Source organism: Pseudomyxococcus flavus (assembly GCF_050038885.1).
Taxonomy (GTDB): Bacteria; Myxococcota; Myxococcia; order Myxococcales; family Myxococcaceae; genus Myxococcus; species Myxococcus flavus.
Window position 1 is genome coordinate 6,325,770 of the sequence record NZ_CP143624.1, and the last position, 228,670, is coordinate 6,554,439.

General features: G+C 70.0%; 190 protein-coding genes and 5 pseudogenes (2 of these 195 only partly in view). 85 read left to right on the forward strand and 110 right to left on the reverse strand.

What is annotated here, in order from left to right:
• From VZL07_RS26630 to VZL07_RS26640, 3 genes are all read right to left on the reverse strand, one after another.
• Positions 1–1,009 carry the 5' portion of a pyridoxal-dependent decarboxylase gene (locus tag VZL07_RS26630; protein WP_426750554.1) on the reverse strand. Its footprint begins 434 nt before the window's first position, so 1,009 of the gene's 1,443 nt are visible here — the first part of the coding sequence; its start codon is at positions 1,007–1,009; its stop codon lies off the left edge, out of view.
• Positions 1,006–1,857, reverse strand: coding sequence for a glycosyltransferase family 2 protein (locus VZL07_RS26635; protein ID WP_426750555.1), 852 nt, complete (start codon positions 1,855–1,857; stop codon positions 1,006–1,008). Before VZL07_RS26635 ends, VZL07_RS26630 begins: the two co-directional genes overlap by 4 nt.
• A 63-nt stretch (positions 1,858–1,920) precedes the next feature.
• Positions 1,921–2,175 carry a hypothetical protein gene (locus VZL07_RS26640; protein WP_426750556.1) on the reverse strand — a complete coding sequence of 85 codons (255 nt, stop codon included), beginning with the start codon at positions 2,173–2,175 and terminating at the stop codon, positions 1,921–1,923.
• 200 nt (positions 2,176–2,375) lie between these two features.
• Here VZL07_RS26640 and VZL07_RS26645 point away from each other — a divergent pair, with 200 nt between their 5' ends.
• Positions 2,376–3,125, forward strand: a complete 750-nt coding sequence (locus VZL07_RS26645; RefSeq protein WP_426750557.1) for an arginyltransferase — start codon at positions 2,376–2,378, stop codon at positions 3,123–3,125.
• Here the strand turns inward: VZL07_RS26645 and VZL07_RS26650 are convergent.
• Complete coding sequence (locus VZL07_RS26650) at positions 3,095–4,021, reverse strand: alpha/beta hydrolase (protein ID WP_426750558.1); 927 nt, start codon at positions 4,019–4,021, stop codon at positions 3,095–3,097. The genes VZL07_RS26645 and VZL07_RS26650 overlap by 31 nt on opposite strands.
• A gap of 168 nt (positions 4,022–4,189) precedes the next feature.
• Between VZL07_RS26650 and VZL07_RS26655 the strand changes: the two genes are divergently transcribed.
• Together VZL07_RS26655 and VZL07_RS26660 are read left to right on the forward strand one after the other, a co-directional pair.
• Positions 4,190–5,350 (forward strand): glycosyltransferase, encoded by a 1,161-nt coding sequence (locus VZL07_RS26655; RefSeq protein WP_426750559.1) that lies wholly within the window; start codon positions 4,190–4,192, stop codon positions 5,348–5,350.
• A gap of 170 nt (positions 5,351–5,520) precedes the next feature.
• Entirely contained in the window at positions 5,521–7,209 is a 1,689-nt protein-coding gene (locus VZL07_RS26660; protein ID WP_426750560.1) for a glutamine--tRNA ligase/YqeY domain fusion protein, read from the forward strand.
• A 60-nt stretch (positions 7,210–7,269) separates the two neighbouring features.
• Here the strand turns inward: VZL07_RS26660 and VZL07_RS26665 are convergent, their stop codons facing one another.
• On the reverse strand, positions 7,270–8,730 hold the full coding sequence (locus tag VZL07_RS26665) for a serine hydrolase (protein WP_426750561.1): 1,461 nt from the start codon (positions 8,728–8,730) through the stop codon (positions 7,270–7,272).
• 66 nt (positions 8,731–8,796) lie between these two features.
• The gene (locus tag VZL07_RS26670) at positions 8,797–9,291 is read right to left on the reverse strand and encodes an N-acetyltransferase family protein (protein WP_426750562.1); all 495 of its coding nucleotides are present in this window, start codon (positions 9,289–9,291) and stop codon (positions 8,797–8,799) included.
• A gap of 144 nt (positions 9,292–9,435) precedes the next feature.
• Between VZL07_RS26670 and VZL07_RS26675 the strand changes: the two are divergent.
• Both VZL07_RS26675 and VZL07_RS26680 read left to right on the forward strand, forming a co-directional pair.
• A pseudogene (locus VZL07_RS26675) lies at positions 9,436–11,955 on the forward strand (PAS domain S-box protein); the annotation flags it as partial.
• Between the two features lie 39 nt (positions 11,956–11,994).
• The gene (locus VZL07_RS26680) at positions 11,995–12,828 is read left to right on the forward strand and encodes a 3'(2'),5'-bisphosphate nucleotidase CysQ family protein (protein ID WP_426750564.1); all 834 of its coding nucleotides are present in this window, start codon (positions 11,995–11,997) and stop codon (positions 12,826–12,828) included.
• Positions 12,829–12,849: 21 nt separating this feature from the next.
• On the opposite strand, the gene VZL07_RS26685 is transcribed toward VZL07_RS26680, so the two are convergent.
• A complete protein-coding gene (locus VZL07_RS26685) occupies positions 12,850–13,437 on the reverse strand; it encodes a GAF domain-containing protein (RefSeq protein ID WP_426750565.1) in 588 nt (195 codons plus the stop codon).
• A 131-nt stretch (positions 13,438–13,568) separates the two neighbouring features.
• Positions 13,569–14,126 (reverse strand): G/U mismatch-specific DNA glycosylase, encoded by a 558-nt coding sequence (gene mug, locus VZL07_RS26690; RefSeq protein WP_426750567.1) that lies wholly within the window; start codon positions 14,124–14,126, stop codon positions 13,569–13,571.
• Positions 14,127–14,300: 174 nt separating this feature from the next.
• Between mug and VZL07_RS26695 the strand changes: the two genes are divergently transcribed.
• The 3 genes from VZL07_RS26695 (at position 14,301) to VZL07_RS26705 (ending at position 17,439) form a co-directional block, all read left to right on the forward strand.
• Positions 14,301–15,248, forward strand: coding sequence for a 1-phosphofructokinase family hexose kinase (locus VZL07_RS26695; protein ID WP_426750568.1), 948 nt, complete (start codon positions 14,301–14,303; stop codon positions 15,246–15,248).
• A gap of 163 nt (positions 15,249–15,411) precedes the next feature.
• On the forward strand, positions 15,412–16,818 hold the full coding sequence (locus VZL07_RS26700; RefSeq protein WP_426750569.1) for an amidohydrolase family protein: 1,407 nt from the start codon (positions 15,412–15,414) through the stop codon (positions 16,816–16,818).
• Between the two features lie 6 nt (positions 16,819–16,824).
• Positions 16,825–17,439 (forward strand): cupin domain-containing protein, encoded by a 615-nt coding sequence (locus VZL07_RS26705; RefSeq protein ID WP_426750570.1) that lies wholly within the window; start codon positions 16,825–16,827, stop codon positions 17,437–17,439.
• A gap of 239 nt (positions 17,440–17,678) precedes the next feature.
• Here VZL07_RS26705 and VZL07_RS26710 read toward each other — a convergent pair whose 3' ends face one another.
• The gene (locus VZL07_RS26710; protein WP_426750571.1) at positions 17,679–18,968 is read right to left on the reverse strand and encodes an amidohydrolase family protein; all 1,290 of its coding nucleotides are present in this window, start codon (positions 18,966–18,968) and stop codon (positions 17,679–17,681) included.
• Between the two features lie 57 nt (positions 18,969–19,025).
• Between VZL07_RS26710 and VZL07_RS26715 the strand changes: the two genes are divergently transcribed.
• Positions 19,026–19,334 carry a hypothetical protein gene (locus tag VZL07_RS26715; RefSeq protein ID WP_426750572.1) on the forward strand — a complete coding sequence of 103 codons (309 nt, stop codon included), beginning with the start codon at positions 19,026–19,028 and terminating at the stop codon, positions 19,332–19,334.
• 8 nt (positions 19,335–19,342) lie between these two features.
• Here the strand turns inward: VZL07_RS26715 and VZL07_RS26720 are convergent, their stop codons facing one another.
• On the reverse strand, positions 19,343–19,717 hold the full coding sequence (locus VZL07_RS26720) for a DUF423 domain-containing protein (RefSeq protein WP_426750573.1): 375 nt from the start codon (positions 19,715–19,717) through the stop codon (positions 19,343–19,345).
• A 95-nt stretch (positions 19,718–19,812) separates the two neighbouring features.
• On the opposite strand from VZL07_RS26720, the gene VZL07_RS26725 reads away from it, so the two are divergent.
• Positions 19,813–20,463 (forward strand): SET domain-containing protein, encoded by a 651-nt coding sequence (locus tag VZL07_RS26725; RefSeq protein ID WP_426750574.1) that lies wholly within the window; start codon positions 19,813–19,815, stop codon positions 20,461–20,463.
• A gap of 656 nt (positions 20,464–21,119) precedes the next feature.
• Positions 21,120–22,061: an acyl-CoA dehydrogenase family protein gene (locus VZL07_RS26730; protein WP_426750575.1), complete on the forward strand. Its 942-nt coding sequence runs from the start codon at positions 21,120–21,122 to the stop codon at positions 22,059–22,061.
• Between the two features lie 126 nt (positions 22,062–22,187).
• Here VZL07_RS26730 and VZL07_RS26735 read toward each other — a convergent pair whose 3' ends face one another.
• Positions 22,188–22,919 (reverse strand): hypothetical protein, encoded by a 732-nt coding sequence (locus VZL07_RS26735; RefSeq protein ID WP_426750576.1) that lies wholly within the window; start codon positions 22,917–22,919, stop codon positions 22,188–22,190.
• Positions 22,920–23,006: 87 nt separating this feature from the next.
• Here VZL07_RS26735 and VZL07_RS26740 point away from each other — a divergent pair, with 87 nt between their 5' ends.
• Together VZL07_RS26740 and VZL07_RS26745 are read left to right on the forward strand one after the other, a co-directional pair.
• Positions 23,007–23,807 carry a hypothetical protein gene (locus VZL07_RS26740; RefSeq protein ID WP_426750577.1) on the forward strand — a complete coding sequence of 267 codons (801 nt, stop codon included), beginning with the start codon at positions 23,007–23,009 and terminating at the stop codon, positions 23,805–23,807.
• A 56-nt stretch (positions 23,808–23,863) separates the two neighbouring features.
• Positions 23,864–25,174 (forward strand): M18 family aminopeptidase, encoded by a 1,311-nt coding sequence (locus VZL07_RS26745; protein ID WP_426750578.1) that lies wholly within the window; start codon positions 23,864–23,866, stop codon positions 25,172–25,174.
• Positions 25,175–25,238: 64 nt separating this feature from the next.
• Here the strand turns inward: VZL07_RS26745 and VZL07_RS26750 are convergent, their stop codons facing one another.
• From VZL07_RS26750 to VZL07_RS26770, 5 genes are all read right to left on the reverse strand, one after another.
• A complete protein-coding gene (locus VZL07_RS26750; protein ID WP_426750579.1) occupies positions 25,239–26,735 on the reverse strand; it encodes a SulP family inorganic anion transporter in 1,497 nt (498 codons plus the stop codon).
• A 598-nt stretch (positions 26,736–27,333) separates the two neighbouring features.
• The gene (mdoH, locus tag VZL07_RS26755) at positions 27,334–29,367 is read right to left on the reverse strand and encodes a glucans biosynthesis glucosyltransferase MdoH (RefSeq protein ID WP_426750581.1); all 2,034 of its coding nucleotides are present in this window, start codon (positions 29,365–29,367) and stop codon (positions 27,334–27,336) included.
• A gap of 42 nt (positions 29,368–29,409) precedes the next feature.
• Positions 29,410–29,913, reverse strand: coding sequence for a hypothetical protein (locus VZL07_RS26760; RefSeq protein WP_426750583.1), 504 nt, complete (start codon positions 29,911–29,913; stop codon positions 29,410–29,412).
• Entirely contained in the window at positions 29,901–31,493 is a 1,593-nt protein-coding gene (locus VZL07_RS26765) for a glucan biosynthesis protein (RefSeq protein ID WP_426750584.1), read from the reverse strand. The genes VZL07_RS26760 and VZL07_RS26765 overlap by 13 nt, the downstream gene beginning before the upstream one ends.
• 299 nt (positions 31,494–31,792) lie before the next feature.
• Positions 31,793–34,084 (reverse strand): PAS domain S-box protein, encoded by a 2,292-nt coding sequence (locus VZL07_RS26770; RefSeq protein WP_426750585.1) that lies wholly within the window; start codon positions 34,082–34,084, stop codon positions 31,793–31,795.
• Between the two features lie 152 nt (positions 34,085–34,236).
• On the opposite strand from VZL07_RS26770, the gene VZL07_RS26775 reads away from it, so the two are divergent.
• The 4 genes from VZL07_RS26775 to VZL07_RS26790 all read left to right on the forward strand — a co-directional run bounded on the left by VZL07_RS26775 (position 34,237) and on the right by VZL07_RS26790 (position 41,952).
• Complete coding sequence (locus VZL07_RS26775; RefSeq protein ID WP_426750586.1) at positions 34,237–34,854, forward strand: DUF2378 family protein; 618 nt, start codon at positions 34,237–34,239, stop codon at positions 34,852–34,854.
• Between the two features lie 56 nt (positions 34,855–34,910).
• Complete coding sequence (gene uvrA, locus VZL07_RS26780) at positions 34,911–40,214, forward strand: excinuclease ABC subunit UvrA (RefSeq protein WP_426750587.1); 5,304 nt, start codon at positions 34,911–34,913, stop codon at positions 40,212–40,214.
• A gap of 35 nt (positions 40,215–40,249) precedes the next feature.
• Positions 40,250–40,846 carry a glutathione peroxidase gene (locus VZL07_RS26785; RefSeq protein ID WP_426750588.1) on the forward strand — a complete coding sequence of 199 codons (597 nt, stop codon included), beginning with the start codon at positions 40,250–40,252 and terminating at the stop codon, positions 40,844–40,846.
• 131 nt (positions 40,847–40,977) lie between these two features.
• Positions 40,978–41,952, forward strand: a complete 975-nt coding sequence (locus VZL07_RS26790; protein WP_426750589.1) for a DUF5996 family protein — start codon at positions 40,978–40,980, stop codon at positions 41,950–41,952.
• A 19-nt stretch (positions 41,953–41,971) separates the two neighbouring features.
• On the opposite strand, the gene VZL07_RS26795 is transcribed toward VZL07_RS26790, so the two are convergent.
• The 4 genes from VZL07_RS26795 to VZL07_RS26810 all read right to left on the reverse strand — a co-directional run bounded on the left by VZL07_RS26795 (position 41,972) and on the right by VZL07_RS26810 (position 44,302).
• A complete protein-coding gene (locus tag VZL07_RS26795; protein WP_426750590.1) occupies positions 41,972–42,553 on the reverse strand; it encodes a DUF4136 domain-containing protein in 582 nt (193 codons plus the stop codon).
• A gap of 107 nt (positions 42,554–42,660) precedes the next feature.
• Positions 42,661–43,137 (reverse strand): hypothetical protein, encoded by a 477-nt coding sequence (locus VZL07_RS26800; protein ID WP_426757380.1) that lies wholly within the window; start codon positions 43,135–43,137, stop codon positions 42,661–42,663.
• A gap of 5 nt (positions 43,138–43,142) precedes the next feature.
• Positions 43,143–43,661, reverse strand: coding sequence for a zf-HC2 domain-containing protein (locus VZL07_RS26805; RefSeq protein WP_426750591.1), 519 nt, complete (start codon positions 43,659–43,661; stop codon positions 43,143–43,145).
• Positions 43,661–44,302, reverse strand: a complete 642-nt coding sequence (locus tag VZL07_RS26810; protein ID WP_426750592.1) for an RNA polymerase sigma factor — start codon at positions 44,300–44,302, stop codon at positions 43,661–43,663. Before VZL07_RS26810 ends, VZL07_RS26805 begins: the two co-directional genes overlap by 1 nt.
• 172 nt (positions 44,303–44,474) lie before the next feature.
• On the opposite strand from VZL07_RS26810, the gene VZL07_RS26815 reads away from it, so the two are divergent.
• Positions 44,475–45,053, forward strand: a complete 579-nt coding sequence (locus VZL07_RS26815; RefSeq protein WP_426750594.1) for a TIGR02265 family protein — start codon at positions 44,475–44,477, stop codon at positions 45,051–45,053.
• A gap of 7 nt (positions 45,054–45,060) precedes the next feature.
• On the opposite strand, the gene VZL07_RS26820 is transcribed toward VZL07_RS26815, so the two are convergent.
• A complete protein-coding gene (locus VZL07_RS26820) occupies positions 45,061–45,531 on the reverse strand; it encodes a peroxiredoxin (protein ID WP_426750595.1) in 471 nt (156 codons plus the stop codon).
• Between the two features lie 67 nt (positions 45,532–45,598).
• Between VZL07_RS26820 and VZL07_RS26825 the strand changes: the two genes are divergently transcribed.
• The 5 genes from VZL07_RS26825 to VZL07_RS26845 all read left to right on the forward strand — a co-directional run bounded on the left by VZL07_RS26825 (position 45,599) and on the right by VZL07_RS26845 (position 52,023).
• Positions 45,599–46,768, forward strand: a complete 1,170-nt coding sequence (locus VZL07_RS26825) for a YcaO-like family protein (protein WP_426750596.1) — start codon at positions 45,599–45,601, stop codon at positions 46,766–46,768.
• Positions 46,765–47,946, forward strand: a complete 1,182-nt coding sequence (locus tag VZL07_RS26830) for a TfuA-like protein (protein ID WP_426750597.1) — start codon at positions 46,765–46,767, stop codon at positions 47,944–47,946. The genes VZL07_RS26825 and VZL07_RS26830 overlap by 4 nt, the downstream gene beginning before the upstream one ends.
• Before the next feature lie 206 nt (positions 47,947–48,152).
• The gene (locus VZL07_RS26835; RefSeq protein WP_426750599.1) at positions 48,153–50,228 is read left to right on the forward strand and encodes a serine/threonine protein kinase; all 2,076 of its coding nucleotides are present in this window, start codon (positions 48,153–48,155) and stop codon (positions 50,226–50,228) included.
• A gap of 51 nt (positions 50,229–50,279) precedes the next feature.
• Positions 50,280–51,191, forward strand: a complete 912-nt coding sequence (locus VZL07_RS26840) for a DUF2381 family protein (protein WP_426750600.1) — start codon at positions 50,280–50,282, stop codon at positions 51,189–51,191.
• Positions 51,192–51,240: 49 nt separating this feature from the next.
• Positions 51,241–52,023, forward strand: coding sequence for a DNA-methyltransferase (locus VZL07_RS26845; RefSeq protein ID WP_426750601.1), 783 nt, complete (start codon positions 51,241–51,243; stop codon positions 52,021–52,023).
• Here VZL07_RS26845 and VZL07_RS26850 read toward each other — a convergent pair.
• On the reverse strand, positions 52,002–52,640 hold the full coding sequence (locus VZL07_RS26850) for a hypothetical protein (protein WP_426750602.1): 639 nt from the start codon (positions 52,638–52,640) through the stop codon (positions 52,002–52,004). The two genes, VZL07_RS26845 and VZL07_RS26850, sit on opposite strands and share 22 nt — an antisense overlap.
• An 80-nt stretch (positions 52,641–52,720) precedes the next feature.
• Between VZL07_RS26850 and VZL07_RS26855 the strand changes: the two genes are divergently transcribed.
• The 3 genes from VZL07_RS26855 (at position 52,721) to VZL07_RS26865 (ending at position 56,549) form a co-directional block, all read left to right on the forward strand.
• The gene (locus VZL07_RS26855; protein WP_426750604.1) at positions 52,721–54,001 is read left to right on the forward strand and encodes a dicarboxylate/amino acid:cation symporter; all 1,281 of its coding nucleotides are present in this window, start codon (positions 52,721–52,723) and stop codon (positions 53,999–54,001) included.
• A gap of 70 nt (positions 54,002–54,071) precedes the next feature.
• Complete coding sequence (locus VZL07_RS26860) at positions 54,072–54,557, forward strand: FKBP-type peptidyl-prolyl cis-trans isomerase (RefSeq protein WP_426750606.1); 486 nt, start codon at positions 54,072–54,074, stop codon at positions 54,555–54,557.
• 96 nt (positions 54,558–54,653) lie between these two features.
• Positions 54,654–56,549: an OPT family oligopeptide transporter gene (locus VZL07_RS26865; RefSeq protein ID WP_426750607.1), complete on the forward strand. Its 1,896-nt coding sequence runs from the start codon at positions 54,654–54,656 to the stop codon at positions 56,547–56,549.
• Between the two features lie 24 nt (positions 56,550–56,573).
• On the opposite strand, the gene VZL07_RS26870 is transcribed toward VZL07_RS26865, so the two are convergent.
• The 3 genes from VZL07_RS26870 to fusA form a co-directional block, all read right to left on the reverse strand.
• Positions 56,574–57,452: a flagellar motor protein MotB gene (locus VZL07_RS26870; protein WP_426750608.1), complete on the reverse strand. Its 879-nt coding sequence runs from the start codon at positions 57,450–57,452 to the stop codon at positions 56,574–56,576.
• A 275-nt stretch (positions 57,453–57,727) separates the two neighbouring features.
• A complete protein-coding gene (locus VZL07_RS26875) occupies positions 57,728–59,656 on the reverse strand; it encodes an ABC-F family ATP-binding cassette domain-containing protein (protein WP_426750610.1) in 1,929 nt (642 codons plus the stop codon).
• 85 nt (positions 59,657–59,741) lie between these two features.
• Positions 59,742–61,856 (reverse strand): elongation factor G, encoded by a 2,115-nt coding sequence (gene fusA, locus VZL07_RS26880; RefSeq protein ID WP_426750611.1) that lies wholly within the window; start codon positions 61,854–61,856, stop codon positions 59,742–59,744.
• Positions 61,857–62,013: 157 nt separating this feature from the next.
• Between fusA and VZL07_RS26885 the strand changes: the two genes are divergently transcribed.
• Together VZL07_RS26885 and VZL07_RS26890 are read left to right on the forward strand one after the other, a co-directional pair.
• A complete protein-coding gene (locus VZL07_RS26885) occupies positions 62,014–62,376 on the forward strand; it encodes a nuclear transport factor 2 family protein (protein ID WP_426750612.1) in 363 nt (120 codons plus the stop codon).
• A gap of 64 nt (positions 62,377–62,440) precedes the next feature.
• On the forward strand, positions 62,441–62,758 hold the full coding sequence (locus VZL07_RS26890) for a hypothetical protein (RefSeq protein ID WP_426750613.1): 318 nt from the start codon (positions 62,441–62,443) through the stop codon (positions 62,756–62,758).
• Here the strand turns inward: VZL07_RS26890 and sthA are convergent.
• Together sthA and VZL07_RS26900 are read right to left on the reverse strand one after the other, a co-directional pair.
• Positions 62,742–64,145: a Si-specific NAD(P)(+) transhydrogenase gene (gene sthA, locus VZL07_RS26895; RefSeq protein ID WP_426750614.1), complete on the reverse strand. Its 1,404-nt coding sequence runs from the start codon at positions 64,143–64,145 to the stop codon at positions 62,742–62,744. The two genes, VZL07_RS26890 and sthA, sit on opposite strands and share 17 nt — an antisense overlap.
• A gap of 50 nt (positions 64,146–64,195) precedes the next feature.
• On the reverse strand, positions 64,196–64,999 hold the full coding sequence (locus VZL07_RS26900; protein WP_426750615.1) for a pseudouridine synthase: 804 nt from the start codon (positions 64,997–64,999) through the stop codon (positions 64,196–64,198).
• A gap of 190 nt (positions 65,000–65,189) precedes the next feature.
• On the opposite strand from VZL07_RS26900, the gene VZL07_RS26905 reads away from it, so the two are divergent.
• A complete protein-coding gene (locus tag VZL07_RS26905; RefSeq protein WP_426750616.1) occupies positions 65,190–65,465 on the forward strand; it encodes a hypothetical protein in 276 nt (91 codons plus the stop codon).
• Here the strand turns inward: VZL07_RS26905 and VZL07_RS26910 are convergent.
• Entirely contained in the window at positions 65,462–66,184 is a 723-nt protein-coding gene (locus tag VZL07_RS26910; protein ID WP_426750618.1) for an RNA methyltransferase, read from the reverse strand. The two genes, VZL07_RS26905 and VZL07_RS26910, sit on opposite strands and share 4 nt — an antisense overlap.
• Positions 66,185–66,426: 242 nt before the next feature.
• On the opposite strand from VZL07_RS26910, the gene VZL07_RS26915 reads away from it, so the two are divergent.
• A complete protein-coding gene (locus tag VZL07_RS26915) occupies positions 66,427–72,177 on the forward strand; it encodes an MG2 domain-containing protein (protein ID WP_426750619.1) in 5,751 nt (1,916 codons plus the stop codon).
• Between the two features lie 22 nt (positions 72,178–72,199).
• Here VZL07_RS26915 and VZL07_RS26920 read toward each other — a convergent pair whose 3' ends face one another.
• Positions 72,200–72,883 carry a phospholipase D-like domain-containing protein gene (locus tag VZL07_RS26920; protein ID WP_426750620.1) on the reverse strand — a complete coding sequence of 228 codons (684 nt, stop codon included), beginning with the start codon at positions 72,881–72,883 and terminating at the stop codon, positions 72,200–72,202.
• Positions 72,884–72,916: 33 nt separating this feature from the next.
• Here VZL07_RS26920 and pbpC point away from each other — a divergent pair, with 33 nt between their 5' ends.
• Complete coding sequence (gene pbpC / locus VZL07_RS26925) at positions 72,917–75,289, forward strand: penicillin-binding protein 1C (protein ID WP_426750621.1); 2,373 nt, start codon at positions 72,917–72,919, stop codon at positions 75,287–75,289.
• A 77-nt stretch (positions 75,290–75,366) separates the two neighbouring features.
• Here the strand turns inward: pbpC and VZL07_RS26930 are convergent, their stop codons facing one another.
• Entirely contained in the window at positions 75,367–77,157 is a 1,791-nt protein-coding gene (locus tag VZL07_RS26930) for a CotH kinase family protein (protein WP_426750622.1), read from the reverse strand.
• 290 nt (positions 77,158–77,447) lie between these two features.
• Between VZL07_RS26930 and VZL07_RS26935 the strand changes: the two genes are divergently transcribed.
• Positions 77,448–77,918: a hypothetical protein gene (locus VZL07_RS26935; protein WP_426750623.1), complete on the forward strand. Its 471-nt coding sequence runs from the start codon at positions 77,448–77,450 to the stop codon at positions 77,916–77,918.
• Positions 77,919–77,928: 10 nt separating this feature from the next.
• Here the strand turns inward: VZL07_RS26935 and VZL07_RS26940 are convergent, their stop codons facing one another.
• Positions 77,929–81,669 carry a tolB protein precursor protein gene (locus tag VZL07_RS26940; protein WP_426750625.1) on the reverse strand — a complete coding sequence of 1,247 codons (3,741 nt, stop codon included), beginning with the start codon at positions 81,667–81,669 and terminating at the stop codon, positions 77,929–77,931.
• 184 nt (positions 81,670–81,853) lie between these two features.
• Here VZL07_RS26940 and VZL07_RS26945 point away from each other — a divergent pair, with 184 nt between their 5' ends.
• Positions 81,854–83,305, forward strand: a complete 1,452-nt coding sequence (locus VZL07_RS26945) for an LVIVD repeat-containing protein (protein ID WP_426750626.1) — start codon at positions 81,854–81,856, stop codon at positions 83,303–83,305.
• 8 nt (positions 83,306–83,313) lie between these two features.
• A complete protein-coding gene (locus VZL07_RS26950; RefSeq protein WP_426750628.1) occupies positions 83,314–84,408 on the forward strand; it encodes an EAL domain-containing protein in 1,095 nt (364 codons plus the stop codon).
• On the opposite strand, the gene VZL07_RS26955 is transcribed toward VZL07_RS26950, so the two are convergent.
• The 8 genes from VZL07_RS26955 to VZL07_RS26990 form a co-directional block, all read right to left on the reverse strand.
• A complete protein-coding gene (locus VZL07_RS26955) occupies positions 84,398–85,891 on the reverse strand; it encodes a hypothetical protein (RefSeq protein ID WP_426750630.1) in 1,494 nt (497 codons plus the stop codon). The genes VZL07_RS26950 and VZL07_RS26955 overlap by 11 nt on opposite strands.
• 203 nt (positions 85,892–86,094) lie before the next feature.
• Positions 86,095–87,801: a hypothetical protein gene (locus VZL07_RS26960; protein WP_426750632.1), complete on the reverse strand. Its 1,707-nt coding sequence runs from the start codon at positions 87,799–87,801 to the stop codon at positions 86,095–86,097.
• On the reverse strand, positions 87,798–88,580 hold the full coding sequence (locus tag VZL07_RS26965; RefSeq protein ID WP_426750634.1) for an outer membrane lipoprotein-sorting protein: 783 nt from the start codon (positions 88,578–88,580) through the stop codon (positions 87,798–87,800). Before VZL07_RS26965 ends, VZL07_RS26960 begins: the two co-directional genes overlap by 4 nt.
• Before the next feature lie 4 nt (positions 88,581–88,584).
• Positions 88,585–89,886 carry an ABC transporter permease gene (locus VZL07_RS26970; RefSeq protein ID WP_426750635.1) on the reverse strand — a complete coding sequence of 434 codons (1,302 nt, stop codon included), beginning with the start codon at positions 89,884–89,886 and terminating at the stop codon, positions 88,585–88,587.
• A 4-nt stretch (positions 89,887–89,890) separates the two neighbouring features.
• Entirely contained in the window at positions 89,891–91,999 is a 2,109-nt protein-coding gene (locus VZL07_RS26975) for an ABC transporter permease (protein ID WP_426750636.1), read from the reverse strand.
• Between the two features lies 1 nt (position 92,000).
• Positions 92,001–92,744, reverse strand: a complete 744-nt coding sequence (locus VZL07_RS26980; protein ID WP_426750637.1) for an ABC transporter ATP-binding protein — start codon at positions 92,742–92,744, stop codon at positions 92,001–92,003.
• Complete coding sequence (locus tag VZL07_RS26985) at positions 92,741–93,238, reverse strand: GbsR/MarR family transcriptional regulator (protein WP_426750638.1); 498 nt, start codon at positions 93,236–93,238, stop codon at positions 92,741–92,743. Before VZL07_RS26985 ends, VZL07_RS26980 begins: the two co-directional genes overlap by 4 nt.
• Positions 93,239–93,484: 246 nt before the next feature.
• The gene (locus VZL07_RS26990) at positions 93,485–94,102 is read right to left on the reverse strand and encodes an RNA-binding protein (protein ID WP_426750639.1); all 618 of its coding nucleotides are present in this window, start codon (positions 94,100–94,102) and stop codon (positions 93,485–93,487) included.
• Positions 94,103–94,369: 267 nt separating this feature from the next.
• On the opposite strand from VZL07_RS26990, the gene VZL07_RS26995 reads away from it, so the two are divergent.
• From VZL07_RS26995 to VZL07_RS27085, 19 genes are all read left to right on the forward strand, one after another.
• Positions 94,370–94,645, forward strand: a complete 276-nt coding sequence (locus tag VZL07_RS26995) for a hypothetical protein (RefSeq protein ID WP_426750640.1) — start codon at positions 94,370–94,372, stop codon at positions 94,643–94,645.
• Positions 94,646–94,784: 139 nt separating this feature from the next.
• A complete protein-coding gene (locus VZL07_RS27000) occupies positions 94,785–95,351 on the forward strand; it encodes a hypothetical protein (protein WP_426750641.1) in 567 nt (188 codons plus the stop codon).
• Between the two features lie 27 nt (positions 95,352–95,378).
• Entirely contained in the window at positions 95,379–95,810 is a 432-nt protein-coding gene (locus VZL07_RS27005) for a tetratricopeptide repeat protein (protein ID WP_426750642.1), read from the forward strand.
• Positions 95,811–95,826: 16 nt separating this feature from the next.
• The gene (locus VZL07_RS27010; RefSeq protein ID WP_426750643.1) at positions 95,827–96,222 is read left to right on the forward strand and encodes a hypothetical protein; all 396 of its coding nucleotides are present in this window, start codon (positions 95,827–95,829) and stop codon (positions 96,220–96,222) included.
• A gap of 7 nt (positions 96,223–96,229) precedes the next feature.
• Positions 96,230–97,066: a sigma-70 family RNA polymerase sigma factor gene (locus VZL07_RS27015; RefSeq protein ID WP_426750645.1), complete on the forward strand. Its 837-nt coding sequence runs from the start codon at positions 96,230–96,232 to the stop codon at positions 97,064–97,066.
• Positions 96,984–97,505 carry an ATP-dependent helicase HrpB gene (locus VZL07_RS27020; protein ID WP_426750646.1) on the forward strand — a complete coding sequence of 174 codons (522 nt, stop codon included), beginning with the start codon at positions 96,984–96,986 and terminating at the stop codon, positions 97,503–97,505. The genes VZL07_RS27015 and VZL07_RS27020 overlap by 83 nt, the downstream gene beginning before the upstream one ends.
• Before the next feature lie 116 nt (positions 97,506–97,621).
• The gene (locus VZL07_RS27025; RefSeq protein ID WP_426750647.1) at positions 97,622–98,437 is read left to right on the forward strand and encodes a type III secretion protein; all 816 of its coding nucleotides are present in this window, start codon (positions 97,622–97,624) and stop codon (positions 98,435–98,437) included.
• A 71-nt stretch (positions 98,438–98,508) separates the two neighbouring features.
• Entirely contained in the window at positions 98,509–100,731 is a 2,223-nt protein-coding gene (locus VZL07_RS27030) for a hypothetical protein (RefSeq protein WP_426750648.1), read from the forward strand.
• A 24-nt stretch (positions 100,732–100,755) separates the two neighbouring features.
• The gene (locus VZL07_RS27035; protein WP_426750649.1) at positions 100,756–101,427 is read left to right on the forward strand and encodes a FliH/SctL family protein; all 672 of its coding nucleotides are present in this window, start codon (positions 100,756–100,758) and stop codon (positions 101,425–101,427) included.
• Between the two features lie 24 nt (positions 101,428–101,451).
• Positions 101,452–102,765, forward strand: coding sequence for a type III secretion system ATPase SctN (sctN, locus tag VZL07_RS27040; protein WP_426750651.1), 1,314 nt, complete (start codon positions 101,452–101,454; stop codon positions 102,763–102,765).
• A 51-nt stretch (positions 102,766–102,816) separates the two neighbouring features.
• Positions 102,817–103,305, forward strand: coding sequence for a flagellar assembly protein FliH (locus VZL07_RS27045; RefSeq protein WP_426750653.1), 489 nt, complete (start codon positions 102,817–102,819; stop codon positions 103,303–103,305).
• A gap of 33 nt (positions 103,306–103,338) precedes the next feature.
• Positions 103,339–104,250 carry a flagellar hook-length control protein FliK gene (locus VZL07_RS27050; RefSeq protein ID WP_426750654.1) on the forward strand — a complete coding sequence of 304 codons (912 nt, stop codon included), beginning with the start codon at positions 103,339–103,341 and terminating at the stop codon, positions 104,248–104,250.
• The gene (gene sctQ, locus VZL07_RS27055) at positions 104,247–105,647 is read left to right on the forward strand and encodes a type III secretion system cytoplasmic ring protein SctQ (RefSeq protein WP_426750656.1); all 1,401 of its coding nucleotides are present in this window, start codon (positions 104,247–104,249) and stop codon (positions 105,645–105,647) included. Before VZL07_RS27050 ends, sctQ begins: the two co-directional genes overlap by 4 nt.
• Positions 105,648–105,740: 93 nt before the next feature.
• Positions 105,741–106,448, forward strand: a complete 708-nt coding sequence (locus VZL07_RS27060) for a flagellar biosynthetic protein FliO (protein WP_426750658.1) — start codon at positions 105,741–105,743, stop codon at positions 106,446–106,448.
• Positions 106,449–106,453: 5 nt separating this feature from the next.
• Positions 106,454–107,284 (forward strand): type III secretion system export apparatus subunit SctR, encoded by an 831-nt coding sequence (gene sctR / locus VZL07_RS27065; protein ID WP_426750659.1) that lies wholly within the window; start codon positions 106,454–106,456, stop codon positions 107,282–107,284.
• Positions 107,285–107,296: 12 nt separating this feature from the next.
• Positions 107,297–107,560: a flagellar biosynthesis protein FliQ gene (gene fliQ, locus VZL07_RS27070; protein ID WP_090489471.1), complete on the forward strand. Its 264-nt coding sequence runs from the start codon at positions 107,297–107,299 to the stop codon at positions 107,558–107,560.
• Complete coding sequence (locus VZL07_RS27075; protein WP_426750660.1) at positions 107,557–108,375, forward strand: flagellar biosynthetic protein FliR; 819 nt, start codon at positions 107,557–107,559, stop codon at positions 108,373–108,375. Before fliQ ends, VZL07_RS27075 begins: the two co-directional genes overlap by 4 nt.
• Before the next feature lie 21 nt (positions 108,376–108,396).
• Positions 108,397–109,476, forward strand: coding sequence for a type III secretion system export apparatus subunit SctU (gene sctU, locus VZL07_RS27080; protein ID WP_426750661.1), 1,080 nt, complete (start codon positions 108,397–108,399; stop codon positions 109,474–109,476).
• A gap of 43 nt (positions 109,477–109,519) precedes the next feature.
• A complete protein-coding gene (locus VZL07_RS27085) occupies positions 109,520–109,804 on the forward strand; it encodes an EscU/YscU/HrcU family type III secretion system export apparatus switch protein (RefSeq protein WP_426750662.1) in 285 nt (94 codons plus the stop codon).
• Here the strand turns inward: VZL07_RS27085 and VZL07_RS27090 are convergent.
• Together VZL07_RS27090 and VZL07_RS27095 are read right to left on the reverse strand one after the other, a co-directional pair.
• Positions 109,801–110,337 (reverse strand): transposase, encoded by a 537-nt coding sequence (locus VZL07_RS27090; RefSeq protein ID WP_426750664.1) that lies wholly within the window; start codon positions 110,335–110,337, stop codon positions 109,801–109,803. The two genes, VZL07_RS27085 and VZL07_RS27090, sit on opposite strands and share 4 nt — an antisense overlap.
• Before the next feature lie 41 nt (positions 110,338–110,378).
• The gene (locus VZL07_RS27095; RefSeq protein WP_426750665.1) at positions 110,379–110,897 is read right to left on the reverse strand and encodes a helix-turn-helix domain-containing protein; all 519 of its coding nucleotides are present in this window, start codon (positions 110,895–110,897) and stop codon (positions 110,379–110,381) included.
• A 106-nt stretch (positions 110,898–111,003) separates the two neighbouring features.
• Between VZL07_RS27095 and VZL07_RS27100 the strand changes: the two genes are divergently transcribed.
• From VZL07_RS27100 to VZL07_RS27115, 4 genes are all read left to right on the forward strand, one after another.
• A complete protein-coding gene (locus VZL07_RS27100) occupies positions 111,004–111,483 on the forward strand; it encodes a hypothetical protein (RefSeq protein ID WP_426750667.1) in 480 nt (159 codons plus the stop codon).
• 4 nt (positions 111,484–111,487) lie between these two features.
• The gene (locus VZL07_RS27105; protein WP_426750668.1) at positions 111,488–111,964 is read left to right on the forward strand and encodes a SycD/LcrH family type III secretion system chaperone; all 477 of its coding nucleotides are present in this window, start codon (positions 111,488–111,490) and stop codon (positions 111,962–111,964) included.
• Positions 111,965–112,057: 93 nt separating this feature from the next.
• Positions 112,058–112,633 (forward strand): hypothetical protein, encoded by a 576-nt coding sequence (locus tag VZL07_RS27110; RefSeq protein ID WP_426750670.1) that lies wholly within the window; start codon positions 112,058–112,060, stop codon positions 112,631–112,633.
• Between the two features lie 97 nt (positions 112,634–112,730).
• Positions 112,731–113,099 (forward strand): hypothetical protein, encoded by a 369-nt coding sequence (locus VZL07_RS27115; RefSeq protein WP_426750671.1) that lies wholly within the window; start codon positions 112,731–112,733, stop codon positions 113,097–113,099.
• A 205-nt stretch (positions 113,100–113,304) separates the two neighbouring features.
• Here the strand turns inward: VZL07_RS27115 and VZL07_RS27120 are convergent, their stop codons facing one another.
• Positions 113,305–113,532 (reverse strand): hypothetical protein, encoded by a 228-nt coding sequence (locus tag VZL07_RS27120; RefSeq protein ID WP_426750672.1) that lies wholly within the window; start codon positions 113,530–113,532, stop codon positions 113,305–113,307.
• Between the two features lie 257 nt (positions 113,533–113,789).
• Between VZL07_RS27120 and VZL07_RS27125 the strand changes: the two genes are divergently transcribed.
• Together VZL07_RS27125 and VZL07_RS27130 are read left to right on the forward strand one after the other, a co-directional pair.
• On the forward strand, positions 113,790–114,935 hold the full coding sequence (locus tag VZL07_RS27125; RefSeq protein ID WP_426750674.1) for a DUF1521 domain-containing protein: 1,146 nt from the start codon (positions 113,790–113,792) through the stop codon (positions 114,933–114,935).
• A 56-nt stretch (positions 114,936–114,991) separates the two neighbouring features.
• Positions 114,992–115,504 (forward strand): tetratricopeptide repeat protein, encoded by a 513-nt coding sequence (locus VZL07_RS27130; protein WP_426750675.1) that lies wholly within the window; start codon positions 114,992–114,994, stop codon positions 115,502–115,504.
• Between the two features lie 148 nt (positions 115,505–115,652).
• On the opposite strand, the gene VZL07_RS27135 is transcribed toward VZL07_RS27130, so the two are convergent.
• Positions 115,653–115,880, reverse strand: a complete 228-nt coding sequence (locus VZL07_RS27135; protein ID WP_426750672.1) for a hypothetical protein — start codon at positions 115,878–115,880, stop codon at positions 115,653–115,655.
• Between the two features lie 255 nt (positions 115,881–116,135).
• Here VZL07_RS27135 and VZL07_RS27140 point away from each other — a divergent pair, with 255 nt between their 5' ends.
• Positions 116,136–116,606, forward strand: a complete 471-nt coding sequence (locus tag VZL07_RS27140) for a tetratricopeptide repeat protein (RefSeq protein WP_426750676.1) — start codon at positions 116,136–116,138, stop codon at positions 116,604–116,606.
• 40 nt (positions 116,607–116,646) lie between these two features.
• Here VZL07_RS27140 and VZL07_RS27145 read toward each other — a convergent pair whose 3' ends face one another.
• Complete coding sequence (locus VZL07_RS27145) at positions 116,647–117,444, reverse strand: carboxypeptidase-like regulatory domain-containing protein (RefSeq protein WP_426750678.1); 798 nt, start codon at positions 117,442–117,444, stop codon at positions 116,647–116,649.
• A gap of 217 nt (positions 117,445–117,661) precedes the next feature.
• Here VZL07_RS27145 and sctV point away from each other — a divergent pair, with 217 nt between their 5' ends.
• Positions 117,662–119,785, forward strand: coding sequence for a type III secretion system export apparatus subunit SctV (gene sctV, locus VZL07_RS27150; protein ID WP_426750679.1), 2,124 nt, complete (start codon positions 117,662–117,664; stop codon positions 119,783–119,785).
• A 223-nt stretch (positions 119,786–120,008) separates the two neighbouring features.
• On the opposite strand, the gene VZL07_RS27155 is transcribed toward sctV, so the two are convergent.
• Both VZL07_RS27155 and VZL07_RS27160 read right to left on the reverse strand, forming a co-directional pair.
• Positions 120,009–121,073: an FHA domain-containing protein gene (locus VZL07_RS27155; protein ID WP_426750681.1), complete on the reverse strand. Its 1,065-nt coding sequence runs from the start codon at positions 121,071–121,073 to the stop codon at positions 120,009–120,011.
• A gap of 31 nt (positions 121,074–121,104) precedes the next feature.
• A complete protein-coding gene (locus VZL07_RS27160; RefSeq protein ID WP_426750682.1) occupies positions 121,105–122,166 on the reverse strand; it encodes a tetratricopeptide repeat protein in 1,062 nt (353 codons plus the stop codon).
• A gap of 99 nt (positions 122,167–122,265) precedes the next feature.
• Here VZL07_RS27160 and VZL07_RS27165 point away from each other — a divergent pair, with 99 nt between their 5' ends.
• The gene (locus VZL07_RS27165) at positions 122,266–122,784 is read left to right on the forward strand and encodes an outer membrane beta-barrel protein (protein WP_426750683.1); all 519 of its coding nucleotides are present in this window, start codon (positions 122,266–122,268) and stop codon (positions 122,782–122,784) included.
• Here the strand turns inward: VZL07_RS27165 and VZL07_RS27170 are convergent.
• Complete coding sequence (locus VZL07_RS27170) at positions 122,750–123,556, reverse strand: RDD family protein (RefSeq protein WP_426757381.1); 807 nt, start codon at positions 123,554–123,556, stop codon at positions 122,750–122,752. The two genes, VZL07_RS27165 and VZL07_RS27170, sit on opposite strands and share 35 nt — an antisense overlap.
• A 202-nt stretch (positions 123,557–123,758) precedes the next feature.
• Here VZL07_RS27170 and VZL07_RS27175 point away from each other — a divergent pair, with 202 nt between their 5' ends.
• Positions 123,759–126,863: a cyclic nucleotide-binding domain-containing protein gene (locus tag VZL07_RS27175; protein ID WP_426750684.1), complete on the forward strand. Its 3,105-nt coding sequence runs from the start codon at positions 123,759–123,761 to the stop codon at positions 126,861–126,863.
• Positions 126,864–126,885: 22 nt separating this feature from the next.
• Here VZL07_RS27175 and VZL07_RS27180 read toward each other — a convergent pair whose 3' ends face one another.
• Entirely contained in the window at positions 126,886–128,373 is a 1,488-nt protein-coding gene (locus VZL07_RS27180) for a hypothetical protein (RefSeq protein WP_426750686.1), read from the reverse strand.
• Positions 128,374–128,729: 356 nt separating this feature from the next.
• On the opposite strand from VZL07_RS27180, the gene VZL07_RS27185 reads away from it, so the two are divergent.
• On the forward strand, positions 128,730–130,271 hold the full coding sequence (locus tag VZL07_RS27185; protein ID WP_426750688.1) for a bifunctional metallophosphatase/5'-nucleotidase: 1,542 nt from the start codon (positions 128,730–128,732) through the stop codon (positions 130,269–130,271).
• 88 nt (positions 130,272–130,359) lie between these two features.
• Here VZL07_RS27185 and VZL07_RS27190 read toward each other — a convergent pair whose 3' ends face one another.
• Positions 130,360–131,895, reverse strand: a complete 1,536-nt coding sequence (locus VZL07_RS27190) for a hypothetical protein (RefSeq protein ID WP_426750689.1) — start codon at positions 131,893–131,895, stop codon at positions 130,360–130,362.
• A gap of 75 nt (positions 131,896–131,970) precedes the next feature.
• Here VZL07_RS27190 and VZL07_RS27195 point away from each other — a divergent pair, with 75 nt between their 5' ends.
• Both VZL07_RS27195 and VZL07_RS27200 read left to right on the forward strand, forming a co-directional pair.
• Positions 131,971–132,987: a stage II sporulation protein M gene (locus tag VZL07_RS27195; protein ID WP_426750690.1), complete on the forward strand. Its 1,017-nt coding sequence runs from the start codon at positions 131,971–131,973 to the stop codon at positions 132,985–132,987.
• Positions 132,980–133,444 carry an inorganic diphosphatase gene (locus VZL07_RS27200; RefSeq protein WP_426750691.1) on the forward strand — a complete coding sequence of 155 codons (465 nt, stop codon included), beginning with the start codon at positions 132,980–132,982 and terminating at the stop codon, positions 133,442–133,444. Before VZL07_RS27195 ends, VZL07_RS27200 begins: the two co-directional genes overlap by 8 nt.
• On the opposite strand, the gene VZL07_RS27205 is transcribed toward VZL07_RS27200, so the two are convergent.
• The 13 genes from VZL07_RS27205 to VZL07_RS27265 form a co-directional block, all read right to left on the reverse strand.
• Positions 133,386–133,925, reverse strand: a complete 540-nt coding sequence (locus VZL07_RS27205) for a GNAT family N-acetyltransferase (protein ID WP_426750692.1) — start codon at positions 133,923–133,925, stop codon at positions 133,386–133,388. The two genes, VZL07_RS27200 and VZL07_RS27205, sit on opposite strands and share 59 nt — an antisense overlap.
• A gap of 9 nt (positions 133,926–133,934) precedes the next feature.
• Positions 133,935–135,242 (reverse strand): DUF58 domain-containing protein, encoded by a 1,308-nt coding sequence (locus tag VZL07_RS27210; RefSeq protein ID WP_426750693.1) that lies wholly within the window; start codon positions 135,240–135,242, stop codon positions 133,935–133,937.
• Entirely contained in the window at positions 135,239–136,231 is a 993-nt protein-coding gene (locus VZL07_RS27215) for an AAA family ATPase (RefSeq protein WP_426750694.1), read from the reverse strand. Before VZL07_RS27215 ends, VZL07_RS27210 begins: the two co-directional genes overlap by 4 nt.
• A complete protein-coding gene (locus VZL07_RS27220) occupies positions 136,228–137,508 on the reverse strand; it encodes a DUF4350 domain-containing protein (protein ID WP_426750695.1) in 1,281 nt (426 codons plus the stop codon). The genes VZL07_RS27215 and VZL07_RS27220 overlap by 4 nt, the downstream gene beginning before the upstream one ends.
• On the reverse strand, positions 137,501–139,519 hold the full coding sequence (locus VZL07_RS27225; protein WP_426750696.1) for a DUF4129 domain-containing protein: 2,019 nt from the start codon (positions 139,517–139,519) through the stop codon (positions 137,501–137,503). Before VZL07_RS27225 ends, VZL07_RS27220 begins: the two co-directional genes overlap by 8 nt.
• A gap of 3 nt (positions 139,520–139,522) precedes the next feature.
• Entirely contained in the window at positions 139,523–139,792 is a 270-nt protein-coding gene (locus VZL07_RS27230) for a hypothetical protein (protein ID WP_426750697.1), read from the reverse strand.
• Between the two features lie 54 nt (positions 139,793–139,846).
• A complete protein-coding gene (gene rho, locus VZL07_RS27235) occupies positions 139,847–141,394 on the reverse strand; it encodes a transcription termination factor Rho (RefSeq protein WP_426750698.1) in 1,548 nt (515 codons plus the stop codon).
• A 256-nt stretch (positions 141,395–141,650) separates the two neighbouring features.
• Positions 141,651–144,128, reverse strand: a complete 2,478-nt coding sequence (sppA, locus tag VZL07_RS27240) for a signal peptide peptidase SppA (protein ID WP_426750699.1) — start codon at positions 144,126–144,128, stop codon at positions 141,651–141,653.
• Positions 144,129–144,176: 48 nt separating this feature from the next.
• Positions 144,177–145,376: a PEGA domain-containing protein gene (locus tag VZL07_RS27245; RefSeq protein WP_426750700.1), complete on the reverse strand. Its 1,200-nt coding sequence runs from the start codon at positions 145,374–145,376 to the stop codon at positions 144,177–144,179.
• A 36-nt stretch (positions 145,377–145,412) separates the two neighbouring features.
• The gene (locus tag VZL07_RS27250) at positions 145,413–146,867 is read right to left on the reverse strand and encodes a PEGA domain-containing protein (protein WP_426750701.1); all 1,455 of its coding nucleotides are present in this window, start codon (positions 146,865–146,867) and stop codon (positions 145,413–145,415) included.
• Positions 146,868–146,972: 105 nt separating this feature from the next.
• Positions 146,973–148,904 (reverse strand): DNA gyrase/topoisomerase IV subunit B, encoded by a 1,932-nt coding sequence (locus VZL07_RS27255; protein WP_426750702.1) that lies wholly within the window; start codon positions 148,902–148,904, stop codon positions 146,973–146,975.
• A 12-nt stretch (positions 148,905–148,916) separates the two neighbouring features.
• Positions 148,917–151,292 (reverse strand): DNA gyrase/topoisomerase IV subunit A, encoded by a 2,376-nt coding sequence (locus tag VZL07_RS27260; RefSeq protein WP_426750703.1) that lies wholly within the window; start codon positions 151,290–151,292, stop codon positions 148,917–148,919.
• A gap of 306 nt (positions 151,293–151,598) precedes the next feature.
• The gene (locus VZL07_RS27265) at positions 151,599–152,264 is read right to left on the reverse strand and encodes a hypothetical protein (RefSeq protein ID WP_426750704.1); all 666 of its coding nucleotides are present in this window, start codon (positions 152,262–152,264) and stop codon (positions 151,599–151,601) included.
• A 104-nt stretch (positions 152,265–152,368) separates the two neighbouring features.
• Between VZL07_RS27265 and VZL07_RS27270 the strand changes: the two genes are divergently transcribed.
• Positions 152,369–153,025, forward strand: a complete 657-nt coding sequence (locus VZL07_RS27270; protein ID WP_426750705.1) for an MBL fold metallo-hydrolase — start codon at positions 152,369–152,371, stop codon at positions 153,023–153,025.
• A 177-nt stretch (positions 153,026–153,202) separates the two neighbouring features.
• On the forward strand, positions 153,203–154,489 hold the full coding sequence (locus VZL07_RS27275; protein WP_426750706.1) for a hypothetical protein: 1,287 nt from the start codon (positions 153,203–153,205) through the stop codon (positions 154,487–154,489).
• Between the two features lie 381 nt (positions 154,490–154,870).
• Here VZL07_RS27275 and VZL07_RS27280 read toward each other — a convergent pair whose 3' ends face one another.
• The 8 genes from VZL07_RS27280 to VZL07_RS27315 all read right to left on the reverse strand — a co-directional run bounded on the left by VZL07_RS27280 (position 154,871) and on the right by VZL07_RS27315 (position 160,382).
• A complete protein-coding gene (locus tag VZL07_RS27280; protein ID WP_426750708.1) occupies positions 154,871–155,176 on the reverse strand; it encodes a hypothetical protein in 306 nt (101 codons plus the stop codon).
• 89 nt (positions 155,177–155,265) lie between these two features.
• Positions 155,266–155,457: a hypothetical protein gene (locus tag VZL07_RS27285; protein WP_426750709.1), complete on the reverse strand. Its 192-nt coding sequence runs from the start codon at positions 155,455–155,457 to the stop codon at positions 155,266–155,268.
• 23 nt (positions 155,458–155,480) lie between these two features.
• Positions 155,481–156,416 (reverse strand): VOC family protein, encoded by a 936-nt coding sequence (locus VZL07_RS27290; RefSeq protein WP_426750711.1) that lies wholly within the window; start codon positions 156,414–156,416, stop codon positions 155,481–155,483.
• 315 nt (positions 156,417–156,731) lie between these two features.
• Positions 156,732–156,962, reverse strand: a complete 231-nt coding sequence (locus VZL07_RS27295) for a hypothetical protein (RefSeq protein WP_426750712.1) — start codon at positions 156,960–156,962, stop codon at positions 156,732–156,734.
• 22 nt (positions 156,963–156,984) lie between these two features.
• Positions 156,985–158,067, reverse strand: a complete 1,083-nt coding sequence (locus VZL07_RS27300; protein ID WP_426750713.1) for a hypothetical protein — start codon at positions 158,065–158,067, stop codon at positions 156,985–156,987.
• Positions 158,068–158,195: 128 nt separating this feature from the next.
• The gene (locus VZL07_RS27305; protein ID WP_426757382.1) at positions 158,196–158,912 is read right to left on the reverse strand and encodes a double-CXXCG motif protein; all 717 of its coding nucleotides are present in this window, start codon (positions 158,910–158,912) and stop codon (positions 158,196–158,198) included.
• A 12-nt stretch (positions 158,913–158,924) separates the two neighbouring features.
• A complete protein-coding gene (locus tag VZL07_RS27310; RefSeq protein ID WP_426750714.1) occupies positions 158,925–159,599 on the reverse strand; it encodes a TIGR02269 family lipoprotein in 675 nt (224 codons plus the stop codon).
• 45 nt (positions 159,600–159,644) lie between these two features.
• Positions 159,645–160,382: a M50 family metallopeptidase gene (locus VZL07_RS27315; protein ID WP_426750715.1), complete on the reverse strand. Its 738-nt coding sequence runs from the start codon at positions 160,380–160,382 to the stop codon at positions 159,645–159,647.
• A 136-nt stretch (positions 160,383–160,518) separates the two neighbouring features.
• Here VZL07_RS27315 and VZL07_RS27320 point away from each other — a divergent pair, with 136 nt between their 5' ends.
• Both VZL07_RS27320 and VZL07_RS27325 read left to right on the forward strand, forming a co-directional pair.
• Positions 160,519–162,696: a S46 family peptidase gene (locus VZL07_RS27320; protein ID WP_426750716.1), complete on the forward strand. Its 2,178-nt coding sequence runs from the start codon at positions 160,519–160,521 to the stop codon at positions 162,694–162,696.
• Positions 162,696–163,352 (forward strand): hypothetical protein, encoded by a 657-nt coding sequence (locus tag VZL07_RS27325; protein ID WP_426750717.1) that lies wholly within the window; start codon positions 162,696–162,698, stop codon positions 163,350–163,352. Before VZL07_RS27320 ends, VZL07_RS27325 begins: the two co-directional genes overlap by 1 nt.
• Positions 163,353–163,364: 12 nt before the next feature.
• Here VZL07_RS27325 and VZL07_RS27330 read toward each other — a convergent pair whose 3' ends face one another.
• The 20 genes from VZL07_RS27330 to VZL07_RS27425 form a co-directional block, all read right to left on the reverse strand.
• Positions 163,365–163,868: an RNA polymerase sigma factor gene (locus VZL07_RS27330; RefSeq protein ID WP_426750718.1), complete on the reverse strand. Its 504-nt coding sequence runs from the start codon at positions 163,866–163,868 to the stop codon at positions 163,365–163,367.
• A gap of 162 nt (positions 163,869–164,030) precedes the next feature.
• Positions 164,031–165,671 carry a sigma 54-interacting transcriptional regulator gene (locus tag VZL07_RS27335; RefSeq protein ID WP_426750719.1) on the reverse strand — a complete coding sequence of 547 codons (1,641 nt, stop codon included), beginning with the start codon at positions 165,669–165,671 and terminating at the stop codon, positions 164,031–164,033.
• A gap of 94 nt (positions 165,672–165,765) precedes the next feature.
• Positions 165,766–166,737 carry a type II secretion system protein GspN gene (gene gspN, locus VZL07_RS27340; RefSeq protein ID WP_426750720.1) on the reverse strand — a complete coding sequence of 324 codons (972 nt, stop codon included), beginning with the start codon at positions 166,735–166,737 and terminating at the stop codon, positions 165,766–165,768.
• A 3-nt stretch (positions 166,738–166,740) separates the two neighbouring features.
• Positions 166,741–167,298 carry a type II secretion system protein GspM gene (gene gspM / locus VZL07_RS27345; RefSeq protein ID WP_426750721.1) on the reverse strand — a complete coding sequence of 186 codons (558 nt, stop codon included), beginning with the start codon at positions 167,296–167,298 and terminating at the stop codon, positions 166,741–166,743.
• Positions 167,299–167,300: 2 nt separating this feature from the next.
• Entirely contained in the window at positions 167,301–168,908 is a 1,608-nt protein-coding gene (gene pilM / locus VZL07_RS27350) for a pilus assembly protein PilM (protein WP_426750722.1), read from the reverse strand.
• A gap of 1 nt (position 168,909) precedes the next feature.
• On the reverse strand, positions 168,910–170,280 hold the full coding sequence (locus tag VZL07_RS27355; protein WP_426750724.1) for a general secretion pathway protein GspK: 1,371 nt from the start codon (positions 170,278–170,280) through the stop codon (positions 168,910–168,912).
• 3 nt (positions 170,281–170,283) lie between these two features.
• Positions 170,284–170,955 carry a type II secretion system protein GspJ gene (locus VZL07_RS27360; protein WP_426750726.1) on the reverse strand — a complete coding sequence of 224 codons (672 nt, stop codon included), beginning with the start codon at positions 170,953–170,955 and terminating at the stop codon, positions 170,284–170,286.
• Positions 170,952–171,806, reverse strand: coding sequence for a type IV pilus modification PilV family protein (locus VZL07_RS27365; protein WP_426750728.1), 855 nt, complete (start codon positions 171,804–171,806; stop codon positions 170,952–170,954). The genes VZL07_RS27360 and VZL07_RS27365 overlap by 4 nt, the downstream gene beginning before the upstream one ends.
• Positions 171,803–172,540: a prepilin-type N-terminal cleavage/methylation domain-containing protein gene (locus VZL07_RS27370; protein ID WP_426750730.1), complete on the reverse strand. Its 738-nt coding sequence runs from the start codon at positions 172,538–172,540 to the stop codon at positions 171,803–171,805. Before VZL07_RS27370 ends, VZL07_RS27365 begins: the two co-directional genes overlap by 4 nt.
• A complete protein-coding gene (locus VZL07_RS27375) occupies positions 172,537–172,986 on the reverse strand; it encodes a type II secretion system protein GspG (RefSeq protein WP_426750731.1) in 450 nt (149 codons plus the stop codon). The genes VZL07_RS27370 and VZL07_RS27375 overlap by 4 nt, the downstream gene beginning before the upstream one ends.
• A gap of 40 nt (positions 172,987–173,026) precedes the next feature.
• Entirely contained in the window at positions 173,027–173,452 is a 426-nt protein-coding gene (gene gspG, locus VZL07_RS27380; protein ID WP_426750732.1) for a type II secretion system major pseudopilin GspG, read from the reverse strand.
• Positions 173,453–173,513: 61 nt separating this feature from the next.
• Positions 173,514–173,669, reverse strand: a complete 156-nt coding sequence (locus VZL07_RS27385; protein WP_426750733.1) for a hypothetical protein — start codon at positions 173,667–173,669, stop codon at positions 173,514–173,516.
• A gap of 11 nt (positions 173,670–173,680) precedes the next feature.
• Complete coding sequence (gene gspF / locus VZL07_RS27390; RefSeq protein WP_426750735.1) at positions 173,681–174,937, reverse strand: type II secretion system inner membrane protein GspF; 1,257 nt, start codon at positions 174,935–174,937, stop codon at positions 173,681–173,683.
• A 41-nt stretch (positions 174,938–174,978) separates the two neighbouring features.
• Positions 174,979–176,793 (reverse strand): type II secretion system ATPase GspE, encoded by a 1,815-nt coding sequence (gene gspE, locus VZL07_RS27395; RefSeq protein WP_426750736.1) that lies wholly within the window; start codon positions 176,791–176,793, stop codon positions 174,979–174,981.
• Positions 176,790–179,396 (reverse strand): type II secretion system secretin GspD, encoded by a 2,607-nt coding sequence (gene gspD / locus VZL07_RS27400; RefSeq protein ID WP_426750738.1) that lies wholly within the window; start codon positions 179,394–179,396, stop codon positions 176,790–176,792. The genes gspE and gspD overlap by 4 nt, the downstream gene beginning before the upstream one ends.
• Before the next feature lie 25 nt (positions 179,397–179,421).
• Positions 179,422–180,339: a type II secretion system protein GspC gene (gene gspC, locus VZL07_RS27405; protein WP_426750739.1), complete on the reverse strand. Its 918-nt coding sequence runs from the start codon at positions 180,337–180,339 to the stop codon at positions 179,422–179,424.
• 193 nt (positions 180,340–180,532) lie between these two features.
• The gene (locus VZL07_RS27410) at positions 180,533–181,936 is read right to left on the reverse strand and encodes a sigma-54-dependent transcriptional regulator (RefSeq protein WP_426750741.1); all 1,404 of its coding nucleotides are present in this window, start codon (positions 181,934–181,936) and stop codon (positions 180,533–180,535) included.
• Positions 181,937–181,968: 32 nt separating this feature from the next.
• Positions 181,969–182,976, reverse strand: coding sequence for a ParB/RepB/Spo0J family partition protein (locus VZL07_RS27415; RefSeq protein ID WP_426750742.1), 1,008 nt, complete (start codon positions 182,974–182,976; stop codon positions 181,969–181,971).
• A gap of 93 nt (positions 182,977–183,069) precedes the next feature.
• On the reverse strand, positions 183,070–184,416 hold the full coding sequence (locus VZL07_RS27420; RefSeq protein WP_426750743.1) for a TldD/PmbA family protein: 1,347 nt from the start codon (positions 184,414–184,416) through the stop codon (positions 183,070–183,072).
• A 15-nt stretch (positions 184,417–184,431) separates the two neighbouring features.
• Positions 184,432–185,913 (reverse strand): TldD/PmbA family protein, encoded by a 1,482-nt coding sequence (locus tag VZL07_RS27425; RefSeq protein WP_426750744.1) that lies wholly within the window; start codon positions 185,911–185,913, stop codon positions 184,432–184,434.
• 177 nt (positions 185,914–186,090) lie between these two features.
• Here VZL07_RS27425 and VZL07_RS27430 point away from each other — a divergent pair, with 177 nt between their 5' ends.
• The 3 genes from VZL07_RS27430 to VZL07_RS27440 are packed head-to-tail and all read left to right on the forward strand — an operon-like array spanning position 186,091 to position 190,079.
• A complete protein-coding gene (locus VZL07_RS27430; RefSeq protein ID WP_426750745.1) occupies positions 186,091–188,199 on the forward strand; it encodes an FHA domain-containing protein in 2,109 nt (702 codons plus the stop codon).
• 40 nt (positions 188,200–188,239) lie between these two features.
• Positions 188,240–189,571 (forward strand): cyclic nucleotide-binding domain-containing protein, encoded by a 1,332-nt coding sequence (locus tag VZL07_RS27435; RefSeq protein ID WP_426750746.1) that lies wholly within the window; start codon positions 188,240–188,242, stop codon positions 189,569–189,571.
• 7 nt (positions 189,572–189,578) lie between these two features.
• The gene (locus tag VZL07_RS27440; protein WP_426750747.1) at positions 189,579–190,079 is read left to right on the forward strand and encodes a hypothetical protein; all 501 of its coding nucleotides are present in this window, start codon (positions 189,579–189,581) and stop codon (positions 190,077–190,079) included.
• Here the strand turns inward: VZL07_RS27440 and VZL07_RS27445 are convergent.
• Complete coding sequence (locus tag VZL07_RS27445) at positions 190,071–191,651, reverse strand: tetratricopeptide repeat protein (protein ID WP_426750748.1); 1,581 nt, start codon at positions 191,649–191,651, stop codon at positions 190,071–190,073. The genes VZL07_RS27440 and VZL07_RS27445 overlap by 9 nt on opposite strands.
• 136 nt (positions 191,652–191,787) lie before the next feature.
• On the opposite strand from VZL07_RS27445, the gene VZL07_RS27450 reads away from it, so the two are divergent.
• On the forward strand, positions 191,788–192,759 hold the full coding sequence (locus VZL07_RS27450; RefSeq protein ID WP_426750749.1) for a homoserine kinase: 972 nt from the start codon (positions 191,788–191,790) through the stop codon (positions 192,757–192,759).
• Between the two features lie 9 nt (positions 192,760–192,768).
• On the opposite strand, the gene VZL07_RS27455 is transcribed toward VZL07_RS27450, so the two are convergent.
• The 3 genes from VZL07_RS27455 to VZL07_RS27465 all read right to left on the reverse strand — a co-directional run bounded on the left by VZL07_RS27455 (position 192,769) and on the right by VZL07_RS27465 (position 196,261).
• Complete coding sequence (locus tag VZL07_RS27455) at positions 192,769–193,236, reverse strand: nuclear transport factor 2 family protein (protein WP_426750750.1); 468 nt, start codon at positions 193,234–193,236, stop codon at positions 192,769–192,771.
• A gap of 71 nt (positions 193,237–193,307) precedes the next feature.
• The gene (locus tag VZL07_RS27460; RefSeq protein ID WP_426750751.1) at positions 193,308–193,835 is read right to left on the reverse strand and encodes a hypothetical protein; all 528 of its coding nucleotides are present in this window, start codon (positions 193,833–193,835) and stop codon (positions 193,308–193,310) included.
• A 65-nt stretch (positions 193,836–193,900) separates the two neighbouring features.
• A complete protein-coding gene (locus VZL07_RS27465) occupies positions 193,901–196,261 on the reverse strand; it encodes a hypothetical protein (protein WP_426750752.1) in 2,361 nt (786 codons plus the stop codon).
• Positions 196,262–196,286: 25 nt separating this feature from the next.
• Here VZL07_RS27465 and plpQ point away from each other — a divergent pair, with 25 nt between their 5' ends.
• Entirely contained in the window at positions 196,287–196,685 is a 399-nt protein-coding gene (plpQ, locus tag VZL07_RS27470) for a motility regulator PlpA (RefSeq protein ID WP_095958252.1), read from the forward strand.
• A complete protein-coding gene (locus VZL07_RS27475; protein WP_426750753.1) occupies positions 196,682–197,239 on the forward strand; it encodes a DUF192 domain-containing protein in 558 nt (185 codons plus the stop codon). Before plpQ ends, VZL07_RS27475 begins: the two co-directional genes overlap by 4 nt.
• Before the next feature lie 343 nt (positions 197,240–197,582).
• Here VZL07_RS27475 and VZL07_RS27480 read toward each other — a convergent pair whose 3' ends face one another.
• Entirely contained in the window at positions 197,583–197,900 is a 318-nt protein-coding gene (locus VZL07_RS27480) for a hypothetical protein (protein ID WP_426757466.1), read from the reverse strand.
• Here VZL07_RS27480 and VZL07_RS27485 point away from each other — a divergent pair.
• From VZL07_RS27485 to VZL07_RS27500, 4 genes are all read left to right on the forward strand, one after another.
• On the forward strand, positions 197,850–199,748 hold the full coding sequence (locus tag VZL07_RS27485; RefSeq protein ID WP_426750755.1) for a PhoX family protein: 1,899 nt from the start codon (positions 197,850–197,852) through the stop codon (positions 199,746–199,748). The genes VZL07_RS27480 and VZL07_RS27485 overlap by 51 nt on opposite strands.
• Before the next feature lie 26 nt (positions 199,749–199,774).
• Positions 199,775–201,442, forward strand: a complete 1,668-nt coding sequence (locus VZL07_RS27490; protein WP_426750756.1) for a hypothetical protein — start codon at positions 199,775–199,777, stop codon at positions 201,440–201,442.
• A 1,899-nt stretch (positions 201,443–203,341) separates the two neighbouring features.
• Positions 203,342–209,752: an FG-GAP-like repeat-containing protein gene (locus VZL07_RS27495; protein ID WP_426750757.1), complete on the forward strand. Its 6,411-nt coding sequence runs from the start codon at positions 203,342–203,344 to the stop codon at positions 209,750–209,752.
• A 2-nt stretch (positions 209,753–209,754) separates the two neighbouring features.
• Complete coding sequence (locus VZL07_RS27500; RefSeq protein ID WP_426750759.1) at positions 209,755–210,129, forward strand: hypothetical protein; 375 nt, start codon at positions 209,755–209,757, stop codon at positions 210,127–210,129.
• 154 nt (positions 210,130–210,283) lie between these two features.
• Here VZL07_RS27500 and VZL07_RS27505 read toward each other — a convergent pair.
• Positions 210,284–210,532, reverse strand: a pseudogene (locus VZL07_RS27505) (transposase); the annotation flags it as partial.
• A 71-nt stretch (positions 210,533–210,603) separates the two neighbouring features.
• Between VZL07_RS27505 and tnpA (VZL07_RS27510) the strand changes: the two are divergent.
• Positions 210,604–210,918 carry an IS66 family insertion sequence element accessory protein TnpA gene (gene tnpA, locus VZL07_RS27510; protein ID WP_426750760.1) on the forward strand — a complete coding sequence of 105 codons (315 nt, stop codon included), beginning with the start codon at positions 210,604–210,606 and terminating at the stop codon, positions 210,916–210,918.
• A 106-nt stretch (positions 210,919–211,024) separates the two neighbouring features.
• On the opposite strand, the pseudogene tnpC (VZL07_RS27515) reads toward tnpA (VZL07_RS27510), so the two are convergent.
• The 6 genes and pseudogenes from tnpC (VZL07_RS27515) to tnpA (VZL07_RS27540) all read right to left on the reverse strand — a co-directional run.
• A pseudogene (gene tnpC, locus VZL07_RS27515) lies at positions 211,025–212,338 on the reverse strand (IS66 family transposase); the annotation flags it as partial.
• 170 nt (positions 212,339–212,508) lie between these two features.
• Positions 212,509–213,270 carry an IS21-like element helper ATPase IstB gene (istB, locus tag VZL07_RS27520; RefSeq protein ID WP_426750761.1) on the reverse strand — a complete coding sequence of 254 codons (762 nt, stop codon included), beginning with the start codon at positions 213,268–213,270 and terminating at the stop codon, positions 212,509–212,511.
• Positions 213,267–214,772 (reverse strand): IS21 family transposase, encoded by a 1,506-nt coding sequence (gene istA, locus VZL07_RS27525; RefSeq protein WP_426750762.1) that lies wholly within the window; start codon positions 214,770–214,772, stop codon positions 213,267–213,269. The genes istB and istA overlap by 4 nt, the downstream gene beginning before the upstream one ends.
• A 603-nt stretch (positions 214,773–215,375) precedes the next feature.
• Positions 215,376–215,687: a hypothetical protein gene (locus VZL07_RS27530; protein WP_426750763.1), complete on the reverse strand. Its 312-nt coding sequence runs from the start codon at positions 215,685–215,687 to the stop codon at positions 215,376–215,378.
• A 46-nt stretch (positions 215,688–215,733) separates the two neighbouring features.
• The gene (gene tnpB, locus VZL07_RS27535) at positions 215,734–216,099 is read right to left on the reverse strand and encodes an IS66 family insertion sequence element accessory protein TnpB (protein ID WP_176416745.1); all 366 of its coding nucleotides are present in this window, start codon (positions 216,097–216,099) and stop codon (positions 215,734–215,736) included.
• A gap of 3 nt (positions 216,100–216,102) precedes the next feature.
• Complete coding sequence (gene tnpA, locus VZL07_RS27540) at positions 216,103–216,453, reverse strand: IS66 family insertion sequence element accessory protein TnpA (protein WP_426749855.1); 351 nt, start codon at positions 216,451–216,453, stop codon at positions 216,103–216,105.
• A gap of 51 nt (positions 216,454–216,504) precedes the next feature.
• Here tnpA (VZL07_RS27540) and tnpB (VZL07_RS27545) point away from each other — a divergent pair, with 51 nt between their 5' ends.
• Positions 216,505–216,840 (forward strand): IS66 family insertion sequence element accessory protein TnpB, encoded by a 336-nt coding sequence (gene tnpB / locus VZL07_RS27545; RefSeq protein ID WP_426757383.1) that lies wholly within the window; start codon positions 216,505–216,507, stop codon positions 216,838–216,840.
• A gap of 58 nt (positions 216,841–216,898) precedes the next feature.
• Positions 216,899–218,414, forward strand: a pseudogene (gene tnpC / locus VZL07_RS27550) (IS66 family transposase).
• Between the two features lie 86 nt (positions 218,415–218,500).
• On the opposite strand, the pseudogene VZL07_RS27555 reads toward tnpC (VZL07_RS27550), so the two are convergent.
• Positions 218,501–219,433 (reverse strand): annotated as a pseudogene (locus VZL07_RS27555) (IS256 family transposase); the annotation flags it as partial.
• 305 nt (positions 219,434–219,738) lie between these two features.
• Between VZL07_RS27555 and VZL07_RS27560 the strand changes: the two are divergent.
• The gene (locus VZL07_RS27560) at positions 219,739–220,014 is read left to right on the forward strand and encodes a hypothetical protein (protein WP_426750764.1); all 276 of its coding nucleotides are present in this window, start codon (positions 219,739–219,741) and stop codon (positions 220,012–220,014) included.
• Here VZL07_RS27560 and VZL07_RS27565 read toward each other — a convergent pair whose 3' ends face one another.
• Together VZL07_RS27565 and VZL07_RS27570 are read right to left on the reverse strand one after the other, a co-directional pair.
• Positions 220,015–221,202: an EAL domain-containing protein gene (locus VZL07_RS27565; RefSeq protein WP_426750766.1), complete on the reverse strand. Its 1,188-nt coding sequence runs from the start codon at positions 221,200–221,202 to the stop codon at positions 220,015–220,017. It lies immediately after the preceding gene.
• A 108-nt stretch (positions 221,203–221,310) separates the two neighbouring features.
• Entirely contained in the window at positions 221,311–222,561 is a 1,251-nt protein-coding gene (locus tag VZL07_RS27570) for a hypothetical protein (protein WP_426750767.1), read from the reverse strand.
• 70 nt (positions 222,562–222,631) lie between these two features.
• On the opposite strand from VZL07_RS27570, the gene VZL07_RS27575 reads away from it, so the two are divergent.
• Positions 222,632–223,672 (forward strand): zinc-binding dehydrogenase, encoded by a 1,041-nt coding sequence (locus VZL07_RS27575; protein ID WP_426750768.1) that lies wholly within the window; start codon positions 222,632–222,634, stop codon positions 223,670–223,672.
• A 7-nt stretch (positions 223,673–223,679) separates the two neighbouring features.
• Here the strand turns inward: VZL07_RS27575 and ybaK are convergent, their stop codons facing one another.
• From ybaK to VZL07_RS27600, 5 genes are all read right to left on the reverse strand, one after another.
• Entirely contained in the window at positions 223,680–224,156 is a 477-nt protein-coding gene (gene ybaK, locus VZL07_RS27580; RefSeq protein WP_426750769.1) for a Cys-tRNA(Pro) deacylase, read from the reverse strand.
• Between the two features lie 4 nt (positions 224,157–224,160).
• The gene (purK, locus tag VZL07_RS27585; RefSeq protein WP_426750770.1) at positions 224,161–225,303 is read right to left on the reverse strand and encodes a 5-(carboxyamino)imidazole ribonucleotide synthase; all 1,143 of its coding nucleotides are present in this window, start codon (positions 225,301–225,303) and stop codon (positions 224,161–224,163) included.
• Complete coding sequence (purE, locus tag VZL07_RS27590) at positions 225,300–225,797, reverse strand: 5-(carboxyamino)imidazole ribonucleotide mutase (RefSeq protein ID WP_140853892.1); 498 nt, start codon at positions 225,795–225,797, stop codon at positions 225,300–225,302. Before purE ends, purK begins: the two co-directional genes overlap by 4 nt.
• 188 nt (positions 225,798–225,985) lie before the next feature.
• Positions 225,986–227,800: an AMP-dependent synthetase/ligase gene (locus tag VZL07_RS27595; RefSeq protein WP_426750771.1), complete on the reverse strand. Its 1,815-nt coding sequence runs from the start codon at positions 227,798–227,800 to the stop codon at positions 225,986–225,988.
• A 166-nt stretch (positions 227,801–227,966) separates the two neighbouring features.
• Positions 227,967–228,670: the 3' portion of a vWA domain-containing protein gene (locus tag VZL07_RS27600; RefSeq protein WP_426750772.1), read on the reverse strand. 727 nt of this gene lie beyond the right edge of the window; 704 of the gene's 1,431 nt are visible here — the last part of the coding sequence; its start codon lies off the right edge, out of view; the stop codon is at positions 227,967–227,969.

The following is a 228,670-nucleotide window of genomic DNA, read 5'->3' on the forward strand; positions in this document are numbered from 1 at the left end:
GGCCCGGCTCCAGGAAGATGCGGGGGCGCTGGCGGCCGCGGCGCGCGTAGTGCGACTCCACCATCTCCACCGCCAGCGCCACGTAGCGCTCGATGGACAGCGACGCCGCCGGGTCGGGCGCGGGCACGTCGCGAAAGAAGGTGAGGTTGAGGCGCCAGTCGCGCTCGGCGATGTGTTCGACGGTGGGCGTGTTGAGGCTGCCGCCCAGGTCGAGCACCTCCAGGTCCAGGCCCAGCTCCTGGTGCAGCGTGTCCGTGAAGTCGAGCACCGCCTCCACGAAGGACGTGAGGTCGCCTTCGGTGCGGATGGTCTCCCCTCGGTGCGCGTGCAGGCCCACCACGTCCAGGTGCCGCGAGGCGCGCGCCTGCTGGTACGCCCGCAGCGCGGCGCCACCGGTGATGGGCGTGCCGAACTGCGCGGACCAGCCGCTGTTCGTGCTCACCCGCACCGCGACGCGCGGGCGGCGGTCCAGCTCCGCGGCGAGCCGGGCGAAGACGGCAATCTCCTCCGCGTGGTTGGCGGCGAGCAGCTGGATGCCCCGGGAGATGGCCTCGCGAACCGAGGCCTCGGACTTCACCGGGCCGTTGTAGACGATGCGCTCGGGCGGCACGCCCAGCTTCAGTGCCAGCCACAGCTCGTAGGCGGAGATGACCTCCGCGCCCACGCCCAGGCCGTGCAGGAAGGACAGCACCCCCGGCACCGGGTTCGTCTTGTACGAGTAATAGACTTCACAGCCGCCGGTGCGCCCCGGCGGCACCGCGAGGAAGCGCTCCGCGTTTCGGCGCAGCGCCGCCAGGTGCACCACGTGCAGCGGCGAGCCCCAGCGCTCCACGAGCCCCGCCAGCGGCACGCCTTCCAGGCTCAGGCCCTGGCCGGGCAGCTCCTGGAGGCCCCAGTGGGAGGCGGGAATGGCGGTGCGCGCGGGCGTCATCGCCCGCTGGAGCACCGGGCGCAGCGTCTGCTTCACCTGACGCTTGGCCGTCCCCAGCAGCCGGCTCTTGAGGCTCATGACACGCGGCCCTGGTTCGGCAGGCGCAGCGGCAGACGGCGGGCGAGCTCGAAGGGCAGCACCCGCATGGCGGCCTGCATGATGCGGTACTCCAGCATGCCGTTCGCCTTGCGGTACTTGCCGTGAATCATCTCGTTGGATTGCACCACCAGCGTGCCGTCCTTGCCTAGGTTGTGCATCAGCGACGGGCGGCCGGTGCGGTAGTGGAGGATGGGGCGGTTGACGTAGACGTGGCCGTAGGCGCGGATGCCGCGCAGGTAGAAGTCCACGTCCTCGTAGACGGGGATGCTGGCGTCGAAGCCGCCCAGCGGCGCGAAGTGCTCGCGGCGCACCATGCACGCGGAGTTCACATACAGCGTGCCGCGGAAGAGGATGTGGGCCACCGTCCACGCGCTGCTGGGCGTGCTGGCGCCCACCCGGGCCGCCCACTCGAAGTACTCGCTTTTGTCCTTGAGCCAGTCCGCGTCGTCGCCGAAGGGCACCACCCAGCCCACCGCCACGCCCGCGTCCGGCCGGGCGTCCAGCGCGCTCACCATGGCGTGCAGCGCGCCCTCGGCGAGCATGTCGTCGTCATCCAGGAAGTGCAGGTAGCGGCCTCGGGCCAGCGTGGCGCCGTGGTTGCGCACCACGGCCGGGCGGCCCTTCGAGGGCGGGTCGTTCACCAGGTAGCGAACGCGCTCGTCCTTCAGTCCTTCGACGGCTTCGCGTGCGGTGCCCTCGGGGGTGTCGTCCAGCACCAGGACCTCGACACTCACCCCTTCCTGGCGGAGCACCGAGCGGATGGCCTCCACCACTTCCTTCTCCCGCTTGTGGGTGGGCATCACCACCGAAACGTCAATAACGGACATGGCGGACTTATACGTGTTGACGGCCACGGCTGAGAAGCGCCGGGCCGGCGCCACCCCGTCACATCAGTAGCTGGCGAAGTGGAGGTCGAAATCACCTCCAAAGAGGTCCTCCGGGTCGGTTTCGACCTGCGCAGCCGCTGCCGCAAGCAGGACAGGGATGTCCTGATTTTGCCGATTCACCGTGACGCGAGTGCCCGACGTCACGCTACCGCCCACCCAGTCCAGGCTGCCCGTCGCCGCCCGAATCCGACGGTCCGCCCGACCGAAATCCCAGTGGGCGAGGCGGTTCAGTGAGGGCTGCGTGCTGTGGCGGGCCATGTTCATCCTCCTGCCTCGCGCCGGCGAAGCTGGCCCTTGGTTTTGCAGACGTCATGCCAGCCTGTCGGACGGGCAGGCCCCCATCGGAAAAACGACGCGTGTCACTCGGGCGTGACGTGTGGCTGCCCGGAGGAGGGGGCCTCGGGCCCATGGGTCAGGCTTGACGCCGGGCGGCGCTCGCGACAGGAAATGGTCCATCCATGGCGTTCCTCCTGGCCCACGAAGTCGAGCCGCCTCGTCCCTGCAGCTACCTTCCGGAGCGGCAGGCGTCGCTCGAGAACCTCGTGCTGGAGGACGTCACCCCGGAGGAATACGAGCACCTGCTGGTCCGGGGCTGGCGCCGCTTCGGGCTGGTGTACTTCCGGCCGGCCTGCGTCGGGTGCAATGCCTGTGTGTCGCTGCGCATCCCCGTGGAGGACTTCCGCCCCAATCGCAGCCAGCGGCGTGCGCGTGCGGCGTGCGCGCATCTGCGCGTGGAGGTGGGGACGCCCCGGGTGGACGACGCGCGGCTCGCCCTGTATCGCCAGTGGCATGCGGAGCGCGAGGCGTCCCGGGAGTGGGCGCCGTCTCCCATCACCGAGCGCGAGTACTCGCTCCAGTTCTCCTATCCGCACCCCTCCGCGCGCGAGGTGGCCTGGTACGACGACGGCGCGGAGGGCGGCCCCCGCCTGGTGGGCGTGGGCATCAGCGACGAGACGCCGCGCGCGTGGAGCGCGGTGTACTTCTTCTACGACCCCGCCTACGCGCACCTGTCACTGGGCACCGCCAACGTGGTGCGCCAGGTGGAGCTGGCGAAGGCGCGCGGCATCCCGCACGTCTACCTGGGCTATCGCGTCCAGGCCTGCGCGTCGCTGCGCTACAAGGGCGCCTTCCGGCCGCACGAGCTGCTGGAGGGGCGGCCCGCGCTGGATGCGGCGCCTCACTGGGCCGCCGCCTCGGACGACACCTGAGGCAGCACGCCGAGCGCCGTCCCGAAGTGATGGAGCAGCCGGCGCGCGTACTCCTCGGGCGCCACGCGCGCGTACTGGCCATGCCCCGCGCCGTGGACCACCCAGAGCGACTTGGGCTCGCAGGCGGCCTGGAAGAGGCTGGCCTGGAGCTTCGCGGGCGCGTCCGGGTCCACGTCTCCGTTGACGAGCAGCAGCGGCCGGCCGCGCAGCCGGCACATCCCGTCAATGGGGCGCACCGCGTCCACCGCCACGCCCGCCCGCCGCAGCGTCCACAGCACGGGCTCCGCGCTCAGCGCGCCCCAGCGGCCATAGCCCGAATAGATGTCCGCCTCGAGCGCGGGGTAGGCCCCCGCCGCGGCCACCGCCTTCACGCGCGCATCCTCGCTGGCCACCAGCAGCGACGTGGTGCCGCCCATGGAGAAGCCGAACAGCCCCAGCCGCCGCGGGTCCACGTCCGGACGGCGCGAGACGAAGTCCAGCGCCGCCGTCACGTCGTGTCGCTCCAGGTCACCCCACGTCACGGTGCTCCCACCGCTCTCGCCATGCGCGCGCAGGTCGAACAGCAGCACGCCATAGCCCGCCGCCGCGAGCGTGCGTGCCTCGAACAAGAGCTGCGCGCGGTTGTCCGCGAAGCCGTGCACCAGCACCACCGCGGCCCGGTTGCGCGAAGGCAGGTACCAGCCCCGCAACGCCACGCCGTCCGCGCTGGTGAAGGACACGTCCTCCAGCCCCGCGAGCAGCGGCTCCGCCACCGGGCGCTGCACCGGAATCGGGCGCGGATGCAGCAGGCCCTGGCCGATGCGGTAACCGTTCACCACGGGATATCCCGCCGCCGCCAGCAGCACACCCAGGGGGACCAGCACCGCGAGACGATGGAAATGAGTGCGTGTTTTCACGGATATCTCAGGATGGCAGGGATTAAAGCGGAGCCCGGCCGAGCCTGGGAGTGGCGGAGTGCGTGCAAGTTGATTAGACGGCGGGTGGGTCAGCCTGGAGCCGGGGGGAGTCCTGGCACTCCAGCCGCCCCGAACCACGGTGCTTCAAGGCACTTGAGAGAGCGGGAGATGCTCGTAACGACACAGGGGGAGTCGCCGGCTCCAGCACCCGCCAGGAAGCGTGTGTTGTTCACGCTGGTGTTCCTGGGCTCGGGCGGTATCGAACGGTCGGTGTGCAACGTGCTGGCGGGGTTGGACCCTGGCCGGTTCGACACGAAGATGTTCTTCCACCACCGTCCCCACCCGAAGAGCCAGAGCGACCGGATTCCGCAGCGCACCAAGGTCGTGTGGGGCACCGACGTCTTCGAGTACCGGCGTGACATGCTGCCGCGCTTCTTGTGGCGGCTGGTGCGCGAGGCGCGCGACGTGGACGTCATCGTCGCAGGCCAGGAGGGCCGGGCGGCGCTGCTCGCGTGTCTGGCGGGGCGGCTGCTCGGCAAGCCGGTGGTGGGGATGATCCACTTCGACTGGGGCGCCTTCCGACGGGAGCAGCCCCGGCGGCAGCTGTGGGGGCTGCGCTGGCTCTACCCGCGGATGAGCCGCATCATCGCCTGCGGCCACGACTCGGCGAAGGCCTTCCGGGACCTGGTGCCCGTGCGGCCGGAGCAGCTCCACGTCATCCCCAACTTCGTGGACGGCGACAAGGTGCGCGCCGCCGGTGAGCAGCCGCTGCCGGAGTGGGCGGAGCCCATCTTCCGCAAGCCCGTGGTCATCGCCGTGGGCCGGCTGGAGCACCAGAAGGCCTTCGACGTGCTGATCCGCAGCCATGCCCTGATGCGGCAGGCCGGGGTGGACCACCACCTGCTCATCCTGGGCGAGGGCTCGCTGGAGGGCGAGCTGAAGGCGCTGGTGGCCTCCCTGGGCGTGGAGGACTCCGTCTTCCTGCCGGGCTTCGCGCCCAACCCGCACGCGTTGATGCGGCGGGCGGCCGCCTTCGCCATGTCCTCGCGCTTCGAGGGCCTGCCCATGGTGCTGCTGGAGGCGCTCGCCCTGGGCTGCCCCGTCGTCAGCACCGACTGCCCCTCCGGCCCCGCCGAGGTGCTGGAGCACGGTCAGCACGGCGTCCTGGTGCCCATGGAGCAGCCCCAGGCGCTGGCGGATGCCCTGGGGCGCGTGGTCCAGGACGACATGCACCGCAAGGACCTGTCCCTCCGGGCGCGGCGCCGCGCCGAGGAGCTGTCCGCGGAGCGGGCCCTGAAGGCCTGGGAGTCCCTGCTCTCGTCACTCTGACGGCGGGCGAGGGGCCCGGCTCCTCGCCTTCTGGCCGGGGGAATGAAGTGGGCCCCCTTCCGGGGTTCTTCTCCAAGGCCTCCGGCGAGGCGGCTGTGCCCCACGGGGCGGCACCTGAGGTAGGAATTCCTTGCCGGCCCCCGGCTGCTTCACGAGGATTCGCCCCCATCATGACGACGACGAACGAGACGCAGGGCCTGAACTTCCTCCAGGAAATCATCGAGGAAGACCGGCGGACGGGAAAGCACGCGGGCCGCGTGCACACCCGCTTCCCGCCCGAGCCCAACGGCTACCTCCACATCGGCCACGCCAAGTCCATCTGCCTGAACTTCGGGCTGGCGCAGCAGTACGGGGGGAAGTGCAACCTGCGCTTCGACGACACCAACCCCGTCACCGAGGACACCGACTACGTCGAGTCCATCCAGCGTGACGTGAAGTGGCTGGGCTTCGAATGGGAGGACCGGAAGTTCTTCGCGTCCGACTACTTCCCCAAGCTCTACGACTTCGCCGTGCAGCTCATCAAGCAGGGCAAGGCGTACGTGTGCAGCCTGTCCCCGGAAGAGATTCGCGAGTACCGCGGCGACTTCACCACGCCGGGGCGCAACAGCCCGTACCGCGACCGCTCCGTGGAGGAGAACCTGGACCTCTTCCACCGCATGCGCGCGGGCGAGTTCTCCGACGGCCAGCACACCCTGCGGGCGAAAATCGACATGGCGTCGCCCAACCCGGTGCTGCGCGACCCGCCCATCTACCGCATCCGCCACGCCCACCACCACCGCACGGGGGATGCGTGGCCCATCTACCCGCTCTACGACTTCGCGCACTGCCTGTCGGACGCGATTGAGGGCATCACCCACTCCATCTGCACGCTGGAGTTCGAGAACCGGCGTGTGCTCTACGACTGGATTGTCGACAGCCTCATCAGCGGCGACCGGCCCTACCAGTACGAGTTCAACCGGCTGAACCTCAACTACACGGTGATGAGCAAGCGCAAGCTGCTCAAGCTGGTGAACGAGGGCTTCGTGTCGGGCTGGGACGACCCGCGGATGATGACGATTTCCGGCCTGCGCCGGCGCGGCTTCACCCCGGCGTCCATCCGCGACTTCGCCACGCGCGTGGGCGTGGGCAAGGCGCAGCAGCTCATCGACATGAGCCTCCTGGAGCTGTGCATCCGCGAGGACCTCAACGAGACGGCCCCTCGCGCCATGGCGGTGATGCGCCCGCTCAAGGTCGTGCTGGAGAACTACCCGGAAGGGCAGACGGAGACACTGGAGGTGCAGAACCATCCGCAGAAGCCGGAGATGGGGACGCGCCAGGTGCCCTTCATGCGCGAGCTGTACATCGAGGCGGACGACTTCATGGAGGAGCCGCCCAAGGGCTTCTTCCGGCTGTCGCCCGGCAAGGAGGTGCGGCTGCGCTCGGCGTACTTCATCAAGTGCGAGCGGGTCATCAAGGACGAGGCCGGCAACGTGGTGGAGCTGCGCTGCTCGTATGACCCCGCCACGCGAGGTGGCAACGCGCCGGACGGCCGCAAGGTGAAGGGCACGCTGCACTGGGTGCCGGGCAACGCGCCCGTCGCGGAGGTGCGCCTCTATGACCGGCTCTTCTCCGTGGAGGCGCCGGACGCCGACGAGGCGCAGGACTTCACCACCTTCCTCAACCCGCACAGCCTCCAGACGCTGCGCGACGCCCGCGTCGAGCCGATGCTGGCGGACGCCGCCGTCGAGTCGCGCTTCCAGTTCGAGCGCACGGGGTACTTCTACGTGGACCCGAAGGACTCGAAGCCGGGCAAGCCCGTCTTCAACCGCACGGTGACGCTGAAGGACTCGTGGACGAAGGAGCAGGCGAAGGGGAAGTAGCCCCCGCCCGAGGGACGTGCCGGGTGCCGCCAGCCCCAAGGCGGCACCCGGGGCCCGGGCTCACCGCGACGCTTCGGGCTGCTCGAGCTGTTTGAGCTGCTTGACGGCGTTCTCGTTCTTGGGGTCCAGCTCCAGCGACTTGCGGTAGTTCTCGATGGCCCGCGCCTTGTCGCCGCTGGCCGCATAGGCCTCACCGAGGCTGTCGTAGCAGTTGGCGCCGGTGGGGAACATCTCCACGTTGAGCTTGAACACCTCGATGGCGTCCGCCACGCGTCCGACCCTCAGGAGCTGATAGCCCACGGTGTTCAGCTGGGACTCGGAGAAGTCGTACTCGGACGCCTTCGTCTTCTTCAGCGTGCGGTACGTGGCGATGGCCTTGGCGCTGGAGCCCTTGTCGAGCGCCTCCAGCATGACGGTGCCGATGGGCCTGCGGGCGGGCCGCGGTGGGATGCCGTGCAGGATGCTCAGCACGCCGCCCGCGATTTCCTGGAGGCTGCCCCGGCTCGTGTTGTCGAGGAGGATGACGACCTCCTTCCGCTCGGGCGCGCGCACCAATATCGAGGCAAAGCCGTTGATGCCGCCGCTGTGGAGGATGCCCTGGATGGACGTCTTGTCGTCGTGCAGCTTCAGCGGGGCAATGGCCCAGCCGAAGCCGTAGTGCTGCAGGCCCGGGGTGAGCATCTTCTGCTTGAGCGCCGCGGGCATCAGCGTGTCGCCGTAGAAGGCCCGGTCCCAGCGGTAGAGGTCCTCCACCGTCGAGTACAGCGAACCGGCGGCATAGGGCTGGCCCATGTCGATGTAGTCCGCGTTGACGAGCCCGCCCGGCGCGGGCTCATACCCGCTGGCGCGCTTGGGCAGCACCGTGGCGGTGACGTCGTAGCCGGAGTCCTTCATCCCCAGCGGGCCGAGGATGCGCGCCTGCACGGCCTCCGCGTACGTCTGGCCCGTGAGCTTCTCGATGATGGCGCCCAGCAGGTAGTAGCCGGAGTTGTTGTATGCGAACTTCGTGCCGGGCTCGAACTCCAGGTCGCCGCTGCAGGACTTCTTCACGAACTCCGCGACGCTGTACGGGGTGCGGTGGTTATCCCTGTACTCGGGGGCCGACGTGAAGCTGGGGATGCCGGAGGTGTGGTTGAGCAGGTGGGTGATGGTGACGCGGTCGCCGGTGTCCTTGCGGTAGTCGGGCAGGTGCTGGGTGATGGGGTCATCCAGCTGGAGCTTCCCCTCGGCCACGAGCTGGAGGATGACCGTGGCGGTGAAGGACTTGGTGATGGAGCCGATGCGGAACTTCGTGTCGGGCGTGTTGGGCACCTTCCACTCGAAGTTCGCGGAGCCGTAGCCCTTCTTGAGGAGGATGCCGCTCTCGTTGGCCACGAGCACGGTGCCGTTGAACATGCCCTGCTCGTGGAACCGGCGGATGTAGCGCTCCAGCTCCTGCTTCTTGGACGCGGCCTCCGCGAGGGGGGCCACCAGGAACAGCGCCACGAAGGCGCTCACGACACCTGCTCTGAGCCAGTGCATTCGACGTCTCCCTGTCCGTGCGGGCCTGTACGACGGGAGGGAGGAACGATTGCACTTCTCGTGAAGTCACTCCAGGTCGTCGCGAGGCGGGGCCTCGCGCGTCATCTCCACCATGGTGGGGCGCCAGCCCAGCTTCGTGAACAGGCGCTGGGCGTTGGCGTTCCGGGCCGCGGTGTGCAGCACCACGCGCGGCACCCCCAGGGCCGTCAGGCGCCGCATCATCTCCTCCGCGAGCAGCGCGCCCACGCCCGCGCCTCGGGCCTTCTCCTCCACCCAGAGGTCGTGGAGGGCGCCGCTGCGGTCCAGCAGGGCGTTCCAGTCCACGCCCTCGACGCGGCCGTAGGCGTAGCCCACCACCTCGCCATCCAGCTCCGCCACCAGGACGACCGCGTCCGCCTTCTTCGCCTCGCGCCCCAGCCACCAGCGGTAGCCTGACTCCACGTCCTCCGGGAGCATGAAGCGCGCGTTGTCGAACGCATGGTGCTGCCGGGCGAGCGCCGCGCCCATGCGCCCCAGGGCGGGCTCATCCGAGGGCTTGGCGGGACGCAGGGTGACGGGCATGGAGGCTCCTCCGAGACGAGAGGCGGACAGGGCCCCTCCCTATATCTGGCTTCTTCGCCAGGCGATGGGCCCGTTGGAATGGGCGGCTTGGCGGCATGGCCACGAGACAACAATGTTGACGGGTAGGGCGTCCAGGAGTCGTTGGTGGATGGCTGCCTCCTTGCGCTCGACGCGAGCCTCGCGATGGACCACCTGGAAGACAGCGCCTGGATGTCAGCCCCGCTTGCCCGGGATGACACCTCCCGACCGGCCGTTCCCATGGCGCGGGACGAGGAGGGCGGTGGTTCGCTCGGCATCCTGGAGGCCGTCTTCCTCAACATGGGCGATGGCGTATCGGTGGTGGACCGTCACGGCCGGTTCGTCCTGCTCAACCCGATGGCCCAGGAGATTTTCGGCGCCCTGCCGCCGCCGGACGTGCCCGTGTCCCAGTGGTCCGAATATTTCGGGGTCTACCTTCCCGATACCGTGACGCCGTATCCCGCCGAGCAACTGCCGCTCAGCCGGGCCCTCTTCCGAGGAGAGGCGGTGGACCAGGCGGAGGTCTACGTGCGCAACAAGCGCCACCCCCACGGGCTCTGGTTGCTGATCAGCGCCCGCCGGCTCACGACGGACTCGGGGGAGCCCTATGGCGCGGTCTCCGTCTTCCGGGACATCACCGCCCTCAAACAGACGGAGGCGGCGCTCCGCGAGGAGGAGGAGAAGTTCCGGAGCCTCTACAAGAACACGCCCGCGATGATGCACTCCATCGACAGCGAAGGGCGGCTGGTCAGCGTCAGCGAGTTCTGGTTGAGCACCCTGGGCTACACGCGCGAGGAGGTCCTCGGCCGCCGCTCGGTGGACTTCTTCACGCCGGAGTCCCGCCGGTACGCGTGCGAGCACGTCCTGCCCGAGTTCTACAAGACGGGCGTCTGCAAGGACGTGCCGTATCAGGTCGTGAAGAAGAATGGCGAGGTGCTCGACGTGCTCCTCTCCGCCATCTCGGAGCGGGATGCCTCGGGACGCATCGTCCGCTCGCTGGCGGTGCTGACCGATGTGACGGAGCGCAAGCGGGCGGAGGACGCGCTCGTCGAGAGCGAGAAGCGGCTGCGCGCCATCCTCGACAACGCCAACGCCGTCTTCTTCATCCTCGACCGGCAGGAGCGCTACGTCTTCGTGAACCGCGAGTGGGAGCGGCTCTTCCACCACACGCTGGAGGAGGTCGCGGGGAAGTCGGCCGCAGATGTCTTCCCTCCGGAGCTGGCCCAGCGCTTCCGCCAGACGAGCCTGGCCGTCTTCGCCACCGGGGAGCTCGTCCAGAGGGAGGAGCGCATCCCCCTGGACGATGGCGTCCATACGCACCTCACCCAGAAGTTCCCGCTCATCGACTCGTCGGGGGCGCTGTACGCGCTGTGCGGCATCTCCACGGACGTGACGGAGCTCAAGCAGATGGAGCAGGGGCAGCGCTTCCTGGCCGAGGCCAGCCAGGCGCTGGTGACGTCGCTGGACACGGAGACCACCTTGCGGCGCGTCGCGGAGATGTCCGTGCCCACCCTGGGCGAGCTGTGCATCATCTCCGTGCTCGACGCGGAGTCAGTGCTGCGTCCCGTCGCCATCGCCGCGTGCGCGCCGGACGAGGGGCGGGCGGTGCGCGAGCTCCTGGTGGCGCACCCGCCGTCGCCGGGCGCGCGCGACGGGCCCTATGCGGCGCTGGCGTCGGGGCGCTCGGAGGCGTCCCGGGGCACAGCGGGACTGCTGGACCCGGAGGGGCTGAAGGACGAGCGGTGGCGCACGGTCCGCGCGCTGGGGGCGCGGGCCTCGTTGAACGTCCCCCTGCGGGCGCGTGGTCCCGTCCTGGGCGTGCTGACCCTCGTCTCCTCGCAGCCGGGGCGCCCCATTGGCCCGCGCGAGCGCACCCTGGCGGAGGAGCTGGGACATCGCGTGGCCTTCACCATCGAGAACGCGCAGCTCTATCGGAAGGCGCAGGAGTCCATCCGCGCGCGCGACGAGTTCCTGTCGATTGCCTCGCACGAGCTGAAGACGCCCGTCACCTCCATGAAGCTGCGCGTGCAGCAGCTGGCGCGCACCGCGGCCCGGCAGGCATCCGGCGAGATGCCCGTGGAGAAGGTGACCGCCATGCTGGACGTCTTCGGCGACCAGCTGCGGCGCCTGTCCCACCTGGTGGACCACCTGCTGGACGTGTCACGCGTCAACGAGCCCCAGGTGGAGCTGCGGCGCGAGGCGATGGACCTGGCGGCGGTGGCGCGCGACGTGACGGACCATCTGCGGGGACAGATGCGCCGGGCCGGCAGTGCGTTCGAGCTGGTGGCGCCCGAGCCCGTCATGGGACGCTGGGACCGGCTCCGCATGGAGCAGGTGATGATCAACCTGCTGACGAATGCGATGAAATACGGCGCTGGCGCGCCCATCCGCATGGAGGTGACCCGCGTTGGCGCCGGCGCTCGCATCCGCGTCCGGGACTCCGGCGTGGGCATTCCCCTGGCGTCCCAGGCCCGCATCTTCGAGCGCTTCGAGCGCGCGGCGTCCCGCAACTACGGAGGGCTGGGGCTGGGGCTCTTCATCACCCGGCGGCTCGTGGAGGCGCATGGCGGGACGATTCGTGTGGAGAGCCGGCCCGGTGAGGGCGCCACGTTCACCATCGACCTGCCGTCCGAGCCCACTCGCCCGTGACTGGCGCGGAGCGGAGGGGCAGACTGCCAACTCCTCATGCACTCGCTCGACACCGAACTCGATACCGCTCGCCGCATCGCCCGCCAGGCGGGTGCCATCCTCATGGAGGTCTACGCCACGCCCTTCGCCGTCCATGACAAACCCGGCGGCATGGGGCCCGTCACCGAGGCCGACGAGCGCGCCAACGCCTTCATCGTGGACGCGCTGCGCGCCGCCTTCCCGTCCGACGGCGTGGTGGCCGAGGAGTCGGACAACAGCGCCGGCGCGAACCGCTTCGAGCGCTGCTGGTTCGTGGACCCCATGGATGGCACCCAGGAGTTCGTCAACCGCAACGGCGAGTTCGCCATCCACGTGGGGCTCGCCGTCGAGGGCAGGCCCGCGCTGGGCGTCGTCTACCGCCCGGTGGGTGACCGGTTGTACTGGGGCGTGGTGGGGCAGGGCGGCTTCGTGGAGGACGCGTCGGGGCGCCGCGCCCTGCGGGTGTCGGACACGGCCGAGCCGTCCGCGCTGCGGCTGGTGGTGTCCCGCTCGCACCGCTCCCGCCTGACGGCCGCGGTGGCGCGGCGGCTGGGCATCACCCGGGAGCAGGAGTGCGGCTCGGTGGGGCTCAAGTGCGGCCTGCTGGCCGAGGCCGCCAGCGACCTCTACCTGCACGTCAGCGACAAGAGCTACCGCTGGGACAACTGCGCGCCGGAGGCGGTGCTGCGCGCGGCGGGCGGCATCCTGACGGACCTGGGCGGCACGCCGTATTCCTACGACGGCACCGAGCTGCAGAACCGCCGCGGCCTGCTGGCGTGCAACGCCGCGGCGTTCGAGCGCGTGGCGCCCGTGGTGGCTGCGTTTGCCCGCGAGGCCGGCATCGTCGGCTGAGCCCCGCGGACGCCGCGCGCGTCAGGACGCCGTGGTCGCGCAGCGCTGGATGATGGTGCGCAGCTGCGTCTGGACGCCGGAGAGCATGTTGCGCAGCTTCGCGTGGCGCAGCGAGCCGGCGAGCGCGTTGGACAGCGCCTGGAGCACGGAGACCTCCATCGGCGGCCACTGGCGCTCGGTCCTGCAGTCGTCGAAGCCCACGAAGCCCCACCACTCGCCGCCCACGGTGATGGGGCAGACCAGCAGCGAGCGGATGTCCTGGCTCTCCAGCAGCTCCCGGGCGGGCGACGGGAAGTCCCGGGGAGGGCCCTGGACGGCCTTGCCCGAGGACAGGGGCGGCACCCACGCGGGGAGGACCTCCGCGTAGGAGACGTTCTGGAGCTCGGGGTTGTCGAGCTGCGCGGAGGCCGCGGCCGCGGTCCACTCGTAGCGCTGGCTGCACAGCAGCTCGCCCGTGGGGCTGGTGGCGTTCTCGAAGATGTAGACGCGGTCGACGTCGAGCGCGACGCCCACCTTGCCCAGTGCCTCCGCGACCGTCTTGGGCTCGAAGCCGTTCTCCAGGAGCAGCTGCGAGACGTTCATGATTGCGGCGAATGGGGACGAGGCCATGGTGTGTGCTCCAGGTGGGGGCGCCTGTTGCGGGCAGGTCGGGGGGGAACCTGGACGGGAGCGTTGCATGTGGACGCACCCATGGGTCAAGTCGCGGTGTGCAAAGCGACCCGCACTCGTACCGGGAGTCGTCAGCCCTGCTCCACGGCGCGTCTCAGCTCGGAGAAGAGCTGGCCCAGCGCGCCGAGTTGATAGTGGGCGTTGAGCCCGCTGGGATTGGGCAGCACCCACAGGCGCGTATCGCCCAGGCGCTCCGGCTGCGGACCCAGTGAGGCCTTGGGGCGGTTGAAGGCCGTACGGTAGGCGCTCACGCCCAGCACCGCGAGGAAGCGCGGCTGGAAGCGCGCCACCTTCGCCTCCAGGGCCTTGGCGCCCTCGGCCAGTTCGCCGGGGGCCAGCAGGTCCGCGGTGGCGGTGGCGCGGTCCACCACGTTGGTGATGCCGTAGCCCAGCGCCAGGAGCGCTTCCTGCTCGGTGGGCTGGAAGAGATGGGGGGTGATGCCCGCGGCATGCAGCGTGGGCCAGAAGCGGTTGCCGGGCCTGGCGAAGTGGTAGCCCACGACCGCCGAGTAGAGGCTGGGGTTGATGCCGCAGAAGAGCACGCGCAGCCGGGGCGCGATGACATCGGGCACCGTGCGGCCGGTGGCTGCTTCCAGCTCATCTCGTGAGGGGCGGCGGAGCTGTGTCATGGGGGCGCATCTTCGCGAGCCTACCTGGGAAGGCAACCCCCAACGCCCCCATGCGGCGGGTGGGGTGTTGCCCGTGGGACGGAGCCGCCCGGCGGGTTCGGGTGGCTGGCATCGCCCTGCTGGCTGGGGCAGGCTCGGCCCCTCCGATTCCGTGTTCCCAGGAGGCCTTCCGAGATGCCGCACATCGTCACGCTGACGCTCAACCCGACCATCGACGTGGCCACGTCGGTGCCGGAAGTCACCCCGGAGCACAAGCTGCGCTGTGGTCCCGTGCGCAGGGACCCGGGTGGGGGCGGCATCAACGTGGCGCGCGTGGTGCGCGAGCTGGGGGGCGAGTCCATCGCCGTCTACACGCGGGGCGGGGCCACCGGGAGCCTCCTGGAGGAACTGCTGGAGGAGAAGGGCCTCCTGCGGCGCTCCGTGCCGTTGCAGGACTCCACCCGGGAGAGCTTCACCGTGGCGGAGGGCACGGGCGCGCGGGAGTACCGCTTCATCCTCCCGGGGCCCACGCTGTCCGAGCGCGAGTGGCAGCGCTGCCTCGACGCGCTGGAGGACGTGGCCCCGGGCGCGGCGTTCATCGTCGCCAGCGGCAGCCTGGCGCCGGGCGTGCCGGAGGACTTCTATGCCCGCGTGGCCCGGCTGGGGAAGCGCCGGGGCGTGCGCGTGGTGGTGGACACCAGCGGGCCGCCCCTGCGCGCCGCGCTGGAAGAGGGCGTGTACATGGCCAAGCCCAACCGCCGCGAGCTGCGGGACCTCAGTGGCGCGGGCACGGAGGACTTCGCCACGCAGGCCGCGGCGGCGCGTGAGCTGGTGGCCCGGGGACGCGCCGAGCTGCTGGCGGTGTCCATGGGCGCGGAGGGCGCGCTGGTGACGTTGCCCGACGCCCAGTTCCGCGCGGCGCCACCACCGGTGCAGACGCACAGCTCGGTGGGCGCCGGGGACAGCTTCGTCGCGGGGATGACGTTCGCGCTCGCGCGAGGCAAGTCCGCGGAGGAGGGGCTGCGCTGGGGCATCGCCTGTGGCACGGCCGCGCTGCTGACCCAGGGCACCGACCTGTGCCACCGGGAGGATGTGGAGCGCCTCTTCTCCCAGGTGACGGTGACGCCGGTGCCGCGGACGTAATCCCGGCTCCTCCCGCCCGGGGAAGGAGCGCTTGTCCGTCCTATTTCCTGAAGTGCGCGCCCCGGGCGGATTCGGGGTGCGTGGAGGTTCCGGCGCGGACATGTTGCCCATGGGCGGGCGCTCGGGGCGAGTGCTCGCGTTCCCTGCTTTCGAGGTGACTGGAATGAAGCAGCCACTCCGCCGTACCTGGGTTCCGTTCGTGCTGGGAGGGGTCCTGACGGGCCTGCTGGCCTGTCAGGGGCAGGGCCGCCAGGGGCTGCGCACGGCGGACTCCCAGGCGGTGACCGTGCTTCGGGGCGTGCGGGTCCTCGACGGGCGCGGCGGTCCACCGCTGGAGAACGCCGCGGTCGTCATTCAGGGCGAGACGCTCCTGAGCGTGGGGCCCGTGGACCAGGTGGACGTCCCCGCGTCGGCCACGGTCCTCGAGTTGCCGGGGCGGACCGTGGTCCCCGGCCTCATCTCCAATCACTCCCACCTGGGGATGACGCAGGGCACGGACTCCGGCGGGCAGAACTACCAGCGGGACAACATCGCGCGGCAGCTCTTGCAGTTCGAGGCCTACGGCGTGACGACGGTGACGTCGCTCGGCCTCAACACGCCGCTCGTCTACGCGCTCCAGAAGGAGGTGGAGGCCGGGACGCTGCCGGGGGCCTCCATCTTCAGCGCGGACCGGGGCATCGGCGTGCCCGAGGGCGCCCCGCCGATGAAGGTGGTGGAGGAGCAGCTCTACCGGCCCGCGACGCCCGAGGAGGCGCGCGAGGACGTGCGCGAGACGGCGACCCGGCATCCGGAGTTCGTGAAGGTCTGGGTGGATGACTTCGGCGGCACGGTGAAGAACAAGATGACACCGGAGGTCTACACCGCGGTGGTGGACGAGGCGCACCGGCAGGGCCTGCGGGTCGCGGCGCACATCCACGACCTGGAGGACGCCAAGCGGCTGGTCGCGGCGGGCGCGGACGTGCTGGCCCACGGGGTCCGGGACCAGGAGGTCGACGCGGAGCTCGTGGACGCGATGAAGGCGCGCGGGACCTGGTACATCCCGACGCTGGGCCTCAACGAGTCCTTCTACATCTACGCGGAGGGGCCGGAGTGGATGGCGGATCCGTTCTTCCGCAAGGCGCTGTCGCCCGACCTGGCCCGGCAGCTGGATGACCCGGCGTGGCGCGCCAGCGTGATCGAGGATGGGAAGACGGTTCCGGTCAACAAGCGGGCACTGGCCGTCAACCTGAAGAACGTGAAGACGCTCCACGACGCGGGCGTCCGGATTGGCTTCGGGACGGACTCGGGCGCGACGCCCGTGCGCATCCCGGGCTTCGCCGAGCACCGCGAGCTGAAGCTGCTCACCGAGGCGGGACTGACGCCGCTGGAGGCCCTCCGGCTGGCCACGGCGAACGCGGCGGAGCTGCTCGGGCTCCAGGACCGGGGCGTCATCGAGCCCGGCCGCCGTGCGGACCTGGTGGTCGTCCAGGGAGACCCCTCGAAGAACATCGACGACCTCTCACGCATCGAGGCGGTGTGGCACCGGGGACGGCGGGTCGCGGGGCCTGTCCCCGTCACCCCGCAGGAGTGATTTGCGATGACGCGTCGACGGTCCAGGTTGCTTCGCGGGGCCCTGGGGGCCACCTTCCTGTTGGGGGCCATGGCCATGACACTGACACTCCAGCCACCCGTGGCGCAGGCGCAGCAGGTGGCTGCGCCCGAGCGGTTGTTGTTCAAGGATGACGGGATGACGCCGAACAGCCGCTTCCCCACGCTCGTCTATCGCGGCGTGAAGCTGGCTGGCGACAGGGCGAGCGCGCTGGAGAAGCTGTTCGCCGCGAATGGCTGGCCGTCACGGTGGCGGTACACCGTGTACGACTTCCATCACTATCACTCAAACGCGCACGAGGTCCTCGGCGTCGCCTCGGGCACCGCGCGGCTGAAGCTGGGCGGCGAGTCCGGTCAGGAAGTCACGGTGAGTGCCGGCGACGTGCTGGTCCTTCCCGCGGGCACGGGGCACCGCCGGCTGGAGGCCAGCGGGGACTTCCTCGTGGTGGGCGGCTATCCGGCGGGGACCGGGGACTATGACTTGCAGCGCCCGGACAAGGCGACGCATGCCGCCTCCGTCCGGCGGATTGCCCAGGTGCCGCTGCCCGAGGCGGACCCGGTGACGGGCAAGCAGGGCGTGTTGCCCATGGCCTGGAAGCCGTAGCGCCACGCGCCTCATCGCCGGTTCACGGTCCTGCGCCCGAGACGGACACGCAGGGCGTGCTGCCCACGGCTTGGAGCCTCGGCGCCGCACCATGGCCCTGCGCCTGGGTTGGCCTCGGTGACTGGAGCGCAGGTGCGCTGCCCTCGGTCTGGATGCCGTGGCGTGGTTTCTCCGCAGCGTTCAGAGGCCCTGTGCCTGGGGCCCGTGGCGTTATGGCCTGGGCGCCGTAACGGCGTTCGTCAGCGCCGCTCCACGGTGACGGTGCCGCCCTTCATCACCCAGCGCACCTTGCGCAGCGCCGTGATGTCCTTCGTCGGGTCTCCTTCCACCGCCACGAGGTCCGCGAGCAGCCCGGCCTTCACCTGGCCGATGCGGTCCTCACGGTGGAGCATGGCGGCGTTGCCGGAGGTGGCGGCTCGGAGCACCTGCGCGGGTGTCATCCCGTAGGCCACCATCAGCTCCAGCTCGCGCGCGTTCTCTCCGTGCGGGAAGACGCCGGAGTCACCGCCCGCGCACATGGGGACGCCCGCGCTCAGCGCCGCGCGGAAGCTGGCGCGCTTCTGCTGGATGAGGGCCGGCTCTGGATCCACGCCTCGCTTGTAGCCGCGCTGTTCGAACATCGCGTCGGTGGCCGCCAGGGTCGGGCAGAGATAGACGCCACGCTGGGCCATGAGCCGGAACACCTCGGGCGTGCCTTCGTCCCCGTGCTCGATGCTCTCCGCACCCGCCAGCACCGCGCGGCGGATGCCTTCCGGGGTGCTCGCATGGACGGACACGGGGCGCCCGCCGCTGCGCGCGACGTCGACGATGCGCTTCATCTCCTCCAACGTGAAGGTGGGGCGGGCCTCGTGGTTGGGGCCCCACCGGTAGTCGCCGTACACCTTCACCCAGTCCGCGCCCCGGCCCATCTGCGCGCGCACCACCCGCGTCAGCGCGTCCACACCGTCCGCCTCTTCGGCGCCCTGGGGCACCGTCCACTCCGAGGCGAAGCCCTTGGGGCCGTAGCTTCCCGTGGCGACGATGGCGCGGTTGGCCACCAGCAGGCGCGGGCCGGGGATGATGCCCTGGTCGATGGCCTGCTTGAGGCCCACGTCCGCGTCGGCCGCGCCCTCGGTGCCCAGGTCCCTCGCGGTGGTGAAGCCCGCCATCAGGGTGGCCCGGGCATGGTTCGTGGCGCGCGCGACCCGCAGGGCCAGCGACTCCTTGAGCACCTGGTCGTTCCAGGACGCTTCGTTGTACGGGTGGAGCAGCAGGTGCGAGTGGCCCTCGATGAGCCCGGGCAGCAGCGTGGTGCCACGCAGGTCGACCGTCGTGATGCCCTCGGGGACCTTGACCGTGGCCTCGGGGCCGGCGGCGGCGATGCGGTCACCCGTCACCAGGACGACCCAGCCGGTGTGCGGCTTGGGCGTGACGCCGTCGAAGACGCGGTCGGGGCGCAGCAGGTAGGACGCCGGTGGGGCGGTGTGCGTCGGTTCGGCAGCGGTCGCCACGGCGGTGGCGAGCAGTGAGGCGAAGAGGAGAGCGCGCATGGGCAGGGGGCAGGCAGGCTCGGGCGGCGAGAAGGCGTCGGTGTTAGATCGACGCTCATGGCATTCCAAGACCGCTCGAATGCACTTCAGGCGCTAGAAGTCGAGTTCCAGAAGGAGCGGGCCTCCGCGTTGCGGAAGTCGGCAGAGAAGCTGGAGGCCCTGCTGGGAGAACTGGCGGAGGTGGAGCGCCACCTCCGGTCCCACCGGGGGCCGGACCGGGGCGCGCAGCTCTCGCGACACCAGGCCCTGCGCAAGGAGGCCGAGCACCAGCGCTGGTGCTTCATGGTGCAGCGGGAGGCGTGTGGCTTCTTCAACCACGACGACCTCGACCGGTACTTCCCACTTCCCCCGTCCTGGAGGGAGTGAGCACGGGCTCAGCTCGTGGCGCGCCAGGCGGCCACCGCCAGCAGGAGCCAGCCGGCGAGGAACCCCAGGCCGCCCAGCGGGGTGATGGCGCCCAGCACGCGGACGCCGGACAGGGCGAGCGCGTAGAGGCTGCCCGAGAACAGGACGATGCCCACCAGCATCGCCCAGCCCGCGCCATTGAGGAGGGGGGAAGGGCGGAAGTGCCCCAGCAGGCCCACGGCCACGAGCCCGAGCGCGTGGTACATGTGGTATCGCGCGCCGGTCTCGAAGATGACCTGAAGGTCCTGGGGCAGCCGGCTCCGCAGCGCGTGCGCGCCGAAGGCCCCCGCGGAGACGGAGAGGAAAGCGTTCACAGCACCCAGGACGATCCACCACCGCATCATCGTGCGCCTTTCATCGGAAGTCGGACTGGTGCACGCTACACCGCCGCAAACAGAGCGTCCTGGCCGACATCAACTCCTGGGGCACTCACAACAGAATGACCTCACCCAACTTCATTCCTTCCACGAAGCCGCTCCCCTTCGAGCTGCGCCCGTCGTCCATCCAGGGCACGGGGGCGTTCGCCACCCGCCGAATCCGCAAGGGCACCCGCATCATCGAGTACCTCGGTGAGCGCATCACCCAGGCGGAGGCGGACGTCCGCTACGACGACGAGGCGATGGAGCGGCACCACACGTTCCTGTTCAACCTCGACAGCAAGACGGTGCTGGACGCGGGGACGCTCCACAACGAGGCGCGGTACATCAATCACTCGTGCGCGCCCAACTGCGAGGCCCTCATCGACAAGGGCCACATCTACATCTACGCGCTCCGCACCATCGAGCCGGGTGAAGAGTTGGTCTACGACTACGCCTACGAGCGCACCGAGGACATGGGCCCGGACGCCGAGGCGCTCTACATGTGTCGCTGTGGCGCGCCCGAGTGCCGGGGCACCATCCTCGCGCCGCCCAAGAAGGCGCCCGCACGGAAGAAGCCCGCCGCGAAGAAGTCGAAGGCCGCGTCGAAGTCGAAGTCGCGGAGCAAGCTGTACGCGGGGGGCAAGAAGGCGGCGGGGAAGAAGAAGTCCGCGTCCGGTGCCAGCAAGGCGCCGAAGCGGGCAAAGTCGCCGGGTCGCAAGCGCGCGAGCTGATTCGTTCGAGGTAGGGCGGCGTCCTCTTCAAGAGGGCGCCGCTGTGCCGGCCGTGCGTGCTGTGATGGTGTTGAGCACGGTCGTTGAGGGAACTCCGCCGGTGCTCGATGTGAGGCGCTCGGTCGTTGGCAGTTGCTCGAGACGAGCCGCGAGCGCTCGCCCACCCCCTGTGAGGGGCTACTCCCGCCTACAGCCACTGCCGGAGCCCGCTGCGGGCATGTGGCAGGTGGTTGCCGTAACGGCAGACACGGGGTTCAGGGCAATCCTGATTGCCGAGCTGGAGTCGACACGGGATTTCACAGGTCTCTTCCACGGTGGCGAATGACGACCATTCCATGCAGCGCTGGCCAGTTCCACGGTCATCGTCGCTGCGCAGGCCTTGCCACGCCCCTACAGGCTCACCGGTGGTAGCTCGGTCCCATTCGAGTAATGAACATCGCGCCCCCCATCTAGTTGGCGCATATCAGGAACAGACCGAAGGCGAGCCGCCCGGTCAGGCACTGCTGTGGAGATGTACCGCCTTCTCGAGACTCAAAAGAAGACACATGACGTTGGCATGGTTCGTTGCGAGCCATTGTATTGAATGGAGTGGAAGGCCGACCTTTCATCCGAGAATCCGTGGACGAATCGGCGAGGTCTGCAAATAGACTCGTCCCGTGAACGACGTCCTCCACTTCCTGCTCACCGCGCCCGCCGAGCCCCAGGTCCTCGACTCCGTCGACACCTGGTGGCGGCGGCACCTGGAGCTGTCCTCCCGCTTCACCGCGCCCTCGGACCTGGCGCTGGCGGGTGGCTTCCTCGCCGACCGGTTGGGATTCGCCTTCGCTTCGGGCTACCACGCCGCGCTCCGCCGCCTGTTCCCGGAGCTTCCGGCGGACCAGCCCATCGCACTCTGTGCCACCGAGCCGGCCGGAGCGCATCCCAACGTCATCGAGACGCGGCTGGCCGACACCAGCGCGGGCCTGAGGCTCTCGGGCAACAAGACGTTCGTCACGCTGGGGACCCGCGCGGAGCTGCTGCTGGTGGTTGCCTCGGAAGGGCAGGACGCCCAGGGTCGCAACCGCCTGCGCATGGTGGCCGTGGACGCGAAGCGGCCCGGTGTCCGGCTGAGCGCGCTCCCGGAGCTGTCCTTCGTCCCCGAAGTGCCTCACGCGGAGCTCATCCTTGAGGACGTGGCGGTGGCTCCGGAGGATGTTCTGCCTGGAGATGGCTACGCGCGCTACCTCAAGCCCTTCCGCACCGTGGAGGACTGTCACGTCCAGCTCGCGATGCTGGGATGGTTGCTCCAGGTGGGGCGCCGCAGTGGCTGGCCGGACGACGTGCGCGAGGAGCTGCTCGCCCTGGCGGTGATGATGCGCGGCCTCTCCCAGGCGGAGCCGTCCGAGGCCGCCACGCACGTGGCGCTGGGCGGTGGGCTCGCGCTGACGAAGCGCGCGGTGCTGGAGCGGTGCGAGCCCCTCTGGGCGTCCACGGACGCCACCACGCGCGAGCGCTGGGCCCGGGACCGGGTGCTGCTGGGCGTCGCCGGGAAGGTCCGGGCGAAGCGCCTGGAGGCGGCTAGGCAGCGCATCCAGGATGCATCAGAGCAGGGGGGCTGACCCGGCGGAGCACCGCAGGCGGGCCGGCCGCGCAATCCGGACTGTGGATGAGAGAGACAAACGAAGGGCCGGGACTCCACGAGGGAGTACCCGGCCCCGGTGCTCACCGCGACGCGGTGGCGGCGCTCAGTAGCGGCCGCCGCCCACGGCGGAGACGATGGCGGAGAGGATGCGGTTCTCCACGCCCCACACGGCCTTGTTCAGGCCCTTGATGCCCGCGCCGCGCAGGTAGTCGGTGAAGTCGTGCAGGGCGGTGGAGCGCTGCATGCCCTCGCCCTTGGCCGCGTAGAGCAGCGGCGTGTTGGGAGCGCCCGTCAGGCCCAGGTCCGGCACGGCCTGGGACAGCGTCTGCGGGTCGATGCCCGTCGCGGCGGACATCATCGCGACGGTGAACTTGTGCACCGGCAGGTCGCGCACCTCGGGGACCTTCTTGAGGACCTTCGCCTTGGTCTTCTCGTCGGTGGCGAGCTGGTCCACCGTGACCTTCGACATGGCGATGATCTGCTCGTTCGTCACGTGCTTGCTGTCGAGGATGGCGCGGCTGAACAGGCTGGCCGCGGTGTCACCCTTGATGGTGATGTTGTTCGCGTCCGGGTTCGACTGGAGCCGCGACACGATGGACTGCACCGCGCGGCCCACCTCCGTGTCCGGGCCACCCCGCCAGGCGCCGGGAATCGGCTGGGCCGCCACGGCCGGACGGGCCCGAGCGGCGCCCTCGAAGGAGTTCACCTGCGTGTGACCGACGGCGGCGGCACGGGCCACGTTGGCCGGCTGCTGGGCCGGGGCCTCGGGCTGGGCCCGCGAGGGCGCGGCGGAAGGATTCGAGATGACGCGGGGGCGGCTGTCGATGCGGGACATGGCCAGGGCTCTCCGGGGAAAATCAGCTTGTCGGTGATTATCGCAAGTCGGCTGTAAAGGTTGCGTGGGGCGCTATGTTCCACGTCGATGAAGGCCTTCCCCAAAGAGTTCGCTGACTGGTTGACCCCCCGAGGCCGCCGCATCCTCGATGGCAAGGAGCGCGACGTGGTGGGCGCCCTGCTGGACCCGGCGCGTCCCTTCGTTTCGCTGCAGGGTGTCATCGACCCCCGCCGGGCCGCCGCCTGCCGCGACGCATTGGACGCCGCCATGCGCGACACGATGGTGCCCATGGAGGACCCGATTCCGGCGGACTCCATCTCCGGGCAGACGATGAACTACATGGAGCTGCTGCCCAAGACGGTGCGCGTGCGCACCGCGCTGCTGGAGAGCCGGCGCTCCCGCTCGTGGCGCGCGGCCGAGTCCGTGGGGCTCACGGACATGCTGCGCTCGGACACCTTCGCCGGGTTCGCCGCGGCCGTGACGGGCCGGGCGCTGCGGCGCAAGTGGGGCATCCAGGCGCTGTGCTACGGCCCCGGCGACTACTCCGGCCCCCACAACGACCACCATCCGGAGGAGCCCGAGGCCCGCGACGGCTACGTGGACATGCACGTCAGCCTCACGCTGCCCGGGGTGGACCATCAGTACCTCGTCTATGCCCGGGACGGGCACTTCACGGAGATGACCCGCGTCAGCACCGTGGGCGGCATCACCGTGTACCGGCTGCCCTTCTGGCACTTCACGACTCCGCTGCTGGCCCGGAGGGGCAGGGAGGCGGCGTCCCGGCGGTGGGTCCTGTTGGGCACCTTCCTGGACGCGGCCCCGGGGGCCCGACCCGCGACGACCGTCCTCCCCGCACAGGCTCCGGCGAAACGCCTGCCCGCCCGCTAGGCCGCTGACTTTCGGGAGTGGCGGCGGGGCCAGACGGCGTTAGCTTGGGGCGCCCTATGAGCCCCACCGACACCGATGCCCTGGCTGGAGACCTCCTCGAGTACATCGACGCCTCGCCCACGCCGTACCACGCGGTGCGCGAGTCGGCCCGCCGTCTGACGCAGGCCGGCTACCGCCAGTTGGATGAGCGCGAGCCCTGGACGCTGGAGCCCGGCGCGCGCGTCTTCATCACCCGCGGGGATACGAGCATCGCGGCCTTCCACCTGGGCACCCAGCCCGTGGACCGGGCCGGCTTCCGGCTGGTCGGCTCGCACACGGACTCGCCGAACCTGCGCGTGAAGCCGAACGCGGCCGTGACGAAGAACGGCTACCAGCAGCTTGGCGTGGAAATCTACGGCGGGGTGCTGCTGCACACCTGGACGGACCGCGACCTGTCGCTCGCTGGCCGCGTCATGGTGATGGTGGAGGGCCGTCCCCAGCGGCACCTGGTGGACTTCCGAAGGCCGCTGCTGCGCGTGCCCAACCTGGCCATCCACCTCAACCGCGGGGTGAACTCGGAAGGGCTCAAGCTGAACCCTCAGGAGCACATGGTCCCGGTGCTGGGCCTGGAGCGCGCCGGCGCCGCGGAGCTGCACGGGCTGCTGCTGGAGGAGCTGGCCAAGGGAGGCGTGAAGGCGCAGGCGGGGGACATCCTCGGCTACGACCTGTGCCTCTATGACTTGCAGCCGTCCACGCGCTCGGGCGCGCACGGCGAGTTCCTCCACGCGCCGCGCCTGGACAACCTGGCGAGCTGCCACGCGAGCCTGTCCGCGCTGCTCTCCAGCAACGCGCCGCGCGAGGCGACCAGCGGCGTCATCCTGTTCGACCACGAGGAGGTGGGCAGCCGCAGCGCGCAGGGCGCCGCGTCTCCCTTCCTGCGTACCCTGCTGGAGCGCCTGACGCTGGCGCACTCCGACGGCAAGCCGGACGCGTTCCACCGCGCCATCGCGCACTCGTTCCTGGTGAGCGCGGACATGGCGCACGCCATCCACCCCAACTACGCGTCGCTGCACGAGCCCAAGCACCAGCCGCACATGGGCGCGGGCCCGGTCATCAAGTCGAACGTGAACCAGTCCTACGCCACGGATGGCGAGTCGTGGGCCTTCTTCACGGCCCTGTGCCGCGAGGCCGGCGTGACGCCGCAGCACTTCGTCACCCGCACCGACCTGGGCTGCGGCAGCACCATCGGCCCCATCTCCGCCGGGCAGCTCGGCATCCGCACGGTGGACGTGGGCAATCCCATGCTGTCCATGCATTCCATCCGGGAGATGGCGTGCGCCACCGACGTGGCGCAGATGGTGGCCGTGCTGAGCCGGCTCTTCGCGTAGGTCCGCGGAAGGAAGGAGGAGGCCCGCGGCCAGCGGGCGCCTCCTCGTCCCCCGGAGTTTTCGCTCAGTGCCCCGCGCTGAGCACCGCGCCGGGCTTGTCATGCGTGCCCAGGCGCGTCAGCAGCGTGGCGCTGGCCTCGTTGAGGCCGCTGAGCTTCACCTCCACGCCCCGGGCGCGGAACTTGAGCACCACGCGGTCCACCGCCGCCACGGCCGACACGTCCCAGATGTGGGCGCGCGACAGGTCCACCTCCACCGCGCGGACCGCTTCCCGGAAGTCGAAGGCGGAGACGAAGGCCTCCACGGAGACGAAGAAGAGCTCCCCGGAGACCTGGTAGCGGCGCGAGCCCCCATCCTCGCTGAGCGCGCTCTCCACCACCACCAGCTTGGCGACGGTGCGCGCGAAGAAGATGGCGCTGAGCACCACCCCCACCAGCACGCCCTTGGCGAGGTCATGCGTGAGCACCACCGTGCCCACGGTGGCCACCATGACGAGGGTCTCCGGCAGCGGCATCACCCGCATCGCGCCCAGCGACTTCCAGTCGAAGGTGCCGATGGACACCATGATCATGACCGCCACCAGCGCGCCCATGGGGATGCGTGCCACCCAGTCGCTCAGCACGAGGATGAGGAAGAGCAGGAAGAGTCCGGCGAAGCAGCTCGACAGCCGGCCCCGGCCCCCCGAGCGCACGTTGATGACGGACTGGCCAATCATCGCGCAGCCCGCCATGCCGCCAAACAGGCCCGTCACCACGTTGGCGATGCCCTGTCCCGCGGCCTCGGCATGTTTGTCGCTGGGCGAGTCCGTGAACTCGTCCACGACGGCGGCCGTGAGCAGCGATTCGAGCAGGCCGACGAAGCAGAGCGCCACGGCGTAGGGGAAGATGATGCGCAGTGTCTCCAGGGTGTAGGGCACCTGGGGGAGGTGGAAGAAGGGCAGTGAGTCGGGGAGGGCCCCCATGTCTCCCACCGTGCGCACGGTGCTGTCGGTGAGCAGGCTGATGGCGGTGATGACGACGATGGCCACCAGGGGGGACGGCACGGCCTTCGTCAGCCGGGGGAGGCCATAGATGATGGCCAGCCCGCCCGCGACCATCGCGTACATCGGCCAGCCTTCACCCACGAACTGCGGCAACTGCGCCATGAAGATGAGGATGGCCAGCGCATTGACGAAGCCCGTCATCACCGCGCGAGGGACGAACTTCATGTAGCGGCTGAGCTTCAGCGCCCGGAAGCCGAGCTGGAGCACGCCGGTGAGAATCGTGGCCGCGAACAGGTACTCCACGCCGTGGTTCGCCACCAGGGAGCCCACCAGCAACGCCATGGCGCCCGTGGCCGCGGAGACCATTCCCGGGCGCCCGCCGAAGATGGCCGTCAGCACCGCGATGATGAACGAGGCGTACAGCCCCACTTTCGGGTCGACGCCCGCGATGATGGAGAACGCGATGGCTTCGGGGATGAGCGCCAGGGCCACCACCACGCCCGCCAGCACATCTCCCCGGATGTTGGAGAACCACTCCCGCTTCAAGCGGGGCACATCGATACGTGTCGTCAGATTCAAGGCGTACTCAGAGCAGCCCCCGCGTCCCGGGACACGGGGAGGGAAAGGGCGCACGCAGGGCGGTAGCGGCACGACTGCCGCGCATTCCCGCCCGGTGAGGCGCACGGAGAAGGATTGATTCAGGAAGAGGCGGACGGCCTGAGGCGGCGACACACGCGTGCCACGCACCGCAGAGCCTCCACGGACCGACTCACGTCAAGGTGGCGTGACGGAAGCCGCCCGCACACGGAGGGTCAGGCTGTCCCAGGCCCGCGCAGGACGGGCATGTGGGGGCGTTCCCTGCCAGGAATACGCACGTGTGTCGGAAGGAAGAGGCATGCCGTCGCGTGCGGTCGGCCACCCAAAGGAGCAGCCAGCCGCGCGCGTCAGTCTCATGGCATGACGCGTTCTGTCAACGGGGCATGCAGTCAGGCCCCGGCTTGTCACAATGGTGGATGCCCGACATGCGCGTCAGGAACCGCTGCTGCCATCCGCGCATCTCGCAACGTGCAAGGGGCTCCGAATCGAGCCCGCCTCCATGGGTGCGAGCCACGGCGCTGACGCGACCCTCGCGCGATTCGGAGATGGGGCCCTCGTACGCCAGGAGGCCTCGCACACCTCAGGAGACCGCGAGTGTCAGGCGGCGCTCGCGGGCCTCGGTCAGTGTGTGCGCGTCCATCAGCACCGCCGTCTTCTCCGGCGGAGACAGGGGCTCCACGCTGTCCCCCAGCAGCTTGCGCCGCGCGGAGGCCAGCGCCATGGGGACGGCGGCGGGCGCGGGCTGGGACTCCAGCAGCGCCAGGTGCAGCGCGTGCGCCTTGGCGTCCGAGATGACGTGGTCCACCGCGTCCGTCACCGGCTCCAGCGCGTGCTCCTCGGCCACCTCGCGCGCACGCTCCAGCACGCGGGGAGGCTCCGTCTCCTCGGGGATGACGAGCAGGCCGCGCCGCTCCAGCCACGTGCCCAGCGACGCGCGCGACGTGAAGACGGAGAGGGGAATGGACAGCAACAGGCCCGCCACCACGGGCGACAGCCACAGCAGCAGCCCGGGCGACAGGAAGTACGCCACCGCGGCCAGCGCCACGCCCACGCCGGTGTGGACCGCGTGCCGCCGGGCCGCCTCGGACCAGGGCAGGTCGGCGTCGTCGCGCTGCTGGCTGGACCACGTCACCTTGTAGCCAAGCAACGTGCCGAAGACGAAGTGCGACTGGAACAGCATCATCACCGGCGCCATCAGCGTGGCCAGCAGGCTCTCCAGCACCACGCTCAGCACCAGCCGCACCCGGCCGCCCATGCGCGCCGAGTCCCGCGAGCTCGCCAGGGCCAGCAGCAGCCCGAAGCACTTGGGCGCGAACAGCATGACCATGGACACGGTGAACAGCCGCACGGCGCCCGCGGTGTCGAACGCCAGCGCCTCCGGGCCCAGGTCCTCCAGCAGGTGCGGGTTGGAGAACGACAGCCACCCGTCATAGAGGCCCGCAATCAGCCCGGACAGCAGGAACAGCAGCCAGAGCGGGGACGCCGCGTAGGACATCACGCCCATCAGGAAGTGGCCCCGGCTGATGGGGTGCAGGCCGCCCGCGGCGACGAGGCTCAGGTGCTGGAGGTTGCCCTGACACCAGCGGCGGTCGCGTTGGGCATAGTCCAGCAGGCTCGGCGGCGGCTGCTCGTAGCTGCCGCCCAGCTCCGTCACCAGCCACACGGTGTAGCCGGCACGGCGCATCAGCGCGGCCTCCACGAAGTCATGGCTGAGGATGTGGCCGCCGAAGGGCTGCTGGCCGGGGAGCACCGGCAGGCCGCAGTGCTGGATGAAGGCCTCCGTGCGGATGATGGCGTTGTGGCCCCAGTAGTTGGACTCACCCAGCTGCCATGCCGCGGCGCCCGCGGCCACCACCGGGCCGTACACGCGCCCGGCGAACTGCTGCAGCCGGGCGAAGAGGGTGCTGCGCCCCACGTTCAGCGGCGGCGCCTGGAGGATGCCCGCGCGCGGGTTGAGCTCCATCAGCCGCGCCATCGTCACCAGCGTGCGGCCGTCCATCAGGCTGTCGGCGTCCAGCACCACCGTGAAGTCGTAGTGGCGGCCCCAGCGCTCGCAGAAGTCCTGGAGGTTGCCGGCCTTCTTGCCCGTGTTGTCCGTGCGACGCCGGTAGAAGATGCGCCCCTGGCCGCCCACGCGGCGGCACAGGTCCGACCAGGCCAGCTCCTCGGCAATCCATGCCTCGGGGCGGGTGGAGTCGCTGAGGATGTAGAAGTCGAAGGCGTCCAGCTGGCCGGTGGCCTCCACCGACTCGTAGGTGGCCTGCACATTGGCGAAGACGGAGGCCGGGTCCTCGTTGTGGATGGGCATCACCACCGAGGTGCGCGAGGTGAGGCGCGTGGCGGACTCCTCCTCCGTCGGCCAGCGCAGGCCGGGCAGGCGCCGGCTCACCGCGAGCTGGAGGAAGCCCGCCACCGCCGTCCAGAAGGACAGCGCAATCCACCCGAAGCACAGGGCGAAGAGCACCAGCAACAGGCTTTCGGGGACGGTGGTGCCGCGCGCGCTCAGCAGGCGGTGCATCTCCCACGTGCCCACGAGGGTGGACACGGCGGCGAGGCCCAGGACGAAGAGGCGCCGGATGCCGGCGCTCTCCGGTGAGAACGAATGAGCGTGCATGGCGGAACCTCGCGAAGGGCCTCCCAGCAGGGGGCGGCTGCGTCAGCGGGAGACGGACATGTCGGGCTGGCTGGCGCGCAGCCAGCGGCGCAGGCGCTCGCCCAGCGGCCACAGCACGAGCTGCTGCTCCGGCATGGGCGTGGCCACCTGCGCCGGCGTCGGCACGGGCACCGCCGCGCGCAGGGCGCGGACCAGCTCGCGCGGCACCGCGTCCCGGGTGAGGACGGAGGCGCCGAAGCGCGCGCCGTCGCAGAGGACGAAGGCCGCGCGGCCCCGGGTGAGCAGACGGCCCTCGCCCACCACGTCCATGTCCAGCACGCGCGTCAGCCACGTCTCCATGCGGGCGCGGGCCAGGGCCACGGCGGCCTGCGGCTTCACGTTGGACGCAGTGACACCTTCCAGCACCCAGGCGGCCAGCGTGGCCAGGTCCTCGGTGGCCTCGAAGCCGAAGCCCTGGAAGAAGGCGTCGAGCGCCACGCACGTCTCCGGACGGACCCAGTCGGTCGTCACGGAGGGGCAGGTGTTCGGCGTCGTCACGGAATCCATAGATAGCTCCAGGTCTCGGTGAGGGTCTCCGAACCACGCCGCAGGAAGGCGCGCAGCTCGATGGGTTCACTGGTGCCGTCGGGCTCCAGCTCGAAGGTGGTGCGCCAGCCACCGGAAGGCTCATGGCGCTGGATGGTGGAGCGCAGCACCTGGCCCTTGGCCGCGGTGATGACCGCTTCCACCGGCCCGTCGTCGGCGCGGGCGGTACGGGAGAAGTCGAGGATGAAGCGGCGCGTGGCCGGCGTGACGCCTTCGCCCACGGGCATGCCCGGGGTGATGGCGGAGGTGATGCGCGTCGAGGTGACGACGCCGCCGGTGTTCTCCCAGGGCGACTGGGCGCCCCAATGCAGGCGGTAGGCCACGCGCAGCGGCGTGCCCGGGGTGAGCGGCGCGTCCGGCACCCAGAAGGCGACGATGTTGTCGTGCGTCTCGTCCGGCGTCGGAATCTCCACCAGGCGCACCGCGCCGGGGCCCCACTCGCCCACGGGCTCCACCCACGCGCTGGGGCGGCGCTCGTAGCGGGCCTCCAGGTCCTCGTAGTTGTGGAAGGCCGTGTCCCGCTGCAGCAGGCCGAAGGCGCGCGGGCTCTCCGCGTGGAAGCTGGAGGTGCGCACCTGCCGCGGGTTCTGCAGCGGGCGCCAGAGCTGCTCGCCGTCCTTGGACCAGACGAAGAGGCCGTCCGAGTCGTGGACCTCCGGCCGGAAGTCGTCGAACCTGGCGCGGTCGTTCTCACCGAACAGATACATGCTGGTGAGGGGCGCCACGCCGAGGTTCTCGATGCTGCGGCGGGAGAAGAGCGTGGCCTCCACCTCCATCACCGTGTTCGTGCCGGGGATGATGGTGAAGCGGTAGGCGCCGGTGATGCTGGGGCCGTCCATCAGCGCGTGCAGCACCACGCGGTCCGCGCCGGATGCCGGGCGCTCCAGCCAGAACTCACGGAAGTCCGGAAACTCTTCGGGGCGCGGCTGCGCGGTGTCAATGGCGATGCCGCGCGCGGACAGGCCGTAGAGGTTGCCCTTGCCCAGCGAGCGGAAGTAGCTGGCGCCCTGGAACACCGCCAGCTCGTCGAAGATGTCCGGGCGGTTGAGCGGGTGGTGGAAGCGCAGGCCGGCGAAGCCGTCCACGCCGCTGCGAGGCAGGGACGCCTTGTTGACGACCTTGCCGTAGCTGAAGAGGTCCTGGGAGAAGCGCAGCGGCTGCGAGCGCCCCGCCTCGACGACGTTCACCACCACCGGGGACTGGAAGAGGAAGCCCGGGTGGAAGAACTGCACGTGGAAGGGCAGGCCCGCGTCGCGCCAGTACGCGCGCTCAGGACGGAAGCGGATGTCGCGGTACTGGTCGTAGTTGAGCTGGGTGTACGCCTTGGGCAGCGACTTCGGCGGTGCCTGGTACGGCTTCGCCGCCAGCGCCCGCGCGCGCGCCACCACCGTCTCAGCGGAGAAGGCCGTCGTGCCCTTCGTGGAGGCGGTCTGGGCCTTCGCCGCGGGTGCCCGCGCCACGGCGGCGCCGCTCGACGCCACCGCCACCGCGCACAGCCACGGCGCACCCAGTCTCAACGCTTTCTGCCGCAACGACGTCACGTCCGAGAGCCTCCGTGTGAGTGGGGTCGCCGACCCGACCGCACGCTCCGCGTGGTCTCGCGGTGCGGCGCGTCAGTGCTTCAGCAACCCGCGTACCAGCGCGGCCCACTTGAATCCGCCAGAGCGAAATCGCTGGGATTCCAGTAGGTTGGAGGCATGGGGTCCTGGTGGACTCCAGAAAAACCCGACTCGAATGAGGGGGTGGAAGACGGTTCCCTGCCCTGCGGTCGGGGGCGATGGGGAGGATAGGGGCAGGGGCCCGGAGGGCCTGTCCAAATCTTCCACAGGCTGACAATTCGCTATGCGTGCGCGAGCCGTTCCTGGATCAGGGAGAGGAGTTCCCTGCCAGCGAAGGGCTTTTCCAGATGTGGGCTTGGCACTGACTCCAGGAAGGCCCGGGCCTGGGCCGTCACCGCGCCGCCGGTGAGGAAGATGACCCGCTGGGCCTGGTCGGGGTGCCGGGCCTTGAGGGCGGAGTAGAAGTCCATGCCGCTCATGCCCGGCATCATCAGGTCGCAGAAGACGACGTCGAAGCGCTCGCCGGCCTCGATGCGGGCCAGCGCCTCCTGGGCCCGGGTGGAGAGGGTGACGTCATGGTGCGGACGCAGGGTGCGCCCCAGCGCCGTACACACCAGGGGTTCGTCGTCCACCACCAGCAGGCGGCCGCGCTTCTCGGCGGGGGCGGACGGCGGTGGGGGCGGTGGGGGCTCCGCTCCCGCCCGCTGGGAGGGCGGCAGGAGCACCTGGAAGGTAGAGCCCTTGCCCGGCGCGCTGGTGACGTGGATTTCCCCACCCAGGGCCGTGACGAGGCTGTGGCAGATGGACAGGCCCAGCCCCGTGCCCACCCCGGGCTCCTTGGTGGTGAAGAAGGGGTCGAACAGGCGCGGCAGGTGTTCCTTGGCGATGCCCGCGCCCGTGTCCGACACCTCCACGCAGACCTTGCCATGGCCCGCGACGCGGGTGACGACGCGGATTTCATGCCGCTCCGGCGTCCCCGCGGGAATGGCCTGGGCGGCGTTCACCAGCAGGTTGAGGAACACCTGCCCCAGGCGGGACTCGTTGCCGATGACGGTGGGCACGTCGTCGAGCTGCGTCACCAGCCGGGCGCGGTGGCGAATCTCCGTCGTGGCCAGGTTCAGCGTGGACTCGAGCACCTGCCGGATGTCGACTTCGGCGCTTTCGGCGGAGTCCACCCGGCTGAACGTCTTCAGGTCCCGGACGATGCTGCGCACCCGGTCCGCGCCCTGCTGGGCCTCGGCGAGCGCCGCCTGCGCGCTGCCCACCGCCTCCGCCAGCCGCGGCTCCACGTCGCGCGCGCCGGCGGGCAGCACGCTGGCGAGCTCCTCGCGCGCGAAGGCCAGGTTGGCGGTGAGGTAGGCCAGGGGGTTGTTGATTTCGTGCGCCACGCCGGCGGCGAGCGTGCCGACGGAGGCCATGCGCTGCGCGAGCATCAGCCGCGCCTGCATCTGGTAGCGCTCCGTCAGGTCGTGGGAGACGGAGACGATGGAGTCCTTGCCGTCGAAGGGCAGGGGGAAGGTGGTGGACTCCACGTGCAGCACGCTCCCGTCGCGCTTGACCATCCGCCGCTCCTGGAGCGCCGCGCGGCCGGTGCGCAGGGCCTCGTGCATGCGCGCGTCGGCGCTGGGGAAGTCCTCCTTCGGGATGATGTCGGAGATGTGCTTGCCCAGCAGCTCGTCGACGCTCTCGTAGCCCAGGGCGGTGGCGACCTTGAGGTTGGCGTAGCGCACGCACGCGTTCGTGTCGAAGACGGCCACCAGGTCCGGCAGGCTGCCGATGAGGGTGCGGAAGCTCACCTCCGAGCGGCGCAGGCTCTCCTCGGCGCGCTTGAGGGCGGTGATGTCCGGGAAGAACGAGATGATGTGGGGCGCGCCGCCATAGGACACCATGCCCATGAAGAGCAGGGTGTGGCGCAGCTCGCCGCGGCGCGTGCGGTACTGCGCGTCCATGCCGCGCACCGTGCCGAGCCGGCGCAGGCGCTCCACCACCTGCGCGCGGTCGCCGTGCGTCTCCCACAGGCCCAGCTCCACCGTCGTGCGCCCGATGACCTCCTCGCGGGTGTAGTCGAAGAGTTGGAAGTAGAAGTCGTTGGCGGCCACCACCCGGCCTTCGGCGATGGTGGTGATGGAGGTGGGCACGGGGCTGACGGCCAGCAGCGTGTCCTTGAGGTCATTGCCGAAGGACATGCCCTTGCGGTCCTCGCGCCGGGCGAAGCGGCGGTCGGCCAGCTCCAGCCGCAGCGACAGCTCCTCGTCCTCCACCGGCCACGTCAACAGGTCGTCCGCGCCGGCGTCCAGCGCGGGCCGCAGCGCGGCCATCGCGCCCCGCTGGCCCAGGAGCATCAGCACCGACGCCTCCGCGCCCGGGAGGCTGCGCAGCGCGAGCACCAGCGGAACGCGGGAGGTCTCACCCCGGGCATCCACCACCACCAGCCCACACGCCCCGCTGCGCCAGGCGGCCGGCACGTCGGCCTCGCGCGCCACGGTGACCACCGTGTGCCCCTGCTCACGCAGCCGGGCCTCGAGTGGCGCCAGGTCCGCCCCTCCCCCCTGGGTGACAATCAGGACCCGCATGGGCCTCCTCATGTAGACGGCGGCTCATCGTGACACGACGTCTGCTGTTGTAAAAGCGGAGGCCAGCCCGGTGTGCCGTGGAGGTGACGAAGCGCCTGGGCTGTTACACTGTCACCTGGACCGCGGTGGACCGGTGGAGATAGGGGGAGCACATGGACCGGCGGGGCGATGACAAGACGGCTGTCGAGCCGCAGAAACCGCCGCCGCTGCCGGTGCAGGTGCCTCGGCGGAACTTCGAAGGGCTCTTCGTCCACGCGTTGAAGCCCACGGGCGCCTTCGCCCAGTCCTTGAGAGACATTGGCTACGACATGGAGGCGGCGCAGGAGTACTACCCGCTGTCGGTGTGGCGCGCGGCCCTGGGCGTGGCCCGCCGCCATGCCTGCGCGGGCCAGGCTCCCGAAGCCGCCAACCGCGCCCTGGGGTACCGCTACGTGGAGGGCTTCGCCCAGACGCTGGTGGGCCGCATCTTCGCCACCGCCGCGCCACTGCTCGGGACGGAGCGGTGCCTGACGCGGCTGCCCACCTACCTGCGGGCGGGGCGCGAGGACATGAAGATGGTGCTGGAGCCGGTGCAGGCGGGCGAGTGGCGCATCCGCGTCGTGGACCCGGACCCGCTGCCGGACTTCGTCGCGGGGGTGGTGGAGGGCGTCCTCCTGCGCACCTCGGTGACGCCGCACGTGGAGGTGGTGGAGCGGCAGGCCTCGGGCTACGCGCTGCGCGTGCGCTGGACGTCCGGCCCGCGCCCAGCCAGGGAGCCGGGGGCCCGCTGACGCCCGCTCAGTTGTGATTGGCTGCGGAGTGTCCAGTCGTTAAACGTGCCACCCGTATGCACAAGACTCACCTCGTCGGTGCGCGCACGCACAACCTGAAGGACCTGTCGGTCGACCTCTCGGAAGGGGAGTTCGTCTGCGTCACTGGCGTCTCGGGCGCCGGCAAGTCGAGCCTGGCGCTCGACACCCTGTACGCCGAGGGGCAGCGGCGCTTCGTGGAGAGCTTCAGCCCGTATGCCCGGCAGTTCCTCGAGCGGCTGGAGCGGCCGCCCATGGAGGCGCTGGAGCCCGTGGCCGCCGGCGTGGCGGTGGACCGGCGCGCGCCGGTGAAGAGCTCGCGCTCCACGGTGGCCACGCTGGCGGACGTGGAGCCGTATCTGTCCGCGCTCTTCACCCGGGAGGCGGTGCCCGTGTGCGGCACCTGCGGCGTGGAGGCGGTGCGAACCGACGCGCGCGTGGCGGCGGCCGCGGCCATCCGTGAGCACGCGGACGCGCAGGCCATCATCACCTTCCCGCTGCGCATCCCCGACACGGCGGCCTTCCTGGACGCGCGGGCCCGGCTGCTGAAGGACGGCTACCACCGGCTGATGGTGCAGGGCGAGGTGAAGGAGCTGGAGTCGCTCCGGCCCGCAGAGGCCACCGACCCGGCCGGCGTGGCGCGCGTGGTGGTGGACCGGGTGAAGCTGACGAACGCGCAGCTGTCGCGGGTGACGCAGGCGCTGGAGGACGCGTGGAACCGCGCCGACGGCGAGGCGCACCTGTTCGTCCCTGGCCAGAGCGCGCCCCACCGGCTGCGGCGGGGCCTGGTGTGTCCGAAGTGCGCGAAGGAGTTCGAGCCCGCGCGGCCCGGCCTCTTCAGCTACCAGTCTCCGGTGGGCGCGTGCGCCGCGTGCCGCGGGTTCGGCCGCACCATCGGCATCGACTGGGGCAAGGTGATTCCCAACCCCGAGCTGAGCCTGGCCCAGGGCGCCATCCGCCCCTGGTCCGGCCAGTCCACGACGTGGGAGCGCGGCATGCTCCAGCGCTGGTGCAAGGCGCGGGGCATTCCCTGGGACAAGCCCTGGGGCTCGCTGACGGCCGCGCAGCGCGAGTCGGTGCTGGAGGGCGAGGGGGACTACGACGAGGGGCGCGCCTACCCGGGCGTGCGCGCGTGGTTCCGCTGGATGGAGAGCCGCACGTACAAGATGCACGTGCGCGTGCTGCTGGCCCGCTACCGCGCCTACACGCTGTGCGAGAGCTGCGGCGGCGGACGCCTCAACGCGCAGGCGCGCGCGTACCGCGTGGGCGGGCTGGACCTGCCCTCGTGGCATGGCCTGGAGCTGACGGACGCGCTGGCGCGCCTGGACGCGCTGCGCACCACCACGGGACAGGGCGAGCTGGCGCGGCGCGAGCTGGCCGGCCGCCTGCGCTACCTCCAGCGCGTGGGGCTGGGCTACCTCACGCTGGACCGGCCCGCGCGCACCCTGTCGGGCGGCGAGGCGCAGCGTGTGTCGCTGACGGCGGCGCTGGGGACGTCCCTCACCGGCGCGCTCTTCGTGCTGGACGAGCCCACCGTGGGCCTGCACCCGGGCGATGTACCGCCGCTGACGGAGGCCATCGCCGAGCTGGCGGAGCGGGGCAACATCGCGCTGGTCATCGAGCATGACCCGCTGGTCATCCGCTCCGCGCACCGCGTGCTGGAGCTGGGCCCGGGGGCGGGCAAGCAGGGCGGACAGCTCGTCTTCGACGGCACGCCGGAGGCGCTGGCGAAGAAGCAGGACCTGCCGACGGGCCGGCTGCTGGCGGGCGTGGACGCCGAGGCGCGCACTCCGCGAACGCGCACCGGTGAGCTGGTGATTCGCGGCGCCCGCGAGCACAACCTCAAGGACCTGACGGTGCGCGTGCCCCTGGGCGTGCTGTGCGCGGTGACGGGGCCCAGCGGCTCGGGCAAGAGCACGCTGATGGACGAGGTGCTGTACCGGCACCTGGCGCGGCGGCTGGGCGTGAAGGACGTGGAGGCCCCCGGCGCGGTGGACGCGGTGGAGGGCATGGAGGCGGTGAGGGCCGTCACCCTGGTGGACCAGTCTCCGCTGGGGCGGACCTCGCGCGGCAACGCGGCCACGTACACCAAGGCGTGGGACCGGCTGCGCGAGCGCTTCGCCTCCGAGCCCGACGCGGAGGTGCGCGGCCTCACGGCGGCCCACTTCTCGTTCAACGTCGACAAGGGCCGCTGCGAGGCCTGTGCCGGTGAGGGCTACGAGACGGTGGAGATGCAGTTCCTCGCCGACGTGGCGCTGCTGTGCGCGGTGTGCCGGGGCCGGCGCTTCAAGGAAGAGGTGCTCGCCGTCCGTCACCACGGCTTCAGCGTGGCCCAGGTGCTGGAGATGACGGTGGCCGAGGTGCTCCAGCACTTCGGGGATGACGCGGCGCTGAAGCGCACCCTGGGGCCCGTGGCGCGGCTCGGGCTGGGCTACCTTCCGCTAGGGCAGCCGCTGTCCACGCTGTCGGGCGGCGAGGCCCAGCGCCTGAAGCTGGCGCGGGCGCTGGCCAGCGAGGCGAGGGGGACGCTGTTCCTCATCGACGAGCCCAGCGCCGGCCTGCACGCGGAGGACGTGCGGCACGTCATCGCCGCGCTGCATGCGCTCGTGGACTTCGGCGCGAGCGTGCTGGTGGTGGACCACGACGTGGCGGTGATGAAGGCCTCGGACTGGGTCATCGACCTGGGGCCGGTGGGCGGGCGAGACGGCGGCCAGCTGGTGGCCGAAGGGACGCCGGAAGAAGTCGCGCGCGGAAAGGGCGCCACCGCCCAGGCGCTGCGCGGCGAGCGCAAGCCGCTGGGCCGCGCGGTGAAGCTGCGCAAGCCGGGCCAGGGCGAGGTGCCGTCCATCGAGGTCGAGCACGCGCGCGAGCACAACCTGCACGACGTGTCCTGCCGGATTCCGCTGGGGAAGATGACCGTCGTCACCGGGCCGAGCGGCTCGGGCAAGAGCTCGCTGGTGTTCGACGTGGTGTTCGCCGAGGGGCAGCGCCGCTTCCTGGAGACGCTGAGCCCCTACGCGCGGCAGTTCCTGCCCTCCATGCCGCGGCCGGACGTGGAGCGCATCAGCTCGCTGCCGCCCTCGGTGGCGCTGGAGCAGCGCACCTCGCGCGCGGGCGCCACCAGCACCGTGGCCACCGTGACCGAGGTGGCCCACTACCTGCGCCTGCTCTTCGCCAAGCTGGGTGAGCCGCACTGCCCGAATGACGATTCGCCCATCGCGGCCACGTCACCGGACGCGCTCTTCGCGCAGCTCACGGCGATGAAGGGCGAGGGCACGCTGTTGGCGCCCGCGGTGCGCTCGCGCAAGGGCACCTACCTGGACGTCTTCGCGGCGGCCGCGCGCGCGGGCATCACCCAGGCCATCGTCGACGGGAAGCTCGCGTCCACGGACGACCCGCCGCGCCTGGCGAAGACGCGCGAGCACGACATCGACCTCGTCATGTACCAGGGCAAGCTGGCGAAGCTGAGCCGCGACGTGTTCGAGAAGGCGCTGGGCTGGGGCCAGGGCGCGGTGAAGGTGGACGCCGGCAAGGGCGAGACGCTGCTGTCCACCGAGCGCACCTGCCCCAGGTGCGGCACCGCCGTGCCGGAGCTGGACCCGCGCTGGTTCTCCTTCAACACGAAGCAGGGCCGCTGCGAGTCGTGCGAGGGCACCGGCGTGCAGGGCGGCGCCGAGGCGATGGCCGAGGGCGAGGTGGCGCCGTGCCGCGCGTGCGGCGGCAGCCGGCTGGCGCCCGTGCCTCGCGGCGTCCGGCTGGAGGGCGCGCGCTACCACGAGGTGGTGCAGCAGTCCGTCACCGCGTCGCTGGCGCGCGTTCGGGGGTGGAAGTTCAAGGGGGACCGGGCGCTCCTGGGAGAGCCGTCCCGCCAGGAGCTGCTGCGCCGCATGGAGTTCCTGGAGCGCGTGGGCCTGGGCTACCTGTCCCTGGACCGCAACGCCTCCACGCTGTCGGGCGGGGAGATGCAGCGGCTGCGGCTGTCCGCGCAGCTGGGCGCGGGCCTCACCGGCGCCATGTACGTGCTGGACGAGCCCACCATCGGCCTGCACCCGCGCGACACGCACCGGCTGCTGGACAACCTGCGCGCGCTGGTGGCCACGGGCTCCACGGTGCTGGTGGTGGAGCATGACTCGGACACCATCCGCGCGGCGGACCACCTGCTGGACCTGGGGCCCACCGGTGGACGCGGCGGCGGGCACATCCTCGCCGAGGGGCCTCCGGACGTGGTGCTGGAGAGCGACTCGCCCACGGCGCGCGCGCTGAAGGAGGCGCAGGTGCGGCCTCCCTCCGCGCGGGGCGAGCCGACGCAATGGATTGAGCTCAAGGGCGCGCGGGCCAACAACCTGAAGCGCGTGGACCTGCGGCTGCCGGTGGGGCGGCTCAACGTCGTGTCCGGCGTGTCGGGCTCGGGGAAGAGCACGTTGATTCGCCAGGTGCTGTACCCGGCCCTGCGCGAGAAGCTGGACCGCGTCGCGCCGAAGCCCGGCCCCTTCACCTCGCTGCACGGGGCGGAGGCGGTGAAGCGCGTGCTGTCGGTGGACCAGTCGCCCATCGGCCGCACGCCGCGCTCGGTGCCGGCGACGTTCCTGGGCATCTGGGACGAGCTGCGCCGGGTGTTCGCGGCCACGCCCGAGGCGAAAATCAAGGGCTTCACGCCGACGCGCTTCTCCTTCAACTCGACCAGCGGCGGCCGCTGCACGGCGTGCGAGGGGCAGGGCTCCATCTCCCATGAGATGTCCTTCCTCCCGGACGTGGTGACGCCGTGCGAGGCGTGCAACGGCGCGCGCTTCGACGCGGCGACGCTGGAGGTGCGCTACCACGGGCTGAGCATCGGCGACGTGCTGCGCCTGTCCGCCGACGAGGCCAAGGACGTCTTCAAGGCGCTGCCCCGCGTGGCCGCGCCGCTGGCGTGCCTGGCCGACCTGGGCGTGGGCTACCTGCAGCTCGGCCAGGGCTCCAACACCCTGTCCGGCGGCGAGGCCCAGCGCCTGAAGCTGGCGGCGGAGCTGACGGCCTCTGCCCGGCACGAGCCCACGCTGTACGTGCTGGACGAGCCCACCACCGGATTGCACCTGGGCGACGTGGAGAAGCTCATCACCTTCATGGGCCGGCTGGTGGACCGCGGCGACACGCTGGTGGTCATCGAGCACCATCCGTCCGTGATTGGCGCCGCGGACCACGTGGTGGAGCTGGGGCCGGACGGCGGCGAGGCGGGGGGCTCCATCGTCGCCGAGGGCACGCCGCGGGAGGTGGCGAAGCTGAAGACCCCCACCGGGCGGGTGCTCAAGTCGCTCTTTTCGGGCGAGGACACGCGGCCTCGTGCCGCGGCGCGCCGCGCGTGAAACGGACGGGCGGGTGGGGCATCCTGGGGGCCGCCATGAAGACCCTGCCCCTGCTCACCCTGACCGCGGCGCTCGCCGTCGCCCCGGCGCTCGCCGCGGGCCCGGCGGCGCCGAAGCCCTCCACCGCGAAGCCCGAAACCCCGAGCGAGAAGAAGCCCATGTCCTTCCATGACCTCACCGCCAACCGCCTCGACGGCAAGCCGGAGAAGCTCTCCACCTACCAGGGCAAGGTCGTCCTGGTGGTGAACACCGCGTCCGAGTGTGGCTACACGCCGCAGTACGCGGGCCTCGAGAAGCTCTACCAGGAGTACAAGGACCGGGGCCTCGTCGTCGTCGGCTTCCCGTCCAACGACTTCGGCGGCCAGGAGCCGGGCTCGTCGGAGGAGATCAAGAAGTTCTGCGAGCTGCGCTACAAGGTCACCTTCCCCATGTTCGAGAAGGTGAAGACGAAGGGGGATGGCCAGTCGCCCGTCTACGCCTTCCTGGCGAAGAACCACCCGGCGCCCAAGTGGAACTTCCACAAGTACGTGGTGGGCAAGGATGGCCAGGTGAAGGCGGCCTTCCCCAGCGCGGTGACGCCGGACAGCGCCGAGCTGAAGGCGGCCATCGACGGCGCACTCACACAGCCGTAGCCGCCAGAAGGGCGCGTGGGGGCTGGCCCTCCGGCCCCTGCCCTGGAGGCGTACAACCCGGGCGGCCACCCTGGCATGGGCGGCGGTGGGGGCTCACCCTGAATGCCGACACGGCTTGAAGGGAGACCCCCATGGAGACCCTGGACGCGGCGTGGCCCCCGCTGCCCTTGGACGCGTGGAAGGACACCTACGCCACCCTGCACCGGTACACGCAGGTCATCGGCAAGGTGAAGCTCGCGCTGACGCCGCCGCAGAACCACTGGTGGAATGTGGCGTTCCGCGTGACGGCACGAGGCATGACGACGGGCCTCATTCCCTACGGGCATGGTGCCTTCGAGGTCGACTTCGACTTCCGTTCACACGAGCTGCACGTCCACGCCAGCCGTGGGCCCTCGCGGGTGATGGCGCTGGAGCCCCGGCCCGTGGCGGAGTTCTACCGGGACGTCATGGCCACGCTGCGCTCCATGGGCATCGACGTCCGCATCTGGGAGCAGCCCGTCGAGATTCCCGATGACACCACGCCCTTCGGCGAGGACTGGCACCACGCCAGCTATGACGGCGAGGCCGTCGAGCGGTGGTGGCGGGCGACCCTGCAGGCCGCGCTGGTGTTCGAGGCGTTCCGCGCGCGCTTCACCGGCAAGTGCAGCCCGGTGCACTTCTTCTGGGGAAGCTTCGACCTGGCGGTGACGCGCTTCTCGGGCCGCCCCGCGCCGGACCGCCCCGGAGCGGACCCCATCACCCAGGAGGCCTACTGCGACGAGGTCAGCAGCGCGGGCTTCTGGCCGGGCACGCCGGAGACGGGCGGCGCGGCCTTCTACAGCTACGCGGCGCCAGAGCCCCAGGGCTTCTCGGCCGCGAAGGTCCGCCCGGACAAGGCTCGGTACGACGCCAACATCAAGGAGTACCTGCTGGCCTACGATGACGTGCGCCAGGCGGATGACCCGGAGGCGTACCTGCTGGACTTCCTGCAGAGCACCTACGCGGCATGCGCGGACCTGGGCGGCTGGGCGAGGGACCGGCTGGAGCGCCCGCTCATCGTGCCCGAGTCCCTGCAGCGCGCGCGTCGCGTGGAGGAAGGCACCCTGGCGGAGCAGCCCGCGCCGTGAGGGCGGCGGGCCGGCGCGCCTACCTGGGCTTGGGCGGGAAGTCCTTCAGCAGCTTCTCGACGGACTCGTCCAGCCGCTGCTGCTGCTGCTCCGCGCTGGCGTTCTCGCTCAGCTCCGCCTGCGCCGTGCCGCGCCAGACGAGCTGTTTCGAGGTGGGGTCGACGATGTCCAGGATGAGCGAGCCCTCCTCGTACTCCCGCAGGTACGTCTCCGGCATCGTCACCGCGCCGCCCGCGTAGAAGGGGTCCGTGAAGGGGCCGCCCCAGGGGTAGCCATAGTAGGCGTCCACCGTCTCCGCCTTCAGCGCGTTGTGGATGGCGCCATGCCAGCCGATGAGGAAGTCCGGGTTGGCGCTGGCATCCACCTTCTGGTAGCCGCGCGCCAGCAGGTACCGGTCCACCGTCTGCTCGACGCGCGCGCCGACGATGGGGTTGTAGACGCGCTTGTCCGTCCCCGTGGGCTGCGGGAGCCAGGCGTAGGTGCGGTAGCCCTCCAGCTTCTGCGTGGCGGAGGGGTCATAGTTGGTGTTGACGTCGATGCCGGAGCACGCGGCGAAGGCCAGTGCCAGCAAGGGTGGGGCGAGTCGGGTCAGCAGCCGCAAGGAAGCCTCCTTCGGTGACGGCGCGGCGCGCGCCGTTGGCTCCCTGACGGTATTCACGGCGTGGGGGGCTCTCCGGGCTGGATGCCCGGTCCTCCCCGACGTCGGGGCTAGTCCAGGTCCGGCGCTCGCTTCATCTTCTTCCGGCCCTCGGCGCGCGCCAGGGCGAGCGCGAGCGTGGCGCGCTTGTGCTGTGGCAGCGTCTTCGCCAGCGTCAGGTACAGCTCCTTGTCGAGCGCCGCGATGCGCTCCCGCGCCTCGAAGGCGCCCAGGGCCGCCGCGTCCACCTGGGCCAGGGCCTCGCTGTCACCCCGGGACGCCCGGTGGAGGATGCGCGCCGACTCCCGCACCTGCTTGCGCAGCGGACGGCGCCGCTCGTCGAACGTGCGCAGCGTCTCCTCCAGCTTCAGCGCCTGGGCGTTGTCCAGGCCCAGCACATCCGACAGCTCCAGCACCTGCCGCAGCCGGTGGCGCTTCTCTGCCTGCACCAGGCGCTCCTCGACGCGGGCCTCGCGCCCGGAGGGCGAAGCCACCGCCACCACGGGCACCAGGGCCAACAACATCACCACCATCCGCGTCCGCACCATCGTCGTCACAGCGTCTCTCCCGAATCGATGTCGAAGTCCTCGTCCCAGCTGTCGGAGTCCTCGATTCCGTCCAGCGGCTCCAGCCCCGCCCAGGCCTCGAAGGCGGCCATCGTCTCCGCGTCCACCTCCTCGGCCGCGGGCGTCGTCGCGGCCGCCGCCGAATCGGGCCGGTCCGTGGCCGCCGTGCCCGGGAGCTGCCACATGCCCGGCACCAGCAGCACCCACGTCACCGCCGCGGCGGTGGCCACCAGCGCCCCCAGCGTCCGCAGCCCCAGGCCCTGCCGCCGGGCGCTCCGCCGCCACTCGGAGAGCGTGCGCCGCGGCAGCTCGTCCAGCTCCACCTTCTCCTGCGCGGTGATGGGCGGCAGCGCCACCATCGACAGCAGCTCCACGGACGCGGCGAAGGCCTGACGGCATCCCTCGCAGCCCTCCATGTGCTGGACGAGCCCCACGGCCTCCGCGTCCTCCAGCGCCCCCGCGGCGTGCAGGTCCAGCCGTTCCTCCTGGTCAGGGCACGCAGCCATCAGTGCTTCTCCTCGGGGACGCCCACTTTCGCCTTGAGGCGCTTCATCGCATGGTGGAACTGCACCTTCGCGTTGTTCTCCGTGATGCCGAGCGTCTCGGCGATGTCCTTGAAGGCCAGGCCGCCGTCCACGCGCAGCGTCAGGACCTCGCGCTGGCGGCGGGGCAGGGCGAGTACCTCGGCGCGTACCTGGCGCTCGCGCTCGGCCCGCTCCAGCCGCTCCTGCGCGGACTCGGACGGGTCCTCCGCCAGGTCATCCGGCCCGGAGGCCACCAGCACGGGACGCCAGCGCTGGCCCTGCCGCGCATGGTTCTTCGCCAGGTTGAGGGCGATGCGCACCAGCCAGGCCCGGAACGGCGCTGGCCCCGACGGCGTGAAGCGCGCGAAGACGCGGCGCGAGGCCTCCAGCGCGCGCAGGAACGCGCTCTGCACCAGGTCCGCCGCGTCCTCCGGGCGTGCCACGTAGCGGCGCACCAGCGAGAACACGAGCGCGCGGTGCCGCGTCACCAGCACCTCGAAGGCCGCTGGCTCGCCGTCCAGGAAGGCCCGGCAGAGCGCCTCGTCGGGTGCTCGCTCCAGGCCCGCCCGGGCCACGCGCGCGGGCAGGGACACCACCCGGCCGCCTGTCTCCCTGATGCTCACGTGACTCCAACCCCGGACGGAGGAAAAGGTTAATTTCGGCGGATTTTGCCTGAACGATTTCCTGCTGTTCCTGGATTGCAAGGGTTGTAGTCGATAAACCCCGCGCCCCGGGTTGCTGGAGGACAGTCCGCGCTGGGACAATGGCGTGACGGTTGCGACCTGGGACGGGGGCATGTTGACCCAAGGAACTGGCTCACGCATCAAGGGCGGCGTGCTCATCTCGCGGCTCAACATGCTGCGCCACCATGGCGGGCAGGTTCGGGTGGACGAGGTGCTGCGGCGTCTGCCCGCGGAGGACCAGGCGCTGCTGCGGAAGATGCTGCTGCCCGTCGGCTGGTATCCCCTGGAGCTGAACCTGCGGCTGGACGCGGCCATCGCGGAGGTGATGTCGCCCGAGGACGAGGACCGGGCCTTCATCGAGATGGGGCGTGCCTCCGCCGACGAGGCGCTGCACGGCGCGCAGCACGTCTTCGTCAAGCCCGGCGAGCCGCACTTCCTGCTGAGCCAGGCGCCGCAAATCTACCGCTTCTATTACGCCGTGGGCTCCCGCACGTACGAGCGCACCGGCCCGAGCTCGGCCGTGCTGCGCACCTTCGATGCGGAGAACGTCACCGCGCCGGACTGCCTGACCATCGTCGGGTGGCATGAGCGGGCCATCGAGCTGTGCGGCGGCCGGGCGGTGCGCATCAACCACCCCATGTGCCGGGCCCGGGGAGCGCCGCACTGCGAGTACCACTGCGCCTGGGAGTGAGCGCCCCTCAGGGTGCCGGGGCGTCCGGCAGCGGATGCGCGCGCAGGTAGCGGAGCACGTCGTCCAGGTGCCGGTAGACGCGGACCTCGTGCCGGATGATTTCCTCGATGCGGCCGTCCGGGCCAATGATGAAGGTGATGCGGCGGTCGACGTTGAGCACGGGCCAGAGCGCGTCGTAGGCGCGGCTGATGGTCCGGTCCGAGTCGCCGAGCAGCGCGAAGTGGATGCCTTCCTCCTTCGCGAACTCGCACTGCGTGCGCTGCGTGTCCACGGAGACGCCCACGAGCTCCGCGCCCAGGCCCCTGAGCAGCTCGTGGTTGTCGCGGAACGCCCGGTTCTCGATGGTGCAGCCCAGCGTGAAGGCCTTGGGGAAGAAGAAGAGCACCACCCGCCGCCCGCGCAGGGCGGACAGCCGCACGGGAGCCCCCTGGCAGTCGGTGGCGGTGAAGTCCGGCGCGATGTCTCCGACAGAAGGCATGCGTCCGCCTCCCTACCATGTTTGAGGTCCGACCGCCGGACATGCGTTCAGGATAAGGTCCGCGCCCGTGCGGCCTTCCAGGGACGAGCAGTCCTCGCGGCAATTTCAACAACGACTGGCCCGGGCGCTGGGCGTGACACGCGTCGCGCGCGTGACGGGCCTTGACCGGACCGGCGTGGAGGTGGCGTGCGCCGTGCGGCCCGGCGGGCACGTCCTGCAGGTGTGCAACGGCAAGGGCCTCTCGTACGAGGACGCGGCCTGGGGCGCGCTGCTGGAGACGGCGGAGCTGTGGGCGGCGGAGACGGTGACGCCGGACGCGTGCGTGTGGGGTTCGCTCGCGGAGCTCGACGGGCGCATGGGCGAGCTGTGGAGCGCGGAGGACCTCGGCTCCGCGGGCGCGCTCGTCGCGCCGCGCTTGTGGAGCGAGCACGTGCGCTGTGCCTGGCGCGAGGCCACGGAGCTGTACTCGGGGCAGCCGGTCTGGGTGCCCGCGCAGGGGCTGCACGTGCCGCCCGCCGGAGGCCCCGCGCTGGGCCCGGTGGCGGTGGCGTGGACGAGCAACGGCTCCGGCGCGCATCCGGACGCGGGCCTGGCGCTGCTGCACGCGCTGCTGGAGGCAACGGAGCGGGACCAGCTCACGCGCTCGCTGCCGGAGGGGTGGACGGAGGACGTCGTCCAGCGCCGCCTCCTGCGCACCGCGGGGCTCGGCGAGTCCGCGCCCGCCGTGGACGCGCTGGCCACGCGGCTGCGCGAGCGAGGCTTCGGCGTGTACCTCTTCGACGCCACGCCCGGCGCGCGCACGCCCGGCGCCGTGGGGCTGCCCGTGGGGGCCGCGGTGCTGGTGGACCTGGAGGAGGGGCCGGTGCCGCTCACCGCGGGCTACGCGTGCGCGATGACGCGTGAGGCGGCGCTGCTGAAGGCCCTGCTGGAGGCGGCGCAGTCGCGGCTGACGGACATCCACGGCGCCCGGGAGGACGTCGCCGCCGCGGACCGGGAAGCGGCGCGGGGCTTCGCCGAGGCGTGCGCCCAGGTGCGGCCCCGGCGGAGCGTGGAGACCATGCCCGATTGGGGCGCGCACGCGCGAGGACCGGCCACGCGGCGGGTCCGTCAGGTGCTGGCGCTGCTGAAGCGCGCGGGCTTCGAGCGGGCGGCGGCGGTGGAGCTGGAGCCGCCGATGGACGGCCTCCATGTGCGGCGCGTGGTGGTGCCGGGCATGCGCATCTCGGAGCTTCTATGAAGCGGCGCGCGGACAATCTGGTGGTGTTCCTGGGGCCCTCGCTGCCCGCGGAGGAGGCGCGGCGGCTGGCGCCCTGCACGGTGTTGCCACCGGCGCGTCAGGGCGACGTGTGGCGCGCGCTGTCGCTGCGGCCCCGGGCCATTGCCCTGGTGGATGGCGTTTTCGAGGCGCAGCCCTCGGTGTGGCATCACGAGCTGCTGGCGGCGATGGAAGCCGGTGTGGCCGTCTTCGGCGGCGGGAGCATGGGCGCCCTGCGCGCGGCGGAGCTGGCGCCGCACGGCATGGTGGGGGTGGGCCGCATCTTCGAGTGGTACCGCGATGGCGCGGTGGTGGACGACTCGGAGGTGGCGCTGCTCCACGCGGACGCGGAGCACGGCTTCCGGCCGCTGACGGTGCCGCTGGTCAACGTGCGCCATGCCGCGGAGTGCGCCGCGAAGGCGCGCGTGCTGGGGCGCGAGGCCGCCCGCGCGCTCGTCGAGGCCGGCGAGGCCGTCTTCTACCAGGAGCGCACCTGGGCCCGGGTGCTGGAGGGCGTGGCGCCTCGCTGGTCCACGGCCACCCGGGCCGCCTGGGACGTGTGGTTTTCCAGGGGCGTGGAGGACCTGAAGCGGCGGGACGCCCTCGCGTGCCTCCGGACGGCGGCGGAGTGGGTGGCGTCGGGCGCACCCGCGCCTCGGGGGCCGGCGCAGTCCCCCTCGTCACTGGTCCGCCGCCGGCGGCTGGTGGACGGCGTGACGGGTGTGCAGGACGGCTGGGTGTCGTCGGGGCGCGTGCTGGCCTCGCTCCGCGAGGCCCCCGACGCGGAGGCGCTGGCCGAGGCGGGCCTGCGCCGGGCGCTGCTCGCGGGCTGGGCGCGCACGCAGGGCCTCCACGTCTCGGAGGCCGAGGTGGCCGAGGTGGAGGCCGGCTGGTGGCGCCAGCAGCGCGTGCCCGTGGCGCGGCGAGGCGCGTTCCTCGCCCGCCTGGGGTTGGATGACCGGGGCCTGCGCCGGCTGTGCGAGGAGCGGGCCCTGGAGCGGCTCGTCCTGGCGCACGCCTCGCGGCTCCTGCCGGACGGCCCGTCCTGGGACGAGGCGCTGGCTGCCGAGGCCCGCCTGAATGGGCGCTGGGCGGAGGCCGCACGCGAGGTGGGGGAGGACCCAACGGAGGGCGTTGGGTCCGGAAACGCGGCGGAGTGACCTCCCGGGTAAGTGAAAACGTGACATCCCTGACGAAAAGGATAGGGTCAACCTCGGAGGTTGCCCTTGTCCAGCCCCGCTCCCTGGGTGGTTGAAGCGTCATTCGCGCGGACCGCGCCGCCGGGGGCGGTGCGTCCCGGGACGGACACACGCAGGGTAGGGCAGGGGGGACGGAGCGGACGCCCGAGCCGGTGGAGCTGGTGGCCGTGAGGTCTCCGCCCTTCCATCCGGACCAGCTGGTGCCCGGCAGCGAAGTCGGGCCGTGGCGTGTCGTCGAGTCGTTGGGCTCGGGGGGCTTTGGCCGCGTCTTCAAGGTGGACCGGGCGGGCCGGAGCTACTCGCTGAAGATGGCGCTCCGCCCGGCGGGGTTGCACGCGGCGGAAGAAGAGGACATCAACGGCCGGCTGGCGCATGAAGTGGCGGCGCTGCTGGCCTGCGCGCCGCATCCGAATCTCCCGGCGTTGCACGCCGTGGACCGCTGGCCCGAGCCGCCCGACGGCTACCTGTACTTCGTCACCGACTACATCGACGGTGAGACGTTCCACGAGTGGCGCTGGCGGGTGAAGCCCACGGCGGGGCACCTGCTGTCCGTCTTCACCGAGGTGGTGCGCGTGGTGGCGGACCTGCACCGCCGGGGCCTGCACCACCGGGACTTGAAGGGCGACAACCTGCTCATCCGCCGCGAGGACGAGCGGCCCTTCCTCATCGACCTGGGCACGGTGCGGCTGCCCGGCGCCACCACGCTGACGGTGGGCGTGGCGCCCGCGTCGCCCCACCTGCTGCCGCCCGAGTGCGTGGCCTTCCTGCGCGAGGGCTCCTGGCAGCAGGGCGCGAACTTCGACGCGGGCATCCCCGGAGACCTCTATGGGCTGGGCGCGCTGCTGTACGAGGCGCTCACGGACGGCTACGCGTTCGACCCGAAGCTACCCTATGACCGCCTGCTGCCGGCCATCGAGACGGTGACGCCGCGCGCCCCCCACGTCGTCAACCCGAAGGTGCCCCGGGCCCTGGGGGACATCGCGCTGCGGCTGCTCGCCAAGCGCCCCGAGGACAGGTACGCGAGCGCTGAGGCCCTGCTCCAGGCCCTCTGGGATGTGGCGAAGGAGAAGCGGCAGCCGGCCTGGAAGGTGTCGCTGGACCGGCCGCCCGAAGACGCGGCGGACGCGGAGTCGCCGCGGGTGCGCATGGTGCCGGACTCGCCCGTCATCACGTCCGAGTCCCGGCCGCGTGAGGGGGCGGGCATCGCGCCGGTGCTGCCCCTCAACCCGGAGCCCCGGGTGGCGCCCGTTCAGGAAGGCTCGGCCCAGCAGTCGCCGGCCCAGGAGGCGCCCACCGCCGCCGTGCCCCGGGCGCCAGCGCCCACCGAGCTGCCGCCGGCTCCCGGCGCCGATACGCCCGCGGCGCCCGTGCCCGCGCAGGTCCCTCGCACGCGACGCCGCGCCGCGGTGGGCCTGGGCGTGGCCGCCCTGCTGGCCGCGGGGCTCGTGGCGTTCGGGCTGAGCCGGAGCGTGCCCTCCTCCGCGGTGGGGCCGGCGCCCGCACCGTCTCTTCTCATTGAGAAAGGAAGTCCCGCAGTGACGAGTCGTTCTTCGAATTCTTCCGAGATACCCAGCCAGGCGGCGCCGCCGCCTTCCACGGACGCGGGTGCCGCGGTCCAGGACGCGGGCGCGCAGGACGCGGCGCTGGCCCAGGTGGCCTCCGTCGGCACGGGCGCCGAGTCCGCGCCCGCGCCGCGTCTCCGGAAGCGTCAGTCGCCTGGCGCCGCGCTGGGGAAGGCCGCCGCCGTGGCCTGTCTCACCGCCGCCTGTGCCAGCGGTCCCCAGGTGCGGGACGAGCCGCCCCAGCGCAAGTGCCCGAAGGAGGTGCTGGATGCCATGGGGGCCATGCGCTTCTATCCGCCCCGGATGATTGGCAATGACGAGACGCTGTCCCTGACGCCGCGCGTCTCCGCCTATCCGGTGCCCGTGCCGCCGGACGGCAGCCCCATCACCATCTACGCCGTCATGGACGTCACCAGCGGCTTTGGCGGACGCATCCCGGTGGGGAGCCGCTTCCACGGCACGTTGTTCCGGGGCAAGACGGCCATCTACGGCTGGATGACCGAGCTGGAGTTCCCCGACGGCCGGCGGATGGAGATCTGCGCGAACATCGTCAACAACGCCAGCCGGGACGACCTGGGCATGCCGTATGACCCGGCCAGCACGCCGGGGAAGCCGATGATGAGCACGGGCATCAACCTGGCGGTGTCTCAGGTCCTCGGGAAACTGGGGACGGAAAAGTAGCCCTCCCGCCTGTCAAGGTGTGGAAGCGTCCTTGCTGGAGGTGGCTCGGCCTTGTCTGGTTCGCCCGCATTCATCGTGCTCGCGTGGGGAGTGTTGTGGGCCGCCACGGCGCAGGCCGCGGCTCAGGAGGCGTCAGGCAGCGGTGCCATGGTCCGGCGCATCGACGTGCAGGCGGGCACGCTGGCCACACCGCCGGAAGTCCGCATCAGTCCCGGGCAGTCCACCATCGTCTTCTTCGACGCCCGGATTCGCCCCGAGCAACTGGTGCTCGAGGGCCGTGAGCGCTTCCAGCGCTTCGGAGTGACGGAGGACCACCTCGTGCTGGTGCCCTCGCCCACGTTCCGGGAGGGAGAGCGGCTGCGGCTGGAGGTGCCGTTTCATGATGGCGCGGCGCCGGAGCGGGCCGCCCTGGTGCTCGTCGTGGACGCCGCGCGCGCGGAGCGGCAGGTCGAGCTCTACCGCCACGCGCGGTCCGCCGCGTCCTACCGGCAGGAGGTGGAGGAGCTCCGTGCGGGGATGCTCCGGCTGGAGCGCCAGGTCCAGCAGCTCCAGCGCTCCCGCCCTGGCGAGTGCAGCCGTGAGGCCCTGGTGGCGGACGTCCGGGACGAGGACCTCCTGCTCCACCAGAACTGGGTGCCCCGGAAGGTGAAGGGCGACTTCGTCGTCCGGCGGACGAGCTACATCCGCATGTCCGCCCGGTGGGCCGCGCTGCGGCTGACGCTGCTGTCGGCGGGCCCTGGAAAGGACTGGACGGCGGCGGGCGCGGCGCTCACGGATGGGCAGGGCCGGCGGCTGAAGACGCTCTCGCCCTGGCAGGAAGGGCCCGTGGATGCCACCGGCGTCCACCCCGTGGTCATCGTCATCGAGGAGCCGGAGGGCGAGCCCCAGAGCGGGTACTCGCTCGAGCTGTGGGACGAGGGGCGCAAGCGGACCTTGAAGCTGGAGGGCCTCCAGGTGCAGTGAAGCGCGACTTGAGCCCCGCGCCCCGCCGTGTAGGGTGCCGCTCCGGCCGATGACCTCACTTCCCCCGCCCGAGTCCCTCCGCTGCATCAACGCCGACGCCCGCGAGCCACAGGGCTACCGCGCCGCGCTGGGCGACACCCGCGCGTCCCTGCTCCACACCGACCCGCCGTACTGCCTGCTCACCCGGCGGCGCAAGGGCGGCGACCTGCGGGACACGCGCGCGCACAAGAAAATCGACCAGAACCCCATCGTCCGCTTCGAGACGGTGCGTGACTACCGCGCCTTCTCGGAGGCCTGGCTGTCGCGCGCCACCGCGCACCTCACGCCGGACGCCGTCCTGGTCATCTGGACGAACCTGCTGGGCAAGGAGCCCATCCTCACCGCCGCGCGGGGCCTGGGCTACCCGCACCTGCGCGGCGAGTACGTCTGGGGCAAGCGCACCACCGACAAGAACGCCAACGAGCAGACGCTGCGCGTGTACGAGGTCGCGCTCGTCATCGCGCGCACGCCCGAGCCGCCGCTCGCGCCGGGGGACCTGCCCACCGTGTGGGCCGTCGTCGGGGGCTACGACGATGACGGGGAGGCGAAGCGCTGGGGCGGTCACCCGCACCACAAGCCCTTCTCCGTGCTGGAGCCGCTCATCCGCACCTACAGCCGTCCGGGCGACACGGTGCTGGACCCTTTCGCGGGGAGCGGCTCCATGCCCTCGGCGGCGCTGCGGCTGGGGCGCCGGCCCGCGTGCCTGGAAGTCGAGCCCGAGTGGGCCGAGCGCGTCACCCACCGCCTGCGGGAGACGGCGCGCGAGGAGGCTCAGCGCGCCAGCGCCCGGTAGAGGCGCGTGTCCGCCCACTCGGGGATGTCGGTGGGCCGGTGTCCCCACCAGTTCATCACCAGCGTGCGCCGCTGCCGCGCGCGGCCCGGCAGCTTCCCGTCCGGAATCTGGTTCTCCGCGTCCAGCACGCCGTGCGTCAGCGTGCCGTCGAACACCACCAGCCGGTTGGGCCGGGGCGTCACCAGGTCGGCGGTGTCGAGCCGGGAGGGCGCCAGGGACGGATTGGCGGGGTCGGGCTTCTCGCGCGTCACCACCAGCGCGCCGCCGCGCACGCGATTGAGGAACAGCACCGAGGAGATGCACGGGTGCACCAGCTCTCCGGTTCGCAGCGCCAGCTTCTCGTCGCGGTCCTGGTGGAAGTCCACGCGCACGTCCGTGGTGTACATGCGCGACAGCCACCATTCGACGCCCGCCACGCGGCGCTTTCCGGCGATGTGGGGCCGCAGCGCGAGGATGATGTCCTCCACCACGTTGGTGGCGGGGCCGAAGCCATACCAGAAGGTCGTCTGGTAGGTCTGACGCAGGCGCTCCGTGCCCACGGCCCCCACGCGCCGCAGCAGCCGGCGGAAGAGGAGGGACGGCACGGCATTCTCGGTGAGTCGAACGAGGGTTTCCACGAGGAGGACAGCATGCCATCTTCGCCTACCGCCCGGTGGCGCGGACCATTCTCCTCCGGCGAGGAGGGCTCGGAGGGACGATGAAGGCGCACCACAAGATGCTCGTCGGCATTGCCACCGGCGCGGTGGCGGGGCTGATTGCCAACGCCGTCGCGGGCAATGACTCGCCCGCGTTGGCGTTCGCCGTGGACAACGTGGCCTCGCCCGTGGGGCAGATCTTCATCCGCCTGCTGCTCATGCTGGTGGTGCCGCTGATTTTCTCAGCGCTCGTCGTGGGCGTGGCGGACCTGGACCTCAAGCAGCTGGGGCGACTGGGCGTTCGCACGTTGGGCTACACGGTCATCCTGTCCTCCATCTCCGTCCTCATCGGCCTGGTGATGGTCAACACGCTGGAGCCGGGCGCCGGCCTCAGCGACGAGGCCCGTGCGCTGGCCCAGGGGGGCAGCACCATTCAGCCCGCCGCCGCGCCGCAGGCGAACTCGTTCGGCTCGGTGCTGGTCTCCATGGTCCCCACCAACCCGATGAAGGCGGCGGCGGACGGGGACTTCATCGGCCTCATCGTCTTCTCGCTCATCTTCGGGATGGGCGTGGCCGTCTCCCCGGGCGAGCCCGTCCAGCGCCTCCGCGAGTCCATCCAGGGGCTCTACGACGTGATGATGAAGCTCATCGAAGGGGTACTGCGCCTGGCGCCCATCGGTGTGGCGGCGCTGCTGTTCTCCATGACGGCGCGGCTGGGCTTCAGCATCTTCGGGCAGCTCGCCGCCTACATGGGCACGGTGCTGCTGGCGCTGGGCCTCCACATGTTCGTCGTCTACTCGCTGTCGGTGCGCTTCCTGGGCGGGCGCAGCCCCATCGAGTTCTTCCGCAGCAGCCGGCTGGCCATCGTCACCGCCTTCTCCACGTCGTCCTCCAGCGCCACGCTGCCCACCGCGCTCAAGGTGGCCGAGGAGAACCTCAAGCTGCCGCGCAACGTGTCGCGCTTCGTGCTCACCGCCGGCTCGGCGATGAACCAGAACGGCACCGCGCTCTTCGAGGGCGTCACGGTGCTCTTCCTGGCCCAGGTCTACGGCGTGGAGCTCAGCCTGCCGGACCAGGCGCTCATCATGTTCATCTGCATCCTGGCGGGCATCGGCACCGCCGGCGTGCCCGCGGGCTCCATTCCCGTCATCGCGATGATCCTGGGCATGTTCAAGATTCCGGTGGAGGGCCTGGGGCTCATCCTGGGCGTGGACCGCTTCCTGGACATGTGCCGCACCACGCTCAACGTCACCGGCGACCTGGCCGCGGCCGTCTACGTGGCACGCGGCGAGCCGGCCGACAGCCCGGCCGAGGAGGGGGCGGTGGACCCGTCCACGTCCTGACACAGGTCATTTCCCGCCGCACCTTCCCCGCAGCAGCAGTTCCACCCCAGTCATCGGCAAGGAGCCCCGCATGAGGGTCGCCAAGGATTCCGTCGTCTCACTCGAATACCGGCTGCACCTGGGAGACGGCCAGGTCATCGACCAGAGCGCCCCCGAGCAGCCGCTGTCCTACCTGCACGGGCACCGGCAGATTGTCCCGGGGCTCGAAGGCGCCCTGGAAGGCATGAGCCTGGGCGAGAGCAAGCAGGTGGTGGTGGCGCCGGGGCAGGGCTACGGCGAGCACGACCCCTCGGGTGTGCGCACCGTGCCCCGCGCCATGCTGCCGCCCGGCCTCATGCCGAAGGCCGGTCAGACGCTGATGGCGCAGACGGACCAGGGCGACATCCCGCTGCGCATCCAGGAGGTTCGCGATGACGGCATCGTGGTGGACCTCAACCACCCGCTGGCCGGCAAGACGCTGCACTTCGACGTCACCGTGAAGGGCGTGCGGGCCGCCACGGCGGAGGAGCTCTCGCACGGCCACGTCCATGGGCCGGGCGGGCATGAGCACGGCTGACGTGCTGCTCTGACGCGGCGCGGCCAGCCCCTCGTGCTGGCCCGCCGCACGCGGCGCTCGCGAGGGCGTGGGGCGTGAATTATCGTGCCCGCCCCAATGAGCCAGTCCCCCTCTCCGACGCCGAGCCCCAGCGACCTTCGCATCCATCCGTCCGACGCACCCGGTGACGCAGGGGCCTCCGAGGCCAGGGACCCGGAGCGTTACTGGCTGGAGCACGTCTACCAGGGCGGGGCCCGTCAGCTCACCGTGCGCGCCGTCATCGCCGGCATGCTCATTGGCGCGGTGATGTGCCTCTCCAACCTGTACGTCATCCTCAAGACGGGCTGGAGCCTGGGCGTCACCATCACCGCCTGCATCCTCGCCTTCGCGGTGTTCGGCACGCTGCGCTCGATCCGGGTGCTGAAGACGGAGTTCACCGACCTGGAGAACAACGCCATGGGCTCGGTGGCCTCGGCCGCCGGCTACATGACGGGCGGCGGAAACATGGCCGCGGTGCCCGCGCTGCTGATGCTGACGGGGACGCTGCCGTCGGCCGGCTGGCTCATGGTCTGGTTCGCCGTCATCTCCGCGCTGGGCGTCTTCGCGGCCATCCCCATCAAGCGCCAGCTCATCAACGTGGAGGCGCTGCCGTTCCCCACGGGCACGGCCACCGCGGAGACCATCCGCGCGCTCCACGGCCATGGCGAGGTGGCCCGCCGCAAGTCGCGGCTCCTGGGCCTCGCGGGTGGCATCGGCGCGCTGCTCGTCGCGCTGCGCGACGCGCGCTTCACGTGGCTGACCAACATCCCGGAGAAGGTGAGCCTGCCCTTCTCGATGCTGGGGAAGAAGGCGTCGGCGTGGTCGCTGTCCTTCGAGTTCAGCCTGCTGCTGGTGGGCGCGGGTGCGCTGGTGAGCTTCCGCACGGGCTGGTCCATGCTGCTGGGCGCGGTGCTCACCTACGGCTTCCTCGCGCCGGCCATGGTGAGCCAGGGCGCCATCGCGGAGGTGACGTACCGCTCCATCAACAGCTGGATGGTGTGGACAGGCGCGTCGGTGCTGGTGGCCTCGGGCCTGCTCTCCTTCGCCTTCCAGTGGCGCAGCGTGGCGCGCTCCTTCAAGTCCCTGGCCAACCTCTTCAAGGGGAAGGACGCGAAAGAGGAGGAGGCCGACCCGCTGGCCGGCATCGAGTGCCCGCCCGCGTGGTTCCCCCTGGGCTTCGCGATTCTGGGCCCGGTGGCCGTCTTCCTCATGGCCTACCTGTTCCAGATTCCGTGGTGGGCGGGCGTGCTGGCCCTGCCGCTGGCCGTGGTCATGGGCGTCATCGCGAGCCGGGTGACGGGTGAGACGGACACCACACCCACCAAGGCGCTGGGGCCCGTCACGCAGCTCATCTTCGGCGGCCTGGCGCCGGGCAACATCCCCGCCAACGTCATGAGCGCCAACGCGACGGGCGGCGTGGGGCTCCACTCCGCGGACCTGCTGACGGACCTGAAGTCGGGGTGGCTGCTGGGCGCCAACCCGCGCCAGCAGTTCGTCGCGCAGCTCTTCGGCGTGGTGGCCGGCGCGGCGGTGGTGGTGCCCGTGTTCAACATCCTGGTGCCCGACGCCAGCATGCTGGGCACCGAGGAGTTCCCCGCGCCCGCGTCCATGGTGTGGGCCGGCGTGTCGAAGCTGCTCGCCACGGGCGTGGCGGCGCTGCCGGAGTCCGCGCGGGTGGGCGCGCTGTGCGGCGCCACGCTCGGCATCTTCCTCGTGCTGCTGGAGCGCTGGGCGCCGGCGAAGCTGAAGGCCTACGTGCCGTCGCCCGCGGGCTTCGGGCTGGCCATCGTCATCCCCGGCTCCAGCTCCATCGCCTTCTTCCTGGGCTCGGCCATCGCGGCGCTGCTGCGCCGCGCGAAGCCGAAGCTGGCGGAGGACATGGTGCTGCCCGTCTCCTCCGGCTTCATCGCGGGGGAGAGCCTGCTAGGCATCGGCATCGCCATGGCGAAGGCCTTCGGGGTGATGCCCAAGTAGGCCGCCCGCAGGCGGAGCGCCTCGTCAGTCCACCCGGAAGGTGGAGAACGAGGCGCCTGCGATGAAGCGGAAGGTGGGCGTGTCCATGCCGGCGCCCACCCCCGGCCCGCCCAGCACGTACAGGTCCAGCCAGGACAGCGCGTGCTTGCGGATGGCGATCAGCAGCTCGCCGCTCGAGCGGCCGCCCTGGAGCGGGATGCCCGCCACCAGGCTGACCTCGCCGCGCGTGCTCTCTCCGGCCCGGGACGTCACCGTGGCGCCGAGCCGCAGCTCGTTGCCGATGACGTCCTCCGAGTAGCCGGACACGCTGACCAGCTCCTGCTTCTTGCGCACCAGCACGCCCGCCTCGCCGCCCAGCTGCCACGTCTCCGCGAGGAAGCCGACCTGGAGCCGGGGATGCACGGCGTAGTCGTCACGGGCCAGCAGGGCGGCGCTGCCCACGGGCAGCGCGGCGGTGACGTCCGCCGCCAACTGGAAGCCGAAGTCCTGGCGCACCAGCGCCGCGCGCATCCCCAGCCACGGCGTGCCCAGGCCCGAGCCCTCGGGCGGGTTGAAGTCGAGGTGACGCGTGCCGCCCTGGCCGACGATGAAGGGCACCTCGGCGGCGACCTGGAGCCAGGGCAGCAGGCCATAGGCCGCCGTCAGGTCCATGGTGAAGCGGTTCTCCACCAGGCCGCTGCCGCTGCCCGGCTCCCAGCGCCGCTGGAAGTGGAAGGGGAGCTGCTCGTAGTGCCCCTGCACCGCCATGCGCAGCGCGCCCTGCGGCAGCGTGCGGCCGGTGCCGATGACGAGCGAACCCAGGGCCGCCGGGTCCAGCTCCAGCCGCTGGAGGTTGAAGGTGGGGAGCGTCCGGCCCTGGGCCCGCGCGTTCGTGGGCGCGAGGAACAGGACCAGTGAGGACAACGCAGAGACAAGCGCAAGCGCAGGCCGGGACGGCAAGGCGACGCCTCCAATGAAACGCAGCGTGAGTGCGACGGCCCCGAAGCTCCGCAGCAGTCGCATGTCGCGCCGCGCCGCGCAAGCGCGTCACCTTTTCCCTTCCGTCCAGCAAGTATTGCGGTACCAAACAACACATGGGCTTGACGGATAATGCGTCCGGATTCTCCCTGTGTTGCGGTGAAGTCTCATTCACAGACATGGCTGTGAATGACTGGCACCCCGTTGATACGTGACAGCGGCTACGCCCCGGAGGCCAGGTCCTGCAGCTCCTGCCACCGCGCGTAGAGCCGGTCCACCTCGGCGGCGGCGGCATCCAGCTCCTTCTGCACCTCCGCCACCTTGGGCCCGTTGCTGTACACGGCGGGGTCGGCGAGCTGCGCCTCCAGGCTGGCCTTGCGGGACTCGGCGGCCTCGATGGTGGCCTCCATGCCGTCCAGCTCGCGCTGGTCCTTGTAGGAGAGCTTCCCGGGCTTGCGCGTGGCCTTGGCGGCGGGGGCGGGGGCGGGGTCCTCGTGCCGGGGCGCGGGCTTCGGCGCGGCGGCGGCCGCGGCCTTCTCGTCGGCCTGCTCCTTCAGCCGCCGGTACATGGCGTAGTTGCCCTCGTACCGGGTGACGCGGCCCTCGCCCTCGAAGGTGAGGATGCTGGTGGCCACCTTGTCCAGGAAGTACCGGTCGTGCGTGACGAGCAGCGTGCTGCCCCCGAAGTCCAGGAGCAGCCGCTCCAGGATGTTGAGGGTGACGATGTCCAAATCGTTGGTGGGCTCGTCCAGCACCAGCACGTTGGCGCCCTCCAGGAACAGGCGCGCCAGGAGCAGCCGGTTGCGCTCGCCGCCCGACAGCGCCTTCACCTTCATGCGCTGCATGGGCACGGGGAAGAGCAGGTCGTCCAGGTAGTCGCGCAGGGCAATCTTCTGGTCGCCCAGCTCCACCCAGTCCTCGCCCTGCGAGGCCGCGTCGTACACGGTGGACTCCAGGTCGAGCTGGGCCCGGCTCTGGTCGTAGTACGCCACCTTCGTGTTCTTCCCGATGACGAGCTTGCCGTCGTCGGGGGCCACCTCGCCCAGCAGCACGCGCAGGAAGGTCGTCTTGCCCACGCCGTTGGGGCCCACCAGGCCCACGCGCTCGCCGCGCTGGAGCCGGAAGTCCACGCCGTCCAGCACCTTCCGGTCGCCGAAGGCCTTCTTCACGCCTTCGGCCTCGATGACGGTGTGGCCCAGCCGGGGCGCGGCCGCCACGCGCAGCTCCGCCACCTTGGGGCGCTGGAAGCCCTTCTCCGCCATCAGCTTCTGCGCGCGCTCGATGCGCGCCTTGCTCTTGGTGCGGCGCGCCTCCGGGCCCTTGCGCAGCCAGGCCACCTCCTGGGCAATCCAGCGCTCGCGCTTGTGCTGCGCCAGGGCGGCGTTCTCCTGCGCCACCAGCTTCTGCTCCAGGTACGTCTGGTAGTTGCCGGGGTAGGAGGTGACGCCCGCGCCGGGCTGGATTTCGACGATGCGGTCCACCAGCCCGTCCAGGAAGTACCGGTCGTGCGTGACGAGCAGCAGCGCCCCGGGCAGCTTGTCCAGCTCCTCCTCCAGCCAGTCCACGGTGTCCGCGTCCAGGTGGTTGGTGGGCTCGTCCAGCAGCAGCAGGTCCGGCCGCGTCAGCAGCGCGCGGGCAATGGCCACGCGCTTGCGCAGGCCGCCGGACAGCTGCGCCACCGGGCGGTCCCAGTCCTTCACGCCCAGCCTGTCCAGCAGCGTCTTCGCGTGGTGCTCGGTGTCCCAGCCGCCCATCTGCTCGATGCGGTCGCTGAGCGCGGCCAGCTGCTCCAGCAGCTTCGCCTGCGCGTCCGCGGGCGTGGACTCCAGCCGCCTGGCCAGCTCGGCGTGGGCGGCCAGGGCCTCCTTCAGCGGGGCCTGGGACACCGACAGCTCCGAGGCCACCGTGGCGCCCTCCGGGAACTCCGGCTCCTGGGGCAGGTAGGTGACGCGGGCGCCGCGGCGCAGCTGCAGCTCGCCGGTGTCCGCCTGGGACGCCCCGGCCAGGATCTTCATCAGCGACGACTTGCCGGAGCCGTTGACGCCCACCAGGCCCACGCGCTCGCCCTCCTCGATGGTGAGGGTGAGGCCCTGGAAGACGGTGCGGCTTCCGAAGCTGAGCTGGACGTTGGCGGCACGGAGCAGCGTCACGGTGTCGGACTCCTGAAAAGGCGAAAGGCGCCCCTCACTGAAGAGGAGCGCCTTCCTTACCGCCAGTGAGTGGCCGATGCGCGGACTACTTGCGCGCGGCCTGCTCAGCGGCCTGCTTCTCCTTGTACGCGGCCATCAGGGCCTCGGCCTCGTTGCGGGGCACCGGCGCGTACTTGGAGAACTCCATGGAGTACTCGCCCTTGCCCTGGGTGGCGGAGCGCAGGTCCGTGGAGTAGCCGAACATCGTGTTCAGCGGCACCTCGGCCACCACCGTCACGTAGTTCTCCGCCGTCTCGGTGGAGATGATGGTGCCACGGCGCTGGTTGATCTGCCCCACCAGGGAGCCCTGGAACTCCTCGGGCGCCTGGACCTCCACCTTCATCATCGGCTCGAGGATGATGGGCTTGGCGGCGGCGTAACCCTCACGGAAGCCCATGATGGCGGCCGTCTTGAACGCCATTTCGGACGAGTCGACCGCGTGGAACGCGCCGTCGTTGATGACCACGCGCACGCCCACCACGGGGAAGCCGATGAGGCTGCCCTTCTTGATGGCCTCGGTGAAGCCCTTGTCGCAGGCGGGGATGAACTCGCGGGGGATGGCGCCGCCCACGATGTCGTCCACGAACTCGTACTGCTGCACCGCGTCCGCGGGCAGCGGCTCCAGGTAGCCGCACACGCGGGCGAACTGGCCGGAGCCACCCGTCTGCTTCTTGTGCGTGTACGCGAACTCGCCCTTCTGGCTGATGGTCTCGCGGTACGCCACCTGCGGCTTGCCCGCCTGGACCTCGCAGTTGTACTCGCGCTTCATGCGCTCGATGTAGATCTCCAGGTGGAGCTCACCCATGCCGCGGATGATGGTCTGCCCGGACTCCTCGTCGCGGTGCACGCGGAAGGTGGGGTCCTCCTTGGTGAACCGGTTGAGCGCCTTGGAGAAGTTGGCCAGCGCGGAGCGGTCCTTGGGGGCCACGGCGAGCGAAATCACCGCGTCCGGCACGTGCATGGACGTCATCGTGTAGTTCACGGTGCCGTCGGTGAACGTGTCGCCGGAGGCGCACTCGATGCCGAACAGCGCGACGATGTCACCGGCGGTGGCATCGTTGATGTCGTGCATCTGGCTGGAGTGCATGCGGACGATGCGCGGGACCTTGACCTTCTTCTGGTTCGACTGGTTGACGATGAAGTCGCCCTTCGCCACGCGGCCCTGGTAGACGCGCATGTACGTGAGCTGGCCATAGCGGCCGTCCTCCAGCTTGAACGCCAGGCCGACGAAGGGCTTCTCCGGGTCGGACTCGAGGACGACCTTCGCCTCGTTGTTCTTCTGGTCCAGGGCCTCGTTGGTGGCCTCGGTCGGGTTGGGCAGGTACGCGCAGACGGCGTCCAGGAGCAGCTGCACGCCCTTGTTCTTGTAGGCGGAGCCGCACATGACGGGCGTCATCTTCAGGCCGATGGTGGCCCGGCGGATGGCGGCGACCAGCACCTCGTTGGAGATGGGCTCGTCGGCCAGGAACAGCTCACCGAGCTGGTCGTCGACCTCGGCCACGCCCTCGATCATCTGCTGGCGGCGCGCCTTGGCGTCCTCGAGCAGCTCCGCGGGAATCTCCTCCTCACGGACGGTCTCGCCGCTGTCGCCGTCGAAGTAGTACGCCTTCATCTTGATGAGGTCGACCAGGCCCTTGAGGCGGTCCTCGGCGCCGATGGGGAGCTGGAGCTTCACCGGGTGGTGGTTCAGCTTCTCCTTCAGCTGGGCGGCCACGCGATCATAGTTCGCGCCCGAGCGGTCCATCTTGTTGACGAACGCGATGCGCGGAACGCGGTAGCGCTTCATCTGCCGGTCCACGGTGATGGACTGCGACTGCACGCCGGCCACCGAGCAGAGGACCAGGATGGCGCCGTCGAGCACGCGCAGGGAGCGCTCCACCTCGATGGTGAAGTCCACGTGTCCCGGGGTGTCGATGAGGTTGATGTTGTAGTCGCCCCACATCGCGTACGTGGCGGCGGACTGGATGGTGATGCCCTTCTCACGCTCCAGGTCCATCGAGTCCATCACCGCACCCACGCCGTCCTTGCCGCGGACCTCGTGGATCTCGTGAATCTTGCCCGTGTAGAACAGGATGCGCTCGGAGAGCGTCGTCTTGCCCGAGTCGATGTGGGCAGAGATACCGATGTTTCGAATCTTCTCGATGGGTGCGTTGGCGGCCACGATCCGGTCCTTCGTTTTTTGAAAGTGCCTGACGGAACAGAGCAGGCGGGGCCTCTACTTCCCACAGGACGTAGTTTCCAGCCAAATCCGCATGGAGTGAGGCTCACCTGAGCCCACCTCCACCTACTCAATGCCGTTTCAGTTGGGATTACTAACGATGAGCGCGAGCGAAAACTTCTCTTTGGCCCAGGCCTGGTTGGACGCTTTCAACGCCTACGACGTGGACGCGCTGGTGTCCCTCTATGCCGAGGATGCCACCCACACGTCACCCAAAATCCGGGTGCTGCACCCGGAGACGGGCGGGCGGCTGGTGGGTCGTCAGGCCCTGGCCGCATGGTGGAAGGCGGCCAACGCCCGGCTGCCGGGGCTGCGCTATGAGGTGGTGGCGCTGACGGCGGACGCGCAGCGGGTGTTCATGGAGTACCTGCGCCACGCCCCGGGGGAGCCCCCCATGCCGGTGGCGGAGGTGCTGGAGGTGCGCGGCGGCAAGATTGTCGCCTCGCGCGTGTACCACGGTTGAGGACACCCCCGGTTTCCGCAGTTGGGCTAGCGTGCCTGGCGCCGAGCCAGCGAGGAGGACGGACGTGGCGAAGAACTCCAACACCAGCGCCTTCGACAGGGACTTCGGGTACCTGATGCCGTTCCTGGACCGCGTGGCGGCGGCCGCCGCCGAGCTGGAGGACGCGTCCGCCCGCGCGGAGCTCACGCGGTTGATGGTGGAGGAGCGGGAGCGCTGGCAGCGCATCCAGGCGCTGCTCGGCGGGGCGCAAGGCCGTGGGGCGCCCGCGCCCGCGCCGGCTCCGGAGGCGCCACGTGTGGCGCGGGCCTCGGCGGATGGCCTTCATGAGGCGGCGCCCCTGGCCACCGGCCTCACGGTGGGCAGCCTCAGGGGCAGCCGCTGAGCTGGTCCAGCGCGTCGAAGGTGGCCGCCTTGTAGGCCTCCGACAGCGTGGGGTAGTTGAAGCACGTCTCCACGAAGAGCCGGGCGGTGGCGCCGGTCATCAGGGCCGTGAGGCCCACGTGCACCAGCTCGGAGGCGGAGGGCCCCATGACGTGCACGCCCAGCAGCTTGAGGCTCTCCCGGTGGAAGAGCAGCTTCAGCATTCCGTGGGTGTTGCCCAGAATCTGCCCGCGCGGGTTGGTGGCGAAGGGAGCGCGGCCGGCCACGTAGGGCACGTTCAGCTTGCGCAGGGCCTCCTCCGTCTCACCCGCCATGGACACCTCGGGGATGGTGTAGATGCCATAGGGCAGCACCGGCGCCATGGTGCGCCCGCCGCCCAGGCCGAAGGCGTGCTCCACGGCGATGCGCGCCTGGTCCATGGAGGTGGAGGCCAGCGCGGGGAAGCCGATGACGTCGCCCACCGCGTAGATGTGGGGCACGGCCGTCTGGAAGGTGGGGCCCACCTCCACCTGGCCGCGGGGGCCCACCTTCACACCCAGGGCCTCCAGGCCCAGGCCCGCGGTGTTGGCGGTGCGGCCGGAGGCGACCAGCACCTGGTCCGTCTCCAGCACGGCCCCGGAGGAGAGCAGCATGCGGATGGGGGTGTCCGCGTCCTGGGGCACGTCCACCTTCTCCACCATCTGCCCGAAGCGCAGCTGGATGCCGAGCGCCTCCATGCGCTGGCCCAGCAGCGCGGAGAACTCGTCGTCCAGGAAGGGCAGCAGCTCCGCCCGCGTCTCCACCAGCGTCACGGGGATGCCCATGGCGGCGAACATGCACGCGTACTCGCAGCCGATGACACCGCCGCCCACCACCACCAGCGAGCGCGGCAGCCGTGAGAGCTCCAGCACCTCGTCCGAGTCGTGGATGCGCGGGTCCTCGAAGGGGTACTGCGGCGGCCGGTACGGCGACGAGCCGGTGGCCACCAGCACGGTGCCGGCGGTGAGGCGCCGCTCGGGCGCGTCCTGGCGCCGCACGACGACGGTGTTCGCGTCCGCGAGCGCGCCGGTGCCCTGGATGATTTCCACCTTGTGGCGCTGGAGGTTGCGGGCGATGCGCTCGCGCTCGATGTCCTTCACGCGCCGCTCGCGGAAGAGGAAGTCGGACACGGTGGCCTCATGGCTCAGCGTCGTCTCCACGCTGTAGAGGCCCCGGGCCCGGAAGCCGGACAGGTGGAGCGCCGTCTCGCGCAGTGTCTTGGAGGGCAGGGTGCCCGTGTTCGCCGCGGTGCCGCCCAGCACCGGCTCGCGCTCCACCACCGCCACGCGCTTGCCCGCCAGCGCCGCCTGCACCGCGCCCCATTCGCCGGCCGGGCCGGAGCCAATCACCACCAGGTCGAAGTCCACCATGGGGCCGAAGGTACGCGACCCCGCCGGGGCTTTGAAGCCAATGCGACCGGCTAGGGAGCCGAGGGCGCGCGCCCTTCGTAGCGGAGCCCCTCGCGGACCTCGTCGTCCGTCAGCAGCCGGAAGGCGCCTTCGGGAATGCCCTCCAGCTCCACCCCTCCCACCGCCTCGCGGTGCAGCGCGCGCACCGGCAGACCCACCGCGCCGAGCATCCGCTTCACCTGGTGGTGCCGGCCCTCGGTGAGCGTCACCTCCACGGTGTGTTCGTCGCGGACGCGGACCCTGGCGGGGCGGGCGGGGCCGTCATCCAGCGTCATGCCCCGGCGCAGGGGCTCCACGCGTTCGTCGTCCGCGGTGCTGAAGACGGTGGCCACGTAGCGCTTGGGCAGCCGCGTGTCCGGGGACGTCGCGTGGGCCACCAGCTTGTCGTCATTGGTGAAGAGGAGCAGGCCCGTGGAGTCCACGTCCAGGCGGCCCACGGCGTGCCACGTGTAGCGCGCCAGGTCCGGCGGGAGCTGCGGCAGCAGCGCCTCGAAGACGGTGCCGGTGCGGTGCTGTCGCTCCGTGGAGGACAGCAGGCCCGCGGGCTTGTGGAAGGCCAGCACGCGCGTGGGCGGCGCCTCCAGCGAGACGACGTGCCCGTCCACCTTCACGGTGGCGCCCGGAGGCACCGGCGTCAGCGCCATCTTCGCCACGCGGCCGTTGATGCTGACGCGGCCGGCGCGGATGGCGTCCTCGGCCTCCTGCTGCGGGAAGATGCCGGCGCGGGCCAGCGCCCGGGACAGCCAGTCCGGCTTCTCCTTGCCCTCCCAGCGTTTGTGTTGCGGCGGCTTCGACTTGTCGGGCTTGCGGGACATGGGCGCGGCACTGTACCCGGCCGCGCTTGAGAGGGCAGGGGCTTGTGAACCAACGGCCGCGCCGGGGAGGGCCCGCCTGGACGCTCCTTCCCGGTCCACCCTCGCGGCGCCGTGTCCCGAGGCGGCGGGCACGGCCGTGCGCAAGTGGACACCTTGCGGGGACGACACCCCTGTAAGGAGGCCGCCGCCCATGCTCAGCCGGATTCCCTACCTGACGCTGCTGGTCCCCGTGCTCGCGTTCGCCCAGTCCCAGTCCGAGGGCAAGGCCCCCGTCACCGCGCCCATCGGCCGGGAGCCCATGGCCGCGCCCTCCACGTGGGTCTGGGTGCTGCTGCTGGTGGTGGCCGCCGCCGCCTTCGCCTGGAGCGCCACGCGCCTGGCGCGGCGGCACAAGGGACCGCCGTCGGGGCCGGGCGGTATCGGCGCGGGGTCGAGCGTCCCGCGCAAGCCGCGCTCCGTCACCTAGCCGGGCGGCTGCCGCTTGCGGACGCTGTGCAGCGCGGCCAGCCACAGGCGCGCCTCCTTCCGCGTGAGGCGTGAGCGGCGCAGGGGGGCGAACAAGTCCCGCACCGCCGTGCGGCCGGGCTGAGCGTCCACCAGGAAGCCGCCGGCCGTCAGCACGGTGGTCAGCGTGGATTCCACCTGCGCGAGCTCCGCGTCCGTGGCCGCCTCGGGGAGGGGGCCCGGAGGCGTGGCGGCGGCCTCCAGCATCGCCACGCGGACCTCGTAGGCGTACAGCAGCACGGCCTGCGCCAGGTTGATGGAGGGCTGCTCGGGAGCCGTTGGCACGGCGGACAGGTCGTGGACGCGCTCCACCTCCGCGTTGGTGAGCCCGCTGCGCTCGTCGCCGAAGACGAGCGCCACCGGCCCCTGGGGCGCCCGGGCCACCAGCTCCTCGCCCACCGAGCGCGGGGGGAGCCGGCGCTTGCCCTCGACCTTGCGCGAGCTGGTCCCCACCACCCAGACGCAGTCAGCCACCGCCTCCTCCAGCGTGTCCGCGCGCCGCGCCGCGTCCAGCACGTCCCCGGCGTGGACGGCGAGCCGGCGCGCCGGCTCCAGGTCCTCCACCTCGGGACGGACCCAGACCCAGTCGGACAGGCCGCAGTTCTTCAGGGCCCGGGCCGCGGAGCCGAGGTTCTCCGCGTTGCGCGGGCGCATGAGGACGAATCGAACGGGCAGCACCATGCGCGGCGCACCTTATCGCGATGGATGTCCCACGGCGCCGCGGACTCCGCTAGCCTGGAGGCCTCGAAGCCTTCGCAGGCGCCGGGAGCCACGGCCGGTGTGGCCCCCCGGACACCCTGCGGGTCCGCTGACGCGCGGGGGACACGCGGCGGCCGCGGGCGCCTGACCACAGCCCTCTCTTCCTCGGGGTGCCTTCGCTCGGCACGCCGTGTGAAGAACACGCGACATCTTCTGGAGGAAACATGGGTCCGCAGTCCGACGTCACGCAGAGACAACCCTGGGCGAAACGCTCCGGGTGGCTCCTCGCGGCCTTGCTGGTGGGCGCCACGCTCGCCGGCTGCAAGAAGGAAGAGGCGTCCACGGAGACGCCCGCATCGCCGCCCCAGACGCCCGTCACGTCGGCGCCCACGGACGCGGCGGACTCGGGCACGGCCGCCGCGGAGGCGCCGCGGCCCGTCCCGCCCGAGTCGCTGACGCCCGTCATCCGCGCCGTCTCCACCGGGGACACGTTGCCGGAGGAGCTCGTCATCGAGTTCCCCCGCGACGTGCGGCCCCGCAGTGGCGAGGTGTTGAAGGACACGGCCGTCACGCTCTCGCCGGACGTGCCGGGCAGCTTCTCGTGGACCACTGCCTCCACGCTCACCTTCAAGCCGTCGGGCAACGGCTTCGCCTTCGACACGAAGTACACCGTCACGGTGTCGGCGGTCGCGCTGGATTCGGGCGTGGTGAAGCCGCCGGTGGAGGGCGCGTGGTCGCATTCCTTCTCCACGCCGCCCTTCCAGTTCGTTCGCCTGGTGCCACGTCAGCTCGACATGGTGAAGGGCCGCGTGGAGGTGGAGGCCGTCTTCTCCGGCCCGGTCAACTTCGCCGCCGTGCGCGCGCGGAGCAGCTTCCGGGTGGGGAGCCAGGCCGTGGGGGACGTGAAGTGGCGCACCCTGCCCACGTCGCGCAACGTCGTGGCCGCGCAGCTGACGAGCACCCTGCTCAAGCAGGGCCGCACCGTCGACTTCAGCCTCCAGGCGGGCCTGCCCGCCGCGTCGCAGGCGGAGACGGTGGCGCCCGCGGCGCGTGGCGCGTTCGAGCTCCGCCCCGGCAAGCGCATGGACATCACCCGCGTCTCGGTGGAGCAGGGCAGCACCGGCTTCTACCTCGAGGTGAGCTGCCGCGACGTGGACGGCAGCGCCCCGCCCACGCCCCGCGAGACGGAAGGCTATGACCCGTACTACTGGGACAGCAGCAACCGGGGCTGCACGCTGGATGACGGCGTCGCCGCCGACGCCATCCACCTGTCGCCCGCCGTCAAGGTCTCCGTCGCGCCCTCGCGCCGCGGCTTCCGCATCTTCGGTGACTTCAAGCGCGGCTCGTACACGCTGCGCATCGACGCGGGAACGACGTCGGTTGGCGGCGGCATGCTGCTGGCCACCTACGAGGACGCCTTCGCCGTGCCCGCGCGCTCGCCGCAGCTGTCCTTCGCGACGTCGGGTCGCTACCTGCCGCGCAGCGCGTGGCGCAACCTGCCGCTGCAGCACCTCAACCTGGACTCGGCGGAGCTCACCGTCCGCAACGTGCCGCCGGAGAACCTCGTCTTCTGGATGAGCGACGACAACCGGGAGCGCGCGGACGAGCGGACCTCGAACGTGGTCGCCAGGCGCACGCTGACCCTCAACGCGCCGCCGGACACGCTCACCACCACCTACGTCGACGTGGCCACCCTGGTGCCCGCGAGCATCCGGGGCCTGGTGGAAATCACCGCCCGGAATGGCCGCTACCAGGCGGCCAGCCGCATCCTGCTCACCAACCTGAGCCTCGTGGCCAAGCGCGGCGGGCCGGCACCCGGCTCCAGCGACTCGGGGGAAATCTGGGTGTGGGCGCTCGGCATCGAGAACACCGAGCCGCTGTCCGGCGTCGAGGTGTCCCTGGTGAAGAAGAGCGGCGAGACGGTGGCCCGGTGCACCACGGTGGGGGCGGACGGCTGCCGGCTCCAGGTGCCGGCCCCCGGCATCGACGACAGCCAGCCCTTCGCGCTCATCGCCCGCGACGGCGAGGAGCTGACGTACCTCAAGTACAGCGAGCTCAAGACGGAGATTGCCAACTCGGACGTGCAGGGCGAGCCCTACCGCTCCGAGAAGGCCTACCGCGCCGCGCTCTGGTCGGACCGGGGCGTGTACCGGCCCGGGGACACCGCGCACATCGCCGCGGTGCTGCGCGGCCAGGACAACAAGGCGCCGCCCGCGGGGATGCCGGTGGAGCTGCGCGTGGTGGACCCGCGCGAGCGCGACCTCAAGAAGGTGGCGCTGAAGACGAACGCGGCGGGCATGGTGACGCTGGACCTGCCCTTCGAGCCCTTCCAGGACACGGGCAGCTACCGCGTGACGCTGAAGGTGGCCGACCGCGACGTGGCCTCCTACCACGTGAGCGTGGAGGAGTTCGTCCCCGAGCGCATGAAGGTGGAGGCGCGCACGGAGAAGCCCGGCTACCTCCAGGGCGAGGAGATTCCCGTGGGCGTGGAGGCGGCGTACCTCTTCGGCGGCTCGGCGGAGGGCAGCCCGGTGGAGGTGACGTGCCGGCTGGTGCCGTCCGCGTTCAAGCCGAAGGAGAACGCGCAGTACGCCTACGGCCTGTGGCGGCAGGACGGCAGCGAACCGCGCGCCGTCACGCTGGGGCACGTGAAGGGCACGCTGGACGCCAAGGGCCAGGCGCTGCTGCGCTGCCCCGCGCAGGGCGCCATGGGTGCGCTGCGGGGCGCGGCCGAGCTGGCCGCGCAGGCCAGCGTCTTCGAGGCCGGCAGCGGCCGCTCCACGGTGAACACCGTGACGGTGCCGGTGCACCCGGAGACGTACTACGTGGGCCTCCAGGCCAGCACGGGCAAGGTGAAGGCGGGCAAGCCCTTCAACGTGAAGGGCGTGGTGGTGGACTGGGACGGGAAGCTCCTGTCCGCCGCGGGCCGGGCGCCCGCGTCCGTGGAGGTGGAGTACCTGCGGCTGGAGGAGGAGTACGGCTACTTCTACGACGAGAACGAGGGCTACGAGCGCTACCAGCGCTACCTGCGGCCGCTGCGCGAGGGCAGCGCCAAGGTGGCGGTGAAGGATGGCCGCTTCTCGCTGGACGTGACGCCGGGCGCGGACGCCGCGGGCTACATCGTGCGCGTGCGCTCGGGCGCGACGCAGACGGACCTGGAGCTGGAGGGCGAGGGACGCTACTACTGGTGGGGCGAGGGCTCGCGCGTGGACCAGACGCCGCGCCCGCTCAAGCCCACCTCGCTGGACCTGGTGCTGCCGGCGAAGTCGCGTGTGGGGCAGGCCATCACCGTGAAGGTGCGCTCGCCGTACAAGGGCCGCATGCTCTTCACCGCGGAGACGGACCGCGTGCTCGCGTCCGACTGGGTGGCGGTGGAGCCCGGCGAGGTGACGTGGACCTTCACGCCGTCCGCCTTCGCGCCCAACGTCTACGTCAGCACCTTCCTGGTGAAGGACCCGCACCTGGAGTCCGCCGAGGCCTTCATGCCGGACCGCGCCTTCGGCGTGGGCAGCGTGACGCTGGAGCCGGTGGAGTACACGCAGCAGGTGACGATGAACGTGCCCAAGGAGGTGCGCTCCAACGACACCCTCACGGTGGACCTGGAGCTGGGCCCGCAGGAGGGGCCCACCTTCGCCACGGTGGCGGTGGTGGACGAGGGCATCCTCTCCCTCACGCGCTTCCAGAGCCCCGACCCGCAGAAGCAGCTCTTCACCAAGCGGGCCCTGGGCGTGGAGACCTACGAGACGCTGGGCTGGACACTGCTGGTGCCGCCGGGAGGCGCGTCGCGCTCCACGGGTGGTGACAGCGAGGGCTCCGCCGCCGGCCGCGTGCAGCCCGTCAAGCCGGTGGCGCTGTGGAGCGGCCTGCTGCCGGTGCCGGCCAATGGCAAGCTGCGCGTGCCCTTCAAGCTGCCCCAGTACCGCGGCGCGGTGCGGGTGATGGCGGTGACGGCGGGCCCGCAGCGCGTTGGCCGGGCCAGCGCGCAGGTGCTGGTGCGCGACCCGCTGGTGCTCCAGACGACGCTGCCCCGCTTCCTCACGCAGAACGACGAGATCCAGGTGCCTGTCTTCGTCACCAACCTGTCCGGCAAGGCGCAGGACGTGAAGGTGACGCTCACCGCCGAGTCGCTGCCGGTGCCGGGGCTGGTCATGCCCGCGGCGGCCACCTCGCCCCTCCAGCTCCTGGGCAAGAGCGAGGGCCGGGCGCGGGTGGAGAACACCCAGTCGCACACCTTCGTCTTCCAGGCCCGCGCGGTGCAGGCGGTGGGGGCGGCGCGACTGACGGTGACGGTGGAGGGCGGCGGTTACACCTCGCGCGAGTCGCTGGACGTGCCGCTGTCGCCCGCGGGCCCGCGGGAGCGGCTGGTGCAGCAGCTCGAGCTCGCGCAGGGGACGACGGACGTGTCGCAGTACCTCCAGGGCTGGGTGCCCACGACGGAGCGCTCCACCCTGTGGGTGACGGCCAATCCGTACGCGCGCTCGCTCCAGCACCTCTCGTACCTGGTGCGCTACCCGTACGGCTGCGTGGAGCAGACCACGTCCTCCACCCGGCCGCTGCTGTACGTGTCCGAGCTGGTGGACAGCGTGGACCCCACGCTGACCCAGGGCGCCAACGTGGGGGACATGGTGCTGGCGGGCATCAACCGCGTCCTGTCCATGCAGACGCCGTCGGGTGGCTTCGGCTACTGGCCGGGCGCCACCGAGCCGGTGAGCTGGGGCTCGGCCTACGTCACGCACATGCTGCTGGACGCGCAGAAGCTGAAGTACCCCGTGCCGCAGGACCGGCTGGATGACGCGCTCGCGTGGATGTCCAACGAGCTGAACCGGTACGAGGGGCGGGTGAGCCGCGGCGCCGACTACAGCGAGAGCGCCGAGGCCTACATGCACTACGTGCTCTCGGTGGCGGGCAAGGGCCGCAAGGCGCGCGTGCAGAAGCTGGTGGACGCGCTGGCGCAGGAGGCGAAGCGGGCGCCGCTGTCGGGCGAGCAGCTGGAGCGGGACTACATGCTCAAGGCCGCGCTGTGGCTGGCGGGGGACCGTCGCTACGAGAAGGAGCTGCGCAACCCGGACCTGTCCCCCGTCACCGACGAGCGGCGCAATGACTGGTCCTTCTACTCGGACCGCCGCCGCCGGGGCTTCATGCTGAGCACCTTCCAGGACCTGTTCGGCAAGGACGCCGCGGGCGAGCCGCTGGCGCGCATGGTGGCCGAGTCGCTCCAGGCGCACCGCAGCGACTGGTACACCACGCAGGAGCTCGTCTGGGGCATCACCGGCCTGGGCAAGCGAATCCACGGCGCGTCCACCGATTTCACCCCGCCGGTGTTGAGGGCGGACGGCAAGGAGGTGGCGCCGGTGCAGGACAAGTCCGCGCGCGCGTCGGATCGCACGTGGTCCCTGGCGCGGGCCAGCGAGCGGCAGGGGCTCCAGCTGGAGCTGAAGTCCAAGGACGAGGGCAAGCTGTACCTCATCCTCAGCAGCGAGGGCGTGCGCTCGGAGGGCCGGCCGCGCACGGGCGGCGAGGGCCTGGCGCTCACCCGCACCTGGCGCAAGCTGGACGGCTCGGTGCTGAACGTCAGCCAGTCGCCGGTGGCCCTGGCGGACCTCGTCTACGTGGAGCTGGAAATCCGCAACACCACGGCCGAGCGCGTGCAGAACATCGCCCTGGTGGACCGGCTGCCGGCGGGCTGGGAAATCGAGAACGCGCGGCTGGGCCGGGGCGGTGCCGTGGACTGGGTGGACCCGGCGTCGCTGTGGGCCGCGGACTACGTGAACATCCGCGATGACCGCATGGAGGTGTTCGGCAGCCTGGGGCCCCGGGAGTCGAAGAAGGTCATCTACGCGGTGCGCGCCGTGACGGCGGGCGCCTTCACCCTGCCGTCGGTGGAGGCGGAGGCCATGTACGACCCACGCCTGTGGGCGCGCGAGCCGGGCCAGACGATTCAGGTGTCCGGCCCGTGGAAGGACCACCTGCTGTAGTCAGCGGGTGGGGGAGGCGCTCCTAGCCGAGCGTCTCCCACAGCGCGTCGAACGCGCGGCTGAAGGGCTGCACCAGCCGCGCGTCGTCGGACACCAGGACGTTCTCGTGGTTGTGCGTGGCGGCCGAGCGCGTCCAGTTGTAGCTGCCCGTCACCAGCCGCAGCCGGTCGAACACGGCGAACTTGTGGTGCATGTGGGCGGAGGTGTTGTCCAGCCGGACGGGGACGCCGGCGTCGCTCAGCCGCTCCATGTCGGAGCCGGGGTCCATGGCCTTGTCGTCGTCACTCACGATTCGCAGCCGCACGCCGCGCCGGTGCGCCTCCATCAGCGCGCGGGTGATGCGGTCATCCGTCACCGTGAAGACGCACACGTCGATGGACCCGCGCGCCGACTGGATTTGCTGGACGATGGCGTTGAGGGGGCCGTCGCCGGGAGAGAAGTGGGCCTCCATGCGCGAGGTCTCCACGGGCTGGGGCGCGTGCAGGGCCTGCACTGTCTCCTCCAGCCAGGAGATGACCTCGCGGGAGCGCGCGTCCTTCATCGACGACCGCGCCAGGGCGAACGCGCGGGAGCGGAAGAGGGTGAGCAGGGCCTCGCCTGCTCGCCGCTCGGCCAGCACGGCCTTCAGCGCCTGCTGCTCGGTGGGCGTGAGCCGCCGGTCATCGAGGATGGACGTCAGGATGGCGTCGACTTCAATGGCATTCATCGCGCGTAGCATATGTCAGGGATTCACCGTCTCATGAGCCGTGCCCCTCGAATCCGCCGGAAGGCGTTGCGCGTCACCCTGGCCCTGGCCGTCCTTCTGGGCGTGGCGTGGGTGGCCGCGTGGCGCGTGCCGCTGCCCGAGCGCCTGTCCGCGCCCGCCTCGGTGGTGATGGAGTACCGGGACGGCACCCCCGCCCACGTCTTCCTCGCCCCGGACGAGCGCTGGCGCATCCCCACGCAGCTGGAGCGCGTGGACCCGGACTACGTCCAGGCGCTGCTGGCGCTGGAGGACAAGCGCTTCTTCCTCCACCCGGGCGTGGATCCGCTGGCGGTGTTGCGCGCCGCGGTGCGCAACGTGGTGACGGGGCGGCGGGTGTCGGGCGCGTCCACCCTGACGATGCAGCTGGTGCGCGTGCTGGAGCCGCGGCCCCGCACCTTCACGTCGAAGGTCATCGAGGCCTTCCGGGCCTTCCAGCTCGAGCTGCGGCTGTCCAAACAGGAGGTGCTGGCCGCCTACCTCCAGTTCGTCCCCTACGGGCGCAACGTGGAGGGGGTGGAGGCCGCCGCGCTGGCGTACTTCGGCCACACGGCGGCGCACCTGAGCCCGGCGGAAATCGCCACGCTGCTGGCGGTGCCGCAGAACCCCAACCGGCGCTTCCCGTCGGCGCACAACGCAGCGCGGCTGAAGTCGGCGCGGGACGGCGTGGCGCGCCGCCTGCTGGAGGCCGAGGCGCTCCCCCGGGGGCCGGAAACGGCCCGCGCGTCACCGGAGGCGGTGCTTCGCGAGGTGCAGCAGACGGCGGTGCCCACGGACCTGACGCCGTTCCCCCGCGAGGCGCCGCATGTGGCGGTGTGGCTGCGCGCGCAGCGGCCCCAGCTCGCGCGGCTGTCCACCACGCTGGATGCCGGGACGCAGCGCATGGTGGAGCGGCTGATGCGCGACGCGGCGGTGGGGCTGGCGCCGCGCGGCATCCACAACGGCGTGGCGGTGGTGGTGGACCGGCAGGAGGCGGAGGTGCTCGCGCTGGTGGGCAACTTCGACTTCTTCGACGAGAAGCACGGCGGGCAGATTGTCGGTTTCGCCACGCCGCGCTCGCCCGGCTCGGCGCTCAAGCCCCTGCTGTACGCCATGGGCATCGACCTGGGCCTGGTGGGGCCGGAGCAGCTGGTGGCGGACGTGCCCACGGCCTACGGCGGCTATGCGCCTCGCAACTTCGACGGCCGCTTCCAGGGCCTGGTGCGGCTGGAGTACGCCCTGTCCCAGTCCCTCAACATGCCCTTCGTGCGGCTTCTGGAGCGCGTGGGCGTGGAGCGCTTCCTGGGCGCGCTGAGCGCGGCGGGCGTCACCAGCCTGGTGCAGGAGCCCGGCTACTATGGCCTGTCCGCGGCGGTGGGCGGCATCGAAATGACGCCGCTGGAGCTGGCGGGTGTCTACGTGGCGCTCGCGGGAGATGGGCGCGCGCCGGCGCTCCGGCTGCTCCGGGACGACCCGAAGGCCGGTGAGCCCGCGGAGGTGCTGTCGCCCGGGGCGGCGTGGCTGACGCGCCGGGCGCTGGCGCTGCGCGACCGGCCGGACTTCCCGGAGCGGCGGCGGCTGACGGGCATGCCGGCCCGCGTGCATTGGAAGACGGGGACGAGCTTCGGCCACCGCGACGCCTGGGCGGCGGGCTCGGGGCCCCGGCACACGGCGGTCGTCTGGCTGGGCAACTTCGACCACTCGCCCAGCGTGCACCTGGTGGGCGCGGACGCGGCGGGGCCGGTGCTGTTCGACATCCTGGAGGGCGTGGGCCCGCGCGGCCTGGCGCTGCCGGACGAAGCCGTGAATCCGCCGGAGGACCTGGCGGTGGTGGAGGTCTGCGCCTACTCGGGACACCTGCCGACGGACGCCTGCGTGCAGCGCAAGCACGTCTACGCGCGGCGCTCGGCGGTGCCGACCGCCCGCTGCCCGTATCACCAGCACGTGGAGGTGGACGTGGCCACGGGGCTCGCGGTGGGGCCCATGTGCCGGGCGGGGCGGAAGACGGAGACGCGGGTGTACGTGACGTGGCCCGCCACCATCCGCCGCTGGCTGGAGGAGCAGCACCGCCGCCTGCCGGAGCCGCCCGCGGCCGCCCCGGGGTGTGAGCCGGGCGGCGAGCGCGCCGCGCCCGCCATCGTCTCTCCGGCGCCGGGACAGGTGGCCATCCTGATTCCCGGCGTGCCGGCCTCGCAGCAGGAGGTGCCGCTGGAGGCGGAGGCCTCGCACGAGCGGGCGCTCACGTGGTTCGTGGATGGGGCGCTGCTCGGGACGGCGCGCGCCGACGAGCGCATGTGGTGGACGCCGTCGGTGGGCTCGCACGAGATTCTCGTCACCGACGACCGGGGCCTGAGCGCGAAGCGGACGCTGGTGGTGCGCGTGCGGCAGTAACGAGAAACGCGGCGCCCCAGTCTCCAGGAGCGCCGCGTCCACGTCCATCGTCGGGCGGCTTCAGGCGGGCCCGCCGCTCAGCGCACCTCCCAGCCCTGGTCGCCGCGCTCGTAGCGCTTGCCCGCGCCCAGGTCGCCGTAGAAGAGCAGGTCCTTCACGCCCACCACGGAGCGCCCGTCGAACAGGCCAATCTCGCCGTTGACGGGCATCTGGATGCCCAGCTGCGCCGCGTTGATGCGGACGCGCTGGCCCGGGGCCACCGTCAGGTCCGGCAGCACCGCGCCGATGGGCGCCCGCACCTGCGTGGGGAGGTGGCTGGGGCTCTGCGCCAGGCTGATGCGCAGCTGCGTGGTCAGCACCATGCCCTGCAGGTTGAGGGGCGCCGAGGTGCGGTTGCCCACCTCCACCCAGCCCTCGCGTGGGTGGACGGCCTCGAACACCAGCGTGGGCCGCTGCTGCGCGTGACGCTCCAGTTCCTTGAGGATGAAGGCGCGGCGCTCGCGCACGTAGTGCTTCAGGTAGGAGCGGCCCGCGGTGAAGCGGCTGTAGTCCATGAAGGGGTCGTCACGCATGTGCGGGTCGATGAGCGCGTGCAGCGCGTCGATGTGCGCGTCCATCACCTCGTTGGTGAAGAGCTCCGCCATCGCCTTGTCCAGCCGCGCCTCCAGCCGCTCGCGCAGCACCGGGTTCATCACCACGCGCGTGGCCAGGTTGGAGAACACCGGCAGGTACCCCGGGTACGACAACGTCTCGAGCTTGCGCTGCTCGTACATCTTCTCCACCCAGGCATCGGTGAGGGTGAAGGTGAACAGCGGGTGGCGCATGTTGCTGGTGCTCTGGCTCATGTCCTCCACGCTGATGGGGTACCACCAGCGCGAGTCCACGTTGTTGAGGTCCCAGGGGACGTAGGACCACTTCGCCACCGCGCGGTCGTAGATGAAGTAGCTCTCCGAGTCCTCCACGTAGTTGTTGGACATCAGCGCGTCCATCACCATGGCACGCAGGTAGTGCTCCAGCTGGAAGCGCTTCTCCATCTCGCTGACGAACCGGGGCTCGGGCGTGTGGTTGATGGCGGCCAGCATCTCCCAGAGCTTGTCGTCCGGCTGCGTCTCGTTGGTCTTCTTCGCCCAGTCGCCCTGGTAGGGCACCTTCACCATCTTGAACTCGCAGTCCTTCCAGCCGCAGCGGTAGATGGTCGCATCGGTATCGGGGAAGGTGTGCGCCCGGAGGAAGGCCTTGTTCACCTGCTCGATTTCCAGGAACACGCCCTGGTACACGCCGTTGACGTTCAGCCGCACGAACGTCCCCTTCGACGCGGGCACCCGCATGGCCTCCAGCAGGTCGAAGGCAATCTTCTCCGCCAGCAGCGTCGCGTCCGCGTACTCGGCCACGAGGTTGAGCGACGTCCTCCCCTCGAAGCGCACGCCGTCCTCGAAGCTCACGTTCCAGCTCTTCTTCGGGAAGAAGCGCGCGGACGCGCCGCGCAGGCGCACCTTCACGCGGTACGTCGTGCCGTTCGCCTTGAAGAGGCCGTCCTGCTCCGGCGTCCACGGGTCCGCCTCGAACAGGCGCATCGTCTCTTCGGGAATGATGAGCTCGTACTGCGGCACCGACGTCTGCACCGGCGGCATCGTGTAGGGCCGCTCCACCTCGGGCACGGGCGGCGGGTCCACCGGGGGTGGTGGGTCCACGGGCGGCGGGTCCACGGGCGGGGGTTGTGATGGTGGCGGGTCCTCGTCGACAGGCAGCTCTTGAGGATCCTCCACGCCCGGTGGGTCCTGGAATGACGGAGGCCGCGCCGCCTGGGAACCCTCACAGGCCCACAGGCTCAGCAGCGGAAGGCACAGCAGCAATCGGGAAGGAGTCATCGACTCAGGCGCAAAGCAACGCCTGTGCCCGCCTGTAGGGCTGCGGACTGGTGGCGACCGGACGCTTCCGCCTGCCAGTGGGCCGTTGCCGTCGCGTGCAAGGGAAACGGATTTCCCAACCTGGTTGCCCGCCCATCCCTGGAGGGAATGGGACGCGAAGGGGCCCCTGGCGGGGCAGGCTGCCGGGCAGGGCGGGCCCCCTTTCCCCGAGCGGGCTGTGCACGCGGCGCGGCGGCGGTCCTAGCTTCAAGGAGACAGGGGCGCGTCGCGTCAGGGAGAAAGGGCTGCTCATGGAATCGTGGAACCAGACGTCGTCCGACACCGTTCGTGCCCACGCGCCACAGCTGGTGAACCGGCGCATCGACGAGCACGTGGAGCGCTGCGTCCGGTACATGGCCGAGCGGGGGGACCGCGCGGAGATGTCGCGCTACCTCGAGCGGCTGGAGCGTGAGTGGGACGTCCACCGGGCCGTCGCGGTGGCGACCTCGGCCGTGTCCCTGCTCGGCCTGCTGCTGGGGCGGCGGGACGGCGGGCGCCTGCGGATGCTCAGCACGGTTGCCGGGGCGCTGATGCTCCAGCACGGCCTGTCTGGCTTCAGCCCGCTGTCCGAGCTGCTGCGCGCGCTGGGTGTGCGCACCCGCCGGGAAATCGACCTGGAGAAGTTCGCCATCAAGGCCCTGCGCGGCGACTTCGAGCGCATCCCCACGGAGGGGGGGCCCCTGGCGCGGGCCAACGCCGCGCTCGTCGCCGCGCAGTCCTGACGCGTTCGCCTCAGTGGCGGGGCCCTGTGTAGCCGCCGCCCACCGCCGGCACCAGGGCCGGGGACATGGGCGCGGGCGCGGACCCGCCACTCTTTCCGGTGTTGCCCTGGTCGAAGAAGCCGTTGAGGCCGGCGATGCCCAGCGAGAAGTTCGTCACCCAGCCCGCGTCCGGCCGACCGGCCGCGGCGCCGACGTCGAACGGCCGCGCGAAGTGCAGCCGCAGCAGCAGGGGACCCAGCGCGAGGTTGGCGCCCACGACGGCGTTCACCACGCGGTGATTCCACAGGTCATTCGTCCCTTCACCCACGCCACCCGCGTCGATGCCGGCAATCGCCTCCAGGTCGCTGAGGAACGCCACCCGGATGATGTCGTTGAGCGGCAGCTGCAGCTCCAGCGTCGAGTAGAGGTAGTGCCGGCCGAGCAGCCATTGGGTGTCGCCGAAGTTCACACCGCGCAGCGTGTCGAACGAGGAGAGGAAGTAGGAGCGTGCGTACTGGCCGCCCAGCGTGGTGCCCAGGCCGCCGCGGATGAAGACGTTGGCGCGGCCGTAGATGGGGAAGTAGCGCTCCGCGTCCACGCGGACGTTGCCGTAGGCCTGGCTGTTGAAGGGCTGCACGCCCAGCGTGGTCTCCAGCAGGACCGCGCTGCCCGACAGCGGGCCGGTGGCGTAGTGGTACTTCAGGGTGTCGTAGCCAATCTGCCCGCTCACCTCCGTCTGGAACCGGATGGCGCGGTTGCGCGCGTTCCACGCGGTCAGCAGCTCCATGTTGGCCAGGTTGCGCTCCGGGAAGAACAGCTCGAACTCCGTGTAGTCGTCCAGGAAGTACTTGGTGCCACCGATGGCCAGGTCGCCCTGGATGAACGTGAAGGTGCTCAGCGGGTAGCGCACACTGCCGAGCACGCCGAAGAAGCGCTCTCCCGAGGTGAAGAAGGCGCGCTGGGCCGGCTCCTCGCCCTCGAAGGTGCGGTCCACGCGGAAGCGCAGCGACTGGAAGAGGCCGCCGCCCCACGTCGTGCGGCTCTTGTCGTTGATGTAGAGCAGGTAGCCATCCGTCAAATCGAAGCTGCCGTACACCGCCAGCGTGAGCAGGAACTGGTGGTCCTTCATGCGGTCGCTGGCCGCCGCGAAGAGCTGGCCCACGAAGCCGCCGCCGCCCGCGCCCGCGAAGCCGAAGAAGGGACCGAACTCCAGGTTCTGCCGCGTGAAGGGCTTGTAGGCCGTGGCGTCCGTGAGGGGGCGCACCGCCAGGGGATTGGGCGGCTCCGGAGGCGGCTCGGCGGCCACGTCCAGCGCCAGCATCTTCGGCGGGCGCAGCACCGCGGGCCGGCGCTCACCCGACACGTGGAAGAGCATCCACAGGCCACCGTCCGGGCCGGGGCCGGGCTCGAAGACGCCCGTCGTCAGGTCCGTGCGCCGAACGATGCGGCCGTCCTTCGTCAGCTCGTGCAGGTCGGAGCTGCTGTTGTGGAAGGCGGTGAAGAAGATGCGCCCGTCCTCCAATGCCACCGGGGAGGCGTGGTCGCGCTCCTCGCTGGTGAGCCGCTCCACCTGCCGGGGCGCGTCCGGACGCACGCGGAAGAGGTTGAACTGGCGGTGGGAGGTCGCGTCCGAGGTGAAGATGACACCCGAGGGGCCCCACGACACCTCGCGCTCGGAGAACACGTCGTCGGTGAGCTGCAGCGGCGGGGCGTCCGGGCCCGCCTGGAGGTCCAGGGCGTAGATGTCCCGCAGGCCCGCGTCGCTGATGCCGATGAAGGCCACCCAGCGGCCGTCGGGGGAGAAGGCCGGCGAGTACGCCGCCAGCAGGCCATGCTTGTCGATGCGGTACGCGGTGCGGCTGCCCACGTCCAGGTCCACCACCAGCCCCACCTCCCGGTCGATGCCGGTCCGGATGGGGTTGCGCCGCACCAGCACGTCCGCGCCGCGCCGCTCCGCCGTGTGCTTGTAGTCCTGCACGTAGATGACGTCACGCCCGGTGATCTCGGCGATGAAGGCCAGCTTGTCGTTCGTCAGCGCGAAGCTGCGCCCGGAGATGGGGTGCAGCGACTCCACGCCCGGCACGCCGTCACCCGTCACCTTCACCGTCTTGTCCGGCGCGCGCGGGTCCATGAGGTAGATGCGGCTCTCGCCCGTCTCCGGGACGATGGTGCGCAGCGCCAGCACGTGCCCGTTCGGCGACGAGGCCATGGCGGTGGTGTAGCCGGGCGCCTTGTCGAGCAGGTCCAGCGCCGGGGCGGACTGCTCCGAGGCCAGGTACGTCTTGAAGGCCCGGCGCTTCAGCCAGTTCTCGAACCGGGCGGAGATGCGCTTCGGGTTGTCCCCGGTCATCCGCTCCAGCAGCTCCTCGAACTTCAGCGACGGCGAGTCGCGCGAGCCCCCCGCCAGACGGGGCGACTCCTCCAGCACGCGCTGGATGAAGCCGGCGCCGTACTCCTCCTCGAGGAAGGACACGCGGACCTGGCCCACCTTGTAGATCCACAGGTAGCCGTAGGGACCGGGAGAGAAGAAGTCGAGGAAGGCGTAGCCCTTGTAGAGGTCCGGGTTCACCAGCAGGTCCCGCACCAGCATCTCCGCTTCCGGGTCCATGCCGCGCTTGGCGTAGAACTCGGCGAGGCCCTCGATGAACCACAGGGGCATGGCCTGCAGCGGGTCGCCGAACATCTTGGCCTGCTCGGCCACGGTGCGGACCTTCTGGATGGTGAACTGGTGCGCCAGCTCGTGGGTGCTGACCTCCTCGAAGAGGCGGTGGTCGCCCAGGTACGGCAGCGTCAACTTCAGGTCCTCGCCGGTGCTGGTGACGCCGAGCGTGCCTTCGGAAATCGCGAAGAGGTTGGTCTGCAGGAACTCCTGGTAGCTGCTGTAGAGGATGTACGGGAACGTCTTCGTGGGGACGTACTGGAACCGGTCCACGAGGTAGCGGTAGGCCTCCTCGATGAGCGGCGCGGCGCGCTCGGCCACCATGCGCTCACGCTCATAGAAGTAGAAGCGCACGCCGCCCGTCTTGTCCCCCAGCGACTTCGCGTAGGTGTAGTTGAACCCACCTCCGTCGGGTCCGCCGCCGAACACCGACTGGCCGCTGCCCAGCATCGTTCCGCCATCTTCGGAGTCGGTCGCCGTCAGGAACCCTCCCGCGTCCTGCGTGCCGCCGTCGGTGCCCCCAGCCGCCGAGAGCGCGCCGCCGTCCCCGGTGCCTCCGTCGACCGAGGCGACCAGACCGCCATCCGCGGTGCCCCCAGCCGCCGAGAGCGCGCCGCCGTCCCCGGTGCCTCCGTCGGCCGCGGCCACCAGGCTCCCGTTTCCCGGGACCTGCACACCACTGTCTTCACCGCCCGTCGCCCCCGCCGTCACCGGCGGCGAGCCTCCATCGAGCTGGGTCTCGGCCGCCCCCTGCGCGTTGCCGGGCAGCCCCGACCGCGACTCGGGCGGGGACGCGCCTTCGGTGGTCTCCGGAGCGGGGCCGGGCGGGGGCGCCCCGGTGTCGCCTTCCTCCGGCGAGGTGGTGGGGGCCCCCGGGTTGGCGCCCCCCGGCGTCTCCGGTGGTTGCTCGTGCGCGGTCCTGTCGGGAGGCTCGGCCAATCCCGTGGCCCCGGGCCCGACGAGGATGTCCGCGTGCCGCCACTCGAACACGTAGCTGTTCACCGGCGTTTTCCCGGGCCGCCGGGGCACGACGTAGAACTGGGCAAGCGCGAGCCCCGGGAAGAACAGGACGAGCAGGGCTGCGGCGAGGGGACGGGGGTTCACTGAAGGCACCTCTGTGGGTGGGGTACCGGCGAGACTACACCTGCCTGGGAGGCTGCCTCCCAGCGACCCGGGTATACAAGCAGCCTGAGGATTTCTTTCCGTTTACTTGACGGGCAGTAGGCATCGCTCCCTCGGGGGCCGGAGGAGCGCCGACGTTCGTCGGGGGCTGGCGTCGGATGATATGCAGGGGGGCATGAAACGCCTCCTCGCAATCACCAGCACCCTGGCCCTCGTCACCGCCTGCGGCAACGACAATCCGTCCGCTCCCAAGGCGGAGTGTCAGCTTGAGGCCATCGATTTGTCGGCCTGCCAGCTTCCGACCCTCGCGGCCGTCCAACCCGAGGGCATCTGGAACCTCAACATCAACCTCAACGATGGTTCCGGTGCCGCGGCCGCCATGCGGCTGTCCGGCGGGGGTAGCAACAACCAGCTGTTGCTGGGGGTCAACGCCACCGAGCGGCAGAGCACGCCGGAGTCGTTCTTCCTGGCCAGCGAGTATCAGCAGTCGCCCGACCTGACGATTCGCTTCGCCGTCGCCGGGTGTTCCTCGACGGGGCCCGGGCAGATGTCCGGCATCTTCCGGCGCTGCGCCAACGGCGCGGTGGACATGAAGGGCACCTTCGACGCGGTCCGGCTGGGCCGGCGCGCGGGGGAAGAGGAAGCCTCCGGGGTGGAGCTTGTCGCCGAGGTGGCCCTGACCGGCGCCACGGCCACCAACGTCGCGGTGGCCAATGGCCATGCCTTCGTGACGGCCGGCGCCAAGGGGCTCTACATCTTCGACCTGAGCAACCCCGCGCAGCCGCGCCAGGTGGCGATGTCCGAGCCCCCCGACGACTATTTCACCGACGCGCTGGTGAACGGGCAGACGCTCTACGTCGCCAGCCGACGCAGCGGTGTCATCGTCTACGACGTCTCCAACCCGGCCAATATCGTCCGCCTCCGTTCCGTGCCCGAGTCCGTGGTGGAGGTGAATGCCCTCGCGCTGGATGGAAACGTCCTGTACGCGGCGTCTCCGGCGCCGAACGCGGAGGTGTATGTCTACGACGTCGCCACGCCGGCGGAGCCGAAGCAGCTCACGCGCTACTTCGTCGAGGGCGCCGAGCCACGGGCCGGCGAGGTCCCCCTGCACGTGACGGCGATGGGCGGCCGGCTCTACGTCAGCAACTGGTCCTACGGCATGACGGTTTCGGACGTCACCACGCCCTCGAACCCGAAGCTGCTGGGCCGCTTCGGCAGCGCCTCCTCGCGCGCCACCGCGGTGGGCATGGTGGGTGACCGGACGCTCGCGTTCGACGTGGGCGAGGACTGGGGTGCGCACCTGAGCGTGCTGGACGTGGGCATGCCGGCGACGGTGTCGCGCATCGGCGAGTACCGGACGCGCCCGGAGGTGTCCATCCGCTCGGTGGCGCTCTCCGGGACGAGGGCCTACATCGCCTATGGCCAGGACGGCCTCCGCGTCGTGGACGTGTCCGTGCCGGGTGAGCCCCGTCAGGTGGGCTACTACAACACCTGGCGCGAGTCGGACCCGGGCCATGGCGTCGCGTTCCTGGAGGGGCTGAGCAAGGTGCGCGCGCCGGGCGACGGCTTCGTGTACGCGACGGACTCCGCGCGCGGCCTGCTCATCTTCCGCGACGTCGTGGAGTAGGGGGACCGATGAGCGACACCCCGACGCGGGGCTGTGACAGGTGTCAGGCGCTTCCGTCCACGCGGGAGGGGCCGGGGCGCCTGTTCTTGTGGAGCCCGGTGGGGCACAGCCAGGGCCGGCTGGTGTCCTGCCTCCGGGAAGCGCGGCACGAGGTCCAGGTGCGCGCCGAGGCCCGATGCGTCGTGGTGTGGGTGCCGGAGGCGGAGGTGACGCCTCTGGCATCGAGCCTGGTGGCCGCGCTCACGCAAGAGGAGGCGCGGGCCACCCGGGCGCTGTTCATGGCCGGGGAGGCGGAGCCCGGGCTGGAGGATTACCCCCGCGTGGGCTCGCTCCAGCGCTTCGTCACGCGGACGCGCGCGGGGTGGCTGGTGGACCTGCTGGCCGAGCAGCGGCTCACCACGCACTTCCAGCCCATCGTCCATGCGCGGGACACCGGGCGCATCTTCGCTTACGAGGCGTTGATGCGGGGCCTCGAGCCGGATGGCGCGCTGGTGTTTCCGGGGCGGATGATGCAGACGGCGCGCGAGGCGGACCTGCTCTTCCAGTTGGACCTGGCGGCGCGCACCACCGCCGTCCGCGAGGCGGTGAAGCACGGGCTGGACGCGCACCTCTTCATCAACTTCACGCCCACGGCCATCTACGACGCCAACTCCTGCCTGCGCTCCACGGTGGAGGCCATCCACGCGGCGGGGATTCCGCCCGAGCGGGTGGTGTTCGAAATCATCGAGACGGACCAGACGGCGGACGCGGAGCACCTGCGCGCCATCGTCGACTTCTACCGGCGGACGGGCTTCCAGGTGGCGCTGGATGACCTTGGGGCGGGGTTCTCGTCGCTGAACCTCATCCACCGGCTGCGCCCGGACATCATCAAGCTGGACATGGAGCTGGTGCGCGACGTCCACCTGGACCCGTACAAGGGCTCCATCGTGGAGAAGCTCCTGGAGATTGCGCGGACGCTGGGCATCCGCACGGTGGCGGAGGGCATCGAGACGCACGAGGAGCTGCGCTGGGTCCGCGCGCACGGCGTGGACTTCGTGCAGGGCTACCTCATCTCGCGTCCCCAGAGCCCGCCGGTGACGGCGACGCCCTCCTTCACGGATTGAGGAGGACGTTGCCGGTGCCCTGTCGCCCCAGCGTGGCGGCGCGGGCGAGGCTCAGCTCGACGCCGGCATCCTGGAGCGCGCGCCGGGCGCCGTAGATGTCCCGGTTGTAGGCGGCGTTCCGGGCGAGGTTGAGGAGCGCGCGCAGGCGCTCCGCGTGGACGACGACGGTGCCCTGGCCGTCCTGGGAGGCGCTGTCGCGCACGTCGATGAAGGCGCTGTCCGCGATATCGAGCGCGTTGTCGACGTCCAGCTCGCCCTGTTCCAGCGCGGTATCCGCCGCGAGCATCCACTGCCCGGCGTTTTGAATCTGCTCCAGCCGCTGCTGGCGGGACGCCTCCACGTCGACGGCGCGGTCACCGAAGGTGTCCACCTGGAGCTGCACCGCCTGGTTGCGCACGGTGAGGTCGGCGTCGCGCTCGTTGAGCTGGGTTTCGAGTTGATTCAGCTTCTGGCGCAGCTGCTCCAGTTGTTGCTGCTCGGGTGTCGGGGTGGGAGCGGGCTGGCCCGTGCCCGCGGCCCCCGCGCCTCCTGTGGCTGTGTCATTCGCGGGCGCCACGGTCGGGGGCGTGCCGATGGGCTCGGAGCGGCCGATGGGCTCGGAGCGTCCAATGGGCTCGGAGCGGCCGATGGGCTCCGAGCCCCCGATGAAGTCGGGTGCCGGGGACGTGGCGCCAGGTGTCGCGGAAGGGGAGGGCGCGGTGCCCGCCGTACCGGCGCCGCCCGTGCCGCCCTGCTCGGGAGCGGGAGCGACTTGCGATGGTGTCGCCTGCGTGCCCGGGACTCCCATCTCCGTTCCAGTGAGGTCCTCTGTGCCGGCGGCGCCAGTGCCCCCCGTCGCGGTGCCGCTCAGGTCCTGCTGGCCGATGGTGCCGGAGCCACCCGCCGCGGTGCCGCTCAGGTCCTGCTGGCCGACGGTGCCGGAGCCACCCGCCGCGGTGCCGCTCGAGTTCTGCTGGCTGACGGTACCGGAGCCACCCGCCGCGGTGCCACTCAGGCCCTGCTGGACGATGGTGCCCGTATCATCCGTTCCGGTGGCGTCCAGCGCGCCCTGGTCCACTGTGCCGCTGGTGGCCGGGCTCGCCGCGGTGCCGTCATCGGATGGGAGTCCACTTCCACCGGTTGCTGCCTGCTGCTCCGCTTGCAGTGCCTCCAGCGGCGAGGGAATTGGCTGATAGGTCTGCGTGGCCTCCTCGGCGGCGACCTGCCCGGTCGTCGGTGGCGGGGTGCCATCAGGCAGAACAGGCGTCAGCACGAAGCTGGCCTGCGATGCGTCCTGGGGTGCCTGATACACGTAGCCCGGGGGCGCCCACAGCCCATCGAATTCCTCCGCGGCCTGCCGGTTCGCGTCCTGAAGCGCCGCCGCCGCGGGGTCCCGGATGGACGGGTCCTCGGGGGAAATGAGGACTGGTTCGCTCAGCGACTGGCCGAGGCTCACCCCAGCGGAGACGCTCAACCCAGCGGCAATGGCAATCCAAAGGCGCATGGGAAAAAAATGCCCACGCGTCTGGCGCTGGACACCCCGGTTGCCGCGACGGCGCCCGCCGGCCTGCTCGCGGGGCGGGCTTCCCGAAGCAAGCTGCTCGCGCTCCGGTGCCATGCCTCGCCTGCTCGCATGCTGAAAGGCCAAGGGCCGTGCCCCCGTGAATCGGGAGCACGGCCCTCATCGGGCACGAGGCAATGCGTGGCTCAGAGGCTGATGCGAAGGCCCGCGCCCAGCTGGAACGTCGGCGCGGGAATGGAGAAGGCTGGAATCTCCTGCCCATCCACGACGAGCCCGGGGGGCACGTCGATGGCGAGCCGGAACTCGCCACCTCGCCGTCCGTAGTTCACCGAGCCATACGCCTCCACCGTGAGGTACGTGAGCGCCCGGTGCACCACGTTGAGCCGGGTGGTGAAGGAGCGGTCCGACAGGTTCCCCAGCGTGAACAGGTTGAAGGACGTCCGCTCCAGCGGTCCGGGCCGGTCCAGGAACAGGTAGGCGGCGCCGTAGTGCCGTCCCAGGTAGAGCGGATTGAAGCCGTTCTTCAGAATCAGGTACGGGTACCCGAACGACCCGGTGTAGCCCGTCGAGTTGAAGAAGTACTCGGCACCCAGCACCGCCAGGTCATTGTCCCCGTATGAAAAGCTGTAGGTCGCGCCCGCCGTCACCTGCGGGGTGAGCCCTTCGGGGATGTACGCCTCCACCTGGACGCCGCCCTGCACGATGTCCTCGAGCGTCGTCCCTTCCGGGATGCGGTAGAGCGGCCGGTCCGTGCGCTTCTTCAGCGCCACCTCGCCGTAGATGTCCAGGGGCCCCAGAGGAGACGACACGTCGAGCCCGAAGCGAGGCCGGCGGCCATTCTGCGCCACGGCGCTCGCGCCCACCTCGGCGGGGCCCAGCAGGACCTCCGCGCGGACGGCGCCGCCCAGGCGGCCCAGCCGGTTGACCGGGTCGCTCCCGCCCGCCTGGGACGTGGGGCTGCCGCTCGGGTCGGTGATGGCGCCCACGTCGGTGCCTAGGTCATCCATGATGAGGATGCCGTAGAAGTTCCAGCCCCTGGACTCCCACGGGACGTGCACCTTCATCATCGACACGCCCGTGCGCAGGTCCACGAAGGCGAGCGGGTCGCGGCGCTGCGGAGACAGGAAGTCCGTCGGGTTCCAGATCTGCCCGGTGCCCCACTTCACGTGCTGCTTGCCCACGGTGAAGAACACCGTGCGCCCGATGTCGAAGCGCAGCCACGCCTGGTCCAGCAGCATGCGCGGGTTCGAAGGAGCATCCGGCGTCGAGCGAGGCGGCTCCGCCGGGTCGTAGATCAACCGCCCGACGATATAGCCACGCAGCCGGTCCGAGGGCCTTGCGTCGAAGAAGCCGTCCACCAGCGTGGGCGCGGAGAAGGCCGTGTTCCGGAAGGACGTGTCCTCGCTGCCCGCCATGAAGCCGCGCAGGTAGAACTGACCGCCAATCTTCAGCGGATCATCAATGACGTCCTCGGTGTCGAACGCGCTGCGGGTCGCGGGCCCGGACAGGACGTCCGCGTCGCGGTCCTCCTCGGCCTCGGTGAGCGTTGGCTGCCGCTCCTTCGCGCCGCCGGTGGTGCCCGCGGCCGCGTCCTCGGCGGGGGCCGAGCCGTCGCCCCCGAAGAGGGCATCCTCGTCGGGCCTGTCCGAGTCCTCACCGGACGACGCGGGCTGCCCGGCAGGCGCCGACTCCTGGCCGCCCCCGAAGAGGGCATCCTCGTCGGGCCGGTCCGGGTCCCCGCTGGACGCTGCGGGTGGCTCGGGGGGCGCCGACTCCTGGCCTCCGCCGAAGAGGGCGTCCTCATCGGGCCGTTCGTCGGACTGGCCCAGCGCGGGCGCGCCCGCGAGCACCGCGGCCACGGCCACGGCCAGGGTGAGCGTTCGTGGGGTCATCGGCTCTTGCTCTCGAGCCACGCCTTGGTGAAGAGGTTGGCTTCCAGCGGACGCAGGTCCACCGTCTTGATGAGGATGGTGGTGGAGTTGCCCTTCTCGACCTCGTCGTAGATGCGAATCTCCTCTGGGACCCAGACGTTGTCCTTCTTGGACTCGCTGAACATCGTCTTCCAACGCGGGTAGAGCGCCGTGCGCATCTTCCGGCCGGAGAGGGCGTACTCCTCCTGCTTGAGGATGTTGCCCGACGCCTTGTCCACCCAGATCTTCAGCACGGGATAGGCCACGTCCACGCCCGGCTTGACCTTCAGCGTCAGCACGTGGGCCGTGTACTTGCCCAGCTTCGCCTCGCCCTCGTAGGTCGGGTCGAACTCCTCGGCCAGCCGCGACTCGTCGAAGTCCGCGCGGCGGCTGTCGGTGCCCGCGATGCGCTCGCGCTCGGTGCGGCGCTCCCAGCGGCCCACGTTGGGGTCGTAGTTCCACAGGTTCTTGTCCAGGCGCAGGTAGCCCTTGCCCGCCTCCGCCTTGGGCTTGGTGAAGAGCATCATCAGCTTGTCGTCCGCGTCGCGGCGGTAGACGACCAGCTCGTAGACGAGGTCCGCTTTACCCTTCTCCTTCTGCTCCAGGTAGACCATCGCCTTGTAGTCGCCGCCGTTGCGCTGGCGGTCGTCGATGGTCGCCAGCAGCTTGACCTGCTCGGCCTGCTCCAGGGCCAGGGCCGCCGGCGCGGACAGCAGCACCGCGGCCGTGGCCGCGGCGGACAGCATGTTCATGAGGCGCATGGGTTCACCCGATGTGGTGCATCGCCGTCACCGGCTTGAGCCGCGCGGCGAGGAAGGAGGGGATGAGCGAGATGGCGGTGGTGCACGCGGTGATGAAGGCCATGGCTCCCACGACGGAAGAGGGATGAACGGCCAGCTTCAACGTGTCCGACATGATGAAGACCGCCACCACTTCCGGCACGTGGACGGCCAGGGCATTGACGATGAGGCACACCGCCAGCCCGGTGCCGGCGCCCGCCAGCGTGCCCAGCACGCCCAGCAGCATGGCCTCGAAGACGAACATCAGCAGCACGCGCGTGCGCTGCATGCCAATGGCGCGCAGCGTGCCGATCTCCCGCGTGCGCTCGCGGATGGCGATCCACAGCGTGTTCATGATGCCCACGGCGATGATGACCATCAGCACGAAGATGAGCACGCCGGTGAGGCTGTTGAGCGCGGTGAGCGTCCAGGTGATGAAGGAGATTTCGTCCTCCCAGTTGGTGATGTCCAGCCGCTGCCCCGTCCACGCCTCGCGGTTGACGGTCTCGAACTTCATGAAGAACGCGCGTGGGTCATGGTCCATGACGACGTGCCCCGCGTCCGCCAGCGTCTTGCGCAGCCGGGCCTGGACCACCGGCACCTGCTGGATGTCCTTCAGGTAGAGCAGCAGCGCGCCCGCCGTGTCGCTCTTGAACTGGTACAGCGAGCGCAGCGTGTCCGAGGGGACGAAGATGCCGAAGTCGCTCAGCATCCCCATGTCCGCCGCGATGGCCGCCACCCGGGCGTCCACCGTGTTGCTCGTGCCCCGCATCGTCTGCGCGGCGAGCGTCACGGACTCACCCACCTGGACGTTCAGCCGCTTCGCCTGCTTCTCGAAGAGGAGCACCGTGTTCGGCTCGGCCAGCCCGTCCAGCGAGCCCGCGCGAATCTGCAGCACCTGGCGCAGGCCGGGCTCGGACTCCACGTCGATGCCGCCCGCGCCCACCTGCATGGAGGCCGTCTCGCTCACGAGCTTGAGCCAGCCCCGGCCGCGCTGGACCGCGAAGTCGAGCTCCGGGACGTCCTTGCGAATCTGCTCCAGGATGGCCGGATAGCCGGTGACGACCGGCGCCGCCTGTCCCGCCGTCAGCTTGTAGAAGCCAGCCACGTTGACGTGGCCGGTGGACAGCGTGGTGGCGGAGCGGAGCATCGACTCCTTCATCCCCGTGGACAGGCCCATGAGGATGACCAGCAGCGCCGTGACGCCGGCGATGGCGCCGCCCAGCAGCAGGGTGCGCCTGCGGTGGGTGCCGAGGTTTCGGAATGCGATGAGGAAGAGCTGGAGCATGTTCTCACTCGTCCGTCTGCATCGCCTGGAGGGGCGAGACCCGGGTCGCGAGGAACGCGGGATAGAGGGTGGAGATGGCGGAGACCACCAGGACGATCACGAACGCCGCCACCAGGTTGCTGGCGCTCAGCGTGGGGAACAGCCGGGGCCCGGAGAAGAAGAAGTAGAGCGCTTCGTTGCCCGCGGGGATGCCGGAGCTGTTCAGCAGGGCCATGATGCCGCTGCCCACCAGCGAGCCGGCGGCGCCGAACACCAGCCCCAGCACCAGCGTCTCCACCAGCACCATGCCCAGGACGAAGGAGCGCTGCGCGCCAATGGCCCGCATGGTGCCCACCTCGCGCACGCGCTGCAGGGTGGCCATCATCATGGCGTTGTTGATGATGACCAGCGCCACCACGAAGATGATGAACACGGCGAAGTAGAGCACCAGCTTCCCGAGCAGCACGAACTGCCCGATGATGCCCGCCGCCTCCTGCCAGGACACCACGCGCAGCTTCAGGCCCGCGTCCTTCGCGGACTGGCGCAGCTCCGCCATCGTCTGCTCCAGCAGCTCGGGGTTCTTGAGCATCACCGCCGCGCTCAGGGCCACGCCCTGCTCGATTTCCTGCTGGGTGTAGACGCGCTGGAGCAGGTTCTCCCGCGCGAGCGGGCCCGCATCATCGCCGAAGGCCGCGGACTCGTCGATGTCGCTGGACGTGGCCTCCGCCACCAGGACGTTGTCGCTGTCCTCGCCGAAGAGGGCCTGCTCGGCCTCGTCCCGGCTCAGGGCCTCCACGCCGCTCTGCTTCTGGATTTCTGCCAGCTCCGCCTTCTTGTCCGCGGTGAGGTAGCCGTACAAGTCCCGGAAGGACATCAGGTCCATCAGGCTCAGCGCGCCGGCCATGGCGGACTTCTCCAGGCCCTTGAACTGGTAGGTGCCGTAGACCTTCACGTTGACGCTCTGCATGTAGCCGGTGCGTGTGAAGGCGGTGATGGTGAGGGTGTCCCCCATGCGGAGCCGGTACAGCTCCAGCAGGGGCGCCAGCTCCGAATAGAACTGCGCGTAGCGGGTGTCGAAGTTGGCGTCGTCGAGGGTGAAGAACTGCGTCAGGAGCTTCTCCAGCGACGGCTCCTGGCTGCCCAGCAGCTTCTGCAGCCGCTCCACCATCTGCCGCGTCTTCACCGGGTCCAGCTGGAAGATGATCTCCCGCGTCTGGGTCTGGTTCTCCTTCACCCAGCGCTGAAGCTCGGGGTCGGTGGCGAGCGTCTTCTGGTTGAGGTCCCGCTCCTGCTTGATGTGGTCGAGCCGGAGCGCCGCCTTCAGCTTGAGGAACTCCTCGTAGAAGAACTTGGACAGCAGCATGCCGCGCTGCCCGGTGGGGACCGCCTGTCCGTCCACGATTTCCATGCGGTCGAAGGTGCGCTGGAAGGCGTCCAGGTCCGTGCCGGCGTAGCGCAGGTCGAGCATGTCGCCGTCCGGAAGCTGCGGCGCGATGCGGTTCTCCAGCAGCTCCAGCGCCCCGTACGGGTCCGCCTCGAACCCGTTCCAGAACGCGTCCGTGCGGGCCAGGGCGAGCGCCTCCTCCTCGGCCGGGTCGAGCGCGCCACCGCCCAGCTCCTGCCGGCTCTTGGCGGTCTGCTGGGCCATCACCTCCACCATGTGGCGGACATGGCCCTTCACGCTGTCGATGTTCTCGCGCAGCTCGGGCGTCTCGCCGTGCTGGTCGCGCTGGTTGTAGAGCCCTCGCAGGCGCGACAGCGTCAGGTCCACCGTGTTGCCGGAGGTGATGATGGCGCCGCTGGTGCCCAGGGGGACCACCGTCTGCACGTTGGGGTGCTTCAGCAGGAAGGGCTTGAGCTGGCTGAAGTCATCCAGCGCCGCCAGGTCCGGCTCGCCGCTCATGCTGCCGTAGAGGGCCAGCGGATCCTTCGAGTCATCCGAGTAGACCTGAATATGGCCCGCGACGCTGCCGATGATGCTGCGGCTCATCGCGCTGTCCATGCTGTCCATCAGCGCGCCGCCCACCACGACCAGCAGCGTGCCGAAGAAGATGATGCCGCCGATGAGCAGGTTGATCTTGCTGGTGAACAGGTTGCGGAAGGCCACCTGCAACAGCAGCCGGAGCTGTCCCATCTCAGTGGTCTCCCGCGGCCATGGCGCGGCTGGCCTCGGCGGCGCTGATGCGGTCCAGGAACTTCCCGTCCGCCAGGCGCACCACCGCGTTGGCGTGGCTCATCACCTTCGCGTCGTGGGTGGAGAAGATGAAGGTGGTGCCCTCCTTCTGGTTGAGCTCCTTCATCAGGTCGATGATGTTCTGGCCCGTCACCGAGTCGAGGTTGGCGGTGGGCTCGTCCGCCAGCACCAGCTGCGGCCGCGTGACGAGCGCGCGCGCCACGGCCACGCGCTGGCGCTGGCCGCCGGACAGCTCGTTGGGCCGGTGCTTCGCGTGGTTGGCCAGGCCCACCTGCTCCAGCAGCTGCATCACCCGCTCGCGGCGCTGGGCCTTGTCCAGCTTGCGCTGCAGCAGCAGGGGGAACTCCACGTTCTGGAAGACGCTGAGCACCTGCACCAGGTTGAAGCTCTGGAAGATGAAGCCAATGGTGTTCAGCCGCAGGTTCGTGAGCTGGCGCTCGGAGAGCTGCTTGGTGTCCTGCCCGGCCACCCGGACCACGCCGCTGGTGGCCGTGTCCACACACCCGATGAGGTTGAGCAGCGTCGTCTTGCCGCTGCCGGACGGCCCGGCGATGGAGATGAACTCACCGGCATGGACCTCCAGGTCCACTCCCCGAAGCGCCGGGACGACCACCTTCCCCAGGGTGTAGTCCTTGGTCACGTTCGCGATGGAGACGATGGGGGACTGCGATGCGGTGGGATTCATGCGGTACGTCCTTTCGAAGTCTTGATGGGGCGTGGCGGACGGGGGGCATGCGCTGCGCGCCACCGCTCGGCGATGCCGGAGAGCTCGGCCTTGTAGAAATCACAGAAGGCTGACGCTTCTCGCAAATTTTGATTTCCCGCGAGCTGCGGGACGGCGAGGGCTTCGGCGCAGATGCGGGCGAAGGCGCTCAGCGACTCCTCCACGACCCGCAGCTTGCCTTCCCAGCCTTGTGAATGGATGACGTAGTAGTGCTGCCGGTCTCCGGGAACGCTGACCGGTTCCACCAGGTCCAGGTCCGCGCACGCGCGGAGGTTGGTGGACACCGAGGCCGCGCTCACCTTGAGCAACTCGGCGATGCGCTTGTTCGAAAGGGGCTCGCCCGCGAGCATCAGCAGCGCGTAGATGCGTCCGCCAATGCGCGTGCCGCCCTGCCGCTCGAAGTACAGCCCCATCGATTCGATGAAGCGGTGCTCGGCGGCTCCCAGCTCCTTCATGCCCGCTCTCCGCGCCTCTCCGTACCGGGCACCCCGAGGCGGGCGCGTGGCGGCCGGGTTGGCGGGCAGGCATTTAGGCGGGGGGGCTTCGTTCAGTCAATACTGAATGAACTGTACGACGATGCAGGCATGACGGCGCCCTGGCTCCGCGCGCTTCATGGCGCCAGGGCCCACAGCCGGGTGGCGGCTGCGGGCCCTGAAGTCCCCATTGCGGGGTGCGGGTCTGTCATGTGCGCGGGCGCGACATCAGTACGTGTCGGGCGAGGGGCTGGAGCCCGTGTCCGGGTTCATCGTGCTGTCGTCCCCGGAGCCGCCGGTGCCTTCATGCGTGTCCTGGCCGGAGCCGCCCGTGTTGCTGTCCTGGTTGATGGAGGAGTCGGGCGTCAGCGTCGAGTCACCGGCGCCGCCCGTGCCCGAGAGCGAGATGCTCTTGGCGACGTTCTTGGTCTCCTTCACCTCGTAGCTGGCGCGAATCTCCTGGCCCGGGCGCAGGTCCTTGGCCTTCTTCAACGTCGGGTCGCTGAAGGTGGTGCTGCGGTCGACCTCCAGCGGGACCACGGCGCCCTGCATGTCGACGAAGATCTTGTCGCTCTCCGCCTTCACCACGCGGCCATTGAGCTCCTTCTGGCCCATGTTGGCCTGCTGGCCCGTGGTGCCGGAGCCGCCCACGCCGGACGTGCCGGGCGTGGTCGTCGTCTCGCGTTCGATGGTGGTGGAGTCCTGCTGGATTTCAGTCTGTCCCACCTGGCCAGAGCCACCCTGTGCCGCCGAGCTGTCCTTCGGCTTGTTTTCGTCATTGTTGGCCAGGGCAGTGCCGGAACCGAGCATGGCGATGGTGGCGAAGACGCCAACGAGCTTCTTCATGAGAATTCTCCTGTGACGTGATGTGAGTGGGCGGAGGCGGCGACGTCCTCCGTTGGAGAAAACCTAGGTGCGCTCGTGGAAGCGGACAGGGCTTGCTCACCCCCTTGCCGGAATGCCCGTTCGGTCTCCGGCCGGTGGCTCGTGGGGTGCACACTTCAGGCGGCGAGGGGAGCGCCTTGAAGGTGGCCGGCTTTTTCCCGTACCGTCGGGGCCCTCAGTTCCCACTGGCCCGTCCGGCTGGTGGCCCGACAGGAGACCGTCTCCGCAATGCCCCCGACCGCCAAGCCGTCCCCCACCGCGCAGGACCTCCCCGCGCCCTCGTTCCCCGCCATCGAGTCCCTGCTCGAGGCGGCCTCCGTGGAAGAGGTCCGCGGCCTCTTCGACTCGGTGAAGGCGGGTCTCACCGAGCTCAAGGGCCCCAAGGTCGAGCAGGGGAAGAAGGTCCAGGCGGCCATTGGCCGCGCCGAGGAGCTCCTGGCCCTGCTGGTGGAGACCCGCGAGCGGCTGATCGCGGAGTCCAAGGGGGGCAAGGGCCGGAAATGACGGTGGTTTTGGCGCGGGCTCCCCTTTTTTTCCGGGGATAGGCAACCGCCGCTGCCCCCCGCCGATAATGCAAGGGAGAGCATCCTGAGCATCGGAGATCTCTGACCTTTTCGCTGACAGCAGCGCCTGGAGGAAGCAAATGGCGAAGATCGACAACATGATGGGCCCGAACGTTCGGCTCTCGACCAACATCACGACGGCGCGGCAGACCCCGGACACGGGCTTCGGCGCGCGGCTTCACAACGGTCTCAACAGCGCCGCCAGCGCCGTGGGCACCGGGGTGGGCGCGATGGCGGGCATGGTCCCCGGCGGTCAGATCGTCTCCGCCGCGGTCTCCTCGATGCACACGTTCTCCGCCACGGGCGGCTCGGGCATGGGCGCGCCGTACGCGGGCGTGATGAACACCGCGGTGAGCGCGAACCTGAGCGGCGCGGTGGCGCCGTCCGGCGGCGGTCTTGCCATGGGCGGTGGCGTGGGTGGCGGGGTTCCCGGCCCCGGCTCGCTGGGCCTGGGCGCGCAGGGCGGTGGCAGCACCACCGACATCGTCAACGGCAATTTCTCGCTGAACAAGATGGCCGAGGAGAACTCCAAGCTCCTGAACCTGCAGGCCGCCATCCAGCAGGAATCGCAGACTTTCACCGCGATCTCGAACGTGATGAAGTCGCGCAACGATACGGTGAAGAACTCCATCACCAACCTTCGCTAACCAGGGGCGTCGCCCCAGGAAGATCGCATGGCGGACTCCTCGGAGATTTCGAACAGCCTCGTCCCGCTCGGACGCCAGCAGGCGCAGGTCCTGCTGGAGGCCGGTTACCTGTGGCTCGACATGGGCCACTTCGACAAGGCGAAGGAGATCTTCTCCGGGGCGGCCGCACTGATGCCCCGGAGCGAGGTGCCGCAGCTCGCGCTGGGGGCGGTGGAGTTCTCCCAGGGCCGGCATGACAAGGCGCTGCAGGCGTACCGCGCCGCGCAGCGGCTGGCCCCGCAGTCCTCGCTCCCTCGGGCGCATGCGGGCGAGGCGCTGCTGTTCATGGGGAAGGTGCCCGAGGCCCTGAAGGAGCTGAAGGCCGCCATGGACCTGGATCCGGACGGGGACGGTGCCCGGCTGGCGCAGGCCCTCATCCAGGCCAAGGAGGCGGGAGTCCTGCCTCCGGCGAAGACGTAGGACGGAGGTCACGGCGATGGCTGTCGGCGGTGTCGGACGAGGCGGTGGGAAGGGTCGCGCGGGTGGCGCGAAGGGGCCTGCCGGCGCGGCTCCGGCGGGTGGCACCAGCTTCGGCGGCCGGGTGGACCGGACGGAGTCTCTTGTCGGGCCCTCGGGTCTGGTAGGCTCCAGCAATGTCCAGGGCCCCCAGGCCGCGGATCCGGTGGCTTCCCAGGCGGTGGCCATTGCCCGGAAGCTGAAGAACGGGGGCTTCAAGAGCAAGGAAGAGGCGACGCAGGCCCTGGTCGCCGAAGTCCTGAAGGAGAAGCTCCGCATGAAGTCTTCTTCCCTCACCACCAAGATTGCAGACGCGCTCCAGGATGATCCGCGACTGAATCAGGTACTCGAGCGGCTGTGGTCGAAGGCCGAGTGAGCGGCGCTTGGCTCTGGGCGACGACAGGAAGGTCATCCTCGAGAAGTACGGGCCCTACGTCCGGTCGCTGGCGGCGACCGTGCGCAAGCAGTTCAACGCCCAGCTCGAGCTGGACGAGCTGATGGCGTATGGCCAGATAGGGCTGCTCGAGGCGGCCGAGCGATTCGACCCGAAGGTCGGGGCCAACTTCCTCACCTTCGCGCACTACCGCATCAAGGGCGCCATCTTCGACGGCCTGCGGAAGATGGGGATCCTCCGGGGCTCGGATGCCCGCAACGCCTTCGTGGGCGAGCGGGCGGCGGCGTATCTGGGAAATCTTTCGGATCGTGAAGCCGGAGCAGGCAACCGCGGGAGCTCATTCGCCGATGATGTGAATGACATCTCGGACGCGGTGACGGGGCTGGCGATGGTCTTCGCCACCAGCATGGAGGGCGCGGACTCGGCGGGCTACACCGACGAATCGCTCCCCGCCGACGTCCGGATGGAGCAGGAGCAGTTGAAGTCGCGGGTGCGGGCGGCGATCGAAAAGCTCCCGGAGAAGGAGCGGAAGCTCCTCCTCGGGTACTACTTCCAGGGCCGGACGCTGGAAGAGGCGGGAGCGGAGATAGGGCAGTCGAAGAGCTGGGCGTCGCGGCTGCACGCGCGCGCAATCGACCGGCTCAAGGAACTCTTGAACGAGGAGGAGGAGCTGCCTCCTTCTCCGATGGATGCAAGGAGGGTCTCACATGGCGGGTCCGATGGCCGGAGTCTCCGCGGCGCAGGTGGCTCAGCAGAAGCTGCAAGAGCAGGGCGCCCAGCAGACGAACAAGCAGGGCGCGTCGAAGTTCGACGGAGTTCTCGCTGACAAGGCCCAGGGCGCGGGCCAGGTGGACGCGGCCCAGCAGGTCAACAAGGCCCAGGCGGCCCAGGCCACCCAGCGCACGGACGCGGTGCGTCAGGTGGAGACCGTCAACAAGACGGAGAAGGCCGCCCTCAACAAGGTGCGCGGCGCCCAGGAGTCGGTGACGCCGAAGGCGGCCGAGCCGGTGGTGGCGAAGGCCGAGGCGTCCAAGTCGTCCAAGGTCGGCGACATGATGCAGCAGATCGTCGGTGACCTGGAGAAGGGGCAGGTCAACCTGGACGACATCATCAAGAAGGCCTCCAGCGGGAAGCAGTTCTCCAACGCGGAGCTGCTGTCGCTCCAGGCCTCCATGTACCAGTACACGCAGCAGCTGGACCTGACGAGCAAGGTCGTGGAGAAGGCCACCACCGGCCTGAAGGACGTCGTCAAGACCCAGGTGTAGCAGGACCACCCCCGGGCCTCCGGCGGCGCGTCCTTCCGAAGGGCGGTCCCTCCCTTGCTCCTGGGAGGGGGCGCCCTTCCGCGTTTTTCGGGGGCCTAGTAAGCTCCGACCCGCCCATGATTCGCCGACTGCACGCGTTTGCCGCCCCGCTTCTTGCCCTCTTCTTCCTGACGGGCTGCCACATCGAGCTCCAGCACGCGCTGAGCGAGGCGGACGCCAACGAAATCTACGTCCTGCTCAGCAAGAACGGCATCAACGCCAAGAAGGAGAAGGAGGAGGGCGGCAACGAGGTGCGGTTCATGATCACCGTGCCCAAGGCGGACGCCGCGCAGGCGGCGGAGCTGCTCAAGCTCAACTCGCTGCCGCGGCCGGTGGAGAAGGGCCTGGCCCACTTCGCCAAGGGCAGCATGGTGCCCACCGCCACCGAGGAGCGCGCCATGTTCCTCAAGGCGATGGGCGGCGAGGTCTCCAACGCCCTCAATCAGATCGACGGCGTGCTGGAGGCGCGCGCCATCGTGATGATTCCGGAGAACAACGACCTCACGCAGCCGGAGAACAAGCCGATGCCGTCCGCGTCGGTGTTCATCAAGTACCGGCCCGGCGAGGGCGGCAAGCCGCCCATCGACGCCTCCACGGTGCAGCAGTTCGCGGCCACCGCGGTGCCGGAGTTGAAGGCCAGCGCGGTGACGGTGCTGATGACGCAGGCGCTGCCTCCGTCGGCGGAGACGGACGCGGAGAGCCGGCTCCAGGACGTGCTGGGGCTGCGGATGACGGCGGCCAGCGCCAGCCAGTTCAAGGTCATGTTCGCGGGGGCCTTCGTGCTCGTCCTGGCGATGATGGGCCTGACGCTGTGGACCTTCATGCGCGGTGGTGGTTCCAGCGCGCCGGCGCCTCGCGGGGGAGGTCGCGCGCGCGGTCGTCCCGAGGCCTGACGCCCTGGCCCCTCACGGCGGGGCTTTCTTCCTTCTCCCAGCGGGCGTCCGTGGGGCCCGCGAGGTGACGTTTGGACTCGTTCTTCACCTCGCTCAACAAGCGCCAGAGCATGCTGCTCCTGACGGCCGTGACGTTCAGCGGCCAGGAGAGCCTCGGCGCGTTGGAGCACCTTCCGGAAGAGGAGGGGGCGCTCCTGCGTCATCGCGCGCAGGAGCTGCTGCAGATTCCGCGCGAGAAGCGCATCCCGGCGCTGGTGCAGGAGATCAAGCGGCTGGTGAAGGACCGCCGCGGCCAGCTCTGGAGCGCGGAGCCGGAGCGGCTGGCGGCGCTGCTCCAGCGAGAGCGCGGCGCGCTGGTGGAGGTGGTGCTGCGCGCGCTGCCGGGCTCGCTGGCGGAGGCGGTGCGCGCCCACCTGCCGCCTTCCCGCGTGAAGCTGACCCGCGAGGTGCGGCCCCAGGTCCTCGACATCGTCCGGTGGAAGCTGGAGGAGCTGCTCGCGCGGGAGGTCGCGGGGCAGCAGGCCGCGGGCTTCAAGTTCGTGGACGTGCTCCAGTTGCAGCAGCGCGAGCTGCTCACCATGTGTGACCGGCTGGGCGCGCGCGTGCTGGGCCCCGCCCTAGCGGGTCTGCCCGATGCCGAGCGGGACGCGCTGTTGGAGGCGCTGCCGCCGGACCTCAAGCTGCTGGCCACCAAGGCCGTGGCGGCCAACGCCCCGCGCAAGTTGCCCGAGGAAGATGCCCGCGCCCAGCTGGAGCCGCATGAGGGGCTGACGCGGCCCGCGGTCGCCCTGCGCAGCGCGGGAGCCCAGCGCCTGGCGCGCGCGTGCGTGGCGCAGTCGCCGGAGTTCGCCGCGCGCATGCTGGAGAAGTACCGCGGCGAGTTCGGCAGCCTCCTGGCGAAGTGGGTGCGCGAGGAGCGGGTGCGCCCCACGGCGCGCGGTGACGGCGGCCGGACGGACATCGTCATGGACCTGGAGCGGCTGGCCCTGCGGGGGCTCATCGAGCGCCCGGTGAGGCTGGCGTCTCCGCCGCCCCCGCGTCAGTCCGCGGTCCTCCCGCCCCCGCCTGGGGCGCGCAAGGCCGCCGGGCCGTCCGCCAGGCCCGCAGCGGCAGCCGGGGCGTCCGCCAGGCCCGCCGCGCAGGGGGCTGGCCCAGGTCGGGACGTGCCGACGCGGCCGCCGGTCCGCGGGCAGGCTCCGGGCGCGCCTCGCCAGGGCGGTGCGGCGCCCGCGCGGCGCGACTTCATGGCGGAGCGTGCCGCGCGCAACGCCGGGGTGCTGTCCGCACGCGCGCCGTCCCGCGTGGCCACGCCCGCGAAGGGGCAGGAGGGCTCCGCCGTGCATCGGGTGCCGGGACGCCGGGACGCCGCGAGCGTTGGGGCCGTCGGGGCACGTCGGGACGGCGAGGGGCCCGAGACCCGGCCGCCCCGTGCGGATCCGGAGGGCGCGCGCATCGGTCCGCCTCCATCGCGACTGGGGCAGCGCGGTGCCCGGCCCCGGCCCCAGGAGCCCGACACGCTGTCGGAGCGGGAGCGCTCGCGCGTCGCCGAGGGCTCGCGCGTGCATCCGCGTGGCGCGGACGAGCGCTCCCGGGTGGCCGAGGGTTCCCGGGGCCACGCACGCTCCGCCGAAGAGCGCTCCCGGGTGGCAGAGGGCTCCCGGGTCCACGCGCGTTCCGCCGAAGAGCGTTCCCGGGTGGCGGAGGGTTCCCGGGTCCACGCTGGGAGCCAGGACGAGCGCTCGCGTGCCGCGGAGGGCTCGCCGGTCCACGCCGGGGACGAGCGCTCGCGGGTCGCCGAGGGCTCCCGGGTCCACCCGGCATCCGCGGACGAGCGCTCCCGCGTCGCCGGGGGCTCCCGCGTCCAGCCGCGTCCCGCGGACGAGCGCTCCCGCGTCGCCGGGGCCTCGCGGGTCCAGCAGCGCCCCGCGGAGGAGCTGTCCCGGGCGTCCCGGGTGGAGCGCCCGGCCGAGGAGCTGTCGCGCGCGTCCCGGGGCCGGCCCCGGGCGGAGGCCCCACCCTCGGACCGGGAGGACTCGGAGGTGTCGCGGGTGTTCCGGTCGCGCGCGTCGGGCCCGCAGGGCGGCGGACGGGGTCGGGCCCCGGAACCCGCGGAGCCGGAGCGGCCCCCGAAGGTGCTGGTGGGGCGGGCCATCACCTCCCCATCCCTGGCGCCCATGCCCAAGCCGCGGGGGGAGGGGACGGCGGTGCAGCGCCGACCCCGCTCTCCGTCGGAGAGCGACCGTCCGGCGACTCCTGGCGCAGGGGGACGTGGACCCCGGGGCGGAACGCGCTAGCATCCGGCCCGCAAGGAGCGGCCCATGGCGATCGGCAAGGTGATCAGAGGTGACGGGACGGCGGAGCCGGCGCACGCGCCCGAGCGTCCCGTGCTGCGGCCTCCCCGCGCGGGAGTGATGAACGCCGAGGTCTTCGAGGCCCGGCAGGGCGCCTCCGCCATCCTCGAGGAGGCCCAGCGCGAGAAGGAGCGAATCCTGGCGGAGGCCCAGCGCGAGCGCGAGGAGCTCCTCGCCAAGGCGCGCGAGCAGGGCCGTCAGGAGGGCCTGGCGCAGGCCACGGAGATCATCCTCCGCGCGAAGATGCAGGCGGGGGAGCTGCTGGGCAGCCACGAGCAGGACGTCATCGCGCTGTCGCTCAAGGTGGCGGAGAAGATCATCGGCCGGAGCCTGGAGACGGACCCGGAGCTGATGGTGGAGCTGTGCGCTTCGGCCATCGAGAACCTGCGCAGCGCGCGCTCCATGATTCTGCGGGTCCACCCGAAGACGGCCGCCGTGCTCCGCGCCAAGAAGCCGGTCCTCATGGAGCTCATCGGCCGCGCGGTGGACCTGGCCATCAAGGAGGACCCCGAGGTCGCCCCCGTGGGCTGCATCGTCCAGACGGAGTTCGGCACGGTGGACGCGCAGCTGCCTACGCAGCTGGAGATGCTCCAGAACGTCCTGCTGCCGGACACCGCCCGCAAGGAAGGGCCGGCCTAGGCCGGAGCGTTCAGGGACACGCCCATGGCCATCGACCTCTCGCGGTACTTCGACCTCATCAAGGAAGCCCAGGTCGTGCGCGTGCGCGGCCGCGTCACCGAGCTGACGGGTCTCATCATCAAGGCCAGCGTGCCCAATGTGCGCGTGGGCGAGCTGGTGCTCATCAAGAGCCGCAACCGCGGCTCGGTGAAGGCGGAGGTGGTGGGCTTCCAGGGGGATGAGGTGATGCTCATGCCCCTGGGCGAGCTGCAGGGCATCGGCCCGGACAGCGAGGTCATCCCCACCGGCAAGCCGCTGAGCATCAAGTGCGGAGAGGCGCTGCTGGGGCGCGTGCTCAACGGCATCGGTGAGCCCATGGATGGCCAGCCGCTGCCGGAGGAGGGCCTCATCGACTGGTCCGTGGACCGCGACTGCCCGGACCCCTTCACGCGCCAGCGCATCGAGCGGCCGCTGCCCCTGGGCGTGCGCTGCATCGACGGACTCCTCACGGTGGGCGAAGGCCAGCGCGTGGGCCTCTTCGCAGGCTCCGGCGTGGGCAAGTCCACCTTGATGGGGCAGATTGCCCGCAACACCAAGGCGGACCTCTGCGTGGTGGCCCTCATCGGCGAGCGTGGCCGCGAGGTGCGCGAGTTCATCGAGGACGCCATGGGCGAGGAGGGCATGAAGCGCTCCGTGCTGGTGTGCGCCACCTCCGACCAGCCCAGCCTCGTGCGTCTGCGCGCGGCCTACGTGGCCACCGCCATCGCGGAGTACTTCCGGGAGCGCGGCGGCAACGTGCTCTTCATGCTGGATACCGTGACGCGTCTGGCGCGCGCCCAGCGTGAGATTGGCCTCGCCGTGGGTGAGCCTCCGGCTCGCCAGGGCTACCCGCCGAGCGTGTTCTCCATGCTGCCGCGCATCCTGGAGCGCACGGGCAACTCGGAGAAGGGCAAGTGCACCGCCATCTACACCTGCCTGGTGGCCGGCGGTGACATGGAGGAGCCCATCGCGGACGAGGTCCGCGGTATTCTCGACGGCCACTTCATCCTCAACCGTGCCCTGGGTGAGCGGAACCAGTGGCCGGCCATGGACGTGCTCGCCAGCCTCAGCCGTGTGATGAGCGGCATCGTCTCCAAGGACCACAAGAAGGCCGCGGGGCGCCTGCGCGAGCTGCTCTCCACGTACGAGAAGCAGCGCGACCTCATCCTGCTGGGGGCGTACCAGTACGGGACGGATCCCCGCACGGATCAGGCCATCGACAAGTACGACGCCATCATCGACTTCCTCAAGCAGGACACCCACTCGAACTCGGCCTTCGAGGACACGGTGTCGCAGCTCATCGGCCTGTTCGACGAGTAAGGCACGGGCCAGGGGTGCGCGGCGGGGATTCCGGGTTAGGATGGGCCCACCATGCCCCCGTACCGGTTGCAGGCCCTGCAGGACATGCGCGCCCGGGCCAAGGAAGAGGCGGAGCAGGCCTTTTCCTCCGCCATCAAGGCCCTGGAGAAGGAGAAGGCGGAGCTCCAGCGTCTCATCGATGACCTGGAGCAGCGCAAGCGCGAGCGCAAGGCGAAGGTGGCCGCCTACCTGAAGGAGGTCATGTTCAAGGGCGCCGGCATCAATGGCATGAACATGATGAACCGCTTCGAGGAGCGCCTGAAGGACGAGGAGGCGCAGGTGGCGCTGGAGGTCGAGCGCCAGCGGGAGGCCGTCAAGGTGGCCGAGCGGGTGGTGGAGCAGCGCCGCCGGGAGATGGCGGACGCGGCCAAGGAGCTGAAGGCCATCGAGAAGCACCGCGAGAACTGGCAGAAGCAGGTGAAGTACGAGCGGCAGCAGCGCGAGGAGCTGAACCAGGAGGAGATTGGCAACGCCTTGTTCCTGGCGCGCCAGCGCAAGTAACCTGCCGCCTCCTCAACCCCCTGGAATGACGTCATGAGCCGAGTCGACGACGATCGCGAAGCAGCGCGCCTGGCCGAGCGCCTCCTCCAGGAGAAGAAGCTCGCCGAGGGCCAGGCCAAGAAGCGCCAGGAGGGGGCCTCCGCCTTCCAGCGGCTGATGCAGCAGTCCCAGCAGCCATCGCAGCCGCCGGGCCCGGCGCCCGCGCCGCCCCAGCAGCAGGGCGGCCTGGCGCGGGCGGTGCTCGCCCGGGCCACGCAGCAGGGCAAGACGTTTGGCGAGCGGGTGCAGCAGGAGCAGCAGCCCGCGACGAAGGAGCTGGTCCAGCCGCAGACCCAGTCCATGGCGCAGGCCCAGTCCTCGGAGGCCCGTAGCGGCTCGCGCGCCTCGGACGCCCGGGAGTCCCGGCGCACCGAGGACAAGCGGACCACGGAGACCCGCGAGAAGGACCTGGGCAAGGCCGAGTCGGCCCTGGGGCAGGTCAGCTCCGAGCGGGGCGCCGCCATCCGGGCGGACGCCGACGCGGGCGGTGGCAAGGGCAGCGGCGGCGGCAAGGACAAGAAGGAGGGCGGCTCGGAGGCCATGGCCCCCGGCTTCCGGTTCAACCCGGCGCTGATGGCACCGGTGCCGGTGGCCAAGCCGAAGGACACCGCGGGCTCGGAGCGCCTGCGGGCCCTGGCCAGCGAGATTGCGCAGAAGATCGTGGACCGGGTCCGGGTGGGCACCAACGCCGCCGGCAACGCGGAGTTCCAGATCGACCTGCGCGGCGACGTGCTCAGCGGCCTGTCCATCAAGGTCAGCGCGCGGAACGGGAAGATCTCCGCCACGTTCAGCGGCGACAACCGCGAGGTGCTCAGGCAGCTTGAGGCGGCCAGTGAGGGCCTGCGCACCGCGCTCAGCGGCCGGGGCCTCCGGCTCGAGGACGTCCGCTTCGAGGCGAAGGCATGAGTCTCGAGTCCGAGGAGGAAGGACCGGGCGTCCATGAGCGCACGATGCTGGTGGACCTGCGCCAGCTGCGGCCCTCGCGCCCGGAGCCGCAGGAGGCCCCGGCGGCCCAGGAGCCTCCGGCGCCGCAGGCGCGGACCTGGCAGCCCTTCGTGTTCCGGAACCTGGAGAAGGTCTCCCGGGCCCAGGGGCTGCTCGCGGAGCGGCTTCGCTGGCTGACCCCCGCGCAGGGCACCGCGGCCGCCGTGGCGGCGCGGCTCAAGGAGCTGTTCGACGCGGACGTGCGCCTGACGGTGGAGTCGGTGCAGGTGCGGCCCATGGCCGAGCTCCGGCGCTTCCTGGGCGACCCCACCTTCCTGGCGGTGCTCGCGCCGGGGGCGCTCCAGGGCCGCGCGGTGCTCGAGGTGGAGCTGGCGCTGGCGCACGTGGCGGTGGACCTGCTGCTGGGCGGCGCCGGTGAGACGGTGGGGTTGCGCCCGCTGACGGACATCGAGGAGGGCGTGATGGCCTACGTCGTCCTCGAGGGGCTCAAGCTGCTGGTGCCGGGGCTCCAGCCCGCGGTGCCGCGCCCCCGGCTGGATGGCGTGGCGCGTGGCGTGGACGAGGTCTCCGCCCGGCTGGGGGATGACGGCCCCATGCTGGCGGTCCACCTGCACGCGACCCTGGGGCCGCACAGCGGCATGGTGCGGCTGGTGGTGCCCGCGGCGGTGCTGGACGCGGCCGAGCCGGCGGTGGAGAGCGCGCAGCGGCGCGCGCGGGTGAAGGCGGACCTGGAGGCCTTCGCGAGCCGCCTGTCGGCGGTGCGCACCTGGCTGCGCGCGGAGATTGGCTCGGCGGAGATTTCCGGCCAGGACCTGGCGAGCCTGCGGGTGAAGGACGTGCTCCTGGTGGACGTGCTCTCGGCGCGGCCGGACAAGGGTGAGCAGGGCACGGCGCAGCTGCGGGTGGGGAAGGGGACGGCGGGGCGGGCCGAGGCCGAGGTGTTCGTCGGCGAGGACGGGCGCTACCGGGCCCGCATCACCGACATCGTTCCCGGGGAGCCGGGCCACCCGGGGTCGGCGACCGAGGCGAGCTCGGAGCCCGCGGACGAAGAAGAGGACTTCACGAACCCGGAGCTGGACATGCCTCCGGAACTGGAAGGGGCGGCCTTGGACGATGTGAGCAAGCCGGACGGAAGCGACCTGCTCGGTGACGTGCCCCTGCACATTGCCGTGGAGCTGGCGCGCGTGCCCGTCACCGCGCAGCAGGTGGTGGGGCTGCGCACCGGGCAGGTCATCGAGCTGAACCGCGGTCCAGGGGAGCCGGTGGAGCTGTCCGTCAACGGCAAGGTGGTGGCGCGAGGTGAGCTGGTGGAGCTGGAAGGCCAGCTGGGCGTGCGCATCATCACCCTGGCGGGGTGAGTCCCAGGCGAGGCGAAGCAGGCAGGCAGGTGCGGCCGACCGGGCGGGGCCCGTGGCGGTCCTCCTGCTGATGCACTAGCCTCGCGCCCAGTCATGGCAGTCCTCCATCCCCCTCTCATTCGCCTGTTGCTGGGTGCCGCGCTGGTGTTCGCGCCGGCCGTCGCCATGGCCCAGGCTCCGTCCACGTCCACCCCGGGCGCCCCCATGGTGAAGGCCGAGGCGAACGGCGGGGCCGCGCAGGCGCCCTCCGCGCCTCCTTCCGAGGCCGTTCCGGCGGCACCCTCGCAGGACGCGGACCCCGCGCTGCTGGAGGCGGACCGGGCGCTGGACGCGGAGCTGACGGGCGCGGGGGCCCGGCGCGCGGAGCCGGGCTGGGGCAGCCCTCCGGGTGACACCCTACCGGAGGCCGAGGAGCCGGAGAGCCTGGGCTGGGCGCTGGTGCGCACGCTGCTGGTGCTGGGCGTGGTGGTGGCGTCCATCTACCTCACGCTGAACGTGGGCCTGCGCAAGCTGATGGGGCTCCAGGGCGCGGCCATGGGCCGCCAGCCGCTGGTCTCCGTGGTGGAGCGGCTGCCCCTGGATCAGCGCCGCAGCCTCTTCGTGGTGAAGGCCGCGGACGAGTACCTGCTGGTGGGCGGCGGCGAGGGCGGTTTGCAGCTGTTGTCGAAGCTGGATGTGGAGGCGGTGGAGCGCATTCGCGCGCAGCGCCCGCAGACGAACGCAGTTCCACTGAGCCCATTCCTCCAGAAGCTCCTCTCCCGCCGCGGCGGTGGCTCGCCTTCCCAGCCCCCCGGCTCCTGACGACCGTGCCCGTGAAACTCTTCTCCCCTGACCGTCCCCGTCTCCCGCGCGTCGCGCCCTGGCTGTTCGCGGCCGCGGTCGCCGTCCATCCCTTCACGGCGCTCGCCCAGAAGCGCGGGGGCCCGGCCATTCCCGACTCGGTGGTCAACGAGGCCGTCAACAGCGACTCGTTCGCCTCGCGCCCGCTCATCCTCATCCTCGCGCTCGCGGCCATGGGCCTGGTGCCCTTCGCGCTGATGATGGTGACCAGCTTCGTGAAGATTTCGGTGGTGCTCTCCATCGTCCGCTCGGCGCTGGGCACGCAGCAGATTCCGCCCACCCAGGTCATCACCGGCCTGGCGGTCATCCTCACCGTCTACATCATGGCCCCGGTGGGCCAGCAGATGTACCGCGCGGCGGGCGTGGACATCTGGGCGAAGGGGCCCGGCGTCTTCTCCTCGGAGACGGTGGGGTCCATGCTGAACGCGGCCGGCAAGTCCAAGGAGCCGCTGCGTGAGTGGCTCATGAAGAAGGTCACCACCAAGGACCGCGCGCTCTTCTACAACCTCGCCAAGAAGATGCGCCAGGGCGAGGACCGCGATGCCGTGGAGGACAAGGACTTCATGGTCATCATCCCGGCCTTCGTGGTGTCCGAGCTGAAGGAGGCCTTCCAGATAGGCTTCCTCCTGTTCGTCCCGTTCATCGTCATCGACATGGTGGTGGCCAACATCCTGCTGGCGCTGGGCATGCACATGCTGTCGCCGACCACCATCTCCATGCCGTTCAAGCTGCTGCTGTTCGTGCTCGTGGACGGTTGGTATCTCATCGCCAAGGGCCTGGTCGTTGGCTACCTGTAGGAAGAGGGCTCCATGAATCAGCTCACGTTCATCACCCAGGAGGCCCTGTTCCTGGTGCTCGTCGCGTCGGCGCCGCCGGTGCTGATGAGCCTGCTGGTGGGGTTCGTCATCTCGCTGTTCCAGGCCACCACGCAGATTCAGGAGCAGACGCTCACCTTCGCGCCGAAGGTGGTCGCCGTCTTCGGCATCCTGGCGCTGGCGGGCCCGTGGATTGGCAGCCAGCTGGTGCGCTTCACGTTCCACGTCTTCGACAGGTTCCCCGCGCTCATCAAATGAACGTCGCGGACCTCGTGGCAGAGCTGGGCACCCGGGCCAACGTCTCGGCGGTCATCTTCACGGTGGCGCTGGTGATGTGCCGGGTGATGCCCGTGCTCATCTTCAGCCCCTTCCTGGGCGGCGAGGTGGTCCCCACCGAGCTGAAGATGGGCATCGGGCTGACGCTCTCCATCGTCCTCTATCCGCTCATCGCGGGCTCGGTGCCGTCCATCCCCACGAGCGCGATGCCGTACATCGCGCTGATGGCGAAGGAGGTCTTCGTCGGCTTCACGATGGCCTTCGTCATCAACACGCTCTTCGAGGCGGCGCGCGTGGCCGGCAACCTGGTGGACACCATGTCCGGCAGCAACAACGCGCAGCTGTACGTGCCGCAGCTCGGACAGCAGGTGACGCTCTTCTCCAGCTTCAAGGTCCAGCTCGCGGTGGTGCTGTTCCTCACCCTGGACGGGCACCACCGGGTCATCCAGGCGCTGGGGGACAGCCTCGTGGCGATTCCGCTGGACGGCTTCCCCCGCTTCACCGACGGGCCGTGGCCCTTCTTCGACATGATGCTCCGCGTGTTCGCGGACCTGCTCCGGGTGAGCCTGGCGCTGGCCGCGCCGGCCATGCTGGCCACCTTCCTCACCGACGTGGCGCTGGGCGCCATCAACCGCGTGGCGCCGCAAATCCAGGTGTTCTTCATCTCGATGTCCATCAAGCCCCTGGTGAGCGTGCTCCTCGTGTTCCTGGTGGTGGGCGCGCTGATGACCCGCATGCAGGGGGAGATGGCCCACATGCTGCGGATGCTGAACCAGGCCCTGCGGCTCCTGTCCTGAGCCCCTCATCCCGGACACGCCATGTCGGACGAGAGCGGAGAAAAAACAGAGGAGCCATCCCAGAAGAAGCTGGATGACTCACGCAAGAAGGGTCAGGTCTGGAAGAGCAAGGACCTGAGCGGCGTGGGCGTGCTGCTGGTGGGCCTGGGCGCGCTCAAGTTCAGCTGGGACATGATGGAGACGGAGCTGACGTCGCTCTTCGCGTTCTCCTTCGACCACCTGTCGAACCCCGAGGGCCTGGCGGTGGCCACCGGGCAGATGCTCTATCTGGGCCTGCGCGCGCTGCTGCTGGTGTCGCTGCCGGTGCTGGCGGGCGGGGCCATTGTCGGCGGACTGATGGAGTACCTCCAGGTGGGGACGCTCTTCACCATGGATCCGCTGATGCCGAAGATGGAGAAGCTCAACCCCATCCAGGGCTTGAAGAACCTGCTCAACAAGAAGGCGATTGTTGAGCTGCTGAAGAACCTCATCAAAATCACCGTCACCGCCTACGTCGTCTACGGCGTGGTGCGGGACTCCATGCCCCTGGTGGCGGAGACGGTGCGCCAGGACACGCGCGCCATCATGAGCATCATGGGGGAGCTGGTGACGCGCGTGGCCACGCGGGTGGCGCTGCTGTTCGTCCTCTTCGGCGTCTTCGACGTCTGGTGGCAGCGCAAGTCCTTCATGAAGGACATGATGATGACGAAGGAGGAGGTCAAGAAGGAGTACAAGCAGAGCGAGGGCGACCCGCACCACAAGGCCAAGCGCAAGGAGATGCACCAGGAAATCATGGAGGGTGCGCAGATGGAGGCCGTGCGCGAGGCGGACGTCATCGTCACCAACCCGGACCACGTGGCGGTGGCCCTCAAGTACGACCGGGAGAAGGACGGCGCGCCGCGCGTGCTCGCCCGGGGCATCGACTTCAAGGCCGAGCGCATCAAGGCCATTGCCCGCGAGCAGGACGTGCCCACGCTGCGCAACGTGCCCCTGGCCCACGCCCTGTTGCGGGTGGAGGTGGGGCACGAAATCCCGGAGGAGCTGTACGACGCGGTCGCCGAGGTCCTCAACTTCGTCTACGGCCTGAAGGCCGGCCAGCCGGCCCCCGAGGGCCGCGCGTGACGGGGCGGGGTGCGGCTATCATGCAGGGACAGCGGGGCCTTCCATGAGTGACGACGCCGAAATCGCCATCGCGCTGAAGTACGACAAGGAGAAGGACGGCGCTCCGCGCGTGGTGGCCAAGGGCATGCGGCTCAAGGCGGAGAAGATTCGCGAGATTGCCCGGGAGCACAACATCCCGGTCATGCGGAACGTGAACCTGGCCAACGCCCTCTACCGCGTGGACGTGGGGCAGGAGATTCCCGAAGAGCTATATGACGCCGTGGCCGAGGTCCTGAACTTCGTCTACGAGCTGCAGCGCGAGCAGGCGGCCGCGGCCAATCGGCGCTAAGTAGGTCGCCAGAAGTTCTCTAACAAATCGCGCAGCCAGAAGCCCTCGGCGAGGCAGCCTGCCTTGCGGAGGGCGTCCTGGGGCGAGAGGGCTAGCACCCACTCGATGGCGGCGTCGACGTGCTGCTCCACCGTAGGGTACTGCCGATTGGCCGACACGTGCTGCTTGAGCGGACGCCAAAGGTGGTCCATGCAGTTGAGCTCCGAGCGCTGCTTGGGCAGCAGCACCAGGTGGATACCGAGACGAGCGGCGAGCCGCTGAGACTTCTGGGCGGTGTGACAGCTGGCCCTGTCGAGCACCAGCAGCAGTGAGCGACCGGGGTAGGCAGCGCGCAGTGCACGCAGGAAGGCCATGAAGTCCTCCTGCCTGCCGCGCCGGGTCGCCATGACGACGCGCCTGCCGGTGCGTGGATTGATGGCGCCCCACAGCGTGCGCTTGGCATTCTCGCCGGTAATTTTCACCAACGCCTGCTCGCCTACCGGAGTCCACATCGCGCGCAGCGGTGGAAACCAGCGCAGCAGCGTGCTGTCCATGACAAGCAGCACCGCCCGGGGCCACTGGCGCTTGAGCCGCTTCAGACGGCGAACAAGGCCCCCTTTTTCTGCCCCGGGTGAGGCGCCGCCGTCGCATACACGTACCGCGGCCGCTTCCACGCCAGGCCCGCCTCATGCAACCGTCGGCGCAGCGTGCGGGCTGACACCTCGAAACCCTTGCGCTTCAGGTGGGTGCACAGCAGCGGCACCGTCCAGCCATGGCTGGCCCAGCCCGCCTTCTCGGGACTGGCGCGTACCACCCTGCGCAGACGCTCAGAGGTCAGACGCGGGGCTTTTCTGGGCCGCCCTGAGCGCGGGGCATCCACCAGTGCGGACGGGGTGCGCTTTGTCAGGTAGCGCTCCAACCAGAAGTAGACGGCCGGCCGACTCAAGGCCGCCAGGTGCGAGGCCTCGCCCGGGCCTTTGCCCTCGGCGATGAGCTTGATGGCGAGAAGGCGGCGGAAGTGGCGGGCATCGCGTGCCTGCCGCAGCGCCCGCTCCAGCTTCCGCCTGTCGTATGCTGTCAGCCCCAGCTCGGCAGGGCTCCTTGCCGGTCGCATGCCCTGGAAGCTGTGCATGCGGCCGGAATTTGTCTCGGAACTTCTGGCGGCCTACTTAGGGGGGCTGGACGTCCCCCACCCATCTGGAGTGAGGTTCGGTATCACGATGGCCAGAATCAACAATCCGTCTCCGAATCCGTCCCTGTGGCCCTGGGGCGGTCCCCGCAGCGTCCGTGAGCGGCTCGTCGACCCGTCGCAGGTCGACCGGAAGAAGCTTCGCAAGGCGGCCAACCCGAAGAACCCCGCGCTGGCGTCCGCGGCGCTGCTGGACTTCATCGGGCCGGCGCACTCCTCGGAGGAGCTCCGCCTGCCGCTGCCCCCGCACCCGGGCGGGCACGACGCGGACCTGGAGGGCTTCAGCGACCGGCCCCACCTGGCCAGCGTGGCGGGCCGCGGCCACGAGGACCAGCGCCGCATGCTGGAGCGGGGCCTGGGCAAGGTGAAGGCGGCGCCCGACCGGCTCGAGCGCCTCAAGGCGCTGCTGCACCGCGAGTCCGCCATGCTGTCGCTGGTGGATCAGGTCAACGAGGAGACGAAGGAGATCATCCGGCGCATGTGGGACGCGCAGAAGGACGAGGGCTACTAGCACCATGCCGGCCCTGGACCCGGATGATCCGAAGGACGAGGCGAAGCTGGATGCCCTGCTGCAGCGCTGGGCGGACGGCAAGGCCACGCTGCGCGAGGTGCGTGGCTACTCGGACGATGAGCTCTACGCCATCGCCAAGACGGCCTATTTCTTCTTCTACCAGGGCCGGGTGAACGAGGCGCGCACGCTCTTCCAGGGGCTGTACGCCGTCAACCCGACGGACGCGTACTTCGCCAAGGCCCTGGGCGTGGTGGAGATGGCCGCGGGGAACGGCCAGGGGGCGCTCGCCGCCTTCGACGTGGCCGCGAAGCTGTCGCCCCAGGACCCCTCCGTCTACGTGGGCCGCGCCGAGGTGAAGCTGGCCCTGGGCCAGAAGCCCCAGGCCCTGGAGGACCTGCGGCGGGCGGCGGCGATGCAGCCCGGGGACGACCCGGTGGTGCGCAAGGCCGTGGCCATGATTTCCGCCTTGAGCCGCCGCTGAGGGCGGCATTTCACATCCGGAATCGACTGATCTTCCGGGGAGTCTGGTAGGCTGCCCGGCGCTCAATTCTTCGTCGTCAGGGAGGTCGTTGACATGTCGAACCCGAATCCTGATCCGCGCGTCCCCGCCCAGATGCCTCCGGAGGCTCCCCCCGAGATTCTCGCCAAGCGCGAGGGCATCATCACCGAGCTGGAGAACCAGGCGAAGTCCGCGACGGGCACGCTGCAGCAGGTGATGCGGAAGATGGCCGGGCTGCTGGCCAACACGCGGCCTGGCTCTTCCCTGAACTTCCAGCTGTATCAGGACGTGAAGGATGCCTTTTCCCGGCACCTGAACGAGGCGTCGAAGACGCCGGCGCTGGCCACCATGCCCCCCGTCGTGACGGAGGCCGTGGAGTGGATGCAGGCCTACCTGGCCGCGCGCGGGTTCGCGACGGAAGACGCCCCTGCTGCCGCCGCGCCCGTCGCCGCGCCGGCGCCTGCTCCCGCCGCGGGCGCGCCCAAGGGGGCGAAGGATGCGTTCGAGACGAGCAGCAAGAAGCACGGGGCGCTGACCGGAGACGTGCCGCCGCCGCCGTCCGTTCAGCCGGACGTCAAGGCCGAGCAGAAGGAGCTGGAGTCCTTCAAGGCCTGGATGAAGAACCCGAGCCTGGGCAAGCTCAAGGGCTAGCGCCAGGACGGGCCTCCCGGCGTCGGTGACGCAACTTCAGGCCTGGCGCCTCCGATAACTCAGTCGAGACGTTCCTTCCCTCTCGAGGAGTCGCTCCATGAGCATCAAGATTTCGAACACCCAGACGACTGCACGGTCTTCGGCGCCCACTGCCACGGAGAAGAAGCAGGCCTGGCAGGGCGTGCTGGATGCCGCCGTCAACCGGATGAATGATCCGGAGATCAAGGGCAGCCTGAAGCACCTGGGCGACAACCGGATCAATCAGGTGAAGGAGAAGGTCCAGGCGGACATGGAGGCGTTCATCCGGAACAACCCCAACGCCACGACCGCGGAGATCAAGGCCGAGGCCGAGAAGACCACGTCGAAGCACGAGACGAACGCGGTCATCAACAAGATGCGGGACGACAACTTCTTCAACAACTTGATGAACCGCCGCAAGGAGCTCCTCAAGGACATGTGGGAGTAGTCGCCAGCGAGCACACGCTGCCCACAGCCGGATGCTTCACCTGCCGCCGCCCGGGTCCTCGACCGGGGCGGCGGTGTCGTTTTCAGGGGCAGTCACCGCGTGTCAGCGTGGGTGGGGCGGCCGAACCTGGCGCCCGCGACGCCCAAAAGAAAAGGACCAGCCCCCGAAGAGGGGGCTGGTCCCGAGAGCTGCGCTGCAACCTCGATTACTTGAGGTTGGAGATCTGGCTCATCGCGATCTGGTTGAGCATCTTCATGATGTTGGAGACGAAGGCGACGGTCTCCTGGCGCTTCTGGAGCATCAGCTGGGCCTCGGCGCGGTCGCGGTCGACGCCCGTCAGACCGGCGAGGGACTTCTGCTCGAGGGCGCTGAGGCCCTGGCTGTGACCGAGGGCCTTGGTGAGGGCGGCGGCGGAAGCGGTAGCGGTGGTCATGGCGTTCTCCAGAAGTTTGGAAAGCGAGTGGTTTGCGGCGGCGCTGCTTACATACGGATTATGGGGAAATGGGGGCCGGAAGTTTCCTCCCCATTTTCCGATCCATTTTTCCCGGCTGACAAGGGGAGGGCCCCGGGGCGGGGCGGCCTCCCCCATTTTTCTGACCTGGGGGTGGCTCTCGACGCGAAACTCCCGGGGCTCCGCTGCGACAATAAGGTGAATCGGTACCGAACATTTCCTCCCCCGGGAGCATCGACATGTCGAACGGAATTGGCGGAGTGGGTGGCAATCGGCAGCTCACCACGACGCAGGCGCAGGGCAACGTCAATACCTCAACGATTGCGCGGAATGCTCAGCTCATCGAGTCGACGCTGAATCTGGTGGAGAAGGCGGTCGGCCTCGCGGAGAAGGCGGTGGGCGTCGCGGGGCAGGCGCTGGATCAGATGTCCCAGGCTGCTCCGACGAAGCAGGCCGACACCGCGGGGGTGAGCGGCGCGTTTCCGGCCGAGCCCCCCAACCCCCTGGACGCCGTGCGGGAGGCCAACTCCCTGAAGGTGTCCGAAGATGGGAAGATCACCACCCCCGGTGGCTACGTCATCGAGCAGCTCGGTCAGTTCGAGTGGAAGGTCACCGGGCCGGACGGCGAGCACACCCGGGTCTGGGGTGACCCGCACGTTGACGAGAGCGACGGCGGCAAGTTCGACTTCAAGCGCGACACGGCGTTCGTCCTGGGCGACGGCACCCACATCAACGTCACGTGCAAGCCCTGGGGCAACGGCATGACGGTGACGGGCCAGCTCGACATCGTCTCCGGTGACAGCCACGTGCGCGTGACGGACATCGACAAGGGCAAGGGCAAGGTCGGCAAGGTCACCCAGGACGGCGTCGACGAGGTCGTCCGCTTCCACTCGGCTTCGAAGACGGACTTCTTCAACATGGGGAAGACCACGGCCGACTGGACCTTCGAGGGCCGCGAAATCACGGGCGACACCAACGGCGGCGAGACCTTCAAGACGGGGGATGTGGTCATCACCGAGGGGCGCACGCCGGCGTTCAACTACTCGGCGAAGGCCGACTCCCCGTATGCCGGCCTCAAGGCGCAGACCTGGGACATGGGGACGTCGTCGTCGGCCTCGGCCCAGAAGCCGCTGTGGTCGGAGCTGGGCAAGCTGAACGAGAAGTTCGAGTCCATCAGCAAGGCGTTCGACCAGCTGAAGAACACGAGCGCGAACGGCTTCAACCCCTACCGCAAGGCGGACGACCTGTTTGGCTCGTACGACAAGGCGCAGCACCGCGCCGGGCTGAACGAGGCCTTCAAGGCGCTGAGCGGCATGTTCGGAACCCTGGAGCGGCTGTCGAAGCTGGATGATATCGTCCGCTTCCGCGGTCCCCAGTCGTTCTAGCTGTTGGACGTACGCTTCCGGGCCCGGAGGACTCCGGGCCCTTTTCTGAGGTTGGCGTGAGCGACAGAGCTCCCAAGGGTGAGACGAAGCAGGATGCCGTTCCCGAGGCTGTCGCGGAGGCTGTCATCCGGGGGGAGCTCACCCTGGGGCAGTTCCTTGGCATCTCCGACGAGCAGCTTTATGGCTGGGCGAACAAGGCTCACCAGCTCCTGCAGGCGGGGAGCACCTCCCAGGCGCTGCAGATCTTCAGGGGGCTGGTCGTGGCCTCGCCCACCAACGCCGTCTTCCATGCGCAGCTCGCGGCGACGTACATGACGCTGGAGCGCTTCGACGAGGCGTTCGAGGAGTTCCAGCTGGCGCTCCAGTTCAACGAGGGCCATGTGGATGCACTCGTGGGCCGCGGGGAAATCCACCTGCGCCGCGGCCACGTGCCCGAGGCGCTCGCGGACCTCAGCAAGGCCATCCAGCGGGATCCGGGGCTCAACCGCCGGGCGACGCAGCGCGCTCACGCGACGCTGCGGACCTTGAAGCAGCAGGCGGAGCAGCTCCAGAAGCCGAAGACGCGCTAGGTTCCAGGCCGCGTCCAGCACGCCAGGTCCGAGTCGAGCGGAGGTCGCTCGACCCGGACCTCGTCGTTTTCAGCGCCCGCGACGCCCAAAAGAAAAGGACCAGCCCCCGAAGAGGGGACTGGTCCCGAGAGCTGCGCTGCAACCTCGATTACTTGAGGTTGGAGATCTGGCTCATCGCGATCTGGTTGAGCATCTTCATGATGTTGGAGACGAAGGCGACGGTCTCCTGGCGCTTCTGGAGCATCAGCTGGGCCTCGGCGCGGTCGCGGTCGACGCCCGTCAGACCGGCGAGGGACTTCTGCTCGAGGGCGCTGAGGCCCTGGCTGTGACCGAGGGCCTTGGTGAGGGCGGCGGCGGAAGCGGTAGCGGTGGTCATGGCGTTCTCCAGAAGTTTGGAAAGCGAGTGGTTTGCGGCGGCGCTGCTTACATACGGATTATGGGGGAACGGGGGCCGGAAGTTTCCTCCCCATTTTCTGATCCATTTTTTCCCGCTGGGGCCGGAAGAACGCGCCAGGAGGGGCGCACCGTTTTGGTGGAAAAGCCGATAACAGTCTAAGCTCCCGGCGCCCGGTGCCGCTTGCCCTACCGGCCGCCGGGGCCGTCCTCCCGCCCTCGTGAGGGATGTGTGCAGATGACGACTGAATCCAAGGCTTCGGTGACCAACGACGACGTGAAGCCCCTGTCCGGTCCGGAGATGCTCGAGCGGGCCACGGAAGGCTTCAACCTCTTCCAGGACGGCCGCTTCCGCGAGTCGCTGACCTTGTTCCAGTCCCTGGCGGCCATGGACCCCACCGAGGCCTACTTCCAGACGGCGCTGGGGGCCTGCCACCTGGCGCTGGAGGACCTGGACCTGGCCGAGTCCTACTTCAATCGCGCCATCGAGCTGGACCCCACCGACCTCACGCCCTTCGTCAACCGTGGCGAGGTCCACCTGCGGCTGGGCAAGGTCCACGAGGCCGCCCGGGACTTCAATCACGCGGTGGGCCTGGATCCGGAAGGGCAGGACCCGCTCAGCGCGCGCGCCCGGATGCTGGCCGCGGCGGCGCTGGAGAGCGCCGAGGAGTCGCCCTCCACCGAGTCTGGCAGCGACGGCGCCGCATAGGGCCGGGCCGTGCTCGGCCCGGGCCCACCCCCAGCCGGGCTCAGGGGAACTTCAGCTCCAGGTCCATGCGGTACAGGTCCTCCATGACGGGCTGGAAGTCCGCCGTCACGGACTCGGCATAGTTGCCCTGGTCCTGCACACGCACCACCAGGGGGCGCACGGCCTGGCCCGGCGGAGCATAGCGACCCGTCACCGTGTAGCGGCCCAGCGGCAGGTCCTGGAGCCCGAAGCCGTCCGGCGTGCTGGTGCCACGGCCCGTCACCGGTGCCCCGGTGCTGCCGTCCACCAGCGGCCCCGTCGGCGTCAGCGTCAGCTCGATGTGCTCACGCGTCACCGCCTGGTCCGGGTCGGAAGGATCCACATAGTCCCTGAGGTCGAAATAGACGCCGCTGCCGTAGAAGCCGCCTCCCGGACGCGTGCCCGTGAGCTTCCAGGTGAAGTCCCGGACGGCGCCCTCGTTCCCCGCGAAGGGGCTCGGGTTTCTGGGATGCAGGTCGAACGTGTAGGTGCGGCCGTTGAACTCGCGCTGGAGGCTCGCGCTGGTGTTCCACGTCACCGCCGCCCGGCCCAGGTCCAGCCGGTAGGTGCCGTCCGCGCCGGTGACGCCCACGACGTTGGAATCGCCGAGGAACTGGTTGTCGGCCACGACCTCCACCCCCGCCAGCGGCTTGCCGGTGGCGTCCGTGGCCCGGCCCTTGACGACGTGGGCCTCGGTGTTCCCGGGGTTGGGGGGCGGGTTCGGGGTCGAGGAGCCATTGTCCGAGCAGGCTGAACAGGCCAGGGACGCCCCCAGCAGCAACAACGGAAGACCCCTGCCCACGGCACTCTTCAGTCGCATCGTGTTCTCCCAGGTATCTCGTGGCCTGCCCCGGCCCTCCAGGATGGCAGGGCACGACAGGGGGATGAACCCGCGCGGCGGGGCGCGGCGCAAGAACGAAAGTCCAGGTCGGTTGACTGCCCGGCTGCTTCGGCCTCGGCCCGAGCCGGCAGGGCGCACTTCGTGACGCCCCCCCTGACAGAAGGGGGGCGGGTTGGCCTAGGATGCCTGTCCGCTGATGGCTGCCACCAATTCGAACAGCTTCCTCGCCAAGTACTCCGACATCGTCCTCGCCGTGGTGGTCGTGGCCATCGTCGGGATGATGATCGTCCCGCTGCCCACGCTGCTGCTGGACGTGTTGCTGACGCTGAACATCAGCATCTCGGTGGTGCTGCTCCTCGTGTCCCTCTACGTCCCGGCGGCGCTCCAGCTGTCGGTGTTCCCGACGCTGTTGCTCATCACCACGATGTTCCGGCTGGCGCTGACCATCTCCACCACGCGTCTCATCCTCCTCACCGGTGATCCGGGGGAGGTGGTGGTGGCGTTCGGAAACTTCGTGGTGCAGGGCAACTTCGTCGTCGGCGCCATCCTCTTCATCATCCTGGTCATCGTGAACTTCATCGTGATTTCCAAGGGTTCGGAGCGCGTCGCCGAAGTGGCCGCTCGCTTCACCCTGGACGCGATGCCCGGCAAGCAGATGTCCATCGACGCCGACCTGCGGGCCGGCTCCATCGATCAGGAGCAGGGCAAGAAGAAGCGCCGCGACCTGGAGCGCGAGAGCCAGCTCTTCGGCGCCATGGACGGCGCCATGAAGTTCGTGAAGGGCGATGCCATCGCGAGCATCATCATCACCGTCGTCAACATCGTCGGTGGCCTCATCATCGGCGTGACGCAGAAGGGCATGTCGGCCGGCGACGCGGCGCAGAAGTACACGCTGCTCACCATCGGTGACGGTCTCGTCGGCATGATTCCCGCCATCCTCGTGTCCACCTGCGCCGGTATCATCGTGACGCGCGTCGCTGGCGAGGAAGAGGGCAATCACCTGGGCATGGACATGGGCTCCCAGCTGACGGCCTATCCGAAGGCCATCGCCATCGCCTCGGGCATGCTCATCGTCCTGGGCCTGGTGCCCGGTCTGCCCAAGATTCCCTTCTTCCTGCTGGGCATCGGTGCGGGCCTGGGCGCCTGGACGATGCTGAAGAAGCAGCAGCAGGCGGTGGCGGCGGACGAGGCCGGTCCGGCGATGGAGACGGACCTGGGCACGCCGATGGCCACGGAGCCTGCGCCCAAGGAGCCGCTCAACCCGGACTCCGAGCTGTTCATCCCCGTCGTCACGCCCATCGTCCTGGAGGTCTCCGACGCGCTGGTGCCCTACGTGGACTCGCGCCAGGACAACGGGAAGTTCCTCTTCGAGCTCATCCCGTTCATGCGCGATGGCCTCTTCGTGGAGCTGGGCGTCCGCTTCCCGGGCGTGCGCGCGCGAGGCAACGGCTCGCTGCCGCCGGGTGCGTACCAGATTCAAATCAACGAGGTTCCCGTCGTCACCGGCCAGGCCACGCTGGGCCACGTGCTCGTGAACGACACGGTGGACCGGCTGCGGCTCATGAACATCCAGGGCTTCGAGGCGGTGAATCCCGCCACCCGGCAGCCCGCGGCGTGGGTCCCCGAGCAGTACCGCGAGACGCTGGAGGCCGCCGGCCTCACGACCTGGGACGTGCCCGGCTACATCATCCTGCACATGGCCGCCGTGCTGCGGCGCAACGCCCGCGAGTTCGTCGGCGTGCAGGAGGTGCAGACGATGCTGGAGCAGCTGGAGAAGGCCTTCCCCGCAATCGTGAAGGAGGTCATCCCCAAGGTCGTCAACGTGCTGAAGCTGACGGACATCCTGCAGCGCCTGGTGGAGGAGGAAATCTCCATCCGCGACCTGCGCGGCATCCTCCAGGCCCTGGCCGAGTACGGGCAGGTGGAGGCGGACAACGTCATGCTCACCGAGCATGTTCGCGCGTCCCAGCGCCGCTACATCTCCCACAAGTACGCGCGTGGAACGGGCACCCTGGTGGTGTACCTGCTGGACCCGAACATCGAGGACGCCATCCGCGGCTCGGTGAAGCGCACCTCGGCGGGCGCGCACCTGGCGCTGGAGCCGGAGCTGGCGCAGGAAATCGTGCAGGCGGTGCGCTCGGAGTGCGGCCACCTGCCGCCCAGCGCCCAGCGGCCCGTCATCCTCACGGCCATGGACATCCGGCGCTACGTCCGCAAGCTGCTGGAGTACGAGTTCAACCCCTCGTTCTCCGTGCTCAGCTACCAGGAGCTGTCGCCCGAGCTGAACATCCAGCCGGTGGCGCGCATCTCCACGCGCTAGCCGCGGCGCGCCTCACGCCCGCGCGCGACAGGGACGCGCGGGCGGACGCGGCAGCATCCCGCCCGTGGCCTCGGACCCCCATGTACTTCCGCGGGCGGATGCAGCAGCTTGTGAGCGGTGCCAGGGGGACGGGCCCGCGCACGGGCGTCCCTGGCGATGCGGGCCACCTGGCGGCAGGTCACGCAGTCCCGGCGGCACTGGCGGTGCTCACGGCGCCTGGAAACTAGGCGCCCGCGAGCACGGCAATCGTCAGCACCAGGAAGATCAGGCCCACCAGCCCCATGACGATGAGGGGCACGAGCTTCCCCTTGTCCTTCAGCGCGGACATCGCGCTCGGCGCGGCGGGTTCGTCCGGCACGGGGTACTCCGCCGACATCGGCGGGGGCGGCTCCTCTATGGGAGGCTCCTCGGGTGGCGGGGCGGGGTCCTCGGCGGGAGGCTCCTCCGGTGGAGGCGCCGGCTCCTCGGGGGGCGCTGGCTCCTCGGGCGGGGGCTCCACGGGCTTGGGCTCCGGGCGCGGGCGCCGGGGGGAGGGGGGCGGCGCCGCCTTCACCTCGTTCGCCAGCTGGACGGGCTCCTCGGCGGGCTCGGTCGGGTCCACGTACACGAAGCGGGTGGCGCCCACCTCCAGCTCGTCACCATCCTTGAGCTGCCGGCGGTTGACCCGCTTCTTGTTGACCTTGATGCCGTTGCGGCTGCCCAGGTCCTCCACGTGCGTGCCGGACCAGTCGCGGCGCACCTTGGCGTGCTTCCGGGAGACGAGGTCATCCTTGAGGATGATGTCCGCGTCCTTCTCGTCGCGACCCAGGATGACTTCTTTCGCGTCCCCCAGCTCGATGCGCTCGCCCTCGCGGGGGCCGTTCATGAAGCGCAGGTAGCGCTCCTCGCCGCCGGCCAGGCCGCGCATGGCATCCTTCACCATGCCCCGGGCGATGAAGGCCGTCTTCTCGGCCCCGGCCTCGCCGTTCAGGTGGTCCAACACCCGGTCGAAGCGCACGTCGTACGTGGCAATGGCGATGACGTCGCCGTTACGCAGCAGGCGCTTCTCGCCCTTGGGCACCGGCTTGCCGTTGATCTGCGTGCCGTACGAGCTGCCCAGGTCCTCGAGGAAGAAGAGCGTCCCTTCCTGGAGGATGCGCGCGTGGTTGCGCGACACTGCCTGCTGGGCGAGCACCACCTGGCAGGCCTTGTCGCGGCCCAGGGTGATGACCGCGTCGTCGAGGACGAACTCGGTGCTCGGGGCAGCGCCGGCCTCGCTGCGCTGCGTAACGGTGAGACGAACGCTCATCGCGGAAGAGGGGAGTCGAGAAGGCGGGACATCAGAACGTCGCGTCGCTCAGGAATCTCTCACACGTCTGGTACTCGGTGGGGAATTCCTCTGACGTCCCGTACTTCAGGAAGTTCTTGCAGGCGATGGTCGCGTGCTCGCGCTTGTGGGCCTCGGAGAAGAGCTCGAAGAGGCCGTAGTGGCAGGCGGCGTACTTCGAATCCAGCTTCACGCACTTGCGATAGGTGGCCTCCTCCTCGGCCAGCAGCCCCTTCTCCCGGTACTGGCGGGCGAGCATGTAGAGCGCGGGCGCGGAGTTCTCCGCCTGCTGTGTGTCCTTGATCTCCTTGAAGGCCGCGTCGGTGAGGGCCGTCTTGCGCTGGGCCAGGGCCAGGTTGTTGATGCAGTTGCTGTTCTTTTCGTCGAGCTGGGCGCAGTTGCCGAAGGCCTCGCGGGCTTCCGGGAAGCGCCCCAGCTCCATCAGGACGGTGCCCAGGTCGTGCCACATCTGGGGCGAGTTCTGGACCAGCTGCGTGGCCCGGAGGAGGTGCTCACCCGCCTCGTCGTACTCGCCCTCCGCGTAGGCGATGACGCCCAGGGTGTGGTGGGCGTCCGCGATGCCGGGGTTGACGGCCAGGAGGGTGCGCAGCTCCTTCCTGGACTCGTCCAGCTTCCCCATCTTCATCAGGGCCAGGGCCAGATTGTAGCGCGACTCCAGGTTGTCCGGATTGACCTTCAGGGCCCGCCGGAAGTTGTCGTGCGCCTTCCCGTAGGCGCCCTCCTCCAGGTAGATGCCGCCGAGGTTCTGGTAGGCTTGGAGATGCTCCTGGTTGTAGCGCAGGGCCTTGATGAAGTGCTTCTTCGCGTCGTCGTTCCGGCCCGCGTACCGGGCGATGACGCCCTTGTTGGACCAGAGGTCCGCGTACTGGGGGGAGAACTCCAGGCCCAGGTCGCAGAACGTCTCCGCGCGCGTCAGGTCGCCCTTGGCCATCTCCTGGACGCATAGCTCGTTGTTGATGAGCGCCCGTTCATGCGGCGGCGGCGTCTTGACGCAGGCGGTGAACGGGAGGGCGGAGACCAGGGACAGCGCAGCGACAAGTCGGCGGACACGCATGGCGGGGCGAGTGTAGGAGAGCGCCCGCGCTCAGGCAACGCCCGGGGTGGCTTGAATCCAAGCTGTTTTCCGGGGGTTACGCCGGTAGAGTGAGGGCCCATGCGTACCCTGCTCTGCACTCTTGGCTTCACCCTGGCCCTTCTCGCGGCCGCCCCGGCTCATGCCCAGTTCGCCAACCGCAGCCTGGGCGTGTCGCTGGGTTACATGGACTTCAACGATACCCGAGGCCTGGACAACTCGATGTTCGTTGGAATCGACGCCAGTCTCTACATCGAGAACGGCTTCGAGGTGGTCTCCCTCTCCAAGATTACCTTCCCCCGCGACACCACGAGCCGCGACCAGAAGCGCGTGGTGGGCCTGGCGCCGTCCATCGGCATCCGGTACCTGCTCATGGAGGAGTCCATCCGCCCCTACGTGGGTTCGGACCTGAGCTACCTCGTCGTCTTCAAGAACAACGTCAGCAACTTCGTGGGCATCGGCCCCAACGCCGGCGTCGACTTCTTCGTGTCGGACTCGGTCAGCATCGGCGCGCGCGCGCAGTACAACTTCTACATCGCGCTCAACGAGGAGACGCAGAACACGCTCACGCTGTCGCTCGGCGCGGCGGCGTACTTCTAGCCTTCCCCTTCGGAGGCAGCAGGGCGGCGGCCACCAGCAACGCCCACTTCTCGTCCGAGAGGTGGGCGGGCTTCTCCAGCGCCAGCGCGTCCTGCAGCCGCGCGCCGAGCGCGGCGAACAGCCGGAGCCGCGCTTCCATGCGCAGCTCCTCGCGCCGCAGCGCCGCCGTCAGCACCACCTCCCGCTCCTCGGCGGACAGCCGCTTCACGCGCGACACGAAGAGCGGGTCCGTCAGCAGGCCTTCGCCCGCGGCGGCGCCCAGCGCGGCGGGCACCCGCAGGCGGCGCTCGCGCACGACGATGGTCCCCGCCAGCATGTCCCCCAGCCGCTGCTGGTTGCTCGACACGAGCGCGGCAATCCCACCCACCAGGTAGAACACCGGCAGCCGGTCCACCGGGCGCGCCAGGTTGCGCAGCGCCGCGTGGTAGAAGCCGATGCGCACGCCGCTCTCCTGGATGACCCGCAGCGACATCACCCGCTTGCCCACGGTGCGCCCGCTCCACACCGTCTCCAGTGTTATCGCGTAACCCCAGTCCACCAGGAAGTAGACGACGATGCCCAGCGCGCTGGCGAAGCCCGGGAAGGCCATCATCACCAGGCTGAGCGCCGTCAGGATGGCGCTGGTGAGCGCGAAGACGATGAAGGCATCCAGCAGCCACGCCAGGAACCGCGAGTACAGGCCCGCCAGCGTGAAGCGGAACTCCACGTACTCGGGGGTGAGCACCGTGTGGGTGCCGTCCAGCAGCGTGTCGGTGGCGGTCGTCACCGACACAGTGTAGCCGCGCTGGAATCCGAGCGGGCGGACTTGGAGGTCGTTGCTCGCGGCTCCAACGATTTCAGTGTGGCGGCGGAAGTCGGGTGGGGGTGTCCGGCGTGACATGGCCACCGGCCGGAGGGCAGGCGGGCGGGACCTCGCACGACAGCGCTATTCTTGGGGCAGGAGGGCGTGGAGTAGTCTGCCGCGCACTCCCACCGTGCCCCCCTCTGACTCCTCATCCTGGAACCGCCGCCTGTGGCCGGCGGCAGCCTTTCAGTTCGCGCTCATCGCAGGGGTGACGCAGCTGAAGACGGCTTCCAACGCCCTGGTGCTGTCGCGCTTCGAGTCGCAAGCGCTGCCCTACCTGTACCTGCTGGGCGCGCTGATGACGGCGGCGATGACGGTGCTGCCGCGCTCGAAGCCGGGCTCGCCCTTCGAGTCGCCGGGGCTGCTGACGGGCATGGGCGGGGTGGTGTCGCTGGTGCTGGCGGCGGCGCTGTCCGCGGGGCAGCGGTTTCCCGCGCTGGCGCTGTATCTCTTCGCGGACACGTTCTCCACGTTCGTGTCCTTCCGCTTCTGGGGCCGCATGGCCGCCACGTTCGACGCGCGCGAGGCGCGGCGGGCCTTCACCGCGCTCAACGGCTTCGCCATGGGCGGCGGCATCGCCGGAGGCCTGCTGGTGCAGGGGCTGGCGGAGAAGCTGGGCACGCCGGCCATCGTCGTGAGCGGGGCGCTGGGGTTGCTCGCCGCGGGCGCCATCTTCCACCACCTGTACAAGGGCGTGCCGCCCCCGCCCCCGCGGGGCCGCCCCGCGTCCTTCCTGGGGCTGCGCTACCTGGCGGAGAGTCCCTACGCCCAGGTGCTGGCGGCGCTGGGCATCGCGTTCGCGGTGCTGTCCTCGTTCGTGGACTACCTGTTCCGGCTGCGCCTGGAGGGCACGCTGAGCGAGGACGCGCTGACGGCGCTCTTCGGCTCGCTCCAGCTGTGGATTGGCCTCTTCTGCGTCGCCTTCCAGCTCCTGGTCGCGCAGCGGCTGCTGAAGCGGCTGGGGCTCTTGCGCTACGTCGCGCTGGTGCCCCTGGTGCTGGCGCCGCTGGCGGGCGCGGCGCTGGTGACGCCCAGCCTGTGGCCGGTGCACCTGCTGCGCCTGGTGGAGACGGCGGTGAGCTACTCCATCCTCCCGGTGGGCATCCAGCTGCTCTACGCGGCGGTGCCGGACGACCAGCGCGAGGGCCTGCGCGCCACGGTGGACGGCCTGCTGCGCAAGGGCGGCGTGGTGCTGGCGGGCGTGCTGCTCATCGGCGCGGGCCGCGCGGCCAACGGCGTCACCATGGCGGTGGCGGTGGTGGGCATGTGCGCCGCGCTGGGCCTGCTGCTGGTGCGGCTGAAGCCCGCCTACGTGGCCGCGCTGGGCGAGCAGGTGGGGGCGCCCGAGGAAGAGGACGTGGCGCTGGAGGGCGAGGAGGAGCAGCGGCTGCTCGCCGAGGCCCTGGCGGCGCCGGCTCCGGAGCGGGTGCTGCGCGCGGTGGCGATGATGGAGCAGGCGGAGGTGCCGCTGCGGCCGTACCTGCCCGCGCTGCTGCGCCACCCGCACGAGCGCGTGCTGGAGCGCGGCGTCTCACTGGCCCTGGAGCTGGAGGCCCACGAGCTGGCGCCCGTGCTGGAGCGGCTGGTGGAGGAAGGGCCGCGCCGTCCCAGGGATCAGGCCGTGTGGGCCCTGGCGCGGCTGTCCCCGGAGCGGGCCGAGCGCCTGCTGCCGGCACTGCTGAACCACCCGGACGTGGGCCTGCGGTGCGCGGCCATTGGCGCGCTGGTGAAGTCGACGGGGAGCGCCGCGGCGCTGGATGCGCTGCAGGCGATGCTGTCTCGCGGCGAGGGCGCGCCCGTGGCCGAGCGCCGCGAGGTGGCGCGACTGCTGGGGCGGCTCCAGGACTCGCGCTTCGCGGAGCCGCTGGCGCGCTACCTGGAGGACGCGGATGGCTCCGTGCGGCATGTGGCGCTCGTGGCCGTGGGCAAGGGCGGCTACGCGGAGCTGGCGCCCCGGGTGCTGCCGTTCCTCACCTGGCGCGAGGAGCGCAAGGCGGCGCGCGAGGCGCTCGTGGCGCTGGGAGACCAGGTGACGCCGCTGGTGGAGGACCAGCTCAACAACCTCACGGCGCCGCTGGCCATGCGGCTGCAACTGCCTCGCGTGCTGCGTGGCATCGGAACGCCGGCGGCGCTGGACGCGCTGCTGTTCTCCAACGTGCGGGACGACGCCTCGCTGCACTTCCGGATTGGCGCGCAGATGTCGCGCCTGCGGGACGAGCACCCCGAGCACCCGGTGGACGTGGAGCGCGTGCGCGAGGCCCTGGGGCGGCGGCGGGAGGTGTACCGGAACCTGGTGGGGGCCTTCCGCGACCTGCGCGCGGCGCTGGGGGATGGCTCGCTGCTCACGCGCGCCGTGGGCGACCGGATGGACCAGGCGCTGGAGCTGTGCTTCTTCCTGCTGGGGCTGCTCCACCCGTCGCACGTGATGCGCGGCATCCACTACAACCTGGTGGGGCCGGACCCGCGCCGCCGGGCGCTGGCGCTGGAGCTGCTGGAGAACCTGGTCGACGAAGAGGACCGGGAGCTGGTGATGGAGCAGGTGGAGGCCCACCACCGCGAGCTCCCGCCCGGGGCGCCGGGCCGGTTGTGGCGGCGGCTGGCCGCGTTGGTTCAGAGCGAAGACGGAGTGCTGCGCGCGTGCGCCCGCCACGTGGCGTGGGTGAACGGGCTGCACGTCCTCCCGCAGGAAGGTGACATGAGTGACAGAACGGTCCAGCGGATGTTCGCGCTGGAAGGCGTGAGCGTCTTCTCCCAGAGCGACGTGGACGACATCGCCGCCATCGCCGCCGTGGCCCGCGAGGCCTCGTTCCGCGCGGGTGAGCGCATCTACGCCCAGGGCGATCCGGGCGACGCGCTCTACGTCATCGTCGAGGGCGCCGTGGATGCCTTCCACGACGGCGAGCACGTGCTGCGCTTCCAGGGCAAGCAGGCCTTCGGTGAGGTGAGCCTGCTCGACGGCGCGCCGCGCCCCACGGACATGGTGGCCGCGGTGGACACGCGCGTGCTCATCATCGACCGGCGGGACTTCCTCGACCTGCTCGCGGACCGGCCGGAGCTGCTGACAGGCTTCTTCCGCGCGGTGAGCCTGCAGCTCCAGGCCCTCATCGCGCTGCCCGACTCCCGCGAGACGGGCGAGCGGCTGGAGATGACCGCTCCGCTGGGGCCCCTGGCGCCGCCGCTGCCGGACGGTCCTTCGCCGGACGCCAGCGACGACCGCTCCCGCGACGACACCTGAGCGGCGCCTGGAAGCCCCGCCGTCACCACACGTCGGCGGGCCGGGGCACCTGGGCCGAGGGCGGCGAGGCGTCCGCGCCGGCGGCGAGCGCCTTCCTGGCCGCGGCCACGTCCTCCTCCAGCAGGTGCGCCGAGGCCACGGGAATGAGTGGCCGGATGAAGAACTTCATCGGAGGGAACGAGCCCATGAAGCGGACCACCGCGAGCCCGGCGAACACCCAGGGGTGGCGCTCCGTGCTGGCGACGGGTGCGAGCACCTCCTCCGTGCGCCGTCCCCAGGACGCGCCGTACCGCTGGAGCACGCCCCACCGCAGCCCGGGCACCCGCGTGGTGAGCGTCGTCCACGCCCGCAGGAACCAGGGCGGCCGCGTGGGCCCCGCGGAAGGCTCCCAGGCCCGTGAGCTCTTGGCGGCGGTGAAGACCATCGCCCACCACGCGCTCCAGGCGGTGAACAGGAGGGTGAACACGGCGTGGGAGAAGCACACGAAGGGGAGGGTGACCACGAACAGCGCCGGCACGCCCACCATGAGCAGCAGGAAGGCGCGCCAGCGCCGCTTCAACTTCTTGCGCATCCACGGGAAGTTGACGCGCACGCGCGGCGTGATGTCCTCTTCTTCTGGCTCCAGCCCCGTGAGCAGGCTGGCCTTGCGGGAGATGGCGTCGTGGTAGTCCCGCGACAGGGCGATGACCACCCACTGCGCCAGCTGCAACGCGGCGAACAGCGCCGCCCAGAAGGCCAGGCTCCACACGGAGAAGCCTTTCACCGTCCACCACGCGTCACCCGAGCGGGACGCGGGAGCGTCGTCCACGGCGTCCAATCGGTCCGCGGACGTTCCGGGCTCGGCCCGGTCCGACGTCGCCTCGGCCGAGGCCCGGGCCACCTCTTCATCCACATTGTTCGCGACCTCGAGCGTCAGCGCCGCGATGGCTTCCGCCAGGGAGGCGCCCGCGTCGGTATCCGCCCCCCGGAGCGCGGCCTCGAGGTCCTGGACACGCTGGTCGAGCCGGGCGTCCGCCGACAGGCCGGCGGCGGGGGAGGCGTCTCCGGGCTGTGGGGCACCAGCTGGGGAGACTCCGGTCTCCAGGGGCGCCCCGGGGACCTCCGGGGGCGCCTCTTGGGCATCGGCGCTCCGGGCGGCTTCCGAGCGGGACGGGCCGGCGCCGGCCGCGGGATTCTCGTCGTCCGCGGGCGTTGCTTCAGGCCCCGCGGGGCTTTTCGCGACAGCGGCTTCGGGAGGCGCCTCCTCGTCGGCCGCTTCCGACGCGGTGTCACCCCGGGCCGCTGCTTCGGTCTGCTTTCGCCGGGCAATCTGCGCGTCGATGGCTTTGAGGCGCTCGATGGTCTCCGCCTCGACCTCTTTCACGCGCCGGGCCGCCTCTGCCTCGGTCCTCTGGATATGTCGCTCCGCGAAGGCGGTCAGGACCTTCTCGACCTGGGCCGCCTGGGCCCGCTCCCTGGCGCGAGACTCCCGCTTGCTGGCGCTCTTCGCCGCTTCAGTTCCGGAAGTCATGCAACTCAAGGCCAAGGCCAGAGCTGCAATGGATTGGAGAAGCCCGACACGGATGTATTGTTTGCGTGCGACCGGGTCTCCCAGCAGCGCCCCGCCGATATGAAACGGCAGGCTCACGCCGTAGAAGAACTGGCGCAGGCGGCCCTCGGGCGGCTTCCGGTCCTTCCGCGAGAAGTGACGCGCACCCGCGCTCACCTCTCCCCAGAGCTCGCGTGCCCGGGCTTCTCCCTGCCCGGCAAACCCCTGCTCTGTGTGTTTGTGAACCTTGCCTTCGGGTGAGGAAACGCCGTGCCCCGTGTCGCTGTCTGCCACGTGTCTCAGCGTAGCACGAGCCGAGTTGTGCTAAAGGCGCACCTGTGAGCGCGAACCCACTCCGTCCTCGTCCCTTCTTCCAGCCGCTGTCCGGCGTGCTGGTGCTCGCCCTCGGTGCCGTCACCGGATGCGAGAAGAGCAATTCCACTCCTCCTCCCGCCGCCCCGGAGGCGAAGGCACCGCCCCCTGCTCCCAGCGAAGTCACGTTGCTCGTGACGGGCGGCGCGTTCGGCCAGCTCCAGCCCGTTGAGGGCAAGGGCGGCGCGGCGGAGCTGCTCGGCCGCTGGGTGGCCGACGAGAAGCACTGTCCCGGCCCCGTGAAGGAGGGCAAGGCCACGTGCGCCGACTCCAGCACCCTGGCGCTCGCCACGGGTGACCACTGGAATGGCCCGGCCATCTCCTCCTTCTTCCTGGGCACGCCCACGGCCGAGGTGATGGGCCGCATGGGCTACGCCGCCTCCGCCCTGGGCAACCACGAGCTGGCCTTCGGCAAGGAGGCCTTCCTGAAGAATCGCGGCGCGGGCGGCTTCCCGTTCCTCGCCGCCAACCTCAAGGTGAAGGACCCGGCGCTGGCGGGCGACCTGTCCATGCCCGCGTTCCAGGTTTTCGAGCGCCGCGGCCTGAAGATTGGCGTCGTGGGCCTCGCGTCCGAGAAGACGGTGCGCACCGCCATGCCGGGCCGCGCCGAGGGGCTCGAGGTGACGGGCTACGAGGAGGCGCTCTCCACGGCCGTCCCCGAGGCCCGCAAGGCCGGCGCGGACGTGGTGGTGGTGCTCGCCGACGAGTGCGTCACCGACCTGCAGCCCGCGGTGGCGAAGCACCCGGAGTGGAAGCTGGCCCTGGTGGCCGGCGGCCGCTGCCCGCAGCCCGTCGAGGTGAAGGACGGCGCCACGAGCTTCGTGTCGCTGGACCGCGGCTTCGGCAAGTACCTGCGCGCGCACCTCACCTTCGACCCGGCGAAGCCCGCTGGCGAGAAGCTGACGGGCCTGGAGACGAAGGTCGTCGAGGTGTCGGGCGGCACGCCGGACGCGGAGACGGTCCAGCTCGTGGGCAAGTGGAAGACGCAGCTCGACGAGGTGCTGGGCCAGCAGATTGGCTTCACCAAGGCCGGCATCCCGCAGTCGTCGCCGCTCATGGCGAAGTGGGTGGCGGGCGCGGTGCGCGAGGTGCTCGGCACGGACGCGGCCATCCTCAACAGCGGCGGCATCCGCGGCGACCTGCCCGCGGGCCCGGTGACGCGCGGCAGCATCTACTCGGTGATGCCCTTCGAGAACACGCTCCTGATGGTGAAGCTGAAGGGCGAGGACCTGGCCCGGCAGCTGGCCAACCCCAACGCCCTCATCTCCGGCTTCACGCCCGCCGGGAAGGGCAAGTTCAAGGACGCCAAGGGCAAGGCGCTGGACCCGAACAAGGAGTACACCGTCGCCACCGTGGAGTACCTCTACTTCGGCGGTGACGGCTTCGAGTTCGAGAAGCTGGCCCCAGAGCCCACCGAGACGGGCATGGCGTGGCAGACGCCGGTGGTGGACTGGACGAAGCAGAAGGAGAGCAGCGAGAAGAAGCCGATCGAGAAGCTGGTGAAGTAGTCCAGGCGACCCGCGTCGTACGCGCCGAGGCGCCGGAGGAGCCCCACCCAGGGCCCTTCCGGCGCTTCGCCGTTTCACGGGGCGGGTGTCACGGCAGCTGCGACGCGGGGGCCGCGGTGGGGCGCCCCGCTCCGTCCAAGGGGACCTCGGCGCCGCACACGGCCTGGTAGCGGGCCAGCGTGTCGTGCACCGTGCGCCGCAGCCGCTGCGGTGTGCCTTCGTGCAGCATGTCCGCCGCGAGCTCCTGGGCGTCCAGCGCCTCCGGGCAGCGCCCGAGCTGGAAGAGGATGGTGGACCAGGTGTCCAGCACGGCGGAGTTGCCCGGCGCCAGCGCGAGGGCCCGCTGCGCCGCGGCCAGTCCCTTTTCCGGCTGGGCGGTGCGCGCGTAGAAGCCGGCCAGCCCGTTCTGCGCGCTGACGCTGTCGGGCAGCAGCTCCACCGCGCGCACGCGTGCGGCCTCCTGCTCCTCGGACGTGTTGCCCGCCGCGTCCAGCGCCTGCGCCAGGGCGTCCCATGCGTGGCCGCTGTCGGGGTGCCGGTCCACCAGCTCCCGCGCCAGGGCGAGCCTGCGGAACGGGTCCTCCGTGGAGCGGATGCGCAGCAGCATGGCGTCGACGTTGCCCGGCTCCTCGCGCGTGGCTTCCTCCATCTCCCGTTCGATGTAGGGCAGCCGCTCCTCCAGCGGCGCCGCGCCCGGTGACATCAGGAACAGCTGTGCGCGGACGGCGTGGACCTCGGCCGTGCGCATGGGGCGCGTCTGGAGCGGGCTCGGCACGAGCGCCAGCGGCGCCGTGGTGGTGCGGTAGTTCATGTGGCCAGGGCGGCGGACGTAGCCGTGCAGCTCGCCCGCCAGGTCCTTGGCGCCGTGAAAGGCGGAATCGAAGGCGTGCCGGGGCTCCTCGCCGCGCATCAGCCGCTTCTGGAAGTCCTCGAAGCGCGCGCCGTGCCGGCTGATGAAGAAGTGCACCCACAGCCACGAGGACGCGTAGTACTGGCGCGACTCGGCGGTGCTGAGCATCCCCTTGCGGTCCCACTCCCAGAGCTCGTCGAGCGTGCGCCAGCCGTGGCGCCACACGTGGTTGTAGAAGGCGTCATGGAGCCGTCCGAGGATGACCTCGCGCCGCTCCGGCCGCAGGGCGATGGTCTCCAGGTAGCTGGCCAGCCCCTCCGACAGCCAGCGCGGCTGGCGCACGAGCGCCCGCTCGGAGAGGTAGTGCGTCAGCTCGTGGGCCTGCGTGGTGATGTCTGCCGTCGCCTCGCTGAGCGCGTAGGCGTGGCCGGCCAGCACCAGCAGCGGGCCGTCCTCGGTGCTGGTGGAGAAACCCTCGATGCGGATGTTGGTGAACTCCTCCAGCGCGCTGCGGTTGTGGAGCAGGATGATGTCCACCGTGCCCGGCGGGTCGAAGCTGCCGCCCCAGGCCTGGAGCAGCCCCTGCCGGAGCATCTCCAGCTCCTGGGCCGCTTCCTCGGCCGTCGTCGCGTCCAGGTTGGTGCGGACGGTGAAATGCGGGCTGCGCACCTCCACCCAGGGGCGGCCGCCCTCCCGGGGACACAGGGCGCGCATTCCAGCGCATCCCGACAGCAGCGCGAGCATCCACGCCAGCAACACCATCCGACACGTCATGAACCTGCGTTTTCCCACAAAGCGCTCGCCGAGGGCAGGGTGGCCCTTCGCGTCGCTGGGGTAGAGTGCCCGGCCATGGAGATGGCGGAGTTCATCGAGTCCCGCAGGCCGCGCTGGGAGCAGCTGGAGTCGCTGCTGGACCGGTCCGAAACGCAGGGGCTGCGCGCGCTGAGCCTGGAGGATGCCCGGACGCTGGGCCGGCTGTACCGCGCCGTTTCCAGTGACTTGCTGTGGGTGCGCGCGCGCAGCGGCTCGGCGGACGTGAATGCCTACCTCAATGACCTGGTGGGCCGTGCCTATGCGTTGACGTACCCGGGCCGGCGCGCGCGCTTCGCGGACGTGTGGGGCTTCGTGGCAAGGGGCTTCCCCGCGCTGCTGCGCCGCGAGTGGCGGATGTACGTGGCGTCCCTGCTGCTCCTGCTGGCGGGCATGGGCTTCGGCTACGTGGGGATGATGGTGGACCCCGACGGGGCGCACTACCTCGTGCCGGCCGAGCACCTGAACCTGGACCCCATCCAGCGCGCGGCGGACGAGGCCGCGGGGCAGGGCATGTCGGCGGAGGAGCAGGCCCAGTTCACCACCTTCCTCTTCACCCACAACATCCAGGTGGCCTTCCTGGCCTTCGCGCTGGGAATCACCGCGGGGTTGGGCACGGCGCTGATGCTGTTCGTCAACGGGCTGTTCGTGGGGGCGCTCGCGCAAGTCTACGCGGCCAAGGGGATGGCGGGCTGGTTCTGGGCGTGGATTCTCCCGCACGGCATCCCGGAAATCACCGCCATCTGCATCGCGGGGGCCGCGGGGCTGGTGATTGCGCGAGGCATGGTGGCGCCGCGCGGGCTGCCGCGGGGCCTCGCCGTGAGGCAGGAGGCGGTGACGGCGGTGAAGCTGCTGTTCGGCACGCTCCTGCTGTTCGTGCTCGCGGGCTTCATCGAGGGCACGGTGTCCCAGATTCATCCCCCGAAGCTGTCGGTGGCCTTCAAGGTGTCCTTCGCGCTGACGGTGGGCGCGGGCGTCTACGCCTACCTGATGTCGGACTGGCTGCGCGGCGGACGCGCGGCGCCGGGTGACACCGCCGGGGCAGCCCATGGATGAGCGGCTCTGGGTGCCACCGCTGCCGAGCGAGCCGGAGGTCCTCATCGAGTGCCCGCGCTTCTCCTTCGTGAAGCGCCGCGCGGACGGGGCGGTGGACTTCGTGTCGCCGCTGCCGTGCCCGTACAACTACGGCAGCATCCCGGGCCTGACGTCGGATGAAGGGGACCCGCTCGACGCAGTGGTGCTGGGCCCCCGGCTGGCGCTGGGCCAGCGCCTGCGTGTGCCAGTGGTGGGCGTCATCGGCTTCGTCGACGCGGGGCGGGGCGACCCGAAGGTGGTGTGCGCCACCGCGCCCCTGACGGACGCCGAGCGCGCGGGCCTGGAGCGCTTCTTCCGCGTCTACGCGCGCTTCAAGCAGGTGCTGCACCGCGTGCGCGGCAACGCGCCGGACACGCGCTTCACGGGGTGGCTGCCGCTTCCCGCAGCGGCTTCGACATCCGCAGCACCCGGTACGTGAGCAGGCCCTCCTTCCGGGGCCCCACCCATTGCTCCTCCTGGAAGCCCATGCGCGTCCAGAACCGGAGGGCGGAGGGATTCGGCTCCGCCACGCCCAGCCGGAGCAGCCGCGCGCCCTGGCCGCGCATCCAGTCCTCGTAGGCCCGGAGGACGGCCTCGCCGCGCCGCTGCCCGCGGACCTCCGGCGCCAGCAGCATCAGGCCGAGGTACCACGCCTCCGGCACCGGGAAGTCACTCACCCCCTCCAGGATGCCCACCAGCTGCCCTTCCGGAGTCCACAGCGCGAGCTGGTGGCCCTTCTCCGGAGGGACTTCCCTGGGACGCTCGGCGGGAAGCTGCAGCGCCTCGTCCGGGCGCGCCGGCCGGCCGTAGCAGCGGAGGAAGAAGTCCTCGCATCGCTCCAGCAAGGGTTGGAACACCGCCACGTCCGCGTCGGGGATGCGGGTGGCGGTGAGGTCCGCGGCCTGGAAGAGGGGGCGCATGGCCCATGGCTACAGCACGCCGCGCGCCTTGATGTCCAGGTAGCGGTTGACGGCCGCGAGGCTCAACTCGTCCGGCTGCACGTCGAGCATCTGCACGCCGCCCTGGCTCACGCGCGCCTTGAGCACCTCGCGGTCCGTGAGCAGCTCCGACGCCACCGCGTGCTGGAACGCCTCTTCCGGGCCGGGAGGTGGCGTGCGCAGCAGCTTCTGGAGCGCGGTGTCCTTCACCGACAGGCACAGGGGGACGTGCCGCCGCGCCAGGCGGTGCAGCGGCGTCACCATGGTGGAGGCCTGCTCCTCGTCCAGGAAGTCGGTGAACACGCACAGCAGGCTGCGGCGCGTGAGGCGGAGGTTCAGCTCCTTGAAGAGGGCCAGGTAGTCCACGTACGTGAGGCTGGGCGTGGTGGCGTAGAGCGTGTCCACCATCTTCCGGTACTGCGCGCGCCCGGCCGCGGGCGGCAGGTAGGCCTTCACGCCATCCGCGAAGACGGCCAGGCCCACGCGGTCCCCGTTGCGCACGGCCACGAAGGCCAGGAAGAGCGCCGCGTTCACCGCGTGGTCCAGCTTGGTGAGGCCGTCCACCTGCGCGGCCATGGAGCGGCCCGCGTCCACGCAGATGAGGATGGACTGCGAGCGCTCCGACTCCAGCACGCGCGTCACCGGACGGCCCCGTCGCGCGGTGGCCTTCCAGTCCACGTCCCGCACGCTGTCGCCCTGGGCGTAGTCTCGCAGGCGGGCGAACTCGCTGCCGCGTCCGTCGCGCCGCAGCTGGCGCAGGCCCAGGTTGACCAGGTCCAGCGCCGCGCCGGACAGCAGCAGGCGGTTGGCGCCGCGCAGGTCCGGGTACACGGCGATGCCCTGCGCGGCGGGGAACGCCCGCTCGTGCGACACGAGCCCCAGCGGCCCGCGCACCCGGACGTGGACGTCGCCAAACTCGAAGCGGCCGCGCCGGGTGGGCGTCACGCGGTACACCCAGCGGGACTCGCTCTGCGCGGGCAGGCGCAGCGGCGCCTCGTCCGGCGTGGCGCCGAAGCCGTCCGGCACGTCGTCCCGCACGCGGGCGTGGATGGCGCCGTCACTCCGGTGAATCAGCCGCAGCACCACCTTGTTGGCCACGCCCACGTTGAGCCGCGCCGGGAGCACCCGGTGGACCTCCAGCCGGGCCCGCCGCGCGGAGAGGCCGTCCACCACCGCCAGCGCCAGCACCAGCGCGTCCAGCGCGAGCACGACGCCGCCCAGGCCGGGGCTGAAGCCCGCCAGCATCATGGGCAGCGCGAGCAGCGCCAGCAGCACCCACAGGCGCGGGGTGGGAATCACCGGGGGACCTCGACGCCGTGCACCACCTCGCGCAGCACGTCCGAAGGCGTGGCGCCGTCCAGCTCCGCGTCCGGCGACAGCAGCAGGCGGTGCTTCAGCACGGGCCCCGCCAGGAAGCGCACGTCGTCCGGCGTGACGAAGCCGCGCCCGCGCAGCGCGGCCAGGGCCTTGGCCGCCAGCAGCAGGTGCACGCCCGCGCGAGGCCCCGCGCCCAGGCGGATGCGGCTGGACGCACGCGTGGCCGCCACCAGCTTGCGGACGTAGGCCAGCACCGGCGGCTCCACCGTCACCTCGTTGAGCGCGGCGCGCGCGCCCAGCAGGCCGTCCTTCGCCACCGCCGCGTTGACGCCCGCGCGCTGCAGGTCCCCCGCGTCGAAGCCGCGGTGCACCGAGGCGAGGATGGCGTCCTCCTCTTCCGGCGCCGGGTAGCCCACCTCGATTTTCAGCAGGAAGCGGTCGAGCTGCGCCTCGGGCAGCGGGTACGTGCCCTCCGACTCCACGGGGTTCTGCGTGGCGAACACCGTGAAGAGCGGCGAGAGCGGCAGCACGCGGCCCTCCATGGACACCGAGCGCTCCTGCATGGCCTCCAGCAGCGCGGACTGCGTCTTGGCCGGGGCGCGGTTGATTTCGTCCGCCAGCAGCAGGTCCGTGAAGATGGGGCCGCGCACCAGCGTGAAGCCCTGCGTCTTCAGGTCGAACACGCTGGTGCCCAGGATGTCCGCGGGCATCAGGTCCGGGGTGAACTGGATGCGCTTGAACTCCGCGCTGATGCCGCGGGACAGGGCCTTGGCCATCAGCGTCTTGGCCACGCCGGGCACGCCCTCCAGCAGGATGTGGCCGCCGGCGATGAGGCCGACCAGCATCAGCTCCAGGGCTTCGTCCTGGCCGACCACGGCCTTGCGGACCTCGCTCAGCACGGCCTCGCGGATGGCATGGGCGGCCCGCACGGCGGCGCCAGTGGGAGAGGGGGCGGGCAGGGTGTCGTTCATGTCGTACCGGAAGGGCTGGGCCGGGCAGCGCCGGCGGAATGGAGACGTTGGCGCAGCTGGGCCGCGTGCTCGGCCAGCCGCTGGAGGTCCGTGTCATCGCCCACGACGGCCGACCTGGCGGTGAGGGCCTCGAGCCCCTGGGCCAGGTCCGCGCGGCCGCGCTCGCGCAGCCCCTGGGCCACGGCGGTGGCGGCGGCATGCGCGGGCAGGCCCGCGTGCAGGGCCAGCTCCTGGGTGAGGCCGCGGAGGATGAGCCCGGCGGCGAAGCCATGGTGCCGTCCCTCGCGGTACAGGCGGCTCATGGCGAAGAGCGCGTCGGTGGCGCCCACGCGCGTGGCCTGGGGCGGGGGACGCGGGCGGCCGAAGCGCTTCAGCGACACCGACCACAGCGCCACACCGAGCAGCAGCTGCAGGGCGGCGAAGTGCAGGCCGTAGCGGCGCGCGAAGTCCACCACCGAGCGCTCGTTGGTGAAGCCATGGTGGAACTCGTCGAACGCGTAGGGCCCTGGCCCCAGCGCGGTCAGCGCGCTCAGCCAGAACTGGGCGTTGTCCGCGCGCGCCAGCGCCTGGTTCATGGCCAGCTCCGGCGCGCCCACCACCAGCACCCGGCCCTGGCCGTGGGGCACCATCGCCGCCACGAACATGCCCAGCCGCTCGTCTTCCAGGACGGGGACGGCGCTCGCGGGCAGCTCCAGGTAGGCCTGGACCTTGGCCTCCACCCGCTCCACGCCCAGCGTGTACGGCGTGGGCTGTGGCGGCACCAGCGTCCGCATGGGGAGCGTGGTGTCCGCCTTGAAGAGCTTCACGCCCAGGGCGTCCAGCAGCGGGTTCTCCCGAGAGCCCCAGGGGACGTAGACGAGGCTACCGCCCTCGCGCACGTGGGTCAGCAGCTTCTCGGTCTCCTCGGTGTCCAGCCCGACGGCGCGGAAGGTGTTGAAGCCGGAGCGGGGCACGTTCTCGTCGGCCAGGCCCGCGTCGGGCTCGGCGGCCAGGGCCGTCTGGTCCGGGTCGGCCTCGTAGGCACCGTCGATCTCCACCGCGAGCAGCACGGGCGTCCCGGCGTCAGAGAGGACGTGCAGGTCCGACATGCGCCGCGCCACGGGCAGGCCGCTCTCCTGGGCCAGCAGGAAGAGCGCCCGCGCGCCATCGTCCTGCGCGCGGAACGTGGACAGGGTGTCCGCGAACTCGTTGCGCCGGGCCCCCCGGACGAGGAAGGAGGCGAGCACCGCGGCGAGCAGCAGTCCTCCCACCACCAGCAGCGGGAAACGGTCACGCACCGGCCACCTCCGGGTGGGGCGGCGCGGACAGGAAGGGCTCGGTGAGGGCGCGGAACTCGCGGTAGCCCTCCGCGCCCACCGGCAGGTTGCCGTACCACGCGAAGTCGAAGCGCCGCGTCAGCTCGCGGAAGGGCGCCTTCCATTCCGTGCGGCCCCGGAACTGGCGCAGGTAGTCCCAGTTGCTCAGCGTCTCGTCGTAGAGGATGGCGCCGTCCCGGTGGAGCCGGGACAGCAAGGCCAGGTAGAGGCTGCGCACCGCCTCGCGGTACTCGCCCCGCGCGGCCAGCTCGTCCGCGAGGTGCGCCCAGCCCTCCGGCGGGCGGGACAGCGCATGGTTCGCGGTGCCCGCGAGCGTCTGCGCGTCCACGGTGGACACCTGCATGTCCGCGTCATCCGGCCCTCGCCGGCTCCGGTTCAGCGCGCGCAGCAGCACCAGGCCCAGCACCGCCACCGTGAGCGTCACCAGCACCACCACCAGCACGTTGGCCACGTGGGCGCCCGACTCCCGTGACTGGACGGCCTCCGTCCGAGCCGGCGGCTCCCGCTTGAACAGGTCCTTGAGGAGCTCGCCCAGCCAGTCGGTGAAGCGGCGCCACCAGCCCGGCGGCTCGGGGGGCGGCATGGGCTCGGCGAGGTCCTTCTGTGCCTGCTTGGGGGCGGCCTCCGCGAACTCGGGCCGGGAGAGGATGTCCTTCGCTCGCGTGGCGGCGGCCCGTGCGTCCGCGCGCGCCTGGGCGTCGGCGGTGGCGCCCATCATCGTGAGCCCGTGCTGCAGCGCGCTCCGTGCCGCGTCGCAGTCCTCCTCGTCGAATGCCAGGCGCTCCAGGCGGCGCACGAAGCGGTCCAGCTTCACCGCCTCCGTGGGCCCCAGTGCCTCGACGGGCGAGCCCAGCTCCGCCGCGTCCCCGGGCGTCATCGCCTCACAGGCCTCGGCGACGTCGGCCAGCCGCTTCAGGGCCTCGGCGCGGGGAATGGGCTCGGACGCGCCGTTGTCCTGCGCGTGGGCCGACGCTGGCGCCAGCACGCCCAGGCCGAGGAGGACCACCAGTCCGAGCGCGCCGCGAGACGCGCCCGGCGGAGGCAGGGGGCGCCCCACGTTGCGCGCGGGAAGCTGCTGGACGGCGGCGAGCAGGTCGAGCCCTTCCTGCCGCACGCGCCCATCCACCAGCAGCAGCGTGGCCGCCGCGGCGCGCACCGGCTCGAAGAGGGAGAAGGTGGTGGTGGCGAGGAAGAGCAGCCACGTGTCGTTGTCCAACGAGGCGAAGCGCTCCGCGAACGTGAGGTCCACCCCCACCAGCTTGCGGCCCAGGTACAGGAAGGCGTTGAGGGCGATGTGCAGGTTGAAGAAGGCCAGCACCTGCACGACCATGAGGAGGAGCTGGGCCCAGGTCGCCGTGCGGCGCGCGGGGCCGAGCAGCCGCGAGCATGTCCCGTACAGCCTCAGCGGGCCGCCGCGTCCCTGCATCACCGCCGCGAAGCTCACGCCTTGGACCGACATCGCGATGAAGCCGAGGCCGAGCGCGGCCACCACCAGCAGGGCGTTGAGTCCCAGCAGGTAGGCCAGGGCGACGACGAGCGGGGGCATGGTTCCGAGCGCGGCCCTCAGCGCGAAGATGCCGAGGGCGAACATGGGCGCCACCAGCAGGGCATTGAGGCCCAGCAGGTACCCCACGGCGATGAAGAGTGAGGGCATCCTTCCGAGCGCGGCCTTCAGCGAGGCCCACGTGGAGGGCGTGCCCTGCGTGCCCAGCAGCACCTCCTGCACGTGGTGGCAGGCCGCGCCCTGGCCCAGGCCCCGGAGGAACCACGCCAGCGTCAGCAGCAGCGTGGGCACGCCGAGCGGCCAGCCCATGCGCATCGACTCCGCCAGGTACAACATGGCGCCGACCACGGCCGCGCCACCCGGCAGCGTGAGGGCCCACACGCCCGTGTCGCGCGTGCAGTAGCGCAGCGTGGCGTCCATCATGGCGACCGCGTTACGGGGGCGCAGCTCGAGCGCGGAGACGGCCATGGGCTAGCTCGCCACCCAGCCGGCGACCACGTGCACGCTGCCCCAGACGAACGCCATGCTCACCAGCGCCAGCACCACGTTGGCCACGGTCCACTCGCGCCGCTCACCCGGGCCCTCCAGCGCCTCGAGGCGCTGGGCCAGGCAGCTCGCGCAGCGGTTGATGCCCTCGAACTGCGTGGTGCATTCCCGGCAGATGACGCGCCGGCACTCCACGCAGACGCCGAGGCCGGCGCGCTCCGGGTGGTAGTGGCAGCGGCCCGAGCCCTGAATCATGCCGCCACCTTACACGCACACCCGGGCCCGCCGCACCTCTCCCGAAGCGAGCGACTACAGCTCGTCGAGGAACTCGTCGTTGTACGTGTAGCGCGACAGCCGCTTCACGAGCGCCTCCATGGCCTCCACCGGCTTCACGGAGAAGAGCATCTGCCGCAGCTTCTTCACCTTCTCGTACTCGCGCAGGGTGAAGAGCTTCTCCTCCTTGCGGGTGCCGGACTGGGCGATGTTGACCGCGGGGAAGACGCGCTTCTCCGCGAGGAGCCGGTCCAGGGTGACTTCGGAGTTACCGGTGCCCTTGAACTCCTCGAAGATGACCTCGTCCATGCGGCTGCCGGTGTCGATGAGCGCCGTGCCGATGATGGTCAGCGAGCCGGCCTCCTCCGTCGCGCGCGCGGCGCCGAAGATGCGCTTGGGGCGCTCCAGGGCGCGGCTGTCCACGCCGCCGGACATGGTGCGGCCGGAGTTGTCCACCTCCTTGTTGAAGGCACGGGCCAGGCGGGTAATCGAGTCCAGGAGGATGACCACGTCCTTGCCCGACTCCACCAGCCGACGCGCGCGCTCCAGGGCCAGCTCCGCCACCTTGAGGTGGTCCGCGGTGGGGCGGTCGGAGCTGGAGGCCAGCACCTCCGCCTTGATGCTCCGCCGCATGTCCGTGACTTCCTCGGGCCGCTCGTCGATGAGCACCACCATCACGTGGCACTCCGGGTGATTGGAGAGGATGGCCTGGGCAATGCGCTGGAGCATGATCGTCTTGCCCGTCTTCGGCGGGGCGACGATGAGCGCGCGCTGTCCCTTGCCGATGGGCGAGATGAGGTCCAGCACCCGGGTCACCATCTCCTTGTGCCCGTTCTCCAGCTTGAGCCGCTCGGTGGGGTCCACCGACGTCAGGTCGGAGAAGTGCGGCAGCCGCGGCGCGCCTTCCAGCGGGCGGCCGTCCACCGTGTCGACCTTCTGGATGACGCCCTTGTGGCCCCGCATCTGCGCGAAGGCGGTGATGTACTGGCCCTGCCGCAGCCGCAGCTTCTGGACCAGGTTCTTCGGCAGCTCCGGGTCATCCGGCGCCGCCAGCAGGTTGCGCTTGAGCTGGCGCAGGAAGGCGTTGGGGCCCTTCACCTCGGTGTCCAGCACGCCTTCCACCGGCGACAGGTTCGCCTGCTGCGAGGCCTGCTGACCGCCGCCGTGCTGGCCGTGGCGCGCGTGCTGCGGGCCACCGTGTCCGGGCTGCTGCTGTTGTTGCTGCTGCTGCTGTTGCTGCTGGGCCTGACGCTGGCGGTACTGCTCCAGCTCCTGCGGCGTGAGGAAGACCTGGACCTGCTGGCCGTCCGGCCCCGGCTGCATCCGGTAGGCCTGGCCGTCCGGGGTGAAGTGGACCTGCGCGCCACGACGACGGCGGCGACGGCGGCGGCGGCGGCCCGTGCCCTGACCGGGCTGCCCGGGGCCGTTGCCCTGGGAGCCCGCCGCGCCGGACTCACCTTCGTCGGGGCCCTCGTCATCGCCCTCGTCGCCCCCGTCGTCATCCGGCTCGGGCGGGGCCACGGCGCGGGCGGCGGGAACAGGAGGGGCTTCACGTGGGTCGCGGTTATCGGGGTTTTCGCTCATCGGAGTTCCAGACTGTGTGCGCCCCGGACGGCCGCTCCGGGAGGAGGGCGGGGACGCAAGGTGACTCAGGCCGTGGGACAGGAAGCGGACGCGGGGCCCTGGAGACGAGCAGGCCGAACCGCCGGTTCCTGGAGCACCCTGGCGGCCCGGAAGCCGTCCGGGGTGCATGGGTAACAGTAACAGAGGCCGGGGACGGCGCCGCCGCTTTTTTCGCGCGGTGTCGTCCGGCGGACCTCCCGCCGTCACGGGCGGGGGATTACCGGACGGTGAGCTGGAAGGGCATCATGGCCTTCACGCCCGGCTGGAGCATCGTCAGGCTCAGCCCGGCGGAGCGGGCCAGCGCCCGCAGCGACTCCGGCAGGGCGGGCTCCTGGCGAGGCAGCAGCGACAGGGCCGCCCGCACGCCCGGCTCTCCGCCCAGCCCGGAGAGGAAGCCCCGTGCCTCGCCCATCACCACCAGGTCCAGCTCCTCGCTGGGGGCGATGCCCGCGCGCATCCTCGCTGCGTCCACGGCCTCCAGGAGGCCGCCCAGCTTGTCCACCAGCCCCCGGGCGAGCGCGTCCTGGCCGCTCCACACCCGGCCGCGCGCCACCTCGTCCACCTTCGCCTTGTCCATCTTCCGCCGCAGCGCCACCTCGGTGATGAAGTTGTCGTACGACGCGTCCGCCCATGCCTGCGCCGCGTCCTGCTCCTCCTGCGTCCAGGGGCGCCACAGGCCCAGGATGTCCGCCATCGGCGCGCGCGAGAGGCTCTCCTGCTGGATGCCCAGCACGCCGCTCAGCAGGCCCTCCAGGGCGGGCTTGATGTAGAAGACGCCGATGCTCCCCGTCAGCGTGGTGGGCAGGGCCAGAATCTCGTGCGCGCCCACGGCGGCGTAGTAGCCACCGGACGCGGCGGCGTCACCCATGGAGGCGATGACGGGCTTGTGCTTGGCGGCCTCCACCACGGCCTCGTACATCAGGTGGGACGCCAGCACCTCGCCGCCGCCGGAGTCCACGCGCACGACGATGGCCACCACGCTCGGGTCCGATTGGGCCTGCTCCAGCGCGCGAATCACCGTCTCCGCGCCAGCGATGCGGCTGAAGCCCAGCGGGTCCTCGCGGCTGCGGCCGCCGGTGATGTCGCCCAGCACGGGCACCACGGCGATGCGCCGCCGCCGGCCCCAGCGGCCCTCGCGCTCGTCGCGCGGCGCGTAGGTGGTGCTGAAGCGCCCGCCGGGAATCAGCTCGGCCACCTTCTTGTCGAGCTCCGAGGAGGAGATGACGCCGTCCACCATCCCCAGCTCCATGGCGCGCTTCGCGTTGGGAAGGCCCAGCGCCCACAGCGCGTGGAGCTTCTCCAGGGGCACCTTCCGGCCTTCCTGCACCGCCTTCTCGTAGACGGCCACCTCCGTGTCCAGGAACGCGTTGGTCGACTCGCGAGCGGCGTCGCTGGGCGTGTCCCGCGTGAGCTGCTCGGGCGCCGTCTTGAAGCGGCCCACGCGCGCCACGTCCCAGTGCACGCCCAGCTTCTCCATCGTCCCGCCGTACGACTGGAGGTGCGCGCTCAGGCCGTTGATGTAGAGCAGCGACTCCGGCAGCGCGTAGATGCGGTCCGCCGCCGAGGCGATGAAGTAGCCCAGGTCATCCGCGGACAGCACCACCGCCATCACCCGCTTGCCGGAGGCGCGCAGCCGCAGCAGCGCCTGGCGCAGCTCCTCCGCCTTGCCCCAGCTCACCCCGGGCAGGCCCTCCATCTTCAGCACCACGCCAGCCAGCCGCTCGTCCTGGGTGGCCAGGTCCAGCCACCGCGTCAGCCGCAGGTACGGGTCCGCCTCGGTGACGCCCAGCCAGGACAGGACGGGGCTGGAGCCGCCGCTCAGCGCGTCGTTCAGGTCCAGCATCGTCACCACGCCGCCGCGCGGCGCCAGCGAGCGGTAGGTCTCCGACGACAGCCGGACCGCCACCACGTGGTCCAGCCCGGACCTCGTCCCGCCCGCCGCGTAGGTGAGGCCCAGGTGCGAGGTGTCCAGCGTGGCCGCCACCTGGAGCGCCACGGGCATCCCGGAGGTGAAGCCGTGCGACACGCCCGCGCCCAGGCGCAGGCCCGGAATCACCTCCGCGTTGAGGGTGTACGTCGCCTGGCCCTGGCGGAAGGCGCCCTCGGAGAAGAGCCAGTCCACGCCCAGCGTGTAGCGCTCGTCCAGCGGGCGCAGGCCCAGCCCCAGGTTGTATTGCCGCTTCAGCGCCAGCGCGCCCTCGCTGGGCGCGTTGACGTCGCGCACCACCGCGCCCACTGACAGCGCGCGCAGGGGCCGCGCGGTGAGGCCGACGTCGAAGGTGTCCAGCGAGTCGATGTCCCGCTGGGCCGAGCCATACGCGTGCCACGAGGCGCCCAGCTGCAGCGTACGCGTGCCGAGGGAGAGGCCCAGCGAGGTGCGGCGGTAGTCCGGCTCCGCGCGGCCACGAATCCACTCCATGGAGCCGCCAATCCCCAGGCCCAGCAGCCGGGTGGCCAGGAAGACGCCGTCGCCAAGCCCGTCATGCACGAGGTTGCGCTCGTGCAGGTAGAAGAGCTGGCTGCCGTTGACGAAGCCCAGGCCCGCGGGGTTGAGCGACAGGGCCGTGGCCTCGTCCACCAGCGCGGCGCCCGTGGGCGGCAGCGTCACGCCCCGGGAGGGCAGGGCGGGCTGGCGGATGACGCTCGTCTGGGCGAGCGCGAGGCTGGGGAGGAGCAGGAGGGCAAGCAGGCGCATACGCCCCGGGACTCTAGGCATCAGCCGTCCCGGGACAAGCGCCGTGCGTCACCAGTCCTCGGTTCCGGACACACTGTCGAGCGGGTCGTCGCCCGCCTTGGCCTTCTTGTCCTGCGCCTTGGCGCGGCCGCCCCGGTCCTCCGAGGACCAGTCCTCCATGCCCCCGCGGCTGTCCAGCGGGTCGCGGCTCTTCGACACCTTCTCGCCAACGCCATTCACCAGGTGGTTCACCACCCGCTCCATCTCCTGCTTGAGCTGGCCGTACTCGTCGCCCTGGACCGACATGCGCCGCCCCGCCATCCTCTGGCCGGTGCGCGCGTCGTAGTAGCCCAGGATGAGCTCGGAGCCCTCGCCGTTGGAGCGCAGGGTGCCCACCATGACGCGGTCCAGGCCCAGCGACTGCGCCATGGCCGCCACGCCGGACGCCTTCTCACCGGCGCGGTTGACCTCACCCGCGACCCGGTCCAGCTGCGCGTCATAGGCCTTGTAGGATGACGTGGGCACCAGGTTGGCCGTCACCTCGATGTCGTCCGTGCCCACCTCCATGAGCTGGCCGTGCTGGCGGAAGCCCGGGCGCTCCACGCGCAGCAGGTGCTTGCCAATGGGCAGCGCGGGCAGCGTCACCGGCGTGTAGCCCACCGCCTCGCCGTCCACGAAGACGCGCGCGCCGGCCGGACGCGACTTCACCGTGGCCGTGCCCCGCAGCAGCGACGTGCGGCTGGTGGCCACCTGCACGCGCAGGGCGAGGAACTCACGGGTGAAGCGCTTGGGGGACAGCTCGTGCGTGGGCGACAGCGCCATCAGGTCGATGAGCGCCAGCTTCGCCTCCTCCACGTCTCCGCGCAGGTGCAGCACCGCGGCATAGAGGGCCAGCGCGTCACACAGCGGCGAGCACCCCCGCATGGCACCCGCCGCGCCCTGGAGCTCCTTCAGCGTGGCGCGCACCTTGCGCTCCGCCTCTTCGTATTCCTTCTTGTCGAAGGCGGCCAGGCTCTCCGAGTAGCCCTTGCGTCCGCGCTCCAGCGAGGCCCGGGCCTCCGGGTCTTCCGGCATGCCGAACAGGTCCTCCGACTTGCGGACGCTCATCCCCGCGAAGTGGGAGAGGGCTTCGTTCATGTAGCCTTCCATCTGCACGCTGGACGCCTCGGCCCCCGGGTCCATGGGCACCAGGAGGGTGGAGACGCGGCGCGACTGGGGCGGGGCCGCGAGCGCTAGCGCAGGAAGGAGGATGAGGGCGAGGGCTTTCATGGGGTGACCTTGGAAACAGGGCGGCGCGCAGAGGCCTCAGAAACCGATACCACCGGAGACGGGGTTGTAGGGACGGCCCTTGTCGTTGGACGTCGCGATGAGGACGGCGCCCGCCGTCACCGCCGCCGCGCCGCCCACCACCGCCCAGAACCAGGGGCGCTTGATGAGCGTGCTGAAGGTGTTGCCCTCCGTGGCGCGCGGCAGCGCGACGCCGTTGACGAAGGCGCGCACCTGGTCCGCCGCCGCGGTCGGGCTGTTCTTCGTCGCTCCCGGCGCCAGCGCAATCTCCACTCCGCGCAACCGCGCGCTGGAGCGCACGTCCCATGCCTGGAGCTCCGCCTCCAGCCGGCCCTTCTCTCCGCGCGACACGGCGGCGAGCACCACGTAGCGGGCGTTGAGCCGCTCCGCGATGGCCAGCGTCTCCGGTGGGGGCGTGTCCCGCTCGAAGGCCTGCTCGGTGGAGGCGTGGGCCGCCGCGTCGCGGACGGCGGCGAGCCCCGGGGTGGCCTCCAGCGTCGCCTTCACCTCGGCGCTCTGGCCGGATGCCACCTCCGTGTACTGCGCGAAGGATGAATAGCCAGGCAGGGACACCACGACGGGGTGCTGGCCGGCGGCGACCTCCACGCCCTTGAGCGGCGTGACACCCAGCTCGCGGCCCCGCAGCACCACGTTGGCGCCCTCCGGCTTCGACTCCACCACCAGCGTGCCGGCCGGGCGCGCGGCCACCTCGGTGCGCGCCTGCTCGAAGGCCTTCAGCACGTCCTGGCCGAAGAGGGCGGCGTCGGGGACGGTGGACGGCTCCGCCGCCACCGCGCGCCGGAAGGACTCCTGGGCACCGGCGGAGTCTCCGTTGAGCATCCGCGACGCCCCCAGGAACAGGTACGTCTGGCCCAGCCGCACCGTGCTCAGCTCCGCCGGGTGCTGCGTGTAGGCCTCCGCTGCAGCGACGAACTTCGCCTCCGCCGCCTCCGGGTCCAGGTTGTCGTAGTCGGAGCGGCCCTGCTCGAAGAGCGTGTCCGCGCGCGCCAGCGAGGCTGGCGGCGGAGGAGGAAACACGGCGCTCAGGTCCACCAGCTCCACGCCGCCTGCCTTCAGCCCGCGCCGCAGCTCGTTCTCCAGCTTCATCGCGGCCTCTTCGACCGCGGGCGTCCGCGCCACGGCGAAGAGCGCCACCGGACCCGTGGCCGTCACCGCGGCGGCGGTCGGCGCGTCCACCTTCGAGGCGGGAGCTTGCGCCGCCTGGGCGGGCGCGTCCGGGCTCACCTGCGGGGGAACCTGCGTGGCCGACTCTTCCCCAGGGGGCCCGAAAATCGGGGGCTCGATGGATTCCTCGCTGCCCGCGTCCTCGGCCGGAGGCGCCTTGGTCGTCTTCACCGGCTGGGCGGCAGCGGGCTTCTTCTTGCTGGCCTTCTTCCGCGCCGACTGCCCGTAGGCAGGCGAGGTCGTCAGCACAAGCGCGAGGAGCAGGGAGAACCGGCGGAACGTAGTCACAGCGCGGATGCTAGCCGAGCCGGGGCTCTGGCTCCAAAGTCCTGCTGCCCCTCGCGGGCCCCTCCGGGGTGTGAGGAGGGACCCGCGCCGGTGATTCCGCCCAGACTAGACGTCCAGGTCCTGGACCTCGCCCGCGCGCTCCATGATGAACCTGAAGCGGGCGCTGACGTCCTTGCCCATCAAGTCGTTGATGAGGCGGTCGGTCTCCAGCGGCTTGTCGATGGTGACGCGCAGGCTCATGCGATTCTTAGGGTCGAGCGTCGTCTGCTTCAGCTCGTCGGGCGTCATCTCGCCCAGTCCCTTGAAGCGCATGATGTTGGGCTTGGCGTTGCCCTTCGCCTTCTCCTTGATGATGCGGTCGCGGTCCGGCTCGTCCAGCGCCCAGTACGTCTCCTTGCCGATGTCCACGCGGTACAGCGGCGGCTGGGCGATGTGGATGGTGCCGCTCTCGATGAGCGGGCGCAGGTGCCGGTAGAAGAAGGTGAGCAGCAGCGTGGCGATGTGGTGCCCGTCGCTGTCGGCGTCCATCAGCAGGAAGACGCGGCCGTAGCGCAGCTTGCTGATGTCGAAGTCCGAGCCGATGCCGCAGCCCAGCGCGGACACGATGTCCTGGAGCTCCTTGTTGGTCGTCACCTTGTCGGTGGACGCCTGCTCCGCGTTGAGCACCTTGCCGCGCAGCGGGAGGATGGCCTGCGTGCGCCGGTCCCGCCCCTGCTTGGCGGAGCCGCCTGCGGAGTCACCCTCCACGATGAACAGCTCGCTCAGGCCCGGGTCCGTGGACGAGCAGTCCGCCAGCTTGCCCGGCAGGTTGAGCCGGTGGCTGACCGCCGTCTTGCGGCTCACCGCCTGCGACGCGGCCCGGCTGGCCTCGCGCGCGCGGGCGGCGAGCACGATGCGGGCCACCACCGACTCGGCGATGGACTTGTTGTCGTTGAGCCACTTCTCCAGCGCCGGGCGCAGCACGCCGTCCACCTGGCCGCTGACCTCGGGGTTGTTGAGCCGCCCCTTCGTCTGGCCCTGGAACTGCGGCTCCACCACGTAGGTGGACAGGATGGCGGTGATGCCCTCGCGGATGTCCTCCGCGGTGAGCGTCACGCCCTTGGGCGCGATGCCGTGCGTCTCGATGTAGTTGCGCACCGCCTTCACCACCGCGCCGCGCAGGCCCGCCTCGTGCGTGCCGCCCAGCGGGGTGGGGATGCCGTTGACGTACGAGCGGATGTGCTCGTCCGTGGCCTCCGTCCACGCCAGCGCCGCCTCCAGCCGCACCCCGTTGTCACGCGAGTGGTAGAAGGCCGTGCTGCCCGCGGGCACCAGCGGCTTCTGTCGCTCCGACACCACCTTGGTGAGGTACTCGGCGATGCCGCCGTCGTGCTTGTACGTCACCGACGTGGGCGGGCTGGACGTCTCGTCCTTCCAGACGACCGTCATGCCCTTGTGCAGGTAGCTCTTGGCCTCCAGCCGCTCGCGCACCAGCTCCGCGTCGAACTTCAGCTTCTCGCCGAAGATCTCCGGGTCCGGCTCGAAGGTGACGGAGGTGCCCGTGCCACGCGCGGCGCCATCCACCTTCAGGGCGCTGGTGGCCTTGCCGCGCGCGTACGTCTGCACATGCTTCTTGCCATGGAGCTTGATCTCCACGACGAGCTTGCGCGACAGCGCGTTCACCACCGAGCTGCCCACGCCGTGCAGACCGCCGGAGTGGATGTAGTTGCCCTGCTCGAACTTGCCGCCCGCGTGGAGGGTCGTGAGGATGACCTCCACGGCCGGCTTCTTGTATTTGGGCATGATGTCAACGGGGATGCCACGCCCGTTGTCGACGATGGTGACGGTGCGGCCGTCCTTGTGGAGCGTCACCTCCACGGTGGAGGCGTAGCCGTTGATGACCTCGTCCACCGAGTTGTCGAGGATCTCCCACAGCAGGTGGTGATACCCCGTGCTGTCGGTGCCGCCGATGTACATGGCCGGGCGCTTGCGCACCGGCTCCAGGCCTTCCAGGACCTGGATGTCCGCGCCTGTGTAGGTTTCCTTCTTCGTCGCCATGGCGTCCTCTGCCTAGTCCTTCTTCTCGGGCAACGGGATGAAGGTGACGGGCCGCGCCACCTCCTTCACGGCGTCGCGCTTCGACATCTCGTGGCCCTTGCCGCCGCGGCCGGTCACCTCGTACTTCGCGGGGGACAGGTGCAGCTTGCGGCCCTTCTGCGTCTCGAACTCCAGCTTCGCGTCCTTGTTCGCGGGCGGCACGACGAGGAAGTCCACCACTCGGTCGTTGCCGTCCACCTTGATGACGGTGACGCCCTTGCCCGGGCCGGCCAGCTCGTTGACCTCCGCCACCTTGCACACCAGGGCGTTGGTCTTCTCCGTCAAGAGCGCCAGCAGGTCGCGGTCGCCCACCGGCTGCACGCCGATGATCTCGTCGCCTTCACCCGTCTTCGCGTAGCGGCGGCCGGCGCGCGTGGAGACCTCCAGGTGCGGCTCCAGCGGGAAGCGCATGCCCAGGCCCTGCTTCGTCACGCCCATCAGCTTCTGTGGGCGCGGCAGCCGCGCGTCCAGCGACAGGGCGGACACCACGCGCTCGCCGTCGTCGAACTTGAAGAACTTCTGCACCGGCTCGCCGTAGCCCGTGGACGCGGGCACGTCGTTGAAGCGGGTGACGTAGGCGGTGCCGAAGTTGCTGAACAGCACCAGGTTCGCCTTGAGGCTGCCGGCCAGCACCGCCATCACCGCGTCGCCTTCACGCAGGCGGGTGGTGGACGGGTCCTTCACCTCGCGCACGCGCTTGACCCACCCGTCGCGGGTGATGACCACGTGGGCGTCCTCGTCCGCGATGAACGCCTCGGCGCTGAACTCCATCTCCTCGGCGCCCGCGCCGCCGATGCGGGTGCGGCGCTTGTCGTTGTAGCGCGTCTTCAGGTCGCCCAGCTCGTCACGGACGGTGCCCCACACCTTCTTCTTGTCCTTGAGGATGCCCTGGATGCGCTTGATTTCGGCGCGCTTCTCCTTGAGTTCCTTCTCCACCACGAGGATTTCCAGGCGGGCCAGCTTGTAGAGCTTCATCTCCAGGATGGCGTCCACCTGGACTTCATCCAGCTTGAAGCGCGCGATGAGCTTCTTGGCCGCGTCCTGCTTTCCTTCCGACGCGCGGATGATCTTGATCATCTCGTCGAGCGCGTCGTAGACCTTCTCGAAGCCCTCGAGGATGTGGACGCGCCGCAGCAGCTCGCCCAGCTCGTGCTCGAAGCGCTTCGTCACCACGTCGAAGCGGAAGTCGAGGAAGTACTGGAGGATGTCCTTGAGGTTGAGCCGCTGGGGCGCGCTCAGCTCCGGGTTGTCCTTGAGCGGCACCAGGCAGGTGAGGTTGACGCCGAAGTTCGTCTGCAGCGGCGTCTGCTTGTAGAGGTACGCCATCACCAGCTCGGGGTTGGCGTCCTTCTTCAGCTCCAGGACGATGCGCACGTCCTTGGTGGACTCGTCGCGCACGTCGGTGATGAGCGGCAGCTTCCGTTCGCGCACCAGGTCGCCGAACTTGGCCACCAGGGTGGACTTGTTCACCGTGTAGGGGATGGAGGTGATGACGATCTGCTGGCCGCCCCGCTTGAGGTCCTCCAGCTTGTACTCACCCCGGATGCGGATGCTCCCCTGGCCCGACTCGTAGATGTCGCGCAGCTCCTTCTTGTCGTTGAGGATCTGCCCGCCGGTGGGGAAGTCCGGGCCCTTCACCCACTTGAGCAGGTCCTTCGTCACGAGCTGCGGGTTCTCGATGAGCGCCACCAGCGCGTCCACCAGCTCGCCCAGGTGGTGGGGCGGGATGTTGGTGGCCATGCCCACGGCGATGCCCGTGGTGCCGTTCATGAGCAGCTGCGGCACCCGCGCGGGGATGACCACGGGCTCCTGGAGCGTGCCGTCGTAGGTGGGCCGGAAGGCCACCGTCTTCTTGCCCAGCTCCGTCAGGAGCTCGCTGGACAGGGCGGCAAGCCGGCACTCGGTGTAACGCATGGCCGCCGCGCCGTCGCCGTCGAGCGAGCCGAAGTTGCCGTGGCCGTCCACCAGCGGGTAGCGCAGCGAGAAGTCCTGCGCCATGCGCACCAGCGCCTCGTAGATGGAGGCGTCACCGTGCGGGTGGTACTGACCCATGACGCTGCCCACCACCTTGGCGGACTTCTGGTACTTGGCGTCATGCGTCAGCCGGTGGTCGTGGTACATGCCGAAGAGGATGCGGCGCTGCACCGGCTTGAGGCCGTCGCGCACGTCCGGCAGGGCGCGCGAGGTGATGACCGACAGGGCGTAGTTGATGTACCGGCGGCGCGCCTCGTCCGCGAGCGAGGCCGGCACCGACCCGTCACCACTGCCGCCCGCGGCGCCACCCCCGCCACCGCCGCCTCCCCCGGCACCCTGCTTCTTCCGCGATTTCGATTCGGCTTCTGCGAGCATGGTCGTCAATCCACAGGTGAGAACGCCCCGCACCCCGAGCGCGGTGCGCGAGTCGCGCACGCCTCACCTCGGGGGCAGAGGTATGTAACAGGGCGCCCGGACTACCATGCCACCCTGACATTGGGAACGAATTCGGGGGGTTGCGCACTCTCCAACAACACCCACCTATACGCCTGTCCAGTCCTGTCCGCCAGCAGAACCGCGCTCCAACCCCGCGGAATTCCGAGGCCGAAGGCTTCCCTGGCGGCTGAGGAATGGTAGGGACGGGTGGGAGGTTTTAGCCCCCTGGCTGGGGCTCCAGGCGACCTAGCGGGGTGTGGCGTCGCGGGCCTTTCCCCAGGTGCCGTCCTTGAAGATGCGTACGCCCTTGCTGGCTCCGCCGCCAATCATGCCGGGGATGGTGGCCTGGATCGGCTTGCCTCCGGGGGGCTGATACACGACGCGCGCCTTCCGAGCGGCGGGCAGGGTGGCGTTGGTGGCGTCCACCAGGATGTAGACGGTTTCGCCGTCCACGTGGAGGCGCTCGGGGTCCTGGCGGTGGTTGAACTCCGCGAGCAGCTCTCCGTCGTCCACGGAGGTCGCGCCGTTGGTGAGCGCGCGGACCTTCACCCGCAGCCGGGTCTCCGGAGCGGCGCCTTCCTGCTTCGCGTAGTCGCGCACGCCCTGGATGACCACGGCGACGTCCGCGCCGTTACCCGGCGCCTTCTGCGGCAGGCGCAGGCCCGTCTGCTTGCTGTTGTCGGTGTCGAGCAGCAGCGTGGCGTTGGCGCAGCGGCTCTTGCACTCCTCGCCCCAGGGCGCCTTGTCGAAGCGCAGGCGCATGGCGAAGTCACTGCCCTGGGGGCCGACGGTGGCCTCGACGATGACGGGACGCTCGCCATCCGGAGGCGCGGTGTAGCGGAACGTGGGGCGCTCCTTGGCTGCGAGGGCGGTGCTGGCGAGCAGGGTGCAGAGGAGCAGTGGGCGCTTCACGTTGAGACCTCCCCAGGGGGCAAAGGGCTTATTCAAGAGGGAAGCGGGCCGCGCCTTCAAGCCCTGGACGTTAGAGTGGGGCTTGCGTGGAGGAGGATTTCGCGATGCGTGAACCGTATGTGCGGCAGCTCAAGCTCGGCCCCATGGACAACTTCGTGTACCTGGTGGGGCCCCGGCACTCGGACGAAGTGGTGGTGGTGGACCCCGCCTGGGACGTGGACGCGATTGCCCAGGCCGTGAAGCAGGACGGCAAGCGCGTGGTGGGGGCGTTCGTCTCGCACTGTCACTTCGACCACATCAATGGCCTGCCCGACCTGCTGTCCCAGTGGGATGTGCCGGTGTACGCGCAGCGGGAGGAGGTCCAGTTCTCGCCCGAGCTGCGCGAGCTGGGCGGCGCGCTGCGGCCCCTGGGGCCGGGCGACGACGTGCCGGTGGGCGCCGAGGTCTTCCGGGCGCTGCATACGCCAGGACACACGCCTGGCTCGCACTGCCTGCTGGCCGGCGATGCGCTGGTGTCCGGTGACACGGTGTTCATCAACGGCTGCGGCCGGTGTGACTTGAACGGGGGCAACCCGGAGGAGATGTACCGCTCGCTGTCTCAAGTGCTGGCGAAGGTGCCCGACACGGCGAGGCTCTATCCGGGGCACGACTACGCGGACGTGCCGGTGTCGTCCATGGAGGCGGTGCGGAAGTCGAATCCGTACTTCGCCTTCGACAACGTGGACGCCTTCGTCGCCTTCCGCATGCGGCCGCGGAAATAGTCTTGCCGCGTGAGGCGTGTCACGTCGGGATGATCGATGTCTGGCGCCCAACGAGGCGTCACACCGAGGACACGTTTACGGTGAGTGCGTGCCTGTCTATTCAATCGCGCCTGGCAGGAGGCGTCCTCCTCCTGCCGTGTTTCCACGCAGTCCAGGCGTCGAGTCAGGAGCGTTCTCATGTTTCAGGAGCAGCTTTCGCCCCAGTCGCAGCAGATGTTCGGTGAGTCGATCAAGGAGCGGGTCACCGAAGCCGTTCGCGAGCAGATTGTCTCCGCGATTGAGGATCGGCTCGGCCGGGAGGTGCGTGAGCGCGTGGCCGAGGCCCTCCGCAGCGCGATGTTCGAGCGCGGCGGCGGGATGCCGCAGGGTGGTTTCGGGATGATGCCCCAGGGCTACGGCATGCCGGAGCCCGAGCGCATCGCGGACGCGCTTTGTTCCCGCCTGGCGGACGCGCTGCGCGAGCGCATCTGCTTCACCGTCTACGAGCGCGTCCGTGACGGCATCCGCGAGCGGCTGGCCGAGTCGCTGCGCATGGCGATGATGGAGCAGTGGCACCTCGCCACGACCTCTGGCTTCGGCGCTCCGGACGCCGACCGGCTGGCGGAGGCGGTGCGCGGCCGGCTGATGGAGGCGCTTCGTGAGCGCATCAACACCGCGGCGCACGACGGCGTGCGTGAGGCCCTGCGCGAGCGGCTGGCGGACTCGCTGCGCTCGGTGATGTCGGAGCGTGTGCCCGGCTTCAGCCCGAACGACGCGGAGCGCATCGCGGACGCCATCCGCGGGCGCCTGACCGAGGCCCTCCACGAGGGGCTCGTCTACAGCCTGCGTGAGCGCGTGCGCGACGCGCTGCGCGAGCGGATGGCCGAGGGCCTGCGCAGCGTCATGTCGCGCCAGTGGGGCGGCATCGCGGCCGGCTCCTTCGACCCCGAGCGCGTCGCGGTGGCGCTCCAGGACCGGCTGGCCGAAGGGCTCCGGGAGCGGCTCCACTCCGTGGTGCGTGAGCGCGTGCGCGACGTGCTGCGTGAGCGCATGGGCGAGGTGCTGCGCGGCGCCATGGCCCGGCACCGGGGCATGATGGGCCACGGCGGCATGTGGGGCCAGGGCATGTCGATGGGCCAGGGGATGTACGACGTGGACCGCCTGGCGGATGCCATCCGCATGCGTCTGGCGGACGCCCTGCGTGAGCGGCTCATGAGCAGCCTGCGCTCGGAGCTGGACAACGCGCTCCGCTCCCAGCTGCCCGAGGCCATCCGCTCCGCGCTCGGTGAGGCGATGCGCGCCGGTCCGTCCATGGGGCCGACGCCGCACCACAGCGGCTCCGTCGACCCCGAGCGCATCGCGAGCGCGGTGCGTGAGAGCGTGAGCGCCGATGTCCGCGAGCGCGTGGGCGACATGGTCCGCGAGCGCGTGTCCGAGGTCGTCCGCAACGAGCTGTCCAACGGCGTGCACGCGCCGCAGGCGTGATGTGCCGTCTCCCTGGAGGCGCGCGGTGGTGCGGTCTGCCGCCCGCCTCCGGGGAGGCCGTTTCCTCCGTCCGGTGAAGCGCCAGCGCCACGTGCGCAAGCGCGCGCCGGGCAGGTGAAGGACCCCTTCGTCCGGAAAAGCGCCGGCGCCATGTGTGCAAGCGCGCCAAGCAGGTAAGGGCCCCCTATCGTCCGGAGAACCGCTGGAGCGTCGTGTGCGCTCGCGCGCCGGGTGGGTGACGGTCCGTGCAGTCCGAAGAAGCGCCAGCGCCTCATGCGCGCTCGCGCGCCGGGCAGGTGCGGGCCCCCATTGTTTTCGTGAGGCGTGGCTGTGCGTGCTCACACCGCGTGGTGGAATCTCCCTTGAGCGGGGGAGGCGGGCTCAAGCTCGCCGAGAGTGAGCCCTTCGCCATCGCGCGAAGACGGCATCGACCTCTTCGGGGGAAACCGAGATGTACCGGGGCCAGATGTCCCATTTCCGGTGGGGGTAGCCGAGCAGGTTGTTCAGGGTGTTTCTGATCGCGAGCGCTTGATCCTCAGGGGCGTCGCACGCTGGCCATGACGCCAGGATGGCGGCGACTTCCGCCCGCTCGAGCCCGAACAGGACGGGGAACTCCCAATCGGGAAAGAAGGGGCCGTCGACCGCGGCTCGGAGGCACTCCTGGATGACTCGTTCGTCGTCCGTCATGCCTCGCAGTCTACGTGCGAGGCCGCGGATACTCGGCCTGGTTATCGGAGCGGGCGTCCTGGCTCGCGGTGGCCGCGGCGAGGAGGGCGTCAGGGTGTCCAGTACATCGGGCCGCCGCTCCAGGTGCTGGTGATTTCCATCTGCGCCGTGGCGTTCCAGGGAGAAGGCGTGGTGAACCCGAGCCCCACTCCCGGAGGTTGTTGCGTGCAACTGGACGTCAAGATGGCGCCGCCCAGCAGCACGGCCCACGCGAGCCCACGAGCGGTCAGTGCTTGCGGCATGGGGGCTCCTTCACGAAGGTGGTTCATCGGGGCGCCTCCTCGGCGGTGGACGACTCGAAGGGGTAGCGCTGGAGCGCGAGCACGGCGCCGCTCGGGTCGGCGATGAGCGCGAGCGAGCCGCCACGCGCATCCGGCCGGGGGGCCATCAGGACGCGCCCTCCCAGTGCCTGGGCCCGGTTGGCGAGCGCCCCCGGGTCCTTCACGCGCACGTAGGTGAGCCAGTTGGGGCGTGCGCCCTTCACGGGGTTGGCCAGCACGCCGCCTCGGGGATGCGGGCCCTGCGCGAGGACGTAGTGCGGACCTCCGCCCAGGGGGCGCTCACGGACCTCGTAGCCCAGCAGTGTCTTGTAGAAGTCCGTCGCGGCGACGGGGTCCTGGGCCAGATACTCCATCCACAGGAAGTGGCCTTCCTCGGGAACGCCATTGTCGGCCGGGTCTCCGGGCTTCGAGCGGACGAAGCCCACCGCCGCGCCCTGCGGATCCGCGACCACCGCGGCCCGGCCGATGTTCCGCAGGTCCACCGGCCCGTCGAGCGTCTTGCCTCCGCGCGCGCTCACCTCGGTGACGGCGCGGTCCACGTCGGGCACGGAGAGGTAGCCGAGCCACAGCGCGCCTTCGCGCTTCTCGGTCGCGTTCGCGGGATGGACGATGCCTCCAATCCATCGGCCCTGGGCGCGGATGAGGGAGTAGGGCCGCGTGCCGCCTCGGATGTCCGTGAACTCCCAGCCGAACAGCTCGCCGTAGAAGCGCTTGGCGGCGGCGGGGTCGTTGGTGACGAGGTCGTGCCAGACGAACTTCCCATAGAGGGGAACCGGTGACAGGGCAATGCCGGCGATGTCCGCCTTGTCTGGCGTTGATGCGCACCCGGCCCCGGTGACGACCGCGCCTCCCGCCGCGCACAGCCCTGCCAGCAGGAGTCCTCCGGGAAACCAGGCGGGCCACTTGCCAGGACGCTTCATCGTCACTCCTCATGCCGCGTCCAGTGCCGCGCGCGGGCTGGGTGGCCGGCGGACGCGGAGCTGACTGGGACAGGACGTGCCGGGAGCCTGGATATGGGGAGCCCGTGCCCGCGCGACAAGCCGCGAGGCGCGTCGGTGCGACTCCCGTCGAGCGCGCCGTGTCTGGCGCGACGCCTTGCGGCCCCGGAGCGCTACACCCGCCGCGCCCGTGCCATGACGGTGGGGCATGGCCTGTAGTATGGGGATGGAATCGTCGCAGCGGACAATAGGCAGCCTATTTCAGGTGCGGCGCTCAATCGCCGCTGGAGTCTCGGTTCATTCTGGCCAGCCCAGGCGGTGCTGTTCAGCCATGAGCTGTGCCGAGGCCACCAACCCGTTCGCGACTTCGTTCCCGCTGGGTGCTTTGCCACGCGCATCGACGTGAAATGCATCGACGGCGTAGGCCTCTACGACCGAGCCATCAAGGACTGTGGTTCCCAGCTTTGACTCGGGACGATTGCGCATCTGCACGTAGCTGGGGCGGGCCACCGCGTACATGCGGTCCATCTCGCCCTACCACTGTAGTCTGTCACGATTTCCAGGGTGTGCGCCGTCCGATTGCACTTGCAGGCGTGACCTGACGGCTCGATGAGTCGCGCACGACGATGTCCCGCTGGTGAAAGCCATCCCGGTTGTAGTCCACGCGACCGCGCGCGGCGATGCCAAGGGCAGCAGCCGTCGTGGGCTGGGACTCGAGCAGGACCTTGTTCCTCCGGTCGATGACCCGGAAGACGAAGGGGATGTCGCGATTGACGCCGCCGGTCGAAACGCCGAATCCGGTTAGGTGGAACCGCCCTGTGTCCGTCTCAAAGATGTCGAAGCACCGGACGCTTGCCGCAGGGTCAGGTGCCAGCTGTGGCATCATCGCCTGAGTGGCTGCGGCCCGCACGATAGTCATGGCTTCTGGCATGCGCAGCGTTTCGGCCTGCTCTTCGCCGATCTGGGCCCATAGGGGATTCCAGCCGAACTGCTCCGGACGGATCAAGTCAATGAGTTCGCTGAACACGCCCGGACACCTACGGGCCATCCATACCGCCGCAACGTACTGGAACTCGGGCGCGCTGTTCTGCTCGGCATCCCGGGTCAATCCCGCCGGGAACAGGAACCAATTCGCCGGATGCAGGAACCGGAGAAACTTCGACGTCACCTCGTCGCGCGTCAGCCTTGAATTGTTCGCGCGGTGAGGGAGGCCTGCGTCAAAGATGTGCTTGTGTCGCTTCGCGGCACCCCATGGGCGCGCGACGGTTTCGCAGTGGAAGGTGCCATCTCCTTCGCCCTTGGCCCGGCTGTCGGCGACCGGCGCGATTCGCTGCTCGATTAGTTGCTGAAGGCTCTGGTCGAAGAAGCCGGGCGAACCAAAGCTCCGAAAAAGCCAGACCGGAAGTTCGTTATCGCAGAAGACGACGTCCCGGGCCGCCCCCGCCAGATACACCCGGCGCGCCCGATGCTCGCGTGCTGGAAGTCGCTCGTCCTCGTTCTCGAAGGCGCCCGTGTCGCGCAGAGGGAGCACGTTGCTCTCTCTCTCGAGATGATTGAGGAGCCACTGATGTGCGTGTTCGATGACGCGCGAAGGAAGCGTGTTCTGCTCCAGAAAGTCAATGAACCGAGTCATAGTCGAACTCCAAAGCCATCCGGGGTGAATCTTGGCGTCGAGTGTTCTCCGTCGGCCGCCCTGCACCGGCTGAGCTCGCGCCCTGACAGGGGCCTCGGCCCCTGTGTACTGATGCCCTGAGCCCTTGTTCAACGCGTGGCAATCTCGCGGAGCGTCATTCCCTCCAAGCCGAGCCGACGCACGGCATCGCTGAATTGCTCGGTGCACACGATGACGGTCGCGTAGTCGCCCACGCGGAAGACGTCCCGGTCCTCGGGAAGGGATGCCGCGTCGAGCAACGGCTCGTCGGGCAGCCGAAGCGCGACGCGCCCGCATGCGCTGCACGGAGGTGCCAGGTCTGCGGGAAGGCAGTCCGCGTGGAGCTTGCCTCTCGGTTCGAGCTGCAGTTCGAGGAGTTCCGGTGGTTCCTTCATGCGAAACCTTAGCCTTGTTTCGCAGCCGCGCAGGCCCCTGATGCCTTCAGCCTGGAGGCGTTCTAGTGCGTCCCGCCGCGCAACCCACACGATGTCCCCTTGCGACGTCAGAGGGCCAAATCTCCCAGAGGCTGTGCCTTCGAGAGGCCCCAGGTGAGTGCCGGGGGGAAGGGGCAGGCCTGGCGGTACCAAGGGCCGTAGTAGCTCTCGAAGTCGAGCCAGCTCCGAAACCGGGACGGGCCAGGGACGGACGAAGCGAGACCGTTCGGGCAGGTGGGACAGATCCACCGCTGGATAATGATACCCTGCGCTGCCCCACGTCACTCCGCATGCGTCGCACTTTACGCCGGGCAGACGCCATCGGTGCGAGGCATTGAAGCTGCCGTTGAAGGAGGGAGACCTCTCTTCGCGTATCCAGAAGTACCGCATCAGGCGCTCAACCTTTCAAGTCCCTGGCTTGGAATGGTAGGCGCGGATGGGCCCTCCCAGGAGTTGGAAGCGGTAGATGAGTTCGCCTGCATGCTTGAAGATTTCCTCGGGGCTCGCGTTCGAGTTGCGAATCCTGAACTCGCGCCAGGCCTGGTTCCAGGCACCTCCGCCTTCGCCCCCTTTGTGGATTCGCTGATGGAGGTCGCGCGGAATCGGCAGCGTGTAGTCGTGAATCCTGATGCCTCTATCCCTGAACCACTCCGCCAGATCCCTGGCCTGGGGGAAGATATGATGCTTCTCCCAGCGCCCAGGTGTGAGCCAATGCGAAGAAGGAGCGACTCGTTCGGGGGCTCCGTTCCAGCTGGGGAACACCATGACGGCGCCACGAGGTAGCTTTTGTCCTCCACCCCAGTTCCTGCGAGGCCCTTGTCCGGGCGCTGCGGCCGCCGCAGGCGGTCGGGCAGGTGGGAATCGTGCAAGCTCCACCTCGCCGGGCATGTCGTTGCAGCGATAGAATCCGCACGCATCCCCATGACATAAAAGCGACACACACTGGTCATCATGATGGGGGGCTGCGCACTCCGGCTCCGAGGCGTCTTGTGTCTGCGCTGTGTGCGTCCGCGCGGCGCTGGGACACCCCAGCAAGCAGAGTGCGAGCACCGAAAGTGCCAGGTTCAGGACAGTCTTCACAGTCAGTGAATTCTACCATGCTGGGGACTCGAATGATGGGCGCACCTACACCCGCCGCGCCCGTGCCGACACGGGAGGCATCTGCATCCCCCGGGGCTTCGCGTGGAGCGACGTATACGCCGCCACCGCCAGCAGGCCGATGGCGAGCAGCGACCACAGCGCCGCCCACACCACGGCGGGCACGTAGGTGAGGTTCGCGAGGAGCGCCGCGTCACTGTGCGCGCGCACGGCGCTGTTCCACAGGTCCGAACGCAAATCGAACAGCGCATACAGCGCCGTGAAGGCCGCGATGAACAGGTTCACCGCGTCCACCAGCCCGTCGGGCAGGAACTTCGCGCCCAGCGCCAGGACCACGGCCGTGCCCAGGCAGAACACCAGGGTGAAGCCGTCCCCGGCGTACAGCACCCCCATGACGGTCAACCAGACGCTGGCGGTGCCCAGCACCCAGCGGCGCAGGCGGAAGCGGAAGGTGGCCAGCAGCAGTCCGGCCCCCGCCACCGCGCTGCCCAGGTACCCCCCGGAGTAGACGGCAATCTGGCCGAGCGTGCCCGGAGGCAGCCGGGACAGGCACGAGCCCGACTCGTTGGCCGCCAGGTGGATGCGGTCCACCGAGCCACCCACCAGCAGCGTCGCCAGGGCGTGCCCGCTCTCGTGCATCATCACCACCAGCACCTTCATCGGCCACAGGGCGGGTGAATCCCAGAAATACCAGCCCACCCCCAGCATGAGGGCGAGCAGGGCCAACCGGCCGAAGTCGAGCTGTGCACCGCTGGCGGTCCGCATCGGTCGCTCCCCTCCTGGACACCCCAACACTTAAACCGGCTCCCTCTTCCACGAAAAAGCCCGGCCTCCAGGCCGCGAGGCATTCCTCGAAAGGGGAGTCGCTTGCGGGCGCCGGACGGAGTAGGGAGAGGGCACCATGAAGAAGACGCTCCTCCTCCTGTCGCTCGTGGCTGCCCCCGCTCTGGCCGGGGAAGGCAAGTGGACTCCCCAGCAGGTCCTGGAGCTGGACCCCGCGTGGCTGCGCGCCCAGGGCCTCCAGCTTTCGCCCAAGAAGCTCTGGGACCCCAAGCGCGGCACCGGCCTGCTCGCGGGCGCGGTCAACGTCGGCGGGTGCTCGGGGTCCTTCATCTCCGCCTCAGGCCTGGTCATCACCAACCACCACTGTGCCTTCGGCGTCATCCAGGAGCACAGCACGCCGCAGCGCGACCTCATCACCCAGGGCTTCCTGGCCTCCAAGCGGGAGGACGAGCTGCCCGGCAAGGGCTCGCGCGTCCAGGTGCCGCGCAGCTTCACGGACGTCACGAAGGAGGTGCTCGCCGCGGTGCCCGCGGGCGCGGACGACATCACGCGCTACAAGGCCATCGACCGCAAGGAGAAGGAGCTGGTCGCCGAGTGCGAGAAGCGCCCCGCGACGCGCTGCCGGGTGGCGAGCTTCGACGGGGGCGTGAACTACACCCTGGTGGACTCGGTGGAGCTCGCCGATGTGCGGCTCGTCTATGCGCCCCCGCGCGCCGTGGGCGAGTACGGTGGCGAGGAGGACAACTGGATGTGGCCGCGCCACACCGGTGACTTCGCCATCCTCCGCGCGTACACCGCGCCGGACGGCAGCTCCGCGCCCTACAGCGAGAAGAACATCCCCTACAAGGCGGAGTTCTTCTTCCCCCTGGCCACCCAGGGCGTGAAGCCCGACGACTTCGTCATGGTGCTCGGCTACCCGGGCATGACGTACCGCGCGCTGCTCGCGGAGGAGATGGCCGAGCGCCAGTCCCGGCTCTACCCCACCATCCGCGACGTGTTCGGCGAGGCCATCCGCATCCTGGAGGCAGTGGGGGAGAAGGACGCCACGGGCAAGATTGCCGTCGCCTCGCAGCTCAAGGGCCTGCACAACGTCTACAAGAACGCCGGTGGTCAGCTCGCGGGCCTGAAGCGGGGCCGCATCGTGGAGAAGCAGCGCGAGGCCGAGGCCGCCGTCGCCGTGTGGGCGCAGAAGGGCGGCGCGAAGTGGCAGCCCGCGCTGGAGGCTCGGGCCGCGCTGCTCGTCGAGCAGGCCGCCATCGCGAAGTCCTTCGACCGGGAGTTCCTCCTGTCCGCGTCATCGCGGCTGGCGCGGGGCCCCGCGCTGGCGACGACGCTGTCCCGGCTGGCCGCGGAGCGCGCGAAGCCGGACCTGGAGCGGCGCCCGGAGTACATGGAGCGCGAGCACGCCCGCATCAAGGACCGGCTGGAGCGCGAGCAGAAGAATGTCTTCCTCCCGGCGGAGAAGCAGCTCCTGCTGGCCTTCGTGCGCCGCGCGCAGGCGCTGGGCGCGGACGAGCGCATCGCCGCGGTGGACAAGCACTTCGGCAAGACGTTCTCCGAGAAGGACGTCCTGGCGAAGATTGACGCCATGTACGCGGGCACGAAGGTGCTGACGCTGGACGAGCGCATGAAGATGGCCGGCGAGTCCGTGGCGCAGCTCGAGGCGCGCAAGGACCCGTTGCTCGCCTTCGGCCTGGACCTGGCGAAGGAGCAGGCGGCCCTGGACGAGGTGAAGGACCGCCGCCAGGGCGCGTCGATGCGCCTGCGCCCGGAGTGGCGCAAGGCGGTGCTGGCGCACGCGGGCAAGCCGGTGGCCCCCGACGCCAACAGCACGCTGCGCGTCAGCTTCGCCAAGGTGAAGGGCTACTCGCCGCGGGACGGCGCCATCTACACGCCGCAGACGACGCTGACGGGCATGCTGGCGAAGCACACGGGGGAGGAGCCCTTCGACGTGCCGGAGAAGGTCGCCAAGGTGGCCGAGGCGAAGCGCTTCGGCGCGTGGCAGGACAAGCGCCTCAAGGACGTGCCGGTGAACTTCCTGTCGGACGCGGACACCACGGGCGGCAACTCCGGCAGCCCCACCGTCAACGGCAAGGGCCAGCTGGTGGGCGTCAACTTCGACCGCGTCTGGGAGAACGTGGCCAATGACTTCGGCTACAACCCGGACGTGGCCCGCAACGTCAACGTGGACGTGCGCTACATCCTCTGGATGCTGGACCAGGTGGAGGACGCGGACGCGCTGCTGCGCGAGCTGGGCGTGCGCAAGGGCAAGCCGGTGGCGGGGGAGTCGCGCTGATGTCGGACGCGGCGGGTGGCCCGCCTCCCTTCCCGGTCTTCAAGCCGGAGGAGCGCCTGTGCGGCAACTGCAAGCTGTTCAACCCGCAGTCGGTGGAAGAGCGCCGGGGCTGGGTGGGCGCTTGCCGGCTGCACTCGTGGCGAGGGCTGTTCCCGCCGTCCGCGCCCATCTGTGACAAGTATTCGCCCCGGGGCAGCGCGGCCCCCGTGGCGGCGGAGCCGGCGCGGACGCGCGCCGCCCGCAGCGTGGCGCCGGTGGTGGTGCGGCGCCGCGCGGACCCCAACGACGTGGTGGACCTGGAAGGGTTGAGCATGACGCGTGAAGAGCTGATGGACATCTTCCGGGAGGCGTCCGGCATGGTGGACGCGCCGCCCCTGGCCAACAAATGGGAAGGGGGCACGCTGCGGCTCGTGCCAGCCAACGCCGAGCTCCAGCCCAAGGACATGCCCATCGACAGCCTGTTCCACAAGGTCGTCATGGTGCGAGACAGGCTGCGCGTGCTGGAGCAGAAGCTCAACGCACACCCGAAGCTGACGGACGCGGAGAAGGTGGAGCTGCAGAGCTACATCACCCGCGTCTACGGCTCGCTCACCAGCTTCAACGTCCTCTTCAAGGAGAAGGCGGACCAGTTCGTCGGCTCGAAGAGCGAGGACTGAGCCCGTCCACCGTCAGGGCTGCTGGCCGCGCTCCTCCATCAGCGACAGCGTGCGCTGCCGGGCGCGGTGGAGGGTGCTCTTCACCGTGCCCTCGGGGATGCGTAGCAGCCGGGCGATTTCCGGGTAGCTCAACCCGCGCACCTCGCGCAGGTAGAGCACCTGGCGCTGCTGCTCGTTGATTTCCTCCAGGGCCTCGCCGAAGTGGCGCTCCATCTCCGAGCCCACGGCGAGCGCCTCGGGCGACAGCGGCTCCTGGGCCTCGTGGCTCAGGCGGTCCCTGCGCTTGCGCGCCCGCAGCCAGTTGATGCTGCTGTTCACCATGACCCGGTGCAGCCACGTGCTCCACGCGGCGCGGCCGCCGTAGCCGGGCGCGCGGCGGGCGAGCCGGGCGAAGACGTCCTGCACCACGTCCTCGGCGTCGGCGGCGTCGCCGACGATGCGTCGGGCAATCGCCAACGCGCGAGGGCGGTGCTCGGTATACAACTCGGACAGCGGCGGAAGCGCGCATGCGTGCATGACGGGTTCCCTCCTGACACGCCTGGGGTGGGCGTACAGGGCAAGGAACGAACGAGCGGGCAGAAGGGTCTATCGCCCTTCGGTGCCATGCTTCGCCGTGCACTCAAATCCGGGGCGGGGGCGTCCTTCGGCTGACACCCCCACCTCCCTGGAAGACAGCCTCTACTCCTGCTCGTCCTGCTTCGTGAGGCCCCAGTCCTTGAGCCGCTTGAAGAGGGTGGAGCGGGCCACGCCCAGCTCGCGGGCCACGCGCTCGCGGTTGTTGTTGTACCGGCGCAGCGCGGCCTCGACGATCTGCCGCTCCAGCTTCTCCAGCATCTGCTCCAGCGTCATGCCCGGCGGCAGCTCCGGCACGGCGATGCCCGTCTCGCGGTTCAGCTCCTGGTCGAAGCTGATGTCGCCCGCGTCGATGAGGGGCCCCTTGCGCAGGAGCAGCGCGCGGTGCACCACGTTGCGCAGCTCGCGGATGTTGCCCGGCCAGGTGTGGTGCTGGAGCCGCTCCAGCGCGGCGGGCGTGAAGCGCACCGTCTGCCCCCGCGGGGCGTAGGTGCGCACGAAGTGCTCGGCCAGGGCGCCCAGGTCCGCCTTGCGGCTGCGCAGCGGGGGCAGGTGCAGGGGGATGACGCAGAGTCGGTAGTACAGGTCCTCGCGGAAGCGGCCCTCGCGCGCCGCGGCCAGCAAATCCCGGTTGGTGGCCGCCACCACGCGCACGTCCACCGTCACCGGGCGGCTGGCGCCCACCCGCTTGATTTCGCCGCCCTCCAGGGCGCGCAGCAGCTTGGCCTGGAGGTCCAGCGGCAGCTCGCCAATCTCATCCAGGAAGAGCGTGCCGCCGTCGGCCTCCTCGAAGGCGCCCTTGCGCGCGCCCATGGCGCCGGTGAAGGAGCCCTTCTCGTGACCGAACAGCTCGCTCTCGATGAGCTCCTTGGAGATGGCCGCGCAGTTGACGGGCACCAGCGGCCGGTTCGCCCGCTGCGAGCAGGCGTGGATGGCCCGGGCCACCAGCTCCTTGCCGGTGCCGGACTCACCCAGAATCGTCACCGCCGCGGAGGACGGCGCCACGCGCTCGATGAGCTCCGCCAGCTGCCGCACCGAGGGGTCGCCGCCGATGATGCCGTGGAAGGCCGTGGGCTCCTTGCGCGTCGCCGAGGCGGCGGGCTCCAGCACCAGCTCCGTCTCGCCCACGCGCAGCACGGTGGGCAGCGGCACCTCGGCCTCGAAGATGCGCACCGGCCCCAGCCACGTGCCGTTGGTGGAGCGCAGGTCCACCACGTGGAAGACGCCGTCGCGCCGGCTCACCTTGAGGTGCCGGCTGGAGGCGAAGCGGTCCTGGAGGACCAGGTCACAGCCGGGGTCCTTGCCCGCGGTGAAGCCCTCGCCGGTGAAGCGATGCACGGACTCGTTGAGGCCCTGCTTCACCCGCACCTGGGCCGGCTGCCACCGCGGGGCCTGGGTGTCGCGGGACTGGACGGACGTGGTGTGGCCCACCTCCGTGGTGACGTCCGCGCCCTCGCTGCCGCCGCTGAGGCGGAACACCGCGCGCCACTGGCCCAGGGCCAGGTCCGCGCCGTCCGGCAGCTCGCCCTGGGTGATGGACTGGCCCGCGACGGTGGTGCCCTTGCCGGACAAATCCTCGACGCGGCAGCGCTCGCCGTCCCACAGCAGCGCCGCCTGGAGGCGGCTCACCTCGGGGTCTGGTATGGCGACGTCGCTCTGCTCCCCGCGCCCGAGCACCAGCCGGGCCCGGTCCACCGCCACCCGCAACACCTCCTCGCCACGACGAAAGAACACCAGCTCCGGCATCCCAGCCCTCTTGCGCTGTGCAGACCGTCAGGCCTTTACACGCCCTGGTGTTCGGCTTTCAACCCCGCGCCCGGTGCGGGCGTGGGGCGGACCGTCAGCGCCGGGGGAGGAAGGTGGGCCGGTTGAGGAAGCCCCCGAGCCGGGCGGCGCGGAAGCTGGGGTCCTTCTTGTCCGGCGGGAGGATGGTGACCCCCGCGCCCAGCATGCCCAGCCGCTTCTGGAACTCGGGGTCCAGCTTGATGTTCACGTCCATCCCGGGCTCGCTGTACTCCAGCCGCTTGCCCAGCTTCAGCGTGCCGGTGGCTACCGCCTCCAGCTCGTTGCTTTTCAGGCGCAGCGACTCCACCGTGCCCAGGCCCTTCTCGAACTGGATGCGCCCGGTGAGCGCCCCCAGGTCGACGGGCGGCAGGTCCATGGGCACCGCGGTGCCGCCGCCCATGGGGATGGACACCTTGCCCCCCTTGATGGCCAGGCCCTTCGTGTCCAGCGTCAGCTCGCCGTTCGCCTGGGACAGGTCCGCCTGCGCGCCATTCTTGGGCATGGTCAGGGACAGGGCGCCGTTCAGCTCGCCCTCCAGCTCCATGCCGGTGAAGGCCGGCAGGTTTCCGCCCGACGCCTGGAGCCCGCTGGCCTTCACCTGGACGCGCGTGTCGCCCAGCAGGCCCACCGAGGCGCTCAGCGTGCCGCCCATGACGCTGGCGCGCATCGCCACGCCCGGCGGGAAGAGGGCAGGGCGCAGCGCCACGCTCTCCAGCACCAGCGGCTCACCCAGCTCGGCGGCGCCCAGCATCCCGCCCTCGCCGCTGGTGAGCGTGGCCAGCGTCTCCGCGCTGAGCGGCTGGGGCGGCTTGCTCACGCGCACGTTGGTGGCGGTGATGCCGAACAGCCCGGGGCGCAGCGAGCCGATGCGCACGGCGAAGCCCGCCTGCGCGGCCTCGCTCACCATCCGCTTGCGGATGGCGTCGTACGGGAAGGTGATGAGCAGGCCCACCACGAAGGCCACCACCGCGAACGCGGCGTAGCCAAGGAGGACCTTCCAGCGGGCGGCTTTGGAGTCAGAGGACATAAATCAGGGCTTCATCCGGTAGGTGGCGACAGTGGTCCACGCCGTCAGCGTGTCCGACGCGGGCCTCGGCTCGATGCGCAGCAGCTTCACCTTCACCACCCCCGGGCCGCTCTCCACCGTCTGGAGGAAGTCCGTCAGCTTGCGCAGGTCCACGTCCGTGAAGGTCAGCTCCACGGAGCTCTCCACGATTTTGCCGTCGCCCAGGCCCACCTCGCCCTTGGGCGTCATGTTGGGCACCTGGAGGCCGGCCAGCGTGGCCTTGTCCTCGATGTAGCTGATGAGCTGCACGTTGCTGGACGTGAGCTGCTGCTCCACCGACTGCCGGTTGGCCTGGGCCTCGCGGAAGCTGGCGGCCAGCGCATTCACTTCCTGCAGCTTGGCCAGCTTGTCCTCGGTGCGCTTGCGGTAGCCCGCCGCGCTGTTGCTGAACGTCATCACCACCGCGAACAGGATGAACACCAGCACCGCCGCGCCGGCGATGGACACCATCCGCCGCTCGCGGTCGCTGAGCCGCTCGAACCACGTCTGGATGGGGGCGAAGACTTCCTGAAGCTTGGCCATGGTCAGCTCTCCCCTCCCTGCTCACCAGGGCATTGCACCTGGACGTCCAGGCGGAAGGACATCTTGCTGCCGTCCCGCGTCTTCTCCACCTTGCCCTGCCGCACGTCCTTGAAGCAGGCGTGGTTCTTGATGGCGTTGGACAGCGTGTCGATCTGCTTCGAGGAGTCCGTCTCGCCCTCGAGGATGACGCGCGTCAGGTCAATCTGGATGCGGGTGAACTTCACCGGCATCTCCTCCGGCACGCGCCCCGTCACCTCCGCCAGGAGGTTGACGGCCGTCAGCTTCGGCAGCGCCGCCGCCGGGCTCTCCACGCCCGCGAGCATGTTGAGCGCGCGGTTGTAGTCCTTCTCGCAGCGCCCCAGGATTCGCTGGGTGGTGTCGCACAGCACCGCGTCCACCTGGGCCTCGCGCCGCGCCAGCACCGAGTTGCGCACCACGCCGAACGCGATGAGCAGCAGGATGAGCGTGGCCGCGAAGGACGCCAGCAGGCCCAGCTTGTCCTTCACGTAGTCGAAGTCGCCCTTGAAGCCGAACTCGCCCCGGCGGAAGTTGAAGCGCGGGGCGCGCACGCCCGTCGCGTTGCCGCGCAGGGCCAGCGCGTACGCCTGGGCCGCCACGGGCTGCTCCGCCGGGGGGACACTCTGCGCCGCGTCCGCTGGCAGGGCCAGCACCCGCACCGGCAGGTTCAAATCCCTGGAGAGCTGCTCGGCGATGCCGGGCAGCTTCGCCGTGCCGCCGCACAGCACCACCGCGCCCACCTGCTGGCGGGTGCGGGCGGTGAAGGCCTTGAGCGTGGGGCGCAGCTCGCGCAGCATCGGCTGCAGGCCGCGCACGAAGGCGGAGGCCGCGCGCTCCGCGTCCGGGCCCTGCGCCGCGCTGGCCACCGCGCCGTGCTGCTCCTTCCAGTGGTGCGCCTCCGCCAGCGAGGTCTGGAACTCCGTCGCCAGCGCCTTGCTCAGGTCGCGCCCGCCGCCGGAGAAGGTGCGCGCGAACTGCACGCCGGTGCCGGGCGTGCCCACCGCCACGGTGGTGCGCTCGTGGCCGATGTCCACCACCGCCACCGCGCCGCCCTCGCCCGGGCCCTGGAAGAGCCCCGCGTGCTGCAAGAGCAGGTTCTGGTAGGCCACGCCCGGGTGCGTGACGATGCGCGGGTCCACCTTCAGCTCCGCCAGCAGCGCCAGCAGCTCCGCCAGCTCCTCCTTGCGGACCACGCCCACCAGCAGGTCGCCGGCCTTCTCCTTGCTCCCCTCCGTGTCCTTCAGACCCACCACCTGGTAGTCGTAGACGACGTCGGAGATGTCGAAGGGCAGCTGGCTGCCGACCTCGAAGGGCAGCGTCGCCTCGATGCGCTTGGCATCGGAGAACGGCAGGCTCAGCGCGTGCGTGGTGAGGGCGGGACCGGGCAGGGCGACGACAATCTGGTCCACGTTGCCCGGGGGCAGCTGGCCGAGCAGCTCCTGCACCGCGGCGCGCAGCGTGTCGGCACGCTCGCCCTCCTGGGCGCGCCGGACCTCGGCGAACCCGTGGGTGGTGTGCGTCTTCGTCTTCGCCTCCAGCACCACGCCCTTCACGGCGTGGCTGCCGAGGTCCAGGCCAAGGATACGGGCCATGCTATTCCTCTCTCCAGTACAGGAGCCGGCCCAGGGTGTCGTCGAGCCGGATGACGGCGGTGAGCGTCTTCTGCACGCTGCCCGCGTCTCCCACAGATTTGATGGTGAACGTCTGACTCTTGTCGCCGACGAGCCGGTTGCCCGCCACGTTGGACTTCACGGCCGGGTCCACGAGGATGCCCGCCGCTTCCACCACCGCGACGAAGTCCTGCACCGACATGCCGAAGAAGCTGAACATGCGCGCGGCGCGGACGCGCTCGATGAGCTCGTTGAGGAACACCGGGTCCCTCAGGCGCGGGTCCGGCCGCGTCTGGTCCGCCACCGACATGATGGCCAGCCCCATCATCACCGGGTCGTCCGTGTTGATGTTGGGGCGGCGGTTGATGTCGGGGAAGACGGTGAGCCGGTCCTTGAAGGCCGCCATGAACTGGTCGTTGACGCCGTGGACCCGGTACAGCTCGTCCACGCTGTCGAAGCGCGCGTTCTTCGGCTGATAGCTGGGCTCATAACGGCTGTAGGCCGCGCCTTCATCCGAGAACCCACCCGGCAGCGGATTCACCGGGTCCACGGGGTTGAAGGCCGAGCCCGTCTTGTCGTCGTCCGCCCAGTCCTTGAGGGCCAGCAGCACGTCCTGGGGCGTGCTGCGCACCTTGTTGGCGTCATCCCGCTCCCAGAGGAACTCGAAGCGCGGGTCGGACATCAGGTCCATGAGCCGCAGGGCGGTGGGGCGCGCGTCACCCGCGCCGGCGATGAGGCGGTGGACGTTGAGCTTCTCCTCCTCGTCGGTGATGGTCGCCAGGAAGCAGCCCTCGAAGCCGCCGAACGAGCGCATGGTCATCGCCGAGGCCACCTCGCGCGCCGCCGGGTCCGCGTCCTCGTCATCCAGCTTGAAGTTCTCGTCCTCGTCGGGCTCCAGCGCGGACAGCTCGCCCGCGCCCGCGCCGTCGTTGTTCACCAGCCCCCGGAGCATGTGGCAGTCCACGCGCGCCATCTTGAAGAGCTGGATGTTGAGCGAGGACGGCTGCACCTGCCCGGCCTGCGGCGTGCCGCCGATGCCCAGCTGCGACAGGATGCTCGCCGGGTTGGGGATGGGCGTCTGGTCCACCTGCTTCTGGAAGCGCAGGAGCAGCCGCGACAGGGAGATGCCCGAGCGCGCCAGGTAGTAGGCGCGCACCTCGTCCCGCTGGTTGGCCGCCAGCTGCAGGTCGACGCGGCTGTTGTAGGCGAAGTCGGTGGCGATGACCGTCAGGATGGCGATGGAGACCACCGCGATGATGAGCGCCACGCCGCGCGAGCGCCGCTCCCGCCGCGCCGCGGGGGACAGGGGCCTGCGCCGCCGCCGGGGCGCCTGGTGGAAGAAGGGGAGGGGCATGGCTCAGTACCTCGGCAGCTCGGTGTTGAGCATGATTCGGGCCTGGGTGACGTAACGGGCCTCCTTGCCGGTTTCGTCCACCGCCACCACCGTCACGCGCACCCGGGTGGGCAGGATGCTCTTGCGCTCCGTCCGCCGGGTGTCCCACTCGTCGTCCCACTCCTTCTTGTCCGAGTCCCAGTACGCGAACTCCAGCTCCTTGACGCCCTCGAAGAGCACGTCCACGTGGCCGCCCTGGTCCATCCGCTCGTCGATGTTCGGGTTGACGCGCCGCTTGAGGTCCAGGCGGCCATTGGCCTGCCGGTCCTCCGACGCCTCCACGTAGTACTCGACGATGGCCTGGTCGGACTCCTTCACGTCCGTGTAGAGGCGCTGGTGCGCGAAGGTGGTGAACAGCAGCCGGTCGCGCTCGCCCACGAAGTTGGTGGGCCGGTCGTTCTGGTCCCGGAAGCGCGTGGCGTCATACCGGTCGCTGACGAAGGCCGAGCCAATCTCGCGACCCATGCGGTTCATGGCCACCCGGACCTGGCGGTAGCGGTCCGCGTCGACCTCCACCGTCTCCTTCGCCGTCAGGCCCGTCTGGAAGGCCATGGCGACCACCGTGCCCATGAGCGCGGTGATGGCCACGGCGACCATGACCTCCATCAGCGTGAAGCCTCGAGTGCGACGCATCACTGGCTCCTCTGGCCGCCGAGCGGGTTGATGCCCGGGTTGATGCCGAGGTTCCCCCGGCGGCTGCCGAGGTCCTGCTGGGCGTCACCCAGCCGGCGCAGGGGCTGGCGCGTGGCGGGGTCCAGCATGATGCCGTTGGGTCCCGGAATGGGGTTGGCCACCGGCCGCCCGTCCTGCGTCACCCACTGGTTGTCGGAGCCGCCGCCCTGGGCCGCCGCGGCGCCGCCGTTGCGGTCCGAGCCCGGCCCCAGCGACACCACGTGCGTCACCAGGTCGATGCTCTCCACCTGGGTGCCTTCCTGCCAGTAGACGGTGAGGTGCACCTCGCGGACCGTCTGGGTGATTTGCTCCACCATCTGCGTGAACATGGGCTGGGCCATGCCCATGGCCGCGCCGCCCATGGAGCCCAGCCCCGCGGCCTGGGGGCCCCCGGACGCGCCGCTCGAGTCACCGCCGGTGCTGCCGCCGAACAGACCGGCCAGCCCGCCCAGCGGGTCTCCGCTGGCGTTGTCGCCGATGGGCAGGTTGAAGATGGCGCCAATGAGCTGGTCCGGCGTCACGCCGTCCGTCTTGGGGGCGATGATGCGCGCGCGCCACTTGAACTGCGTCCAGCCCTCCTCGGAGAAGTCGCCGGACTCCTCCTGGTCATCGACCTCGAAGCCGTCGTCGTAGAGCTCCTGCTCCAGGTCCGTCATCTTCGAGCGGGCCAGCAGCGACGCGACGGTGAGGCGCTTGGTGTAGACGTGGTTGGCCACCGCGCCGGCGTTGAGGTCGAAGATGGCCATCAGCGCCAGCCCGAGGATGGCGAGCGCCACCACCACCTCCAGCAGCGTGAATCCGCGGATGCGCTTCATCGCGGCACCTCCAGCGCCTCGGGCACCACCTGCACCTTGCCGGTGAGGGGTGACACGTCCAGCGTCCAGACGTTGTCTCCCTGCTGCACGTACACGTACGCCTTCTCCGTGTAGCCCTGCGGGAAGAAGTAGAGGTAGGCCACGCCGCTCTCCACCGGCTCGCGCTGGTTGCGCGTCCACACGGAGACCTTCACGTCCGCCGGCAGCTCGCGCGCGGGGACCTCTTCGGAGGTGTAGGACGAGAAGCGGGCCGCGTTCTCCACGCGCAGCTTCTCGCTCTCCAGCAGCTCCTGCGCGCTGGGCGCATTCGTTCCGCTGCCGCCGGTCACCAGGTAGTTGCGCCGCTCGTCACGGCCCGGGGTGCGGGAGGCGCGCTCGCGCTCGGCGTTGTCCTCGCGCAGCATCTCGTCCCGGTCCCGGGAGGTGGTGACGGCGCCCTCGGCGCACTCGGCGTGGTAGCGCGTGGCCTGCTCGCTCTTGGGGTCGGGAATCTCGAACACCAGGCGGCATGTCTGCCCGCGCAGCGCGGCGGAGTCGTAGAGCGAGCGGATGAGGCCCGCCAGCTCCCCCGCGCTGCCCTTGGCCTTGGCGCCGGTGATGGAGCCGATGCCCATCACCGCCGCGGAGAACAGGATGGCGACGATGATGATGGCAATGGAGATTTCGATGAGCGTCAGGCCGCGCTGCGCCCGGTGGCGCGCGCGGGCGCGCGGTGGGAGGGGGCGGTTGCTCACGGCTGCTCCCATCCCGCGGCCAGCACGCCGCCGCTGCTCACGTCCGCATCCGGCCCCGTGCCCCCCGGCTTGCCGTCCGCGCCGTAGGAGACGACGGCGCCGGTCTCCCCGTTCATCCAGTACACGTAGGGGTGGCCCCAGGGGTCCCGCGGCACGCCATCCAACAGCTGTGCCTGGATGAGCGGCGTGAAGCCCTCCTCCTTCGAGGGGAAGCGCCCCATCAGCCGGTGGTGGGACTTGAACATGCCCTCCAGCCGGCGGATGTCGGTGCGCGCCCGGCGCTGGTTGGTGTCCAGCGTCCGGTCCTCGGTCACGTAGACGAGGGTGAAGGCGAGCGTGGTGGCGACCAGGAAGACGGACACGAGGAGGAACCGTCCCTGGCGCTGGCGGCGGTCCTGCCCCTCGGTCGTGGGCGTCGGGGATGCAGTGGCGGTGTGCTCGTTCATGCCCAAGCCCTGTCAACGCGTGTCGCGCGCGACTTCTTCGCTACTTGTTGGCGGTGGCCGCCAGGTCCGCGGAGGAGATGTCCGCGTCGTTGCCCTCGCCGCCGGAGACGCCGTCCGCGCCATAGGAGATGATGACGGGCTTGCCGCCCTCGTTGATGTACACGTAGTCGTTGTTCCAGGGGTCCTTGGGCATCTGCTCCAGCGCCTGCGCCTCCACCAGCGCCTGCAGGCCCGAGGCCGTGTCCGGGTACTTCCCCTTCTTCGTGTAGTAGAGCTTCATCGCGCCCTGGATGTTCTTGATGTCCAGCGCGGCGCGATCCCGACGCGCGGCCTCCAGCTGCGGGATGACGGCCACGCCCACCGCCGCGGCGATGAGGCCGAGGATGGTGATGACCACCATGATTTCGATGAGCGTCATGCCGCGGTTGCGGCGCTGCTTCTTCTGCTGCTTCTGGCTCTGGCGCATGTGTGCTCTCCATCCCGGGTGACTTTCTGGCAGGCCACCCTCTGGTTCTCGTGTCTTCTTGTCAGGGCGTCCGGACGCTGTCCGAAGCCCCGGCGGGCGGGCGCGGCTGCAGGGGGCCATACAGCCGGGCCCCCACGGTGAGCAGCGCCGCCGCCATGGCGACCATCGCCGCCAGGGTGACGCGTTGAATCCAACGGTCCGCCACGTCGTTCATCATTCCACGGCACCTCACCGGATGGCCGAGTTCACCTGCAGAATCGGCATCAGGATGGAGAGCGCGACGAATGCAATCACCGCGCCCATCACCACGATGAGGAGGGGCTCCAGGAGCGAGGTGAGGGCGCTGATGCGCACGTTCACCTGCGTCTCGTAGTTGTCCGCCACGCTGGTGAGCATCTCCTCCAGCTGACCGGAGCGCTCGCCGATGGCGACCATGTGGTACACCAGCGGGGGGAACTCCCCGGAGCGCTTCAGCGGGTTGGCGATGCTCTCGCCCTCGCGGATGGAGTCGCGGGCCTTCTCCACCACCTCCGCCAGCACGGTGTTCGTCATGATGGCCTTGACGATGTCCATGGCCGCCAGCAGCGGGACGCCGCTCTTGAGCAGCGTGGACAGCGTGCGGGCGAAGCGGGAGATGGACAGCAGGCGCACCAGGTTGCCCACCACGGGGGCCTTGAGCGTGAAGCGGTCCCACTTGGGCTTGCCCGAGGCGCTCTTCGTCCAGCGCTGGAAGAGCACGCCGGCCAGCACCATGAGGGGCACCAGGACGAACCACCAGTTCTGGAAGAAGTTGCTGGAGGCGATGAGGATGCGCGTGCTCAGGGGCAGCGTGGCCTTCATCGTCTCGAAGATCTTCGTCACCTTCGGCACCACGAAGACCATCAGGGCCACGAGGATGCCGCCGCCCACCAGCATCATGATGGCGGGGTAGAGCATGGTGCTGAGAATCTTCTGCTGCAGCCGGGCCTGGTTCTCCGTGAAGTCCGCCAGGCGCGTGAGCACCGCGTCCAGTGCGCCGGAGGCCTCGCCCGCGCGCACCATGTTCACGTAGATGCTGGGGAAGATCTTCGGGTGCTGACCCATGGCGTCCGCCAGGGACGAGCCTTCATTGACGCGCTGCTTGATGTCGGAGAGGGCGCGCTTGAAGCGCTCCTTCTCCACCTGGTCCACCAGCGCGCTGAGGGACTCGACCAGCGTGACGCCCGCGCCCAGCAGCGTGGAGAGCTGCCGGGTGAAGATGGCCACGTCGTCGGTGTTGACGCGGCCCCGGCCCAGCTTGCGCAGGTCGATGTCGCGCGCCACCAGCGCGGCGTTGGCGCCCTTGGCCACGGCGGCGCGGCTGCCTTCCGCCTGGGCCAGCACGTCCGTGAGGAAGATGCCGTCGGCGCGCAGCTTGGAACGCAGCGTCTTGGGCGAGTCCGCCTCGAGCAGGCCCTTGATCTGCTTGCCCGCGGAATTGAGACCTCTGTACTCGAAGACCGGCATGGTTCAGGAACCCCCGGCCCCTCCCAGGGAGGAGCTGTCGGCTACATGTCCTCCTGGGTGATGCTGAGCACCTCGGCGATGGTGGTCTCGCCCAGGGCAATCTTGCGCGCGCCGTCCTCGAGCAGGGTCGTCATGCCCTTGCTCATGGCGGAGCGCTTGATGGTGGACGCGTCCACGTTCTTCAGCACCAGCTGGCGCACGTCGTCATCCACGGGCAGGAACTCGTAGATGCCGGTGCGGCCGCGGTAGCCGTTGCGGTTGCAGGAGGGGCAACCGGCGGCCTTGTAGATGCGGTCCACGCCATAGCGCTCGCGGAAGGAGGCGCGGCTGTGGCCCAGCTCCTTCAGCTCCGCGTCGGTGGGCTCGAAGGCCACGCGGCAGTCCGGGCACACGCGGCGCACCAGGCGCTGGGCCAGGATGCCGGTGAGCGAGGACGCCACGAGGAAGGGCTCCACGCCCATGTCCACCAGACGCGTCACGGCGCCGGCGGCGTCGTTGGTGTGCACCGTGGAGAGCACCAGGTGGCCCGTCAGCGAGGCCTGGATGGCGATTTCGGCCGTCTCCTTGTCGCGAATCTCGCCGACCATGATGACGTCCGGGTCCTGGCGGAGGAAGGAGCGCAGCCCCTGGGCGAAGGTGAGGCCAATCTTCGGGTTGATGGCCATCTGGCCAATGCCCTTGAGCTGGTACTCGACCGGGTCCTCGACGGTGAGGATGTTGAGGTCCGGCGTGTTGATCTTCGACAGGGCGCCGTAGAGCGTCGTCGTCTTGCCGGAGCCCGTGGGGCCCGTCACCAGGATGATGCCGTGCGAGCGCTTGATGACGGCTTCCATCGACTCGAGCGTCTTCTGGCTCATGCCGATCTCGGCGAGGTCCAGCAGCGTGGCCGTCTTGTCCAGCAGACGCATGACGATGCGCTCGCCGTGCGACGTGGGGATGGTGGACAGACGGATGTCGATGTCGCGGCCGGCCAGCTTGATGCGGATGCGGCCGTCCTGCGGCAGGCGCTTCTCGGCGATGTTGAGCTGCCCCATCACCTTCACGCGGCTGACGATGGCGTTCTGGTAGCGCTTGGGCGGCTTGATGATCTCCTGCAGCACACCGTCCACGCGGAAGCGCACCATCAGCTCGCGCTCCATGGGCTCGATGTGGATATCGCTCGCGCGCTCCTTGGCGGCGCGGAACAGCACCGAGTTCACCAGCCGGATGACGGGGGCCTCGTCGTCCTCGTCGAGCAGGTCCTTGGGCTCGTCCAGCTCGTGGGCGATGGCGTCCAGGTCCTGCGTTTCCATCTCGTCCACGAGCTGCTCGGTCTCGTTGACGGAGCGGTCGTAGACGCTGTTGATGGCGTCGGTGATGGTGGAGGCCAGGGCGATGCGCTGGCTGATGCTGCTGCCCAGCAGCACGCGCACGTGGTCCAGCGCGCCGGTGTCCAGCGGATCCGCCACCGCCACCGCCACCGAGTCCCCCTCCATGAACAGCGGGAGGATGTGCGACTGGCGGGCGAAGTTGATGGGGATGCGCTTGACCAGCTCCGCGTCCACCTCCTCGGTGAAGATGCGCGCCAGGTAGGGCAGGTCCAGCTGGTGGCCCAGGGCCTTGGCCACGTCCTCCTCGGAGACCGCCCTCAGCCCCACCAGGGCCTCACCGATGCGCTGCCCCTTCTCGTCCTGGATGGCGAGCGCCTCCTGGAGCTTCTCCTCGGTGAGCGAGGGGACGATGGCGCGCAGAATCTCCCCCAGCGGGCGGCCACAGAGGTAGGCCTGGCCGTGGGCGACGAGCCGGGTGGCGTCGTTGCGTGGGGAATCCGCGACGGGGGCGGCGCTCGGGGGGGTGGGGTCGGCGGTGAGGTTCATGGCGTCTGGTCCCCCACGTCCGGCTGGATTCGCAGCTGCTCGACTTCCCCTTCCGACGGGACCGGGACGGCCTCGGGCGGGGGCTGCTCGAAGTTCTGCGGGGCGGGCGCGGCGGGCACTGATTCCTCCGAACCATCCGGAGGCAGCGTGCCTTCCCGCACCGCGGGTCCACCCTCGTCCACCTCCGTCTCGGGGACCTGCCGCCGGCTCGAGGGCACGGCCCCCGGGCTGCCGGACGGAGGCGCGGGGGTGATGATGCGCTCACCCGACACGCCCGGGCCGCCGTTCTCCGCGCGCTGCTCCTCCTGCGTCACCTTCTGGCCCATGCGCGACAGCGGGCCGGGCTTGCGGCTGAAGTCCACCGCCACGTCGTAGCCGGGCACCTGGCCGTAGAACTGCTCCACGAACTGCTGACGCTCCTTCATCTTGCGCTCGAAGATGACGCGGAAGTCCTCCGGCCCGCGGATGATGTAGGGCGTCAGGAAGAGCAGCAGGTTCGTCTTCGTCTTGCGGCGCGTGGTGTCGCGGAAGAAGTGGCCGAGCAGGGGGATGTCACCCAGCAGGGGCACCTTGGAGACGCTCTCCAGCGTGCGGTCCTGCATGATGCCGCCAATCACCAGCGTCTCCTGGTCGCGGGCGATAACCGTCGTCTTCGCGCTGCGGCGGGACGTCGTCGGGCCGAGCACGGGGTCGGTGGAGGCGATCTCCTCCGTCTGCTGGTTGATGACCAGCCGGATGTAGTCGCTCTCGTTGATCTGCGGCTTCACCGTCAGCTTCAGCTCCACGTTCTGACGGGTGATGGGCGCGTAGAGCGAGCCCAGGCCACCCAGGCCGCCCAGCAGGCCGGCGCCCAGGCCGCCCACGCCGGCACCGGTGCCCAGGCCGCCCGTGAGCGAGCCCAGCGACGACGGCGAGAAGCCGGACTGGAAGGGCACGTTCTGTCCCACCGTGATTTCCGCCTCCTCGTTGTCGCTGGTGAGGATGTGCGGCGTGGAGAGCACGTTCACGTCCGAGCTCTGCTGCATGGCGTGCAGCACCACGCCGAACGCCGGGATGCCCAGCTTCTCCAGCGCGGGGATGGTGGGGCCCTGGAGGCCGGCGAGGAAGCCGCCGTAGGAGGCCAGGCTGGTGAGCGACAGCGAGGGCGGCAGGCCGTTGCCGGAGGTGTTGGTGCCGATGAGGCCGGGGACCGCGCCGTTCTCCGTGCTCAGGCTGAAGCCGCTGTGCAGGTTCATGCCGAACCGCGCGTTGCGGTCCAGGTTGACCTCCATGATGACGGCCTCCACGAACACCTGGCGGCGCGGCTTGTCGAGCTGCTGGATGACCTGGACGATGTTCTTGTAGTCCGCGGCGCTGGCGACGATGACCAGCGAGTTGCTGCCCTTGTCGGCCGAGATCTTCACCTCGCCGCTGAACAGCTCGGCGGCCTGCTGCGTGGAGGGCGCGCCCGGCACGCCCGGCGGACGCTGCGGCGTCGGGGCGCGGCCACGGGGCGTGCTGCTGCCGGTGCCCTGGGCCAGGGACTGGAGCGTGCTGGCCAGCTCCTCGGCGTTGGCGTTCTCCAGGTAGTAGACGTTGATGCGCCCGCCGCCGCTGGTGGGGATGTCGATCTGCGCGACGATGTCCTGGATGCGCTCGAAGGCCGCGGGGCTGGCGACGATGATGAGCTTGTTGGTGCGCTCATCCGGGATGATCTGCGACAGCGTCACCGGACCGCCGGGGGCGCCCTCCTGGGCCGTGGGGGCCTGCGCGCTGCTGGGGGGCACGTTGCGCCCGGTGGGCTGGACGGGGCGCTGGGTGGCGGGCTGGCCGGGGCGGCCACCCTTGGCCTCGAAGAGGCGCTGCACCGTGTTGGCCACGTCCTGCGCGGAGGCGTACTGCACCTGGACGATGCGCATCTCATCGCTGGCGGCGCGCGTGTCCAGCTGGTGGATGATGCGCTCCAGGCGGTGGATGTTGGAGCCCACGTCGTTGACGATGATGGTGTCGGGCGGATACGGAATCGTGTCGCCGTCCTTGGACACCAGCTGCTGGAGCACGCCGCGCAGCGGCTCCACCTCCACGTTCTGCACGCGGAACAGCTTCGTCACCATCTGCTCGTTCGTCGTGTACGGCTCGCCATCCTCGACGATGGTGGGGATGGGGTTCTGCTTCGCCGAGCGCTTGTCGACGACCTTCATGAACCGGCCGTACTGGTAGACGGCGAGCCCGTTGGCGTCGAGCGCGGCGAGGAAGGCGGAGTAGAAGGCGTCCGCGTTGACCTCCACCCGGCCATTCTCGGGGCCGATGATGGAGATCTTCCCCCGCACGTTCTCCGGGAGGATGAAGGTGCGGCAGGTGGCGTCCGCCACCGTCTGGACCAGCTTTTCGATCTCCACCTTGTCGAAGTAGATGCCGTAGCGGGCATTCCGGCGGGCCTCCTCGCACGTGGGCGTGCGGCGGGTGCCCGTGGTGGCCTCACCGTTGCCGGTGGCGCCGGAGGCCTGTGGGGAAATCGTCCGCTCTCCGGCGGCGGTGCCGGGGGGCGGTGAGCGACGCTGTGCCTGCGCGGGAATGGCGAACGCGAGGCACAGGCAGAGCATCCAGGACGGGAGCGTCTTCATGGAGGAGCGGGCGCTGCGGAGGTAATTAACGGACGTTGTACGACTTGCGGATCGGCGCACCGTTGCGCTCGATCTCGATCTCGATACGGGATGCGTCCTTCATCTTCGAATAGACCTCCAGCGCCTTTTCCGGGCTGTTGAGGTCGAATCCGTTGATGCGACGGATGACGTCGCCATTCTGGACGCCAATCTTGGAGTAGATGGAGTCCGGACGGATGGAGAAGAGCTTGAAGCCCACCGCCTGACCGTCCTTGAACGCGGGCACGATGCGCGCCTGCATGGCGACCTGGTTGAGGTTGTTGAGCGTCTTGTCGATTTCCGCGCGCGGGACGTCGTACTCGTTCTCGCTGGTGGCGCGGATGCCGCTGTCGTTGCTGGGCGGCGCGGTGTTCGCCTGGGCCACCGGAGGCGAGGGCGGCACGAAGGCGCCGTCACCCGGGTTGCCGTCGATGAACTCGCGGCGGCCGGCGTTGATGATGATGACGCGCTCGCGCTCGATGGTCTCCACGGTGGCGCCCTGAATCGTGTTGCCCACCATGAAGGTCTGCGAGCGCTGCGTCGCCATGTCCTGGATGGAGGCGAAGGACCAGTCGGGGTTGCTCGCCACCAGCGTGCCGAGCAGCTTCACCCGCAGACCGCTCTTCACCGGCGCGGCGTTGGGGTCCACCTCCGCCGTCGCGCCGCCCCCCGGCTCCTGAACCTCGGGCTCGGGTTCCGGCAGCTTGATGCCCGTCAGCCGGGACAGGCGCTGCATGTCGAGCATCGCCACCGCCGTCTCGTCGCGCCGCGGCTGCGATGGCGCACGAGAGGACGAGCCCCCGGTGGGAACGGGGGAGATGGCGGACTCGACGAACAGGTTCACCGTGCTCGCGGCCAGCACGCCCACGAGCAGGATGAACAGCAGGTTCACTGTCCAGAAGTACTTTCGAAAGAAGAGTTCCATCACGCTTCCGGGTGAAAGCCGGGCCCATGTTGAGCAAGCCAGGTGCCATCGCGGGCCAGGCGGGCAAGACAGGACGTACGGCCAACCACTTGGAATTATTCCGGAATAGCAGGCCCCCCTGACGCCCGGAGCCGCCTCCGAAACCCCGCCGGACAAATTGTCAAAGGCGGGCGGGGGCCCGTGTGACGCCCTGTCAGTCGACGTCGGAGCCGGGGGGCGGGGCGGACGGCATGTCTCCGGTGGCCTGCTCGCGCTCCAGCTTGCGGTAGATGGTCCGCGCGGCGATGCCCAGCAGCCGGGCCGCCAGCGTCTTGTCGCCCCGGGTGTGGCGGAGCGTCTCGTGGATCACCCGGCGCTCGATCTCCTCCATGGGCGTGCCAATGGGGATGACGAGCTGTCCGGCCGAGCCCAGCGGGCCCTTGCGCACGGACTCGGGCAGGTCGCTGGCCTCCAGCACCTCGCCGCGCGCCAGCACCACCGCGCGCTCCACCGCGTGCTCCAGTTCGCGCACGTTGCCGGGCCAGGCGTAGTTCTCCAGCACGCCCAGCGCCTCCTGCGAGAAGCCGCGCAGCACCTTGCCATTCTTGGCGGCGAAGCGGCGCAGGAAGGCGTCCGCCAGCAGGGGGATGTCCTCGCGGCGCGAGGCGAGCGCGGGCACGCGAATCTCCACCACGTTGAGGCGGTAGTAGAGGTCCTCGCGGAAGCGGCCCTCGGCCACCTCCTTCTGCAGGTCCTTGTTGGTGGCGGCCACCAGGCGCACGTCCACCTTCACCGTCTGCGTGCCGCCGAGCCGCTCGATTTCGCCCTCGGCCAGCGCGCGCAGCAGCTTCACCTGGGCGGGCAGGGGCATCTCGCCCACTTCGTCCAGGAAGAGGGTGCCGCCATGGGCGCGCTCGAAGCGGCCCTCGCGGCGGGCCACCGCGCCGGTGAAGGCGCCGCGCTCCACGCCGAAGAGCTCCGCCTCCAGGATGTTCTCCGGCAGCGCGCCGCAGTTGACGGCGACGAAGGGCCCGCGGGCCCGCTGGGAATACTCGTGCACGGAGCGCGCGGCCAGCTCCTTGCCCGTGCCGGACTCGCCCAGCAGCAGCACCGTGGCGGTGGAGGGCGCGGCCTGGCGGATGGTGTCCAGCATGGCGCGGAAGGCGGGGGACTGGCCCACCATGGAGCGCCCGCCCGCCGCGTTCATCTCCGCCAGCTTCGCCTTGAGCGACTGGTTCTCCGCCACCAGCGCCCGCTTCTCCAGCGCCTTCTGGATGGCCTTCACCAGCGCGTGCCGCTTGAGGGGCTTGGTGATGAAGTCGTAGGCCCCGTCCTTCATCGCCGCGACGGCCGTCTCCACCGTGCCGTAGGCCGTCATCAGCACCACTTCCACGTCCGGGCGGATGGCGCGCGCGGCGCGCAGCAGCTCCTGCCCGTCCATGTTGGGCATCATCAGGTCGGTCACCATGGCGGCGACCTCCGGCCGGCGCAGCAGCTCCAGCGCCTCCGTGCCGTTGGCGGCGGCCAGCGTGGCCATGCCCTCGCGCTGGAAGATGCGGATGACCGAGTCGAGGTTCGCGCGGTCGTCGTCGACGACCAGGACCGTGGGGGATGTCATGTTGGGCGGAACCTCCTGCAAACCGTGTTCCTTCAAACGGATTCCTCGTCCGGCTCCAGCGGCCCGCCGTCCATGCGGCCAATGTCCTCGCGCCGGACCTTGTCCACGTTGAACTTGCGGGCGCTGGCCAGCATCCGGTCCACGGTGGCGTCGAAGTCCGGCTTCCCGCCGTCCTTGCGGAAGCGCAGGAAGTTGATGCGGGCGACGACGAAGTTCTTGAGGTACGGGCTCTGGAGGCCTCGCTCCTTGAGGGCGTCCACGACGGCCACCACGGCGTCGTCCAGCTCCAGCAGTCGCTGCGCCCGGGCCTCGCGCAGGGGCAGGGCGTCCTGGAGCGGCGTGTCGAGGAAGTCCTCCACCGCCTTCACGAAGGGGTGGTAGGCGCCCGCGGAGAAGCGGGGGCGCTGCTCGTAGGCGGCGCCGAGCGTGACGAAGGCGGGCTCCTCGAAGAGGTGCGCGAAGGCCGACTCCTTCCCCTGCCGGTCGGCCCCCACCAGCCCGCGGTACATGCGGATGACCTCCAGCGAGCGCTCCTTGAGGTTGTGGGCCTTCTCCGTGTTGAGGGCCAGGATCTGGTAGGCCACGTCCTCCTCGGGCAGCACCAGGGCGACAATGGACTTCGCGCCCAGCATCCGGCTGGCGTTGAGGCGGTGGTTGCCGTTGGGCGTCCAGTACCGGCCGTCCTTGCGTACGGCGATGACGGGGTCCAGGAAGCGGTCCAGCCGCTCCATGGCGCTGGCGAGCCGCTTCACGTGGGGCTCGGACACGTCGCGCTGGTAGGGCGTGGGCTCCACCTTGTCGATGGGCAGCACGGAGAACACCACCGGGTGGCCGCCCAGCGGGTCTCGGTAGACGCCGAGCACCTCGCCGCCGTCCTCGCGCACCGCCTCCAGCAGCTCGGTGGGGTATTCCACCGAGTCGCTGGCCACCTCCGCCGGGGACAGGCCCCGGGACTTCGGCTCCGCCTTCTTGCGGCGCGGCTTGCGCGGCGTGGCCGCCTTCTTCGCGGCGGGGGACTTGCGTGCGGACTTCGCTGCCATGGGCTGCACCCTCCTCGTGCTGCTCGGCCGTTCTACGAGGGGGCCCTGACACGTCCCCCACCGGGCCACGGTAGGGGGACGCGGCGGGGTGGGCTACTCGCCCGAGACGGTGAGCTGCCGGAAGCGGACAGTGGGCGCGCCCACCGTGCCACTGCGGAACTGGAGGTCGCTGCCGACGCCGTCCAGGTCCTTGAGCATCTGCAGCAGGTTGCCCGCCACCGTCACCTCCTGGACCGGGTGGGTCAGCTCGCCCTTTTCAATCCACAGGCCGTTGGCCCCCGCGGACAGCTCGCCCGTCACCGGGTCGGTGCCGTGGCCGAGCAGCGCGGTGACGTAGAAGCCGCTGTCCACCTCGCGCAGCAGCGCCTCGGGCGCCTTCGTGCCCGGCTCCAGGTACAGGTTGCTGGTGCCGATGGAGGGCAGGCCGTTGTAGCCGCGCGACGCGTTGCCGGTGGTGCGCGCCTTCGCCTTGCGGGCGGTGAAGGCGTCGTAGAGGAAGGACTTGAGCACGCCCTGCTCGATGATGGGCGTGCGCCGCGTGGGCACGCCCTCGCCGTCGAAGGGCGCGGTGGCCAGGCCGCGCGGCATCAAGCCGTCATCCACCAGCGTGACGTGCGCGCCCGCCAGGCGCTTGCCCAGCAGCGGCGCCAGGAGGCTGGCCTTCTGGTACACCGCGTTGCCGTTCGCCGCGCCGGCCACGTCCGACACGAACGACGCGGCCACCTGCGGGGCGAACAGCACCGGCACCTGCTGCGTCTTCACGCGCTTCGCACCCAGCATCCGCACCGCCCGGCGCGTGGCCTCGCGGCCGATGGCCTCCGGGCCGTCCAGGTCGTCGAGGAAGCGCCGGTAGTCCATCCAGTAGCCTGTCTGGAGCCCGTTGCCGTCCGACGCCACCGGGGCCGCGTACAGGTACACGTAGGTGCCGGAGTACGCGCCCGTCATGCCCTCGGTGGAGGCCATGTAGACCTCGGACACGTAGTCCCCGGCGCCCACGCCGTTGAAGGCGATGACGCGCGAGTCCTCCGCGCGGGCGGCCTTCTCCGTCTCCAGCGCCGTCTTGATCTTCCAGTCCCCGGGGAGCTCGGCGACCTTCGTGTCGAAGAGAGGCCCGGTGTCCCCGAAGCGGCCCAGGTCCTTGCCGGAGGGCAGGCCGTTGAGCTTGTCGGGCGCGGCGGCCGCGGCCAGCTTCAGCGCCTGGTCCACGATGTGGTCCACCGCGGCGGGCTCGAAGTCGGACGTGTAGGCGAAGCCCAGCCGGTCCTTGAGCACCACGCGCACGCCCACGCCCTTGCTGGTGGACTGGGTGAGGTCCTCAATCTGTCCCTGGTGCACGCGCACGCTGCTCTGGCGGCCCACTTCCAGGAAGGCCTCCGCCTGGCGGGCACCCTTGCGCTTCGCACGCTGGACGATTCGCTTCGCGAGCTGCTGGTAGTCCATGGTTGGCGCTCCCTCTCAGGCGACCTTGGTGCCGCCGACGGTGATGTTGTCGATGCGCACGGTGGGCAGGCCCACGCCCACCGGCATGGACTGGCCATTCTTCCCGCACACGCCCATGCCCGGGTCGGGCATGGGGTCGCAGCCCACGCGCGACACGTTCTTCAGCGCCTCCGGCCCCACGCCGATGAGCGTGGCGTTCTTCACCGGGCGGCCCAGCTTGCCGTCCTCGATCTGGTAGGCCTCGCTGACCTCGAAGACGAAGTTGCCGTTGGTGATGTCCACCTGCCCGCCGCCGAAGGTGGCGCAGTACAGGCCGCGCTTCACCTCCTTGACGATGTCCTCGGGGGCGTGGTCGCCCGGCGCCAGGAAGGTGTTCGTCATGCGCGGCATGGGCAGGTGCTTGAAGGACTCGCGCCGCCCGCTGCCGGTGCTGCGCTGGCCCATGAGCTGCGCGTTGAGGCTGTCGTAGAGGTAGCCCTTGAGCACGCCGTTCTCGATGAGGACCTTGCGCTCACCGGGGTTGCCCTCGTCGTCGATGTTGATGGAGCCGCGCCCGCTGGAGACGGTGCCGTCGTCGATGACGGTGACCAGGTCGGACGCCACCTTCTCCCCGAGTTTGCCAGCGAACAACGACGTGCCCTTGCGGATGAAGTCCGCCTCCAGGCCGTGTCCCACCGCCTCGTGCAGGAGGATGCCGCTCCAGCCCGGGGCCAGCACCACCGTCTGCGGGCCCGCCACGCAGTCCACCGCGCCCAGCGTGGCCACCGCCTGCCGCGCCGCCTCGCGGGCCACGTCCTCCGGGGAGAAGGTGTCCCAGTGGCTGAAGGGCACGCGGCCGCCACCGCCGTACATGCCGGTGCGCCGCTCGCCGCCCTTGCCCTGGGCCACCACGCTCACCGACAGGCGGCACAGGTCCTGGGTGTCCTCGGTATAGCGGCCATGGGTGTTGGCCACCGCGATGCGGCGCGTCTGGTCCACGTAGCCGCCGTTGACCTGCTTCACCCGCGCGTCGAAGGCGCGGGCGGCCTTGTCGGCCCGCATCAGCAGGTCCGTCTTCAGCGACACCTCCACGTCCATCAGCGGGGTGGTGACGTGGTAGTGGCTGGGGACCGCGGCGCGGCGCACGGGGAGGCTGCGCTCGGCGCCGCCGCCCTGGGCAATCATGGCCGCGGTGGAGGCCGCCCGCAGCAGCGCGGGCTCGTCCCAGTCGTCGGAGTAGGCGTAGCCCACCTTGCCGCCCGAGATGACGCGCACGCCCACGCCCTGGACCAGTCCCGTCTGGGCGCTCTTGATGCGGGACTCCTCCAGCCGGACCGCCGTGGTGAGCGTGCGCTCGACGTACACCTCCGCGAAGTCACCGCCGCGCTCCATGGCCACGGCGAGCAGGCGCTCGACCAGCGGCTGGGGCAGCAGGGCGGCGGGCGGGGACCGCCGGACCACCGGTGGGGCGAGCTTCGAGGAGGGGGCGCGCTTCGAGGGCGCAGACGCTCGGGGCATATTTCGGAACTCCCGCGGTGAAGACGTTGGGGTATGTGGCAGCCTACATAGGAGGGGGCGCCGCCGGGAGCAACGCTCAATGGCCCCCGTTCTTTCCCTGATCAGCGGCCTGTCCGCATTCCCACCGTGGAGACGGCGCTTTAAGATGCGCGACGCTTCGAGACTGGAAACCGCCCCATGCCTCCTCGTCCTCCTTCCTCTCCCCGTGCTGGTGCTGGCCGTTCCAGCGGTCGTGCGGGGGACGAACCAGACTCCATGAAGGCCCCGGCCCGGCGCCGCCCCGCGCTCGAGGATGAGGACTTCTCCGCCCCGTCCTCCGAAGAGGGCTACCCGGAGGATGGGCCGCCCAACCCGGAGCTCTACGGCGAGGAGGAGCCCATGCACTCCCGCACGGGCGAGACGCGCGTGGCCTCCCTGGACGACGTGGAGGCGGAGCGCCGCGCCCGGGACGACGACGAGGACGACAACTCGGACGCCACCCGCGCGGGCCCCCCGGTGCAGATGGTGGTGCTGGACGGCCCGGACAAGGGCCGCAAGAAGCGCTTCCAGAGCGTGCGGATGGTGGTGGGGCGCAACAAGGACTGCGACTTCGTGCTCGAGGACCAGTCCGTCTCCCGCCGGCACCTGGAGCTGGTGTACGGCCAGGCGGGCGTGGTCATGCGCGATCTGGGCAGCGTCAGCGGCACCCAGGTCAACGACCAGCGCGTGGACGAGTGTCTGCTGAAGCATGGAGACGAGATCTCCATGGGCAAGACGCGCCTGCGCTTCGTGGACGAGGCGGAGCAGATCAAGGAGCTGCGCGCCCAGGCGGAGGCCCGCGAGGCGGAGGAGAAGCGCGCGAAGGAAGAGGCCGCGCGCGAGGCGGAGGAGCGGCGGAAGAACCAGGCCGCGGCGCGGGGCAGCGAGGTGGATCCGAATGATCCCCGCTTCAACGAGGCCACCAACGCCAACTACAGGCTGCCCGACAACCTCAAGGAGAGCTCCGGTGGCAAGGGCGCGGTGGCCATTCCCCGGCGTCCGCCCATCCGCAGCACGCCCAGCCGCTCGGCCGGGGGCGGGCTCACGGGGAAGCAGAAGGCGCTCATTGGCGGTGGCGGTGCCCTGGTGGTGCTGCTCGTCATCGGGCTCGTGCTGATTCCCAGCGGGCCGCCGCCACCGCCGCCGCCCGACCCGAAGGTCGAGCGGGCCAAGGTGCTGATGCAGCAGGCGCGCGAGTCCATCCGCGGGGATGACTACGCCAACGCGGTCCGGCTCGTCGAAGAGGCGGAGAAGCTGGTGCCGGGTATCGACGTGGACAACCTGGCCCGGGGCGCGCGCAAGCAGCAGGAGGTGCTGGCGTCGCTCGATGCGGTGCGGGCCCTCATCGACGAGCAGAAGTTCGACGAGGCGCGCACGAAGCTGGCGGAGACGCCCCAGGGCACGGCGAAGACGGACGACCAGCGCCGCAAGCTGGAGACGGAGCTGGAGGAGAAGGAGATGGCCTGGCGCCTCCAGCAGGTGGAGGAGGCATTCGCAGGCCGCGATCCGGAGGCCATCCGTCCGCTGATTGCGCTGCTGCCGCCGCTGAACCGGCCAGCCTACGAGGTGAAGCTGACGGACCTGGAGGCCGAGCTGGCGAAGGAGGCCCAGGACACGGCGCGCCGCGACCGCAACGCCCGCGAGCGCGCGGCGGAGGCGGCCAAGGAGCGGCGCAAGGCGTTCATCGCCGAGGCCTTCAACGACGTGGAGCGCCGCTTCAACGGCGGGGACTACCAGCGCGCCGTGCTCGAGTGCGACCGGGTGATTGACGCGCACCGGGGGGACAAGGAAGTGAAGGACCGGGCCCTGGCCCTCAAGCGTCTCATCCCCCAGTTCCGGCGCGCGCTGGAGGACGGTCAGAAGAAGCTGGACGCCAACTCGCTGGAGGCGGCGGCCAAGCCGCTGCGGCGCGCGGCGGAGCTGTACCGCCAGATTGGCTTCCGGGGCTCGCTGGGGGCCACCATCGACGAGCAGCTCGCGTCGTCCTCCGTGGCGGCGGGGCAGGGGGCGCTCAAGAAGGGTGACCTGGGCGCGGCTGGCTCGCACTTCCGCGAGGCGCTGCGGCTCAACCCGGGCGACGGGCGGGCGCGTGAAGGACTGGAGACCCTGCAGAAGAAGGCGGAGGAGCTCTTCCTCCGGGCCTACATCCAGCGGGACAGGGATCCGCAAGCCGCGGCGGAGATGTTCAAGGTCGTCATCGAGACGGCCACGGAAGGCTCCGACGTCAAGCGCAAGGCGGAGATGTATCTGAGCGAGCTCCAGCCGTGAGAGGCGGCGGAGTGACAACGATTTGCCGGGGAGACAAGGGATGAACGAGTCGTCGCTGCGTGAGCTCGGGATGGACCTCATCGAGGAGCGCCAGTTCGAGCGCGCCCTCGCCGTGTTCGCCGAGGCGGTTCGCCGCGTCCCCGCGGACCACCGGTCGCGGATGCTGGCCGCGCGCTGCCTCGCTGAGCTGGGCGAGCGCGAGCGCGCCGTCACCGCCTACCACGCGTGCGCGGAGGGGCTGCTGCGCCGCGACTACCTGCTGTCCGCCATGGCCGCGTGCAAGCTGGCGCTGGACCTGGCGCCCAACGAGCGGCGCCTGAAGGAGACGCTGATTCGCGTGCACTCGCGCGCGGTGCGCAACGCGCCGGGCCGCGCCGTGGTGCCCCCGCCGCTGCCTCCGGAGACGCTCTACGACGGCAAGGTGGAGACGGACCTGATGGGGCTGCAGGGCGAGGAGCTGTCCAACCGCGCCATCGAGGTGCTGGCGGCGCCGGACCCGGGCGGCGCGGCGGACCCCAACAGCCGCCCGCCGCTGCCCCTGTTCGCCGAGCTGGATCGGGACGCCTTCGTCGACCTGGTGCGGCTGATGGGGTGGCGCCGCGTGAAGCCGGACGAGGCGGTGAGCCGCGAGGGCGAGCCCGCCGACTCGCTCTATGTGCTCGTGGCCGGCAAGGCGGAGGTGACGCGGCAGATGGAGGGCGAGGCGCGCACGCTGGGCTTCCTGGGCGGCGGCTCCATCTTCGGTGAAATCGCGCTGCTGACGGGCGCGCCGCCCACGGCGACGGTGTCCGCGGTGTCGGACACCGAGGTCTTCGAGATTCGCCGCGAGCACCTCAACGTGGTGGCGAAGAGCCACCCGGCGGTGCCGCAGGTGCTGGCGGACTTCGCGCAGCAGCGCATGGCGCGCAACCTGATGGCCACCTCGCCCATGTTCCAGACGATGCCGGAGTCGGAGCGGGGCGCGCTCTTGCGGCGCTTCGCCTTCCGGGCGCTCCAGGCGCGCGAGAAGGTGCTGGTCGAGGGCGAGCACTCGCCGGGGTTGTTCCTGGTGCTGGCCGGAGAGCTGGTGGTGCAGAAGGAGGACCCGGCTGGCGGCGTGGTGACGCTGGGCATGCTGCGCGAGGGCGAGGTGGCGGGCGAAATCTCCCTGCTGACGGGCCTGCGCGCCACCGCCACGGTGGCGGCCGCGCGCAAGACGGCGGCGGCCTTCCTCGAGCGCGCCGCGTTCCACGAGCTGGTGACGGCCTTCCCGCACATCCGCACGTACCTGGAGCAGCTGTCGGACCGGCGCCTGAAGCAGATTGGCGAGGCGCTGCGGCCCGCGGAAATCATCGACGCGGACGAGCTGGTGCTCGAGCCCGAGGCGGCCTGAGGCGCCCATGGTGAACATGACGCGTTCGAGGGTGGTGGGCGGAGTGCTGGCGCTCGTGGCCGCCGGCGCGGTGCTCTACTTCTGGCCCCAGCAGGAAATCACCGTGGAGGAGGCCATCCGCCGTCAGGTGGTGGTGATGACGCGCGAGGCGGAGGAGAAGGACGTGGGCGGGGTGATGGAGCACGTCTCCGAGCGCTTCCGCTCCAACGGCACGGGCGGCTGGACGAAGAAGGACGTGCGCGGAATCCTCACCGCGCAGGTGCTGCGCGGCCAGTGGGTGCGCGTCTTCATGACGAACCTGGAGGTGCGCGAGGTGTCTCCCTCGGAAGGGGAGTTCCAGGCGCGCTTCATCTTCGGCCGCTCGCAGGCGGAGCGGGTGGAGGACCTGGCCGCCGAGAGCGTCATGAGCGCCTACCTCATCGAGGGCGCCTTCGAGAAGGAAGAGGACGGCAAGTGGCGCGTGGTGCGCGCCCGGCCGGAGTCCATCAGCCCGTCGGACCTACTCTAGGAGCGACGCCGACTCCGTCTTCCAGGCCCTGGCCATGCGGGCCTGCCCGGCGGACTCCAGGCGCTTGCGGATGTCGTCCACGCGCTCGGTCAGCGCCTCGCGCGGGGTGCCCTGCGCCCGCTGCCTGGCGAGGCCGAAGAAGTAGTGCTGGCAGGCGGCGGCGTGCTCGCCCTGGGCGAAGAGCAGATCTCCCATGGCGAGATAGGCCTCCGCCATCGTCCCAGCGCCGGTGTCCGGCGCCACCGCGGCCAGTAGCGGGCGGGCGCCCTCGTAGTCCTGGCGTGCCAGGAGCAGCGCGCCCTTGGCGTATTGGGCCTGGGCCAGCTCCACGCCGCGCGCGGCCACCGCCTTGTCATAGGCGGCGAGCGCCTCGTCCTGCCGCGAGGCGGCCTCCAGCACGCCGCCGCGCGCCAGCCAGTAGCGGCCGTCCTTCTCCAGCAGGGGGCTCTTCTTCCCATCCGCCGTCGTCACCTGCACGGGGCCGAAGGTGGCCTCGTAGGCGTCGAGCAGGGCCAGCGCGCCGTCGGAGTCTCCCGTGGCCTGGAGCGCACGCGCGCCGTCCAGGTAGAGCAGGGGGGCGTTGCGGCGCCGGGCCACGGCGGACTCGAAGGCGGCGCGCGTGCGCGGGTCATGCTTCACGGCCAGGGCCCGGGCCCGGGCGAACAGGGCGTAGTGCTCGTCGGGAGAGGCCTTCAGCGCCGCGTCCGCGGCGGCGAGCGCCTCGTCCGGTGCGTTGCGAGCCAGCGCCAGCTCCGCCTTCAGCGCGCCCGCGCGGGCCCGCAGCACGGGCGTCAGCTCCGCGGCCCGGGCCTCCACGCTGGAGAGCACCTGCTGCGCCTCGTCCACCTTGCGCCCCTGGTAGGTGTGCGCCAGCGCCGCCGACAGGCGCGCGAGCAGGTGGTCCGGGTTGACGCTCAACGCCTTGCCGAAGGCCTCCACCGCCTGCGGATACTGGCCTTCGTCCAGCAGGGCCTCCCCGTACGCGGTGGTGAAGCGCGGGTCGCGCCAGGACGTCTCCGCCGCGCGAGCGAAGGCCTGGCGTGCGCCGGGCAGGTCTCCACGTGCCTGGAGCGCCAGGGCCCGTGCCAGCGTCAGCCGGGCGTTGTTGGCGCCGCGGGACTCGAGCCCGGCCAGGTACTGCTCCGCCTCGGCGGCCCTGCCCTCGGCGAGCAGGTGGAGGGCGTGCGCGCCGTAGCGCTCGCCGGACTGGGACTCCAGCTGCGCGGCGCGGGCGAGGTGCTCGCGGGCCTTCGCGTCCGCGCCGGGCTGGCGGTGCTCCAGCCACAGCACCGTCTGGATGTCGGCGGCCAGGGCCTGCGCGTCGCGGGCATCGGCGTCGAGCTGGAACAGCGCCTCCAGCTCCGTCATCGCCTTCGAGAGGTCGGCGGGGTTGCCGCGCAGGGCGGCCGTCCGGGCCGCGCGCAGGTGCTCCTCGGCCTGCCTTCGGACGGTGCCGCGGTGGACGAAGAAGGCCACCGCGCCCGCGAGCAGCACGGCCACCACGCCCACCTGGACCAACGCGCTGGAGAGGCTCTCGCGCCGCTGCCAGTCCTTGCGCCCTTCGGTGCCCATGGACCCGTCTCCCGCGCTGGAGTTGGATGTGCGCCGGCCGTTGTGCCGGGTATAGAAGCCGCGCTCAGATAGGGATGCACCCCCGGGCTGTCAACGGGGGGCGGCGCGGTGAACACGGACGTCGGAGGTCAGAGGTATGGCGGTACACACGGCGCTACCCCCCGAGGCATTCGAGCGGGTCGCGGAGGCATTCGGGCTGGGCACTGTGCGCGAGGTGACACCCATCCCCCAGGGCTCCATCAACACCAACCACCGCGTGGAGACGCAGCGCGGGCGCTACTTCGTGCGCCACACCACCGCGCGCTCCGCGGAGGACCTGCGCTTCGAGGCCGCGCTGCTCGCGCACCTGGCCGCGTACCGCTTCCCCGGGCCCGTGCAGCTGGCGACGCGTGACGGCGCGCCCTTCCTGGAGCTGGAGGGGGGGCGCGTCAGCGTCTTCCGGTGGCTGCCGGGTGAGGAACTGCGCCACCCGGCCCTCACGCCGGACCACCTGGAGCGCCTGGGCGCCGAGCTGGCCAAGCTGCACCGCGACACGCAGTCCTTCACCGGCACGCGGGAGAACCCGTACGGCCCGGAGACGGTGCGCGGCTGGCTGGAGGGGCTGGCGACGCACCCCGACGCGGAGCTGGTGTCCGTGGCGCGCGAGCTGGAGGGGGACCTGGCGCGGGCGCAGGCGGCGCGACAGGGGCTGGAGCCGCGCGGTGTCATCCACGCCGACCTCTTCATGGACAACGTGAAGTGGCTGGGAGACCGGGTGGGGGCCTTCTTCGACTTCGAGATGGCGTGCCGGGAGGACTACGGCCTGGACGTGGCCATCACCCTCAACGCCTGGTGCTTCGAAGGCGGGCGCTACCTGCCGGAGCTGTGCGCGGCCTTCATCCGCGGCTACCTGGACGTCCGCCCCCTGTCGTCCGTGGAGCGCGCCAACCTCTTCGGCCACGCGCTCTACGGGGCGGTCCGCTTCACGGCGAGCCGCATCCGGGACTACCACCTGTCGCCGCTGCCCGCGGACAAGCTGGTGCGCAAGGACTACCGCACCTACCTCCAGCGGGCCCGGGCGCTGAAGGCCATGGGGCCCGAGGGGTTCGCCGCGCTGCTGGGCCTGTGACGACGGGCCTCAGATGCCGGTGACAATCTTCCAGGTGCCGTCTTCCTTGCGGAAGACCATCTGCTCCAGCTCGGACTCCTTCATGGGGCGCGAGTGGAGCGACGGCATCCGCCAGGAGGCATTCCAGTAGTAGATGGCGGCGGCCACGCCCTCACCCACCTGGATGCGGCGGACGCTCAGCTCGATGCGGGGGCCCTGGATGCGGGGGAGCACCCGCTCCAGGTACGGCACCAGGGTCTGCGCCGTCAGGTCATCGCTGGGGTCGCTCGGCGTGCCGCCGTCGTCCTGGAACGACGGGGAGACGAGCGCGGCGATGGCCTGGGCGTCCCGGGCCTCCAGCGCGGTGCGGTACTGCTCCATGACCGCGAGGATGGCGCGCGTGTCGGAGTTGTCGACGATGTCCGTGCCGGGGATGCGCTTCGGGGCGCACGCGGCCAGCAGGGACAGGACGCTGAAGGCGAGGAAGCGTTTGAGCATGGCGGGGCCTTATTGGGACAACCCAACGGAAGTCAACCCATTCCCAGGCCCCGCCAATGACGGGTGGACGGCTATCCCGCCCGGATGACCTCGGCGATGAACCGGCTGAGGACCGGCACCTCGTTGTCGAGAATCTTCAGGCCTTCCGCCTGGATGACCTTCTCGCCGATGAGCCCCAGGGGCTTGAGCAGGAAGGGGAGCTTGAGGGAAATCTCGCCCTCCATCACCCGCTCCGTCTGGCCGCCGCCGAGGTCCCGGAAGCGCATGGTGCCGGTGTTCACCAGCATCTTCGAGATTTTGTTCGAGGTGGGGACGTTCTCGAACGTCAGCTCCTTGCGGCGCTTGTCATAGGTGGACGTCTCGACGAACGCGAACCACTCGGGCGGGACGGACTTGGGGCCAATCTTCTCGATGACGGGCTTGGGGCGGTAGCGCACCCGGCGGCGCACCACGTCTCCCTCCGGCTTCACTTCCAGCGGCTGCAGCTCCAGCAGCACGCCGTGGTGCTTGAGCAGGAACTCGAAGTACCGCTCGTCGAGGAGCGCGCGCTCCACCTCGTCCACCGTCCCCTGAATCCGATGCCGCGACTCGAAACGCATCCACGTCCTCCTTGCCAGGCTGGCACGTCACCGCTGTCTGGCTGCCTGCCTAGCGGAAAGCGTGGCTAGCGGAAAGCCTGTCGTGGCACCAGGAGTCCACGGAAGGTCTTCTCCTCGAAATCGCAGCGCTCCCGCCACTCGTCCGCGGCGGCGCGGAAGGCGGGGCCAAAGTCCGGCAGTGCACCCACTTCATGCCGGACGGCGCCGCAGTCACCCGAAAGGTAGGCGGACTCCACGCGCATGCGCAGGGCCTCGCGTCGGAGCGCCTCGGGCAGGCCTTCCGCCGCCAGGGCCTGTTGCAGATACCCGGTCGCGAGGCCGGGCGAGCCCACCTGCTGCAACCGCCGCCCCAGGAGGTAGTTGAGGTAGGGGTCCGAGGGGACCTGTGTCAGCGCCCGCGCGAGCAGCAGCAGGCGCACCTCGTCCTGGGTGGCCCGGAAGTACGCGTCGACGGGGCCCTGGCGCGCGGGAGACTCCATGGCGGCGAGCTTCACCTGGGCGGTGCGCGTCAGCTCCGGGCCCGCTTCCTTCGCCAGCACCGTGTCGAGAAAGCGCCGCGCCTCGCCGGGCTGGTCGCGGCGCAGGGCCACGTCCGCGCGCGCCATGGCGACCTCGGCCTCCAGGACGGACTGGCCCTTCACGCGCTCGGCCACCGCGGCGAGCACGGCGTCCGCGTCCGTGTAGCGCTCCAGCTGGGACAGCGCGACGGCCTCGCCCATGCGGAAGCTGGGCTCGTCGGGCTGGAGCTCGGCGGCGCGGCGGTAGCGCTCCAGCGCGTCCTCGGGGTCGCTCGCCAGGGACTGCCGGGCGGACTCGGACAGCCGGGCCACCTCGCGGGCGCAGGCGCGGGTGAAGAGGCTTCCCGTGCGGAAGCGCGCGAAGGCGCGTGCCACGGCGGCGTCGTCCAGGGGGAGCGCGTCGACGTAGTTCTCCCACTCGGTGACGAGCTCACCCAGCGGGCGGTCATACGCGGCCTCGAAGTCCGCGTGCGCATACAGCGTCCGCAGCCGGGCCGCGCCATAGGTGTCCGCCAGGTAACGCAGGAACGACCCCGCCACCGTGTACGCGCGCGCGGGCGCAGACTGGTAGAAGCCCTCCGGGCCCATCAGCTTGCGCATGTCCGGGGCCAGCTTCTGCCGGCGCATGCCCGCGGCCCACTGATGGAGCGTGAGGTCGCCCTGCACGGGGCCGTCCGCGGCGACGGCGAAGCCCTCGATGACGCCCATCAACGGCCAGACGCCCAGTCGGGTGGTGACGCGGAAGGGACCGCTGCCCGCCGGGGCCGCCATGACGTGCGCCAGCTCATGGTGGAGCACGGAGTGGGGGAAGGGCCGGTCCTGGATGTGCAGCTCGTGGCGCCAAGGCTTGGCGAACTGCGTGCGGCCGGCGCCCACGAGGCGCTGCTTCTCGTGCTCGTCGCGGTAGAGCCAGACGTGGATGCGCTCGGTGGGGGCCACGCCCAGGAACTGCTGCGTCTGGGACCAGCGGAACTCCAAATCTCGCGCGAAGCGGTCCACGTCCTCGCGCGGCTTGCCTCGCCAGTAGTGGAAGACGAAGTGCTCCGTCTCGCGAAGGCCGCCGAGCTCCTGGGTGAGCCACGCGTCCGTCATCCGCAGGCCCAGGGCGGGGCCGCGCACCTCCAGGAAGCCGATGGCGACCAGGGGGAGGGCGAGGGTGGCCAGGACGCCCCGGCGCAGGCTGGCGCGGCGAAGGCGCCCGGTGCCGAGGTCGAGCAAGGCGACGGCGAGCCCGGCCAGCACGGTGACCCACAGCAGCGTCTCCAGACGGAACCAGCCGAGCGCGGCGGAGACGCCCAGCGCCTCGTCGTACAGGGGGCCCGGGAGGTGCCCGAGGAAGTGGTTGAACGCGAACACCTGGGGTCCGGCGACGATGGGCCAGACGGTGGGGATGGCGGACAGGAGGATGAGGAGGGCGTACAGCCCCACGGCCCGCCGGGGGCGCTGGGCCCCGAAGCCGCACAGCACGCCCGCCGAGGACGCCAGCGCGGCCGAGGGGAGCGTGAGCATGGGATAGAAGCCCACCAGTGCGAACGGGTCGCACTCCGTGCGCAGCCAGGCGAACAGCGTGGCCACCAGGAAGGGGGGCGCCAGCACGGCCACGTTGAGGAGCAGGGCGGCGCCCAGGGCATGGCCCACCGCGTTGCCGGACGTCGTTGGCGGGACGGCGCCTGGCGGGGTCGGGGCGGTGCCCAGAAGGATGCGACGCTCCTGGGCGGCCGCGGCGATGCCAACGCCCCCGCCGAGCAGGCCCACGGCGATGGACAAGGCCAGGCTCAGCTCGAAGCCGGGGACGCCGAAGAGGGGGAGCAGGACGAGCGCCGAGCCCCCACCCGCCAGCAGGAGCACGGTGGCCAGGACGGCGGGGCGGCGCAACAGGGCGGAGGCGCGGGTGAGGACTTGCCGCATGGCCTCTCCTATACTCCCGGCCAGCATGTCCGAACAGAAGACAGGTCCAGAGCACCGCCAGAACGGGCGCGCGCCCATCGAGCTGAAGGTCGACTACAAGAAGCTCAACTCGTTCTTCGCGGACTACACGAAGAACATCAGCAAGGGTGGAACGTTCATCAAGACGAAGAAGCCGCTGCCCATCGGCACGCGCTTCCTCTTCAAGCTGACCGTCCCGCACCGGGAGGCCCCCTTCGAGCTGCTGGGCGAGGTCGTCTGGTCCAAGGCGGACGCGGAGGAGCCCGGCATGGGCATCCGCTTCATCTACAGCAGCGAGGCCCAGCGGGTGGAGTTCGAGACCGTGGTGGAAGGCCTGATGTCGGACAGCCTCGGCGGCGAGCTGACGGAGAAGCTCCTCAACAAACCGCTGCACTCGCATTCATGAAGCGCGGTGTCCGGTGGCTGATGGTGGCCCTGCCGTGGCTGGTGGCGGCGTGCCAGCAGGAGGCGCAGGGCAGCGCGCCCCGGGACACGCCGAAGGCTGCTGTGCTCCGTCCTCCTGTCACCGACGTCACCGCCGAGGCCTATGTCATGCCGCCGCTCCCGCGTGGGCATGTGCGGCTGGAGGACGCGTTCGGAGGTGTCCACCGGGTGGAGGTCGAGATCGCCGCGACGGCGGACTCCCGCACCCGGGGGATGATGTGGCGCAAGGAGCTGGCCGAGGGGAAGGGGATGCTCTTCCTCTTCCCGCACGAGCAGGTCCAGGGCTTCTGGATGCGCAACACGCTCATCTCGCTGGACATGATCTTCATCACCTCGGACCTGCAGGTGGCGGGCATCGTGTCGCGCGCGGTGCCCCGTTCACTGGCGTCCCGTTCCGTGGGCGTGCCCAGTCAGTACGTGCTGGAGGTGCCCGGCGGCTGGACGGAGCAGGTGGGCATCCGCAAGGGCAGCGCCGTCCACTTCGAGGGCGTGGCGGGCCTGGATATCCAGCCCTGAGCGCCCTTGCGGGTTCGTGACCTGGCTGTCGCCCCGCGTGTCGCCGTGACGCCGCCGCCGCCTGGCCTTGATGAAGGAGTGACCTCGCCTTCGAAGCCCTGACACCTGGGCCCCGCAGGATTCGTGCGCGTCGTCTCTCGGCGCATCACCTGCGGAGGGAGTGGTCCATGTCATCTCGTCTCTTGGGGCTCGCCACCAGCGCGATGCTTCTGGGCAGCACCGTGGCCGTCGTGGGATGTGAGGGAGCACAGGGGCCCGCGGGGCCCGCTGGCTTGAACGGGCAGGATGGGCAGGATGGCCAGCCCGGTCAGGATGGTCCGCCGGGGCAGCCTGGCCAGCCCGGTTACCCGGGCCCCCAGGGGCAGCCTGGGCCTGGTGCCGTCACCCGCGCCCCCGGCGTGGCGGCCGGCACGCCGCTGTCCTCGATGATCGCCGTGACCTTCCGGGGCGACCTGGGAACTGGCGCCACCAACGTGGCCGAGTACGTGAAGGCGCGAGTGAACCAGGTGGTGGCCGGCTCGTTGCCTTCGCCCATGGTGTTCCCGCTGCCTCCCGCGTCCACGGACACCGTGCGCACGGTTCCGGGCCTCTTCTCGTCCACGGTCATCAAGTGGATGGACCCCATCACCTTCGAGAAGGCGGGGGCGCGCTTCGGCGCCAACGTCGACTACATCGCGTACTTCGGAGACGGCTGGGCGTCGGACGGCGCCGCGCCCAGTACCAGGGCCGCGGTGACTCCGGCTGGCTGTGGATCAACCACGAATACGTGTCCGGAACGAAGCCGCGCGTGGGCGCCGCGCCCACGGGCCAGCACCTGGACTTCGCGAGGTTCCTGCGGAACACCGGAGCCCTCTCCCACGACGTGGAGGACGGCGCCGCGTGGGATGAGGGCTCGCTCGTCATCTACAATCGCGAGTGGAAGAAGCAGGTCGGCGGCTCCTGGCTGCGCCTGGTGCAGGACCCGGCCACCGGTGAGTGGGCCGTGGACCGCAAGGCGGACAACCTCCGCTACGACGCGACCAGCGGAACGCTGTCGAAGGTGGTGGGCGTGACGCTGTCCGGGACGGACCGCGATGACGAAGGCACCTCGCTGCCGGAGAACGTCGTCGCGGGGACGCACTCGAACTGCTCGGGTGGCCAGACGCCGTGGGGCACCGTCTTCGTCGGCGAGGAGAACGTCCAGTACGCCTACGGCGACCCGGAGAACGCTCTCTGGACCGGCAAGAACGACTGGCAGGAGAACGCCGTGGGCTTCGCGCCCGGCGCTCCGCTCGCGCCCGATTTCTCGCCGCCGACGTCCGGCGACTTCATCAGCACCGACGCCAACTCCAGCCACCTGAAGGACGGGTTTGGCTATCTGACCGAGATGGATCCGGGCGCACCGGCGGACCACTGGTACGGCCGCGACGCAGCGAGCCCGGGACAGGGCCACCGCAAGCTGGGCGGCATGGGACGCGCGCACTGGGAGAACGCCGCGTTCGTGGTGGGGGCGGACTGGAAGCTGCTGCCCGGACAGCCCATCGTCATCTATGGCGGTGACGATCGGCGTGGCGGGCGCATCTTCAAATTCGTCACCAGCCGCAACTACACGGCCGGGATGACGAAGGCCGAGACGCGCGCCCTGCTCGACGAGGGCAAGCTGTACGCCGCGCATTTCGCCGGCCTGGACAACGCCACCGGCGACACGCTGGCCGGGGGCGCGATTCCCACCGACGAGGCGCCAGGCCAGGGCCGCTGGGTGGAGCTGAGCCTCGACAGCACGGACCTCGCGCCCAACGGCGAGGCCCTGGGGCAGCCCACGATGACGGTGGGCGCCGCGCTGCGCGACGTCAGCTACAACGCGATTGGTGGCTTCGTGAACGACGACCAGGTTCGCAAGCTGCTGTGGACGGCGGCCAACAAGGTCGGAGTGATGGAGCTCAACCGCCCCGAGGACCTGGAGTGGAACCCGAAGGACCCCAGTGGCACGCCGCTGCTGTACGTGGCCTTCACGGAGCACGGCGACCCGACGGCGCTCGACGCGCAGGGCCGCGTGGCCACCGCGGAGCGGAATGCGGAAGGCGTGTGGGTGAAGAAGGCGCGCGGCGCCAACGACAACCGCGCGGTGGACCGGGTGGGTTCCCTCTTCGCCATCCGCGAGTCGGACACCGCCGCGCCGGGCGGCTCGAAGACCTTCACGTACTTCCGCGTCTGGAAGGGCGAGACGGCGTCGCTCAGCGCGGAGCCGGAGTACTCCGCCGCCAAGCCGGACAACCTGCTCATCGACCGTGAAGGCGGCGTGTGGTTCGGCACGGACGGCAACTTCGGCGTCAACGACGCGGCTGACAGCGTCTACTACCTCAACCAGGAGCCGGCCCACCGCAACAGCCCGTACTTCCGCAAGGCGTTCCGCGTGCTCTCCATGCCCAGCGACGCCGAGGCCACGGGCCCCGCGTTCAGCTCGGACATGACGACGTTGTTCGTCAGCGTCCAGCACCCGGGCGAGGACAACTACAGCACCTGGCCGTAGCAAGGCGATACGGGAGGAGACGGCGCATGTTCACGTCGACGAGGGGAGGGGCACGCGGAGGGCTTGCGGTACCGTTCGCGCTGGCACTGTTGCTCACCACGATGGCGGTGGCGGTGTGGAAGCACCGCGAGCCCGCAGTCGTGGAGCCTCCCTTCGATCCGCTCGCGCAGGCGCTGGCGAGCGGGAGCCGCATAGGCAACCGCGAGGCGCCCATTCCGTCCATGTGCTACACGAAGACAGAGGGCGTCTCGAACCCCTGCTGGACCTGCCACACCGGCGGCGTCGGGGTGAACGTGATGGGCGACGCGTCGCTGCAGGCCGAGTATGCCTTCAGCGACGTGGGGCTCACGAATCAGTGGACGAATCTGGCTGTCGATCGCACGTCCGAGATGGCCGGTATCTCCGACGCGGAGGTGCTGCGCTACATCCGCGAGGACAATTACACGCCGCTGCGGGCCGCGCTGCTGGGACGGCCGGGCGGCTTCAAGGGCTGGATTCCGGACCTCGACCTGACGCTCGGCTTCGATGCGGAGGGCTTCGCACGCGACGGCAGCGATTGGCGCGCGGTCCGATACAAGCCCTTCCTGGGCACGTTCTGGCCCACCAATGGCAACACGGATGATGTCTATCTCCGGCTGCCCAAGGCGTTTCGCGAGGACTCGGAGGGCAGGCCGTCGCGTGAAGTCTATCGGCTCAACCTCGCCATCCTGGAAGCGGCGATGACCGCCGACCCGGAGGTGAAGGACGTGAGCGCCCTGCGGCGGCGCGTAGAGAACGTCGACGAGCGCGTGGGTGGCGTGGACCTGAACGCGGATGGGCTGCTCACGGCCGGGGTGGCGGAGGTACGGGGCTTGCCCTCATACTACGTGGGGGCCGCTGCCAAGGTGCGGGTGCGCCGCCACTTCTATCCCCAGGACACCGAGTTCCTGCACACGGTGCGCTACGTGGACCCGAGCGCGCCATCGCTCCTGTCCCGGCGGCTGAAGGAGGTCCGTTACTCGCGCAAGGTCGAGGAGCACGAGGACATGCGGGTGCGGGGCTTCTACGCCGATGAGCAGGAGAAGAAGATGCAGGCGCGCCTGCCGGTGTTCCCCGGCACGCCGGAGCTGGGGCTCCTCAACGACCATGGTTGGCGGTTGCAGGGGTTCATCGAAGACGCGCGGGGGCGGCTGCGCGTGCAGACATTGGAGGAGCACGTGTTCTGCATGGGCTGTCACACCAACCTGGGCGTGACGGTGGACCAGACGTTTGCCTTTCCCCGCAAGGTTCCGGGCGCAGACGGCTGGCGGGAGCAGGACCTTCGAGGCATTCCCGACGTGCCCCAGGCAGGTCACACGAGGCCCGAGGTGCTCACCTACTTCGAGCGGGTCCGTGGCGGGGACGAGTTCCGGGCCAACGACGAGCTGCTCGGCCGCTTCTTCGTCGGTGGCCGCGTGGATGAGCAGGCCGTGCGCCGCGCGGCGAAGGGCGGAGACCAGGACCTGGCGTGGCTGCTGACGCCGTCGCGACAGCGCGCGCTCGACCTGGACCGGGCCTACATGCTCCTGGTGCGCGAGCAGTCGTTCACGAAGGGGCGGGATACGCTGCTGTCGCCACCGGCGAACGTGTTGACCCAGGTCGAGAACGGCTCCACGGGCCTGGAGGATGCGGGGCTTCTATTCGAGGATGGCCGCCTTCAACTCGTATGGGACTGACAGCTAGACGTCGGGGCGCTCTCAACGCGAGCCCCTGCGGCTATCGACGTAGTTGTGCACGGGGGCGCTTCAGGACACGCGCCGACCGACGGCCCCAACGCATCGGTACGTCCCGCGTCTTCTCCCGCGCTTGCTTCTCTCCTCACGTAGAGGGCTTCGCCGTGTTTCTCTTCTTCGCGGGGAGCACCATGCAGGTGCTTCACACTTCAATGGGGGAAGACTCGATAGACTTTGTCAATGCCGTGCGGAGTCGTCACTGCGTTGTCGTTCAAACGCCGTCACGTCGAATCATGAATGTCAGTGTGGGGCGCCCATGACTTGTGGTACGGGTTGAGGGCCTGTTGTCCCAAATTGTACGTTTTGGGGTTGATTCCACACTGGTTTGATGATGGTGGAATCCAGGAGAATCTTGCTGAGGGGGACGTTTTGTCTGGAACTGGCTTGAGGGGATGGCGCGCGCGCTCGCTGCAGCACTCTTTTGGTCTCGGGGTGGAGAATTCACGCCCTAAGAGCAGAAGTGTGGGTTGGGGCTTGCTGGGGCTTGTGGCGGTGTTGTGGTTGGGGTGTCAAGGCGCACCTGATGGCACCGAGCTTGAGACAGGCCCCGCGCTGTCATCCGGGCAGCGTGACTTGGTGCATTCATGCTGGCCCGAAGGCACTTCGGATGATCTGAAGGTCTGTTCCGGTGGCTTTGTTTATAGCCTGCAGTGTTTTCAATTGAAGAGCTCGGCGGCCTGCGACGAAGTCGGCTCAGTCGAATCCTGCACTCGTTACTTGGAGTGCGCCCACCGCGACTTTGGCGTCGCTGCTCGTGGAACCAATATTTGGCGGACGCCCGTCGAAAGCTACGCGGGGTTGGGCGTGGAGAGCTGCGCAGAGGCCGCGGCGTGGTATCTGGCCTCGCTTCAGTTCAATGAAACAGAGCTTCAAGGGCTTACCTATACACAGCGGGAGTACAGTCGGTACGACTTGGATGCGGGACGATACATTGATGTCTGTGAGGTGACGTACTCAGGTTTTCCGAAGCTGTACAACACGGGCGTCGGGCCTCAGTGTGGTGTCGAGTCGTATCCGTGTAATGAGCCGATATACGGGGAATGTCGTCACCCAAGTCACGGCGAGGCACCTGCCTCGGAATGTGGCGCGGAAACACGGTTCACCCAACCAGGCGTGTCTCTTGCTCAAGTCCAGGCTCAATCAGCCTCGGAATGGAGCGCTATGCAGGGGCAGGGCGAACCTGTGTTTCGGACCGAACCTTCGTGTACGTCTTGTTCGGAAACGAGCGCATTGGATGCGAACGGTTGTTGGCCCGCTGGGACTACGGACTCAGAGAAGACATGCGTAGATGGCTACACGTATGGTCTGACGTGTTTCAATCTCGAATCTTCACCAGCCTGTCCTCAGCGTGGTTTCGAGCAGATGTTCTGTACCCAGTACAATACGTGTCGCCACCCTGATTTTGGCGTGGAAAGTTACGGTGTTCGGCAGGTTCACGAGACACTTCCTGGCCGCTACATCATGGTGTGGGTGTGCATGCCGGATCCTGTGGCCTCTCCGGTGACTAAGGCGGGCGGGCCAGGGGAGAACTGTGAGCAGGTGGAGCAGCCGCGGTTGACCAAGACATGCTCTCAGCGTGCCTCGGAGATTGTTGAAACACTGCCAGCCCAGTTTCGCTCCGGCGTAACCTTCACTGCGACGGAAGGCCCTATTGTTGAAGATGGTTCTGGTGTGTCTGCTCCGTGCGACATTACATTCCAGAACTGGCCTACGTTCCGCGAGGACGACGGCGCTGTGTGTGGTGTTTCTCATGCTTATTTGTGTGATGACCCCTCGCGGCCCATTTTCGAAGAATGTCGCCACGCAAGCCATGGTGTGGCGCCGGCGGATGAGCCTTGCGGTGTGGCTCCGCTGCTGACGAGTTCGCCTGGTGCGTCGCTCGTTCAGGTCCACGCGGAAGCTCAGCAGCACTGGGCCGCAATGAAAAGCCAGGGGCCAGTGACATACCGCGTGGCGCCGGTGTGCCCGTCGTGCACAGATGTGGTGCCCTCGCAGGAGAGCAATGGGAAGAGCCCGGGGCGTATTAGAGGGGGGGGGAACGTAACGCCGGATGGCGCTGCGACGTATTCCATTCCCCTGTGGGTCTCCCCTGGTCGGGCTGGTATCCAGCCGCAGCTCGCGCTTCAGTACAGCAGCCGTCAGGGTGACGGTTTCCTAGGCGTTGGATTTTCGCTGTCGGGCCTTTCGCAGATTTCCCGATGCCGTCGCACGGTGGCCCAGGATGGCGAGGCCGAGGCCGTCCAGTTCGATGCGTCAGACCGCTTCTGTCTGGACGGTAATCGGTTGGTCGCGATTGCAGGTGTCTATGGAGCGCATGGCACGGAGTATCGCACCGAGAACAACATCTTCGCTCGTATTGTGTCCTTGAACCCCGATGAGATGGGGCCGACGACGTTCGAGGTGTACCTCAAGGATGGGCGAATCCTCACGTTCGGGGGAGGGCCAGAGTCCCGAGTCGAGGCACCGCGTGCGAGGCTGCGTCCTGTGAGCCTGGGCAACGTGGACTTTCAGTACCCAAGCTGGGGGCGCTTGAGTTGGTCGGTGTCTCAGATGCGCGACCGTTCGGGGAACGCGCTGCGAGTCCAATATGGTGCGCTCCGGGACGCGGGGGTGGATGAGGCGCTGGAGCACTGGCCGGAGGAGATTGTCTACACTGAGTCCTCCGTGCAGGGGGCTCCTGCTGCCAGTCGTTCGGTTCGGTTTGTTTATGAGAACCGGCCGGATGTGGCGGAACAGTTTGTTAATGGATTGAAGCTGCGTCGTTCGCGCAGGCTCGTTCGCCTGGAAATGCGTGGGCCGAATCCCGTCCATCCGTCATTGTTGCGTTCGTATCGCCTTGTCTACGGCACGCCATCCATTTCCAAGCGAAGCGTGCTGACGGAGCTTTACGAGTGTGATGGTGCTGGGGTCTGCACGGCGCCAACGCGTTTCGAATGGACTCCAGGAAGTTGGGAGTTCGAGGCCGTCAACACAGGTATTTCGGATGCGACCGTCAGCCCTGGCTATGCACGGGCCGAGGGCATTTGGATGTTGTACACTCCGGATATCAACGGCGATGGCCGGGATGACTTGCTCTATCGCGAGTTCGTTTCGGGGACGACCGGCTCAGGGGGATATGGACGCTGGTGGGTCCGGCTGAGCACCGGAAATGGCTTTGGGCCTCGTGAGCCAGCGAATCTCCCCAACAATAGCTACGAGGGACGGCTCGATGCTGGCCGGCCCATTGACTTCAATCTGGATGGGAGGGTGGACTTCGTCAACATGGCCTACCGTGAGAGTGATTCCTGGCGACACTACCGCCTCTATCGCTCCACGGGGACCGGGTTCGCATGGGATGGAACGGACCATGAGTCTTCGCGTATGTGGCTCTACTCAGGCGCGCCACAGTCTCCCACGTTCTATGCAGCCGATCTCAACGGAGACGGTTTGCCCGACGCCGTGCGGTCCATTACCGCGAGTTCCAGCGGCGGGTATCACGTGTGGGGATACCGGCTCAACTCGGAAGGGACGCTCTCCGCGTATTCTGAACTGCCAATTCAGGCATCCAGCGAGGGGCTTGCTCAATTCGCGGATGTCGATGGCAGCGGCCGGACCGCGCTATTGACGTCGGACCATCTGACCTCCAATGCGTATTATTACACTGCCGTCATGTTGGGCGCGGATAATGCCGTGGTACGAAAGCCCACCGCGTTGATGACGACTCAGTGGGACGCTCTCCGCCACTGGTTTGCTGATATCAACGGTGATGGCCTGGCTGACGCAATCAGCGTTCCCTTCTACGGCGGAGACCCGAGAATCAGCCTCAACACGGGTAACGGGTTTCTTCCCCATCGCACGCAGACGCTGAGTCCTGAGTTCCAGTTTGGTGACATGGATGCCGGGCTCGGAGGAAACGAGTCTGGCGTCCGCGTGGACGACTTCAACGGGGATGGGCGGGCAGACGTTGCCATTGCCAGCTCGCACATTTCGCCAGCGTCACGGCAGCACTGGGTCGTGCTCGAGTCGAATGGTCGTGAGTTCCGTCCTCGCGCGCTTCCAATCCCTTTGGGGATGAAGGCGCGGGAAGGCTGGAAGATGCACCAGTTGTTGGATGTCAACGGCGACGGTTTGCGCGACATCGTTCAACCTGAGAATGGCACGCTTCGTCTCTACATTCGAAAGGGCCTGAAGCCCGACATGTTGGTACGGGTGCGTGATGGCCTCGGGGCACGCGTTGAATTCGACTACAAGCCTCTGTCAGACAGCTCAGTGTACACGCCTGGCGTCGTTCCGGAACTGCCTCAGTTCCGCGTGACCCGAGGGTTGTGGGTCGTGTCGGAGCATCGAGTTGAGGATGGGCTCTTGGGGCTCCAGGCATTCCGTCACCGCTATATAGATGGGCGTGCGGACCTTCAAGGGCGCGGCTGGCTTGGGTTTGCAACGCACGTTGTCACGAACGCCCGGACGGGGGGAGAGCAGCTGACTCGATACGGCGTGAGTATTCGGGTGGGCACGGCCTGGCCCTACGCGAATCGTCCTGTCTTCGAGCAGCGCACGTTGATGCTTGAATCAGGCCGCTACATGCGTCAGTCGAGGTGGACTGAATATGAGCTCCACACGGAGGCCCAGGGAAAGGTCCGGTTCCCTTGGGCGAACTATCAGTTGGAGGCGCATTTGGAATGGGAGGGTGGCTCCAGCCCTGAGTCAGGTGAGGTCACCTTCGGAACGAAGTTGGATTATGCCTACGATACAGATGGGAACCCGACATACTCGCGCAGGCGCTCGCTCTTCGCCGGCGTGGAGACAGGCGATGAGGAAGAGTGGAGTGCACAGTATGACCGTTGGCCAGATCGCTGGCTCATCGGGCGCCCGCGCAGCGAGCAGGTCACCAGCCGTACCAGCTCCGGCGCAGCCGTTTCACGTCGCGTAAGCTCCACGCACAGCCCGTCTACGGGGCTATTGGCGACACAAACAGTCGAAGAGGGGGACGCCAATCTCCAATTGAGGACTGTCATCGAGCGCGACATTTTTGGTCAGGCCACCCGTGTAACGTCCACCGATGCCTCGGGGCGAAGTCGTTACACGATGGCGGCATATGACAGCCAGGACGAGATGTTCCCCGTGACCATCACGAACAGCCTGGGGCAGCGCACGGAGCTGGCCTATCACCCTGGGCTTGGCGCTCAGGTCGCTCGCACCGAAGTCAATGGAGTCCGCACTCGGTGGAGATACGATGGCTTTGGGCGCGTTCGCTGGGAAGGCCGCGCTGACGGCTCCCATGTTTCGGTTGCCTACGCGTCCGGTATCCCAACGGGGGCTTCATTCACAAGCTCTTCGGTATCTTTGAGCTTTTCGGACGGAGCAAGGTCGCGGCATGACTTTGACCTGCTGGATCGTCCGGTGGGAACTGAACGCACTGGGGCTGACGGGGCGCCTGTCTATAAAATGACTGGCTACGATGCCCTAGGGCGGGTCAGGCAGGTCTGGGCGCCTTACTCCGCAGGCGATCCCATCGTGACGACGGAGTATGAGTATGACCGGTCTGGACGTCTCCTCTTCGCCCGGCATGGTGATGGGACGTTCGAAGAGTATCGCTATTCCACGCTGGTCACAGAGGCATGGGACGCGCGGCGTAACTATACGCGTGCGATCCGCGACGCTCGTGGCCGCCCTCTCGAATATCGACAGGAAGGGGGCCATCAGTCTCATACTGGTACACGCTTTACGTACGGCCCCTTCGACCTTCCTGTGAAGGCCGAACAATTCGTTGACAATGTTATCCGGAACGTGACGGAGTTCCAATACGACAAGTTGGGCAACCGTACTCTGTTGCTTGAGCCAAACAGCGCCACGCCGTATCGGGAGGACTTGGTTTATAATGGCTTTGGTGACGTGGTGCGCAGGACGGATGCATCGGGAGCCATCACGACGTATGAATATGACCTGCTAGGGCGCATAACCCTTGAGTCCGGCCCAGGCGGCGACACGAAGTTCGTGTGGGACTCAGCCAGTGGAAATGGCATAGGACAGCTCGCCTCGGCTGTCAGCCCCGAAGGTGTGGCGACCGCGTATTCGTACGACGCCCTGGGGCGGTTGGAACAGAGCCAGTGGCTGATTGACGGCCGCTATTACCGACTCAACCAGAGCTATGACACCCAAGGCCGCCTGGACGTGCTGTCCTATCCGGAAGTGCCCGGACAAGCGCGATTCGAGGTGAAGCATACGTACTCTCCCTGGGGCGCGCTGAAGGATGTGCGTGCGGTCTCAAATGGTCACGTTTACTGGACCGCGGAGGCTCGGACGGCGACGGGACTGCTGAAGACCGAACGCTTTGGCAACAACGTCACATCCAGCAGGATGTATGACCCGACACGTGGTGTGCTTCGGCGCATTGATACGACGTTGGCGTCAACGGTTGTTCAGGCGCTCGCCTACGACTTTGATGCAAATGGAAACCTTGCAACGCGTGGTGACGAAGTCACGGGGGTGTCGGAGTCCTTCGGCTATGATCACCTGGATCGACTCGTGGCTTGGACGGTGCAGGCGCCCACCCGTCGATCTGTCCATGCGTTCCGGTACGACGGCTTGGGGAACCTGTTGGGACGTGACGTACTCGAAGGGGACGGCACCCCCTACAGCCTGACTTATGACACGTCGATGGGGTTTGGTCCTTTCGCTGTGACGCACTCGACCTGGGGCACCTACTCCTACGATGCCAACGGCAACCAGGTGACGGCGCCTGGGCGGCAGGTCGCCTACACTCCCTTTGGTCTGCCCTCACGCATCATCCAGACCTCCGACGTCCTGACGTTCCAGTACAGCGCGTTCCAGACGAGGGCGCTGAAACGGAGTTCCACAGGGGCTCAGACCTCTTATGTGGAGGGCTTGTATGAACACCGTCGAGATGGTGCACTGGGGGAGCACGTCTTCCACATTCAGGGTGATGGGCGTGGGGTAGCGCAAGTCGTATGGAAGGAGGAGAATGGCGTCATCACTGACACGTCGACGTTGTATCTGCATGGCGACCTCTTGGGGTCTGTTGACACGGTGACTGATGAGTCCGGCCTTGTTGTCGAGCGATTGAAATACGACGTCATGGGGGCTCGCGCCTTGGCCAGTAATCCCGCGCTGCCTGCGGTAGGAACGAACGCGAAACTGCGCCACGGCTTCACCGGGCATGAACATGAAGATGAGTCAGGGCTCATCAACATGCGAGGCCGTATCTACGATCCAAAGATTGGCCGCTTCCTGAGCCGTGATCCGCTGGTCCAATTCCCAGACTTCAGTCAGTCGTACAATCGGTATACGTATGCACTGGGAAATCCGCTGAAATGGACTGACCCGTCAGGCTTCTCTAATGCGAAAGTGTCCGTGGCTGATGTTCGTGACGCTATCGTGACGCCAAATGCGGGGACAACGGTCGTCGACGGAAAGGTCGTCCCCTATGACACCGTTACCTTTGTTGAAGGAGGCGAAGGTGGGGACGTCGGCGTAGAGGGAGGAGGGAGCGATGATGACGGGTTCTCCAGTCCCTCTGCGAGTGAATACTCCGCGGGCGGCAATTCTCCTGGCGCGGGTAATTCTCCCAGCGCGGGAGATACCCCCGGTCCAAGGGGACAACCTGGAAACAAGGGGCCGACTGTTAGCAGCATGGCGCCTTACGAATGGGCTGGGCGCATTGAGAAAACGGAGACCTATCTTCATGTCAAGAATTACGCAGAGGGATATGCAACAGCTAATCCTTTGCTTCAGATGTGGATTCCCTATGCCGTTTCGGCAGGCTTTGCCGGAACGGCTCTCGGGCTTGTGGAAGGACTGAAGCTCGGGACCGGGACTGCGGCAGCCATGGATGCGACCGGGGCCGATATGGCGGTCCCGATTCTTGAGGATGTTGTACGGTTTTCGACAGTATTCAATGCACTTGGCGGCTTGCGTGGAGGTGCGTTGGGGATGGCCGCAAAGGCGAGCGTGAACTGGAAGAGCGTCAAGACGTTCCAGCACACGTTCAAGAAACATGGGGAGGGCGCGAAGATCACCCGTAGCCTCACAGATACGGCTCGAGGCACAGGGAAGCCGCAAGGACAGTGGCTGGACAATGAGGCCGCTGCGGAGTTGTTGCACAGCCACAGGGCTGGGCTTGATGGCCCGGCGTCGATTCGCATCCCCGAAGGCCTCGGACAGGTTATCATGCCCGACGGGTCCGTCGTGGGCGCGACACGAGCGACGCTGGTCCCTGGCCCCAACGGTCTTGTAACCGCCTACCCCATCCCCTGATCATGATCGCCTTGAAGCAAACGTCCATCGACAAGCTGACTGCCGCACTTGATCTTCCAGCCAATGGCCAAGAGCAGGACTGGGAGATCGAACTGGCGGATCCCGCGCGCGTAGGTGAGTTTCTGACCGCGTATCGGTCACTTCCTCTGAGCCCAGACGACAAGGTTGCGCTTATGGCGCTGATACTTGCCTCCGTGGATCGCAGGCTGGATGCTGGGATCGGTGTCCCGACCGAGTGGACTCAGATCGTGGAGTTGCTCCGTGCTGACCGGGACCTTCATCGTGCGTCGCTTGAGTACTGGACCTGCGAGGGGGACGACGATCCCGACACCTGGTTTCAGCTGACTCCTCTGGTTCGGTCAGTGTCCACGGGTTGAGGGAGGCGCGGGTCCGGTGGACCGAGCGCACAACCTTCACCTTCCGCCCCACCCACCATCCCCGAGGGGCGGAAGGCCGCTGAATGCGGTCAAGTCCCGAATCTTGTGTAGTTGGTTCGGAGGGGGTTCGGGGGAGGGAGGCTCCTTGGCGGCATCAAGCAGCGACAGTGTCAGGGGTTGAATTCAGCAGAGACATGTCGAGGTAGCGGCGGTCATCCCAGACGCCGGTGACTTCGAGGGCGACGGCGGTGATGAGGCGCAGCGCGCTGGCGCGGTCCGGGAAGGCGCCCACGGAGCGGATGCGGCGCTTCACCTCACCGTGGAGGCGCTCCAGGCCATTGGTGCTGCGAAGGCGCTTCCAGTGGGCCTTGGGGAAGGCGAAGAAGCAGGTGGCAGCGGCGAAGCGTAAGCGTCCGGCCAACGACGTGCGGAGGGACGTTGAGTGAGGCGTCGGCGCCGTGGACCCTGGCGTGCATGTCGAAGCCGGTGGAGAAGCAGGAGTGGTTCCGGGTCGCTGAAGCCTTCGAGGCGAGCGGGCTGACGCAGCAGGAGTTCGCGTCGCAGCGGGGGCTGCGGCTGAGCACGCTGCAGTCGTGGGTGTACCGGCGGAGGCGCCAGCTGGCCAGGAAGGCGGAGCCGGTGCGCCTGCTGCCGGTGGAGGTAGCTGGCACGCCGCAGCCGCGCACGGCGCTGCTCGAGGTGGTGCTGGCCAGCGGGGCGTGCCTGCGGTTCTCCACTGACACCGACGTGGAGTACGTGGCCCGGCTCGTCACCGCGCTGGGGCGTTGAGACGTGTTCGCCCTGCCTGCGTCGTAACCGTCCGGCCAGTGACGTGGCGCGAGGGGTTGCGGGCGGACGCGGACCGTGTTCGGCGGCGCCGCGATGAGCGGGCTGTTCAGGCGTGGGACTGGACGAGTGAGTCGGGCGGGTCGGCGGCGCGTCGCCGTTTCCACTCGTGGGGCAGCAGCTCACTGATGCGCGAGTTGGGGTGCGACTGCACGCGGAGCAAGACGTCCGCGAGGTACGCCTCGGGGTTGACGCCATTGGCCTCGCAGGTGGCCACCAGCGCGTAGAGGCCCGCGAGGTTTTCGCCCGCGGTTTCGTGGCCGACAAAAAGAAAGTTCTTACGGCCCAGGGCCGCCTTTCTTAGCGCCGCCTCCGAGCGGTTGTTGTCGAGGGGCAGGCGCTCATTCTCGATGAAGCGGGTGAGGGCCTCCCACTGCTTCAGCGCGTAGGAAATGGCTTGGCCCAGTGGACTCTTGGGCGGGTGACGCGGCGCCTGGACTTCGAGCCAGGTGCGCAGCCTGGCGAGGACGGGGGCGCTGTGTAACTGGCGCAGTTCGCGATGGGCCGCGGTGCGCACCACGTCAGCCTCACGCACCTGGGCTTCCACCCGGTAGAGCTCGAGGATGAAGTCCAGGGCCTCACGCGCCTCGGGGGCGGTGGCCAGCGCGTCGAAGAAGCGGCGACGCACGTGGGCCCAGCACCCGACACGGACTCGGCCCTGGGGCAGCGTTACCGCGTTGTAGCCGGTGTATGCGTCCACCACGAGGGCGCCCGCGGTGCCGCCCAGGACTTCCTTCGGCGTCTTGCTGGCGCGCCCCATGCTGAAGCGGTAGCCGATGAGCCACTGGCCTTCCTCATTCTGGGTGAGGAAAGTCCAGAGGTAGCCCAGCCGCGTCTTCTTCACGTCCAGCACGCGCAGCGGCGTCTCGTCCGCCCACACCACGTCCGCGGACGCAATGCATTGCAAGAGGTGCTGGGAGAGAGGCAGCAGCACCGAGGCGGCCTGGTGGAAGAGGTCCGTCAGGGTGCTGCGGCTCATGGGTACGCCGCTTCTCTCGACTCTTTGGGCCAGCCGGTGCAGCGGCATGGCATCGGCGCACTTCGACGTCACCACGTGCGCCAGGAAGCCGGGGCCGTACTCGCCCCTGTCCACCACCCGGGCCGGAGGCGGCGCGGTGACGACGCCCCGGCCGCACGTGCACGCCAGCACCTCCTGCACGTGCACCTGCTTCTCGAAACGCGCGGGCACATACTCGTACAGCACCGAGGCACGCCCCTTGCCCAGCGGCTTCAGGTCCTCGCCGCCGCAAGCAGGGCAGTGGCGCTCCTCGGCTGGCACCGCGTGACGAATCTCCCGCGCAGGCGCCTGCTCGGCTTTCCGGGCCGCCCTCTCCTGGCGCTTCTTCATCGCGGCCTCGGCCCGCGCCGCCGTCGAGTCCGCGTCCCCTCGCAGCTCAGCGGCTACCGTGTGTTGGCGGTCATCGCGGAGCGCGGAAATCTGGTCATCGGAAGCAGCACGGCCCCGCCCCCCCCCGACCGCCGGGAGGCGGAGCGGGAGAGCGGGGCCTGGTGGTCTGCGGGTAAATGAGGCGTTCAGCTCTTCTTGGCCTTGCGCTCGGCGCGGGACTCCTCGGCCACGCGCCGGCGGTAGCTGTCTCCCTCAATGCTGATGATACTCGCGTGGTGGATGACGCGGTCGATGAGCGCGATGGCGCACGCGGCGTTGGGGAAGATGGTGGTCCACTCCGAGAATGGGAGGTTTGTTGTCAGGACAATCGGCTTCTTCTCATACCTGCGTGACACCACCTGGAAGAGGAGGTCCGCGTTCCTGGCGTCGTAGGAGAGGTAGCCAATCTCGTCGATGACGAGCAGCCCCGCCTGGGTGCAGTAGTGCTTCAGACGCCTGTCGAGGGCCCGGGCGGAGTCCTGGCTTCCGAGGTCGAGCAGCAGTTGGGAGGCAGTGGTGAAGAGGACGGAGTGGCCGGCCTGCACGGCGTTGTAGGCGATATTCTGAGCAATCATCGTCTTGCCCAGGCCCTGGGGCGCGACGAGGACGACGTTGGCGGGGCGGGCCATGAAGTCCAGGGCCAGGGCACTCTCGACGGCCGGCCTGTCAATGCGCTTGGGCCAGCCCCAGTCGAAGTCGGCCATCGTCCTGAGCGCGCCGAGCTTGCTGCGCGACAGGCGCCGCTCCACGCTGCGACGGGCCCGGTCCTTCGTTTCCTCCTCGGCGATGGCCTCCAGCAGCTCGGTCGGCCCCCACCTGCGCTTGGTGGCCATGGCAATGAGGTCGTCGAGCGCGTCGCTGGTGTGACGCAGCCCGAGGGCGGTGAGGCGTTCTTTCAAGGGCATCATGGTGCTTGCTCCGCTTCGTCCTCGAGGAGGGCGTCGTAGGCGTTGAGGGAATGCTGGGGGACGCGCTGCTCGCGCACGCGCGGGTCATCCGGCAGCACGAGGGGCAGCGGCGGGGGCGCGCCCTTCTGGCGGCTTCTCTGGTCGAGGACATGGGCCACGGCGACGGGCCCGAGTGCGCCACGCGCAAGCGTCTCGGCAATGGCGGCGTCCGTTTCGGCGGGGCCGTACCTGTCGGCCAGCGCCAGCAGCTTCACGGTGTGGTTGCCGAGGTTGTCACCGCGGTCGGCGAGCGCCTGGAGAAGCAGGTCGGCGCGCGGGCAGCGGGCGCGCAGCAAGTCCCTGCCGCGCAATTCGTGGGCGTGGGCCTTCTTCTTCGCCAGCGCCGCCAGGTGCTGCGCGTCCTCGACGAGGGCGCCCTTGTCCCAGCTGCGCACGTGAGAAGCGACCTCCTCGGCGCCGTCGAGCAGACGCACCGTGGTGGAGGAGGCCACCAGCGTGAGGGGACGGCGTACCAGGCCGTCGGGAATGGAGTAGTCATTGCCGTCGAAGCGCACGTAGGGCGTCTTGCCGGAGGAGACGGGGCGCACGACGTCGGTAGGTAGCGGGTGCGCGGGCAGCGGCAACAGACGCGGGCGCTCCTCTTCCAGGGCCTGCGCCACCGTGCGGCCCGAGGCGTCGCCGGGCACCCGGCGCTGGTGGGCCACCTCGTCCACCCAGCGCTGAAGCTGGCGGTTGAGGTCGTCCAGCCCGTGGAAGGTGCGTGCGGCGAAGAAGGAGTCGCGCAGGTAGCGGATGGTGCGCTCCACCTTGCCCTTCTCGTTGCCGCGGTAGGGGGCGCAGGGCTTGGGCGCGAAGTGGTAGTGGCCTGCGGCCTCCAGCACGCGTGGGTGGAAGCGGATGGCGTCTCCAGCCCGCTCGAGCACGACGGACTTCAGGTTGTCGTAGAGGAGGCTGCGGGGGACGCCCCCGAGCGCTTCAAAGGCCTGGACGTGGCCCTGGAGAAAGCACTCCATGGTTTGGCCCAGGAAGAAGCGTGCGTACATGGCGCGCGAGTGGCCCAGCACCAGGACGAAACAGGAGAGCGTCCGGGTGGCCCTCCCCACCTGCACCTTGCCGAAGCTGCCCCAGTCCACCTGGGCCTCTTCGCCCGGCAGGGTGCAACGGCGCAGGAAGGCCTCGGCCTGGGGCCCCGGGCGCACCCGCCGCACGTAGCGCTTCACCTGCTCGTAGCCGCCCGGGTAGCCACGGGCCTTCACCATGTGGAACAGGCGCGTGGCCCTCAGGCGCGGGTGGGCCTTGAGCGTGGCATCGATGAAGTCCGTGTACGGGCCCAGCACGGTGGGCTTCGCCGCGCTTCTGTCGGCAAGGGCCACCTGCGCGTCCTCGAGGGCTGCCTCCACGGTGTCGTGGTGCAGGCCCAACTCCGCGGCGATGGTGCCCACCGGCCAGTGCTCCGCGTAGTGCAGCCGGCGGATGCGGGCGCGTACCTCCGGGGCAATCATCCTCGCACCTCCTCAGAGAGGGCAGCGCCGCCAGCGCGGGCCCACCCGTGTGCGCGCCAGGGTGGTGTGACGCAGGAAGGGGCTGGGGCGCCCGCAGGACGTGCAGGCGGGAGAAGACGGCAGTGCATGGGGAGGTGGCCTCGCTGCGCTCGGCTCCGAAGACACCTTCGTGGTGGCTTGGACCGGCGCGAGTGGCACCGTCGCCGCCTGGGCCACCCCTGGGGGAGCCTGATGCGTCACTTTCCTCCGCCGCTCCCGGTAGGCGGCCTGGCGCGCGGCGTGGGCATGCCGCCCGTCCCGCGTGAGCTGATAGCGCTGCCCGGCCCCACGCACCGACTCCGCGCGCGCCCTCCTGCCGCAGGCCCGCGCGCAGTAGCGCTGGCCCCGGTCGCACCTAGTGCACAGCTGAAACAGCCGCCGGCACTCAGGCCGACCGCACACAACCAGACGCAACGACTCCATGCACACCTTCCCGTGCGCGCGCCGACTTCTGGCGCCGCGCCCCGGAGTGCGCTACCCCTGCCTCACCGGCTCGCCCCACTCGCACACCAGGGCGCGCCTCCAGGAAGGCCCTCCAGGTGTCGCTGGTGGGCCTTCTGACTTTCAGGACGCGCGCAGCCCTGAACTCAACCGGCTCGCTTCCCACCCCTCAACTTTTCGGCTGCGCCCTGCGCTGCCCCTGGCCGCGAAGCTCACGAACTCCTGGTCGTCCATGACCAGAAATCTGCGCTTCCTGGTGACCATCAACACCGTGGGCAATTTCTCCGCCCTGCGGCCGAAGACGTGGCGCTGCAGGGCCGCTAGCTGCCCCTTGAGCGCGTCTACCTCTCCGCCGATGCGGCTCACCTCGGCCTTGAGCTCCTCGGCTTCCTCGCGCCAGGGGCAGAAGTGGTCTTGAGGGAGCTCGCGCGGCACGCAGCCTCAACACGCTGCCGCCGCGCTGCGTCCCGAGCCGGGCCCGTCAGGTGCCCGTGCGCCCGGGAGGCGTCCAGGCGGGCTGGCGCCGCACCTGGGCCACGTCAATGCCGTCCAGCAGCATGGCCAACTGCGTGGCGTCCAGGTGCACCACCTGAGCGCCCGCGTCCACTGGCGGCAGCCGGAAGCGCCCCGTCTCCAACCGCTTGTACAGCAGCACGAAGCCGCCCCGGCTCCACGTCAGCACTTTGACTCTGTCGCCCTTGCGCGAGACGAAGGCGAAGAGGTGCCCTGAGTAGACGTCCTCGCCCCACTCAGCGCGCACCAGCGCCATGAGGCCGTCTATCGACTTGCGCATGTCCACTGGCGCCGTGGCCAGCACTACGCGCACCGAGGCTGGGAGGGCGAACACGCCTCACCGCCCCAGCGCAGTGACGAGCCGGGCCACGTAGTCGACGTCGGTGCCCGAGGCGAATCGCAGGCGCGCTCCGCTGGCCAGCGCCACCTCGAGCAGCGCCGTGCGCGGCTGTGCCACGCCAGCTACCTCCACCGGCAGCAGGCGCACCGGCTCCGTCTTCTTAGCCAGCTGGCGCCTCCGCCGGTACACCCACGACTGAAGCGTGCTCAGCCGCAGCCCTCGCTGCGACGCGAACTCCTGCTGCGTCAGCCCGCTCGCCTCGAAGGCTTCAGCGACCCGGAACCACTCCTGCTTCTCCACCGGCTTCGACATGCACGCCAGCGTCCACGGCGCCGACTCCTCACTCAACGTCCCTCACCACGTCGTTGGCCGGACGCTTACCCTGCGTCGGTGCGCGTGGTGCTGGCGACGGAGCCAGTGGACATGCGCAAGTCGATAGATGGCCTCATGGCGCTGGTGCGCGCTGAGTGGGGAGAGGACGTCTACTCAGGGCACCTCTTCGCCTTCGTCTCGCGCAAGGGCGACAGAGTCAAAGTGCTGACGTGGAGCCGGGGAGGTTTCGTGCTGCTGTACAAGCGGTTGGAGACGGGGCGCTTCCGGCTGCCGCCAGTGGACGCGGGCGCTCAGGTGGTGCACCTGGACGCCACGCAGTTGGCCATGCTGCTGGACGGCATTGACGTGGCCCAGGTGCGGCGTCAGCCCGCCTGGACGCCTCCCGGGCGCACGGGCACCTGACGGGCCCGGCTCGGGACGCAGCGTGGCGGCAGCGTGTTGAGGCCACGTGCCGCGAGTGCTGCCTCAAGACCACTTCTGCCCCTGGCGCGAGGAAGCCGAGGAGCTCAAGGCCGAGGTGAGCCGCATCGGCGGAGAGGTGGACGCGCTCAAGGGGCAGCTGGCGGCCCTGCAGCGCCACGTCTTCGGCCGCAGGACTTAAGAAGCTGCCCACGGTGGCCGCCGAGCTTCGTGGGGCCGCGTCCGAGGCGGATTCGAAGGCGGCCCGGGACGAGGCGGCGAAGAAGAAGCGCCGGGAAAGGGCGGCCCGGAAATCCGAGGAGGCACCCGCACGGGAGATTCGCCACGCGGTGCCAGCCGAGGAGCGCTGCTGCCCCGCGTGCGGCGGCGAGGACCTGAAGCCGCTGGGAAAAGGCCGTGCCTCGGTGGTGTACGAGTACGTGCCCGCGAGATTCGAGAAGCAGGTGCATGTGCAGGAAGTCCTGGCGTGCACGTGCGGCCGGGGCGTCGTCACCGCCCCGCCTCCGGCCCGAGTGGTGGACAGGGGCGAGTATGGCCCCGGTTTCATTGCCCACGTAGTGACGTCGAAGTGTGCGGACGCCATGCCACTGCACCGCCTGGCCCAGCGGGTGGAGAGAGGCGGCGTGCCCATGAGTCGCAGCACGCTGACGGACCTCTTCCATCAGGCCGCCTCGGTGCTGCTGCCTCTCTCTCAGCACCTGCTGCAGTGCATTGCCTTGGCGGACGTGGTGTGGGCCGACGAGACGCCGCTGCGCGTGCTGGACGTGAAGAAGACGAAGCTGGGCTACCTCTGGACTTTCCTCACGCAGAATGAGGAAGGCCAGTGGCTCATCGGCTACCGCTTCAGCATGGGGCGCGCCAGCAAGACGCCGAAGGAAGTCCTGGGCGGCACCGCGGGCGCGCTCGTGGTGGACGCGTACACCGGCTACAACGCGGTGACGCTGCCAAAGGGCCGGGTGCGCGTCGGGTGCTGGGCCCACTGCAGGCGCCGCTTCTTCGACGCGCTGGCCACCGCCCCCGAGGCGCGTGAGGCCCTGGACTTCATCCTCGAGCTCTACCGAGTGGAGGCCCAGGCGCGCGAGGCGGGCTTGGTGCGCACCGACGCCCACCGCGAGCTGCGGCAGCGCCAAAGCGCGACCGTCCTCGCCAGGCTGCATGCCTGGCTGGAAGCGCAGGCCCCGCGACACCCGCCCAAGAGTCCGCTGGGCCAGGCCATTTCCTACGCCCTCAAGCAGTGGGAGGCCCTCACCCGCTTCGTGGAGAATGAGCGGCTTCCCCTCGACAACAACCGCTCGGAGGCGGCACTGAGGAAAGCGGCCCTGGGCCGTAAGAACTTTCTTTTTGTCGGCCACGAAGCCGCGGGCGAAAACCTCGCGGGCCTCTACGCGCTGGTGGCCACCTGCGAGGCCAATGGCGTCAACCCCGAGGCGTACCTCGCGGACGTCTTGCTCCGCGTGCAGTCGCACCCCAACTCGCGCATCGGTGAGCTGCTGCCCCACGAGTGGAAACGGCGACGCGCCGCCGACCCGCCCGAGCCCCTCCAGTCCAGTCCCTGAATACCTCGCTCATCGCGGCGCTCGCCGAACACGGTCCTCGTCCGTCGTCAAACCTCCCGGCACGACGTCTACCGGACGGTTACGGCGAAGCCCTCGCGCAGGCACTCCATGGCTTCGGGGACTTGCCGCCCCAGTCCCTCCTGGAGGGCCTCCAGCCGCTTCCTGGCGTCCTGAAGGGAGGCGGCCTCGAAGACGGCCGACGTCTCCTTGCCGAGGCGTCCACGCAGCCTCCAGGGGGCCTTGGCGAGGACGTTCCGGGCGAGGTGCACGGTGCAGCGCTGCAGCCGCGCCTCGGGCAGGGCCTGGCGGGCCGCGGCGGCCAGGCCCGCGTGCCCGTCGGCGATGACGAGCCGCACGCCCTTCAGCCCTCGCTCCAGAAGCTGGCGCAGCAAGTCCAGCCAGGAGTCCGCCGACTCGCTGCCTCCCAGCGTCACCGCCAGCAGGTGCCGGTGCCCATCCTCGCCCACGCCGTAGGCCACCAGGGCCGAGACGTTCTGCACCGTGCGCGCCCACCTGGCGTCCAGGAAGGTGGCATCCAGGTAGAGGTAGGGGAAGGCCTGGGTGAGGGGCTGGGTGCGCAAGCCCTCCACCTTCTCCTCCAGCGTCCGTGTCACCCGGCTCACCGTCGAACGCGAGACGTCCTCGCCCATGAGGGCCCGTGTCACCTTGCCCATTTTCCTCGTGGAGACGCCCTGCACGTACGCACTGGTAATCGCCTCGTCGAGTTCCCCGCTGCGCCGCTTGTAGCGGCCCAGCACGTCCCCCGCGCTACCACTGTGCCTCGTCCTCGGCACCGCCACGTCCACGGCCCCCGCCGTCGTCACCAGCGTGCGCAGGTAGCTGCCGTTGCGCACGTCCGCCCGGCCCACCATCCGCTGCCACCGGCCGGCCCCCACCAACTCCCGTACCTCTTCCTCCAGCAGGGCCTCCAGCGTCATCCGGATGGCTCCGCGGAAAAGCGCCCGCAGGTCGGCCTGCACCTCTTCGTGCGCGGGGGACTCAAACTCGCTAACGTCCACGTCGGGGAACTCCTCGGCTCCTCTGCCAGGAGGAGACCGGCTCGGTTGGTTTCACCGAGGAGCTTCCCTCTTTCCCGCTCGTCCCTCCTCGCCATCTACACACTTATAGGGACACGACCCCAGCCCGATGGGGTCCACCTCAAGACCGGCGTGCCGTTTGCCCCTGCTGGCGCGATGGAAACCCGCCACGTCGCTCCTGGGCGAGCCAGGACGTCTCACCCCCGGAGTTCTTTACGGGTTGGATTCAAGTCCGCAATGTCCGAGAAAGCAGAAATAGTCGTGGTGGCTCAACTCGGGAGGCGCACATGCAGATGCGGCAATTCATCAGACGTGCGGTGCTGGTAGCGGGCCTGCTGACGGGCTGTGGTGGCGTGGAGCAGGAGGAGGCGGAGCTCTCGCTCGACACACAGGAGGATGCGCTTGCTTCGTGCGCCCTTGAGTTCTGGTACGAGTTCTACCGGGATAGCGAACACACCCAGCTTGTTGGGCAGTCGGGCTGCACCTGTGGCGGTGTCCGTGTGCACTGGGGCATCAAGTCGGATTACCCCGTCGTGCAGATCGCGCCGCGGCCTTGCCCGTAATCACGCGGGCGTCTGACGCTCCAGCAGCTCCGCGACACGGCGGATGAGCTGCTGCATCGTGACGGTGCCCAGGAACCGCTTCTGGGCATCTGTCACCGCCACGGGGTCGTAGAGGGCCTCGGGCGTTCGCTCCATGGCGAGCCGCGCCAGCGTGGTGATGGCCATCCGGTCCTCGACGACCAGCGGAGCCGCATGCGCGACGCCCTTCGCCGCCGAGTGCCGCCGCAGCACCAGCGCCTCCAGCCGCTCTCCCTGCAGCACCGCGACGTGGTCCACGTCGGCCTTCTGCTGGAAGAGCCGCTCCAACTCGTCGGCAGCGACAGGCCGCTCCACGCACACGCGGCGGATGACCATGCTGCCCACCGTCTCGTCGTCCTCGTCCTCCCGGAAGTCGAGCGCGCGCATGGCTTCATGGCGCCGCGCCTCGAACTCGACGCTGGGCTGCACGGGAACGGGCGCGGGCCGGGCGACCAGATAGCCCTGCGCGTGGCGGATGCCCAGCCTCAGCAGCACGGCCAGCTCGTCCCACGTCTCCACGCCCTCGGCGATGAGCGTGGCGTTCACGCTGGCGGCGAAGGCCACCAGGGATTTCACCAGGTGCTGCTGGTAGCTGTGCCGGTGGATGTCTCGCACCAGCGCCTGGTCCAGCTTGATGAACTGCGGCGCGCTGTGGACCAGCGTCACCAATCCGGAGTGGCCCGCGCCGAAGTCGTCCAGCGCGATGCCGAAGCCCAGCGCCGAGCACTGCTTCGTCAGCCGTTGGAGGAGCGCGTTGTCCTCGAACGCCGCCTTCTCCGTGATTTCGAGCACGAGGTTCTTCGGGTTCAGCCCGTAGCGCGCGAGCAGCTCCTCGGTGGAGCCGTCACCGAAGCGTGGATCGCTCAGCACGTCCGGACTGACGTTGAAGAAGAAGGGCGCCCGGCGCTGAGCCTCCGGCAGCGTGGAGATGCAGCGCAGCGCGGAGGTCCAGCACGCGCGCTCCAGCTCCCACGTGTAGCCCTCCAGGCGCGCCTGCGTGAAGAGCACGTGCGGCTCGCGCAATTCGCCCGGCCCGCGCGACAGCACCTCGTGCCCGATGACCTCACCGCGCAGCAAGTCGACGATGGGCTGAAATACCGAGGTGACGCTCGGCTCGTCACCTTTCCACAGCCAGGGGGGAGCTGGTGTGGAGGAGAGGGGCAGGCTCATGTGTGGAAATTGTAGCCCAAGCCACCGCAGGCTCCATGCCCTCCCCCAAAGAAGCTGCCGAGCGCTCGTGTCACAGCGTGACGAAGCGCCACCTGCATGACGCGCCGCTCAGGCTTCACGAGCCCTCGTCGCCTCGGTCGGAAGGCTGCCGGCCGTGCCTCCGCCGCCCTCCGGTGAGACGGCTTCCACCTGCGTCGAGGGCCTGGAAGTGTCCTGAATCATTGGGGATATCGCCATGGCCGCCTGCGTGGCCACGGCGTCCATCGCCTGGCCTTCCTCCCATGGGACGGAGGAGAGGGCCCGGAAGCGGCGGGCCAGCGCGGACAGCTCCGCCGCCTTGAGCTGGGCCTGCCCGCTGCGGAGCGAAAGGAGGGCGACACGGGCCCGTTCCAGCAGGGCCACCTCCGCCCGGAGGCGGGCGAGGATGCGCTCGCGGCGCTGCTTCAGCGTCCCCAGCCGCTCCACCTCCTCGCCCAGCGACGCCGCGGCCAGCTCCAGCTGCCGGCGGGCGACGGCATCCGTGCTCGCGCGGGCGCTGCGTTCCAGCTCGTCGCGCTCGGCCTGGAGCTCCGCTTGCGCGCGCTCCTCGAGCTGGGCTTCCACGCCCGCCCACTCCGACGCCAGCTCCGCCGCACCGCGCGTCATCCGGCCCAGGGTGCGCGCCAGCTCCTCGCGCGCGGGCTCGCGCGGCAGCATCGCCAGCGATTGACCGCATTGCCTGTAGAGCCGCAGCGCCCGCTCCGTCAGCGCCTGGAAGTCACCGGAGAGCTGAGGCAGCAGCGCCTCCACGCGCGCCTCGACCGGATCCGCGGACAGCGCGAGGTGCGCGGCCACGGAGCTCAGCCCCACGAAGAGGCCCAGGATGCCGCCGGCCACGCCCGCGCCGAGCAACGCGGGGGTGGCCAGGTCCGCCAGTCGCGCGGCGAAGACGCGGGAGACCTCCAGCCCTCCCAACGTCAGACCCGCGCACAGCGCCGCGCCCAGCCCGAAGTGGAAGAGGGTGGGGCGCGAATCCGCCACCTGCCCCTCCTCGCCACCTTCACTGAGTCGCGAGCGCACCAGCAGCGCGCCCGCCGCCGCGGCGCTGAAGGCCACCGTCCACCCTGGCGCCATGCCCACGGCATAGGGCAGCGCGGTGAGCAGCACCCCCAGGCCGCCGAGGAGCACGCGGTCCCACTTGTCGCCTCGTGCACATCCGAGCACCACGGCCGCGGGCACCAGCCACGCCAGCGGCACGGGAAGCCCCAGGCTCGAGGTGACCAGGTGCAGGACGCCGGCGCCGGCGCCCGCTGTGAGCGCTCGCGTCACGGTCTTCTCGAAGGCCTCTCGATGATGGAGCTGCAATAGAGTGGCGTTCATCGACTCCCCACGGATGTAGACCGGGCAGGAACTCTCCCTTTCACGCATGGGTGGCGAAAAAGGTCTGCCGATGAAGAGCCCCGTCGTTCCCGAGACGATGCGCGCGCTGGTCCTCACCGCCTACGACGGCCGGCCCGAGTCCCTGCATGTCGAGTCACGGCCGGTGCCCCGGCCCACGGCGGGGCAGGTGCTGGTGCGCGTGGCGGCGGCGCCCATCAACCCGGCGGACCTGATGTTCGTCCGGGGGCAGTACGGCATCCGGAAGCCGCTGCCGGTGGTGCCCGGGCTGGAGGCCAGTGGGACGGTGGTGGCCGCGGGCGGCGTCGCGGGGCGGTTGCTGGTGGGGCGCCGCGTGGCCTGCGTGGCGCCGGGCGAGGGCGACGGCCTGTGGGCGGAGTACGCCGCGGTGCCGCTGGGCCAGTGCCTGCCACTGCGGGCGCACGTGTCGGACGAGCAGGGCGCCAGCCTCTTCATCAATCCCTTCACCGCGTGGGTGTTGATGGAGCGCGCGAAGGAGGGCGGCCACGCCGCGGTGGCACAGACGGCCGCGGCGGGCACCATGGGGCGGATGTTGCTCGCGCTGGCGAAGCGGCGCGGCGTGCCCATGGTGAACGTGGTTCGGCGGCCGGAGCAGGTGGCCCTGCTGCGCGACCTGGGCGCGGAGCATGTGCTGAGCACCCACCAGCCCGAGTTCGAGGACCGCCTGCGGCGGCTGTGTCACGAGCTGAAGGTGTCGCTCGCCTTCGACCCGGTGGGCGGGCGGCTCACCGGGCAGCTCCTGCACGCGCTGCCCGAAGGGGGCGCTGTCATCGTGTATGGCTCGCTCTCCGAGCAGGAGTGCCGCATCGCCCCGAGCGACCTCATCTTCGGCCGCAAGCGCGTGGAGGGCTTCTGGCTGTCGGAGTGGCACCGGCAGGGCTTCGGGCCCGCGCAAATCAAGGCGCTGATGGGCGTGCCCTCGCTGGTGGGGCAGACGCTGGAGACGCCCGTGCGCGCCCGGCTCCCGCTGGAGTCCGCGGGGGAGGCCGTGCGCATCGCCTCGGCGGACATGACGTCCGGCAAGGTGCTCTTCATGCCGGCGCAGGGCCACGTGCCCGGCGCCGGGCCTTGAGCGCAGCTCAGCTCTTGTCGCGGGAGATGGGCCCCGTCTTCGCCTTCGTCACGCGCAGGTAGTCCGCGGGCGCGAGCAGCATCTGCGTGCCGCGCACACCCGCGGATACGGCGATGACGTCGAACAGCTCCATCGTCTCGTCGACGAAGACGGGGTAGTCCTTCTTGCCGCCAATGGCCGTGCAGCCGCCCCGGACATAGCCGGTGAGCGGCTGGAGCTCCTTCAGCGGCACGGTGTCCACCTTGCGGTCCCCGCTGAGCCGGGCCAGGGCCTTCAGGTCCAGCTCCGCGTTGCCGGGGACGACCGCCATCAGCACGCCCGTGCGGTCGCCTCGCGCCACCAGCGTCTTGAAGACCTGCTCGGCCGGCATGCCGACCTTGGCGGCCACTGACTCCGCGGACAAATCCTCCGGGTCCACGTCGTAGTCGCGCAGCGTGTACGTCACGCCGAGCGAGTCCAGCAGCCGGGCGGCATTCGTCTTCACGGCCTCACATCCCCAATGCGGTGGCCGCGGCCTGCACGCGCGCGAGTGCGTCCTCGGGCGAGCTGCCCACCGCGGACAGGTGGCCCATCTTCCGGCCCTTGCGCGCCTCCCGCTTGCCATACAGGTGCAGGCGGACGCCGGGCATGGCCAGCACGGGCTGGAAGCGGGGGCCTCCCTCCTTCAGCCACAAGTCGCCCAGCAGGTTGACGATGGCCGCCGGCCGTACGACCTCCACCGAGCCGAGCGGCAGGTTGCACACCGCGCGCACCGCCTGCTCGAACTGCGAGGTGAGGCACGCGACCTCGGTGGAGTGGAAGCTGTTGTGCGGGCGCGGCGCCAGCTCGTTGACGAGCACGCTGCCATCCTTCAGCAGGAACAGCTCGATGACGAGCAGACCTTCGACCTGGAGCGACTCGGTGATGCCGCGCGCCAGCTCGGTGGCCCGGGACAGGACCGCGGGCGGCAGCGGGCCGGGCAGCAGCGACCACGCGAGGATGCGTTCCTCATGGTGGTTGAAGGCCGGCGGATACACCGCCACCTCGCCGTTGGGGTTGCGTGCCACCAGCACGGACAGCTCGGACTGGAGCGCCAGCGCCGCCTCCACCACCACGGAGCGCTCGCCCAGCTCACGCCAGGCGCTGGCGGCCTCGTCGGCGGACGTCACCTCCACCTGGCCGCGGCCGTCATAGCCGCCCTCGCTGGACTTCACGAAGCAGCGGCCGCCCAGGGCCTGGATGGCCTCGGCCAGCTCCGCGGCGGAGTGGGCCTCGCGCCATGGGCCCAGGGGGAAGCCACCCTTGGCGAGCCAGCCCTTCTGGCGGCCCCGGTGCTGAATCACGCGGAGCACGTCCGCGCCCGGGCGCATGGGGGCGTGCCGCGCCACCGCTTCCAGCGTGGAGAGGGGAATCTTCTCGATTTCGAGCGTCACCGTGTCGCAGGCACGCGCCATCGTCTCCGCGGCGCTCGCATCGCCGAAGGGCGCGGTGAAGCACCGGTCCACCACGGAGTGGGCCGGGCAGTCCGCGTCCGGGTCCAGTGCCTGGACCTGGAAGCCGAGCGTGCGCGCGGCCAGGGCCATCATCCGCCCCAGCTGGCCGCCGCCGAGCATGCCAATCGTGCCGCCGGGCAGCACCACGCGCGGGCTCATGACAGCTCCCGGTGCGCCAGCACCTCGTCGGTACGCGCCTTGCGCCATGCCGCGAGCCGCTCGCGCAGCTCCGGGTACTTCAGGCAGAGGATGGCCGCGGCGTGCAGGGCCGCGTTGGCGGCGCCCGGCTTGCCAATGGCCTGCGTCCCCACCGGCACGCCCTTGGGCATCTGGACGATGGACAGCAGGGCGTCCAGCCCGCTGAGCAGCGTGGTGGGCATGGGCACGCCGATGACGGGCAGCAGCGTCTTGCTCGACACCATGCCCGGCAGGTGCGCCGCGCCGCCCGCGGCGGCGATGATGACGGACAGCCCGCGAGACTCCGCGGTGGACGCGTACTCCATCATCCAGTCCGGGGTCCGGTGGGCGGACACCACGCGCACCTCGTGCGGGATGCCCAGCTCCTTGAGGATGTCGACCGCGGGCTGCAGGTGCTCCAGGTCGCTCTTACCGCCCATGATGACCCCGACCCACGGGGTGACCGTGCTCGCCATTGGTGTGCGCACCTCCATGCGCTGTCCAGCCGAAACCAGGAGGAACGCGGAGATAGGGCGGGGGGATTCCACGGGTCAACACGGAAAGCCACCAGTGACGAGGATGACACCTCGTCCTTTCCGCATTCCCGGTGGGCACCCGTACGCGGGGTGGGGCAGGGGACGAGCCCCTGCCCGGCACCCGGGGGCTAGGCCGCGGAGACGGCGCGGTCGCTGCCCTCGCGGTAGAGGGCCTCGATGGCGTCGTTGTAGCGCGCCACGACGTTGCGGCGCTTCACGCTCATCTTCGGGGTGAGCATGTCGTTGGCCACCGTGAAGTCCTCGCTGATGAGCAAGAAGCGCTGCGGCCGCTCGTAGCCCTTCACGTCGCGGGTGAACTCGTTCACCTGCTCACGGTAGAGTTGCTGCACCTCGGGGCGCTTGAGCAGCTCCGGCATCGAGCTCGTGTCGAGGCCCTTCTCCGTGGCCCACTTCTTCAGCGCGTCCACGTCCACGACGATGATGGCCACGTTGAACGGCTTGTTCATGCCGTGGACCAGGGCGTTGGCGATGTAGGTGGACAGCGTCAGCGACTGCTCGATGGGGCTGGGCACCACGTACTTGCCGTTCTCCAGCTTGTACTGCTCCTTGATGCGGCCGGTGATGTAGAGGTAGCCGTCCGGGTCCAGGTAGCCCATGTCACCGGTGCGGAAGCCGCCGTTGCCGGTGAAGACCTTCTCGTTCTCCTCGGGCTTGTTGTAGTAGCCCATCATCACGTTGTGGCCGTGGACGACGATCTCGCCCTGCGTCGCGTCGCCGGTGGCGGCCGTGTCAATCTCCACGCGGACGCCGGGCAGCGCCTTGCCCACCGAGCCAATCTTCCGGTGGTTGGGGTAGTTGGCCGTGGCGATGGGCGACGTCTCCGTGAGGCCGTAGCCCTCGTAGACGGTGATGCCGAGGTTGTCGATGAACTCCGCCACCTCCTTGGAGATGGCCGAGCCACCCGAGAAGGCGTACTTCAGCCGCCCGCCGAAGCGCGCGCGCACCTTGGAGAACACCACCTTGTCGAAGAAGGCGTGCTGGAGGTCGAGCAGGCCGCTCGACTTGCCCTGGTCCGCGAGCGCGCGACGCTGGGCCGCCACCGCGAGGCCCCGGTGGAACATGAAGCGCGTCACCGCCTTCTCGCCGGCCATGCGCTTCTGCAGGCCGTCGTAGATGCGGTTGAAGATGCGCGGCACGCTGAACAGCAGCGTGGGCTTCACCTCGGAGAGGTTGTCGATGATCTTCTCCACCGCCTCCGCGATGGCCATGGACGCGCCCATGGAGAACAGCGCGTGCAGCTCCACCGTCTGGCCGAAGACGTGCGCCCAGGGCAGGAAGGCCAGGGAGCGGTCCTCCGTCGACATGGGGAAGACCTCGTGCATCGCCGACACGTTCCGGGCGATGTTCGAGTGGCTGAGCATCACGCCCTTGGGCTGGCCCGTGGTGCCGGACGTGTAGATGAGGCCGGCCAGGTCCGTGGGCTTGGGGCTCACCAGGGGCGTGGGCGTCTCGGCGCCCCGCCGCAGCAGCGTCGCGAAGCTGTCCGCGTCGCTGGCGGTGCCGCTGAAGCGGATGACGTGCTCCAGCTGCGGCAGCTCCGCGCGGACCGCCTGGATGCGCTGCGCGATTTCATCCGTGGCGCAGAACACGACCTTGGCGCCACAGTCCTTCAGGATGAACTGCAGCTCCTTGGCCTGCTGCGACTCGTACATGGGCACGTACGCGCCGCCCAGCGTGTACGTGGCGTACGCGCCCACCGCCCACTCCAGGCGGTTGTTGGAGATGACGGCCACGCGGTCGCCGGCACCCACGCCCAGCTGCGCCAGGCCGCCGCGCAGGTCGTCAACCATCTCGCCGAAGCGGGAATAGGTCGTCCAGACCCATTGCCCGTTCTTCTTCTCTCCGAAGAGCTCGCGGCTGCCGAAGGTGGAGGTGCTGCGCTTGAAGATGTCGATCAGCGTCTGGAACTGCGGGAGCTGCATGTGGGGGGCTCCACTGTTTGGGAAACAGGTTGATTTGTGGTGCCATAGCTTAGGGCTGTTTGCACCCCGTGTGGGCCCCTTCCTGAAACTTCACGCCCCACCTGCACCCGCTGGTGAACACGACGCGGTGCGGCGTGGGGCGTGGATACTACGTAAAGGGTGACACTCAATACGTGGAGCCCAGCTTTCCGAAGCTCCTGAGCGCCTTCACCTTGCTCTTCTTCACGAGCGAGCGCCGGGCCTCTTCGCCGTCGGCGTTTTCGTACTCGTCGAGCGCCGCCTGCTGCTCCGCCTGGTCCTCGGCGACCGCAGCCGTGCCGGACACGGCGCTGGCTTCGTGGAAGAGCGCCTGGTTGCGTTGCAGGTAGAGCTTCGCCTCGTCCTTGCGTCCCTCGCTCAGGGCCTCGGCGGCCTTCTGCATGTTGACCGCGCTGCGCGCCCGGGCGGCATAGACGGTGGCCTCCACGTCCTGCCGGGCCGCCACTTCCTCGCGCCGGTCGGTCACCACCGCGGACAGGGAGGCGGTGTTGGCCGCGGCGGCGTCGCGGATGAGGTCGGTGTAGGCCAGCTTCAGGTCCACCACGCGAATCGTCTGGCCCGCGGTGTCGCCGCTGACGTTGAGCCGCATCACCACGCGCTCCAGCTGGCCCGCGGAGAAGTCGGGCAGTGACACCTGCACCGCGTTGCCCGTCTGGGTGGCGCGGTAGCCCAGCACTTCACCCAGCGACGTGCCGGAGGGCAGGGTGACGGTCATCGTCACGCCGCGCGCCACCGTCGTGCCGGCCTGCTGCAGGTCCTTCTGGAAGAGCGTGGCGAGCTGGCCCGCGTCCTCGAGGAAGCCGTAGGCGCCCGCGCCGTACTCGGCGAAGG

Excerpts from the sequence above, each read along its gene's own strand:
- pbpC (WP_426750621.1), top strand. The coding sequence starts at position 72,917 with ATGAGCCGTGCCCCTCGAATCCGCCGGAAGGCGTTGCGCGTCACCCTG.
- VZL07_RS26985 (WP_426750638.1), bottom strand. The coding sequence starts at position 93,238 with ATGAAGGAGCTGGGAGCCGCCGAGCACCGCTTCATCGAATCGATGGGG.
- VZL07_RS27005 (WP_426750642.1), top strand. The coding sequence starts at position 95,379 with ATGGCGGACTCCTCGGAGATTTCGAACAGCCTCGTCCCGCTCGGACGC.
- VZL07_RS26975 (WP_426750636.1), bottom strand. The coding sequence starts at position 91,999 with ATGGGACAGCTCCGGCTGCTGTTGCAGGTGGCCTTCCGCAACCTGTTC.
- gspN (WP_426750720.1), bottom strand. The coding sequence starts at position 166,737 with ATGTCCTCTGACTCCAAAGCCGCCCGCTGGAAGGTCCTCCTTGGCTAC.
- VZL07_RS27135 (WP_426750672.1), bottom strand. The coding sequence starts at position 115,880 with ATGACCACCGCTACCGCTTCCGCCGCCGCCCTCACCAAGGCCCTCGGT.
- mug (WP_426750567.1), bottom strand. The coding sequence starts at position 14,126 with ATGACACAGCTCCGCCGCCCCTCACGAGATGAGCTGGAAGCAGCCACC.
- VZL07_RS27285 (WP_426750709.1), bottom strand. The coding sequence starts at position 155,457 with ATGCCGCAAGCACTGACCGCTCGTGGGCTCGCGTGGGCCGTGCTGCTG.
- VZL07_RS26720 (WP_426750573.1), bottom strand. The coding sequence starts at position 19,717 with ATGATGCGGTGGTGGATCGTCCTGGGTGCTGTGAACGCTTTCCTCTCC.
- VZL07_RS27440 (WP_426750747.1), top strand. The coding sequence starts at position 189,579 with ATGGTGAACATGACGCGTTCGAGGGTGGTGGGCGGAGTGCTGGCGCTC.
- VZL07_RS26665 (WP_426750561.1), bottom strand. The coding sequence starts at position 8,730 with ATGCACTGGCTCAGAGCAGGTGTCGTGAGCGCCTTCGTGGCGCTGTTC.
- VZL07_RS27365 (WP_426750728.1), bottom strand. The coding sequence starts at position 171,806 with ATGAAGCGCATCCGCGGATTCACGCTGCTGGAGGTGGTGGTGGCGCTC.
- VZL07_RS27160 (WP_426750682.1), bottom strand. The coding sequence starts at position 122,166 with ATGCGTGTCCGCCGACTTGTCGCTGCGCTGTCCCTGGTCTCCGCCCTC.
- sctN (WP_426750651.1), top strand. The coding sequence starts at position 101,452 with ATGGCCATCGACCTCTCGCGGTACTTCGACCTCATCAAGGAAGCCCAG.
- VZL07_RS27145 (WP_426750678.1), bottom strand. The coding sequence starts at position 117,444 with ATGCGACTGAAGAGTGCCGTGGGCAGGGGTCTTCCGTTGTTGCTGCTG.
- VZL07_RS27315 (WP_426750715.1), bottom strand. The coding sequence starts at position 160,382 with ATGCGGACCGCCAGCGGTGCACAGCTCGACTTCGGCCGGTTGGCCCTG.
- VZL07_RS27455 (WP_426750750.1), bottom strand. The coding sequence starts at position 193,236 with ATGCTCAAACGCTTCCTCGCCTTCAGCGTCCTGTCCCTGCTGGCCGCG.
- VZL07_RS26955 (WP_426750630.1), bottom strand. The coding sequence starts at position 85,891 with ATGCGCCTTTGGATTGCCATTGCCGCTGGGTTGAGCGTCTCCGCTGGG.
- gspG (WP_426750732.1), bottom strand. The coding sequence starts at position 173,452 with ATGCGCCAGAGCCAGAAGCAGCAGAAGAAGCAGCGCCGCAACCGCGGC.
- VZL07_RS27465 (WP_426750752.1), bottom strand. The coding sequence starts at position 196,261 with ATGCGGCAAGTCCTCACCCGCGCCTCCGCCCTGTTGCGCCGCCCCGCC.
- VZL07_RS27140 (WP_426750676.1), top strand. The coding sequence starts at position 116,136 with ATGACGACTGAATCCAAGGCTTCGGTGACCAACGACGACGTGAAGCCC.
- purK (WP_426750770.1), bottom strand. The coding sequence starts at position 225,303 with ATGAGCCCGCGCGTGGTGCTGCCCGGCGGCACGATTGGCATGCTCGGC.
- VZL07_RS26845 (WP_426750601.1), top strand. The coding sequence starts at position 51,241 with ATGACCTCACTTCCCCCGCCCGAGTCCCTCCGCTGCATCAACGCCGAC.
- VZL07_RS27075 (WP_426750660.1), top strand. The coding sequence starts at position 107,557 with ATGAACGTCGCGGACCTCGTGGCAGAGCTGGGCACCCGGGCCAACGTC.
- gspC (WP_426750739.1), bottom strand. The coding sequence starts at position 180,339 with ATGGAACTCTTCTTTCGAAAGTACTTCTGGACAGTGAACCTGCTGTTC.
- VZL07_RS26710 (WP_426750571.1), bottom strand. The coding sequence starts at position 18,968 with ATGCGCGCTCTCCTCTTCGCCTCACTGCTCGCCACCGCCGTGGCGACC.
- VZL07_RS27200 (WP_426750691.1), top strand. The coding sequence starts at position 132,980 with ATGGATGAGCGGCTCTGGGTGCCACCGCTGCCGAGCGAGCCGGAGGTC.
- VZL07_RS27330 (WP_426750718.1), bottom strand. The coding sequence starts at position 163,868 with ATGCACGCATGCGCGCTTCCGCCGCTGTCCGAGTTGTATACCGAGCAC.
- VZL07_RS27025 (WP_426750647.1), top strand. The coding sequence starts at position 97,622 with ATGATTCGCCGACTGCACGCGTTTGCCGCCCCGCTTCTTGCCCTCTTC.
- VZL07_RS27270 (WP_426750705.1), top strand. The coding sequence starts at position 152,369 with ATGCGTGAACCGTATGTGCGGCAGCTCAAGCTCGGCCCCATGGACAAC.
- VZL07_RS26965 (WP_426750634.1), bottom strand. The coding sequence starts at position 88,580 with ATGCGCCTCATGAACATGCTGTCCGCCGCGGCCACGGCCGCGGTGCTG.
- VZL07_RS27430 (WP_426750745.1), top strand. The coding sequence starts at position 186,091 with ATGCCTCCTCGTCCTCCTTCCTCTCCCCGTGCTGGTGCTGGCCGTTCC.
- VZL07_RS26645 (WP_426750557.1), top strand. The coding sequence starts at position 2,376 with ATGGCGTTCCTCCTGGCCCACGAAGTCGAGCCGCCTCGTCCCTGCAGC.
- VZL07_RS26700 (WP_426750569.1), top strand. The coding sequence starts at position 15,412 with ATGAAGCAGCCACTCCGCCGTACCTGGGTTCCGTTCGTGCTGGGAGGG.
- VZL07_RS26785 (WP_426750588.1), top strand. The coding sequence starts at position 40,250 with ATGAAGACCCTGCCCCTGCTCACCCTGACCGCGGCGCTCGCCGTCGCC.
- VZL07_RS27565 (WP_426750766.1), bottom strand. The coding sequence starts at position 221,202 with ATGAGCCTGCCCCTCTCCTCCACACCAGCTCCCCCCTGGCTGTGGAAA.
- VZL07_RS27595 (WP_426750771.1), bottom strand. The coding sequence starts at position 227,800 with ATGCAGCTCCCGCAGTTCCAGACGCTGATCGACATCTTCAAGCGCAGC.
- VZL07_RS26900 (WP_426750615.1), bottom strand. The coding sequence starts at position 64,999 with ATGTCCCGCAAGCCCGACAAGTCGAAGCCGCCGCAACACAAACGCTGG.
- VZL07_RS26800 (WP_426757380.1), bottom strand. The coding sequence starts at position 43,137 with ATGGTGCGGACGCGGATGGTGGTGATGTTGTTGGCCCTGGTGCCCGTG.
- sctQ (WP_426750656.1), top strand. The coding sequence starts at position 104,247 with ATGAGTCTCGAGTCCGAGGAGGAAGGACCGGGCGTCCATGAGCGCACG.
- VZL07_RS26960 (WP_426750632.1), bottom strand. The coding sequence starts at position 87,801 with ATGACCCCACGAACGCTCACCCTGGCCGTGGCCGTGGCCGCGGTGCTC.
- VZL07_RS27155 (WP_426750681.1), bottom strand. The coding sequence starts at position 121,073 with ATGAGCGTTCGTCTCACCGTTACGCAGCGCAGCGAGGCCGGCGCTGCC.
- VZL07_RS26695 (WP_426750568.1), top strand. The coding sequence starts at position 14,301 with ATGCCGCACATCGTCACGCTGACGCTCAACCCGACCATCGACGTGGCC.
- VZL07_RS26820 (WP_426750595.1), bottom strand. The coding sequence starts at position 45,531 with ATGCCTTCTGTCGGAGACATCGCGCCGGACTTCACCGCCACCGACTGC.
- VZL07_RS26655 (WP_426750559.1), top strand. The coding sequence starts at position 4,190 with ATGCTCGTAACGACACAGGGGGAGTCGCCGGCTCCAGCACCCGCCAGG.
- VZL07_RS26910 (WP_426750618.1), bottom strand. The coding sequence starts at position 66,184 with ATGGTGCTGCCCGTTCGATTCGTCCTCATGCGCCCGCGCAACGCGGAG.
- VZL07_RS27255 (WP_426750702.1), bottom strand. The coding sequence starts at position 148,904 with ATGGCGACGAAGAAGGAAACCTACACAGGCGCGGACATCCAGGTCCTG.
- VZL07_RS27445 (WP_426750748.1), bottom strand. The coding sequence starts at position 191,651 with ATGGGCACCGAAGGGCGCAAGGACTGGCAGCGGCGCGAGAGCCTCTCC.
- VZL07_RS26640 (WP_426750556.1), bottom strand. The coding sequence starts at position 2,175 with ATGGCCCGCCACAGCACGCAGCCCTCACTGAACCGCCTCGCCCACTGG.
- fliQ (WP_090489471.1), top strand. The coding sequence starts at position 107,297 with ATGAATCAGCTCACGTTCATCACCCAGGAGGCCCTGTTCCTGGTGCTC.
- VZL07_RS26670 (WP_426750562.1), bottom strand. The coding sequence starts at position 9,291 with ATGCCCGTCACCCTGCGTCCCGCCAAGCCCTCGGATGAGCCCGCCCTG.
- VZL07_RS26775 (WP_426750586.1), top strand. The coding sequence starts at position 34,237 with ATGGACCGGCGGGGCGATGACAAGACGGCTGTCGAGCCGCAGAAACCG.
- VZL07_RS27120 (WP_426750672.1), bottom strand. The coding sequence starts at position 113,532 with ATGACCACCGCTACCGCTTCCGCCGCCGCCCTCACCAAGGCCCTCGGT.
- VZL07_RS27225 (WP_426750696.1), bottom strand. The coding sequence starts at position 139,519 with ATGGCCGTCTCCGCGCTCGAGCTGCGCCCCCGTAACGCGGTCGCCATG.
- VZL07_RS27355 (WP_426750724.1), bottom strand. The coding sequence starts at position 170,280 with ATGCCCCTCCCCTTCTTCCACCAGGCGCCCCGGCGGCGGCGCAGGCCC.
- VZL07_RS26790 (WP_426750589.1), top strand. The coding sequence starts at position 40,978 with ATGGAGACCCTGGACGCGGCGTGGCCCCCGCTGCCCTTGGACGCGTGG.
- VZL07_RS27500 (WP_426750759.1), top strand. The coding sequence starts at position 209,755 with ATGATCGCCTTGAAGCAAACGTCCATCGACAAGCTGACTGCCGCACTT.
- rho (WP_426750698.1), bottom strand. The coding sequence starts at position 141,394 with ATGAGCGAAAACCCCGATAACCGCGACCCACGTGAAGCCCCTCCTGTT.
- VZL07_RS27320 (WP_426750716.1), top strand. The coding sequence starts at position 160,519 with ATGAAGAAGACGCTCCTCCTCCTGTCGCTCGTGGCTGCCCCCGCTCTG.
- purE (WP_140853892.1), bottom strand. The coding sequence starts at position 225,797 with ATGGCGAGCACGGTCACCCCGTGGGTCGGGGTCATCATGGGCGGTAAG.
- VZL07_RS27115 (WP_426750671.1), top strand. The coding sequence starts at position 112,731 with ATGAGCATCAAGATTTCGAACACCCAGACGACTGCACGGTCTTCGGCG.
- VZL07_RS26830 (WP_426750597.1), top strand. The coding sequence starts at position 46,765 with ATGAAGCGGCGCGCGGACAATCTGGTGGTGTTCCTGGGGCCCTCGCTG.
- VZL07_RS27450 (WP_426750749.1), top strand. The coding sequence starts at position 191,788 with ATGGCGGTACACACGGCGCTACCCCCCGAGGCATTCGAGCGGGTCGCG.
- VZL07_RS27215 (WP_426750694.1), bottom strand. The coding sequence starts at position 136,231 with ATGAACGACACCCTGCCCGCCCCCTCTCCCACTGGCGCCGCCGTGCGG.
- pilM (WP_426750722.1), bottom strand. The coding sequence starts at position 168,908 with ATGGCCCGTATCCTTGGCCTGGACCTCGGCAGCCACGCCGTGAAGGGC.
- VZL07_RS26990 (WP_426750639.1), bottom strand. The coding sequence starts at position 94,102 with ATGAAGAAGCTCGTTGGCGTCTTCGCCACCATCGCCATGCTCGGTTCC.
- VZL07_RS26905 (WP_426750616.1), top strand. The coding sequence starts at position 65,190 with ATGCTCAGCCGGATTCCCTACCTGACGCTGCTGGTCCCCGTGCTCGCG.
- VZL07_RS26725 (WP_426750574.1), top strand. The coding sequence starts at position 19,813 with ATGACCTCACCCAACTTCATTCCTTCCACGAAGCCGCTCCCCTTCGAG.
- VZL07_RS27290 (WP_426750711.1), bottom strand. The coding sequence starts at position 156,416 with ATGAAGCGTCCTGGCAAGTGGCCCGCCTGGTTTCCCGGAGGACTCCTG.
- VZL07_RS26980 (WP_426750637.1), bottom strand. The coding sequence starts at position 92,744 with ATGAATCCCACCGCATCGCAGTCCCCCATCGTCTCCATCGCGAACGTG.
- VZL07_RS27190 (WP_426750689.1), bottom strand. The coding sequence starts at position 131,895 with ATGACGTGTCGGATGGTGTTGCTGGCGTGGATGCTCGCGCTGCTGTCG.
- gspE (WP_426750736.1), bottom strand. The coding sequence starts at position 176,793 with ATGAACCTCACCGCCGACCCCACCCCCCCGAGCGCCGCCCCCGTCGCG.
- istB (WP_426750761.1), bottom strand. The coding sequence starts at position 213,270 with ATGATGCCCTTGAAAGAACGCCTCACCGCCCTCGGGCTGCGTCACACC.
- VZL07_RS26745 (WP_426750578.1), top strand. The coding sequence starts at position 23,864 with ATGAGCCCCACCGACACCGATGCCCTGGCTGGAGACCTCCTCGAGTAC.
- VZL07_RS27275 (WP_426750706.1), top strand. The coding sequence starts at position 153,203 with ATGTTTCAGGAGCAGCTTTCGCCCCAGTCGCAGCAGATGTTCGGTGAG.
- sthA (WP_426750614.1), bottom strand. The coding sequence starts at position 64,145 with ATGGTGGACTTCGACCTGGTGGTGATTGGCTCCGGCCCGGCCGGCGAA.
- VZL07_RS26860 (WP_426750606.1), top strand. The coding sequence starts at position 54,072 with ATGAGGGTCGCCAAGGATTCCGTCGTCTCACTCGAATACCGGCTGCAC.
- VZL07_RS26735 (WP_426750576.1), bottom strand. The coding sequence starts at position 22,919 with ATGTCCCGCATCGACAGCCGCCCCCGCGTCATCTCGAATCCTTCCGCC.
- VZL07_RS27045 (WP_426750653.1), top strand. The coding sequence starts at position 102,817 with ATGCCCCCGTACCGGTTGCAGGCCCTGCAGGACATGCGCGCCCGGGCC.
- VZL07_RS26705 (WP_426750570.1), top strand. The coding sequence starts at position 16,825 with ATGACGCGTCGACGGTCCAGGTTGCTTCGCGGGGCCCTGGGGGCCACC.
- VZL07_RS27425 (WP_426750744.1), bottom strand. The coding sequence starts at position 185,913 with ATGCCCCGAGCGTCTGCGCCCTCGAAGCGCGCCCCCTCCTCGAAGCTC.
- VZL07_RS27085 (WP_426750662.1), top strand. The coding sequence starts at position 109,520 with ATGAGTGACGACGCCGAAATCGCCATCGCGCTGAAGTACGACAAGGAG.
- VZL07_RS27050 (WP_426750654.1), top strand. The coding sequence starts at position 103,339 with ATGAGCCGAGTCGACGACGATCGCGAAGCAGCGCGCCTGGCCGAGCGC.
- VZL07_RS27570 (WP_426750767.1), bottom strand. The coding sequence starts at position 222,561 with ATGAACGCCACTCTATTGCAGCTCCATCATCGAGAGGCCTTCGAGAAG.
- VZL07_RS26815 (WP_426750594.1), top strand. The coding sequence starts at position 44,475 with ATGTTGACCCAAGGAACTGGCTCACGCATCAAGGGCGGCGTGCTCATC.
- VZL07_RS26680 (WP_426750564.1), top strand. The coding sequence starts at position 11,995 with ATGCACTCGCTCGACACCGAACTCGATACCGCTCGCCGCATCGCCCGC.
- VZL07_RS26635 (WP_426750555.1), bottom strand. The coding sequence starts at position 1,857 with ATGTCCGTTATTGACGTTTCGGTGGTGATGCCCACCCACAAGCGGGAG.
- mdoH (WP_426750581.1), bottom strand. The coding sequence starts at position 29,367 with ATGCACGCTCATTCGTTCTCACCGGAGAGCGCCGGCATCCGGCGCCTC.
- VZL07_RS27110 (WP_426750670.1), top strand. The coding sequence starts at position 112,058 with ATGTCGAACCCGAATCCTGATCCGCGCGTCCCCGCCCAGATGCCTCCG.
- VZL07_RS26685 (WP_426750565.1), bottom strand. The coding sequence starts at position 13,437 with ATGGCCTCGTCCCCATTCGCCGCAATCATGAACGTCTCGCAGCTGCTC.
- VZL07_RS27325 (WP_426750717.1), top strand. The coding sequence starts at position 162,696 with ATGTCGGACGCGGCGGGTGGCCCGCCTCCCTTCCCGGTCTTCAAGCCG.
- VZL07_RS27295 (WP_426750712.1), bottom strand. The coding sequence starts at position 156,962 with ATGGACCGCATGTACGCGGTGGCCCGCCCCAGCTACGTGCAGATGCGC.
- VZL07_RS27435 (WP_426750746.1), top strand. The coding sequence starts at position 188,240 with ATGAACGAGTCGTCGCTGCGTGAGCTCGGGATGGACCTCATCGAGGAG.
- sctU (WP_426750661.1), top strand. The coding sequence starts at position 108,397 with ATGTCGGACGAGAGCGGAGAAAAAACAGAGGAGCCATCCCAGAAGAAG.
- VZL07_RS27060 (WP_426750658.1), top strand. The coding sequence starts at position 105,741 with ATGGCAGTCCTCCATCCCCCTCTCATTCGCCTGTTGCTGGGTGCCGCG.
- VZL07_RS27415 (WP_426750742.1), bottom strand. The coding sequence starts at position 182,976 with ATGGCAGCGAAGTCCGCACGCAAGTCCCCCGCCGCGAAGAAGGCGGCC.
- VZL07_RS26770 (WP_426750585.1), bottom strand. The coding sequence starts at position 34,084 with ATGCGGGTCCTGATTGTCACCCAGGGGGGAGGGGCGGACCTGGCGCCA.
- VZL07_RS26945 (WP_426750626.1), top strand. The coding sequence starts at position 81,854 with ATGAAACGCCTCCTCGCAATCACCAGCACCCTGGCCCTCGTCACCGCC.
- VZL07_RS26930 (WP_426750622.1), bottom strand. The coding sequence starts at position 77,157 with ATGACTCCTTCCCGATTGCTGCTGTGCCTTCCGCTGCTGAGCCTGTGG.
- tnpA (WP_426750760.1), top strand. The coding sequence starts at position 210,604 with ATGTCGAAGCCGGTGGAGAAGCAGGAGTGGTTCCGGGTCGCTGAAGCC.
- VZL07_RS27560 (WP_426750764.1), top strand. The coding sequence starts at position 219,739 with ATGCAGATGCGGCAATTCATCAGACGTGCGGTGCTGGTAGCGGGCCTG.
- VZL07_RS27385 (WP_426750733.1), bottom strand. The coding sequence starts at position 173,669 with ATGATGAACGACGTGGCGGACCGTTGGATTCAACGCGTCACCCTGGCG.
- VZL07_RS27280 (WP_426750708.1), bottom strand. The coding sequence starts at position 155,176 with ATGACGGACGACGAACGAGTCATCCAGGAGTGCCTCCGAGCCGCGGTC.
- VZL07_RS27205 (WP_426750692.1), bottom strand. The coding sequence starts at position 133,925 with ATGCGCCCCCTCTTCCAGGCCGCGGACCTCACCGCCACCCGCATCCCC.
- VZL07_RS26660 (WP_426750560.1), top strand. The coding sequence starts at position 5,521 with ATGACGACGACGAACGAGACGCAGGGCCTGAACTTCCTCCAGGAAATC.
- VZL07_RS27410 (WP_426750741.1), bottom strand. The coding sequence starts at position 181,936 with ATGACATCCCCCACGGTCCTGGTCGTCGACGACGACCGCGCGAACCTC.
- VZL07_RS27460 (WP_426750751.1), bottom strand. The coding sequence starts at position 193,835 with ATGCGTTTCGAGTCGCGGCATCGGATTCAGGGGACGGTGGACGAGGTG.
- VZL07_RS27575 (WP_426750768.1), top strand. The coding sequence starts at position 222,632 with ATGAAGAGCCCCGTCGTTCCCGAGACGATGCGCGCGCTGGTCCTCACC.
- VZL07_RS27090 (WP_426750664.1), bottom strand. The coding sequence starts at position 110,337 with ATGGACAGCACGCTGCTGCGCTGGTTTCCACCGCTGCGCGCGATGTGG.
- VZL07_RS26865 (WP_426750607.1), top strand. The coding sequence starts at position 54,654 with ATGAGCCAGTCCCCCTCTCCGACGCCGAGCCCCAGCGACCTTCGCATC.
- VZL07_RS27105 (WP_426750668.1), top strand. The coding sequence starts at position 111,488 with ATGCCGGCCCTGGACCCGGATGATCCGAAGGACGAGGCGAAGCTGGAT.
- VZL07_RS27165 (WP_426750683.1), top strand. The coding sequence starts at position 122,266 with ATGCGTACCCTGCTCTGCACTCTTGGCTTCACCCTGGCCCTTCTCGCG.
- istA (WP_426750762.1), bottom strand. The coding sequence starts at position 214,772 with ATGATTGCCCCGGAGGTACGCGCCCGCATCCGCCGGCTGCACTACGCG.
- VZL07_RS27245 (WP_426750700.1), bottom strand. The coding sequence starts at position 145,376 with ATGAAAGCCCTCGCCCTCATCCTCCTTCCTGCGCTAGCGCTCGCGGCC.
- VZL07_RS27475 (WP_426750753.1), top strand. The coding sequence starts at position 196,682 with ATGAAGCGCGGTGTCCGGTGGCTGATGGTGGCCCTGCCGTGGCTGGTG.
- gspF (WP_426750735.1), bottom strand. The coding sequence starts at position 174,937 with ATGCCGGTCTTCGAGTACAGAGGTCTCAATTCCGCGGGCAAGCAGATC.
- sppA (WP_426750699.1), bottom strand. The coding sequence starts at position 144,128 with ATGCGCCTGCTTGCCCTCCTGCTCCTCCCCAGCCTCGCGCTCGCCCAG.
- VZL07_RS27195 (WP_426750690.1), top strand. The coding sequence starts at position 131,971 with ATGGAGATGGCGGAGTTCATCGAGTCCCGCAGGCCGCGCTGGGAGCAG.
- VZL07_RS27300 (WP_426750713.1), bottom strand. The coding sequence starts at position 158,067 with ATGACTCGGTTCATTGACTTTCTGGAGCAGAACACGCTTCCTTCGCGC.
- plpQ (WP_095958252.1), top strand. The coding sequence starts at position 196,287 with ATGTCCGAACAGAAGACAGGTCCAGAGCACCGCCAGAACGGGCGCGCG.
- VZL07_RS27125 (WP_426750674.1), top strand. The coding sequence starts at position 113,790 with ATGTCGAACGGAATTGGCGGAGTGGGTGGCAATCGGCAGCTCACCACG.
- VZL07_RS26885 (WP_426750612.1), top strand. The coding sequence starts at position 62,014 with ATGAGCGCGAGCGAAAACTTCTCTTTGGCCCAGGCCTGGTTGGACGCT.
- VZL07_RS27375 (WP_426750731.1), bottom strand. The coding sequence starts at position 172,986 with ATGAACGAGCACACCGCCACTGCATCCCCGACGCCCACGACCGAGGGG.
- VZL07_RS27010 (WP_426750643.1), top strand. The coding sequence starts at position 95,827 with ATGGCTGTCGGCGGTGTCGGACGAGGCGGTGGGAAGGGTCGCGCGGGT.
- VZL07_RS26760 (WP_426750583.1), bottom strand. The coding sequence starts at position 29,913 with ATGGATTCCGTGACGACGCCGAACACCTGCCCCTCCGTGACGACCGAC.
- VZL07_RS27490 (WP_426750756.1), top strand. The coding sequence starts at position 199,775 with ATGTTCACGTCGACGAGGGGAGGGGCACGCGGAGGGCTTGCGGTACCG.
- VZL07_RS26740 (WP_426750577.1), top strand. The coding sequence starts at position 23,007 with ATGAAGGCCTTCCCCAAAGAGTTCGCTGACTGGTTGACCCCCCGAGGC.
- VZL07_RS26920 (WP_426750620.1), bottom strand. The coding sequence starts at position 72,883 with ATGAATGCCATTGAAGTCGACGCCATCCTGACGTCCATCCTCGATGAC.
- VZL07_RS26805 (WP_426750591.1), bottom strand. The coding sequence starts at position 43,661 with ATGGCTGCGTGCCCTGACCAGGAGGAACGGCTGGACCTGCACGCCGCG.
- uvrA (WP_426750587.1), top strand. The coding sequence starts at position 34,911 with ATGCACAAGACTCACCTCGTCGGTGCGCGCACGCACAACCTGAAGGAC.
- gspD (WP_426750738.1), bottom strand. The coding sequence starts at position 179,396 with ATGAAGACGCTCCCGTCCTGGATGCTCTGCCTGTGCCTCGCGTTCGCC.
- VZL07_RS27230 (WP_426750697.1), bottom strand. The coding sequence starts at position 139,792 with ATGATTCAGGGCTCGGGCCGCTGCCACTACCACCCGGAGCGCGCCGGC.
- VZL07_RS27180 (WP_426750686.1), bottom strand. The coding sequence starts at position 128,373 with ATGACTTCCGGAACTGAAGCGGCGAAGAGCGCCAGCAAGCGGGAGTCT.
- VZL07_RS27100 (WP_426750667.1), top strand. The coding sequence starts at position 111,004 with ATGGCCAGAATCAACAATCCGTCTCCGAATCCGTCCCTGTGGCCCTGG.
- VZL07_RS26715 (WP_426750572.1), top strand. The coding sequence starts at position 19,026 with ATGGCATTCCAAGACCGCTCGAATGCACTTCAGGCGCTAGAAGTCGAG.
- VZL07_RS27260 (WP_426750703.1), bottom strand. The coding sequence starts at position 151,292 with ATGCTCGCAGAAGCCGAATCGAAATCGCGGAAGAAGCAGGGTGCCGGG.
- VZL07_RS26950 (WP_426750628.1), top strand. The coding sequence starts at position 83,314 with ATGAGCGACACCCCGACGCGGGGCTGTGACAGGTGTCAGGCGCTTCCG.
- VZL07_RS26995 (WP_426750640.1), top strand. The coding sequence starts at position 94,370 with ATGCCCCCGACCGCCAAGCCGTCCCCCACCGCGCAGGACCTCCCCGCG.
- VZL07_RS26935 (WP_426750623.1), top strand. The coding sequence starts at position 77,448 with ATGGAATCGTGGAACCAGACGTCGTCCGACACCGTTCGTGCCCACGCG.
- sctV (WP_426750679.1), top strand. The coding sequence starts at position 117,662 with ATGGCTGCCACCAATTCGAACAGCTTCCTCGCCAAGTACTCCGACATC.
- VZL07_RS26915 (WP_426750619.1), top strand. The coding sequence starts at position 66,427 with ATGGGTCCGCAGTCCGACGTCACGCAGAGACAACCCTGGGCGAAACGC.
- VZL07_RS27035 (WP_426750649.1), top strand. The coding sequence starts at position 100,756 with ATGGCGATCGGCAAGGTGATCAGAGGTGACGGGACGGCGGAGCCGGCG.
- VZL07_RS27420 (WP_426750743.1), bottom strand. The coding sequence starts at position 184,416 with ATGGACTACCAGCAGCTCGCGAAGCGAATCGTCCAGCGTGCGAAGCGC.
- VZL07_RS27000 (WP_426750641.1), top strand. The coding sequence starts at position 94,785 with ATGGCGAAGATCGACAACATGATGGGCCCGAACGTTCGGCTCTCGACC.
- gspM (WP_426750721.1), bottom strand. The coding sequence starts at position 167,298 with ATGGCCAAGCTTCAGGAAGTCTTCGCCCCCATCCAGACGTGGTTCGAG.
- VZL07_RS26970 (WP_426750635.1), bottom strand. The coding sequence starts at position 89,886 with ATGCTCCAGCTCTTCCTCATCGCATTCCGAAACCTCGGCACCCACCGC.
- VZL07_RS27095 (WP_426750665.1), bottom strand. The coding sequence starts at position 110,897 with ATGCGACCGGCAAGGAGCCCTGCCGAGCTGGGGCTGACAGCATACGAC.
- VZL07_RS27335 (WP_426750719.1), bottom strand. The coding sequence starts at position 165,671 with ATGCCGGAGCTGGTGTTCTTTCGTCGTGGCGAGGAGGTGTTGCGGGTG.
- VZL07_RS26855 (WP_426750604.1), top strand. The coding sequence starts at position 52,721 with ATGAAGGCGCACCACAAGATGCTCGTCGGCATTGCCACCGGCGCGGTG.